Raw genomic sequence first — 230,686 nt, 5'->3', positions numbered from 1 at the left:
TCCAAATATATTCATGAGTTCCGTATTAACTCCTGAGTCACTTGCAATATTTTTATTTTATTTTGCTTGCTACATACTTTTATATAAAGGATTAGATCATCCTTATATGTGGGTGTTTTCAGCGGTTTTATTTGCATGTAGTAATATGATTTTCCCAATGGGACTATTTCTTCCTATTTTTATCACGATATATGTATTATTAATTGAAGTGTTTCAATCAGCAACGAAACAAAAAGTGTTACTAAAGATGATAGGGATACTTATTCTATTTTATAGTGCTCATTTTAGTGTGAATTATGGAATTCAGACAATGGGACTGTCCCAATATACGATTTCGAATGAGACGTATGTTCAATCTGTCTTAATTGGAAAAGCGCAACGTGAGGAAAAAGTATCGAAAAATCAAAGTGTAACAGAGCATATTGATCAGAAGTTAAAAGAGATTGAGGGAGAAAGATTTAAACTTTTAGAACCGGTGATAAATCAGTTTTCAGATGAGGGGATAAATTCTACTCTTTTCAAATGTGAAAAACTGATATATATAGCGGTAACATTGTTTATGACTATAGCTCTATTACACTTTCTTATTAAGAAACAACAAAATGAGGGATATATGTTGTTCTTATTGTTAATTAGCGGATACGTATTGTTAAGACTTTTCCAAGTAGATATGACCTATTACAATCTTATTGTGCCAGCATTGTTTATTTTGCAAAGCTTTGGTGTTTATATGAGTTATGTGTATTGTCAAAAAATATTCTTTAGAAAATAAAAAGAATCCAATTTGGATTCTTTTTTTGATGGAAGATGAATACTAAGAGCTAGTAGAGATAAAGAATCTCTACTGACATAATCGCTCTATCGGTTCAGTTCTAGTTGTAAACTATCAGCTGTTAGAGCCATTTTTGAGGAATCATCTTGAATTCCTTTCATTACTTGTGAAATGGTTTCTAACTCATTTTCAATTTTTTTATTCTGTTCTTTTGAGTTAGACATGTCTTTTACGATTTCTTGGAAGTATTGATCCGTTGCAGACATACTATCAGTTCCTTCAGATACGAGAGAGCTAATTTGTTTCACGGAAGAAGAGACACGAACAATCTGTTCATTTGTTTTTTCAACGAGCTTTGTAACGTTAAATATAGATTCTTTCGTTTGCTCTGATAACTTTCTAATTTCTCCAGCTACAACAGAAAAGCCTTTGCCAAATTCCCCAGCACGCGCAGATTCAATTGCAGCGTTTAGTGCAAGTAAATTTGTTTGCTCGGCAATTGATTTTACAATATCTATAATTTCGTTAATTTTGTTGGAAATATCTAGAAGTTCATGTGTATCTGTAATAATCGTTTCCATGTTCGTTTGAATGTATTCCATTCGTTTATTTTGCTCATTTAATTGTTCTTTACCTTTATTTGCTTTTTCTTCTGATGTTGTAGCTAATGACGTACCTGTTTTAGCAATTTCTACAATCGTTTCAGATTTAGCGGTTAACTGCTGAATAGAAGCGCTTGTTTTTTCAGATACAGATGCTAGTTCTGTTGCAATGTGTGTAATGGTCATAGCTGTTATTTCTTTTTCTTTTTCAAGTTCTTTTTGCATTCTTTCATATTCAGATTCATAAGACGCAATAACGAGTTCTTGTTCAAGAGTAAGTAATTTGTTTATTACGTTTATAGAATAAGAAAAATCGTCAATTGTTGTAATTTTCGTTTTTAAAATCTTCATGATAGAGCGGAATAATTCTTGATAAGCGGCAGTATACCATTTTCTATGTAACCCAATTTGTACATGTCTTTTTGCAATTCTAACACGTTGTTCAATAAAGTCTTCATGCATATCTCCACTAAATAATTCTTTTATATGTGTTTTTAAAGTTTGCTTTAGTTTTGGAATAGAGCTATAACGTTCGATAATCGTAATTAAATTAGGCTGTTTTGTAATATTGGAATAGAATTTTTCAGTAATCCAATCAATTTCTTCATAAATAAAAGGCTGTAGTACCTTTACGATTTGTAAATCTTCTTTTGAAATATGTAGCATATCCATTTGAATTTTCAGTTCAGAATTAGTAGGAACGTTAAAAGTGATTTGTTGATTCTTACTTAATTCAAGTATACTTACGTTTGTTTTATTGTTATGTTTTTTAAAAACCCCAAGCATCGTTCTTCCCCCTGTTTATAAAGCGTTTTCATTTTTTGGTTCTAATATAATTATATATTTTTATATGCAATTACTCTATGTTAGTGTGTAGAATAGTATATAAATTAAGAGAATTCCATATAGAATTCTCTTAATGACCTTTATTAATTTTAGCATGTGTTTTAAAGAAAACTGGGAAATGTACATTATATATGACAGTGACAACACGAATAATGAATGTTACTAATAAACAAACATAGAAAGCCAATACGTGTGCCCCCATTGCATATGTGATTAGGAAACTAATTGCCCCTAAAATAGAAGCGATGGCGTAAATTTCTTTTCGGAAGACGTAGGGGATATCTTGAGCGCAAATGTCACGCAAAATACCGCCTCCAATACCTGTAATGACTCCCATTGAAACAACTAAAAATGAGGCGTCAACATGATGTGACATTGCCGCATTTGCACCAATAGCTGTAAAAACGCCTAAGCCAACAGCGTCAGAAAGCATAATAACAACTTGAAGTTTATTGATACGCTCAAAAAACATACAAGTAAATAATGCTGATAATACGCTTACGAAAAAGTAAATGGGTTTAACAAATGCGACGGGAGGCAGGTTACCGATCATAATATCACGAATAATACCGCCGCCGAGCGCAGTAGCTACAGCTAAACAAAGGACACCGAATAAATCTAAATCTTTTTTTAAACCAACTAATGTACCAGAAATGGCAGCGGCGATAATGCCAAGAAACGTAAATATATCGATTAATAACATGGCCTTAATCCCTTCCTCTTAAAGATGTTCCAGAGAAAAAATATACACTAAAGTATTGGAAATAACAATTACTTTTCGCTACATGTAGAAAAACGGATAAAATTCATAAAGAAAGCGTTTGAAAATGTTTGGAAAATAGCTATAAAGTAATTTGAAAAAGATATGAAAAGATTAATTTTACATTTTTTTGGTGTTACCTAGTTGGTAAAATGTTACAATGTTAGGTATGTTGTTTACATCTGTATAAAATGATAAAAAAATATGTATATACTGACAAAAATAAGGGGATGGTTGTTAGATAGTTTTTGTAAAAATAGGGAGTATAGCGAAAGGACAGTAATTTCTATTACTGATTAATACTTGTCCTGGCTAGTTTTAGCTGGAAAAATAGTTCTCGATTTGAATATGAGTTATGTTATAATTGCTAGGTATGTTTGAATGATAAAAAATTATGATTAAAAGATAATGTTAAGATTTTGTATGGAGGTCTTGGAATGTTAGCAAATCAAGCTAGGGTTAGATTTGAGCGGTTTTTGCTCTTTTTTATTATTTTACAGCCTGTTTTAGATTTATTAACGTCTCTTAGCATCACTTTATTAAAGTCAAGTGCTACCGTTGGAATTTTAGTAAGATTCCTTATTATGGCTGTTGGTGGTATTTATATTTTAATTCAGGCAAAAGAGAAGGAAAATAGAAAGTTTTTAATTTATCTTATATTATTAGCCGGAGTTTTAGGGGTAGGATTTATTAATAACAAACTAGTTAAGAATCCTATTGTACTTGGTGAAGAAGTTAAATTCGTTGCGAAAGCATTATATATATATATCATGCTGGGGTCATACATTTTAGCTTTAAAATCATTGAAAAAGAAAGTTAATATTAGTGATAAGGTTCGAAATAGTATTGTATATTCTACATTAATCATTAACGCAATTATGGTTATTTCTATTTCAACATCTACTGACTTTGGTAGTTATGAATGGATGAAGGTAGGTTCTCGAGGTTGGTTCTATGCAGGGAATGAACTAGGTTCAATCTTAGCTATTATTTTCCCTATTGTGGTACTATATTCTATTCAAAAAACAAAGAGCTGGAAACACGTTTTATATTGGATTCCATCGCTTTTAATGATTTACTCATTAATTCAGGTCGGTACGAAAGTAGGAATGGGCTCAATTGGTGCTACGTTAGCGGCAGCAATCGGGATCATTGTACTACAATTATTATTTGATAGAAAAAATCCGAACAAAAAATCCCTTGCGCTTAATGCAGTAATTGCTATTGTCCTATTAGCTGGTGTAGTTGGAACGTTTAAACAAACGCCATTAGCACAAAATATGGGCATTCACAATAACTATTTATCAGAGCAAAATGTGGCACAGCAAGGTCAAAAAGAAAAAGAAATTAAAGAGAAGCTGAAAAAAGAGCAAGAACTTAAAGCAAAAGAAGAAAAACATCATAAAGTTGAAAAGCCAGAAGAAAAGGCAAAGATAGAAGAGGAAGTTAAGAAAGAGCTTGAGAAAGAGCAAAAGAAAGAAAATCAAGAAAATCTTATTTTCAGCGGACGTCAAGTATATGAAGAAAGACATAAGCAGTTCTTTAAAGAAGCGCCAACGTCACAAAAGTTATTAGGAATGGGTTATGCAGGTAATTTTAAATATAATGAACAAAAGCAGCCAGATCCAAAGCTAATTGAAATGGACTTCCATGATTGGTTTTATGACTTTGGGATTATTGGTTTTGCATTACTAATGATTCCATTTATTTATTACGGCTTAAGAATCCTACTAGTATTTATTACAAGGTTTAAAGAGATATTTAATATAAAATATGGAATGATTGCAGCAAGCTTATTGTTAGCATTAGGTATTGCTTATATTGCAGGACATATTTTAACAGCACCAGGAGTTGGGATCTACTTTGTAGTGGTGTTAGCTTATCTAATTGTAGACTTAGAAATTGAATGATTAAAATAAAAGCTAACTTTTGTTAGCTTTTATTTTTTAGTACAGTAAAATAAAGATAGATGGAAATGTGGCGAGGATTTAAAGGAGGAAAAAATATGAGGATATTGCATATGAATGCAGGAGCAGAAGATGGGGGAGGGAAAACACATATTATTTCACTTCTCGATCAGTTTCCAACTGGTGAAGTAGAATTAGCGGTATTTGAAGATGGAATTGTTGCGAAAGAAGCAAGAGAGTTAGGGATAAAAGTCCATGTGTTTTCACAAAAATCCCGCTATGATTTATCTATTTTAAAGAATATAAGCGAATTCATTAATAATGAAAAATTTGATATAGTTCATACGCATGGTCCTAGGGCTAATTTCTATGTTTCTTTAATGAAAAAGAGAATAACGGCAAAATGGGTAACGACTATTCATAGTGATCCATTTGAAGACTTTACTAAACAAGGCTTAAAAGGTTGGATTTTTACGAAATTGAATTTGAAAGCCTTAAAAAATATAGATTTATTTTTTGTTGTAACAAATAGATTAAAGAAAAGTTTAGCTGCTTTAGGTATTTCTAATGAAAAGATGCATGTTATTTATAATGGAATTGAATACGATAAGGAAAAAGCAGAAGGCTATAATAAAAAAGAAATGTTCAATATTGATGAAGATGTATTTACGGCAATCCAAGTAGCACGATTGCATCCTGTGAAAGGACATGAAGTTCTATTTGATGCGTTACAACGAACAAAATTAGAGAAAATTAAAGTATTGTTAGTTGGCGATGGCCCGTTAGAAGAAAATCTAAAGTCATTGGCTACTGAAAAAGGGATTAATAATAAAGTTGAGTTTTTAGGGCATCGTCAAGATGTAAAACAATTATTTGCGTCGTCACATGTGAATTTATTAACCTCCCATAGTGAAGGGTTCCCACTAGTTTTATTAGAAGCGGCAAATCAACGCGTACCATCAATTGTGACTAGGGCTGGAGAGATTGAACCATTAATTGTAGATGAAACGTATGGATGGATTGTGCCAACAGATGATGGAAGGGCATTAGCATTAGCTTTAGAAGAAGCGTATGATAAGTGGAAAACTGGAGAATTAGCAGCAATGGGGAAACATATTTATGAGCATGCTATTATGAACTTCTCACTTCAAAAACTATATGAAGATACAAAGGAAACATATAAGCAATTAATAGCGAAAAACTTGTAATGATAGAGAGGATAGTTAACTATGGCAGTACAAACAGTTGATATTCTAGGCGTTCCTTTTTCTACAATGACAATGGATGAAACGGTCCAATATTTAAAAGAACAACTAGAAGTGGAGCGAACACATACTTTTCAGGTAGTAACAGCAAATCCTGAAATTGTTATGTGTGCAAAAAAGGATGAAGCATTCCATCAAACATTATTAAATGCAGATTTAATTACACCTGATGGTATTGGAGTCGTAAAAGCAAGTGGTATGTTAGGTACACCTGTAAAGGAACGTGTAGCAGGTTTTGATTTAATGTGTAATTTACTTGCGGCGTTATCAGAAGACAATAAACCAGTATCAGTTTTCTTATTAGGTGCAAAACCGCATGTTGTACAAGCTGCAGCAGATCATTTAACGAAGACGTATTCAGCTGTATCTATTGTGGGTATACAAGATGGATATTTTAAACAAGAAGAAGAAGAGAATATTGTTTCTCGTATTCAAAAGGCAAAACCAGACTTATTGCTTGTTGCACTTGGTTTCCCGAGACAAGAGAACTTTATCCAAACGAATAAGCATCGTTTAGAAACGAAAATGGCCGTTGGAGTAGGCGGAAGTTTAGATGTATGGGCTGGAGAGGTAAAACGTGCACCAAAATGGATTCAAGCGATCCATTTAGAGTGGTTTTATAGATTGTGTAGCAATCCAACGCGTTGGCGTCGTCAGTTAGTATTAGCGGAATTTTTAAAAGAAGTCATGCGTTCAAAAAAGTAGCGTTCTATCGCTACTTTTTTATTTGTCCATTTTTAATAAAGTGCGTTTTTATTCATCTACTACCGATTGCGGACACTCACTAATCGGGTGTTTAATGGCCATGTTTTTTTATCTATCTCTCTTTGCTTCAGCTCAATTTTGAGGTGAGGGGTCTTACTGCCCTCAAATAGTCGGATAAGTATTTTACTTTTTGGGAATGATGAAGGAGAATTTTTTACACGAAAGTATTTTACTTATACAATTCACACATGTAAAATGATGTGTAAAGACAGCTGTGTAAGGAGGACTTCTTGTGGGCAAGGTGAAAGAAATTTCGAAGCGAAAGCTACTTGGTATAGCGGGGCTTGGATGGTTATTTGATGCAATGGATGTTGGAATGCTTTCATTTGTAATGGTAGCGCTGCAAAAAGATTGGGGATTAAGTACCCAAGAAATGGGCTGGATAGGCAGCATTAATTCAATTGGTATGGCGGTCGGGGCGCTCGTTTTTGGAATACTATCAGATAAAATAGGGCGGAAATCAGTCTTTATTATTACATTATTATTATTTTCTATCGGTAGTGGTTTAACGGCTTTAACGACGACACTTGCTATGTTCCTTGTTTTACGATTTTTAATTGGTATGGGGCTTGGTGGAGAACTTCCAGTTGCTTCTACATTAGTATCGGAGAGTGTTGAAGCACATGAACGTGGCAAAATAGTTGTGCTATTAGAAAGTTTTTGGGCAGGTGGATGGCTAATCGCAGCTCTTATCTCGTATTTTGTTATACCGAAATATGGTTGGGAAGTTGCGATGATATTGAGTGCGGTTCCGGCGCTATATGCTTTATATTTAAGATGGAATTTACCGGATTCTCCAAGATTCCAAAAGGTTGAAAAAAGGCCATCCGTTATCGAAAATATAAAGTCAGTTTGGTCTGGGGAATATCGTAAGGCAACAATTATGTTATGGATTTTATGGTTTTCTGTTGTCTTCTCCTATTATGGCATGTTCCTTTGGTTACCTAGTGTAATGGTATTAAAAGGATTTAGTTTAATAAAAAGTTTCCAATACGTACTTATTATGACGTTAGCTCAATTACCAGGTTATTTCACAGCTGCTTGGTTTATTGAACGTCTTGGTCGTAAGTTTGTTTTAGTTACGTATTTAATTGGTACAGCTTGCAGTGCTTACTTATTTGGAGTGGCAGAGTCATTAACGGTATTAATCGTAGCAGGCATGTTACTATCATTCTTTAATTTAGGTGCTTGGGGTGCATTATATGCTTATACACCTGAACAATACCCAACAGTTATTCGTGGTACAGGTGCAGGGATGGCGGCAGCATTCGGTCGTATTGGTGGTATTCTTGGACCGCTATTAGTAGGATATTTAGTTGCTTTACAGGCTTCACTATCACTAATATTTACGATTTTCTGTGGATCAATTTTAATAGGCGTATTTGCTGTAATTATACTTGGGCAAGAAACGAAACAACGAGAATTAGTATAAGGTAAAACTTTAATCGGTAAGTGATCTCAATTATTGGTCCGTACCAATTATGTTTTAGAGTAGTAAAACTAAGAGCCCATGTTTTCTCATTCAGTGGGTTTTACTGCCTACAAATAACGGAAAAAAGGGCAGGGGGAACCATGTTGGTTCCCTTTTTTCTGTTTTTTTAGATAAATAATGGTATAGTAAGAAAAAGGGAATGTTCCTTATAAAAGCGAATGTATACAACAGGACATACGGACAAAAGAATTAGGTGGTTGAAGAAATGAAAATTTTACTGATCATGGAAGATGCAGAAGAGCGAAGAAGTTTAGTTGAAAAATTTACTGAAAATATAAGGAATGTAGAATGTTTTGAAGCAAATACAGGAACAGAATCATTATTTATGATGAAGAAGCATACACCAGATTTTGTTTTTTTAAATTCAAAATTACTAGATGGAACGGGTTTTGAATATGCGAGTTTATTACGGGAAGTAAATTGTTATACGAAATTTATTTTTATGGGTGAAGATATAGAAGAGTCCATTACAGCATTTCGTTTTCAAGCGGTTTATTATTTACTACGCCCATTTCGCGAGGAAGATTTGCAATTCCTTTTATATAGAATGGCTAAAGAGCAAGGTGAGAAAGCAAAGAGCTATTTGCGTAAACTACCGATAGAAGGTCAAGAGGGGATTCGGTATATTTTCCCTGAAGATATTGTATATGTAAGCAAAAATAAGGAAAACAAAACAGTTTCAATTTATACAACAAATAATCAGTATATTTCAACATATACACTCCAGGAGCTAGAAAATAAGCTAAATGCATATGATTTTTTACGTGTGCATAAAAGTTATTTAATTAATATGTCATATGTACAAGAGTTAAAGCCTTACTATAATGGCACATATAATCTGTATTTAGATAAATATGATGAGCAACCGATTCCAGTAAGTCGTAATTATGTGAAACGACTTCGAAATAAAATTGAATTATAGCAGATAATGCGAATTTTTTAACATGATAAACTAAAAATCCTTCATGATAGGGAGGATTCAAGTTAAATATTCAGAAAATTTAGTACAATCCCACTAAGAAATAGTATTGGGGGGATTGTATGTGAGAACATTGAAGTCGATTTTACTTTGGGGAGTTATTGCAGCAGTAGGAGCCGGGGCTTTTGGTGTAATAGCTTTATCACAAGGTGAAACTATTAATGCTGTATGGCTCTTAGTAGCTGCGGTATGTGTGTATGCAGTTGCTTATCGCTTTTATAGTAGATTTATAGCGAGAAAGGTATTCGGTTTAGATAATAATCGACAAACGCCAGCTCATACATTAAATGATGGAAAAGATTATGTTCCGACAAATAAATGGGTATTATTTGGGCATCATTTTGCAGCAATCGCTGGGGCTGGTCCTTTAGTAGGACCAATTTTGGCGGCACAAATGGGATATTTGCCAGGGACAATATGGATTATTGTAGGGGTAGTTGTCGCCGGAGCTGTGCAAGATTTTGTCATTTTATTTGCTTCGATGAGACGTAATGGTAAATCTCTCGGTGAAATGATTAAAGATGAGATTGGTCCTGTTACAGGACTTATTGCAATGATTGGTATTTTAGGCATTATGATTATTTTATTAGCAGTATTAGCATTAGTAGTAGTAAAGGCGCTTGTCGGAAGCCCTTGGGGAATGTTTACGATAGCAGCAACGATTCCTATTGCTATTTTAATGGGAGTATATATGCGCTACATTAGGCCTGGACGGGTTGGTGAAGGGTCAGTAATTGGAATTATCCTACTTATACTGTCTCTTATTGGAGGGCAGTATGTAGCGGAAAATCCAGCGCTTGCAAGCATGTTCACGTTTAGCGGAGAAACAATTGCTATAATGCTTATTGTATATGGATTTATCGCATCGGCATTACCAGTTTGGATGCTTTTAGCACCACGTGATTATTTAAGTACATTTTTAAAAGTCGGAACAATTGTAGGATTAGCAATCGGTATTTTAATTGTAGCACCAGATTTACAAATGCCAGCAGTTTCAAAATTTATTGATGGAACTGGTCCTGTGTTCTCTGGAAACTTATTCCCGTTCTTATTTATTACTATTGCTTGTGGTGCAGTGTCTGGATTCCATGCTCTTGTTTCATCAGGTACGACGCCGAAGATGATTGAGCAAGAGGGACACGCACAGCCAATCGGTTATGGAGCAATGTTAATGGAGTCGTTTGTAGCAGCCATGGCGATGATTGCAGCTTGTGTATTAACACCGGGAACGTATTTTGCAATTAATAGTCCTGCAGCACTTATCGGTACAGATGTCTCGCAGGCAGCTCAAGTTATTTCCTCATGGGGATTTGCTATTACACCAAATGAACTAAAAGATCTCGCCGTAAACGTTGGAGAGCAAACGATTTTATCACGTACAGGTGGTGCGCCAACGTTAGCGATAGGTATGGCATATATTTTCTCACAAGTAATAGGTGGAACGGCCATGATGGCATTTTGGTATCATTTTGCGATTCTCTTTGAAGCACTATTCATTTTAACAACAATTGATGCTGGAACGCGTGTCGGCCGATTTATGATTCAAGATATTTTAGGGCATGTATATAAGCCATTTGGGAAAACGGATTCTACATTAGCGAATGTAATAGCTACAACGTTATGTGTATTAGGATGGGGTTATTTCTTATATCAAGGGGTAGTTGATCCGCTTGGTGGAATTAATACATTATGGCCACTTTTCGGTATTGCAAATCAAATGTTAGCAGGTATTGCATTATTACTTGGAACGACAATTTTGTTCAAAATGGGAAAAAAGGCATATGTTTGGGTGACGCTTATTCCAACTATCGGATTGCTTATTGTAACGATGACAGCGGGGTATCAAAAGCTATTTCATGAAAACCCAAAAATAGGATTTCTATCCCACGCAAAGGTGTTTCAAGGAGCGTTAGATGAAGGGAAAGTGTTAGCGCCAGCTAAAAATGTTGCCCAAATGAAGCAAATTATTTTCAATGATTATATTGATGCGGCACTTTGTGGAATTTTTATGATCGTTGTAATCGCTGTATTAATTTCTGCAATTCGAATTTGGATTCAAGTATTAAGAAATAAGCCGATGCCGCTAAAAGAGGCACCATATATCCCTAAAGATGAAAGTGAGTCGAGGAACTATGCTTAAAAGACTACGGCAAGTATGGGGACAAAGGAAACACTTTATTAGCTTACTTGTTGGGGTACCAAGCTATGAAACATATGTAGAGCATATGAAAAAGCATCATCCAGAAGAAGAAGTTGTATGTCAAAAACAATTTTTTGCAGAAGCGCAAGAAGCTAGATTTAATGCAAAGGGTGGAAAAATATCACGCTGTTGTTAATGAGAAGGACGAATTTGCGTCCTTTTTATTTTTTTGCTGTTTCACGTGGAACAGCAAAAAAATATATAAAAAACTTTGGGAATTATAGGCATTTCGTATACAATAAAATAAGGAAAGGGATAGATAGAAAAGTAGGGAGATTATTTTATGTTAAGGGACTTATTTGTAAATACAACAATTATTCTTTCCTTTATTTTTATTGGAGGTCAGCTTTTAAGAGATAAACCGTTAAAAGAAGAGTTCTCTTTTTGGCAGAAATGTGTAGTTGGTATTCTTACTGGAATATTAAGTGTACTGTTGATGTATTTTGGTGTACATATTGAAAATATTATGTTGGATCTACGTTATTTAGCAGTTATTTTGGCAATTATAATCGGAGGGCCGATAGCTAGTAGTATAACAGTTACGATTATTTTAATTACCCGATTATTTTTAACCGAGTACTCTTTAGCCTCTGAATTGGCTTGTTATACTATTGTATTGATAGGTATTGGGGTTACTTTCATTTGGCGGATGAAAGTTTCTATGTTTACAAGATGGACCTGGTTTAATGTATATAGTTTATTTATTTTAGCGGTGCCACTTTCTATGCTGTTTAAGGATATGTCTATAGTAGCATTATATTTAGTTTGTAGTAGTGTTGCAGCATATATCACATTTATAAGCGCGAATTATGTATTGCAATCCAATGAGTTATTTCAAAAGATGAAGCAATATGCAACGATAGATGCATTGACAGGGTTAGGAAACGTAAGGCAGTTTGATTTAGAAATGAATCATCATATTGGTAATAAGCGCATGAAAAATGATTCACTTTGTTTACTACTTATAGATATTGATCATTTTAAGTCTGTAAACGATACGTACGGGCATCCTGCAGGAGATGAAGTATTAAAACAAATAGGGCGTATTTTACGAGAAGTTTCAACGTTTCCAGATTTGGCTTTTCGAAAGGGTGGAGAGGAGTTCGCGCTTCTTATACCGCAGAAGGGATTAGCTTACGGAATGCGTATGGGGGAAAAAGTTCGCGCAGCTGTTGAAAAACATTCATTCCAATTGTTAGATGGAACAAAAATAAAAATTACAGTTTCAGTAGGGATTTCAGTATATGAACAATCACCAGAGCAATTTATTCAAGCTGCTGATGATGCATTATATTACTCCAAAAGAAATGGTAGAAATCAGGTTAGTTCTGCATCTTAAAGATAAGATGACCAGAAGAGCTTATAAATAAAAACACCCACAGAGAGGGAAAATACACACTCTGTGGGTGTTTTTATTTATAGGTTATACAAGCTCTTTTGATACAACGAATTTACGATATGCACCGTGATGTGTTGGGCCTACGTATTCGTTGATCTTGAATGAATAACGGATAGCAGCTGTGATAAATTCTTTAGCAGTTTTTACTGCTTCTTTCACAGGTTTTCCTTTTGCAAGTTCTGCTGTAATTGCAGCAGAATATGTGCAACCTGCGCCGTGTGTATTTGTCGTATCAATTTTTTCTGATTCTAGAATGTCGAATGTCTCTCCATCATATAGGACGTCGATTGCAGTTTCGGTACCAAGCTTGCTACCGCCTTTAATTAGGACGTATTTCGCACCTAAAGCGTGGATCTTTTTCGCTGCTTCTTTCATGTCTTCAAGAGAATTAATCTTTACGCCACTTAATTGGTAAGCTTCAAATAAGTTTGGTGTTACAACTAATGCCTTTGGAACAAGAACGTCACGTAAGCAATCATTCGTTTCAGGGTGTAATGCTTCATCAGCACCTTTACATACCATAACAGGGTCAACTACTACATTTTTGAAATTATGTTTTTCGATTGTTTCTGCAACCATTTCAATAATTTCTACCGATCCAAGCATACCTGTTTTTAAAGCATCTACGCCAACACCCTCAATTGTCGTTTCTAATTGTGGTTTTAATGTAGAAGCTGGGATTGGGAATACGTTATGGGCCCAACCGTTATGTGGATCCATCGTTACGATTGTCGTAAGTGATGTCATTCCGTATACACCAAGTTCTTGGAATGTTTTTAAATCTGCTTGTATACCAGCACCGCCACTTGTGTCAGAACCAGCGATAGTAAGTGCTTTATTTAATGTCATTATGAAAAGCCCCCTCAGGTGATATAATGAAAACTATGTTTTCACCATTATATCAATGTTATGAATAAGTACAAAGTGAAAAGTAGATGATTTATGTTAGGAACTATGTAAAATCTTGTATGTAGGAGACGAATTATGTTTCAAGAGAATCGTACAAATGAATTAGTTATATTAAAAGAAATTGCAGAAACGCTAAATACATCAAATGATACATACCATGTATTGCAAGCAGTGCTAGAAAAATTACTTAGTGTAACAGGTTTAACGACAGGATGGATATTTCTTGCGGATGAAAATGGTAGATATACAAAATTAATTGATTATCAATTACCAGAGGCACTTACATATGAAAACAAACGCCCGATGTGTGAAGGGGAATGTTGGTGTTTACGTGGCTTTGTGGAAGGAAAACTAGAGCGAGCTGTTAATATTATTGAATGTAAAAGAATTAATAATGCAATTGAATATAATTGGGGAGATACAGAAGGAATTCTTCATCATGCTACTGTTCCTTTAAAGGCTGGGGGAGAGAAATTTGGTTTGTTAAATGTGGCAAGCCCAGGTAAAACACATTTTTCAGAAGAAGAATTAGTATTGCTTCAATCAGTTGCCTTCCAAATTGGAACGGCTTTAAAACGAGCAAAGTTATATGAAAATGAAAAGCGAAGAGCGCATTATTATGTGAAATTAGAACGATTTATTCAAGTTTTAAGAACGATTCATCAATTTAATATATTACCTGAAAAAGTTGTAGATCAATTAGGTGAAGTGTTTCAGTGGAATCAAGTCGCGTTCTTTATTAGGGAAGAGAAAGAATTATCCTTGCGGGCATCTTATTGCCAGGAAGAATGGCAGGAGGATATAAAAGAAGCAGCGAAAGAAGCGTTAGAAAAAGGTGAACCTATTTTATTAAACGATCAAATCAGTCATAAGATTGCCTCTAATAGGACGGTTATCGCCACCCCAATACAGATTCAAACTCACATATTTGGTGTTTTATGTGTTAGTTCAAATAATGGTGAATTTGATGTAAATACGTTAGATGTACTTCAAGCAATAACAAATCATATTTCTTTCGTGATAGAAAATTTAAGGTTAAATGAGCAACGACGTGAACTCGTACGAATGGAAGAAAGAAATCGATTAGCAAGGGACTTACATGACTCTGTTTCACAAAAGTTATTTTCGTTAACCTTTATGACCAAAGGCGCTGAGGCGGTTTTAAAAGGTCAAAACGAAAAAGTGGATCGATCTTTGCATGACATGCGTGAACTAGCACAAGGAGCTTTAAAAGAAATGAGGACGTTAATTTGGCAATTACGTCCAGCGGGTTTGGAGAAAGGATTATTACCAGCTTTAAAGCAATATGGTGAAAGTTTGGGATTGAAAATTCGAGAACAAGTTACAGGTGTCCGTGATTTGCCACGCGTAGTAGAGGAAGCGCTATGGAGAATTGGACAAGAAGCTTTAAATAATGTAAGTAAGCATGCAAATGTTAGAGAAGCGACGATTTATTTCAAAGTGACGGAGAAGAATGTATCATTAGAAATAGTCGATCAAGGAACCGGCTTCGTAGAAAAGGATATAAAAGAGAAGAAATCACTTGGCATGACTACGATGCGAGAAAGAGTAGAATTAGTCGGTGGAACAATTAAAATTGTAAGTGATAAGAAAAGGACAAGTGTAAAAGTAAACGTACCATTATGATGTGAAAATGAGGGAAGTTTGTGAAAATAAAAGTATTGTTAGTTGATGATCATACAGTCGTTTTAAAAGGATTAGCATTTTTCTTAAGTACACAGGAAGATATAGAGTTAGTTGGAGAAGCAAGTAATGGGAAAGAGGCACTAATGAAAGTAGGGGAGACGAATCCTGATGTTGTACTAATGGATTTATATATGCCCGAAATGGATGGTGTTGAGGCGACAGCGTGTATTAAAAAAGAATATCCGGATGTGAAAGTAATTGTATTAACTAGCTTTTCTGATCAGGCGCATGTGTTACCAGCATTAAGGGCTGGAGCAAGCGGGTATATTTTAAAAGATGTAGAACCGGATCAGCTTGTTGAGGCTATTCGAAGTGCATATAAAGGTAATATTCAATTACATCCTGATATAGCAAATGCTCTTCTCTCTCAAACATTACCTGTAGAAGAAAAGGAAGAAGAGCCTTCTATTCAAGTGGATGTGTTAACAGCGAGAGAAAATGAAGTATTGCAGCTATTAGCGAAAGGGATGAGTAATAAAGAAATCGCTTCTGTTTTAGTTATTACAGAAAAAACAGTAAAAGCTCATGTAAGTAGTATTTTGAGTAAGTTGCATTTATCTGATCGCACGCAAGCGGCATTATATGCAGTAAAAAATGGAATTGTATAAGACGAAAGTCGTAAGACCTAGTTCGCCTTTAGAAGGTGGACTTTTTTTATGGAAAAATACGTCTATGTGAGGACGAAATTGTCTTGATATAAAGATAAAATATGTTTGTAAGCAACAAAACAACAATTACAAGGGATACCTTTTTTGAAAGCATATAACAACAGAAGAGTTAGTACTAGGAGGAAAACATAATGACAAAAGTTTTATTCGTAAAAGCAAACAACCGTCCAGCGGAACAAGCAGTTAGTGTAAAATTATATGAAGCGTTTTTAGCAAGTTACAAAGAAGCGCATCCAAACGATACAGTAGTAGAACTTGATTTATATAAAGAAGAATTACCATATGTAGGCGTAGATATGATTAATGGTACATTCAAAGCTGGTAAAGGGTTTGATTTAACTGAAGAGGAAGCAAAAGCAGTAGCAGTTGCTGATAAGTATTTAAATCAATTCCTAGAAGCTGATAAAGTCGTTTTCGGTTTCCCATTATGGAACTTAACGATTCCAGCAGTATTACACACATATATTGATTATTTAAACCGAGCTGGTAAAACATTTAAATATACGCCAGAAGGTCCAGTTGGTCTAATTGGAGATAAGAAGATTGCATTATTAAACGCGCGCGGCGGTGTATATTCTGAAGGTCCAGCAGCAGAAGTAGAAATGGCTGTTAAATATGTAGCAAGCATGATGGGCTTCTTCGGCGCAACAAACATGGAAACAGTAGTTATTGAAGGACATAACCAATTCCCAGATAAAGCAGAAGAAATCATTACAGCTGGTCTTGAAGAAGCAGCTAAAGTAGCAAGCAAATTTTAATTAAAAATAAAATCGTCACTCGAAAAAAGTAGCATTAACAGGTAAACGTTAATGCTACTTTTTTATATTTTAAGTTCATCAGCTAGTTTTTCTAACTGAATTCGATCTTGTATGTAATAGGTTCTTCCATCTTTCTTTAAGTAATTTTGTTGGCAAAATTGGTTTAATACATATAAAAGGTGACGGTAGCTAACATTTAAGTATTCCGAAACCTCAGTATGTTTTTCTATATAACTGTTATTTTGTTCTGTTAATAGAATAAACGCCGCTAATCGATTTTCGAACGGATAACTATTATTTTTAGCATAACTTTCTGTTCGGGTAATGGTTTTCTCACCGATAAATTTGCATAGTTTCTGTAGAAAGGTAGCATCTTGTAACAAAAGATGCTGACAATCTTTAAGAGGAAGCGCTAAGCATATACACTCTTCAATTACTTCCACCGTTTTCGTAACAGATTCTACGCCAATTAATCCTAATTCCCCAATGAACGAAGGTGCCTGAATAAAGTTAATCAAGGAGACCTTTCCGTTTTTGTGACTCATATATATTTTTGCTTTCCCAGAAATTAAGTAATAAAGATAAGGAACATCGACCCCTTCATTACATATCTTTTCTCTCTTCTGAAAGGAATGTAGTTCAGCATACGGTAAGATATCAAAAGAAAAAAGAGTATGGAATTTGTAAGTTTGTATGTAATGAGAGATTTCTTCGCTATTTCTGCTGACTTTCATGTTTTCACCTCATGTTTAGTATGAGATATCTCCTATTATTTTTACAAGAAAGAATGATACGATTTACGTAAATTTGTTTTTGTAGAAAAGAGAGTGTGAGGGGCTTATGAAAAAATATAAAACACTATTATTTGATGTAGATGATACATTGTTGGATTTTCAAAAGGCAGAAAAATCGGCATTACGTATGCTTTTTGAAGAGAAAGGGATGTCTCTAACTAGCGAGATTGAAGCGCAATATAAAAAAATTAATAAAAGTCTTTGGACTGCTTTTGAAGAAGGTAAAATAAATCGTGATGAAGTTGTAAATACACGATTTTCAATTTTGTTTAAAGAATACGGGGAAGAAGTAGATGGGATATTATTCGAAAATAATTATCGCAGTTACTTAGAAGAAGGAAATCAGCTCATGGAAGGTGCTTTACAATTTATAAATCAAATTCAAAGTGAGTACGATTTATATATAGTGACAAACGGTATTTCTAAGACGCAAGATAAACGATTACGTAATGCAGGGTTACATGCCTTGTTTCAAGATATTTTTGTTTCTGAAGATACAGGTTATCAAAAGCCGATGAAAGAGTATTTTGATTATGTTTTTGAAAGGATTCCTAACTTTGTTCCTGAAGAAGGGCTCATTATTGGGGATTCGTTAAGCGCTGATATGAAAGGTGGATATGTAGCGGGAATTGATACTTGTTGGTTTAATCCAGAAAAAAAATCCAATCATAGCGAGATTGTGCCAACGTATGAAGTGCAAAATTTTGAGGAATTACACGCACTATTGAAGCAACATGTGTAATAAAAATAGGCAGTGGAACTTTTGTCCCTACTGCCTATTTTTATTCGTTTGTAGCTTCGTTGTTTTTAGGAAGTGGAAATGCATTGCCAATCGCTGCCGCTCCAAGCATCGGTAAGAGTAAATTGAGCGGGAAAAACATGAGTAATAGTAATGTTATAGCAATTGGTTTTCTTAATGCATAGCTTGAAATTGCTGTCGTTACGATGGCTACCGAAGCGATTGGATCTATCGGGATAATGGAAGCTATAGCATATCCGATACTAGATCCAGCAAATATGATTGGGAAAATATGTCCGCCGCGCCAACCTGTATTTAAACAAACGGCAGTAATGCATAATTTTAAAATTCCTGAAAGAAGTAATACCCAGAAGGATAAGTGGGTCCATTCACCAACTAAATCTTTTAATTGGTGTTCTCCTGAAAATAACGTGTACGGGAGAAAAGTTCCTGTAATTCCTAATAAAATACCACCGATAATACCAAGTGATAGTTTGTATTCTTTTAAGGGATGGAGTAATTTCTCTAATGTGAATTCTAATTTGAAATAAAAGAATCCAACTATAGCGCCAATACTAGCAAGTGGGAGAAAGGCAATCCATTCGTTAAGAGAAAGAGAACCTTCTCCGAAATCAACGATAAAGGATCCGCGATTATCGAATTTACTAAGTAATAAATAAATGGAAAAACCAGCGAAAGTAGTAGCTAAATATACAATTGCTTTTTTTCCTTTAGAAAATTCGTTAATTTGGTCACCCTCATTTTCATTTGGAGCTAAATAACCGAATAATGGCGCGTTAAAAATTACGCTTAAAGTAGCACCAATTCCAACCTCTGTTAGTTCATTCATCCCCTTTAATGCGAATGTAAAACGATCCCCTACCCATGTACAAAGTCCACCGATAATGCCAACAAGTGCTGCCTCGGGACCTAAACTGGCTCCAAAGATTAAAACGATAATCGCAGTTAAAGTAGCTTTATGTACAAAGCGGTATTCAATTCTACCTGTTTTTTTATATTCACCCATCACTTCTGGCATAAGACGTGGATATGTACCGAAATACTTTTGAGTTAAACCAACGAGAATACCACCGATAGTTGTGACGCAAATAGTGTAGTAAGGGGGAGAAGCGAAAATAGTAGGTAAGTATTCCCAAATAAAGTGAATGCCGATATTTATTGTAACTAAAAATAACCAGACTGTTGCTCCTACTATAGAGCCTAAAAGAATGCCGTATAGGACGAGTATATAGTGCATGTCCTTTATGTTTGTCATGTTATACCTCCGTTAATGTAAGTTGTAATGTCGAAAGGATTAAATATGCTACTGTGAAATGAATATGTATAGTATCTTTTTGAGAGGTTGGCTTATTCAATATATTGGGGTCTCGTGAGAATTTGAAATGTATACAGTTAAACCACTTACTTAATTCTATATAGTAATCGTAGGTTTTAAAAGGTCTTTTTTAAATGGATATGGAATATATTTCTTTTGTTATGCATGTCAAATTCTTTGTATTTAATTTAGAACATTCAGAAAAACTAATTGACATTAGGAAATTATTGCTATAAAATCAACGGTAATTGCATAGTCTTATCAAGAAAAGGTGGAGGGACAGGCCCGATGAAACCTTGGCAACAGCCGTATAACGGAATTGTGCCAAATCCTGCAGGTAATAATCCTGAAAGATAAGAAAGAGCCTTTAGAGCGTGTTTTCAAACTGCTCCTTTCTTGTTTTCAGGAAAGGGGCAGTTTTTTATTTTGTATAAAAGAAAGGAGAATGAGAAATGGGAGAATCATGGGGGAAAGGAACGATTTGTGTGCAAGGTGGCTATACGCCAAAGAATGGAGAACCGCGTGTTTTACCGCTTTATCAAAGTACAACGTATAAATACGATACTTCGGATGATTTAGCAGCGTTATTTAATTTAGAGGCAGAAGGATATATATATACGCGTATTGGTAATCCTACTTTAGCTGCATTTGAGCAAAAGCTGGCGGATTTAGAAGGCGGTGTAGGAGCTGTTGCAACGGCCTCTGGGCAGGCTGCTATTATGCTTGCTGTTTTAAATATTTGTAGTAGCGGAGACCACTTGCTTTGTTCTTCCACAGTTTATGGCGGGACGTTTAATTTATTTGGAGTGAGTTTGCGTAAACTTGGTATCGATGTTACATTCTTTAATCCGAATTTAACTGCTGATGAAATTGTGGCCCTTGCTAATGATAAGACGAAACTCGTTTATGCAGAATCGCTAGGAAATCCGGCGATGAACGTTTTAAATTTCAAAGAACTTTCAGATGCAGCGAAAGAGTTGGAAGTACCTTTTATCGTGGATAATACATTAGCAACTCCTTATTTATGCCAAGCATTTGAACATGGAGCAAATATTATCGTTCATTCTACGACGAAATATATTGATGGTCATGCAAGTTCGTTAGGTGGCATTGTAATTGACGGAGGGAACTTCGATTGGACAAACGGGAAATATCCTGAACTAGTTGAACCGGATCCAAGTTATCACGGCGTAAGTTACGTTCAAAATTTTGGTGCAGCAGCTTATATTGTGAAGGCACGTGTTCAATTATTAAGGGACTACGGAAACTGTATGAGCCCATTTAATGCGTATATTAGCAATATCGGCTTAGAAACATTGCATTTACGAATGGAGCGTCATAGTGAAAATGCTCTTGCAGTTGCTAAGTGGCTTGCTAACCACGATCGTATTGAATGGGTGAATTATCCGGGATTAGATAGTAATGAAAATTATTCGTTAGCACAAAAGTATTTGAAGAAAGGTGCTAGTGGTGTTTTAACATTCGGCATTAAGGGAGGATTAGAAGCAGCGAAAGAATTTATCGCAAATGTAAAACTAGCAACTCTCGTAACACATGTAGCTGATGCGCGAACTTGCGTTATACATCCCGCTAGTACAACGCATAGACAATTAAGTGCTGAAGATCAGCGCTTAGCTGGCGTCACATCAGATTTAATTCGTTTATCGGTTGGTATAGAAGATGTTTCGGATATTATTGCCGATTTAGAAGCAGCGTTAGTCGGAGGCAAACAACATGCCGATCATAATTGATAAAGATTTGCCAGCTCGCAAAGTGTTGCAGGAGGAAAATATTTTTGTAATGACAAAAGAGCGAGCAGAAACACAAGATATCCGGGCATTGAAAATTGCTATATTAAATTTAATGCCTACAAAGCAAGAAACAGAAGCGCAATTACTTCGTTTAATTGGAAATACACCGTTGCAATTAGATGTTCATTTACTTCATATGGAATCGCATTTGTCTCGTAATGTTGCACAGGAACATTTAACGAGTTTCTATAAAACATTCCGTGATATTGAGAATGAGAAATTTGATGGACTCATTATTACAGGAGCACCAGTTGAAACCCTTTCTTTTGAAGAGGTAGATTATTGGGAAGAGCTTAAACGTATTATGGAGTATTCAAAAACGAATGTAACATCTACGCTTCATATTTGCTGGGGGGCACAGGCTGGTTTGTATCATCATTATGGCGTTCAAAAGTATCCTCTTAAGGAAAAAATGTTTGGTGTATTTGAACATGAAGTTCGTGAGCAACATGTGAAATTGTTACAAGGGTTTGATGAGTTATTTTTTGCCCCGCATTCTCGTCATACGGAAGTACGAGAGAGTGACATTAGAGAAGTGAAGGAGTTAACGTTATTAGCCAACTCTGAGGAAGCGGGCGTTCATCTTGTTATTGGGCAGGAAGGAAGACAAGTGTTTGCGCTCGGTCATAGTGAATATAGTTGTGATACGTTAAAGCAAGAATACGAACGAGATCGTGACAAAGGGTTAAATATTGATGTGCCGAAAAACTATTTTAAGCATGATAATCCAAATGAGAAGCCGCTTGTAAGGTGGAGAAGCCATGGAAATCTATTATTCTCTAATTGGCTAAATTATTACGTGTATCAAGAAACCCCTTATGTATTATAAAAAAAGATTGTGTCGCACGTGGCAACGTTTTCTTTGTAAAGATTAACTTTTATTTTTCCGAATGTTCTAAAAACATTGTTTTTCAGATTTTTTGCTCATATAATTTCATCTAAACACAATTTTTGAGGGGTGGACAGTATTATGAAAGAAATTCAAGTTGGCTTATTAGGTCTTGGGACAGTTGGTAGCGGTGTAGTTCGTATCATTACAGATCACCAAGAGCGACTTATACACCAAGTAGGTTGTCCTGTAAAAGTAACGAAAGTGCTAGTACAAAATATTGAAAAAGAGAGAGAAGTAGAGGTACCTTCTACTCTATTAACGCAAAATGCAAATGAAATTTTAGACAATCCAAACATCGACGTTGTCATCGAAGTAATGGGTGGCATTGATGATGCAAAAGCATATATTTTGCAAGCTTTACAAAGCGGGAAGCATGTTGTGACTGCTAATAAAGATTTAATGGCGTTACATGGAGCGGAACTATTAGCGGTAGCAAAAGATAATAAAGCAGATTTGTTTTATGAAGCAAGTGTAGCCGGAGGGATTCCGATTTTACGAAGTATTGTAGAGGGACTTTCTTCAGATCTTATTACGAAAGTAATGGGAATTGTAAATGGAACGACAAATTTTATTTTGACGAAAATGTCAGATGAAGGGAGAGCATATAACGACGTGTTAAAAGAAGCCCAGCAACTTGGATTTGCAGAAGCGGATCCAACATCAGATGTAGAAGGTTTAGATGCAGCAAGAAAAATGACAATTTTGGCTACCCTTGGTTTCTCTACAAATGTAGAGCTTGGAGATGTCAAGGTAAAAGGGATTACTTCTATTACAGAGGAAGATATCGAATACAGTAAGAGTTTAGGTTACACGATTAAACTAATCGGTCTTGCGAAGCGAGATGGTGAAAAATTAGAGGTTACAGTTGAACCGACTTTACTTCCAAATACACATCCTCTTGCGGCCGTGCAAAATGAATATAACGCTGTATATGTGTATGGTGAAGCAGTTGGAGAAACGATGTTTTATGGACCAGGTGCAGGAAGTTTACCGACAGCAACCGCTGTTGTTTCTGATTTAGTAGCTGTAATGCAAAATATTAGATTAGGGGTAACAGGAAATAGTGCTGTAGTCCCGCAATATCAAAAAGTATTAAAAGAGCCAGACGAAATTGTTGTGAAGAAATTTTTAAGACTTCATGTGAAAGATGAAATTGGTGTATTTGCAAAAATTACTTCGTTATTCTCTGAGCGTGGTGTTAGCTTTGAAAAAATTATTCAAATGCCACTTGAAGAGAAAGGAAAAGCTGAAATTGTAATTGTAACGCATCGTGCTTCTCTTGCTGATTATGATTATATTCTACATACGTTGCAAGGTTATGAAGAAATAGATTGTTTGAAAGCAAACTATCGAATTGAAGGGGATGCAAAGTAGTATCTCCACTAATAAAAAACCTATTAAGCGGCTTGCTTAATAGGTTTTTTTCTATTTAAAATGTGCGTACCAACTTGAATAAATGCTTGTATAATCCAGCCTGTTGTAAAGGATAAAATGATTGTCCCAAAATAGATAGGTCCATCTAATAAGAAGCTTAATGTTAAAAATAAGAATGCTAACGAAATTTCCGTTCTTCTAAATGTCCATTTCTTTTTCTCAGCAACTGTTAAAACGAAGGCTTCTTGAGGTGCTGCGCAAAGATTTGTAGAGACGTAAAGACCAATTCCAGCTCCAACGAATAGATTTCCGCAAATAAGTGTTATATATTTTGGAAGAGAACGGATAGCGTCCATAATAGTTGTAATGGAACCGATCCAATCAACAAAAAGAGAAATAAGAACCATTGTTACAATTGTACCGATCGTAATTTGTTTTTTATTCCAAAAGAGTACGATAAGGGTAAAAGCAAAGTTAATCATGAAAATCCAAAAACCGATACTTATCCCAAAGTTTTGATATAGTGCAATAAAGAAGGAATCATAAGGGCTAAGTCCAAAGGAAGTAATTGTCGTCATCATATTAATGCCGATGGCGAGAATAAGTAGACCGCTAATGAAAAATATATGTTCTAATTTGAGGCGAACCATAGTTGTATATCCTTTCAAAATGTATTTGCTAGGAAAGGATATATTGTGGAAAGCTTACCAGGTCAAGGGAGAATTTTTGTGAGAAGGGGAAAATGAGATGACGAATATAAGAAAGATTGCGGAACTCGCTGGAGTATCTATTTCAACTGTTTCACGTGTACTAAATAATCATCCATATGTGAATGAACAGAAGCGAAAAGAAATTTTAGCGATTATAGAAGAGTTAAATTATACGCAAAATGGGAATGCAATTCATTTAGTGAAAGGAAAAACGAATGTAATTGGCGTTTTATTACCACACGTAAATGATCAATATTATAGCGCTATTATTGAAGGAATATCAAAGGAAACAGCAAAGAATAATTATAATATGATGCTTTGTCAGACGAATTATAGCGAGGAAAGAGAATTAGAAATTTTGAATATGTTAAAAATGAAAAAGCTTGATGGGGTTATTATATGTTCCCGAACAAATAGTAAGGAAAAGCTTGAAGAACATACGAAATTTGGTCCAATTATTATGTGTGAGGAAATAGATTCAAACTACATTTCAAGTGTACATGTTGATTACTATAAAGTGTTTTCACAAGGGATGAAAAGCTTAATAGATGCCGGTCATACACGTATTGGTTATTGCATTGGAAGAAGTAATAGCATTAATAGCCAGAGAAGAAAACAAGCATATGCGGATTCACTTCAACAGATTGCTGTAACACCGTTAGAGACCTGGAAGTTTAAAGGCTGTTTTACAGTGGAAGACGGGCGTAATGTAATTAGGGAATGGGCCTGTATGTCAGTAAAGCCAACTGCGTTTCTTGTATCTTGTAACCATATTGCAGCGGGAATGGTAACGGAGGCGAAAAAACAAAGAATTCGTATTCCAGAAGATGTTACGATTATCGGTTGTGATGATCAAGATGTAGCAGACATTTTAGGTATTACGACGATTTCATATTCTAGTAAAAATGTTGGCGTGAAGGCATTTGAATTATTATATGAAAAGATTAATGATGAGCAAATAGATGTAAAGCACGTAGAGTTATTGCCAGAATTCGTACAAAGGGAAACAACATAATAGATAAGGTATGAAAATCGCTTTTCAAAATTGCGTTTGGTATAATTATGGACAATCTATGGGGACTAAAAGGGGTTTTGATATGAGATCAAAAGTAGTAAAAGTAATTCTACTCATTACAATTGCATCTTTCTGTTTATTTGCATATGGCTTTGTTTCAGGTGTAAATGATGTATTAAATCCGAAAGCTTCAAATTTAATTAAAAAGACCGATGTAGTGGCAAAAGAGAAAAAGAAAACGGGAACATTACAAATCGTTAGTTTAGGTGATTCATTAACACGCGGTGTTGGTGATAAAGAAGGAATTGGTTATGTTGGACGGATGAAAGAAGATTTACAAAAAGATTATAAGCAAAAGGTTGCTTTAACTAACTTAGCGGTTAGTGGTGCGAAAATGCCTGACTTATTAAAACAAATTGAGAGTAGTGGCGCTCAATATTCAATTAAGCAAGCAGATGTAATCGTTTTAACGATTGGAGGAAATGATTTATTTCCAGGTTGGGACTCGCTTGGAAAGATAGATTTAGAAACATACCGTCCTGATACAGAAACATTCCAAAATGAAGCGAAGAAAATTATAGAAGAAGTTCGTAAGTTAAATACAGATAGCCCAATTTTTTGGCTAGGTTTATATAATCCTTTTGAAGATGTAGAAGATTTAAAAGGGTCTTCAAACATTGTTGTAGACTGGAATGCATCTTTAGAAAAATTGGCGATAAATAATAAAAATGTGTATATTACACCGACATTTGATTTATTCCAAAACCGTGGGAAAGATTTATTATACTCCGATCATTTTCATCCGAATGAAGTAGGGTATACATATATGGCGGACCGATTAGTTCAAAATGTAGCAAGTAAATTAAAACTAGAACAAGGAGGGGTAAAATGACGACGATACTTTCCGTACGAGACTTGAAGAAGGTAATTGGAAAGAAGACTCTTGTAGAGAATATTTCCTTTGATGTAAAGCAAGGAGAAGTGTTCGGGTTCTTAGGACCAAATGGTGCTGGAAAGACGACTACCATTCGAATGTTAGTCGGATTGATTAAGGCGACAGAAGGTACGATTTCTATCGGTGGTTATTCGATTAAGGAAAATTTTAGAGAAGCGATGCGTCAAATTGGGAGTATCGTTGAAAACCCAGAGTTGTATACATATTTAACGGGATGGGAAAATTTAAAGCAATTTGCTCGTATGTTAGGTGATATATCAGATGAACGTATTATTGAAATTGCTGAAATGGTTCATTTGGATGAAAGAATTCATGACAAGGTAAAAACGTACTCACTTGGTATGAAACAACGACTTGGAATTGCGCAGGCGCTCCTTGGGAATCCAAAATTGCTCATATTAGATGAGCCAACGAATGGTTTAGATCCAGCAGGGATTAGGGAACTTAGGGAATTTATACATAAGCTTGTGAAAGAAGAAAATATGAGCGTGTTTATTTCAAGTCATTTGCTAAGTGAAGTGCAAATGATATGCGATCGCGTTGCTATTATTCATAAAGGAAAGATGATAACAGTTGCCAAGGTTGAAGAATTAATTAAAACAGCAAGTGACCGCGTAGAATGGATTGTTACGCCGATTGGGAAGGCAAAAGATATGCTAGAAGATGCTGAGGAAGTAAGAGAAGTGAGTATAGAAGGTGATCGATTACTATGCCGCATGAATATCGCATCTATAAGTAATTGGAATAAACATTTTGTAGAAAACGGGATAGATGTACATAGTGTTAAGGAACTTGTATTTACGCTAGAAGATTTATTTATTGAACTCACAAGGGGTGAGCAGCATGCGTGAATTTGCGAATCTAGTTTTAAACGAATCGGAGAAGATTTATCGTAAGAAGCGTATTTTTGTTGTTATGCTTATTTTAGCAATCTTAATCCCGCTCTTCGTGTATGCGCAGTATCGTGAAATAGAAACAACACAAAAAAGGCTAGGTACAACGGATTGGAAAGTTTCGCTGCAGCAACAAATCGTTGATTCTCAAAACCGTTTGAACAATTCTAGGTTGCCAGAAGAATGGCGTGATTGGTTAAAGGTAAGAGTTGAGCAGCAACAATATTATTTAGATCATGATATTAACCCGATGGCACCGGGCGCACCAACTTTTGTAAGGGCGTTTATTGAGCAAGGAATTACATTATTTATTCCACTTCTCGTAATGATTGTCTCCATTGATATTGTTTCAGGAGAACGAAGTGATGGAACGATGAAGATGTTACTTACGCGGCCGATTCGGCGCTGGAAAATACTCCTTAGTAAATACGTAACGATGTTATTTTTCATTTCGCTCATACTGCTCCTTGTAGGTGTGTTTGCTTACGTATTATCAGGGCTTGTATTTGGATACTCGGGATGGAATTTACCTGTTTTAACTGGATTTGTTATTGATAAGGAAACGTTAAATACGAATTTTGTACATCTTATTCCGCAGTGGCAATACATCCTAATGGCGTATGGACTAGCCTGGTTTGTTGCTATCGTTGTCGGAACTATATCATTTATGGTCTCTGTTTTAATTCGTAATACACCAGCTGGTATGGGCGTTATGCTAGCTGCATTAATTGCAGGCGGTATTTTAAGCTCGTTCGCAACATCTTGGGAAGGTGCGAAATATATTTTTAGTGTGAATTTATCATTAACAGATTATCTATCAGGAAAACTACCTGCATTACAAGGTTTATCGATGGAGTTTTCTTTAATGAATTTAACGGTTTGGGCAGTTGTTTCCCTTATCATTTCATTTGTAGTATTTACAAAACAGGATATGGTGAATTAATTAGACGGGAAGTGAAAGCATGGAAAATGTTTTAAAAAATGATTGGGGGCCATTATTGGCACCAGAATTTGAGAAAGAATATTATCGTAAGCTAGCTGATTTTTTGAAAGAAGAGTACAGTACACATGTTGTTTACCCAAAGAAAGAAGATATTTTTAACGCTCTAGAGTATACAAGTTATGAAAATACAAAGGTCGTTATTTTAGGACAAGATCCATATCATGGACCGAATCAAGCGCATGGTTTAAGCTTTTCTGTGCAACCCGGTATTAAAACGCCACCGTCGTTGTTAAATATGTATAAAGAACTTCGAGATGAATATGGGTATGATATTCCAAATAACGGTTATTTAGTAAAGTGGGCAGAGCAAGGCGTTTTATTATTAAATACTGTATTAACAGTTCGACAAGGTGAAGCAAATTCTCATAAGGGAAAAGGATGGGAGCATTTCACAGATCGCGTAATTGAGCTATTAAATGAACGTGAAAAGCCAGTTATTTTCATATTGTGGGGACGCCATGCACAGGCGAAGAAAAAATTAATTACAAATACGAAGCACCACATTATCGAATCTGTACATCCAAGCCCACTATCAGCAAGACGTGGTTTCTTCGGAAGTAAGCCATACTCTAAAGTAAATACGATTTTAGCTAATATGGGCGAGAGGGAAATTGATTGGGAAATTCCAAATTTGTAAATAAAAAAGGTAGTTAACAGTCGTTAACTACCTTTTCATTATTGTTGCTCGTTCTTTAATTTTGCATCTAGTACAAACGTGCCAAATGGGATAACTGATGAAACGAATGCCCCAAGTGCCCATAAAATTGATTTACGGTGTACGATTGTTACTTGAATTACTGCGAAGATAAATAAAATAAATAAAACACCGTGAGCCATGCCTGTAATTTTAACAGCTGTTGCAAATCCTGCGAAATATTTTAATGGCATTGCTACAAATAATAGTAGTAGAAAAGAAATCCCCTCAATAAGTCCAATTGCTCTTAATCGTCCGATTGGTGTAGATAACATGTAAAATAGCCTCCCTTAACGTATGCTTGTTTATAGTAAATTTGTATTCTTTTTTAAAATAAAATAGTCTATTTTGTTTCATTATATACAAAAAGAAACTTTACACTACGAGAATAGTGTAAAGTTCAAAATATAGTCACAAAAGCATGGTAATTTAAATAAAAACCTATTTGAAGTGTTTGACTTCAAATAGGTTTTATGAGTGGAAATATTAAACAAGTGCTTCTTTTTTTAGTACGAACTTCTCTACAACCTTTGCTACACCATCGTTCATATTTGTATCTGTTACATAGTTTGCAATTTCCTTAATATCATCAGGTGCATTGCCCATTGCAACACCAAGACCGGCGAATTCAATCATCGCCTGATCGTTATAGCTATCGCCCATTGCGATAACTTCTTCGCGCTTAATGCCAAGTTTTTGGATTAATTGGTTTAAGCTCGTTCCTTTTGTAACACCGGCTTCAGTAAATTCTAAGAAGAATGGTTTAGAACGCATAACGCTTAATTGTCCTTCTAGTTGTTTTTGTAATTTCTTTTCTACTTCAACAAGGCGTTCAGCTTCTTTGTTCATTAATACTTTTACTACAGGCTCTTTAACAGCAGCTTTAAAGTCATCTACTACAACAATTGGCATACCAGTAATATCGCCCTCAATTTCAGTATAAGGATTATTTTCTTCTGTTACGATATCATCGCCCATATAAGTATGAATCCATACATCTTCAGTTTTACTAATTTCAAATAGGTTGTGAACGATTTCAGGAGATAGCGTACTACTAAAGATTTCTTCGTTTGTTTTACAGTTAATAATTTTTGCGCCATTAAAAGATAGAATGAAACTGCCGTATTCTTCTAAACGAAGTTCTTTCGCTACATTGCGCATACCAAACGTTGGACGTCCGGAAGCAAGTACAACTTTTACACCTTGTTCTTGTGCAGTCATTAGTGCTTCTTTCGTACGAGGTGAAATAGTATGGTCGTCACGTAATAAAGTATCATCTAAATCTAAAACAATCATTTTATAAGTCATATTGAAAATTCCCTTCTTTATTTAAATCAAATATATGTTCATGGAGATGTAAGAAATAATAGTAAGACATCGAACCTCTTTAAAAAGAGGTAGATTCATTTTTATGAGTGTTTTTCTCATCATATTAATTAATAATCATTGGGGATGGACAAAACCCCAATGATTAAAGTTTTACTTTATCGTAACAACTCTAAAGATAGAGTGCAATAATGGAAGTTTTCCAATTTACGATACTTGTTTTGTTGTCGAACGAGAAAATAGTATTTCTAGTAAGATTGCCATTACAGCCCCAAGAACGAGACCATTACTTAGGAATGAAGCTAGAAATGGTGGAAGCGTGGAATATGCTTCTGCTGGAACGAACATAACCCCAATTCCTGTGAAGATTGACAGACCTGCTACTTTAAATAATCGTTCTTTATCCTGTACCGTTTCGTATTCTCGAAAGGCGAGACCGATCATGCTTGCAAATACAGGATAAATGGCAGCATAACCAACTGCAACTGGGATTGCCGCAAAGAATGAAGTGATCTTTGGGAATATACTAACGACAATAATAAAGCTTGACCCTAATATAAATGGGAGGCGTTTATAAATATTAGTCGTTGCAATAAAACCTGCTGATCCAGAAATAGCGACAGGTCCGATAGCCGAAAACAGGCCGCCTAGTAATTGATTGATTCCTGTTATAATACCGGCCTGTTTAAAACGATCTGATGCAGCATTTTCTTCATATTTAGAGACAACCTTTTGTACAACGCGAATACTTGCTAACATATTTGTTAGAAGTAAGAGTGTAACGAAAATGACCGTAATTACCATGTTCCATTCAACACGAGGCATTCCGAAAACAAATAAGGATGGAAAACGGATTATATCTGTCACTGGTGTTATTGGATTAGATAATCCGAAGCATGCGAATAATATCCAGCCACAGACGATACTGAAAAGAACAGAATATTGTCCGATAATAGGTAGCTTCATGATGAAAAAGGATAGTAAAATAACAATGAGTGAAAGAATAAATACGTTAGGTTGTACTTCTGTATGTTTTCCATCCAGGCCGAACATTCCTTTTAAGAAGGAACCACTAAGTTGTGCAACAAGAAGAAATAAGTACGTTCCAATGACTGTCGGTGTAAAATAGCGAACGAGTTTATCAATAAGTCCAAAAACGCTAAGAATAATACAAATGATACCGCTTAATAAGAAAGCATATTGAAGAACTTTAAGTGTCTCATTGTTTGATCCAAATAATACGACACCTAAACTTGCATATAGGGAGAAAATTCCCCACCAAAGGCCAGCAGGACCTTCTTGAATAGGAAGTTTATGCCCAAATATAGCTTGCAGTAGACCAGCAAAGCCTAGAACAAATAATGTTCTTTGTACGAATGCGATAGCTTCAGCGCCATCAAGACCATAACTAGTTGCGACGCTAATTGGTACAATAAGACTCCCAGCTAAAATAAATAGTGCCCATTGTAAGGCGGAAAGAAATGTTTTCATTATATCAACCTCTTTCATAGATTCCGTATCTAGTATATATGTATTTCATTTCCACTGGCAAAGATTGTAGATAGAGAAAAGAGTTGAAACATGATATGAATGCACGTAAGCAATTATGGATAGCAGTTATATGTATGACTTTTGTTGTAATTTTAGGAACGCTAGGATTTATGACGATTGAAGAGATTAGTTTGTTTCAAGCATTTTGGATGACGATGATTACTGTATTAACTGTTGGATACGGAGATGCCATTCCTGTAACACAGGCAGGAAAAGTTTTTGCGCTCCTTATCATACCGATTGGAGTCGGTATCGTTACGTATGCAATCGGTGTAGTGGCAGCTATGATTATTTAAGGGAACCTATTTCATGCAGTACGGAGGAAGAAGATGGATAAACAAATAGCACAGTTACAAAATCATATTATCGTATGTGGTTGCGGTAGAGTAGGGCTTCAAGTTGTACATGAATTGCAAGAAAAGAAAATTCCATTTGTCGTCGTGGATAAGGATGAAAGCATATTAGAGAAGGAAAAGCTTTTATATGTACATGGAGATGCAACAGAAGACCAAGTGTTACATCATGCTGGGATTTCAAAGGCAGCTGGTTTAGTTGCTATCGTAGCAAATGACGCTGAAAATGTATTTATTACGTTAACTGCAAGAGGATTAAACGATGCAATTAAAATTGTGGCAAGAGCAGAAAAACCAGAAACCGAAGACAAATTAAAGAGGGCTGGTGCAAATAAGGTGATTAATCCATCTAGTATGGCAGGGATTCATATTGCAAAAGGTATTGCGAATCCGCTAACAGTTCATTATATTGATACAGTACTGTATGGCGTGGAGCAGTCATTTGTAATTGAAGAAATTGCAGTCGGTGAGGGCTCTATTTTAGCTAATAAATCATTATTAGAGAGTGATGTTAGAAATCAATTTGATGTAACAATTTTAGCGATTTTGAGAAATGGGAATGTTATACATAATCCAACAGGGCAGGAAAAGTTGCAAGAACATGATATGATAATAGTATTTGGTTCAGTAGAGAAGCTGGGACAATTTGAGAAAGAACTACAAAGTACGAGGTGATAAGGGATGCAAATATCAAGCGATAAGATTTTAAATAAAATGGCGAATGAAATTGCAAAGGCAAAAAGTAGTGAAGGACAAAAATCAAAAGAACATGTATTAGTTGTGCGTGCTTTATGTGATTTATTATTAGATGAGCAAGTTGAATCTTCTACGTATAGAGAGCCACAAGTTCAATCACAAATAATTGGATCAAAACCAATCACGATGCAACCAATTGCACCGGTTTCTAATGAGCCAGTATATATAAAAGAAAGTGATGCAAACGGTAATTCTTTATTTGATTTTTAGAGGATAAATCGTTTGGCTTATATGAAAAAATTGCTTATGATAAAAGTAAAAAAGGGGAATTAAGATGAAAATTTTCTTTTTACTAGGTTGTATTGCAGCGGGGCTATCTGTTGCGTTAGGGGCTTTCGGAGCACACGGTTTAGAAAATAAAGTTTCTGCAAAAATGTTAGAGGTTTGGAAAACAGGTGTTACATATCAAATGTTTCATGCAGGTGGACTATTTGTAGTTGCTTTATTGATGGATAAAATTCAATCATCACTTTTAACTACTGCTGGCTGGCTTATGGTAGCCGGGATTATTATGTTTTCAGGTAGTTTGTATGCATTAAGTACGACGGGTATTAAGTTCTTTGGCCCAATTACACCTCTTGGTGGTGTGGCGTTTATTGTGGCATGGATCTTAGTCGGAACTGCAGTTGTAAAAGGATTATAAAAACAAAAGCTGGCATATGCCAGCTTTTTTTATGGTCTTGGAGCATAAGTAGCTTGTTGACTAGGTAAATACGTAATTTCTTCTGGGAATTCCACATAATCTAAGTAAATCATTAGTAGTAAATAACGTTTCCCTGATTGTGGCTCACTAATTACAATATGATCCCGACCAGCAGCTTCGATAATACCCGTGTACGATTGTGTACCAAGTGAGCTGCCACGTTCATAAGTCATTACAACTGTGGCTTGCTTGCCTTTGTTCAAGCGGAGAATATTTTCAATATATGACTGTTCTAGAGGTAACATACCTTGAGAAACAGCATATTGAGCTTGCGCAGCTTGTTGTTGCATTGCTTGCTGTTGTTGCTGTTGCTGTGGGGTCATTTGTTGCGGTTGTACATAAGTTCCAGATGGTTGATAGAAACCTGTTCCGTAATACGGATTTTGTTGCTGTGCCATTTAAAAATCCCTCCTTGTTTTCATTCCTTAATATATGCTAGGGCAATCCCCAGCATTTGGTTGGAAGAAGCAGTGCTTCTTGAAGCGACCAGAGTTTTGCTGGTTATACCAAGTTGGTGGACATGCACCTTCAGGCCTAAAAAACCATAAGGCAAAGTTGGCAGGCCAGAAACGTTGTCCTTGAATCGTTCGCCTTGCTAAGGCGATATCTTGCTCCCTTGCTCGTTGATAAAAATATCCTTTTTGCGTTGCCTCAAAACCACCAGGGTTTTGATACACCATTTGACGTAAATTACGTATTTTTTTAAAATCTAAACAATTTCCGCGGACACGATTTACCCCAACATTTCCGACCATTAACATCCCCTGTTGTCCTTCTCCTTCAGCTTCAGCACGCATCAATCTAGCTAATAACTTAACATCTTCTTCGTTATAAGCAATAACACCCATTATGTGTCACCTCTCTTTTTGGAATACCTTTTGGAAAGAGGTTTATCTCTAGATGAAGTGTGTAACAATTACTAGTTCATACGTATGAGAAAAAGGACTCAGATATGACAACCAAACGAAGTTTTACATTGAGAGGGGAATATAAAAAAAGCTAGCGTGAGCTAGCTTTTCATCATTAAAATACTTTAGACCATAAGTTTGAGAAGAAATCTCCAATAGAGCGCATTGATAACACAAACCAGTTTGCTTTTTCAACTTCTTCTGTCGTTTTTGCGGTAACTTTCATACTTTTACTACCGTCTAAGAAACCATATTTATCAGTTGATTCTAAAGTAATCGATCCTACTTTGGCACCTTTCTTAATAGGAGCAACTAAATGACCATCTTCAGCAAGAGATTTATCAACTTCAGTTCCAATTTTATAAGGATCTTTGCTACCTTTTTTCGCAATTACGGTTATTTCTTTTTCCGGTGCAACAGTGACTTGGTCTTCTTTCCCTTGTACTACAGAGAGTGTATTGTTTTTATCGACCTTTAGTTTTTGTTTTTCGAAGTTATTAAACCCGTATTCGATTAACTCACGAGATTCCGTGAAGCGCTCGTCCATTGATTTTGTTTTAATAATAACCGAAATAAGACGTACATCACCACGTTTAGCAGTAATAGTAAATCCGTACCCAGCTGTATCAGAACTTCCGGTTTTTAAACCATCAGTACCTTCATAAGCGAAAGCAGCTCCTGGTAACATCCAGTTCCAGTTTTCCATACGAATTGGTTTCGGATGATTATCTGGGAAGTTTCTAAATCTTTGTTTTGTATCCTCTAGCATTTCTGGATACTTTGTAATCATTGCTTTTGAAAGTATACCCATATCGCGAGCTGACATAGAGTTTTCTGCATTTGGATCAGTACCCTCAGGATGTTTTCCTTTTAAGTCAGCGTTATTTAAACCAGTAGCGTTTACAAATTTATATTTCTTTAACCCTAGTTTTTTTGCATGTTCATTTGCAAGATTTAAGAAGTTTTTCTCACTTCCTGCAAGAAGTTCTGCTAAGGCAATACTAGATCCGTTTGCAGAGAAGATAACGATAGAATGATATAGTTCTCTTACAGTATATTGACGTCCTTTTTCGAACGGCACGTTAGAGAATTCATTATTACGTGAAACTTCATAAGCGTAATCGGAAATATTTACCTTTGTATCCCAAGTGATTTTTCCTTCTTTAATTGCTTCTAACACGGCATAAACAACAATTAATTTTGACATACTAGCGATAGCTAGTAATTCATCTGGATTTTGTTCATGCAGTATTTTTCCTGTATCTGCATCAAATAGAAGTGCAGCAGCTGCCTCAATGTGTATTTTTTCTTCCGCATGGGATGTTGTTACTCCTAAGGAAGAAATTGACAATAGGAACACTAGTAAAATAGAAAAGATTTTCTTCATATACATTATCACCTTCGCATCGTTATTAGCATATAGCTCGTACCATTTTAGCATAAATTTGGATATAGAAAGGTTACAATTTTGTAAGGTATTTAAAAGGGGTTTGTCGATTTTTGTTCAAATTTGCGGAAAAAAGAAGTTTTTTGAGGAGAAATATAGAGGGGAATCAAAAAAGGAACGAATTTCGTTCCTTTTTCACGATTTACCCCGCATTAACGGACAGTAAGATCCCCACCTCAAAATTAAGCAAAAGCAAGGATTAGGTAGGCGATCAACTGCCCGTAAAAGCCCGATTGGTTCAACTAATAATCAGTGGGGATGAACAAAATCCCCACTGATTAAAGTTTCACTTTATATGTGTAAAAATTTCTCTACCTTTTCGTCTGGTAAAATGTTTCCGACGAAAAATGTTCCGAATTCACCATAACGAGCACTTACTTCATCGAAGCGCATTTCATATATAAGCTTTTTAAATTGAAGAACATCGTCAGCGAATAATGTTACGCCCCACTCAAAATCGTCGAATCCAACAGATCCTGAAATAACTTGGCGTACTTTACCTGCATACTGGCGACCAATTTTACTATGACTGTACATCATTTTCTTACGTTCCTCCATCGGAAGCATGTACCAGTTGTCATCACCTTGGCGACGCTTGTCCATTGGATAGAAGCAAATATGATTTGCTTTCGGTAACTCAGGATATAAGCGAGCTAAGATTTGTGGATTTTGGTATGGATCTTCATCAGCTGGAAGGTAGTTGCTTAGTTCAACAACAGATACGTAAGAGTATGCAGGAACCATATATTCAGCTAAAGTTGTTTTATTCAATTCTGTCTCAATTTCATTTAACTCTTCCATTGTTGAACGTAAAATCATAAGCATAATATCAGCTTTTTGGCCAACAACTGTATACATTGCGTGACTGCCCTTTTTTGCAGCAGCTACGTCGTTCCATTTTTCAACGACATTTAAAAATTCAGACACAGCTTGTCCGCGTTCGTCGCTAGATAATGTTTTCCATGCAGCCCAATCAATAGAACGTAAATCATGTAAACAATACCAGCCATCTAACGTTGTTGTTGCTTCACTCATTCTATTCACCTCAGTTAATGATAGTTTTACACGTTAACTATAGCATATATAGTTTTAAAATCATCTATATAAAACCTTGGCGCATAAAATTGTCACATTTAAGTGTTTAAGCAAGGTGAATTTAACGGCTGAATTTTATGAAAATATAATCATTTTTATTTTATCTATTTTTTGGGAGCTATAAGTTTAAAATATAGAGGAAAAGAAGTATTCTTAAAGATAGAGTTTTTTAACATATGTAGGAGGGTTTATTCGTGAGCAACTTATTTACAACAGTAAAAGAAAAAGTTCAAGGAAAAGGCATTTCTATCGTACTTCCTGAAGGAACTGATGAAAGAATTTTAGGCGCTGCAGAGCGTTTAGCAAAAGAAGAGTTAGTAAAACCAATCTTAGTTGGTAATAAAGAAGAAATTAGCGCAAAAGCTGCTAGCATGAATTTAACATTAGCAGGCGTTGATATTTACGATCCAGCTACATACGAAGAAATGGATGCAATGGTAGCATCTTTCGTTGAACGCCGTAAAGGTAAAGCAACTGAAGAAGACGCTCGCAAAATCCTTAAAGACGAAAACTACTTCGGTACAATGCTTGTATACATGGGCAAAGCACACGGTTTAGTAAGTGGTGCAGCTCACTCTACAGCTGATACAGTTCGTCCAGCACTTCAAATCATTAAAACAAAACCAGGCGTTACAAAAACTTCTGGCGTATTCATCATGGTACGTGAAGAAGAGAAATATGTATTCGCTGATTGTGCAATTAACATTGCACCAAATAGCCAAGATTTAGCTGAAATTGGTATCGAAAGTGCGAAAACTGCTGAACTATTCGGCATTGATCCACGCGTTGCTATGTTAAGCTTCTCTACAAAAGGTTCTGCGAAATCTCCAGAAACAGAAAAAGTTGTAGAAGCAACTCGCATTGCAAAAGAAATGGCTCCAGAATTAGCTCTAGATGGAGAATTCCAATTCGATGCTGCATTCGTACCATCTGTAGCTGAGAAAAAAGCTCCAGGTTCTACAATTAAAGGTGATGCTAACGTATTCGTATTCCCAAGCTTAGAAGCTGGTAATATCGGCTACAAAATCGCTCAACGTTTAGGTAACTTCGAAGCAGTAGGACCAATCTTACAAGGTTTAAACATGCCTGTAAACGACCTATCTCGTGGATGTAACGAAGAAGAAGTGTACAAGTTAGCTTTAATTACAGCAGCTCAAGCACTTTAATTCTATAACGAATTGAAATAAAGACCGTCGCTAAAATAGCGACGGTCTTTATTTTTCTAAGCCAAGTGCTTTATTGTTACGATCAATAATACGTTGTAAATTCGTCTCATATAAAGGTATTTCATCTATTGTTAATTGAGATGGTGTTAACTTTGGAGCGAATTGCTGCAATGTTTTTAAAAGGCGCATCATTAAATCTTGTACTGTAATGGTTTCGCCAAGTAATTCTGAAAGTGAAGCCATCGTACTCGGTACAATTTCAGGATAAGTAAAGCGTGTTTCTTCTCCTTGAATGGCTAGGTTGTAGAAATCACGAACGAGTGCGGCACGTTCAGAGCCACTTCCTGTAGCACAGAGATAAATTTGGACAGCGACACCACCGCGAATACGGCGCTGTGAAATACCAGCAAATTTTTGATCGCGAATACTTAAATCGTAGCTACCAGGGCAGTAAGAACCAACGATTTCTTTTGCCTCAATTGTAACATCGTAATCCTTTAACATTTCCTGAATTAAATGCCACATTGTATCGTATCCAAGATCAATATCGATACCTTTTTCCGTCTCTTGGAATAAAAGCGATACGTTTAACACACCTTCATCAAGTACGACTGCAAGTCCGCCAGAATTACGAACGATAACATTGAAGTTGTTTTCTTTTAAAAAGGAAATTCCTTCTTCCAAGTGCGGTAGGCGTGAATCTTGAATGCCAAGAACAATTGTATTGTGATGAACCCAAGAACGCATTGTTGCAGCTGATTGACCATTTCCGATACTTGTGCATAATGTGTCGTCCATTGCGAATGACTGCAATGCATGGAATGTTGGTCCCAAACTAGACTGATCTACAATACGCCACTCTGGCTGAGATAAAATGGAACGGGAATTGCTCATATAACTAACCCCTTATCTTTAAAATGACAATCTCTATTATAGCAAAAAATAATGAAAGTAGTTTTTAAGAGAAAACCTTACTGAATTGTAAGGAAAGTGAATTGGTTAAATAATCTAAGATGGCTAAACTAAGAGATGTAATTATTGATTTTAGGAGGCATACAAATGAAAAATGTTAAATTAGGAATCGTAGCGATTATGTCAGCTGCTGTATTTAGTGGCTGTTCTATTATGGATATGATTGCACCACAAGCAACGGGTGTTGTTATGTACGGAGATGAAACAGGCGTTCAACAAACAATGGATCAATATAAAGATAAAATTGAATCTCAAAATAAATTTGAAGCTAAACTAGGTACTGTTAATGAGAAAAAGGTTTTAATCATGAATAAAACAACGGCTGAGAAGATGGTAAAGGAAAACATGCTGAAAAAAGTAGTGAAAGAAGATGTAGAACCTATTAAAGCATTGCCGGCTATTTCTGATGAAGCTGGAATTGTATTTGCTAAAGAGGAACAAAAAGATGTAGTAATTGATGGAAAGAAAATGAAGTACGAAGGCAATGTAGTAATTGGTGATGCACGTAAATATACAGATATGTATGCAGTTGTTAGTGATGCAGAATATGCAAAAATAAGTGAACCGGTAAAAACAATTGGTTTAGCATCCTTTAAAGAGAATCCAAAGGAAAAGATTTTCCCAGATATAAAGAGGGATTCTAAAGTAGAAGAAGCACATATGGTTGAAGTGAAATAACAAAAAGGATGCATGTAACGCATCCTTTTTACTCTGCAATTTTTTCTAAATTACCATTTCGATCCATTCGGAAAGATGTTTGAGAACGTTCTTCTTCATCCATGACTGCCAACTTACGAGCGCGGTTCATAATGTTCATAAGTGTTTCGTAATCTTCTTGTACAGTATGAGATTGTTTTTCTAATTTTTCCAGTTTCTTTTCTAGTTCTTCATTTCGAAGGATTTGTGATTTAATTTCTTGTTTCAATCTCGTATTCTCGTTTTCAAGAGCTGTCACTTTTATATTTGAAGATCCGACTGTTTGTAAAAAATAAATAACATCTTGCATTGTCATAGAGCCTTTTGCAGTAGGAACGGTAGTTTCTTGATATGGAGTAGCTTCTTTATATTGTACAATTGATTCCTCTTGTACGAACTCTTCATAATTAGTTATCGAATCTGAAGCTGGTGGTGTATAAAGTAAACGTTTTTTCGCTTGTTCACCACTTGCAGCACGCATTTTATCTTTACGATGTTTTTTTGCTAGTTGAAGAGCTTGTTCATAGCTATAGCGAACAACAGCATTCCAACGGAAACCACAGGCAGCCGATGTACGATTTAATCTGTCTCCTACTTCTTCAAATGCATTTAATTGGGTACTTCCTTCTCGAACGTGACGAAGTACAGTTTCAGCAAGTAATAAATCATCCTCATCCGTCCAAGCATCTTGTCTTACTTTCATAGATTCAACTCCCTTTCTTTTTATGAACTTCCTATTTTTATAATGGGCAAAAAAGTGAGCTTTTATACAAAGCTTTTAAAAATATGGTAGATTTCGATGAGAGGTATAAAGTGAAACTTTAATCAGTGGGGAGGTTCTTCATCCCCCACCTAACTTCTTTGCTTTCGCTGAATTTTAAGGTGGGGATCTTACTGCCCATTAAAGCGGGATAAATTTTGCCAAGAATGATGGAAGGTGCTGTAGGAAAACATATAAATATGTAGCATTATATGAGGAAAGAGCGTCGAAAGGAAACTTGCAACGAGCTTCAAAGAGCGGTAAAATACCATTTAGTGTTTATTTTTAAATGTACTTGAGAAAAGTTTAAAATAGAGGAAGTGTTATATAATGGGAAACGAATTTCGTGTGTGTGATGATTGTCAGGCAACGAACGTTAAAACGCTGATTCCAAAGCTAAAAAAAGTAGATTCATGTGCAACGATTGAAGTTGGATGTCAGTCTTACTGTGGCCCTGGCCGTAAAAAATCATTCGCATTTGTAAATAATCGTCCAGTTGCAGCGCCAACAGAAGATGAATTAATTGTAAAAATTGAGGCAAAGTTAAATAAGTAAGGAAAAGAAGAGTGAACAGATTACTCTTCTTTTTTTATGCCCATAAGAGGAAGAATCTATTCTGAGAAAGCTTAACTGGTGATGATAATAGTTCATGACAGATAGGCATTATCTATTTATTAAGGTCTCAACCTATATGAATTTGTATTTCAAAATAATGGTTGACAGTCTTTTGAAGCGATAGGTAGAATAGAAGGTGTCTGATTCTGAGAATCATTATCAGAAAAGGGCCGATTCATTTAATTTTTTATTGCTATTTGAGAATAAATTTCATTTCATTAAATTAAACATATGTTGTTGGTTAGGATGGTTGAGGGATGGAAGCGAGCGCAAGGAGTATAGAACAGCAAGATGTGAATGTTAAAGAGATTAAGAGCAGGCCGCTCATTGCTTCTATTATTTTAGTAGCAGGTACAATTTTGTTAGCTTTAAGCATGGCACTGTCTATTTCGTTTGGTGCTGCAGATATTAGTTTAAAGACTGTATGGCAAGCTGTATTTCAGTTTGACGGTTCTATTACGCATCATAATGTAATTCAAGAACTTCGCATGCCTAGAGCAATAGGGGGCGTAGTAGCAGGTGCCTTTTTAGCGGTATCAGGAGCAATTATGCAAGGTATGACGCGAAATCCACTTGCATCACCATCGTTAATGGGGATTACAGATGGGGCTGTATTTGGAATTGCAATTATGTATGCATTCTTCCCTAATTCACCTTATTTAATGTTCGTTATCGCATCTTTTATTGGTGCTGCGTTTGGAGCGAGCATTGTATATGGAATTGGATCTTCTTCACCAGGTGGATTAACGCCTGTGAAATTAGCTTTAGCGGGTGCCGCGATTAGTGCTTTATTAGGGGCCATTTCATCTGGAATTGCGCTATATTTCAATCTTGCCCAAGAGGTAAGTATGTGGAATGCAGGCGGAGTTGCTGGAGTGAAATGGGAAAGTATTAATATGTTAGTACCGATTGGTCTAGTTTGTCTCTTCATTGCAATTATGATGTCGAGGTATATTACAATTTTAAGCTTCGGTGAAGAAATTGCGATTGGACTTGGTCAAAATACGACATTAATTAAATTTATCGGGACAGTACTTGTTCTTGTGTTAACAGGTTCGGCAGTTTCTATGGCAGGATCGGTTGGATTTGTTGGCCTTGTCATCCCACATATGACTCGTTTCCTTGTAGGCTCAGACTATAGATGGGTTATTCCATGTTCTGCGGTCTTAGGCGGGCTGTTAATTGAATGTGCAGATATGTTATCTCGCGTTATTAATCCGCCGTTTGAAACGCCAATTGGAGCAATTACAGCGCTAATTGGGGTTCCATTCTTCCTCTACTTAGCACGTAACGAAGGGAGAGGAAAAATGTGAGGACAAGTGCCTTAACAAAAAAGAACATTTCGGTTTTAACAATTTTAGTAGGATTAATCGTTACTGTATTTTTAGTGAGTTTAAATACAGGGACATTTAAAATACCGCCAATGGACGTATTAAAGTCATTGGTTGGACTCGGGGCTGAAGATCAGTCTGTTATTTTATTTGAATTCCGTATGCCGCGTATGGTCATTGCTATATTAGTTGGATCTGCTTTAGCGATGTCAGGTGCGATTTTGCAAGGGTTATCACGAAATCCACTTGCTGATCCAGGTATTATCGGTATTAACGCTGGAGCGGGATTAACAGTTGTTATCTTTGTCTACTTTTTCTTCGGGAAAGTAGGAACTGGTACATTTTTATCTGTATTCATTCTTCCGTTCTTCGCACTAGTTGGAGCGATATTAGCAGCTGTTATTATTTATTTACTAGCATGGAAAGATGGTGTTTCATCGACTCGATTGATACTGGTTGGTATCGCTGTTGCAGCCGGGTTTGGTGCTGTTAGTTTAATTTTTTCTATGAAGATGACATCTAACGATTTCCGTTTTGCTACGATTTGGTTAGCAGGAAGTCTATGGGGCACAGATTGGAAGTTTGTACTAAGTGTACTTCCATGGATGGTTATTTTCATGCCACTTGCCATTAGTAAAGCTCACATATTAAACGTAATGAACCTAGGCGACTCCACAGCAGTTGGCCTTGGTGTAAATGTAGAAAAAGAAAGACGTAAATTATTATTTATTGCAGTTTGTTTAGCTGGTGCATCTGTCGCTGTTGCTGGAGGAATTGGTTTTATCGGTTTAATGGCTCCGCATTTAGCGAGGCGCCTTGTTGGTGGTAAACATCAAATTATGCTGCCTACGGCTGCACTAATAGGAACGTTTTTACTTTTATTCGCAGACGTAATTTCAAGAAGTGTGTTAACAACTTCAGAAATACCGGTCGGTCTTGTTATCTCTGTAATTGGTGCACCGTATTTCATATACTTACTTATGAGGACAAAATAAAGGGAGGCTTTTTGTATGGCAACTTTAGCAGTTGATGCGGTATCTGTTGGCTATAATGAAGGGTTAATTATTGATGGATTAACAGTTGAAATTCCGGAAGGGAAAATTACAACAATTATTGGACCAAATGGTTGTGGGAAGTCCACATTATTAAAAACGGCTTCTCGTATTTTGAAGGCGAAAAAGGGTACGGTTTATCTTGACGGAAAAGCAATCGAGAAACAGCCAACGAAAGAAATCGCAAAGAAAATGGCAATTTTACCACAGACTGCAGAAGTACCAACTGGCCTTACTGTATTTGAACTCGTTTCATATGGACGCTTTCCTCATCAAAAAGGATTTGGAACGTTGAAAGAAGAGGATTATCGCTACATTCATTGGGCACTTGAAGTGACGGGAATGACAGAATTCGCAAATCGTCCAGCAGAGGCATTATCAGGTGGGCAACGTCAACGCGTATGGATTGCGATGGCTCTTGCACAAGGGACAGAATTACTCGTATTAGATGAACCGACAACGTACTTAGATATGGCTCATCAATTAGAAGTATTAAACTTATTGAAAAAGTTAAATGAAGAAGAAGGTAGAACGATTGTTATGGTTATCCATGACTTAAACCATGCTTCTCGTTTCTCAGATCATATGATTGCATTAAAGGCTGGTAAGTTAATGAAACAAGGAACGCCAGACGAAGTGATGACAAGTGAAACGCTTCGCAGTGTATTTGAGATTGAAGCTCAAATTGTTCCATGTCCAGTAAACTGTAAACCAATTTGTTTAACGTATGATTTAGCGATGATTAGTAATCAATTGCGTAAAAAAGCATAAGTAGAATCCCCCTCGTAAAGAGGGGGGCTTCTAATGGACGTTGAACTTCTTATTTCTTATTCGTAAATGGGAAGTTGAACACCCGTTAGAACGGGGCATAAGCAACAATTAATCAATATATATTTATTAATTGTTAACCTTGTTTCTTATAGTTCACTGTAACTTATAAGAGAAATACAGCTAGAAGGAGTGGGAACATGAAGAATTTTAAAATGGCGTTATTAGCAATGGTACTAGTCGTTACTTCTGTACTATTTGCAGCTTGTTCTAACAAAGAAGAGAAAAAAGCAGATGCGAAAGATGCGAAGACTGAAGAGCGCACTGTACAACATGCAAAAGGGGAAATTAAAATCCCTGCAAATCCAAAGAAAATTGCTGACCTTAGTGGTTCAACAGAAGAATTATTAATCTTTGGTATGAAACCAATTATTACTGCTAATACATCTCAAGAAAAAATTGATGCACATATTGAAAAGAAATTAAAAGACGTAAAACCAGTTGGTTCTGCTTGGGGAGATAAAATTAATATCGAAGCAGTAGCTGCTGCAAAACCAGACTTAATTCTTGTAAATAATCGTCAAGAAAAGATTTATGATCAATTATCTAAAATCGCACCTACAGTTATGTTAAAAACTCCATTAGACCAATGGCGTCCAAAATTCGAAGAAGTAGGTCAAATCTTCGGTAAAGAGAAAGAAACAAAAGAATGGTTCAAACAGTATGATGAAAAAGCAAGCAAATTACATGATAAAATCGTTGCGAAAACTGGCGATGCTAAATTCATGAAAATGGCTGCATATCCAAACGCTTTCCGCGTATACGGTGACTACGGTTACGGTAGCGTAATCTTTAATGATTTAAAATTACCAGCAGTTAAAGGTACACCAACTGATAAACCTTTAGTACAAGTACAAAAAGAAGCTTTAATCGATTACAACCCAGATTACTTATTTGTATTTACGACTGGTGACGGTTCTCAGCGTCTAAAAGAATTCCAAGAAGAATCAATTTGGAAAAATATGAACGCTGTTAAAAATAACCACGTATTTACAATTAAAAACGAAGACTTAAACAAAGGTTACTTCCCGCTAGGTAAAGAAATGATCTTAGATGAAGTTGCTGAGTTCGTTTTAGGGAAATAATGTGTAAAAAAACCACTTTTACTCCGGTAAAAGTGGTTTTTTCTTTATATAAGGGCAATTAATATAGTCTTTCATTTCTTTCTGTTTCCTATTTCGTTTATAATATATAGTAAGAATGCAGTAAAGAAAGGGGGATGTCGGAAGGTGGTATATTTAAACGACAAACTCAGCGAAACAAAAGTGTTTAAAGACCCGGTACATAAATATGTGCACGTGCGCGATCGTGTTATTTGGGATTTAATCGGAACGAAAGAATTTCAACGCTTGCGCCGTATTAAGCAGCTTGGAACGACATTTTTTACATTTCACGGTGCAGAGCATAGTCGCTTTACTCATTCGTTAGGTGTATATGAAATTATTCGTCGTATGATTGATGATGTGTTTGATGGCAGACCGAACTGGAATGCTGAAGATAGATTGTTATGCTTATGTGCGGCATTACTTCATGATGTCGGTCACGGCCCATTTTCTCATTCGTTTGAGAAAGTATTTTCATTAGATCATGAGAAATTTACGCAAAAGATTATCGTTGGAGATACAGAAATTAATCGCGTATTAAGTCGTGTGGATAAAGATTTCCCACAAAAGGTAGCCGATGTAATTGCGAAAACATCTACTAATAAATTAGCGATTAGCATGATTTCCAGTCAAATTGATGCAGATCGCATGGACTATTTATTAAGAGATGCGTATTTCACTGGCGTAAAGTATGGAAACTTTGATATGGAACGTATACTGCGCGTTATGCGTCCGTACGGAAATCAAGTAGTTATTAAAAATAGTGGTATGCATGCTGTTGAACATTATATTATGAGTCGTTATCAAATGTACTGGCAAGTATATTTCCATCCAGTAACACGCAGTGCTGAAGTTATTTTAACGAAGATTTTACACCGTGCAAAATCATTGCACGAGAAGTACTATACATTTAAAAATCACCCTGTTCATTTCTATTCTTTATTTGAAGAAGAAGTAACAGTAGAGGATTATTTAAAGTTAGACGAGAACGTTATGTATTATTACTTCCAAGTATGGCAAGACGAAGAAGATCCAATTTTAAGCGATCTATGCCGTCGTTTTATGAATCGAAACCTATTTAAATATGTAGAGTTTACAGATAAGCACGGTTTAGATAATTGGATGGAATTAAGTAGCTTATTCAAAAAGATTGGACTTGATCCCGAATATTATTTAGTAGTTGATTCAACATCAGACTTACCGTACGACTTTTACCGTGCTGGTGAAGAAGAAGAACGTTTGCCAATCTTACTTCTTATGCCAAATGGGGAGCTTAGAGAGCTTTCACGTGAATCGGATATTGTTGAGGCGATTACTGGTAAGAAGAGAAGGGATCAAAAGCTATTCTACCCGCATGATTTAATCTATGAAGATGGAAGAAAAGGAAAATATAAAGAGAGAATCATCGAGTTACTAGAAGGAAAAAAATAAGAAGCAGCTAATGGCTGCTTCTTATGAAAAAACTTGAAATTATTTGTCGCTTAAGCGTTTTCCGCCAACTGCATAATGGTTTTTAGACATTTCTTCGATGAAAACAACGATGTTTTCTTCAGGAGCACCAGTTGTTTCGCTTACTGCTGCTGTTACTTTCTCAGCAAGAGCTTTCTTTTGTTCCTCTGTGCGTCCTTCTAGCATTTTCACTGTTACGTATGGCATATATAATCGCTCCTTTTATGTAAGTTACACTCTTATTATAGCGGATTATGTGGAAGAACAATCGAAAAAACAAATAATTTCTTTTTTGACATATGGAAGAGGAGATGAAATATGGATCAGTTATTTAGATACCCGTTGCACCAAATTCCTTTGGTAGCAATGGCTATTATTATCGCATTATCGGTGCATGAATTTGCGCATGCATATGTAGCATATAAATTTGGAGACGATACAGCAAAGAGACAAGGGCGCTTAACTTTATCGCCAATGGCACATTTAGATCCTATCGGGATGATTGCTGTATTAATTCTTGGTTTTGGTTGGGCGAGACCAGTTCCTGTTAACCCATATAACTTTAAAAGACCTCGTCTTGCAGGTATATTAGTTTCAATTGCAGGACCGATTAGTAACTTAATTTTAAGCGCAATCGGTTTAATTATTTGGTATAGCTTATTAACATTTGGTGTATTAGACTCAATTCCATTTGCAGTAGCAGATACGCTAGCTCAATTTTTCCAGATTTTTATTATGTTGAATATCGTTTTACTTGTCTTTAACTTATTACCAATCCCGCCACTTGATGGATATCGCGTAGTGGAGGATTTAGCACCAACAAATATTCGTGCGAAAATGACACAGTATGAAAAATATGGGGCAATTGCTTTATTAATTCTAGTTATTACACCGCTTAGCAATTACACAATCCAACCTATTTTTAATGTTGTAATTCCATACGTATTTGCATTTTTAAACAGTATTATTGCGCCTATCTTTGGCCTTTTATAATCATTAAGTGAGGAGGAATTTACATATGACAGAGAAAAAGAAAAAAATCGGTTTTAATATCGTGAAAAATGATTCAACAGATGGACATGGTGGTTTTGGCGTTGGGGCATTAAGTCTAGAAAACATTTCACCTGTATTTGTCGATGTACTAGAGAAAACAGCATTTGTTGATATCGGTGCGATGCATGCACGTAGTACAGTAGAAAAAGGTATTAAGTTTTTAACAAATAAAGATGAAGTTCCAAACGGAAAACCATACTGGCTTGTATGGGTAACGATTGAAAGAACAGCAACAGGTGCGTATTACGCAGGCGTAACAGCTTGTGAAATGACAGTTGACCGTGAAATTCGCCGCGGATATAAGTCACTTCCAGAGCACGTAAACAAAATGGATAAATCATTGAAGCGTCACATTATGGTTGAACATATGGACGAATCATCTAAAAAAGTACTTGGTACATTCTTAAAAGAACATAATGAAGCGATTTGGAACGAGTCTAGCGAAGAATTGCGCCGTGCATTATTAAGTGAATAAAAGAAAAGGATGTCTCACTAGTCGATTGTTGACTAGTGAGACATCCTTTTTATTTTGGCTTGTTGTATGAAAATATATCAACAATTCGACAAGAAGGCTATTCCACGTTCAGTGAAATAGCCGGATATTCTACCAAGGAAGATATTTTTTCCACCAACTTGTTTTTTTCTTTTCTTCAGTTGTCTTTTCAAATTCCTCTTTATCATCAACGTGATCCATACAATATTCAGTTGGTTCTGTACCTTTTGCAAAATACATTTTCACTGAAATTGGACAATTTTTTGTAGCGATTTTCCCGTTTTCAGGGTTAATATCGACTGCAACGACGTCACTTGGTTGTTTAAACTCTTTTTTGGGTTGTCCATCTAAGCCTTTCTCCATCGTATCAGTCCATATTCTTTTCGCATAGCCTTGTTCTGCTACGTTTGAAATTGATTTAGGTTGATCATATCCAACCCATACGCCAGTTACGAGTTGCGGGGTAAACCCAATCATCCAACTATCTGTTTCAGTAGAACCAGATTTTCCGGCATAGGTTCTTGATAGTTTAGATAACATTGATTGACCAGTTACAGCAGCATAACTGCTTAGTTTTTTATTAAACATGCCTGTCATCATTTCTTCCATCACAAATGCTTTGCTCTTATCAAGAACTTGTTTACTCTCCAAATGAGCATCGTATAAAATATTTCCTTCATGATCCATAATGCGGCGAATGAAAATAGGTTTTACTTCTTTTCCCCCGTTTGCGAACATGCTATAAGCGTTAACCATTTCAATTGGTTTTACAGGAGATGTACCGAGCGCGAGGGAAGGGACATCTTTTAATGCACTTTTAATGCCGAATTGCTTCGCCGTTTTTGTAAGAATGTCTTCGCCTAAAAATAAATTGGTCTTCACGGCATATACGTTATCAGAGACCGCAAGAGCTTGCGCCATTGTTACAAAATCGTCTGCATAATAGTCTTTATAGTTTTTCGGTTTATACTTTGAAACACCGTCACCTAAAGTGAACACAGTGTATTCACTTTTTAAGCGCGTAGCAGGGGTGAATCCTCGTTCTAATGCCGCATAATATAGAAATGGCTTAAATGTAGATCCAGGCTGGCGAGCGGCCTGTGTAGCCCTGTTAAATTGACTTGTATTATAATCAGTTCCACCAACAAGGGCAGCTACTTCACCTGTTTTTGGATTCATAGAGACGAGCGCAGTTTGTATGTTTGTCGTGTCAGGTATGTGGTCTTTTACAGCTTGTTCTGCAACCGATTGTAATTTCGGGTCTAGCGTTGTATAAATACGCAAGCCGCCTTTTTGTAAGGCTTGCTCATCTAATCCGATATCACGAAGAAGAGAAGCTTGTACAGCATCTTGGAAATAAGGCGCAACCTCTGCGACTTTTTTCGTATCTAATGAAGCGAAAGTTAGTGACTCTTTCTTTGCTGAAGCTGCTTGTTTCTTCGTAATATAGCCTTGTTCTACCATTTCATCTAATATAAGAGATTGTCGTTCTTTCGCACGCTCTTTTTTTAAAAAGGGAGAGTAGACACTAGGTCCTTTTGGTATACCCGCGAGCATACTAGCTTCCGCTAATGTTAATTCTTTTGCTGTTTTATCAAAATATAGACGGGATGCAGCTTCGATTCCATAAGCACCATGCCCGTAATAAATTGTATTTAAATATCCTTCTAAAATATGATTTTTATTATAATTCACTTCAAGACGGATTGTGTACATTGCTTCTAATAGTTTACGTTTCCACGTTTTATCATGATCTAAGTATAGGTTACGGGCATACTGTTGTGTAATCGTACTAGCGCCTTGGACTTTTGCCATCGCTTTTAAATCAGCAACAATGGCACCAGCGATACGCTTCATATCAAAGCCATGATGTTTGTAGAATCTTTGATCTTCGATAGAAAGTGTTGCCTCTTTTACATAAGGAGAAATTTCATTGAGAGATACATTGTATCGTTTTTGCATCTCATTACTTTGTCCTATAACAGTGTCATCATTAGCATAAAAGACACTTGTTTGCGGGACAGCGACAGGAGGAGGTCCCATAATTTTTGCAACTATAATAATAACAAAAAAGGAAAAAACGAAAAAAAGAACAGAAGAAAACATTACGGTGAAGAAAAGACGTTTATATTTTTTAAGTTTTGGATTCATAGTTTGATCCATCTTTTTCAGCCCCTCATTCATACAAACATTATTGTATTAGTATTGAGGGTTTTCGATTATTTTAAACAATGAAATTTCGAAAATAAAGAGCTCCTTCAATTAAGAAAGAAGCTCAAATGCACGTGCTGGCCAATCGGTAATAATGACATCTACGCCATAATCAATCATAGTTTGTAAATCTTTGTATTCGTTAATTGTATAAGGGCGGAAAACATACCCTTGTTTTTGCGCGAGTTGAACAAATTCCTTTGTTAGTAGTTGAAAGTTTGGATGTAAACCAGTCGCATCTCTATTTTTTGCTTCGGCGATAGGATCAGCAAGTGGTGTATCATATAAAATTGCTCTTGGGATTTCAGGAGCAATTTCTGCTAATAATGAAACAGAGTCGTGATCAAATGAAGAGAATACAATTTGATTAGAAAGATGATATTCTCGAACGAGAGCAACAACTTTTTCTTCAATGTTTGGATAGTGAATGACATCTGTCTTTAACTCAATGTTGAGCTGTAACTTTGTTGTAGATAACCAAATGAATACTTCGCGTAACGTTGGGATTTTTGCTTCATGGAAAGAAGGATCTTTATGGCTGCCGGCATCTAAAGCTTGTAACTCTTCTACCGTTTTTTCAGAGACAAGACCTACATCATTCGTTGTACGATCGACTGTTTCATCGTGAATTACGACAAGTTCACCATCTTTTGATAGGTGGACATCAAGTTCAATGCCATGGGCGCCGATGCGTTCAGCTTCTTGGAAGGCAATCATCGTATTTTCTGGATGTGTTCCTTTTACGCCGCGATGAGCGAAAATAAGTGGTTTACTCATGTGAAATTCTCCTTATCATTTCTTTTCTTTCATTATGAAACTGCTTTTGAAAAAATACAATTTAATATGACAAACATTTACAAAAGTCTAACAGTTGCACAAAAGTTAACGTTAACGTAAAATGTAATAATCGAGTGAAGGGAGGAATAAACATGTATAAGATTGATGAAGTTACAAAGCAAGTTGGTTTAACAAAACGTACACTTCGTTATTATGAGGAAATTGGTTTAATTCATCCCCCAGAACGTAGTGAGGGGAACATTCGCCTGTATACAGATGAAGATATCGCTAGAATTAAAAGAATTGTGGAAGCGAAAGAAGTGTTAGGGATTACGCTTCAAGAAATGCAACATTTTTTATCGTTAAAAGAAAGAATGGAGCAAAGAAGAAATAGTGAGAATCCCCGTGATCGTGAAGTGATTCAAGAAATTAAAGAGATGCTTGAAAAACAAGTGCAAACGCTAGACGAGAAAATGGAGCAAATGCAGCGTGTAAAGGGAGAACTTGAAGACAGCTTACATCGTGCAGTGACATTTTTAGAGAATACAAAAGGAGAGTAATCAAAATGGAGAGCAAACAAAAACTAGGGAGATTGATTACAGTGTTGGCTACTTTCCTTGCCTTTTCAGGTATAGGGGTAGTCGATCCAATTTTGCCAATTATTGCTGAAAAGATTGGTGCATCGCATTGGCAAGTAGAGATGTTATTTACAGCGTATATTTTGACGATGGCAATTATGATGTTACCAGCTGGAATATTTGCATCGAGATTTGGTGATAAACGAATGATGACAATCGGTCTTGCGATCGTGACTGTATTTGCGTTTATATGCGGTATATCGCAAACGATTGCTCAGTTATCTCTTTTCCGCGCTGGATGGGGATTAGGGAATGCGATGTTCTTCGCAACGGCGATGACTTTATTGATTGCATTAAGTAAAGAAGTTCATGAAGCAGTAGGGTTATATGAAGCAGCTATCGGTTTAGGAATGGCAGGTGGACCATTATTAGGCGGGATATTAGGTGGACATTCTTGGCGTTACCCATTTTTTGCGACGAGTATTTTAATTTTCTTAGCATTTATTTTAGTTTTCTTCTTTGTGAAAGAACCAGAGCGAAAAGTGAAGCGTAAAGCGGCAGGCGTAGGGGAATTACTTAACCTGGTGAAGTATAAGCCGTTTATGCAAGGCGCCATTTCAGGAATGTTATACTACTACGGATTTTTCGTTGTGTTAGCATATTCACCACTTATTATGCATTTATCTGCTATTCAATTAGGTTTTGTATTTTGTGGATGGGGACTCGCGTTAGCTTACGGTTCTGCAATTTTAGCACATAAGCTAGAAGGGAAATATGAGCCGAAAGCATTGTTGAAAGGCAGTTTACTCGTATTTGCGCTGTTCTTAATTGCACTATTCTTCGTGAAAATTATGTGGTTACAAATTGTATTAATTGTTCTATCAGGATTAGCATCAGGATTAAATAATGCATTATTTACAAGTTATGTAATGGATATTTCACCTTATGAAAGATCTGTTACATCTGGTGTTTATAACTTCGTTCGTTGGTTAGGTGGCGCAATTGCTCCGATTTTATCAGGAATTATCGGTCATACTGTTTCACCACAAAGTCCGTTTTTAGTAGGTGGAATCGTGGTGTTAGTTGGTTGTATTATGATCCTAATTCCAATTCGTAAACCAGTAGAAATAGAGACAAAAGCCCTTTCTTAAGAAAGGGTTTTCTTTATATGTATATGTTAGAACCCTCTGACTAAAATATATTTTCGGTATTTTTGTACTTTTAACTATACATTTTGGATGTTTTGTTTTATTTTTGTTAGGGGACATTAATGATGTCCCTATTATAAATTTGCATTGAAAGGCGTGATTGTACGATGGAACTATGGTTCACTGAAAAACAAACAAAACATTTTGGGATTACGGCGCGTATTAACCGCACATTACATACGGAGCAAACAGAATTCCAAAAACTAGATATGGTCGAAACGGAAGAGTTCGGAAACATGCTTATTTTAGATGGCATGGTTATGACAACAGAAAAAGATGAGTTCGTTTATCATGAAATGGTAGCGCACGTACCTTTATTTACACACCCAAACCCTGAAAACGTATTAGTTGTAGGTGGCGGCGATGGCGGTGTTATTCGTGAAGTGTTAAAACACCCAAGCGTAAAGAAAGCAACTCTTGTTGAAATCGATGGAAAAGTAATTGAGTACTCTAAACAGTACTTACCATCAATTGCAGGTGCATTAGATAATGAGCGTGTAGAAGTAAAAGTAGGAGACGGTTTCCTACATATCGCAGAAAGCGAAAATGAATATGACGTAATTATGGTAGATTCTACTGAGCCAGTAGGACCAGCAGTAAACCTATTTACAAAAGGCTTCTACGCTGGAATTTCAAAAGCGTTAAAAGAAGATGGTATTTTCGTTGCACAAACGGACAACCCTTGGTTTACGCCAGAACTAATTACAACTGTGTTTAAAGATGTAAAAGAGATTTTCCCAATTACTCGTTTATACACAGCGAACATTCCAACTTACCCAAGCGGTCTTTGGACGTTCACAATCGGATCTAAAAAACATGATCCATTACAAGTAAGTGAAGAGCGTTTCCACGAAATTGAAACGAAATACTACACAAAAGAATTACACAATGCAGCATTCGCATTACCGAAATTTGTTGGCGATTTAATTAAGTAAGAGAATCGCACGGAACAAATAAAGTGTAAATAGCTCATTTAAGGTGTTTGTCCAGAAGACTTGAACATGCTAGCTATTTACACTTCTGTAAAGAAAATTGTCTTCTTTGTATGAAATAGAAGACCCGGTAAATCGAGAAAGAGGAGCAACTCGCTCCAAATTTGAGAAATAATGAAAGGTTGGGATACCTTAAGTTCCACATAAGGAGGAAAAGAATATGCGTTTTGATGAAGCTTATTCAGGTAAAGTATTTATTAAAAGTCATCCAAGTTTTGAAGAGTCAAAGGTAGTTATTTATGGGATGCCTATGGATTGGACAGTAAGTTACCGTCCGGGATCTCGTTTTGGCCCTGCACGTATTCGTGAAGTATCAATCGGTCTTGAAGAATATAGTCCGTATTTAGATCGTGAACTAGAAGAGGTAAAATATTTTGATGCGGGTGATATCCCATTACCATTCGGAAACGCACAGCGCAGCTTAGACATGATTGAAGAATATGTATCAAAACTTTTAGATGCCGATAAGTTTCCACTAGGTCTCGGGGGTGAGCACTTAGTGTCTTGGCCAATTTTTAAGGCAATGGCAAAAAAATATCCGGATTTAGCAATCATCCATATGGATGCTCATACTGATTTACGTGAATCGTATGAAGGGGAGCCTTTATCCCACTCTACACCAATTCGTAAAGTGTGTGATTTAATTGGTCCGGAAAACGTATATTCTTTCGGAATTCGTTCTGGAATGAAGGAAGAATTTGAATGGGCGAAAGAAGTAGGTATGAACTTATATAAATTTGACGTATTAGAACCGTTAAAAGAAGTATTACCGAAACTTGCAGGACGCCCAGTCTATGTCACAATCGACATTGATGTATTAGACCCAGCTCACGCTCCAGGAACAGGAACGTTAGAAGCTGGTGGTATCACATCTAAAGAATTATTAGATTCCATCGTAGCAATTGCAAATTCAAATATAAATGTAGTTGGAGCAGACTTAGTAGAAGTAGCTCCTGTCTACGACCATAGTGATCAAACACCAGTCGCAGCAAGCAAATTCGTGCGGGAAATGCTGCTCGGTTGGGTGAAATAAAAGTGAAGCCGACTGTTTAGACCCGGTGACTAAGGTTCTTTCCTGCAAAAGGTGCTTTTTACCTTTTGGCAGGGAAGGTTCTTAGACGCAAGGGTCTAGGAGGCGTAACTGGATAAAACAAGGGCCCCCCTATATGAATAGGGGGCCCTTATTTTGTCGATATGTGTCGGTAAGTCGATATATTTGAAAAATCGCTGATATAATTCGAGTTACGGTCGATATATTTGAAAAATCGCCGATATAATTCGAGTTGCGCTGATATATTTAAAAAATCGCCGATATAATTTTATTTACCATCACGCAACACAAAAAGGAGCTATTCCCAAACAACGGGAATAGCTCTTTTTCTTATGCAACCTTTTCTTCCGAAGTAATGCCGCGAATTTCATCAGCAGAACGAATTGGATATTTACGGAACACGATTGATCCGATGTATCCAACAATCGTGGTAACGATTCCACATAATACAGCAGCAATCGTTACTTTTACAACGTCATTAAATCCGAATAAAACAAGAAGTCCTGGGATTGGTGATGCTGTTCCTGGTGCGTTATTAACGAGCTGGAATAGTGATGTAATAATACCAGCAAGTGCACCGCCAACGAAGTTTGTCGCATAAATAGGAATTGGATTTGCTGAAACAACATCGGCTTGTGTTAAAGGCTCGATTGCTACAGCGATTGTGTCTTTCTTTGAACAAATCTTTAGTCGTTTAAAGAAAATAAAGTTCATTGGGGCTGAGGCTGCTACGGCAAGACTACCAATTGCCATTGGTAAACCTGTTAATCCGAGCATTGCAGTTAGTGCCATAGAACTCAGTGGAGAGGTAGAAATAACTGTTATTAATCCACCGAGCATAATACCCATGATAATAGGGCTTTCTGTAGTTGCAACTGAAATCATAGAACCGATTTTACCGAGTGTTGCGTTAACGAGCGGATCCATAAGCATTGCCATTCCGCGTGAGATTGGTGCAGCGATAAATAAAATTGCTAAAAACTCTACACCAGCCGGTAATTTCTTTTCGAGAAATTTCACGACGAAGGCACAAACGTATCCAGCGAAAAATCCTGGTAAAATACCAAATCCACTAGTAGCGATACCGATTAAAACAGCATATACGGGGGAAACACCGATTGCTAATGCGACTAAAATCGCTGCTGCGACACCGCTCATACTACCGGAAGCTTCTCCTACTGATTGTAAAAAGTCATTATGAAACATTTCTCCACCTATATAACGATGAAATGCTTCAATAAGAAAACTTGCGATTGCTGCATTAGCTAAAGCACCCATTGCTTTCATGCCGTAAGGAGCACGGTAACTAAAAAGTGTAAATAGACAAAGTACAACAAGTAATAGTGCTAAACCTTGCAAGATAGCCATTTGAAAACTGTCTCCTTTGATTTTTGTAATAAAAATTCGTATCATTCAATAATAATATAAAAGTGTATGAAACGGAAAAATTTTTTCTTGGGAACTTGCTGCAAGAAAAAATCCCTTACAATAATGTAAGGAAAGTGTAAGACTTTTAGATAGAGTATAGTATGCCATTTTTCGTATAATACAAGTATAGATATATGACTAGGGAAAAAGAAGTGCAAACAGGAGGTTCATGTATGAAATTGGTAATTAAAGTTTTAGCTGTATTCGCCATTATTCTAGGTGGAACAGCGTATTATTTGAACACAAAAACAGAAGGTGTACATGCTTTTGTAGACAACTTCTTTTCAAATAAAGAAATACAAGATTATTATGCGGTTATAGATAAAGGTGAGAAAAAAGACGGAGAATACTTGTATACTTTTAAAGGGTATACAGAAGACGGAAAGTTACAGGTTATTAAAAGAATGATGAACCGTGAATTGCATACGGGTGCTTTTATAAAAATTTATGCAAAAGGTATGCAAGGAAAAGGATGGGCTGAAATCCCGAAAGAATCAATTCCGCAAAAAGCGTTGGAAAAAATAGAAAAACGATAAAAACGATAAAAGGAGCGACTCATTCGCTCCTTTTTTAGTGCGTTAAAATAGTGATAGATGTTTTTTCTTTGTTAGAAATGATTGTTGCACGTCCGCCAATTGGGAAAGTGAAAATCGGGGTTGTATGACCGAAACTTGCGTTTGCAATGATAGGGATATGTGCAAGCTCAGGCTTTGAAGCAATCATTTCTTGCACGTCTTCTATCGTACATTCTGCGCCTTTTTGCATCTTTCCTATAACGATGCCTTTTACATGTTCAAAATCTTGCTGCTGCATAAGAGAATGTAAATATCGATCAAAAGTTTTAAGAGTAGCTCTCCCAGTTAAACTGTCCTCTTCAAGAAATAAAATTTTATCCTTTAAGTTTGGCATATATGGTGTACCTTGCAGTAAGTTCAATGTGCTCATATTACCACCGATAATATCTCCCGTAGCTTCTCCTTCGTGAATCGAAACGTATCCTTCATTCTTAATAAACTCTCGATTTTCCTGATCAATGTACCAAGAATCATCACTCCATGTTTCAGATGGTAGGACTTCAATCGGCTCATTAGAAGTTACGCATTTTAAAAAGTAATCTGTTGTATACTCGAGCCCTTTCTCCATTCCAAATGAAGAGAAATGGGGACCTGAATATGTAACAAGTCCTGTTTTAGTGTAAATTGCATTATTTAGTGCAGTGATATCCGAATAGCCACAGAAAAATTTCGGGTTTTCTCGAATTAAATCGTAATCGAGATGTTTTAATAAGCCATTAGAATTGTATCCTCCAAGTGTCGTCAAAATGGCTTTTACATTCGGATCTTTAAATGCTTCGTGAAGGTCTTGAACGCGTGAAGAAATAGAAGAGGAAGCAAATCTGTCTATCTCATCAGAATATGTTGAAAATGTAACGTGAAAGCCCATTTCGGTTAACCTTTTTACAGCAAGCTTCCTGTTTTCAGTTGAGACAATACTTAAACTACAAGATGGTGAAATAACTCTAATTTCATCACCTTTTTTCAATTTTGTTGGTAGCACTTCATTCACCCCTTTAAATGAAAGAATATTTAGATTTAAAAAACATTTTATCATATGAAATAAAGTGAGAGTGAATTATGTTTTGAAATGGAGTTTTCCTGATTTTTCAGCAGACAGACAGAGGTTTTTTTTGATATGATAGGAAAAGTGATTTATTATAAGTAGTATTTAATATCTATAACATTTGAAAGGTGTGCAAGACGTGGAGAAACAACTTGCAGGCTTGCCGGTACACGTTCATTTCGTAACAGAAATCCGTGAAGGGGCGAGGAAGGAAACCGTTGCTTTTGAAGCAAATGGTCAATACTATGTAAAAGGTCAAGGTACATACGTAACATTCCAAGAGCCGAACGAACAAGGCGAAGTGAAAACAATTATTAAAATCCAAGATGAACAAGTTCTCATTATGCGTTCAGGTGCTGTTTCGATGCGTCAAACGCATGTGAAAGGTGAATGGACAACTGGTACGTACACGAGTGAACTTGGTACGTTTGCATTGCAAACAAAGACTGATAACGTTCTTTTTAAATGGTCGGATGAAAAGAAAAAAGGACAACTCTTCTTAACGTACGCATTGCTTCTAAGTGAACAAGAAGCTGGCAGATATACAATTACGATTAATTTGAAGGAGGCAAAATAATGAATTCTTTAGAACAAGTAAAAGGATTAATTAAAGAAGAAATTCAAGCTGCTGTATTAAAGGCAGAATTAGCGACAGAAGAACAGATTCCAAATGTAGTATTAGAATCTCCAAAAGATAAAACAAATGGTGACTTCTCTACAAATATGGCAATGCAACTTGCACGTGTTGCGAAAAAAGCACCTCGTATGATTGCAGAAGAATTAGTTGCAAACTTCGATAAAGCAAAAGCTTCTATTGAAAAGATTGAAATCGCAGGTCCTGGTTTCATTAACTTCTACATGGATAATAGCTACTTAACAGACTTAATCCCAACGATCGTTAATGCTGGTGAAGCTTACGGTGAAACGAATACTGGTAAAGGTGAAAAAGTACAAGTTGAGTTCGTATCTGCGAATCCAACAGGTGACCTTCACTTAGGACATGCACGTGGTGCAGCAGTAGGTGACACGTTATGTAACCTATTAGCAAAAGCAGGATATGATGTATCTCGTGAGTACTACATTAATGATGCTGGTAACCAAATCCATAACTTAGCTCTTTCTGTTGAAGCTCGTTACATGCAAGCTTTAGGCTTAGAGAAAGAAATGCCAGAAGACGGATACCATGGTGCGGACATCATTGCAATTGGTAAGCGTTTAGCAGAAGAATTTGGCGATCGTTATGCGAAAGCTGATGAAAAAGAAAGTTATGAATTCTACCGTGAGTACGGTTTAAAATATGAGTTAGCAAAACTTCAAAAAGACTTAGAAAGTTTCCGTGTTAAATTTGATGTATGGTTCTCAGAAACATCATTATACAAAAACGGAAAAATCGATCAAGCTCTTGCTGTATTAAAAGAGCGCGACGAGATTTTTGAAGAAGACGGTGCAACTTGGTTCCGCTCAATGACTTACGGTGATGATAAAAACCGTGTATTAATTAAAAACGACGGTTCTTACACGTACTTAACGCCAGATATCGCGTATCACCGTGATAAATTAGAGCGTGGTTTCGATAAGTTAATCAACATTTGGGGTGCTGACCACCACGGTTACATTCCACGTATGAAAGCTGCTATTCAAGCGCTAGGTTACGATAAAGAAACATTAGAAGTAGAAATCATCCAAATGGTACAACTGTATCAAAATGGTGAGAAAATGAAAATGAGTAAGCGTACAGGTAAAGCAGTTACACTTCGTGAGCTTATGGAAGAAGTAGGCGTGGACGCAATGCGTTACTTCTTCGCAATGCGTAGCGGTGATTCTCATTTAGATTTCGATATGGACTTAGCTGTATCAAAATCTAACGAAAACCCAGTATACTATGCACAATATGCACATGCTCGTGTATGCAGTATCCTTCGTCAAGGTGAAGAGTTAGGATTAGCTACAGGCGGAGATGTGAACTACAAACTTGTTACTTCTGAGAAAGAAGTAGAGTTACTGAAAAAACTTGGTGAATTCCCAGCAGTAGTTGCGGATGCAGCACAAAAACGTCTACCACACCGCATTACAAACTATGCATTTGAATTAGCAGCAACATTACACAGCTTCTACAATGCAGAAAAAGTATTAAACCAAGATAACTTAGAATTAAGTAAAGCTCGCTACGAGTTAATGAAAGCAGTACGCACTACACTTCAAAACGCATTAGCAATCGTAGGAGTATCTGCACCAGAAAAAATGTAATTAAGAAAAGCGGAAGCGGCTTTTCGCTTTCAGTAAAAGGCAATCACACGATGTTGTGATTGCCTTTTTGTATGGAAATAATAAAAAAATAAAATTTTATCAAACAAAAGGAGAATTTGCGTCGTCTTATATAAATGACTGGAGGTTTCCGATGGAAGAAAAGGTAGAAGAATTAATTGATATATATAAGCAGCAAATATATTCCTTATGCTATAAGTTAGCGAAGACGAAAGAAGACGCGGAAGATATTTTTCAAGAGACGTGGATAAAAGTTTTTTCATCGCGGCACCAACTTTCTTACGTGGAGAATTATAAAAAGTGGATTACTACAATTTGTGTTCGTACATTTTATGATTTTTATCGCAAAAAGAAAAGATGGAAAGATCGTGTATTGGATTTATTTCATAAAGAAGATGGCGGAGAAATTGAGCATGCAGACGATGTGAATATATCAGAAGAATTTATTCAAAAAGTCGAAGCAGAAATGATACGAGAAGTTATACAGTTATTAAATGAAAAATATAAAACAGTGCTCGTACTCTACTACTATGAACAATATTCTTACAAAGAAATGAGTGAAATATTAAATATACCAATTGGTACGGTGAAATACCGCCTTAATTATGCGAAGAAGCAAATGCGAGAACATTTGGAGGGGTTCGTTTATGAAGGAAGACAAATTTGATCAAAAGATAAAAAGTAGTTTAGCGGAAGAGATGATTCCTAGCGAAGAGCTAATAAATAATACGAAGCAGGGCATGCGAAATGCTCGGAAATTAGAGAAGAGATGGGTTGTTTTCATTCATGCTATTTGGATGATTGTATTAACAGTCACCCTAGAGCAGTTTGTTAGTCATTTGGAGCATAAAATATCTGTCATTATAACGATAATTATTACGATGCACCTATACATTCCTATATATGTTGTCATACAGTCGTTTTTAAAGAAGGAGTATAAATTACATGATAGAGTTCGCTAACCCGTTTGTAATATTTGAAGTAGCTGGAGTGACAATGCTTTTAGCTTTTATAGCACTGTTAATATGTGTTGCATCATGGGTATATACAGATGCGAAAGCACATCAAATGAGTAAAGGGTGGAGTGTTTTAGCAGTTATATTACCATTCTTTATTGGATTTTTATTATATATGGTGAGAAGAAGTAAAAAGAAAGTTGAAGGAGAATATAGGATGAATTTTGTTAAAAAGCAGAAGGTAACATTAGTTGCGATATTGGCAAGTACAATGTTTGTATTACTTAGTGGCTTTACTTTTGCACAGACGTTAGATGATACCTGGAGAGCAGGAGATGTATATTTAGAAAATGAGAAGCAAGGAGAGACAAGTTACGAGGCAAAATTCTCATCATGGGATATTGCTGAGAAAGATATTGAACTTGAGTATGCAAAAGATACAGAAGTAACATTTTCTTATGAGACGGATGCAAAACGTGGGAATTTATGCTTTAGCTTGTATGAAAGGCAAGGAGAAGGTATAAGAGAGTTAAAAGAGATCTGTGAATCGAAAAAAGGTACTTTTAAAGCTACATTGAAGGCGAATGAAAAGTATGTATTTAGTATAAGTGGTTTAATGGTGAAAGATGGTTTTGTAAAAGTGAATTGGGAAACAAAATAAAGGCCCTTGGGAAGGGCCCTTTATTTTATCGGATTGTATACGTAACCGAAAAGCTAACAGGACTATAGTAAACATAAGGTGCATGAAATTGAACGTACATATTCCCATCTGCTTTTGCAGTGAAAATTCGGCCATAGCCATCAGAATAACGTCCAATAAGGTTATGATTTGAGTCATAAACACTGTAACTAGGGGTTTTACTGTTAGGTTGAATTGTTAACTCTTGTCCCTTTTGAAGGAAAACAGGTTCTTGTTCAGAACTACTTCCAGTTTGCAAAGAATAAAATTTTGTAAAGCTTTGTTCTTGAGTAGCGGCAGCGGCCTTTGTTTCAGGAATAAACGCGGTAGCACCAGTAATTCCTGCTAAAGTTAATGCACCGGCTATAATCATTTTTTTCATAGTAGAAAAGCCTCCTTAATTGTTGTAATCATTTTTGTTACAGTTAATATTGTATACGATAATGAGTAGGAGAAAATATGCTTTTATGCATATATATTTTTTCTCAATAAAAAACCACTGATAAAAATCGGTGGTCTTTTAAATGACTAAGCAGCTTTTTGTTCAGTTTGAGCGACAGGTTTTTGAAGTGTATTATAAACTCCTGTTCCAATAACCTCTAATGCCATTTTCATACGTTCAGGTGAAATATTCTCAAATACGTTATCTTGAGGTGTGTGATATACCTTTTCAATATGGTAGATTAATGGATTCCAACTATCGACACCCATCCAAATAAATAGAGCCGCAGGAATACCAACTTCAGCAAACGGTACGTGATCACTAGAGCCAAATTTCCCTTGCAGAACGAGGTCATTATTTAATTGTTTACCTGCTTGTAAGGCTGCGTCTGTTACAAGGTTTGGAGAACCGTTAGGCGTCATAGCATATAAATTCTTTGCTTTATCGTAATTTGTTGCGACCATGTCTGCGTTAAAGACACCTAAAATTCGATCGCGTTCTTTTTGGGATAAACTATTAACGTAATAATCGGAGCCGAGTAAGCCAGTCTCTTCAGAACCAAAAGCAATAAAACGAATTTCTTTATCAGTTTCTACATTTTGAAAAGCACGAGCTAACTCTAATACTAATCCTGTACCAGAAGCATTATCATTTGCTCCAGGTGCTCCAACGACACTATCGTAGTGTGAACTTACAACGACAGCTTTTTCATTACCTGTACTGTTTTTTGGTTTCTTTTTAGCGATGACGTTTAATGATGTTAAATTAGATTCATGTCTCGCTTTTAGGGAAAGAATTGTTGTCCCTTTTTTAGCGATTTCTTCTTTAAATGCATTTCCTTGCGCATAAGCAAGACCAAAGACAGGGATAGATTGCTTTTTCGTTAGGCGGGGATTGAAAGTTTGTCCGTAGTTTCCACGTCCACCAATTAAACTGTATAAAAGAACACCTTTTGCTCCTTTGCTAACGGCATTTTCAACTTGTTTATTATAGTCAGCTACTGTTGTTCCTCTTTCGAATAGAACAATTTTTCCATTTACTTCATTTGGGATATCCTCTAATTTTGTCCCACCTTGAACAAAGATAAGAGGAGCCGTAACAGCCTCTGTAGAAATTAGTGCGTTAGGAGCAGCACCAGCTTGCCAATTACGCTTTGTGGATAGTGGTGATTCAATAAATCCAACGTATTGATCCGGCACTTGGAATGGTTGATATTCTACTTCATAGCCCATTGATTTAAGCTGCATACCAACGTAGCGAGAAGCCCATTCTTCTGATTTTGTCCCACCAGGGCGAGGACCAATTGTTTCGGATAAGAAACGGATGTGTTCGATAGCGCGGCTTGCATCAACTTGTTTTGTGATAGGTGAAGTTTGTGTGATTTCTGACGTGGAATCAGCTTTGGCTTGTCCGACTGGAGCTATGCTAACAGCGAGTGATACAGCAAGCAAAGAGCTTACTATTTTTTGTTTCAAAGATTTTTTCATTTTTTCCTCTCCTATTCTTCTATTCTCTCTGACTGACAAAAGAAGACGGATAACGACTTCATTTTACCTTTACCTTTGTGATTTTTCAATATTCTGACATTGAGAAATAAAAAAATACTGTATGCATATTTGCATATTTTTGACGGAGATATGTATGCTATCATTTTAAATGAAGGTTCGCTTTCTGATTGGAAAGCTCCTACATTGCATGAATCTAGTGTACCCAAACTTTAGATTATGTAGAGAAAAGAATCCACTGTAGGGTTTCTTTTCTCGTGTTTGAATCATGTGATGATAAATATGTTTCCGCATTTCATAATTATCATCAGTGATATATGTAAGGCATCCATATGAAAATACGAGGCTGTTCAAAGGTTTTCCGTACTTTTGGACAGCCTCACCCCGTTAAAAGGACGATACGCTATGTATCGTCCTTTTTTGTATAAAAAAACACCCAATCAAATGTTCACTTGATTGGGTGTGAAAAACTATTAATAATATTTTTTTCGTTTTGTAACTAAAATACTTAACAAACCAGCTAGTAGAAGTAAGATACCTACTGTTTGAGTAGAATCTTTTTTGTGACCTGTATTTGGAAGTTCTTTACCCGTATTTCGGTCATCTTGCTGTTTGTTTATTTGTGTTTCAGGGTTACCTTTTTCTAGTTCTTCGGAAGTTCCTTTACCGTGTGCTTCAGGATTACCTTTTTCTAGTTCTTCAGAAGTTTCTGTACCAGGTGTTTCAGGATTTTCTTTTTCTAGTTCTTCGGAAGTTTCCTTACCTGGTTTCTCTTCTTTATTCGGAGGAGTAATTGATTCATTATCTCCACCTGATGAAGATTCAATCTTTTTATTTGAAACTGTAATTTGTAGTGGTGCAGCTTGGGCTTTTTCAATTGTAAAGCTTATTGGTGATGCATCTAATTGATAGCCTTCAGGAGCTTTTGTTTCCACTAGTTGATAATTGCCAGGTTTCAAATCATTTATGATTAATTTACCATGACCATCTGTTTTTAAGCCTTCTCGTACTACTTTTCCATCTTTATCTAAAATATTGAAAATGGCACCCTCAAGTGTTCCATTGTGATCCATATCAACTTTAGTTAATTCTATTGAACCTGTTGTTAAACTATTTAAAGCAGTCACAGAAGTAACTTGAGATTGTCCTTTCGTAATAGTGAAAGGAATTGGCTTAGCGTTTAAATCGTATCCAGTAGGAGCTTTCGTTTCAATAAACTGATAGTCTCCTGGACGTAAATCAGAAACCGAGATTTTACCATCTTTATCAGTAGTTAAATCAGTGCGAACGTCATTGCCGTTCATATCAACGATTTTAAAGATAGCTCCTTCAAGAGTAGAGCCGTCGATGTCATCGACTTTCGTTAATTCCACAGCGCCCTTCGTTAAGCTATTCTTAGCGGTAACAGAAGCAGTAGTGGTTTGACTCTTTTCAACAGTAAAGTTGATAGGGTTTTGATTTAAGTCGTAATGAGTAGGAGCCTTCGTTTCAATAAACTGATAGTCTCCCGGACGTAAATCAGAAACAGAAATCTTGCCATCTTTATCAGTAGTTAAATCAGTGCGAACGTCATTGCCGTTCATATCAACGATTTTAAAGATAGCTCCTTCAAGAGTAGAGCCGTCGATGTCATCGACTTTCGTTAATTCCACAGCGCCCTTCGTTAAGCTATTCTTAGCGGTAACAGAAGCAGTAGTGGTTTGACTCTTTTCAACAGTAAAGTTGATAGGAGTTTGATTTAAGTCGTAATGAGTAGGAGCCTTCGTTTCAACGAATTGATAGTCTCCCGGACGTAAATCAGAAACAGAAATCTTGCCATCTTTATCAGTAGTTAAATCAGTGCGAACGTCATTGCCATTCATATCAATGATTTTAAATACTGCGCCTTCAAGAGTAGCGCCGTCGACGTCATCAACTTTCGTTAATTCCACAGCACCTTTTGTTAAGCTATTCTTAGCGGTAACAGAAGCAATTTTTTCTTGTCCTTTTTTAACTGTGAACTTAATAGGTGTTTCGTTTAAGTCATAATGAGTAGGAGCTTTTGTTTCGATAAACTCATAGTCTCCTGGTGGTAATTCATCCACAACTAAGCGGCCGTTTTTATTAGTAGTTAAATCAGTACGGACGTCGTGTCCATCCTTATTAACAATTTTAAATACCGCACCCTCGAGTGTTGTGTTTTCTTCAACATCATCCACTTTAATTAACTCCACACTACCTTTCGTTAAGCTGTTAGTAGCTGTAACGAAGACATGTTTTGTTTGACTTCTTTCAATTGTGAACTTAATCGGATCTTCATTTAAGTCATAATGTTTCGGAGCTTTCGTTTCAATAAATTGATAGTCTCCAGGTTGTAAGTCTTTAGCGATGATTTTTCCATCTTTATTGGTAACTAAATTCGTACGAATATCATTACCGTTCATATCAGTAATTTTAAATACCGCACCTTCTAGCGTTTCTTTCGCATCTAAAGAGTCAACTTTCGTTAATTCAACGCCACCCTTAGTTAAGCCATTTTTAGCAGTAACAGAAACGTGAGTTGTTTGGCTTTTCTCGATAGTGAAAGGAATAGGTGTTTTATTTAAATCATAATGTTTCGGAGCTTTCGTTTCCACGAATTGATAATCTCCTGGTCTTAAATTAGAAGCAGAAACTTTCCCGTCTTTATCAGTAGTTAAATTTGTGCGAACAATTTTACCTTTCGCATCAATGATGTTAAATACTGCATCAGAAAGTTTTGTATCTGGATTTATATCATCCACTTTAATTAACTCTACCGCACCTTCAATTAAGCTGTTCTTAGCAGTGACTTGTAATTTCTCTGCTTGGCTTTTCTCAATTGTAAATTTAATTGGTGTATCATCTAGTTTATAGTGCTTAGGAGCTTTTGTTTCAATAAATTGATAGTCTCCAGGATGTAAATCAGGAATAGAAACTTTCCCTTTCGCATCTGTCGTAATGCCAGTACGAACGTCATTGCCGTTCATATCAACAATTTTAAATACCGCACCTTCAAGAGCTGTACCGTCGATATCATCCATTTTAGAAAGTTCTACCGCACCTTTAGTTAAACTATTTTTAGCAGTAACCGAAATCGGTTCGGCTTGTCCTTTTTCGATAGTGAAAGGAATTGGTTCTTTATTTAAATCGTAATGTTTCGGAGCCTTTGTCTCGATGAATTGATAATCACCCGGACGTAGGTCAGGAACGCTAATTTTACCTTGTGAATTGGTAGTAAGATTCTTGCGAATTACATTACCGTTCATATCAACAATGTTAAATACAGCACCTTCAAGAGTAGTACCATCGACGTCATCGACTTTAGAAAGTTCAACGCCACCTTTAGTTAAACTATTTTTCATAGTAACAGTAGCAATATCTTTTTGGCTTTTTTCAACTGTAACTACAATTGGTTTTTTGTCTAAATCATAATGTTTCGGAGCGGTTGTTTCGACAAATTGATACGTACCAGGACGTAAATTTTCAACAACGATCTTTCCTTCATTATTTGTTTTTAAATCTGTTTTAAGTACTTTTCCGTTTTGGTCTAGTAAATTAAATACCGCATCAGAAAGTTTCATTTGATCGTTTAGATCATCTACTTTAAGTAGTTCAATACTACCTTGTTGTAAGCTATTTTTAGCAGTTAAAGAAATAGCTTTCTTCTGTCCTTTTTCAATAGTGAAATGGATTGGCGTTTCATCTAAAACGTAATGCTTAGGTGCTTTCGTTTCGATGAATTGATAATCACCCGGACGTAGGTCATCGATTTCGATTTTTCCTTTATTATTTGTAACAAGGTCTTTATGAATTACATTACCGTTCATATCAACAATGTTAAATACTGCACCTTCAAGTTTAGTACCATCGATGTCATCTACTTTAGAAAGTTCAACGCCACCTTTTGTTAGAGCGTTTTTAGCCGTAACATGAAGCGTTTCAGTTTGGCTTTTCTTAATTGTAAATTTGATCGGTTTTTTATTTAAATCGTAATGTTCAGGAGCTATTGTCTCAACGAATTGATACGTGCCAGGACGTAGGTTTTCAACAACAATTTTCCCTTCATTATTTGTTTTTAAACCTTTTTCAACTATCTCTCCGTCTGCATCTAATAAATCAAATACAGCATTAGCAAGTTTAGTGTTTGTATCGATATCATCAATCTTTGTTAATTCCACGCTACCTTTTTTCAACGTGTTTTTACCCGTAACAGTAATTTTTTTCGTTTGACTTCTTTCAATTGTAAATGGAATCGGTGTTTCGTCTAATACATAATGCTCAGGTGCCGTTGTTTCAATAAATTGATAGTTTCCTGGACGTAAATCAGAAACCGAGATGTCACCATTGTCGTCTGTAACAAGGTTTGTGCGAACTTCGTTACCATTCATATCAACAACTTTAAAGATTGCACCTTTCAGCATTGTACGATCGATGTCGTCGATTTTGGTTAAAATGACGCCACCCTTCGTTAAGCTGTTAGTAGCGGTAACGCTAATATTTTCTTTTTGACTTTTTCCGATAGTGAACGGAATAGGATCTTGTCTTAAGTCATAGTCTTTTGGAGCTTTTACTTCAATAAATTGATAGTCACCTGGACGTAAATCAGAAGCAGAAACTTTACCATGTTCATCAGTAGTTAATCCTTTGCGAACTACCTTTGTTGTATCATGAGCATCAACAATGATAAATTCTGCACCTTCAAGAGTAGCCCCATCAACGTCATCAACCTTTGTTAAAGTAACGCCACCTGTAAGTAAACTATTTGTTACAGTGACAGGGACTGGAAGATCATCCTTGCTACCTTTTTTAATTGTGAACTTAATAGGTGTTTGATCTAATTTATAATGTTCAGGAGCTGATGTTTCAATAAATTGATAATCTCCTGGTGCTAAATCAGGAATAACTAGTACTCCGTAATCATTTGTTTTTAAATCTTTCGCAATTTCTTTGCCAGTTGCGTCTTGTAATGTGAACACTGCGCCGGCAAGAGCGATACTACTTTCCACATCATCTTCTTTAATAAGTTTAACTTTTCCTTTCGTTAAACTATTTTTAAATGTAAGTGGCAGAAGTTTTTGTTGTCCTTTTTCGATTGTAAATTCAATAGGTTCTACATTTACATCGTAATAAGTTGGGGCCTTTGTTTCGATAAGTTTATAGTTACCAGGGCGTAAGTCGTCTACAACTAACTTTCCTTCACTATTCGTAACAAGTTCCGCACGAACATCTTCATTTGTATCTCTATTAACAATTTTAAATACTGCACCTTCAAGTGTTTCCTTTTCATCTGCAGCATTCACTTTTGTTAATTCAATACCGCCTTTTGTTAAGCTGTTTTTAGCAGTAACAGTAGCCGACGTCGTTTGACTTTCTGTGATCGTAAATTTAATCGGATTTGTATTTTTATCGTAATACTTCGGTGCTGTTACTTCGATAAATTTATAATCGCCAGGGCGTAAGCCAGTAGCGATAGCTTTACCATCCGCACCAGTTTTTATATTTTCGCGAATGACTTTCTTTTCATCATTAGCATCGACAATTTTAAATACCGCACCTTCAAGAGCTGTACCATCAATATCATCAACTTTCGTTAATTCAACATCTCCTGGTTTTAAAGCATTTTCAGCTTTCACAAGTAGAGTTTCTTTCTGACTTCTATCGATTGTAAATTCAATAGGTTCTGCTCGTAAAACGTAATGTTCAGGAGCAGCTGTTTCAATAAATTTATACGTACCAGGACGTAGCTTATCAGCTTTTGTTTTTCCATCAGCATCTGTAGTTAGGTCAGTACGAACATCATTATTATTTACATCAACAATTTTAAATACGGCACCTTTTAGAGGTTTTTTATCACCGAATTCATCAACTTTTAATAATTCAACTTCTCCTGTTTTTAAACTGTTAGTTGCCGTAACAGTAGCAAATGACTGTTGGCTTTTATCGATTGTAAACTCGATAGGATTTGTATTTAACACATAATCCTTAGGAGCTTCTGTTTCAATAAATTTATACGTACCAGGCTCTAAGTCTTTAACAGTTACTTTACCATCCGCACCAGTTGTTACATTTTCGCGAATGACTTTCTTTTCATCATTAGCATCGACAATTTTAAATACAGCACCTGCAAGAGCTGTACCATCGATATCATCAGTTTTTGTTAAAGTGACGCCACCTTTAATGAGGTGATTTGTCGCAGTAACAGTAACTGCTTTCTTTTGACTTTTTACAATTGTAAACTCAATCGGTTTTTTATCTATGTCGTAATCTTTCGGTGCTTTTTCTTCGACAAATTGATAGTCTCCAGGGCGTAAATCTTTTGCTTCGATTTGTCCTTGATCATTTGTCGTTAACTTTTCATAACCAGGAATTTTTATGTTATTCCGGTCTCTTACACTGAACTCCGCACCAGCTAAAGTTTTTCCATCTTTATCGACTTTTGTTAAAATGGCCGCGCCTGGAATCAAGCTGTTTGTTGCAGTGCGGTTTATTACTGTTGTTTGATCTTCCGCGATTTTAACCTCAATCAGTCGATCATCTAATTTATAATGCTCAGGAGCCTTTGTTTCTTTTAAGTAGTAAGTTCCTGGTTTTAAATTATCTACAGTAATTTGTCCTTTATCATTTGTTGTTAATTCTTTATGTTCAGGAATAACTTGTTTGTTTTGATCAAGTAAAGAGAAAACTGCATGTTCAAGTCTTTCCCTGCTCTTCGCGTCAGTCTTTGTCAGTACTACTTTCCCGACAAACTTTTTATTTGTAAAAGTATATTTTGTGATTTCTTCAGAGCCTAGCTCAACAAGTATACCTTCTCTTAATTCTTTACTAATTACATAACCTGTAGGTGCTTTCGTTTCTTTAATTAAATATTTATCACGTCGTAAGTTGTTAAACTTAGCGACACCGTCATCACCTGTTGTAATTGGTCGAATAGCGGTTGTACCTGTTTGATCATATAAAGTAAATTCTGCTCCAGCTAATCGTACTTTTTGATCTTTGTCATCAACTTTCATAATTTGAAGGCTTCCGCGTCCTTTATTAGCAGAACCACCTCCAGATCCAGAAGATACTTTAACTTCAACGAACTTAACATCTTCCACTTTCGTTAATGTTAAACGGTGACCAGTAATCGTCGCTTTATTACTTACCTTTTCATTATGGTCTGCATTAATGAGTGAGCGATATTCTAAAATATAAGCCCGTTCAATGGTATGAAGAAATTCCACTTTAAATTGTTGTTTCCCTGTATCGTTGTCTGTTATTACTTTGAGTTTATAGTCTGTTCCTTCTTTTAATTCATTTGCTGTATCTTTCGTCAAAGTTCCATCTACGGCTACTGTTGTCGGATATAGATGGAAGGACTTTTCATCAAGCATTTGATTGTCTGTCGGTTCGTCTGTTACGACAGCATTTTCAATAGTTGACTGACTTGCGTTAATAGAAACACTCCAATCAATATACTTGTCATTTTGTTTCGCTGTTTTCGTAACACCGCTACCACCGTTCGTGATTTCAAATGCACCATGGATAGTAGTAACAGTTTTTGATCCATCTTTTAAATCGGCATAATTATCGTAGCGTTTATTAATTTGTTCACCTACAAGTGAAGTTTTAAAGCTAATATAATATGCAGAATTAATTTCGTTTTTAAAATGCACCGTTAATGTATTGTTGTTATCTTTTGTTGGATTTTCTATCGTATATTCGCTAGGTGAAACAGGATCGCCTATTTCAAATCCATGTGCACCACCAGTTAATTTCATATGTCGAACTTCAATAGATTCCGGTATTAATTTTTGATTATCTCTTAATACATCAACGATAGAAGGATCCTTAATCGGTCTATTATTATAGTTAAACCCTATGTCCCATTTAATTTCTTTCGTTTGGGCATTGTAAGAACCATATTTAAATCCATTTCCTTTTGTGTAGTAATCAGGATCGAATGTATCATTGGAGGAACTATTGTTCTTTTTATCATTTATGTCTATCCATGATAAATTTGCTGTATTTTTGAATGATTTATTATCATTCTCTTTGGATAAATTTTCATAATTAAAGTCTGTTGTGTATGTGATAGTTAAAGTTTTATCCATATTAGACTTATAATCACCAGTTAGTTTCACTTCAAATCCCTTATCTGTTACATCAAGTGTGTAATCAAAATTTGGATCAAGCGTTCTTGATCCGTCTGTAATTTTGAAACTATCTTTCTGTAACGTTAGGCCACCATAGTCAAACGTATCCTTGATAACAGCATCATTTAACACGTAGTTGTTATCATTGACAATAATTGTCCATGTTGTTGTTTTCTTATTGTAATCCGTATCTTTTTTATTATGTTTCTTTATGATGTTTTGTTGCTTTAACGTAACTTTGTTTGTTTGACTCCATTTACCATCTGCAATAATTTTATTTTCGATTTCGCCATCTTTTATGACATCATTCGTAGCTTTCGATGTATAAGTAATCACATAGGCACTATTAATATCTTCGTTAAACTGTAAATCAAACCCCTCATCGGTTTCCTTTACAGTAAAGTTTGTGGCGTTGTCACCTGTAACAAGTTTTCCTGCATCATCATAAGAAGCATTTTTTACCACGATAGAATTTTTATCAACTTTATGAGATTTATCCAAAACATCTTTTAAAAGCGCATCAGCTTTTTTAATATCTCGCTGGTCACCGTTAAAAGTAATCGTCCATTCAATCGTCTGTGTTTTTGGATTGTATCTACTATTTTTCGCTAGATGTGTACCGCGTGAAACAGTTACAGTTGCATTCGCAGATATATCTTTTTGATTTTTACTGGATACTTTTGCGTTATTTTTGAAACTAGTAACACTTTCATCTGTAATCTTTGTTGCATATTCAATTTCATATGCTTTATTCGTTTCTTTTTTGAAAGCGATATTTAATTTATTAGAGGATGAAGTAAGTTCATATTCTTCTTTAGGAACTTCTGCACCACGAGTTGTTTTCCCATTAATATCTACTTCTAAATAGTAAACCTTAATAGAATCTTCGTTGAGAATAGCCCCATTTGGAATATCATCTTGAAAGACGGCATTTGTAAGCTTATCTTTTGTCTTGTTCATCTCTACTTTCCAATTAATTTGATTCGTATTAATTGGTCTATCAGGTACACCTTTTTTATCTATAGATTTTTTTACTTTAGGCTTGAAATCAAGCTCAATAATAACGTCTTTTTCTTTAATAGGGAATGGGATTTGTTTTTCGGTAGTCCCTGTAATTTTTACTTCATTAAACTCCGTACGAATATTTAAATTTCCAGCTATATTAGGGTGATCTTCAATATATTCGTTAAAAGTCATCGTTACTTTGCCATCAGGCGTAACAGTGAATGATCCAATTGTATGTCCTTTACCATCTATTAAATCTTCTGTGATGGTATTGTGGACAATAAAGTATTCTGGGAGTTGGAAAGTGTAGTAATCACCTGTTTTGACGTTCAGCGACTTTAAAACTTCCCATGTGAAATCGATTTTGGTAATAGAATCTGGATTTGGACGATTATCCGTATTATTAAATGGTTTACCGTCTTTATCCGTTAATGTGACACCTGTTAAGATATTTTCTGTAATTTGCTTAGGTGATGGATCTGAATTATCAACAGGCTGTTCTGTTTTGTTATCACCAGGATTCTCCGTAGGTTGCTGAGCCTCATTATTTTTTTGCTCTTCCGCCGGTTGCTGAGCCACACCATTCTTTTGCTCTTCTGCCGGTTGCTGAACCTCACCATTCTTTTGCTCTTCTGCCGGTTGCTGAGCCTCATTATTTTTTTGCTCTTCCGCCGGTTGCTGAGCCACACCATTCTTTTGCTCTTCTGCCGGTTGCTGAGCCACACCATTCTTTTGCTCTTCCACAGGTTGCTGAGTAGCATCCTTATCCGTAGTAGGTGAAGCTGGGTTATCTACTTGAACAGGAACTGAAATAGACTTAGCTGTTGCACCTAAAGGGAAAGAGAGTTGAACAGATTTTGCACCAGATTTTAAATCTGGATTGAATACTGCATCAATACTGATTTTTCCGTTAGCACCTTTGGAATCTTTTACTTGGTCGTTAAATACTAGTTTCATTTTGTTATCGTTTGCTTTAACAAAATATTGACCAATAATTTGTTGCTTTGCCATCAGATTTCCCTGTTGGTCACTTTTTACTTTTAATGCGTTAGGTATTTGGAGCACTGCTGAGTCTGTTTGTTGATCTTTTATTGACCAAGCATATTCTAGGTGAATGGTTGATCCTACTTGTATTAAGTTTTTAGGATTTAATGCTTCGTCAATAATATGATTTGTTGCATCTTTCATTTCAACAGTGTCAAATAATGAATTCCCTGCTAAGGTTTCCGCTTTTACTTGATTGTATGGAAAACTAGCAAGTTGCGAAAATAGTACGAATACAATTAAACATATATTGAAAAGTTTTTTCATTGTGCCTCCTTTATGAATCCTTCTATTGCATAACAATGCTTTATGAAGAGATTATTTGTCATAGATCAATGTACTTTACGTGATACGTGATGCCTCCTTTACTACGTATACTCCTATAGGAAAAGTGTTCATATTCGATGTCTTGTAACGTAAAACAAATGTATATTTTAATAATATAGGGAGTGAATATACAAATTTCGACAAAAAATGTCGAATGAAATACTGATAAGGAATGATATCAGACCTTTATAGAATGTGAATTGTTATGTGGTTCTTTATAAAATAGGTACATACAAAAAATATGCAGTGAAATGCTTAAACTATTTTATAAGGATTTGTATTCTTGCAATGTGTAAAGAATCGTTATAAAGGTGAGTTTTACGATACATACTAACCAAAATAATGTATCCCATTGTAAAAAGTTCTTTCGTATTGAGGTAATGATAAAATGTAGCTTGAATTTGGTCAGAATGAAGAAAATATGTACTATCTAAAAGAGTATACAATTCGTAGATTAAAGTGAAGACAGCGCTTTATAACAAGTAGAACGCATTACTTTAATCGATGTTATTCAATAAAAAAAGAAGGTACTCCCTTGATTATCTTCTATAAGAGATAATCATCAATAACCTTCGTTAAAAATTATATACGTAAATGAAAAAGAGTTCAACCGTATTGCTTCTTTTCAAAATAGTATATAAAAAGAACCGCTCCCTATTAAGAAGCGGTTCTTTTTATATTTCTGTTAAAATTATCGGTTCGCCGCGTGTTACGACAACTGTATGTTCACATTGTGCAACAAGGCTTTTATCAGGTGTAACGAATGTCCAACCATCATCGCCACGTTCGATAATATGATCAGCTTTCATAGAAATGAATGGCTCTACAGCGATAACTAGACCGTCTTTTAGAAGTGCATTATCCATTGGATCAAAGTAGCTTAAAATATGGTTTGGTGCTTCATGTAAACTAAGACCGATACCGTGACCAGTTAAGTTTTGAATAACATTGTATCCATTTTTATGTGCAAAGTTTGAAACAGCACGACCAATTTGGTTTTGTTTTGAACCAGCTTTCACCTTTTTCATTGCTGCCCAAAATGCATCAACAGCTGCTTGGCAAAGCTTTTCTTTTGCTTCATCTTCTCCAAGTACAAATGAAATACCTGTATCTGCATAATAACCATCAAGTGCAGCAGATACGTCGACATTTACTAAGTCGCCTTCTTTTAATACGCGATCTCCTGGAATACCGTGAGCAACTTCTTCGTTTACACTGATGCAAGTTACACCAGGGAAATCATATTCTTTTTCAGGTGCAGAAATAGCACCGTGCTCATCTAATACTTTTTTACCGATCAAATCAAGCTCTTTCGTTGTCATACCTGGCTTCGCTTCTTTTTTCATTTCTTCACGTGCAAGCGCAACGATGCGGCCGATTTTTCGTAAGCCTTCTAAATCTTGTTCATTACGAATAATCATGAAAACCACTGTCCTTCCTCGAATATATATCTTACCCGATTGTATCATGTTTATTTTCGTCCTGCTACTCGCTTGCAGTATGGCGGATTGATTCCTCTCATAAAGAATACATGACAATTGTCATATCGATGTCATGACGCATCATACTGTTTCCTAAGTTTTCCAAGTAATACAATGTAAATATAAGAAACAGCGGGGGTGGAGAGATGGAAAAGATTATTGAAGTAAATGGTGTTTCTAAAACATTTAAGCATAAAAGTGCAGTAAATAACGTTTCATTTCATGTAAATAAAGGAGAAATCGTAGCATTGCTTGGACCGAATGGTGCAGGGAAAACGACGACGATGTCGATGATGCTTGGATTAAAGGATCCGACGGAAGGAACGGTTTCTATATTTGGAAAGAGTCCAAAGCATAGAGATGTTCGTAATAGACTCGGCGCGATGTTACAAGAAGTAAGTGTCATTGATAGCATTACAGTGGAAGAGGCAATTGAGTTATTCCGTAGCTATTATACGAATCCGGTAGCGAAAGAAACGTTGCTACAGTTATCAAATTTAAAATCAGAGCGAAAGCAAAGATGTGAGAAATTATCAGGCGGTCAAAAGAGAAGGTTAAATTTTGCACTCGCACTTGCAGGAAATCCAGATTTGCTATTTTTAGATGAGCCGACGGTTGGAATGGATATTACGTCTCGAAGAACGTTTTGGGAAACGATTCGAAAGTTAGCAAGTGAAGGGAAAACGATTATTTTAACGACGCATTATTTAGAAGAAGCAGATGCATTAGCAAATCGTATTTTATTATTTGCTAATGGAAAGATTATCGCAGACGGTACGCCAGATGAAATGAAAGCGACGATTTCACGAAAAACAATTAAATTTTATTCGAAGGAAAGTATTCCTGCAAAATTATTAAAAGGGTTACCAAGCGTAACAGAAGTACAATCAAACGAAGGCCATTTCACTTTAATAACTGAAGATACGGATGCAACTTTAAAAGCAATTTATGAAAAGAACTTACCTGTAACAAATATTTCAGTTGAACGTGGAAGTCTTGATGAAGCATTTGAACAGTTTGTCGCAAATCAGAAGGGGGAAATCGCATGAAAGCTTTATGGATGCAATGTAAAATAGAAATTTTACGTACGTTCCGCAATAAATTATTTATCTTTTTCTCATTATTAATGCCAGTTATGTTTTACTACATTTTCACTAATGTTATTCAAGTGCCACAAAACGGAGATGCGTGGAAAGCGCATTATTTAATCTCAATGGCGACGTTTAGTATTGTAGGGACAGCACTTTTTAGTTTCGGTGTAAGGATTTCTCAGGAAAAAGGGCAAGGTTGGACACATTTGTTGAAAATTACACCACTTCCAGAGGGAGCGTATATAACAGCAAAGATCATCGCTCAAACGGTAGTAAATGCTTTTTCAATCTTAGTTATTTTTATTGCAGGAATATTAATTAATCATGTTGAGTTAACGGTAGGGCAATGGATTGGTGCTGGATTATGGTTGTTGTTAGGTGTAACACCATTTTTAGCATTAGGAACAGTAATAGGTTCTATTAAGAAGGCGGATGCAGCAGCGGGTTTAGCGAATATTTTAAATATGAGTTTAGCTGTAATTGGCGGTCTATGGATGCCAATCGAAGTATTCCCGAAAATATTAAGATCTATCGGTGAATGGACACCAACATATCACTTCGGAAGTGGTGCATGGGATATTGTAGCTGGAAAATCGATTGGTTGGGAAAATATCGCGGTATTAGGAGGTTATTTCCTTATATTTGTTGTAATATCAATATATATAAGAAAAAGACAGGAAGCGGTATAAATGATAGAGAAGAAGAGGATTGAGATTTTTCCGAAACATATGGGTTTCTTTCCGTATATGTTTCTCGTGTATTTATTATTTCCGATTTACCATTTATCGCAGGCGTCAGGGTGGAAGCTTGTAATTGGAAGCGGTATGTTGATAGTTTTCATTATCACATACCGTCAGCTTTATTTTGTGCAGAGAACGTTTGTTTTTTGGGCATGTATTCAAATGGTACTCATTTTTTTATTTGCTTTATTTTACAACCCCTTCATGATATTCTTTGGTTTTTTCACAGCAAGTGCGATAGGGTTTGCACCAAATAAGAAAGTGTTTCGATTGTTGTTAAGTTTGTTAGCTGTAATGCTTGGAAGTTTTATATTTGTAAATATGAATCAAATAACAACTACGAGTTTAGTAAATATTGTTCCGATGTTTATTTTAATGCTACTTACACCATTTGGAATGCGTAATTTTAATCAAAAAAAGATGTTAAGAAATCAATTAAACGAGGCGAATGAGCAAATTAAAGATTTAGTGAAACGTGAAGAGCGGCAACGAATTGCAAGAGATCTTCATGATACGTTGGGGCATACGTTATCACTCATTACTTTAAAGAGTCAGCTCGTGGAGAAATTAATTGTAAAAAATCCGGAGCGTGCAAGTGCGGAAGCAAAGGAAATTACACAAACATCTCGTACTGCTTTAAAGCAGCTAAGAGAATTAATTTCGGATATGCGTATGATTACAGTAGAGGAAGAGCTAGAGCAAATAAGGGCGATCTTACAAGCAGCTAATATCGAATTAGAAGTAAAGCAGGAAGCGAGTTCGAGTTCGTTATCACCTATTGAACAAAATATTTTAGGAATGTGTTTACGTGAGGCTGTGACGAATGTTGTAAAACATAGTAAGGCGACAAATTGTACAGTTTCTGTAATAGAATCACAAGGTGAGCTAATTTTGAAAGTAGAAGATAACGGAATCGGTTTAGCAGATCAAAACCACGATGGAAATGGCATTCGTGGTATGAAGGAGCGCATCGCTCTTATTGATGGATTTGTTGAACTGGCCACAATCAATCCAGGGACACTATTAATAGTAAAAGTACCGGTTGTTATTCGAACAGGAAAAGATGAGGTGAGGGCATGATTCGAATTATTATTGCAGAAGATCAGCGGATGCTTCGTGGTGCATTAGGAGCCTTGCTTGATCTAGAAGATGATATCGAAGTAATTGGGCAAGCTGCGAACGGGGAAGAGGCACTAAAACTAATTGAATCGTTACAACCTGATGTAAGCATTATGGATATTGAAATGCCAATTCAAAGCGGATTAGATGTTGCGGAAACATTAAAGAAAGAAAAATCAGCATGTAAAGTAATGATTTTAACAACATTTGCGCGTCCTGGTTATTTTGAACGAGCAATGAAAGCTGGCGTACAAGGATATTTATTAAAGGATAGCCCGAGTGAAGATTTAGCTGCATCGATTCGTAACGTAATGAAAGGAAAGCGAGAAGTCTCTCAAGATTTAATGTTCGGCTTATGGCAGGAGCAAAATCCGTTATCAGATCGTGAAAAAGAAGTATTGCTACTCGCGAAAGAAGGAAAGACGGCAAATGAAATTGCGAAGACACTTTATCTTTCACCTGGCACAGTGCGTAATTATATTTCTGAAGTATTAACGAAGCTCGATGCGAAAAATAGAATTGAGGCCATTACAATTGCAGAAGAAAAGGGATGGATATGAAAAGAAGTTTACCTATGAGTGGTAAGCTTCTTTTTTCTTATAAACAAGTATTTCAATAGAGAGTTTCGTCACAGTCACATCGCTCAGGGTTTGAAGTATATCGTGTAATTTAGATTTTACTTCATTTTTCGACAAAAAATTTGTTATAGTAAGATTAGGTTGTTGATCTAAGTTTTGGACAACTTTACCACTAATAGTTGTGATTACTCCATTTTTATCTACTTTTACAATGAGATCTTGGCCATATACTTTATAGTTTTTATATGTTTGTGCAAGGCGAGCTTCGGTTTGATTTTCTTTTGTTGCTTTATTTGTAGGTTGGAAATCTACATTTTTTTAGTAGTGACTTGTTCTTGTTGAGCTTTAGCCCCGTTTACCTCACCCTTTAAATATTTATTCGCAATATTCTCTTTCGTATCATTTTGAGGTTGTGTTAATTTCCCAATTGTTAAACCAGGCTGAGCATTTTCAACTTTTACTTCAAGTTTATCTAATTCTTGGGCATGAATAGCTTTTGTTGATAAGGAGCAATGGAGACCGAACGTAATGAATGCACTGGCAAGTTTTCTCTAATTCATCTATAAAACTCCTAATCTATTATTTATTGTATGCGAGATGAATTGTATTAAGAATTTGCCGAATTTTTTATATATATATATTATGCATTATTTCATATCAAAAATTGTCGAATTCACATTATTGTAGTGGTATGACAACTTGAAAAATTAGATTGTTATAGTGGGATGGTGAGGAAGTATGCACGCAGAAAAATTAGGAAGTGAAATTAAGAAGATCAGGGTGATGAGAGGATTAACACAAAAACAGCTATCCGAGAATATATGTCACCAATCGGAAGTGAGCCGAATTGAATCAGGAGCGGTATACCCAAGTATGGATATATTACAAGGTATTGCAGCAAAGTTACAAATTCCCATTATCCATTTTTATGAGGTACTTATTTATTCTGACATTGAAAGGAATAAGCAGTTAAAAGACCGAATTATTATGCTTTGTAAGCAAAAGAAATATAAAGAAATTTATAATAAAGTATGGAATGAGTTGAAAAAGGAAGAATATCATCCTGAGCTTCAGCAGTTTCTTCAATGGCAATATTATGTATCTGCTTACATATTGAAAAAAATCGATTACGAATATTGTATTTTAGAATTAAAGAAATTGCTCAATCAACAATTGGCGGGAATAGATGTATATCAAAACCTTTATATTGAAAACGCAATTGCAAACATTTACGCTGAAAATGGTCATTTTAAGAAGAGCATTGAGTTATATGAAAATATATTAAAACAATTAGAGGTATTACATGATAATAAAGAGTTTGATGTGAAGGTGAGACATAATCATGCAAAAGCATTATACTTAGACAATCAATACGAAGAAGCGCTTTGTCACGCAAATAAAGCCATTGAACTATCGTGTCAAATTAATAGTATGACATTGATTGGACAGTTATACTATCGAAAAGTTGAATGCCTAGAAAAGCTAGAGTGTGATAGAGCAGAAATTGAAGATGCTTACGAAAAAGCGTGTTTCTTTTTTGATATATTAGGAAACCATGCATTAAAAGAATCACTTATAAAAAAAATGAAGAAATAAAAAAGATGTAAAAAACAAATATGCATAATTGCATAAGATGTGGGTAATTTTTCATGATATATTTAAAGAAAAAATGCGGGTGATGGAATATGAAAAAACTACTTATTGGTAGTCTGTTAACATTAGCGATGGCATGGGGTATTTCATTAACAGATACAGTTTTAGAGAAAAACCAAGTAATTTCTCATAATGATCAAGAGATACAATTAGCTTCAGATGTACCTTTTGAATATTAAAAAAACAACCGTCTTACTTAGACGGTTGTTTTTTTGTGGAGTAACCTCCAAACGTCTTTACTAGAAACGGGCTTGCTAATAAAGAATCCTTGAATGTGGTCACAGTTTTGCTCATATAAAAACTTCCATTGTTCTTCGGTTTCTACACCTTCTGCGATAACTTCTAAATTTAGTTCTTTTGATAGTGTAATAATGGAAGAAATAATCGCTTCCTCTAAAGGACTAGTTGTAATTCCGCAAATAAATTCTCGAGCAATTTTTAATGTATTAATTGGATATTTTGTTAAATAAGCTAAAGAACTATAACCAGTTCCAAAGTCATCAATTGAAATTTGAATACCGAGATTTTGAAGTTGTTCTAGTTTTGCAACTACAGATTGATTTTGGTTAATGGCGATACTTTCTGTAATTTCGATATCTAGTGCTTCTGGTTTTAACTCTGTTTCTTCTAAAACTTTTGAAATAGTTGGGATTAAATCTGCATGATTAAATTGAACTACAGATAAATTTACACCGACTTTTAAGTGAGAGAAACCTTGATTATGCCATCTTTTCGCTTCTAAGCAAGCAGTACGTAAAATCCAATTTCCAAGTTCAATAATGAATCCAGTTTCCTCTGCTAGAGGGATAAATTGGGCTGGGGATACGATACCGAGCTTTGGATGTTTCCAACGAATTAATGCTTCAAAACCAATAACTTGTTTTGTTTTGGTGCTTACTTGTGGCTGGTATTCAAGGAAAAATTCATTTTGTTGTAATGCTTTTGAAAGTTCTCCTTCTAAGAAGTTACTCTCATTTTGAGCGATACTCATTTCTTTTGAGAAGAAAACAAATCGATTTTTACCATTTGCTTTCGCGCGATACATAGCCATATCAGCATTTTTCATTAATTCTGTTACGTCAGTTCCACAATCAGGGTACATTGCAATTCCGATACTTGGCGTAATAGACAGTTCTTCATCTTTAATGAAGAATGGTTTGTTTAAAATGGTTAAAATCTGTTCAGCTATAAAGGCTGCACTTTTTTCTGAGTACATATCTGGTAATAGAATTGTAAACTCATCTCCGCCTTGGCGAGCAACGACATCTTTTGAACGTAGGCAACTGCGTAATCGTTTTGCTACTTCAATTAATAACAAGTCTCCGACGTCATGACCGAGTCTATCGTTAATTTTTTTGAATCGATCTAAATCAAGAAACATGACGGCAACATCATTTGCGCTAGTTTGAGCTGTATTTAAAATATTTTTTAAATCCTTTTCGAACTTACGGCGATTTGGTAGTCCAGTAAGTGCATCATGAAAGGCTAAATGTTCTACTTGTTTTTGTTTTTCATATAAAGTTGTAATATCACGTGCTATGCCAAACATCCCGACAACTTCCTTGTTTATGAAAGTAGGGATGAGTGTAATGTGAAGGTAATAGTAGTAACCTTCTTTTTCCTTTGTGCGAACTTCTAAAGTTTGTGGTCTACCTTCTTTCGTTAGTTGTAAAGCTTTCTTTAGTAAATCATGGTCTTTTAAGTCAATAAAGTGTAAAAGGGAATAGCTTTCTACTTCACAATAGTAGGCAGTAAATAAGCTTTCGCAAGCTGTATTAGACTGCTGGAAAATACCATACATATTTAAAGAGAAAACAGCATCCGGGTGATCTTCGAATAAAGATTTATAACGTTGTTCACTTTTTGATAACGCAGATGCACCTTCTTCTACTTTATCTTCTAGTTGTGTAGTCAACTGCTCGTATGTATCGATTAGTGCCTGATTATCTTTCCACATATAAAGTTGTCGTAAGAATAATAAGATAAGAGATAATACTAGACCGATCAACATGAACTTATCATCCCAAGGTTGAAAGATAATAAAAGAAAAAGTAATGATTATACTAAAATAAGGTAATATAAAGCGCACATAATCAAACCGATAATATTTTGTTTTCGTTTCATGCTGTATTGGTTTATCTAAAATATATAGTATGGATGACAAACCAATTAATAAAATCGAAGCAGTATGTATTAAGTAAGAGACTTCAGAAGAAGGTTTTATCCCTGTGTTTAATTGAAACAGGTGTATATATCCGTACACGAGTATAATAGTAAAGCCGATAATTAATGAAATTCTGCTAGAAGAATATTCTTCTCTTCTATATAGACTAATTACGGCGTAGATTACTAATGATTGTGCAATAAAATATCCAATTAAAACCCAGGTATCTGTTGTTAACATATGAAAGCTTGAAATGTCCAAAATAAAAGTTAAGGTAAAATAAATATTCATAATAACGATAAAGATGCTATCGAATGAAAATTGAGCTAGTCCTCTAATAGAGTAATGTTTTATGAACTTTATAGCAAAGCCAGAAAAGAGCAAAATATATTGTACGATAAAAAAGGGCAATGCCTTATATGAGAATATGACTTGGTCATATATAGAAAGTGAATGAAGAAATAGAGTTATCTCCATTGTCAATCCACATAGGCAAGTGCATAGTACCAAAACCCAAAATAATTTGTCACCGCGCTTCATTTTCTTAATTGCTTTATATAGGCAATAGCAAGAAAAGAGTGTAGCGAAACAAAATAAGAAGAGAATTCCAATTTCTTTTATATTTAAGTCCTTAGGGATAAGAAATATCCAAAGAGAAAATATAATTATGTACATTATGACAAAGTGTACGTATTTTTTTTGATTAATCATATTATGACTCCGTTTCAATAAAGTTGAATCACAGGTGGAAAATGCTAATTCCAATCATAGCATATAAAATAGGGTGTTTTTTACTAAAAAAATTACTTTTTTTGAAAAAAATAGCTCAACATTACAATTTACCATTGTAATGTTGAGCTACTTATTCTTTTTACCCCTCTTATAGAGGATAATTCATGTATGAATTGCAGCATCGCTAAATCTTTCTGTTTACTTTCAATCATAATATCGAAATTATGATTGATTTTTTTTGCAACGTGTAAGAAAGGTTTAATAAACTCTAAATCAATATATTCCGCGTGAGCCCTAAATTCTTTTTTTGATTTAGGAGAGGAAATGTGAACTTTAGGAACAATATTTGTATGTGACCAAGTTTCAAAAATTGCAGGAAGTAACTCTTCTAACGGTTCCTCGCAAAGATTTGCCATGTGATGGTGATAATCAAATACGAATGGGATCTTTTCTTTTTGGCAAATAGATAAAGTTTCAGCAGTTGTATATGTTTTATCATCATTTTCAAGTGTCATTTGCCTCTTTATATGTGCAGGAAGTTTTTTTATGTTTTCATGGAAACGCTCAACCGCTTTTTCTTTATTTCCGTAGGCCCCACCTACATGGATGTTAATATAAGAAGAATCTGCAATGCCTATTGCATCTAATACTTTATAATGATAGGTCATATCTGTAATAGCGTTAGTTGTAATGTGTGGCTTATCACTTGTAAATAGCGTAAATTGATTTGGGTGAAAACTTACTCGTAAATTATGTTCTTTAATTAATGCCCCAATTGTACGCCAAAGCGGTGTGAACAATCCGATGTAATCAAACTCGACTTCGGGATGTGTTGCAAGTGGGACGATGGAAGAAGATAAGCGATATAATGGAATTTCATGCGCTATATTGTAGTGAAGAATACGTATTGTATGCTCAAGATTCTGCCGCGTAACATCGTATAATTTATCTTCTCGTTCTTGTTTACTAAGCTTTTGAAAGCTTGTAAATGTCATCGTTTTAGCCGGAGAACAGTCCCAGAGTGCCATTGCATGTGAGACATATCCGAAACGCATAATCATAATGAATACATCTCCTTTATGCATTATCTTTCCTATAGGAAGAAAGCAAGTATTGTTCCTATCCATTCTTTGCCTCTATTAATGAGAGAATTCGGACTAACATCTTTCAAGGAAAGTAATGACGCATTTTCTAGATCTTCGTGGAATTTATTTTTTACTGTTTGTATAAAATGTTCATCATATAAAAGGCAGTTGATTTCATGGTTAATATATAAACTTCTCATATCAAAGTTTGCAGTTCCGATATCACAGATATAGTCATCAACTATAATAACTTTAGCGTGAAAAAAACCTTGTTGAAATGCGTAAATATTACAGCCAGCTTGTATTAACTTTCGGCAATATGGGAATTTTGCTTCTCGAACAAGGGGGTGATCCGCTTTTTCTGGAACGAGAATCGTGATTTGAACCCCGCGTTTTCGAGCTTCTAATAATGCGTTCATAATTTTTCTTCCAGGAATGAAATAGGGTGTACCGATAAAGAGTTCCTTTTTTGCACCTTCAATTAAATGTAAAAAAGTATGTTGTAAATAGGCACCATCAGTTGGAATAAATTGATGTTCAATAGTACCGGGTTGCTGTTTCGGAAAATAAAGAGAAGCGTCCAATAAATTTTGGTTTGTATCATCAAACCAGTCATGTAAAAATTGCTTTTGTAAATCTTGTACTCCTTCGCCTGTAAGACGTAAATGATAGTCCCTCCATAATCCTAACCGCTCATTATGTCCCAAATACTCTTCACCAATATTAAATCCCCCAATGTAACCAATTTTCCCGTCGATAACTGTAATTTTTCTATGGTTTCTTTGATTTGCAGAAAAGAAAGGAAAAGGAAACTTTACTTTGTGACAAAACGAAAAAGAGACACCATGTTTTTGCAGGGAGCGAACGGCCTCGTTTGATAAATGATGGCTTCCCAATCTATCGAGTAAAAGTCTTACTTCAATTCCTTCCTTTGCCTTATCAATAAGTAACTTTAAAAATTCTCGGCTGATTTTATCGTTTTTTACAATGAAAAACAAAACATGCACATGGTGTTTCGCCTGTTTTATATCAGTAAATAGAGTGTCATACAAATCTTTTCCGTATGTATAAAGGTGAAAATCACTTTGACGTAAAGGGAAAGAACGAGAACGTACACGCCTTAAATGAACAATTCTCCCATAAGAAAAATCGATTACAATCCAGAGAGCAATACCTATTAATAAGAGAGGTAAGAAGAACATGAGTAAATTCCCTCCTTCACGGTCTTTTCACCATTTGTTTTTTATAAATCAAATATTCATTTTATCCGGTTATTTGTGGGCTAATAATTAGTAGGGAGTAAATAACTTCTAATGATTAAAGTTTCACTTTATAGTTTCACCGAAATAAACAGCTTTATGAAAAAATATGTTGTTGTATAACAAAAAACTGTTGACTGAATGCTCACTCATTATATAATGAAGGTAGGGGATAAAATTCAGAAAATTATATGTTTTTGAAGATTCTAAAAAAGAAAGAGGGCTTACAAAGAGAGGGGTAGCATAAAAATGAATAGCTTACTGATCATGAATTGGCTGGCTGCCATTGCTGTTATTGCTTATGCGGGATATTTGTTTGTGTATCTTATACGAACGAGGATGGCCTACATACAGTTAGGAAAAAAGATTGAATTTGACCGTCGTTTTAAAGAGCGTTGGGATCTCCTTAAGGTCAATGTTTTCGGTCAGAAAAAGCTGCTGAAAGATAAAAAGAGCGGCATTATTCACGTTATGTTCTTTTACGGATTTATTCTTGTCCAATTTGGAGCAATTGACTTCGTTTGGAAAGGACTCGCACCAGGATCACATCTTCCACTTGGACCACTATACCCTGCATTTACATTCTTCCAGGAAATTGTCACACTTGTTATTTTAATTGCAGTCTTTTGGGCTTTTCATAGACGCTATGTTGAAAAGCTAGTTCGTTTAAAACGTAATTTCAAATCAGGTCTTGTTCTTATCTTTATCGGTGGCTTAATGATTTCTGTGCTACTCGGTAATGGAATGGGAATTATATGGCATGGCGAGGAGCTTTCATGGAGTGAGCCAATCGCTTCTGCAATCGCTTACGTTTTCTCGGGGATAAATGAAACCGCAGCCATTTCTGTGTTCTATTTCTCTTGGTGGGTGCATTTACTAATTTTGTTAACGTTTTTAGTTTATGTTCCACAATCGAAACACGCGCATTTAATTGCTGGACCAGCTAACGTTTTCTTCGGTCGTCTTTCAAATCCAGGGAAACTTGAAAAGATTGACTTTGAAGATGAAACACAAGAAACATTTGGTGTTGGTAAAATCGAAGACTTTAGACAAAATCAGCTTATTGACTTATACGCTTGCGTAGAGTGTGGTCGTTGTACAAATATGTGTCCGGCAACAGGAACAGGGAAAATGTTATCGCCGATGGATTTAATTTTAAAACTTCGCGATCATTTAACTGACAAAGGAGCAGCAGTAACATCAAAAGCGCCTTGGGTTCCAGTAGTTGCTTTTAATAATACACAAGGAAATCAGTTAGCGATGATGGCGGCTGGGAAAGGGCAACAAGAATCAGCGGCTGCAACACTCGCTTACGATCCGAGTTTAATCGGAGATATTATTACAGAAGAAGAGATTTGGGCTTGTACAACGTGTCGTAACTGTGAGGATCAGTGTCCGGTTATGAATGAGCACGTTGATAAAATTATTGATTTACGCCGCTATCTCGTTTTAACAGAAGGAAAAATGGATGCGGAAGCGCAACGTGCGATGACAAACATCGAGCGTCAAGGGAATCCGTGGGGTCTAAACCGTAAAGAGCGTGAAACTTGGCGCCAAGGTGATGATGAAGTAACGGTTCCAACTGTAAAAGAAAAATCGAAAGCTGGCGAGGAGTTCGAATATTTATTCTGGGTTGGTTCAATGGGATCATATGATAATCGTAGTCAGAAGATTGCGATATCGTTTGCGAAGTTGATGAACGAAGCAGGCATTTCATTTGCGATACTCGGTAATAAGGAAAAGAACTCTGGAGATACACCACGCCGCCTTGGAAATGAATTTGTCTTCCAAGAGATGGCGACAAAAAATATCGAGGAATTTGAAAAAGCAGGAGTGAAGAAAATCGTTACGATTGACCCTCATGCTTATAACACATTTAAAAATGAGTATCCGGACTTTGGCTTGCAAGCAGAAGTCTATCATCATACAGAACTGTTAGCTCAGTGGGTGAAAGAAGGACGCTTAAAACCGGTTCACGCTATTGAGGAAACAGTTACGTACCATGATTCCTGCTACTTAGGAAGATACAACGAAGTATACGAAGCCCCGCGTGACATTTTGAAAGCGATTCCTGGTGTGAATCTTGTAGAAATGGCACGTAACCGTGAAACGGGAATGTGCTGTGGAGCAGGTGGTGGCTTAATGTGGATGGAGGAAACAACAGGTTCACGCATTAACGTTGCTCGTACAGAACAAGCATTAGCTGTACAGCCATCCATTATCGGTACAGGATGTCCGTATTGCTTAACGATGATTAGTGATGGGACGAAAGCGAAAGAAGTTGAAGAGAAAGTTCAAACTCTCGATGTAACAGAGATTTTAGAACGCTCAGTGATTGGACAGAAGAAAGAAGCAATCTAGTTTGTAGGAATGCATACAACTTTAGAAAGAGGTGCAATGATTGCACCTCTTCTCAACGTAGGAACACCGAGCGCCCGCTCAGTGATAAAAGGAAATGGGGGAAAGAGGAATGAGTAAAACAGTTATTTTAAGTGCTGCAAGAACACCGGTTGGAAAATTTGGAGGATCTTTAAAAGATGTAAAAGCAACAGAACTTGGAGGGATTGCAATTAAAGCGGCGCTTGAAAGAGCAAATGTTTCTGCTAGTGATGTTGAGGAAGTTATATTCGGAACGGTTATTCAAGGTGGGCAGGGGCAAATTCCATCGCGCCAAGCGGCGAGGGCTGCTGGAATCCCTTGGGAAGTGCAGACGGAAACAGTGAATAAAGTTTGTGCATCGGGGCTTCGTGCGGTTACGTTAGCGGATCAAATTATTCGTACTGGCGATCAATCATTGATTGTAGCTGGTGGTATGGAGTCGATGAGTAACAGTCCTTACATTTTACGAGGAGCAAGATGGGGATACAGAATGGGCAACAACGAAGTCGTTGATTTAAACATTGCTGACGGTTTAACATGCGCATTTTCAGGTATACACATGGGTGTTTATGGCGGAGAAGTTGCGAAGGAAGATGGAATTTCTCGCGAAGCGCAAGATGAATGGGCATATCGTAGCCACCAGCGTGCGGTTTCAGCACATAATGAAGGACGTTTTGAAGAGGAAATCGTGCCAGTAACGATTCCGCAAAGAAAAGGCGATCCTATTGTCGTTGCAAAGGATGAGGCGCCACGCGCGGATACAACAATTGAAAAGTTAGCAAAATTAAAACCTGTATTTGATAAAACAGCGACAGTGACAGCTGGTAATGCACCAGGCTTAAACGATGGTGGTGCTGCACTTGTATTAATGAGCGAAGACAGAGCGAAGCAAGAAGGAAGAAAGCCGTTAGCGACAATTTTGGCACATACAGCAATTGCAGTGGAGTCTAAAGATTTCCCGAGAACGCCAGGTTATGCAATTAACGCATTGCTTGAAAAAACAGGCAAGACAATTGAAGACATCGATTTATTCGAGATTAATGAAGCATTTGCAGCAGTAGCAATTGCAAGTACAGAGATTGCGGGAATTGACCCAGAAAAATTGAATGTAAATGGCGGCGCAGTGGCGATGGGGCATCCGATTGGAGCAAGCGGAGCGCGCATTATCGTTACACTAATCCATGCACTGAAGCAACGCGGCGGCGGAATTGGAATTGCTTCGATTTGTAGCGGTGGTGGTCAAGGTGATGCAGTGATGATTGAAGTTCACTAATTAAGATTAGACGGTATATAGTTTATTGAAAATTAAGGGGGAAGAAGAAATGAGTGTACAAAAAATTGTTGTAATTGGTGCAGGACAAATGGGATCAGGAATTGCACAAGTATGTGCAATGGCAGGATACGATGTGAAGGTACAAGATTTAAAACAGGAGCAATTAGATAGAGGATTGGCTATTATTACGAAAAACTTAGCACGCCAAGTAGAAAAGGGGCGCATGAAGGAAGAAGAAAAGGAAGCGACATTAAACCGTCTTGCAGTAACGCTTGATTTAGATTGTGTGAAGGAAGCGGATCTTATTATCGAAGCAGCTGTCGAGAAAATGGATATTAAAAAGAAAATCTTTGCAAATTTAGATGAAATTGCTCCAGAACACGCAATTTTAGCGACAAATACGTCATCTTTGCCAATTACAGAAATTGCCGCGGTAACGAAACGTCCGGAAAAAGTAATCGGTATGCACTTTATGAATCCGGTTCCGGTTATGAAACTTGTTGAAATTATTCGTGGTTTGGCTACAGATGATGCGGTATACGAAACAATTGAGGATATTACGAAGAAAATTGGCAAAGTACCAGTTGAAGTAAATGATTTCCCAGGATTTGTATCGAACCGTATTTTATTACCGATGATTAACGAAGCAATCTATACGTTATATGAAGGTGTAGCGACGAAAGAAGCAATTGATGAAGTAATGAAACTTGGTATGAATCACCCGATGGGTCCTCTAACGCTCGCTGATTTTATCGGTTTAGACACGTGTTTATACATTATGGAAGTGTTGCATGAAGGTTTAGGTGATAGTAAATATCGCCCATGTCCATTGCTACGTAAGTACGTAAATGCAGGATGGTTAGGACGTAAAACAGGTCGTGGTTTCTACGTTTACGAATAAATCCCCCTTTGTTACAAAATAGTGGTCTTACCAAATTGTTAAAAGGTTATATAACAAATGGAGGAGGAGTATATGAACTTTCGTTTTAATGAAGAGCAGCAAATGATGAGGAAAATGGTTCGAGATTTTGCACAGAAGGAAATTGCTCCCTTTGTTCCTAGTATGGAACAAGGGGTGTTCCCAAAAGAGATTTTGCAGAAGATGGGTGAGCTTGGATTAATGGGAATTCCAGCGCCTGCAAAATACGGTGGTGCAGAAATGGATTTTATTTCTTACATTTTAGCAATTGAAGAAATTTCAAAGGTAAGCGCAACAGTTGGTGTAATTTTAGCTGTACATACGTCAGTTGGAATGAACCCGATTTTATATTTCGGAACAGAAGAACAGAAAGAGAAATACGTTTCTAAACTTGCGACTGGTGAATATTTAGGTGCATTTGCATTAACAGAACCAAATGCAGGATCGGATGCAGGAAGTTTGAAATCAAGAGCTGTGAAGAAAGGCGATCATTACATTATTAATGGATCGAAGGTGTTCATTACAAATGGTGGTGAAGCAAGTACATATATTGTATTCGCTTCTACAAATCCAGAGGCAGGAAAGAGTGGGATTTCTGCATTCATAGTAGAGAAAGATACACCAGGCTTAATTATCGGTAAAGATGAGCATAAAATGGGACTGCTCGGTTCTCGCACTGTACAACTTACGTTCGAGGATATGAAGGTACCGGCTGAGAATTTACTTGGTGAAGAAGGACAAGGATTTAAGGTAGCGATGGCGAATTTAGATGTTGGACGAATTGGAATTGGGGCGCAAGCATTAGGTATTGCTGAAGCGGCGCTTGCATGTGCGATTGATTATGCGAAAGAACGTGAGCAATTCGGAAAGCCAATTGCGGCGCAGCAAGGGATTGGCTTCAAACTTGCAGATATGGCAACTAGCGTAGAAGCGGCGCGATTACTCGTATATAGGGCGGCATCGCTAAGAGCGCAAGGATTACCATGTGGTAAAGAAGCATCTATTGCGAAATTATTCGCTTCTAAAACGGCTGTTGAAGTTGCGATTGAAGCAGTGCAAGTATTTGGTGGCTACGGTTATACGAAAGATTATCCAGTAGAAAGATTTTTCCGTGATGCGAAAATCACGCAAATATATGAAGGGACGAGTGAAATACAGAAACTTGTTATTAGCCGGGCTTTATAAAAGCACAAGGGGGAGACGGGCATGCATTTTAAACTATCAGAAGAACATGAAATGATAAGAAAAATGGTTCGGGACTTTGCTAAGAACGAAGTAGCACCGACAGCAGCTGAACGTGATGAAGAAGAGAGGTTTGATCGAGCGCTATTTGATCAAATGGCAGAGCTTGGTTTAACCGGAATTCCGTGGCCTGAAGAATACGGCGGAATTGGAAGCGATTACTTGGCGTATGTAATTGCTATTGAAGAATTATCACGCGTATGTGCTTCTACAGGTGTAACATTGTCTGCACATACTTCACTTGCTGGTTGGCCAATTTTTAAATTTGGAACAGAAGAGCAAAAGCAAACATTTTTACGACCGATGGCTGAAGGGAAGAAAATTGGTGCGTACGGCTTAACGGAGCCAGGGTCTGGATCGGATGCTGGTGGAATGAAGACGATCGCCAAAAGAGATGGAGACCATTATGTATTAAATGGATCAAAAATATTTATCACTAATGGTGGTATTGCTGATATTTATGTTGTTTTCGCATTAACTGATCCTGAATCGAAGCAGCGTGGCACGAGTGCATTTATAGTGGAAAGTGATACACCAGGATTTTCAGTTGGGAAGAAGGAGAGTAAATTAGGGATTCGCTCTTCACCAACAACTGAAATTATGTTCGAAGATTGTCGTATTCCTGTAGAGAATTTATTAGGGGAAGAAGGACAAGGGTTTAAGATAGCGATGCAAACATTAGATGGTGGCCGTAACGGTATTGCGGCGCAAGCGGTTGGTATTGCACAAGGGGCTTTAGATGCTTCCGTAGAATATGCAAGAGAGCGTCATCAGTTTGGGAAGCCGATTGCGGCGCAGCAAGGGATTGGCTTTAAACTTGCAGATATGGCAACGGATGTGGAGGCGGCGCGTCTTCTAACATATCAAGCAGCTTGGCTGGAATCGGAAGGGCTTCCGTATGGGAAAGAGTCAGCGATGTCAAAAGTATTTGCAGGTGATGCAGCGATGAAGGTGACGACGGAAGCGGTACAAGTATTTGGTGGTTACGGTTATACGAAAGATTATCCAGTAGAGCGATACATGCGAGATGCAAAGATTACACAGATATATGAAGGAACACAAGAGATTCAAAGGCTCGTAATTTCTCGTATGTTAACGAAGTAGGATCAAAGGCGTAGGTATTTTCCTACGCTTTTTCCTTCCAAAAAATAATAGAGAGGTGAAGGGGATGGTTAAACATAATGTGCATGCATCAGTGAAAGATGAAAAATTAGTCGCGTTAAGGCGTGAACAAATGATTAAAGGTGCAGTGCAACTGTTTAAACAAAAAGGATTTCCGCGTACAACAACGAGAGAGATTGCAAAGGCAGCTGGATTTAGTATTGGAACGCTTTATGAATACATTCGTACAAAAGATGATGTTTTGTATTTAGTTTGTGATAGTATTTATGAACATGTAAAAGAAAGATTAGAGGAAGTAGTTTGTACGGAAAAAGGAAGTGTAGAAAGTTTAAAGATAGCAATAACGAATTATTTTAAAGTGATGGACGAATTGCAGGAAGAAGTATTAATAATGTATCAAGAGGTACGCTTTTTACCGAAAGAATCACTCCCGTACGTATTAGAAAAGGAGTTTCAAATGGTAGGAATGTTTGAGAATATTTTAGAACAGTGTACGGAAAACGGAACATTTACATTAAATAAAAAAGAAATACAGCTTCTTGCGCATAATATTTTTATACAAGGACAGATGTGGGGATTTCGACGTTGGGCGCTGCAAAAGCTATATACGCTCGAAGAATATACAGACATGCAAATTAGGTATGTATTACAAGGGGCCCATATGCTTCCGGAATAAGGAATGCACAAATTATAATTTTACTACCCTATAAAAGTTTCCCGTTTTTTTTGTAGCATATTTGTGCGACTTTTGTTTATAATGAATAGTATGGATTTTTTTAAGCAGGCCGTTATATATAAGGTTATATTTGATGAAAGGAAGTGCCGCATAAGTGGATTTTAAGCAATATTCACCAGAAGAGCTAAAAGAATGTTCAATGATTGAAGTTGTACATAGCGTTTTAGGGGATAAAAAACAAGCAACGACATTCAACGAGTTGGTTCAAGAAATCGCTCAAGTGCTGGGACTATCTCAAGAGCAAGTTAATGCGAAAATCGCACAATTTTATACAGACTTAAACATCGATGGACGTTTCATTAATTTAGGAGAAAATCGTTGGGGGCTACGCAGCTGGTACCCATACGAGCAAATTGATGAAGAAATCTTGCCTCAACCAAAACCGAAGAAGAAACGTAAAGTTGAAGAAGACGGTTTTGACGACTACATTGACGAAGATGAAGATGACTTTGATGATGTAGACGGAAATGAAGACGAAGATGATGATGTAGAAGATTTGGACAAGGTTCTTGAAGACGAAGACGGAGACGACGATGATCTTGATGATTTAGACGAAGATGAAGATGACTTCGCTGAAGAAGAACTTGAGTATGATGAAACTGAAGAAGAAGAAGAGGAAGAACTGTAGTTCTTGACTTTTCATTATCGTCCATGTAGAATCATTTTTGGGCTCTTTAAAAAAGGACGATAATACTTTTAAAGTGTAAATATAAAAGAAAATTGCTCCCTACTTATTACTTTATGTGATGAGGGGAGCAATTTTCTTTTTTGTTTTTTGTTTAGAAAATAAAAAGAGTCTAACAATAAGATAGATACAGTGTTATCTACATACGTTGCGCTTTGCAACGGTGATTATATAACAGCAAAATAGAAGGGAGCTTTTTCATGACTAAGTATATTTTTGTAACAGGCGGTGTAGTATCGTCTCTAGGAAAAGGTATTACAGCAGCATCTCTTGGAAGACTTTTAAAAAATCGTGGTTTAAACGTAACAATTCAAAAGTTTGATCCATACATTAACGTAGACCCAGGGACTATGAGCCCATACCAACACGGTGAGGTATTCGTAACAGATGATGGTGCAGAAACTGACTTAGACCTTGGTCACTATGAGCGTTTCATCGACATCAACTTAAACAAATACAGCAACGTAACAACAGGTAAAATTTACTCTTCAGTTCTTCAAAAAGAGCGTCGTGGTGAATACCTAGGAGGAACAGTTCAAGTTATTCCTCACATTACTAACGAAATTAAAGAGCGCGTATACCGTTCTGGTCGCGAAACAAACGCGGACGTTGTTATTACAGAAATCGGTGGAACTGTTGGTGACATCGAGTCTCTACCATTCTTAGAAGCAATCCGTCAAATTAAGAGCGACATCGGTCGTGACAATGTAATGTACATTCACTGTACGTTAATCCCGTACTTAAAAGCAGCGGGTGAAATGAAAACAAAACCAACGCAACATAGCGTTAAAGAGCTTCGCAGTTTAGGTATTCAACCAAATATTATCGTTGTTCGTACAGAAATGCCTGTTTCTCAAGATATGAAAGACAAGCTTGCATTATTCTGTGACATTGATACAAAAGCAGTTATTGAAGCACGCGATGCAGATACTTTATATGCAGTTCCATTATCTCTTCAAGAGCAAAATATGGATCAAATCGTTTGCGATCACTTAAAATTAGACAATCCAGCTGCAGATATGACAGAGTGGACTGCGCTAGTTGAAAAAGTGCGTAACCTTTCTAAGAAAACAAAAATCGCTCTTGTTGGTAAATACGTAGAGCTTCAAGATGCATACATTTCTGTTGTAGAAGCACTTCGTCATGCGGGTTACTCTTTCGACACAGATGTAGAAGTGAAATGGGTAAATGCTGAGCACGTAACAGCAGAGAACGTACAAGAATTAGTAGGAGACACAGATGGTATCCTTGTACCAGGTGGCTTCGGTGATCGTGGTGTAGAAGGTAAAATCGTTGCAATTCAATATGCTCGTGAAAACAAAGTTCCATTCCTAGGAATTTGCTTAGGTATGCAACTTGCATCAATCGAATTCGCACGTAACGTATTAGGATTAGAAGGAGCTAACTCTTCTGAAATCAATCCTGACACACCTTATGCAATCATCGACTTATTACCAGAACAAAAAGATGTAGAAGACTTAGGTGGTACACTTCGTCTTGGTCTATACCCATGTAAGCTTGCTGAAGAAACAAATGCTTACAACGCTTACAATGAGCCGGTTGTATATGAGCGTCATCGTCATCGTTATGAGTTCAACAATCAATTCCGTCCGGATATGGAAAAAGCAGGATTTGTATTCTCTGGTACAAGCCCAGACGGTCGTTTAGTTGAAATCGTTGAATTAAAAGATCACCCTTGGTTCGTAGCAGCACAGTTCCACCCAGAACTTGTTTCTCGTCCAAACCGTCCACAACCATTGTTCCATGACTTCGTAAGAGCGTCTATTACGAATAAAGAGAGCAAGTAATAAAAAAGCGCCTGAAATAGGGCGCTTTTTTTAATATTCATTTAACATTTCATCGATTGTAAATTTGATTCCGTGATATGCAAATAAAGCTATCATTAAGCTTGGGAATCCGTAGCGATTACCTTCATCGTCTGGAATAAGCCCTTTTAACAGTTTTGTATCAATATGTACATCTGTATATTGTTCTAGTGATTCATTGCCTTCTTGAATAGCAGAAATGCCGACAATAGAGTGTCCATCTGCTTGAAGTTTTTTTGCTATTGCTACAACTTCTTCATCTGTTGAAAAACGGCTAATAAGAAGTACACGATCTGCAGAAGTTACTTCTACTTCCTTACCATTTTCAAATAATCGTTTTGCTTGCTTCATTGGTTCAGTACCGAATAGCGCTTCAGCAACAACGCCCTCCATTTCATTTGTACCATGTAAATAAATGAAACCTTCGCCAACTAATGCTTGAGCAAGTAGACGGGCGCTATCTTCTATATTCATTTCCTCTTTTTGAGAAACTCTTGAGAAATAACCGCTTAATTGGGTTGAAAAAATTTTTAACATAATGTTACTCCCTTCGTACGTGTTTACCGGCTTTCATTATAGTTTATTTTTTTAGAAAGGTGAAATCGAAGGTGGCATAACAAAATAGGAAACGGTAAAATAAGAAAGAAATAGGAAGGAATTTGGTAAAGAATAGCGAAAATTAATCGTTAAGATATAAGAAGCTTTAAATCTTGTACTTACACAGAAAGGTTGGGAGTTATGGAAGGGAAAATTTTAATCGTTGATGATCAATATGGCATTCGTGTGTTATTACATGAAGTGTTCCAAAAAGAAGGTTATCAGACATTCCAAGCAGCGAATGGATTTCAAGCTTTAGATATCGTGAAAAAAGATAATCCAGATTTAGTTGTGTTAGATATGAAAATTCCAGGTATGGATGGTATAGAGATTTTAAAGCATGTAAAAGAAATTGATGAGAGTATTAAAGTGATTTTAATGACTGCTTACGGAGAGCTTGATATGATCCAAGAAGCAAAAGATTTAGGTGCTTTAATGCATTTTGCTAAACCATTTGATATTGATGAAATTCGTCAAGCGGTGAGAAATGAGCTCGCTGTAGAGGCTTAAAAATGAATTTTTTATAAAAAATATGGAAAAAAGCGTTTACATGGACTATTGTGCAGGTGAATACGGTTGAGTTTTTGAGTACAAGTTGTTATCCTATTGAGTGTAGAAAAAAGTCCGGTATGTAGATATACATATTTTACCTTATTCTGGTCATACTACCAGCGATAAGAACTTATCGGATACAAAAAACGTTTTTTAGGAGGATTCACCATGCCTTTAGTTTCTATGAAAGAAATGCTAAACAAAGCACTAGAAGGAAAATACGCAGTTGGTCAATTCAACATGAACAACTTAGAGTGGACTCAAGCTATTTTAGCTGCTGCGGAAGAAGAAAAATCTCCTGTAATCCTAGGTGTATCTGAGGGTGCAGCTCGTCATATGACTGGTTTCAAAACAGTTGTAGCTATGGTTAAAGCTTTAATCGAAGAAATGAACATCACTGTTCCTGTAGCGATTCACCTTGACCATGGTTCAAGCTTCGAAAAATGTAAAGAAGCAATCGATGCAGGTTTCACATCTGTAATGATCGACGCTTCTCACCACCCATTCGAAGAAAACGTAGAAACTACTAAAAAAGTAGTAGAATACGCACACGCTCGTAACGTATCTGTTGAAGCTGAGCTTGGAACAGTTGGCGGACAAGAAGACGACGTAATCGCTGAAGGCGTAATTTACGCTGACCCAGCTGAGTGTAAGCACCTTGTTGAAGCAACAGGTATCGATTGCCTAGCTCCAGCTTTAGGTTCTGTACACGGTCCTTACAAAGGTGAGCCTAACTTAGGATTCGCTGAAATGGAACAAGTTCGTGACTTCACTGGCGTACCTTTAGTATTACACGGTGGTACTGGTATCCCAACTGCTGATATCGAAAAAGCTATCTCTTTAGGTACTTCAAAAATCAACGTAAACACTGAGAACCAAATTGAGTTTACAAAAGCTGTTCGTGAAGTATTAAACAAAGACCAAGAAGTTTACGATCCTCGTAAATTTATCGGACCTGGCCGCGACGCTATCAAAGCAACTGTTATTGGTAAAATTCGCGAATTCGGTTCTAACGGTAAAGCGTAAGAATAAAATTCCGTTTTGGAAACCGTCTACTCTTTTAGACGGTTTCCTTTCGTTGTATAATGAAAGCGTGAACAAGTCTAAAGATTTTATCATTTTGTTTTTGAAATAGAAAATAATGTGCATAGTCCTATTAATAAATGTGATAACGTATCTAAATTGATAAAGTAAATTCGATAAATAGTTAATCTTTATCTTTTTGTATGACAGGAGAAATGAAGATAATGGTTTCCTATTTATTGAGTTTTGGGATGGAAAAGTAATTGAGATTCTTAAGGGGGAGCTTTCTATAAAAATATAGAAAGTAAATACATTCACAAGAAGGGAGCTCAATATGGAAAAATTGCTAATTGAAGGCGGAAGAGCTTTAAATGGAACAATTCGCGTGAGTGGTGCAAAGAACAGCGCCGTTGCACTAATTCCAGCGACAATTTTAGCAGATACTCCAGTAACTATTGGTGGTGTCCCTAATATTTCGGACGTGAAAATGTTAGGAGACTTACTAGAGGAAATTGGAGGGAGAGTGACTTATGGACAGGAGGAAGAGATGGTAGTCGATCCTTCTAACATGGTTGCAATGCCTTTACCCAATGGAAAAGTGAAAAAATTGCGTGCTTCTTATTATTTAATGGGTGCGATGCTTGGCCGTTTTAAAAAAGCTGTTATTGGGCTTCCAGGTGGATGTCACTTAGGACCGAGGCCGATTGATCAGCACATTAAAGGATTTGAAGCGTTAGGTGCACATGTTACGAATGAACAAGGTGCTATCTATTTAAGAGCAGATGAACTACGAGGGGCACGTATTTATTTAGATGTTGTTAGTGTAGGAGCTACGATTAATATTATGCTAGCAGCTGTACGAGCGAAAGGTAGAACTGTTATTGAAAACGCAGCGAAAGAACCAGAGATTATTGATGTAGCTACACTGTTAACCAGCATGGGAGCACGCATTAAAGGTGCTGGTACAGATGTAATCCGAATTGATGGTGTGGATTCATTGCACGGTTGTCATCATACGATCATTCCAGATCGTATTGAAGCGGGTACGTATATGATTTTAGGTGCTGCGTCAGGAGGAGAAGTAACAGTTGATAATGTTATTCCTCAGCATTTGGAGTCAGTTACTGCAAAATTAAGAGAAGCTGGTGTCCAAGTTGAAACGAATGATGACCAGATTACAGTGAACGGTGATAGAAGATTAAAAGTAGTTGATATAAAAACGCTTGTATATCCAGGTTTCCCAACAGATTTACAACAGCCATTTACAACACTTTTAACAAAGGCGCATGGAACGGGTGTTGTAACGGATACGATTTATGGCGCACGTTTTAAACATATTGATGAATTACGTCGCATGAATGCGCAAATTAAAGTAGAAGGTCGGTCAGCTATCGTAACTGGTCCTGTTTTATTACAAGGTGCAAAAGTGAAAGCGAGTGATTTGCGAGCTGGAGCAGCCCTTGTTATTGCAGGATTGATGGCGGATGGAATTACAGAAGTAACCGGACTTGAGCATATTGATCGTGGCTATGAAAATATAGTAGACAAGCTTAAAGGGCTTGGTGCAAACATTTGGCGAGAACAAATGACAAAGCAAGAAATTGAAGAAATGAAGAACGCATAAGTGATACTTCCGCGAGGGGGAAGCGAAGCATCACTACTTGCGGAAGTACACTTTATAGAAAAACACGGTTCACAAAATACGGCAGAAATATAAAGACTTAAAGGAGAGGGATTATCGTGGAAAGAAGTTTATCTATGGAGTTAGTACGTGTAACAGAGGCTGCAGCTTTATCATCAGCGCGTTGGATGGGACGCGGGAAAAAGGATGAGGCAGACGGTGCAGCAACATCAGCTATGCGTGATGTATTTGATACAATTCCGATGAAAGGAACAGTTGTAATTGGTGAAGGTGAAATGGATGAAGCACCAATGCTATATATCGGAGAAAAATTAGGTACAGGATATGGTCCGCGTGTAGACGTTGCAGTTGATCCTTTAGAAGGGACAAACATTGTAGCAGCTGGTGGATGGAATGCTCTTGCTGTTATTGCAATTGCAGATCATGGTAATTTGTTACATGCTCCTGACATGTACATGGATAAAATCGCGGTTGGCCCAGAAGCAGTTGGGGCGGTCGATATTGATGCGCCTATTATCGATAACTTACGTGCAGTTGCGAAAGCGAAAAACAAAGATATTGAAGATGTTGTAGCGACAGTTTTAAACCGTCCACGTCATCAAGCAATTATTGAAGAAATTCGTAAAGCTGGTGCTCGCATTAAATTGATTAATGATGGAGACGTAGCTGGCGCAATCAACACCGCATTTGATCGTACAGGTGTAGATATTTTATTCGGCTCTGGTGGCGCGCCTGAGGGTGTGTTAGCAGCAGTTGCATTAAAATGTTTAGGTGGAGAAATTCACGGGAAATTATTACCACAAAACGACGCTGAATTGGCGCGTTGCAAAAAGATGGGCATAGACGACATCAACCGCATCCTTCGCATGGAGGACTTAGTAAAAGGTGACGATGCAATCTTCGCAGCAACAGGTGTAACAGACGGAGAACTATTACGCGGCGTTCAATTTAAAGGTAGCGTAGGAACAACACAATCCCTTGTTATGCGCGCAAAATCAGGCACAGTACGCTTCGTAGACGGACGTCACAGCTTAAATAAAAAACCGAACTTGGTTATTAAGTAAAAAGCGGAGGTGGCTTGCTCAGAAGGGGAAGGCATTGGAACTCCTGACGAAGAGGCGTTTTGTGCCTCGCAGGAAGGGGTGAAATGACTGACCCTTCTAGCCACCAGAGCTGGATTAAGTAAAAAGCGTAAGCAGCTCGTTCAGAATGGGAGGGGGGTGGAGCTTCTGACGAAGAGGCGCTTTTTGCCTCGTAGGAAGAAGTGAAGCCACCGACCATTCTAGCTGTTGGAGCTGGATTAAATAAAAAGCGAAGACAAATTTTCTTGTCTTCGCTTCTTGTATTTGTGTTTCAACGTATTGATTAAAACTAGATAAAAGGGTTACAATAGTGAATATTACCCTACTTGAACTTATTGCCTTTCATTATTAATTATTTGCCTTCCGTATTTTTTCCCTTTACCCATGTGAAAAGAGAATAACGTTAAAGTGTGGTGTCTGAATGAATTTGTCAATTGCAGCATTAGAAAACATGAAATTAAAAGAGTTATACGAGCTTGCGAAAGAATTTAAAATTTCGTATTATAGCAAATTAACGAAAAAAGAGTTAATCTTCGCCATTTTAAAAGCTCGAGCAGAAAAAGAAGGTTTCTTCTTCATGGAAGGCGTATTAGAAATTATTCAATCAGAAGGATTTGGATTCCTACGTCCTATCAACTACTCTCCAAGCTCAGAAGATATTTATATCTCAGCTTCGCAAATTCGTCGTTTCGATTTACGTAATGGAGATAAGGTTTCTGGTAAAGTACGACCTCCGAAAGAAAATGAACGCTACTTTGGGTTATTACAAGTTGAAGCTGTAAACGGAGATGATCCAGAGTCAGCAAAAGAGCGTGTGCATTTCCCTGCATTAACACCATTATACCCAGATCGCCAAATGAAATTGGAAACGGAACCGAAAAAGTTACCGACACGCATCATGGATTTAATTGCACCAGTTGGATTTGGACAACGTGGTTTAATTGTCGCGCCTCCAAAGGCTGGTAAAACTAGTCTATTAAAAGAAATCGCACACAGTGTTACAACAAATCATCCGGAAGCTGAATTAATTGTCCTTTTAATTGATGAGCGTCCAGAGGAAGTAACAGATATTGAACGTTCTGTTAAAGGAGATGTTGTAAGCTCTACTTTTGATGAAGTACCAGAAAATCATATTAAAGTAGCAGAACTTGTGTTAGAACGTGCAATGCGTCTTGTAGAGCACAAAAAAGATGTTATCATTTTAATGGATAGTATTACCCGTTTAGCACGAGCTTACAACCTTGTTATTCCGCCAAGTGGTAGAACATTATCGGGTGGTATCGACCCAGCTGCCTTCCATAGACCGAAGCGTTTCTTTGGAGCTGCACGTAATATCGAAGAAGGCGGTAGCTTAACAATTTTAGCAACAGCTCTTGTTGATACAGGATCTCGTATGGACGATGTAATTTACGAAGAATTTAAAGGAACTGGAAATATGGAACTTCATTTAGATCGTTCATTAGCTGAGCGTCGTATCTTCCCGGCAATTGATATTCGCCGTTCTGGTACACGTAAAGAGGATCTATTAATTCCGAAAGAACATTTAGACAAGCTATGGGGTATTCGTAAAACAATGCGTGATACACCAGACTTTGTTGAAGGTTTCTTACGTAAACTTCGTCAAACAAAGACAAATGAAGAATTTTTACAAAACATTGTTGCAGATTCGAAAAGATATGTAACAACGAAGTAAAGGGAAAAGATTGGGACTCGCTTATTTTATGGTAAGCGAGTTTTTTATGTCTTTTAGGTGATCTTAAAGAGAGATGAGTGGAAGGGCATTAGTTGGTTCTAGTTGGATGAGCGGCCTCCATTTTAAGATAATATCCAGCTTCATCCCCCTCCCATTCTGAACGAGCCGCTTGCGCTTTTAAATGATATCCAGTTCCGGTGGCTAGCTCTTCGCATCTAAGAACCTCCCGCACGAAAGGTAAAAAGCACCTTTTGTGCGAGAGAACCTTAGCCAGTCAGAGCTGAACGAGCCGTCTCCACTTTTAATTTAAAAAGACAAAAACAGGTAGTTGCAAAATGAAGTTAGCCTTGTTATAATTTCATCATATGTGTTTCATCAATATAGTTGTGTATGCAGCTGAAGATGAAAAACTCTGTTTCGAAAATGATTCAGGGCGGAAGGAGATGAAAAGAATGAAAGCAGGAATTCACCCAGATTACAAGAAAGTTGTATTCATGGACACAAACACAGGCTTCAAATTCTTAAGCGGATCTACTAGAGGATCTAACGAAACTGTTGAGTGGGAAGATGGTAACACTTATCCATTACTAAAAGTTGAGATCAGTTCTGATTCTCACCCATTCTACACTGGACGTCAGAAGTTTGCTACTGCAGACGGACGCGTTGACCGCTTCAATAAGAAATACGGTCTTAAGTAATAAAAACATAAAACAGGCAAGTGTATCTATTCGCTTGTCTGTTTTTTTTGCGAAAATATTATACCTTTACCCTACTTTTAATTAAAAAGTAGATGAAAGGAGAGCTTCATGTACTTAATAAATCAGAACGGTTGGATTGAAGTGATTTGCGGTAGTATGTTTTCTGGTAAATCAGAAGAGCTTATCCGCCGTGTGCGTCGTACGCAATTTGCGAAACAACATGCAATTGTATTTAAACCATGTATTGATAATCGCTATAGTGAAGAAGACGTTGTATCACATAACGGATTAAAGGTAAAAGCAGTTCCTGTTTCAGCTTCAAAAGATATATTTGAACATATCACTGAAGAAATGGATGTAATTGCAATCGATGAGGTGCAATTCTTTGATGGGGACATTGTGGAAGTGGTGCAAGTATTGGCAAATCGTGGCTATCGTGTCATTGTAGCTGGTTTAGACCAAGATTTCCGTGGTCTACCATTTGGACAAGTTCCTCAGCTGATGGCGATTGCTGAACATGTAACAAAACTACAAGCGGTATGTTCTGCATGTGGATCTCCGGCAAGTCGTACACAACGATTAATTGATGGAGAACCAGCGGCATTTGATGATCCGATTATTTTAGTTGGTGCTTCAGAATCGTATGAACCACGCTGTCGTCATTGTCATGCAGTTCCTACAAACAAAGATAAGTAAAACTCGCTGCGCAAGGCGGGTTTTTTTCAGAATAGAGAGTGTGAGTGGTGTGAGCTGCCTACGCTTTAAGTTGTGATATCTAGTTCTGGTGGCTAGCTCTTCGCATCTAAGAACCTTCCGCCCGAAAGGTAAAAAGCACCTTTAGGTCGAAAGAACCTTAGCTGGTCAGAGCTGAACGAGCCACCGCCACTTTTAAATATATTATCTAGCTCCAGCGGCTAGAATCTCCGGCCATTTCACTCTCTCGCTCGAAGCAAAGAGCGCTTCAAGATCGAGAGTTCCAAATAGCCTGCGATTCTGAACGAGCCGCTTGTGCTTTTAAATATAATTTGCGTTTTTTTGAGTAAGTACCATATACTATTTGTATTAGATACTAGGATGTAGAGGTGAATGATGTGTTAGATCGTTTGCAAGCTGTAGAAAATCGTTATGAGAAGTTAAATGAATTGCTAAGCGACCCAGCAATTATTAGTGATTCAAATAAGCTTCGTGAATATTCAAAGGAACAGTCTGATATACAGGAAACGGTAGAGGTGTATCGTGAGTATAAGGATGTTCGTGAGCAATTAAAAGATGCGAAAGCAATGTTAGAAGATAAGTTAGACGCAGAAATGCGTGAAATGGTAAAAGAAGAGGTTTCTGAGTTAGAATCACAAGAAAAAACATTATCAGAGCGTCTGAAAATTTTACTTGTACCAAAAGACCCTAACGATGATAAGAACGTTATCGTTGAGGTTCGTGGAGCTGCTGGTGGCGACGAGGCCGCTTTATTTGCTGGTGACTTATACCGTATGTATAGCCGTTACGCTGAGGTGCAAGGTTGGAAAACGGAGATTATCGAGGCTAGCTATACAGAGTTAGGTGGATATAAAGAGATTATCTTTATGATTAACGGTAAAGGTGCTTTCGCGAAGCTGAAATTCGAGAATGGCGCTCACCGTGTACAACGTGTTCCTGAAACGGAATCTGGTGGACGTATTCATACATCTACAGCAACTGTAGCTGTATTACCAGAGGCAGAAGAAGTAGAAATTGATATTCATGAGAAAGATGTTCGTGTTGATACATTCGCTTCTAGTGGACCTGGTGGACAGAGCGTTAATACAACGATGTCAGCGGTACGTTTAACGCATTTACCGACTGGTGTAGTTGTATCATGTCAGGATGAGAAATCACAAATTAAGAATAAAGAAAAAGCGATGAAAGTATTACGCGCACGTGTTTATGATAAGTTTAGACAAGAAGCGCAAGCTGAGTATGATCAAAACCGTAAACAAGCTGTTGGTACGGGTGATCGTTCAGAGCGTATTCGTACGTATAACTTCCCGCAAAACCGTGTTACAGACCATCGAATCGGTTTAACGATTCAAAAGTTAGATCAAATCTTACAAGGTAAGTTAGATGATTTCATCAATGCCTTAGTAATGGAAGATCAGGCTCAAAGGATGGAGGCAGCTGAGTAATGCGTGTCTATGAAGCCCTGAAATGGGCTTCTTCTTTTTTACAGGAGAATGGACGAGATGAAAATGCGGGAGAAATTGTCCTTTGTCATGTATTAAAGACGAATAGAACAGGATTATTGATGAACATGCGTGAAGAAATAACTGCGGAACAAGAAAAAAGTTTTACAGAGTTTATCCACAAACATGTAGAAGGTATTCCGATTCAATATATGATTGGTCATGAAATGTTTTATGGAAGATCGTTCTTTGTGAATGAAGAAGTATTAATACCAAGACCAGAAACAGAAGAGCTTATAGTAGGAGTGTTAGAAAGAATCGAGCGTCATTTTGGTGATGAGAAAATACATGTAGCAGATATTGGTACAGGTAGCGGAGCAATTTCGATTACACTTGCTTTAGAAAATAAAAATCTTCATGTGTATACGGTAGATATTGCGCAGGAGTCGATTGAAGTTGCAAAAGAAAATGCGAAAACTTTGGGCGCAGAAGTAACGTTCTATCATGGTGATTTATTATCACCATTTTATGAAACGGGTCAAAAGTTAGATGTTGTTGTTTCAAATCCTCCATATATACCGGAAGAAGATTGGCGTGGTCTTTCTCCCGTGGTGAAAGAGCATGAGCCAAAGAGAGCGCTTGTTGGTGGTGAAGACGGATTGGATTTCTATCGCCGCTTTATGGAAGAGTTGCCGAATGTGTTGCAGAAGAAAGCAATTGTCGCATTTGAAATTGGAGTAGGGCAAGGTGAGGACGTGAAAGGGCTGTTACAACAAGCTTTTCCACATGCTCATGTTGAGGTTGTTTTTGATATTAATGGAAAAGATCGTATGGTATTTGCAGAAATGGAGTAAGGGTTACACCTTACTCTATTTTTTTGTGGAAAAATTCATATAGATTTTGAATTTAATAGTTTAGAAAGATGAAAGTCTGTCCACACTGTTTGTAGAAGGGACGGTGGAGGAAATGAAAAAACAAGTTATTGCTTATCTTCTTCTATTATTAATTGGTGCACAGTTACTTGTGCAGTTTGGATATATGAAAGCTGATGCGAAAGGGCCTTCAGTTATTCCGAAAGAGGCCGTTCGATTACGGATTTTAGCAAATAGTGATTCAGATAAAGATCAGGCGTTAAAGCGCAAAGTGCGTGATGAAGTAAAAGCGCAAATTGATGGATGGGTAGCTGATTTAACTTCATTTGAAGAAGCACGCAAAGTCATTCAAAATCATATTCCAGAAATCGAAAAAACAGTGGCAAATACGTTGAAAAAAGAAGGAAGCAAAGATTCATTCCAAGTGAAATTCAGTAAAAATGTAAAGTTTCCTACAAAGGTATATGGGAATTTTATTTATCCGGCAGGGGAATATGAAGCAGTTTTAATTACAATTGGGGAAGGTGAAGGGGCAAACTGGTGGTGTGTATTATTTCCACCGATGTGTTTCTTAGATTTTTCAAGTGGTACAGCTGTAAGGAAAGAAGAACATGTTGTGAAGGCTGAATCTCCAGAAGAGGAGCAAGTAAAACAAATAGATGATGAAGAAGTAGTAAATGCAGAAGAGAAAAAAGGGGATGAGGTGAAGGAAAAGAAAGTTGTAAAGCAGGAAGTCGCAAAAAAAGTAACAGCTTCTGAAAAGAAAGTAGTAAAAAATGAAACGAAAGTAGAAGAACAACCTGCAAGTAAAGAGGAAACAAAAACTGTGGAAAAAGTGGAGAAACCTGTGGAGCAAAAACAAGAAAAACAAAATGAGTATGTAAAAGTAGAAGAGGAAGAAGAGCCAGAAGTTAAGTTATTTATTGTAGAAGCTTTTACATCTTTATTCTCTAAATAGTACTATTCGTAAATCCCTCCTCATATATAAAAAAGAGGAGGGATTTACTATGAAGAAGGTATATTTTGCGACGAAAGCAGATGTGGAAAGATTGCACTCTTTTTTCGGACAAGCTAATAAAAAAGATGATAAAATAAATGAGTTGTACGCGCAATTTATGATTTTGGAAGAGGCGGAAGAAATAAGGGCAGTCATTGGATATGAACAAAGTGAAGAAAACGCACTTATTCGTTCTTGTTTATTCACACCTAATGTGGATAAACAGACTTTCTTATATTTTTTTGAAATGTTTTTGCAGTATATGAAAGAAAAAAATATTCGACAATTGTACTTGCTAACAAATCATCCACAATCTATAACGATCTTTCAGTTTTTTGACTTTGTTACGATAGAGAAAGAGAACGTACCAGAGGGAATTCGACAGTTAGAACACTTTTGTAAAAATATAAAAGAGCCAAATGCAATAATACTAAATTGTCAGCTATTCACAAAGTTATCCACGGATTAATTAGGTTTATCCACATTTTGTGGATAAACCTTGTTTGTCTTTTGGATAAATCTCATAGTAAACTAAAAATAGACAAGTATTTCAGGGTAGAAAAGGACGTGGGAAAAAATGCATACAAATATGTGGGTTGTGGATAATGTTGTGGAAAGAAAAAAATATTATCCACAGTTACAAGAAGCAGCAAAATTATTAAGGGAAAATGAGGCGATTGCCTTCCCTACAGAAACGGTATATGGACTAGGTGCAAACGCGATGAATGATGAAGCGATTGCGAAAATTTTTGAGGCGAAAGGAAGACCGAGTGATAATCCACTTATTGTCCACATCGGGACAAAATCGCAGTTAGATGGGATTGTGAAGGAAATTCCGCCAGTTGCAGAGAAGTTAATGGAGCATTTTTGGCCAGGGCCGTTAACAATTATTTTACCTAGAAAAGAAGGGATTTCAGAGAAGGTAACGGCAGGACTTCATACAGTTGGAGTAAGAATGCCTGATCATCCGGTAGCTCTTGCTCTTATTGAAGAGGCAAATGTACCTGTTGCAGCACCTAGTGCAAATCGTTCAGGTCGTCCAAGTCCGACGTTAGCGTCTCATGTATATGAAGATTTAAATGAGAAGATCGCAGGTATTGTAGATGGTGGTGCAACAGGAGTCGGTGTTGAATCGACTGTAATTGATTGTACGAGCGCTGTTCCAACGATATTACGCCCAGGTGGGATTACGAAAGAACAATTGGAAGCAGTGATTGGTACGGTTTCGTTAGATCCAGCTTTAAAGGATGAGAAGGAAAAACCGAAATCACCTGGAATGAAATATACACATTATGCACCGAAAGCGCCGCTAAGTATTGTTGAAGGTTCACGTGAATTTATTCAACGCCTTGTGGATGAGAAGAAGGAAGAAGGATTCAAAGTCGGTGTATTAACGACAGAAGAGTATCAGCACGTATATAATGCGGATGTTGTATTATCATGTGGTGTCCGAAGCGATTTAGCTAGCGTTGCGACTAAATTATATGATGTACTTAGAACATTTGATGCAAGTGAAGTGGATGTTATTTTTAGTGAATCATTCCCGAATGAAGGAATAGGGAATGCCATTATGAATCGTTTAACAAAAGCGGCAGGACATCAAATTATTACTGAATGATAAGGTACGATTAGCAAACAGAATATTTCTCCTCGGATAAGCATATTGTGAAGTAGCACGTCCGAGGAGGGACATGAATGACGTTTGAACAGATAATACCTTTAATAATTATGGCGTTCGCCTTAGGGATGGATGCGTTCTCGGTAAGTCTTGGTATGGGAATGATGACCTTAAAGATAAGACAAATCCTGTATATCGGTGTGACGATAGGGATATTTCATATTATCATGCCATTTATAGGGATGGTATTAGGTCGTTTTTTATCAGAGCAGTATGGAGACATTGCACATTTTGCAGGTGCTATTTTATTAATCGGATTAGGATTTTATATTGTATATTCATCTATCTTGGAAAATGAAGAGACTCGAACGGCCCCTATTGGAATTAGTTTATTCGTATTTGCATTTGGGGTTAGTATAGACAGTTTTTCAGTAGGTCTTAGTCTTGGTATTTACGGGGCACAGACGATCATTACGATATTACTTTTTGGATTTGTTAGTATGTTATTAGCGTGGATTGGTTTATTCATTGGGAGACATGCGAAAGATATGCTCGGTACATATGGCGAGATAGTAGGTGGTATCATTTTGGTTGGATTTGGATTATATCTCCTTTTTCCTATATAATTTTAGGGGGGAGGGCGTTATGAACAAGTTATTGGAATGGTATATTCGATTTGTAACCTTTTTTCCGAGGTGGTTACGACTACTTATTATTTGGGGTATTATTTTACAAATTTCAATTTTAGGTTGGATTAAATTAATTCGTGAATGGTAAGGTAGTTCCTTTCTGTGCATAGTTTTGTTTGTACTATACTGATTACGCTAAAAAATTTCACATATAGAAAGGATGAGATGGATGACGAGATTGAAGCAAGTTTTTGGTATTATTATTAGTTTTTTTGTTTTTTGGTTTAGTATGCTCGGTGTACAAATGTTTGCTGAGTTTTTAGATATTGAGTCATTGAAGTTTGTTGCTGGAAAAACGGAGGCGGCGCGTGCTTTTTATTCTCCATACCCGTTTTTAATTGTTTTTCTTATTACATTGCTTTCCCTTTATTTCTTCGTAATTAAGCTTTGGAAACCGAAAAAAGAGAAAGTACCTACTTTAGAGGAGCAGAAAGAAGAGATATAAGGGGGATACTATGTCTAACATTTCTTTGGCAGAAGCTGTAAAATTAAAAAGTGTATTATCGAAAAGAATACATGAATTAGAAGAAGAGATGAACCAAATTGGATTTGTTGAAATTGAAAAAGGTGATACACTTCCAAAACAGACGCGTACATTGGTACAAGTTGAACAGGAACTAGATGAAGTTCGCGCTGATTTTCGTCTTTTAGATAAATTAATGTATGAAGCAAATATCCGAAATGAAGTGAATTTCAACGGAGAGAATGTAACGATTGTTGAAGCGATAGAACTTGCAACGCAGTTACGTGCAAAAGCTCGAAAGTGTAAAGAGTTTGGCGTGAGTAAGAAAGAAGAACATGTATATTCGTACGGTGAAACATCATCGCTTGTAAAAGTAGCCATGTTTGATCCTGAAGTATATCGTGTAAAAGGTTTAGAGTTAGAGAGACAAGCTAATAGGTTATCTAACTTAATTAATGCGAAAAACTACGCCATTGAACTAGACTTTGATGGTGAAAAATACTTTTAAACCTTGAAGTGGTGAGACTCCGCTTCAAGGCATAGAAGAAGACCACTTTTGTAAAAATGAGATTTGTGATGGCCAAAGGACAACCAATCATCCAATAACCAATCACACTGTTACTTTTTACCGATGACCAATAATGGGAAAAGAGGTCGATGACCAATAATGAAAAATTATTTTTCTTCTTCTATGAAAAGGGTGTACCAAATTAATTTGGTACACCCTTTTATATTATTGTTACTTCTATTCTGAACGAGCTGTTTTCGCTTTTAGTTGTTATCCAGCTCCAGCGGCTAGAATGGTCGGTGGCTTCGCGTCTTCCTGCGAGGCAAAAAGCGCCTCTACGTCAGAAGCTCCATCCTCCTCCCATTCTGAACGAGCCGCTTCCGCTTTTAGATTGGCCTCACTAATTCAAATTGTTCTCCTAGTTTTGCGTAGTTGTGTCCTGCTAGGCGGCTTACTGGTTTTAGTCCTTCTGCATGAATGCGTCCATTTTCGTATAGGTGTTCTGCGACGTGGAAACGAACGACGCGTCCAATTAGTAGATCGCAAGCTGGTGAGTCTTCTGTTCCGCCAAGGGGGATTGCGCGTTCTAGCACGCATTCCATTCGAATATTTGCTTCTTTTACACCTGGAACGGAGATGACATCACTTTCAATTGGTGTTAATTTTGCTAATTCAATTTCACTTTCATTTGGAGGGAGATTTGCTGCTGTTTCGTTAATTGCCGCTACATATGATTCATCAGAGATATGTACGACAAATTCTCCTTTTTCAATTGCGTTTCGAGAAGTGTCTTTTCTTTCTCCAGCTTTTCGTTGTACAGAAACTGAGATAAGTGGCGGATTAGCAGCAACAATATTGAAATAACTATATGGTGCTCCATTTAATACGCCGTCTTTTGTTACAGAAGTAACGAATGCGACAGGGCGTGGAATAATACTTCCTGTAAGTAATTTGTAATTCTCTTTTTCCGATTGTTCATTTGGATTAATGGATAACATGATTGAAATCCCCTTTCTAAATATGACGACTTATTGTTTGTTTACAAGATGTTAGTGGAAAACTCCTGCTGAAAATAATATTTTTATTACATAAAAAGAACTTACTTCAACCACAATGAAGTAAGTTCCATCTAAATAATCTTGAATTCAAGATAAAAATTATAGTAAAACGTATGCGCCAGGTCCGATTAAAGCTACACCAATAGCAACAGCGATTAACATTAAGTTGTATTCATATCCGTTTTGGGTTACCCAGTAACCATTTTTCCCATGAACAGTGAAGATTGCCATTAACATTGTTCCAACGATAAATAATGAACCGATTGCAGTGAAAATACCTGATGCGAATAAGAAACCACCTAATAATTCAGTTGCACCAGCCATAAATGCCATGAATACACCAGGGCGTAAACCGATTGATTCCATCCAGCCGCCTGTTCCTTTTAAACCATAACCGCCGAACCAACCAAATAATTTTTGAGCACCATGACCCATGAATGTAATACCTATAATAAGACGAATAATAAGAAGACCGAAATCCATCATTTTTGAAAACCCCCTAAAAGTTATTAGCTTACCTTACGTAAGTAATAATAAAATAGTTACTTACTTTAGTCAAGTGGATTTCGAAAAAAGTTTGAAAAAAATTTTACAAATTAACAACAAAAAATAAAATGTAGTAAAGACCTCTAGACAAGTTAGGTGAAAAAAGAGAAAATATAAGTAGAAGTTAACTTCTTATTGTTATTCAGACAATCAGAATTGACTGGAATTTTGTGAGACGCTACAATAAGAGTCTAGTAGTAATGACGTAATTTATTTCGAAAGCGTTTTTACAGTATAATATTCGAAGTATGAAGTCTTACGTTTATTCTGATCTTTAATAGAGATTGCCCTATAAACTTTTAGGTAAATTATAAGGAGGACTATCCTATGTTTAAAAAATTATTCGGTCTTGGTTCAAAAACAAATGAAGAAACAATTGTAGCTCCATTAACTGGAGCAGTGAAAAATATTGAAGAAGTACCAGATCCAGTATTCGCTGGTCGTATGATGGGTGACGGTGTTGCAATCGATCCTACTGAAGGTGTAGTTGTATCTCCAGTTGATGGCGAAATCGTACAATTATTCCACACGAAACATGCAATTGGAATTAAAGCGAAAAACGGTACAGAAATTTTAATCCACGTTGGATTAGAAACTGTAAAAATGGAAGGCGAAGGTTTTGAAGCTCACGTTTCTGAAGGACAAGCTGTAAAAGCTGGAGATAAATTAATCTCATTCGACTTAGAATTAATTCGTGAAAAAGCGAAAAGCACAATTACTCCAATCGTTATTACAAACACAGATGCAGCTGAGTCTATTAAGACAACTGTAGGTGTAACTGCTACAAAAGGTTCAACAGAAGTAATGAAAGTTACAATGAAATAATTATCACATGAAAGGAATCCGTTTCGTATGAAATGGATTCCTTATTTTGTTTTGTAGTCTGTTCCTTATATATGGTAAAATACTTTGGGCACTTGGAAATAGGGTTTCACATATATGTGGATAAGGCGCATTTTTCTTAGAAAAAATATAAGAGAAATGCGCCTTTCGTATATTCACATTTCTTTTGTTCTATTGTAATGTACGCTATGATAAAAGGAAGGAAATAGAGAAAAGGGGTGGGTTTAGATGAAACGAGTATTATTTGTTTGCACTGGAAATACATGCCGTAGTCCGATGGCTGAGGCGTTACTGCGCCATTATGGAGAAGGTAAGTTTGAAGTGCAATCTGCTGGTGTTTTCGCCTATCCTGGAAGTGATGCGTCGGTACATGCAAAGGAAGCTTTAGCTGAAAAGGGAATTGCAATCGATCATGCTTCGCAGCAGGTAAACGAAGCCTTAATTGATTGGGCAGATATTGTAGTAACAATGACGGAAAAACATAAGGAAATTATCCTTGGGCATTATCCAAGTGTTGAAGGGAAAGTAGATACATTATATGGAGTAACTGAGGGGATGAGTAAGGATATTTCAGATCCGTTCGGCGGATCTCTCTCTATTTATAAAGAAACATTAGAAGAGATGGAAAAACTTGTACAAACTTTACTGAAAAAACATTCAGAAGGTTGATGTTTCGTGTATAATACGATATTGGAGATCACTTCGTCCCATTAAAGGATTAAGTGAGAATGAAGATAATGGATTGAAACTTTGGAGGGGTAAAAATGAAAGTAGTAGTAGCATCTGATCACGGCGGTATGAATATCCGTAATGAACTTGTAAGTTTATTAGAAGAGTTAAATATTGAATATATTGATTTAGGTTGTGAATGTGAAGCTGGTTCTGTTGATTACCCTGATTTTGCGTTTCCAGCAGCGGAAATGGTAGCAAATGGCGAAGTAGACCGTGGTATTTTAGTTTGTGGGACAGGCATCGGTATGTCAATTGCTGCAAACAAAGTAAATGGTATTCGTTGTGCGTTAGTTCATGATACTTTCAGTGCGAGAGCAACGAGAGAGCATAACGATACAAACATGTTAGCAATGGGCGAGCGTGTAATTGGTGCTGGTCTAGCACGCGACATCGCAAAAATTTGGTTAACAACTGAATTTGAAGGCGGCCGTCACGAAAACCGCGTAGGAAAAATTAAAACATACGAAGCAAAGTAATAGATTCTAACTAGAAGCAGTAGGAAATATAATTTGGTGAACCAACCTGTGAAAGGAAGAGGCGTAATGACAGAAATCGTAAAGGTAAGAGAACAGCTACAAATTTCGCTTTCTGATTTCCAAGAACAAGCTTCATTACAAAGTGGTCAAATTTTTGTAGTGGGGTGTAGTACGAGCGAAGTGCTAGGAGAAAGAATTGGGACATCAGGAACGATGGAAGTAGCAGAGGCGATTTTTTCTGAGTTAAAACAATTTCAAGAACAAACAGGTATTGAGTTGGCGTTTCAATGTTGTGAGCATTTAAACCGTGCTTTAGTAGTTGAGAAAGAGTTGGCGATGAAATATCAATTTGAAATTGTAACAGTTACGCCTGTTAGATCAGCAGGTGGTGCATTAGCAACATATGCTTATCACAATTTGAAAGATCCGGTAGTAATTGAGTTTATTAAAGCAGATGCGGGAATGGATATTGGTGATACATTTATCGGTATGCATTTAAAGCACGTAGCTGTTCCGGTTCGTACTAGTGTGAAGGAAATTGGAAGTGCACATGTAACGATGGCAACAACACGTGGAAAGCTAATTGGTGGAGCACGTGCTGTTTATGCGGCGAAGGAAGAGACTATCACTTGCCGTTAAAGTTATGAATAAGGTATGTTGTCTGACTTTATTATAGAAGAAAGAAAAGACCGATTTTCGGTCTTTTTTTTCTTTTATGATATAGAAAGTCATGTTAGAATGTAGTTGAAAACATGAAGGTTCGAAAGAATTACAACCTGAATTTTCGTTTTTTCTGAATAAATAAGAAAAAACTGTTGGGAATCGATGTAATTCGTTCAGAAAAGGGGGATTTTGGTGGATCATTTAAAACGTCAAGATGAAAAGGTATTTGCTGCAATTGAGGCAGAACTAGGAAGACAGCGTTCGAAGATTGAGTTAATTGCTTCGGAAAACTTCGTAAGTGAAGCAGTAATGGAGGCGCAAGGTTCTGTTTTAACGAATAAGTATGCTGAAGGATATCCTGGGAAACGTTACTATGGTGGTTGTGAACATGTAGACGTAGTAGAAGATATCGCACGTGATCGCGTAAAAGAAATTTTCGGCGCAGAGCACGTAAATGTTCAACCGCATTCTGGTGCACAAGCGAACATGGCAGTATACTTCACGATTTTAGAGCAAGGCGATACAGTACTTGGTATGAATTTATCTCATGGTGGTCACTTAACACACGGAAGCCCTGTTAACTTCAGTGGAGTACAATATAATTTCGTAGAATATGGCGTGGATGCTGAATCTCACCGTATTAATTACGATGATGTATTAGCAAAAGCGAAAGAACATAAACCAAAATTAATCGTTGCAGGTGCAAGTGCGTACCCTCGTGTTATCGATTTCAAACGATTCCGTGAGATTGCAGATGAAGTGGGCGCATACTTAATGGTTGATATGGCACATATCGCAGGTTTAGTAGCGGCTGGTTTACATCCAAATCCAGTGCCACATGCACATTTCGTTACAACAACAACACATAAAACATTACGTGGTCCACGTGGTGGTATGATTTTATGTGAAGAGCAATTTGCAAAACAAATTGATAAATCAATCTTCCCTGGTATTCAAGGTGGTCCACTTATGCACGTAATCGCTGCAAAAGCTGTTGCGTTTGGTGAGGCACTTCAAGATGATTTCAAAACATATGCACAAAATATCATTAACAATGCGAACCGCTTAGCTAAAGGTCTTCAAAAAGAAGGACTTACACTTGTTTCTGGTGGAACAGACAATCACTTAATCCTAATTGATGTTCGTAACCTAGAAATCACAGGTAAAGTAGCAGAGCACGTATTAGACGAAGTTGGTATTACAGTGAACAAAAATACAATTCCATTTGAAACAGCAAGCCCATTTGTAACAAGTGGTGTACGTATCGGTACAGCAGCTGTAACATCTCGTGGTTTCGGTTTAGAAGAAATGGATGAAATTGCGTCACTTATTGCTTACACATTAAAAAATCATGAAAATGAAGCTGCATTAGAAGAAGCGCGTAAGCGTGTAGAAGCGTTAACGAGCAAATTCCCAATGTACACAGATCTATAATAGATTGAAGAAGGCTGCTGAGACATAATTGTTTTAGCAGTCTTTTTTGTGGACATATATTGTTCTTTAAGTATGTATACAAATGATGAATAAATTTTGGCGATATAATGAAGGATACAGCTCCCATAATTGGTAAAGATACTAGATAGAATCATCGGAAATCATGACTTTTCCAAATTTGCCCTTGAATATTAGTAGCGTTTTCTTTACAATCGTAAATAGTGTAAAAAAGCGTGCAAACGCATGAATATCATCTAAAGGAGAGATTCACATGGGAAAACTGTATGTATTTGATCACCCGTTAATTCAACATAAGATTACATATATTCGCGACAAGAATACAGGTACGAAAGATTTTCGTGAATTAGTGGACGAAGTAGCAAGCTTAATGGCTTTTGAAATTACTCGCGACCTTCCACTTAAAGACATTGAAATTGAGACTCCTGTAAGCAAAGCGACAACAAAAGTGATCGCTGGTAAAAAACTTGGTTTAATTCCGATTTTACGTGCAGGTTTAGGAATGGTTGATGGAATTCTGAAATTAATTCCAGCAGCAAAAGTAGGACACGTTGGCTTATACCGCGACCCTAAAACATTGCAACCGGTAGAATACTATGTGAAACTTCCAACGGATGTAGAAGAGCGTGACTTTATCGTACTAGATCCGATGCTAGCAACAGGTGGTTCTGCAGCTGAAGCAATTAACTCTCTGAAAAAGCGCGGTGCAAAACAAATTAAATTAATGTGTATCGTTGCAGCTCCAGAAGGAGTAAAAGTAGTACAAGAAGAACATCCTGATGTTGATATTTATGTAGCAGCATTAGATGAGAAATTAAATGACCACGGATATGTAGTACCAGGTCTTGGTGATGCTGGTGACCGTTTATTCGGAACGAAGTAAGACAACTGACGAGCAGGGGGATTCCTCAGCTCGTCTTTTTTTGATGTAAGCAAGTAGGGGAGGGGAGAGGATAAATATACATAGTATATACAACATAAGTTGCATACACATCACATATAATATAGAAGTCTTACGTCTAAAGAGCACTATATTATGGAAGGAAAGCGTTATATCGTAAAAATATAATAGTGACAAACTTGTGAACATTTCCTTCTATTATAAAGAGAAAACTGTTAGAAATTGCATATCTCTAACCAGTATTTAGAAGGGGAACGTTTTCATTTTTGGGAGGAAATGACTAATACTCAAATTTTTTGATTTTTTACGATTTCTCGTTGACACTGTTAATACCCTATTGTATGCTAACAACGGGGATAGATGGTAGGGCTTTCAGTGACAAAAATACATCTATTCCGTGACGAAAATGTAAACTTTTTATTTTGTATAGGATTTATGCAAAAAAATGAGTTATTATTAACACATCGTGAATGAGGGTTACATATTGGAGGGATGAATCCTTGCAAAAAAACGATCGCAGCCATATAAAAGCTTATGCTTTAATGTCAGGTATTCTTGCTCAGTTAGTCGGTTCTATTCTTGTTGGGATCTTTGGTGGGCAGTGGATTGATAATAAGGTTGGAACGTTTCCATTGTTTCTTATTATAGGGTTATTACTCGGATTAGGAACAGGGGTATACGCAATGATTCGACTCATTCGACATTACTATTCGGGAGAGCAATGATGATAGACGTACATGGACTTGTCCAAAGACAAAAGAAATATATGTACTACTTGCTTGCGCTTCTAGTGCTAGGATGGGGATTCACCTCTTACAAGGATGTATTTCTTGGACTGATTATCGGGACGATTTTCAGTTTTCTTAGTTTGCGCATCATTGCACGTAGGACAGACAAGCTGTTGGATCGCGTGACAAATGGAGAAAACGTGAAGTTTAAGGCGACAGCGGTAAGTACATATTCAAGATTCGCCACGATTGGGTTATTAATTTTATTTGCAGCCAAATATCAAGAGTTAATTGCGATGTGGGGCTTAGGTGTAGGATTGCTGACAGGATACCTTGTCATGATCATAGATTTTCTTTATTTAGAGTATAAGAGCAGGGAAGAGAGGTGAATTACTAGTGGAACACGGTAAATTAGTTGAATTTCTAGGTTTAACGTTCGATTTGTCATCAGTTATGATGGTTACTGTAGCAGCAGTTATTGTTTTCTTAATCGCTGTTATTGGAACTCGAAGCTTAGCTCTTCGCCCAACAGGAATGCAAAATTTCTTTGAGTGGGTTCTGGACTTCGTGAGAGGAATTATTAATAGCACAATGGATTGGAAAACAGGTGGGCGCTTCTTAACGCTTGGCGTTACGCTTATTATGTTTATCTTCGTATCAAATATGCTCGGTTTACCATTCATGTACTCAGCAACTGAGGCTGGTGAACATATTGCATGGTGGAGATCACCAACGTCTGATCCAGCAGTTACATTAACATTAGCCGTGATGGTAGTTACCCTCACCCATTACTATGGAATTAAGATGAAGGGTACGAAAGAATACATTAAAGGTTATTTCCAACCTATGAAATTCTTATTCCCATTAAAGGTTATTGAGGAATTTGCTAACACATTAACGTTAGGTCTTCGTTTATTCGGTAACATTTATGCAGGTGAGATTCTATTAGGATTACTTGCTAAATTAGGCGGAGCATCATTCCTTGGAGCATTAGGTGCACTTGTACCGATGTTAGCATGGATGGGATTCAGTGTATTCGTTGGTTCAATCCAGGCATTTATTTTCGTAATGTTAACGATGGTTTATATGGCTCATAAAGTAAGTCATGACCATTAATATAATTTAAGTAAGAAAAAATTTATTTTTTTATAATAAAAAGGAGGACAAATTAAATGAGTTTAGGTGTAATCGCAGCTGCAATTGCAATTGGTTTATCAGCATTAGGTGCAGGTATTGGTAACGGTCTTATCGTATCACGTACAATCGAAGGTGTTGCTCGTCAACCAGAACTAAAAGGCGCACTTCAAACAATTATGTTCATCGGGGTTGCATTAGTTGAGGCACTTCCAATTATCGGTGTAGTTATTGCATTCATCGTAATGAACAAATAAGGGAGACTCCCCTTACATAGATGGCGAAGAGTGTTTTTCCGAACTTTCTTCGCCATTGCTTTATGAACAAAATATATGTCTTTTTTTTTCATATAGTCAATTTAGAAATCTCGAAGGGAGTGAATCCTTGTGCCAACTTTATTATTAGGAGCTGCCATTCCATTTGGAACGATTGCTTATACACTATTTGTGTTCTTAGTTTTATTAGTAATGCTACGCAAATTCGCGTGGGGTCCTTTGATGGGAATTATGAAAGAACGTGAAGAGCACGTTAATAATGAAATCGACGCTGCAGAAAAGAATAATGCTGAAGCGAAGAAATTAGTAGAAGAACAACGTGAGATGTTAAAACAATCACGTGTTGAAGCACAAGAGTTAATCGAAAGAGCGAAAAAGCAAGCCGATGATCAAAAGGATGCAATTGTTGCTGCTGCGAAAGAAGAAGCAGAATCAATTAAAGCATCTGCTGTACAAGAAATTCAACGCGAAAAAGAGCAAGCAATTGCTGCTTTACAAGAACAAGTTGCTTCTTTATCTGTTCAAATTGCTTCTAAAGTAATTGAAAAAGAATTAAAAGAAGAAGATCAAGTGAAGTTAATTCGCGATTATATTAAAGAAGTAGGAGAAGCGCGATGAGCAATGGAATTGTAGCAAAACGTTATGCTGTCGCTCTTTTTAAAATTGCAAAAGAAAAACACGTATTAGAAATGTTTGAAGAGGAATTACGCCTTGTACAAAACGTTTATGAGAAGAACGGAGAACTACATAGCTTTTTAACACAACCGAACATTTCAAAAGAGCAGAAGAAGACGTTTCTTGCAAACGTATTCGGATCTGTTTCTGAATCGATTTTAAATACGTTATATATTTTAATTGATAACAAACGCATTGATATCTTATCTGAAATTGCAAATGAATACGTAGTTCTTGCGAATGAAGAACGTAACGTAGCGGATGCAACAGTATATTCTACTCGTCTTCTATCGGAAGAAGAGAAGCTTAACATTGCAGAAGCATTTGCAAAGAGAACAGGAAAAGATGCAATTCGCGTAAAAAATGTTGTAGATGAAGATTTACTAGGCGGCATTAAAGTACGTATTGGAAATCGCATTTATGACGGAAGTTTACAAGGAAAATTAGCACGTATTCAGCGTGAATTAATGAAGAATAGATAGGGGTGAAGCACATGAGCATCAGAGCTGAAGAAATTAGCGCACTGATAAAGCAACAAATTGAGAACTATCAGTCTGAAATCGAAGTTAGTGATGTTGGTACAGTTATCCAAGTTGGTGACGGTATCGCGCGTGCTCATGGTCTTGATAACGTTATGGCTGGTGAACTTGTAGAGTTCTCTAACGGCGTTATGGGACTAGCACAAAATTTAGAGGAAAACAACGTAGGTATTATCATTTTAGGACCTTACACAGAAATCCGTGAAGGTGACGAAGTTCGTCGTACTGGTCGCATCATGCAAGTACCAGTAGGAAAAGAACTAATTGGTCGTGTTGTAAACCCATTAGGTCAACCAGTTGATGGTTTAGGCCCAATCAATACAACAAACACTCGTCCAATCGAAAGTCCAGCACCAGGTGTAATGGATCGTAAATCTGTTCATGAGCCACTTCAAACAGGTATTAAAGCGATCGACGCTCTTGTACCAATTGGCCGTGGTCAACGTGAGTTAATCATCGGTGACCGTCAAACAGGTAAAACAGCAGTTGCACTAGATACAATCATTAACCAAAAAGATGAAGATATGATTTGTATTTACGTAGCTATCGGACAAAAAGAATCAACTGTACGTAACGTAGTAGAAACACTACGTAAGCATGGTGCATTAGAGTACACAATCGTTGTAACTGCATCTGCTTCTCAACCAGCTCCATTATTATACCTAGCTCCTTACGCTGGTGTAACAATGGGTGAAGAGTTCATGTACAATGGTAAACACGTATTAGTAGTATATGATGACTTATCAAAACAAGCAGCAGCTTACCGTGAGCTGTCATTACTATTACGTCGTCCTCCAGGTCGTGAAGCTTACCCAGGGGATGTATTCTACTTACATTCTCGCTTATTAGAGCGTGCAGCAAAATTAAGTGATGCAAAAGGCGGCGGTTCTTTAACTGCACTACCTTTCATCGAAACACAAGCAGGGGACGTATCAGCTTACATTCCAACAAACGTAATCTCAATTACGGATGGACAAATCTTCTTACAATCTGACCTATTCTTCTCTGGCGTACGTCCAGCGATCGATGCGGGTACTTCTGTATCTCGTGTAGGTGGATCTGCTCAGATTAAAGCAATGAGTAAAGTATCAGGTACACTTCGTCTTGACCTTGCATCTTACCGTGAGTTAGAAGCGTTCGCTCAGTTCGGTTCTGACCTAGATAAAGCAACTCAAGCGAAACTAAACCGTGGTGCTCGTACTGTTGAGGTATTAAAACAAGGATTACACAAACCGTTACGTGTAGAGAAACAAGTTATCATTCTTTACGCTTTAACACGTGGATTCCTAGATGATATCCCAGTAGTAGATATCACTCGTTTCGAAGAAGAATTCCATGCTTGGTTAGATTCTAATGCGACTGACTTATTAGAAGAAATCCGCACAACTAAGAAACTTGCGGATGACGACAAATTTGCAGCAGCAATTAACGGATTTAAAAAAGTATTCGTAGCTTCTGAATAATAATAAAAAGTGAAGCCGACTGTTCAGCCCCATCGGCTAAGGTTCTTTCTCACAGAAGGTGCTTTTTACCTTCTTGTGGAGAAGGTTCTTAGACGAAAGGGGCTAGGAGGCGGAACTAGATTAATAAAAGTGGAAGCGGCTCGTCCTGAACGTGAGGGGGAAGAAGTGAAGCCACCGAACATTCAAGCCGCTGGAGCTAGATAGTATATATAAGGCATCTCAATTTCTGAGATTGCTGACGGTTATGTAAAGGAAAAGAGTAGGTGCACCTATTCTTTTCCTTCAATCATGAGCAAGAATATCTTGCAACGTAGATTAGGAAGAGAATTCTTACTAATCGTGCCAACTTCCGGAAAAAAGGTGGTGAAAACCTGTGGCATCTTTACGCGATATAAAAGCGAAGATTAACTCGACAAAGAAAACGAGTCAAATTACGAAAGCGATGGAGATGGTATCTGCATCTAAGTTAAACCGTGCAGAGCAAAATGCTAAATCTTTCGTTCCGTATATGGAAAAGATTCAAGAAGTAGTAGCGAGCATTGCGCAAGGAAGTAAAGGAATTAATCATCCAATGCTAAATGCGCGCCCTGTAAAGCGTACAGGATACATCGTTATTACATCTGATCGCGGACTAGCAGGTGGTTATAACAGTAACGTATTACGTACAGTAAGTAACGTAATTCGTGAACGTCATAATATGGATTCAAACCAATATTCAATTATTGTGCTTGGACGACTAGGACGTGATTATTTAAAACGTCGCGGCTTTAACATCATTGATGAAGTAGTTGGATTATCTGATCACCCATCATTCACTGATATTAAAGACCTTGCTTCTCGAGCAATTGCGATGTTCGCAGATGGTGCTTATGATGAGCTGTATATTTACTACAACCATTACGTAAGTAAAATTTCACAAGAAGTAACGGAAAATAAAATTTTACCGCTTACTGATGTGGCGTCTGATAAACCGACGACAGCTTATGAATTCGAACCTTCTGAAGAAGAAATTTTAAAAGTACTATTGCCACAATACGCAGAAAGCTTAGTGTACGGTGCATTACTAGACGGTAAAGCAAGTGAGCACGCAGCGCGTATGACAGCAATGAAGAGTGCTACAGACAACGCAATGGAAGTTATCGATTCACTTACACTTTCATTCAACCGTGCGCGTCAGGCAGCGATTACGCAAGAAATTACGGAAATCGTTGGTGGAGCAGCAGCGTTAGAGTAGTAATAAAAAGCGTAGGTGGCTTGTCCAGAAGGGGAGGGCATTGGAACTCCTGACAAAGAGGCGTTCTTTGCCTCGTAGGAAGGAGTGAAATGGCCGACCCTTCTAGCCACCGGAGCTCGATTTAATAAAAAGCGGAAGCGGCTCATTCAAAAGAGCCGCGTAAGCTTATAAACCAATAAAAAATTAAAAGCTAGCTGCTCGTAGAAAGTTGGCTAATTAAAAGAAAGCTAGGAGGGAACCCGATGAATAAAGGGCGCGTTACGCAAATCATGGGTCCGGTTGTAGACGTTAAGTTTGATGGCGGAAAGCTACCAGAAATCTACAACGCCCTTACGGTAAAACAGAGCAACGAAAACGGTGAACTTAACTTAACATTTGAAGTTGCACTTCATTTAGGTGATGATACAGTTCGTACAGTTGCGATGTCTTCCACAGATGGACTTGTTCGTGGCACAGAAGTAGAAGATACTGGTAAAGCAATCTCTGTACCAGTTGGTGATGCAACACTTGGTCGCGTATTTAACGTATTAGGTGATGCTATTGACTTAGATGGTGAGGTTCCTTCGGATGTACGCCGTGATCCAATTCACCGTCAAGCACCTGCATTCGAAGAATTATCTACTAAAGTAGAAATTCTTGAAACTGGTATTAAAGTAGTAGACTTACTTGCTCCTTACATTAAGGGTGGTAAGATCGGTCTATTCGGTGGTGCCGGTGTAGGTAAAACAGTATTAATTCAGGAGTTAATCAACAACATCGCACAAGAGCACGGTGGTATCTCTGTATTCGCTGGTGTAGGTGAGCGTACTCGTGAGGGTAATGACTTATACCACGAAATGAGCGATTCTGGCGTAATTAAGAAAACTGCGATGGTATTCGGACAAATGAACGAGCCACCTGGAGCACGTCAACGTGTTGCATTAACAGGCTTAACAATGGCTGAATATTTCCGTGATGAGCAAGGACAAGACGTACTTCTGTTCATCGATAATATCTTCCGTTTCACGCAAGCAGGTTCTGAAGTATCTGCCCTTCTTGGCCGTATGCCATCTGCGGTAGGTTACCAACCAACACTTGCAACAGAAATGGGTCAATTACAAGAGCGTATTACATCTACAAATAAAGGGTCTATCACGTCTATCCAAGCGGTATATGTACCAGCCGATGACTATACTGACCCAGCACCAGCTACAACGTTCGCTCACTTAGATGCAACAACAAACTTAGAGCGTCGTTTAACACAAATGGGTATTTACCCAGCCGTAGATCCATTAGCATCTACATCTCGTGCACTTTCTCCAGAAATCGTAGGAGAAGAGCATTATGAAGTGGCTCGTCAAGTACAGCAAACTTTACAACGTTACAAAGAGCTTCAAGATATCATTGCTATCTTAGGTATGGATGAGTTATCTGAAGAAGATAAGTTAGTTGTACATCGTGCTCGTCGTATTCAATTCTTCTTATCTCAAAACTTCCACGTAGCGGAGCAGTTTACAGGTCAAAAAGGTTCTTACGTACCTGTAAAAGACACAGTTCGTGGTTTCAAAGAAATTCTAGAAGGAAAATATGATGACCTTCCAGAAGATGCATTCCGCTTAGTTGGTGGCATTGAAGAAGTTATTGAAAACGCGAAGAAAATGATGGCGTAAGGCCTTAGGAGGGACGAAGTATGAAGACATTTCCAGTCAGTATTGTAACTCCTGATGGACCGGTTTACGAAAAAGAAGTAGAAATGGTAAGTGTAAAAGCAGAGAGTGGGGAAATGGGGATTTTACCAGGTCACATTCCAACTGTTGCACCATTAAAAATTAGTGCAGTTCGTCTGAAAAATGGTGGACACACTGATTATGTAGCAGTAAGTGGTGGCTTTATCGAAGTTCGTCCAGATAAAGTAACTGTATTATCATCATCTGCTGAAGAAGCAAACCATATCGATATCCATCGTGCAAATGAAGCGAAGCGTCGTGCGGAGCAACGTTTGCAAGATAAACAAGCACATGTTGACTTTAAACGTGCAGAAATGGCATTACAACGTGCTGTGAACCGTTTAAACGTTTCCGATATGAAATAAAAAATTCGTAAAGGCTTTGCCTTTACGAATTTTTTTTTATGGATTTTATGGATAATTTTACAAAAATGGTATAATTACATCAGTGCTCGTATAAGTAGAGAATGTACAACAATTTATAAAGGGGATGAAGAAATGATCGGTGAAATGAAACGAGAAGCATTGCACTCTTTAAAAGGAAAATGGGGACTAGGTGTTGGATCAACGATTTTATATCATATTATAAGTTACGTCGTTTCAATGGCTGTAATGCTTATCCTATTAATTCCAGTAGTTATAATAGTTTTTTTATTGTCTATTTCAACTGGTTCCATTGAAGAAGACACGATGGCAATTGGAGCTGCTATTACGTTTGGGCTTTTTTACTGCCTTATGATAATTTTAAGTTATGCGGCTTATGGCATTACCTCATACGGTTATACAAATTTGTTTCTACAAATAAGTAAACGAGAAGATGCTAGAGTAGATTATTTATTTGAAGGATTTCGTGGTTTTAAAAGAATGATGAAAACAATGTGGGCTATGCTTGCAATTTTGTTATATACAGGTACATGGGTTCCAATGCTAGGAACGATTGTATGTGGGATATTAGGATTCTTTGATGAGAATGCAAACCCATCATTCATCATCGTTTTCTTTGTTTTATTAGCTATTTCGTTTGTTGTAATGGCTATTTTGTATTTTTCATATTCGATGACATATTATGTGATGGTTGAAAAACCAGAATATAGTGTTTCACAAGCAATGAAAGAAAGTAAGAATCTGATGAAGGGGCATAAATTAGATCTATTTCTTTTATGGTTAAGCTTTATAGGGTGGGCTATTTTAGCGATTTTTACACTTGGAATAGGTTTTCTATGGCTTAGTCCGTATGTGAGTACAACGACAGCGCATTTTTATCGCTACATTTCAAAGGGTGAATTGCAGTAGGAGTATGCTATACTAATAGAATTATTGTGTATAGGAGGCGAGGCTAAACATGATTAGTGATTTAAAAGGAGAAGCACTGGATTCATTAGAAGGGAAATGGGGCTTAGCTGTCGGGGCAACATTACTGATTTCGATTCTTATTTCAGCTTTTAGTTTTAGTATTGATTTCATTTTCTCTCAGGTTTGGGATTGGAAAGAAGTAAATAGCTCATTTTCAGTAGACGTTATTTCAATATTGATGGTAGGTCCATTGACGTTAGGTGGCTATTATTTAGCGCTGCATATCATTCGTGAAAAAGACGCACGTATTGGGCATATATTCAGATGGTTTACAGAAGGAAGTAAGTTTATAAAGTCATTTTTATTATATATAGTAGTGAACATTTATATTTTCTTATGGTTTTTACTATTTATTATTCCAGGCATTATTAAATCATTTTCTTATGCGATGACGTACTTTATAATAAATGATCACCCTGAGTATTCTATAAATCAAGCGATTACAGAAAGCCGTCGTATGATGGATGGGCATAAGATGGAGTATTTCATTTTATGTTTGAGCTTTATTGGTTGGTTTATATTAAGTTGTATTACACTCGGGATTGGATTCTTATGGCTAATTCCATATTTTTATACGACGTCAGCAGCCTTTTATGAAGAGATTGCCGAGGAATATTACGAGAAAACAATTCCGACACTATAAAGTGGGGCATCCCACATGGATGATTCGTTTTATAAAACCCCCAGTATGAGTTATTGATTCATACTGGGGGTTTTTTGTAGAAATTTTATAAATTGATGACTAGTAAGTGGTTTACTGAAATAGTAACCTTGCATATATTTACAGTTGTTCTTTTGTAGAAACTTAAGTTGTTTTTCTGTTTCAATTCCTTCAGCAACGACAGATAGGTTTAACGTATTTGCAAGAGAAAGGATAGTGGAAACGATGGCCCTTTCTTCAGGGCGATGATCGGCGAGTTGTGTAAATTCTCTCGGTACTTTTAATGTATCAATAGGGAAAATGGATAAATAAGCAAGAGAAGAATAGCCGGTTCCGAAGTCATCGATGGACGTTTGAATACCATATTCCTTTAATTGTTTTAGCTTGGATAACGTTTCCTTTTCATCGATCATTGCAATTCGTTCTGTTAATTCAAGTGTTACATCTTTTGGATCGACTTTAACGTCTGTTATTATTTGTAAAATGTTCTCGATTAAATTATTTTGCTGGAACTCTTTAGCTGATAAGTTAACACTTATTTTTAAATCTTTGTAGCCAAAAGTATGCCATATTTTTAGCTGACGACAAGATTCATTTAATACCCAATGACCAAGTGGAATGACTTGAGGAGTCTCCTCTACAATTGGAATGAACTCACATGGTGGAATGTCACCAAGGAGTGGGTGTTTCCAGCGTAGCAATGCTTCGGCACCAATGATCTTTTTCTTCGTAATATCAATTTGTGGTTGATGGACGAGATAAAATTCTTCGTTTACTAAAGCGAGTGGTAAATCTTTTTCAATTCGAGCTTTTCGTTCCATTTTTTTATACAATTCTTTCGTGTACAGAGAGCTACCATTTTTCCCTTTATTTTTTGCTTCGTACATGGCCATATCAGCATGCTGTAAAATCGATAATGGATCTTCACCTGCTTCAGGGTATATTGCTATCCCGATGCTCGGTGAGATTTGTAAATGTTGATTTTCAATTTCGAATGGTTCGTTCATGGCTGCTACAATTGTATCAGCTATTTTTTTTACATCTGGCCTCTTTTTATAATTTTCGATAAGGATTGTGAACTCATCTCCAGCTAATCGGGCAAGCTTCATATTTGGTGTCGCTATACTTTCGAGTCTTTTTGCTACTGCAATTAATAGAAGGTCTCCTACCCTATGACCGAGGGTATCGTTAATAACTTTAAAGCGATCTAGGTCAAGAAACATAACAGCAAAAGGCATTTTTGATATTTTGGATCGCGCAATTGCTTGTTCTACATATTGATGAAATGCACGTCGATTTGCAAGCTCTGTTAGTGTATCATGATATGCTAGAAAGTTAATTTGTTCTTGTTGTTGTTTGCTTTCCGTAATATCTTTAATCATTAAATACACTCCAGAAATATGATCCTTTAAAAAGATAGGAACAGCTGTCACATGCAAGTAGTAAATATCTCTATTTTTATGATATGCCCGTATTTCTAAAGAAATAGATTTCCCCTTTTTTACGCGATGAAAGGCATTAATGATTTCTTCCAAATCTTCTTCATACGTAAGTGAATAGTAAGGCTGATTTAATAATTCATTCGTTTGATAACCGAGTAAAGTCGTACCAGCGTTATTCACTTTAAGAAAATTACCGTATAAATCTAATGTGAAGATTGGATCTGGATGATGCTCGTATAAAGATTTAAACATTTGTTGGTTATGATATAGTTCATTTTTTTGTTCTACTAAATCTTCTGTACGCAGTTCAATTTGTTTTTCGAGTTCTGAGTTGAATTGCATTTGGGCTAATAATAATATTTTATTTTGTTTTCGAACTAAACTATGGCGTATGAGAACGAAGGAGAAAGTTATCATAAGCCCAATTACTACAATAGGCGCGAAAACATATTCGACTAATATGAAAACAATAAGCATTACGACAGAAATATAAGGTAATGATAATCTGATCGATTCCCCAAGTTTAGGTGTTAATAGCACTTGTTCTTGTCTTTCAGGTTCTTTTGTATGAAGAATACAGGCGATTGCTACTAGCACTAAAGTTACTTGATAGAGAGGAGTAATTGTAAACATAGAATATTCGGGTGTGAAGTATTTGATATAAGCATAAATCGCATCTGTAGTCGCATACAAAATTAAAGCACTACCAAGGAGCGCGCCAACTTTTTTCGGTAATAAGGAGAGTGGTTTGAATAAAAGGTTAATTCCTATGAGAAAAAAGAGTAAATCGGTCATTGGATAGGTAAGTTGAACAAATATGTCGATATAGGATGTTGAAGAAACGTGAATGGTTCGTTCAATAAGTAAGTAGTAACTTAAAGTGAACTGTGCTGTAACAATAATGCAAATATCACATATCATAAAAAGCTTTTCTAATAAATCTCGGTTATAAATGATTTCATATAGAAAGGCAAATGCAAAGCTAATTAAAAAAAGTAGATAAAAAAAATCAGACGGATCAACGAATGTATAGTAGTCCTTTAAAATTAAACGTTGATAGGCAACTACGATATCACCAATGAAATAAGAGAGGGTTCCAACACATAAAATGGTCCAAAATAAACGAGGTAACCCTTCTTTCAAGTTTGAAAAATAAAGTATATAACTACAAGCGATAATATCAATGAATAATGTACTCATACCAATTAATATTTGAAAAGGAAATGAGTATTCATATAGAAAAGGCATTGTCACGTAATGAATCATTATAGATAACAATATAATGCTTATAAGAATGCTTACATGTGTTTGTTTTTTCATTTATCTCACCCACGGTATATACATATAAATTCCTCTTTTTATTTTTTATAGTTTCTATACTTATTTTGCACAGGTATAGCCAGTTATAAAAATAGATTTTAATAATTCTCGTTTCTGTCCCCAACATATCGACATAGGAATTTGAAGTTTGCTATAATGATTAAAATAGTTGCATTATTTAGAAAAATTTAAAAATAATAATTACTGCAACTAGGACATATTGTTTACTAAGTGAACTTGTTCTTAATTTAGGGGGGAGGGTTTCACAATGGCAAGTGTATATGAAAATAGTTATATGATCGTTTTGATTTTCTTGCTATTAGGCATATTGCTTCCGGTAGTGGCTCTTACATTAGGAAGGATGCTGCGCCCAAATAAACCAAGTGCAGCGAAAGCGACGACGTATGAGAGTGGGATTGAGCCTTTTCATGATGCAAATATTCGGTTTCATGCTCGTTACTATATTTTTGCTTTATTGTTTGTCATCTTTGATGTAGAAACTTTATTTTTATATCCATGGGCTGTTGCATATGACAAGCTCGGTTTATTTGCATTGATTGAAATGCTCATCTTTGTTGTAATGTTGCTAGTTGGGTTAGCGTATGCTTGGAAAAAGAAGGTGTTACAATGGTTATAAATTTTGAGGAATTACATCCAAATGAGCGAGCGGAATTAGAACGAAATATCTTTTTTTCTACATTGGAACAGTTGAAGGGATGGGCGCGAAGTAATTCTTTATGGCCAATGACATTCGGACTGGCATGTTGCGCAATTGAAATGATGGGAGTAGGTTCATCACATTATGATTTAGATCGATTTGGGTCATTTTTTCGGACTTCACCAAGGCAATCGGACGTTATGATTGTATCGGGAACGGTAACGAAGAAGATGGCTCCTATTGTTCGGCGCTTATATGATCAAATGCCTGAACCAAAATGGGTTATTGCAATGGGATCTTGTGCGACAGCAGGGGGCCCGTATGTAAATTCATATGCTGTTGTAAAAGGTGTAGATCAAATTGTACCGGTTGACGTGTATATCCCTGGTTGCCCACCAAATCCCGCTGCTTTAATTTATGGCATTAATAAATTAAAAGAAAAAATTCGTTACGAGGCAAAGACTGGGAAGCAGGTGACGAATAAATGAGTGATCCAAACAAAGATTTAGAGGATTTGAAAAGAGAAGCGGCTAGGCGTGCGAAAGAAGAGGCGAGAAAGCGTCTCGTTGCGAAACATGATGTAGAAATAAGTAAACTTGAAGAAGAAAATCAAGAAAAAGAGAAAGCGCTACCAAAAAATGATGGGATGAATTTGGAAGAAGCGAAACGTCGTGCAGCAGCGGCCGCAAAAGCAAAAGCAGCGGCGTTAGCGAAGCAAAAAAGGGAAGAAACAGAAGAGGTAACGGAAGAAGAAAAGGCCAAAGCAAAGGCGAAGGCAGCAGCAGCCGCAAAAGCGAAAGCGGCGGCGCTAGCGAAGCAAAAAAGAGAAGGAATAGAAAAAGTGCCGGAAGAGGAAAAGGCCAAAGCAAAGGCGAAGGCAGCAGCAGCCGCAAAAGCGAAAGCGGCGGCGTTAGCGAAGCAAAAAAGAGAAGGAATGGAAGAAGTAACAGAAGAAGAAAAGGCCAAAGCAAAGGCGAAGGCAGCAGCAGCCGCAAAAGCGAAAGCGGCGGCGTTAGCGAAGCAAAAAAGAGAAGGAACAGAAGAAGTGACGGAAGAGGAAAAGGCCAAGGCGAAAGCGAAGGCTGTGGCGGCCGCAAAGGCAAAAGCAGCGGCGCTAGCAAAGCAGAAAGCTTCGCAAGGTGATGGGGATTCGGGAGATGAAAAGGCGAAGGCAATTGCAGCAGCGAAGGCAAAAGCGGCAGCGGCTGCAAGGGCGAAGATGAAGGGTGCTGAAGGTAAGGAGGAAGAGGAAGCGAAGCAGGAAGAGCCATCCGTGAATCAACCGTATTTAAATCAGTATGTTGAAGTTATTAAGGGAAAAGTAGGAGAGGATGCTTTAGTAGATTGCTACATTAATAAACTTTCCAAAGATGTACCAACTCTTGTAGTGGAGCCCTCAAAATATTATGAAGTAATGGAGTTACTGCGATCCCATGAGGCACTTGCATTTGATTATATGTCAGAGTTACATGCGACGGATTTTGTGACACATATGGAAGTGTATGTTCATTTATTTTCATATGGAAAGAAACAGTCAGTAGCGGTAAAGGTGAAGCTGGATAGGGAAGCGCCGCAAGTAGAATCGGTGACAGCGCTTTGGAAAGGGGCAGACTGGCCAGAGCGGGAAGCGTATGATTTGCTCGGCATTGTATTTAAGGGACATCCGAATTTATCGCGTATTTTAATGCCCGATGATTGGATAGGACATCCGCTTAGAAAAGATTATGAACCGTATGATGTGGAGGTGTAGCTAAATGATCCGTACGGAAGAAATGCTTTTGAATGTAGGTCCTCAGCATCCGAGTACACACGGTGTGTTCAGGCTTGTTATTAAAATTGACGGGGAAATTATTAAAGAAGCTACACCGGTTATTGGATATTTGCATCGCGGGACCGAAAAGATCGCAGAGAGCTTACAGTATACGCAAATTATCCCTTATACAGATCGGATGGACTATTTATCGGCTATGACGAATAATTACGTCATTTGCCACGCTGTAGAGACGATGATGGGGCTTGAAATCCCAGAGCGAGCTGAATACTTGCGAGTACTTGCAATGGAACTTGGAAGGATTGCGAGTCATCTCGTTTGGTGGGGGACAAATCTTCTCGATATAGGAGCGGTCAGCCCGTTTTTATACGCGTTCCGTGAGCGAGAGATGATTATTAATTTATTAAACGAATTATGCGGTGCGCGGCTTACTTTTAACTATATGAGAGTCGGCGGTGTAAAGTGGGATGCGCCGGACGGTTGGATTGAAAAAGTGGAAGAATTTGTTCCGTATATGAGAGAGCAATTGACGGGTTACCATGATCTCGTTAGTGGCAATGAGATTTTCTTAAATCGTGTAAAAGGCGTTGGCATATATAGCGAAGAAGATGCAATTTCGTATTCTTTAAGCGGAGCGAATTTGCGGTGCACCGGAGTAAATTGGGATCTTCGCAAGGATGAACCGTACTCCATTTACGACCGTTTTGATTTCGATATTCCTGTTGGGAGCGTGGGGGATGCTTGGGATCGCTACGTTTGCCGCATGAAGGAAATTGAGGAGTCGTTAAAAATTGTCGAGCAAGCTGTCCAGCAATTCCCGAAAGAAGGAGCAGTACTTGCGAAAGTACCGAAGATTATTAAGGTTCCTAAAGGGGAAGCATTCGTCCGTATAGAGTCGCCGCGAGGAGAGATTGGTTGCTATATTGCGAGTGACGGAAAGAAAGAGCCGTACCGCTTGAAGTTTCGCAGGCCGTCTTTTTACAATTTGCAAATTTTACCGAAGTTATTGAAAGGTGAAAACATCGCCAATTTAATTACGATTTTAGGCGGAGTTGATATTGTACTTGGGGAGGTTGATGGCTAATGATTGAAACGCTCTTACAATCACCTTCAAGCTGGACGAATTTCTTCATTTTTTTCGGATTAGCGGTGCTTTTATTATTTGCAGTCCTTGGCTTCGTTACATATGGTATTTTGGCAGAACGGAAAGTGATGGGTTTTATGCAAGGACGGATTGGCCCAAACCAAGTTGGGGGCCGGTTCGGTTTACTGCAAACAGTAGCCGATGTTTTGAAACTACTACTGAAAGAAGATAGTATTCCGAAAGCGGCAGATAAACCGTTGTTTATATTAGCACCTGTCATTGCATTTGCGCCGGCATTTATGGTGCTTGCAGTCATCCCGTTTACTGATAAATTTCAGTTCGCAGATATTGGCGTAGGCTTACTGTATTACATTGCTGTTTCTGGCATTACGACGATTGGCGTCGTAACCGGAGGATGGGCATCGAATAATAAATATTCCCTTTTAGGGGGGATGCGTGCGGCGGCGCAAATGATTTCTTATGAAATTCCGCTCGTAATGAGTGTAATCGGGATCGTTTTGTTAGCGGGTAGCCTAAATTTAAATGAAATCGTAGCAGCGCAGGAAAATGTTTGGTACATTTTCGTGCAACCAATCGGTTTCGTCGTATTTTTAATCGCGGCGGTAGCAGAGTTAAATAGGACGCCGTTTGATTTACCAGAAGCAGAATCGGAACTTGTTTCTGGATATCATACGGAATACTCAGGGTTTCGCTGGGCGTTTTTCATGCTTTCAGAGTACGTATATTTCTTCGGGATGGCATCCTTAATTACTGTGCTCTTTTTAGGCGGATGGAATCCAGTTATGTTCCTTGGATTCATCCCAGGTGCCGTATGGTTTGCTTTAAAGTTTAGCAGTGTAGTCTTTCTATTAATTTGGTTCCGCGTTACGTTTCCACGTATAAGAGGTGACCAGTTAATGGAGTTTGGCTGGAAAGTATTATTGCCAATTGCACTTGCAAATATTTTCTTAACGGCATTGATTAAGGAGTTATTCTTCTAATCTATGAGGGGGGTGCCAGTAAGAGATGAAAGGACTATTTAAAGGGCTAAAATATACATTAAGCAATTTGAGTAAAAAGAAAGTGACGTATGATTATCCGAATCAACCGTTGCCATTGCCAGACCGGTTTCGAGGGATTCAAAAATTTTATCCAGAAAAGTGTATTGTTTGTAACCAGTGCTCCAATATTTGTCCGACAGACTGTATTCAGTTAACGGGGAAAAAACATCCGGATCCTACGAAAAAAGGAAAAATTATCGACACGTACGATATTAATTTTGAAATTTGTATTCTTTGTGATTTATGTACAGAAGTTTGTCCGACAGAAGCGATCGTTATGACAAATAACTTTGAACTCGCGGAATATTCACGGGATGACTTATTCAAAAATTTGCAGTGGCTTGATGAAAACGACGAAAACGTCAGGAAGGAGAATAAAGCATGAATGGCGAGTTTATAGCATTCTTTATACTATCCTTGTCTGCAATTATCGGCGGCATTCTTATGTTGAATGTAACGAAAGTCATGCATATGATGCTAGCTCTCGTTCTGACATTTCTCAGCATTGCAGGTTTGTACTTTCTTTTATCAGCTGAATTTATCGGGGTTGCACAAATTTTACTTTACTCGGGTGCGATCACAATTATTATGATTTTTGGCATTATGTTAACGAAACATAACGCAGAAAATGAATCACGTCTTACTCTTCGAAAATGGATTATCTTCTTTGCGGTTGTAGCATTTGGGGCAGTTATGTATTTCGCTGTTAACAATATTGATTTTGCAAATGAAAACACACAAGGAAGTTTACCTCTCCATGAAAAAAACACACTTCAAATCGGTACACTTCTCTATTCAAAATATATTATTCCATTTGAGCTAACCTCAGTTATTTTACTTGTAGCACTTGTTGGCGCAATTATTCTTGCGAAGAAGGATGAGAAAGAGGAGGATTCCAATGAGTAGCGTTCCTGCTTCTGCGTATTTAACGCTTGCGATTATTTTATTTTGCATCGGTTTGTTTGGAGCTTTAACGAAGCGCAATACAGTAATTGTATTAGTTTGTATTGAATTAATGCTGAACGCAGCCAATTTAAATTTAGTAGCGTTTAGTAAATTAGGTTTGTTCCCAAATTTAACAGGGCAAATTTTCTCTCTGTTTACGATGGCCGTAGCAGCAGCGGAGGCGGCGGTAGGACTCGCCATTTTAATTGCTTTATATCGTAATCGTACGACAGTTCATGTAGATGAAATGGATACGCTTAAAGGATAACATTGTGACCGAAAAGGGGGAAGGAAACAATGATCGATTATGCATGGCTCATACCGCTTTTCCCGCTTGTTTCGTTTTTGGTATTAATTATATTCGGGAAGAAAATTAGAGAAGGAAGCAGTGTACTTAGTATTTTTTTCGTCTTTCTCTCCTTTATATTTGCGGTACTTGTATTAATAGAAAGATTTTCGACAGTACCAGTGAAGCATAAGTGGGTATGGCTTAGAGCTGGAGATATTGATATATCATTTGGCTTTGAAGTGACAGCATTAGGGGCTTTAATGCTGTTTATCGTTACACTTGTGAGTTTACTTGTACATGTGTATTCGAAAGGTTATATGAAAGGTGAGGAAAGATTACCAACCTTTTATGCTTATTTAGGGCTCTTTACATTTGCGATGCTCGGGCTTGTTATATCACCGAATTTATTACAGCTTTATATATTTTGGGAGTTAGTCGGCCTTGGTTCGTTCTTACTCATCGGTTTTTATTTCTTTAAAGAAGAAGCGAAGGCTGCTGCGAAAAAAGCTTTTATTATGACACGTATTGGCGATGCCGGTTTATTTATTGGGATGATCTTAATTTTCTGGCATGCAGGTAGTTTTGAATATGACGCAATTTTTAGAGCGATTCATACTGGGGATCTTACCCCTACGATGATTACAATAACAGCGATATTAATTTTTATTGGTGCAATGGGGAAATCAGGTCAGTTCCCGCTTCATACGTGGTTACCGGATGCGATGGAAGGACCGACGCCTGTTTCGGCACTTATTCATGCGGCGACGATGGTCGCAGCTGGCGTATATTTAGTGGCAACGATGTTTCCGTTATTTTCAGCAAGTGCGGTGGCGATGCAGACGGTAGCAATTGTTGGAGCCTTCACTGCAATCTTTGCAGCTTCCATCGGTCTTGTACAAACGGATATAAAGAGAGTACTTGCTTATTCTACAGTTAGCCAGCTCGGGTATATGATGCTTGCACTCGGATCTGCCGGTTATGTAGCTGGTGTGTTCCATTTAACGACACACGCTTTTTTTAAAGCGCTACTATTTTTGGCAGCAGGAAGTGTCATTCATGCAGTGCATACGCAAAACATTAATAAAATGGGCGGTTTACAGAAGAAGATGAAAGTAACAGGTGCACTATTTTTAATCGGTACACTTGCAATTAGTGGTGTGCCACTCCTTTCTGGCTTCTTTAGTAAAGATGAAATTTTAGCAGCGGCTTGGATGAACGGCAATTACGTTTTATTCATATTAGCAGTAATTGCAGCGTTTTTAACAGCATTTTACATGTTCCGCTTATACTTCCTTGTCTTTACTGGAGAGGCGAAGACGAAGGAAGATGTGCATGAATCGCCCCGCATTATGACGTATCCGATGATCGTCCTTGGCGTCCTTGCAGTAGTGGCAGGTTATATAAATACACCGTGGTTTGGAACGTTTCTCGGGGATTGGCTTACGAAAGATGTAGCGTTTAAAGTGCGAGAGGCGCACGGACCAGTTTGGATTATGATTGTTGCGACGCTCGTTTCTTTGACAGGGATTGCTCTTGCATATGTCATATATGGCAAGAAATCTATTGCTAGAGATTGGGCTGGTGGTGAGGACTCGCCTCTTTATAAACTTTTGAAAGAAAAATATTATGTGGATGAACTATACAATATGACGGTGCTTCCTATTACGAAAGGAATCGCTCATGTGCTTCGCCTATTTGAAGTGTATGTAGTCGAAGGAATTGCCGTTTTAATAGGGAGTTTAGTGAAAGGGATAAGTGCAATTGGCTCTAGACTCCAAAACGGAAATGTACAAGTGTACGGGACTGTAACAGCTGTTTCACTTGCAGTACTCTTCATTATTTTGCTCTATACGGGAGGGGATTTACGATGAATGATTTGTTATTAACGTTCTTCATTTTTTCCCCGCTTTTAGGAATTCTCTTACTTACATTAACACCGAAAAAAGAATCGCGTACAGTGCGAGCGCTCGGTTTATTTGGAACGGTGCTTCCATTCGGAATGGCTATCGTCCTCGCTTGTACATATGCTTCTGGAAAGAGTTTGTCTCTATTTGATGAAAAAGTGAAATGGATTAAATTTGGGGATTTTGCAGCGGTGGATAAAAGGTGGTTTTCCATTTATTATGAGCTTGGTATTGATGGTTTATCGCTCGTTATGATGGTACTGACGGCCCTTCTAGCGATGCTTGCAGCAATTGCAGCATTTACGATTAAAAGAAACTTGAAAGCATTTTATATGCTGTTACTCACGTTAGAAATAGGGATGCTCGGTGTCTTCGCTGCTCAAAATTTAATGTTGTTCTTTATCTTCTTTGAAATTACATTGCCACCGATGTTTTTATTAATTGGGAAGTGGGGGAAATTGTCGAGTGAAAAGGCTGCTTATAGTTATTTAATATATAACGGTATTGGCTCCGCTATTTTGCTTATCGTTTTCTCGGTTTTATTTGCGAAAACAGGTACAACCAATATTACAGAGCTTAAAGAAATATTAACGAGTGTAGGTACTGGCGGAGGAATGGCTGTCTCAAGTAGCTTACAGTTCGGCTTGTTTCTTAGTATAATGATCGCTTTTGCAATTAAACTACCCGTTTTCCCGTTACATCGCTGGATGGTCAATGTACATATTGAAGCACATCCGGCTGTTGTTATGCTTCATGCAGGTGTTTTACTGAAGATTGGAGCATACGGTATAATCCGCTTCGGACAGGGACTATTCCCGGAATACTTTCGCGAGGTTGCAACGCTCATTGCGATTTTAGGAGTCATCAATTTATTGTACGGAGCCTTCTTGGCGCTCATTCAAACGGACTTCCGGAAGGTGCTTGCTTACTCTAGTATTTCACATATGGGTATTGTATTAATGGGCCTTGGGGCGTTAAATGCACCAGGTACACAAGGCGCTCTATTCCAAGTTGTTTCGCACGGTTTAATTGCAGCTTTACTCTTTTTTTTACTTGGTGTTATAGAACAGCGCTTTGGAACGTCGGATATTACAGCACTTGGCGGACTTGCAAAAAGTGTACCGGTACTTAGCGGATTCTTCTTAGCGGGAGGAATGGCATCGCTTGGATTGCCGGGGATGTCCGGATTTGTTAGCGAATTTCTTGCCTTTCTCGGTTTATTCCAAGGAGAGCCAGTTATTGCTGCGGCCGGAGTACTTGGCATCATTTTAACCGCTGTATACGTATTAAGAGCAACACTGCAAGTAACATTCGGTAAGAAAGAGTGGGAAGCGAAAGCTGATATACACGGATGGGAGTATGTCCCGATTTTGCTACTTATCTTCTGCATTATTGCAATTGGCGTAATGCCAGAAATACTAGGGGATCCGCTTCAAAATACATTGAAAACACTGGGGGTGAAGTAGGATGGATATGAATACGTTACTTAGCTTATCATGGCATCTCATGGTGCCAGAATTCATTATTCTCGGAGCTGCCATCCTTCTTTCCATATGTGATTTGTTTTTTAAGCTGAACCATAGATACGTAGCGCTTGGTGCCATCGCGGCGGTCGTATTAGCAATCGTGTCACTAATTACGCTATATAGCGAACCAGCAGGAGATATTTTAAATGGGTCGTTTGTGTTAGATGGATTTTCAAAAGGATTTAAAACGTTGTTGTTAGGCGGTGCTGCCCTCATTTTATGCATCGCAATGAGCGATGATAAGAAAAATCTAATTGAAGATAAGGGAGAATATTATTACTTATTTTTAATGGCGCTCCTTGGGGCGATGTTTATGGCTTCTAGCGTTGATTTCATTACACTTTTCGTCGGTTTAGAATTGCTTTCACTTTCTTCTTACATTTTAGTAGGAGTACGAAAAAAGAACCGTGCATCAAATGAGGCAGCAATGAAATATGTCATTAATGGAGGAATTGGAACGGCAATTACGCTCTTTGGAATGAGTTATTTATACGGCATTACAGGATCAACTAATATTGTGGATATGCAAAAGGTATTTGCTGGGGAACTGGCTGGTGGCATTCAATTATTGCTAGCTCTTGCATTTCTACTATTACTCGTTGGGCTCTCATTCAAAATTGCTACAGTGCCGTTTCATATGTGGGCGCCTGATGTGTATGAGGGAGCGGCTACACCTGTTACTGCTTTTCTTGGAACGATTTCTAAAATTGCTGGGTTCTTACTCATTATCCGTCTGTTCCTCATGGTTTTTGCAAGTGTATCGGTGCAAGGAGACATGCAATCTTTATACGGACGTATGAGCATATACATCGCTGTGCTAGCTAGTATTACGATGATTATTGGAAATGTAGTCGCATTAAAGCAATATAACGTAAAACGCTTATTTGCTTATTCAGGCATCGCGCATGCAGGATATTTACTCGTACCGCTTGTAGCATTATCGCCATTTACGATGGATAGCATGTGGTTTTACATGCTTGCATATATGCTTATGAATATAGGCGCGTTTGCAATTATCCACGGCTTAATCTTACAAAGCGACAAAGAAAATATGACCATTTTCACTGGATTATATAAAAGGTCGCCATTTACAGCGATCGTGATGACGATTTTTATTTTATCGCTAGCGGGGATACCAGGAACAGCTGGTTTCATTGGGAAAATTAACATCTTTTTAGGGGCCCTTCATGTAGAGCCAGCTCATTACGTACTAGCTTCTATTATGATGGGGACGACAGTCATTTCATTCGTATATTATTTCCGTATTTTACAGCAAATGTTTTTCCGTACAGGAGAAGTAGAAGAGAAAATTCGTTTGCCACTCAATATAAAGGTTGTGATGAGCCTTTGCGCAATTTCGATTGTAATACTAGGGATTATGCCGATGATTGGATACAATTTCTTTTATGAATATTTTCCATTAATGAAAGATTTCTTCTTCTTAGGGAACGTGGTACAATAGTGAAAATAAAAGGTGTGGAGTCGTTACTCTGCGCTTTTTATTTTGTGTGAATTACGATTGAAAATGCATATAAGTATACGCTTTTAAAGAGAAAATTACGATGTAAAATGTAAGATGCTTATTTGTATTTGAAAAAGTGTGGCTCCTACTTATTATGGTATCGTTTTTATAGTATTTCGTAAGTAGTAGCTGGGTAAAAAGGAGTCGGTTTTTTGGCACATCTTTTAGGGCAACAAGCACTGATTGCCATCGTTTCGCATTTATTGTTTATTACCATTACGTGGTGGGCCTTACAAGGTATTCACATTGAGCGTTTAATGAAGCCTGGAAAGGTGATGCAGACGAGAGTATTACTCATCTTAATTACAATTGCAATTGGGACATCTGTAAGTAACTTTTTCCTTGATTATTTAGGCTATTCAAAGAGTTTAACGTATTTAGTAAAGTAAGTGTATAGAACCTCAAATCTCCGTTAACAATGGGGATAGGAGGGGATGAAATTGAAGCTTAAAGCCATTCTTATTGTTGCACTTAGTGTTGTTTTATTTTTGGTTGGATATAGAGAGATGAAACCGATAAGCGATGAACAGAAGATGGAGAACATGATCGCAGCTGTAGAGAAAAATGATGCTAAAGTAGAGAAATGGTCATGGTTAGCACGAGAAACAAAAACAATTTCTAATATACATACGTTTCAAAAGTTGTTAAACGATGTGAAGGATAAGGCGAATATTCAAAAGTGGGAATTAGAGCAATCTCCAGATGGATATAAAGCTACATCCTATAAAAAATTTTCTTCCTATGAAGAACGAGTAGTAGTAACTTGGAGTAAGGAAAATACTAAAGAAAACACTTTCATTATCTTTGAAGTAAGCGGGGCAAAATGGGACCCGAAGTATATTCAGAAAACGAATAAAATTTTTAGTGAAAAACCTATAATTTACACTTGTGTTCAAGGTGTACTGAATGATAAGATTGAAGGTGTTTTGCAAAATAAAACCAATCAGGTTTTGAAAGATCTTTCAGCAAGAGCGATCGAACAGATAGAAGAAAGAGCATTTGTGTCAGTCTCCGCATACAATAAAAAGTGGGATGACGCTCTTTCAACAAATAGAGAGAAAATAAATGTGCAAATAGCAATACGTTCTACAGACAACAAAGATACAATTGTGGTTGGCACACCGATCATAACTTCTGAGTATTGAGTGAATAGATACTGAAAAAAGGACACGGAGGGGAATAATTTGGAAAAGATCATCGTCCGTGGCGGAAAGCGGTTAAACGGCACAGTGCGTGTTGAGGGCGCAAAAAATGCTGTATTACCTATAATCGCTGCAGCCCTATTAGCGAGTGATGGAAAGAATGTACTATCTGAAGTACCAGTTTTGTCTGATGTATACACAATTAATGAGGTATTACGTCATTTAAATGCTGAAGTCGTATTTGAAAATAACCAAGTAACAATCGATGCTTCTAAAGAGCTAAACATTGAAGCACCATTTGAATATGTACGTAAAATGCGTGCATCTGTTCAAGTAATGGGACCTTTATTAGCACGTAACGGTCGTGCTCGTATTGCACTTCCTGGTGGATGTGCAATTGGTTCACGTCCAATTGACCAACATTTAAAAGGCTTCGAAGCAATGGGAGCAAAAGTACAGGTTGGTAACGGTTTTGTTGAGGCATACGTTGAGGGAGAACTAAAAGGAGCTAAAATTTATTTAGACTTCCCAAGCGTGGGCGCGACAGAAAACATTATGTCTGCAGCTACATTAGCAAAAGGGACAACAATCCTTGAAAACGCAGCGAAAGAACCAGAAATCGTTGACTTAGCTAACTTCTTAAATGCGATGGGAGCGAAAGTACGCGGAGCTGGAACTGGAACGATTCGTATCGAAGGCGTTGATAAATTATATGGTGCAAACCACTCTATTATTCCTGACCGTATTGAAGCGGGAACATTCATGGTTGCAGCGGCAATTACTGGTGGAGACATCTTAATTGAAAATGCTGTGCCTGAACATTTACGCTCAATTACAGCGAAGATGGAAGAAATGGGTGTTAAAATTATTGAGGAAAATGAAGGTGTACGTGTTATCGGCCCAGATAAGTTAAAAGCGGTTGATATTAAAACTATGCCTCACCCAGGTTTCCCAACAGACATGCAATCACAAATGATGGCATTATTACTACAAGCTGATGGAACAAGTATGATTACAGAAACGGTATTCGAAAACCGCTTTATGCACGTTGAAGAATTCCGTCGTATGAATGCTGATATTAAAATCGAAGGTCGTTCTGTTATTATGAACGGTCCAAACAGCTTACAAGGTGCTGAAGTAGCAGCAACTGATTTACGTGCTGCAGCTGCATTAATCTTAGCTGGCTTAGTATCAGAAGGTTACACTCGTGTAACTGAGTTAAAACATCTTGACCGTGGCTATGTAAACTTCCATAAGAAATTAGCTGCATTAGGTGCAACTATTGAACGTGTAAACGAAAAAGTAGAAGAAGTGAAAGAACAAGAAGTTTCTGATCTTCACGCTTAATTGAAATAGTCTCTATGTCTTTTGACATAGAGGCTATTTTTTTGGGCTTATTACTGTTATAGTCAAGAAATTCTATACTTATGCACGTACCAGTAAAAATATTTAGAAAATTTTTGTTTTATATGGTTCCCCTTAAGTATGTTCTAAAAGAAAGAGTTGTTCCATAAGAATGAATGGAGTAAAGCTTTTTCATATTGGGGGAAATAAGATGAAATTTTCAAAGCCACTTTTTATTACAGTAGCGCTTCTCATAGCGCTCGTTATCATTGTACCTGCTGCTCTTGTGATTCCGTTTGCGAAAGCAAAAGTAGAGGAAAAAGCAGCTTCTAAAACTCCTCCAGCGAAAGAAAGTATACCAGCTCCAGGGAAAGTGGATACAGCGGTTCAAGTTGCTGTATATCGCGAGAAACAGAAAAAGGTAGAGTCATTACCTATGGAGGAGTATGTGACCGGTGTAGTAGCTTCTGAGATGAATGCCAGTTTTGAAATAGAGGCGCTAAAGGCGCAGGCATTAGCAGCGAGAACATTTGTCGTGCAGCGTATGCTAAGCGGAGGTAAGAAAAACAATGCGGACGTGACAGATACGGTGAAAGATCAAGTGTACAAAAGCAAAGAAGAATTGAAAAAACAATGGGGCAATAACTACGAAAATAATTTGAAGAAAATCGAAGAAGCTGTTTCGAAAACCGCAGGACAAGTTTTAACGTATGACGGAAAGCCAATCTCAGCATCATTCTTCTCAACGAGTAATGGCCGGACAGAAAATGCAGCCGATTACTGGGGAAATGATTATCCGTACTTAAAGAGTGTAGATAGCCCGTGGGATCAAGCCTCTCCGAAATTTACGAGCGAGCAAACCTTTACCGTAGCTGACTTTCAAAAACGTCTCGGTGTGAAAGTGCTAGCAGACGGGAAAGTTGGAAATATTAAAGATCTTACGGAAGGAAAGCGCGTAAAGGATGTAGCATTTCAAGGGAAAACATTAACAGGAAAGGAAGTTCGTGAAAAGTTAGACTTACGCTCTTCCGACTTCACATGGAAACAACAAGGGGATAAAATCATCGTTACGACGAAAGGCTTCGGCCACGGCGTTGGCATGAGCCAATACGGAGCGAACGGCATGGCAGCAGAGGGCAAGAAATATACAGATATCGTCGCTCATTACTACAAAGGCGTTGAAATAAAGACGATGAACGATTATGAAGGTAAGTTGATGGTGAAGAAGTAGGTGTCAGGGTCTCCTGGCACCTGCTTTTTGTTTAAAATATCATAATTTTCCATTAATTGTTTGGTATAATAGGATAAAAAGTATTTGGGGGAGACAAAATGGCGTTACTGGAGTTGAAACAGTTAGGTAAGACGAACCAGTTACCGGCAGTTGAACTGAAGGTTGAGAAGGGGCAATGTGTTGTTTTGCAATGTAATAACCATACAGCTAAAGTGTTGCACCGCATTATTATTGGTGAGGAAGAAGCTTCAACTGGCAATGTGCTATTTGAAGGTGAAGCGATTGGAAAGAGAAATTATTCTCGCATCGGCTTTTGTTTTTTGAAAGATGAAGCATATGATCGTTTGAAGGTAAAGGAATACTATAAGTTTTTATTAGGGCTGTATGAATCAAATATGAGTATAGAAGAAGTTGTACAATATGCCGGCCTTTTAGATAAATTAAACGTTAAAATAGAAAAACTATCATTTTCAGAGAAACGTCGTCTTCATATTGGGCGAGTGATGATTCATAATCCAGATTTAGTCATTTTGGAAGAACCAGAGCAAAATGTAGATACAGAGAGTACGATTATGATTCGAAAAGCAATTATGAAAATGAAAGAGCAAGGAAAGGCGATTTTTATTACGTCATCTTTCCTATCTGATGCCCTTTCGTTAACAGAAGATGTATACATATTAAACAATGATGGTGTGAAAAAAGTAGAGATTGAACAAGAGGAAGCAGAAGAGGTCGATGAAGAAAAAGTCGTTCAAATGATTCCGCAAATGAAGTTAGAAAGAATACCAGCGAAAGTAAACGATAAAATCATCTTATTAGACCCAATGGAAATCCATTTCATTGAAACGCAAAACGGAGTAACCCATATTCACGTTCGTGAAGGTGATTTCGTATGCGCATTAACATTAAGTGAACTAGAAGCGAGATTAACAGGTTTTGGTTTCTTTAGATGTCATCGCTCTTACCTTGTGAATTTACAAAGAGTACGAGAAGTAATTACTTGGACTCGTAACAGTTTCAGCTTAATTTTAGACGACGAAAGAAAAAGTTCAATTCCGCTTTCGAAAGGACGAATGGATGAGTTGAAAGGTGTAATTGGGCTATAAGAAGTGCTCCAATAAGCTCAAAATACGATTCATTCACCGGTAAAAATACTCCTTTTACCGGTATTTTACTGCGTAAACCCTTTGATTTTCATATGATTGAGTCAAGAAAAGCGAAACAAACAAACGAAAAGCGCTAAAGCGACTTTCATCTATAAAAGAAAAAAACAAAGGGGATGACGAGATGACATTGGCAATTGAAATGAAAGATGTAATGAAAAGTTTCAATGAAAAAACAGCACTTCGAAATGTAAATATTGAGGTGAAGCAAGGAGAAATTTTTGGATTCCTCGGACCGAGTGGATCTGGGAAAACGACGACAGTAAAAATATTAACTTCTCAATTACTTCATAGCGTTGGAACGGTAAAAGTATTAGGGAAAGATATTACAGGGCCAAGCAGCATCGATTATAAACGAATTGGTATTTTAACAGACAACAGTGGTTTATATGAAAGACTTAGCATTTATGATAACTTACTATTATTTTGTGACTTATATGATTGCAAAAAAGAACGAATCGATGAAGTATTAGCGCAAGTGAACTTATTAGATGATAAAAAAACATTAGTAAAAAAACTATCAAAGGGAATGAAGCAGCGCGTTACACTAGCTAGAGCAATCCTTCATAAACCAGATATCCTCTTCTTAGACGAACCAACATCTGCACTTGATCCAGTAAACGTACAAAACATTCATAAAATCTTAAAAGACTTAAATAAAGAAGGAACGACGATTTTCTTAACGACGCACAATATGGACGAAGCAGAAACGCTTTGTAACCGCATTGCCTTTCTATGCGGCGGAGAAATTGTAGCGCTTGATACACCGGAGAACCTTCGCTTACAATACGCGAAAGATCAAATACAAGTCGTGTTAAAGGATAAGAAGAAAGAAACGGTACAAAAAGATGAATTAGGTGCAAAACGCATTTCAGAATGGATGAAAAAAGGAGAATTATTATCTATTCATTCTTATGAGCCAACGCTAGGCGATATCTTTATTGAAGTTACTGGGAGGAGATTATAATGACATTTTCAATGAGACGTGTATCAGCTATTTTTAGAAAAGAAGTACAAGATTTTAAGACAAATTCACAAGTGTTGCTAATGGCATCTTTACCAATTATATTTGCATTCATATTTAGCCGATTTGGACAAGGGAGTGCAGGGGTTGGCATTATTACTTTAATGGCCTTTCTATTTGTTGCTGGGTTTGTTCAATCGATGGTAATTGCAGAAGAGAAAGAAAAACATACGTTACGTGTGTTAATGCTATCACCGGCTTCTTCTGTTGAAGTCCTTTTTGGGAAAAGTATATTAACAGCATGTTTAACGTTAGGTATTTCTATTGTAAACTTATTCATTTTGGATCAATTAAGTGGAAATTTCTTATTACTAGCATTTGTTTTCTTATGTGGAACAATTCTATTTACTTTAATTGGAACAATGATTGGATTACTAGCTGAGTCTGTCCCACAAACATCACTAATTGGAATGCCGATATTAATGACGATGTATTTAGCTGTACAATTTGAGCCAATGGTTGAAAATAAAGTCATTAAGACAATGATTAGTTATCTTCCAACATCTCATCTTGAAAAGGCAATTAAAAGCTTAGTAGAGGGTGCAGGATTTAGTAGTATTAGTGGGCATATGATAAATGTTGGAGCTTGGCTTATTATTTCACTTATTGCATGTTTAATCGTGTATAAAAAGAAACAATTAGATTAAAAACTGAGCCAAAACGCTCAGTTTTTTCTTTTTTCTATCATTTCCTCGGAAATTTTACAATTCCTATACATATTTTTACAGATTTTGTCGAAAAGTAATTAGTTATAGGTTGTATAGGATGCGTGAATATTGTTCAAAATGATTGCTGAGGTGATGATGGAATGCGAGGAAGAAATAATAAAAAGTCGCAAAAGGTAGTACATTTATTTCAAAAAAGATGGGTATTTCCGGCACTATACATTGCTTGTGCAGCGGTAATTTTAATGGTTGCACTATGGTTCCAAGGAGCTAATCCGAAGAAGACTCCGAACCAAGATCAAGCAACGCCGTATACACAAACGGAAGATCCAGCAGTACCAGTAACGAAGTCTTCAGAAGTAGTGAAAATGCCAGCTCCTGCTAATGCGGAAGTAGTTGTACAGAAGAAGTTCTATGAAGATGCAGCAACTGAGGCGGAACAAGAAAAAGCACTTGTCTTTTATAACAACACATATTCCCCGAACAAAGGAATTGACATTGCTGCGAAGAATGGAAAAGAATTCAATGTTACAGCTGCTTTAAGTGGTACAGTAACGAAAGCTGAAAAAGATTCGCTTCTTGGTTATGTTGTAACAGTTGATAGCGGAAATGGTGTAGCAGCTTCTTATCAAAGCTTAGGCAGTGTAAAAGTAGAAAAAGGTGCACGAGTTGTACAAGGTGAAGTATTAGGAAAATCCGGTCTAAGTGCAATGAATAAAGAAGCAGGTTCTCACGTTCACTTTGAAGTACGTAAAGACAATGTGGCTGTGAACCCTGAGCGCTACTTAAATAAGTCAGTAGCAGAAATTAAAGCTGATGCAGGTGCTGCAAAGGCAACGAACGCTTCTGGTAAAAAAGCTGATGACAAATCTCAAAAAGAAGAAAAGTCAACGAGCACGAAACCAGAAAGTAAAACAGAAGACAAGTCTCAAAAAGAAGAGAAATCAACTAGCGGTTCAACTAGTGACAAAAAAGAAGAACCGAAGAAAGAAGAAAAATCAACAAATGGTTCTACAGAATCATCTAATAGTTCTTCTTCACAAGAATAAGAAAGTGAAAAAATCAGTTCTCACTAGGAGAGCTGATTTTTTTATTTTCATATAAAAATACTCAATTTCGAGAAAAGAGTTGCAATAACAAGGAAAAATGACGAGATTCTCGAATATATATTACAAAAAGGAGGGGATACTGTGTCATTTTTGTTTGTTCTGTCGACTGCTATTATTTTATTGTTTGTTTTATTTACTTTATATTATTACATTGCCGGTAAGAAAGAGGTTCCCCACCATCAATTGTTAGAAGAAGAGTTAGAACGAGAAGAATGACGCCTTGTATACAAGGTGTCATTTTTTTCGCCAAAATAGTCACTGTTAACGTATTTCTCACAAAAAAACGTAATTTTTCTTAACTTAGTCCGCAAAAATAGTGAACATGTAGCATATATCAGTAGTGCGGGCAATACAATGGTATAAACCAAAGCAAAGAGAGTGTTTGAGGTGAGAAATCGTGAATCATTTCATTATAAATCCAAGAATGTTTAACGCTTACAAACAGCACTCACACTTACTTCTAAGTCGTATGCAGCGAGGCTCATTTCACCCTTCTCACATCCAATTTAGGGAGGCGAGTGGTGTGCACGATTACATCAAAGAGAGAACTATCAAGATTGGTAAGTATATCGTGGAGACAAGAAAGACAGTGCGTGTCATTGCAAAGGAATTTGGGGTATCAAAGAGTACAGTCCATAAAGATTTAACGGAACGTCTACCAGAAATTAATCCAGAGCTCGCAAATGAAGTGAAAGAAATTCTTGATTATCATAAGTCTATTCGTCATTTAAGAGGCGGAGAAGCAACAAAACAAAAGTATAGAAAAGAAGATGTAGAAAAGCCGGTACGTCAATAAATATGCGATCGCAAACATTCCGTTTCAATTCGGTAATATTTTTCAGAAGAATTCTTTTTGCGAATATTACGTTTCTGTTAAATTTATGATAAAATCAGAAATTAGGTGTAAAAGAATTCGGGTGTAACCTGATTTTGAATATCGAGGAGGAAAAAACGGGAATGTTTGCGCGAGATATCGGAATTGACCTAGGTACGGCTAACGTATTAATCCATGTTAAAGGTAAGGGTATTGTATTAAATGAGCCATCTGTTGTTGCTATTGATCGTAACACAGGTAAAGTATTAGCAGTAGGTGAAGAAGCAAGAAGTATGGTGGGACGTACGCCTGGTAATATTGTAGCCATTCGTCCACTAAAAGATGGTGTAATCGCAGATTTCGAAATTACAGAAGCAATGTTAAAGTATTTCATTAACAAATTGGACGTAAAGAGCTTCTTTTCAAAACCTCGCATTTTAATTTGTTGTCCAACAAATATCACATCAGTAGAACAAAAAGCAATTCGTGAGGCTGCTGAACGTTCAGGTGGTAAAACAGTATTTTTAGAAGAAGAACCAAAAGTAGCCGCAGTTGGTGCTGGTATGGAAATCTTCCAACCAAGCGGTAACATGGTTGTTGATATTGGTGGAGGTACAACAGATATCGCTGTACTATCTATGGGTGATATTGTTACCTCTTCCTCTATCAAAATGGCTGGCGATAAGTTTGATATGGAGATCTTAAACTACATTAAACGTAAGTATAAGCTATTAATTGGAGAACGTACTTCAGAAGATATTAAAATTAAAGTTGGTACAGTATTCCCAGGTGCACGTAGCGAAGAACTTGAAATTCGCGGACGTGATATGGTAACAGGTTTACCACGTACAATTACAGTATGCTCAGAAGAAATTACAGAAGCATTAAAAGAAAATGCGGCTGTTATTGTACAAGCTGCAAAAGGCGTACTAGAGCGCACACCACCAGAACTATCAGCGGACATCATCGACCGCGGTGTCATTCTAACAGGCGGTGGAGCTTTACTACACGGTATCGACATGCTTCTAGCAGAAGAACTAAAAGTACCAGTATTAATTGCTGAAAACCCAATGCACTGCGTTGCGGTTGGTACAGGTATTATGTTAGAGAATATCGATAGATTACCAAAGCGTGCTTTACGATAAAATGAGAGGAACTAAGGTGTAAACCTTAGTTCTTTTTTTGTATTTTTATTTTTTTATTTCGATTTTTTGAGAAAATAGAAGAAAAATAAAGAAAAACGAAGAATATAGGTAAAATATTCATATATATGGTTAAATTTAATATTTCCGTATTTGAAAACGTTTATAATATAATGAGTCGAATACGACATTAAGGCAAATCATGTGTTAATACATATTGCCTTTCCCTAATCTGGGCATACACTCTTTTCTACCTCCGTGTCAGTTGCAAGGATGTGCAACTATTTTAAGAGAATAGAGTGTATGCATTTTTTTATAAATAGGAAGTAAAGTTTCACTTTATAATGACAAACAATAAACAAAATGGGATAATAGACAATATGTCCAAGTGGTAAGACCAATATTACAAAAGGGGCGATTGTTATATGCTAAATATAGAACAAATTAAAGAAATCATTCCTCACCGCTATCCATTTTTACTTGTTGATAAAATATTAGAAGTAGATGAAGGAAAAAGAGCGGTTGGAATTAAAAATGTATCCGCCAACGAAGAATTCTTTAACGGGCACTTTCCTGACTACGCAGTTATGCCCGGTGTACTTATTGTAGAAGCATTAGCACAAGTTGGAGCAGTTGCTGTATTAAAGAAAGAAGAAAACCGCGGAAAACTTGCTTTCTTCGCAGGTATCGACAATTGTCGTTTCAAAAAACAAGTACGTCCAGGTGATCAACTTCGTCTAGAAGTAGAAATGACGCGTGTACGTGGTCCAATCGGAAAAGGAAAAGCAATCGCAACAGTAGATGGTGAAGTTGCATGTGAAGCTGAAATTACATTTGCGATTGGTGATAAAAAAGAATAGATGTGAATTAAAAAAATTCTTCTGCAACATGCAGGAGAATTTTTTTAATTCATATATCTTTTATCCGAAATATTAAAATACAGATTAATCAGAATTCTTGTTGTAAATGAATGGAAGTTCGTATATAATGACGCTATAAATATCTTGAAATTAAGATAAATGATAGCGCGATAAAAATAGAGACGCGGTTGTCACATTATAAAGGTTATGAGGTAGGACAAAGCTTATTATGATTGGTTATGATGAAGTGTAGAGGAAAGTGATGGGGAAAATTAACAGTATAAACAAATGAAAAATGGGCGTAGCATATCGAACATAGAGAGATAAAGGGGAAAGTGTCGCATTTTGAAAAGAGGAGATCATACCATGTTCGGGAGAAAAAAAAGAAAACCATTACGACAATTAATTACACATAAAGAGCCTAAGTCACGTATTGCGGAACAGTACCGTAACATCCGTACAAACATTGAGTTTACATCTATAGATAGCAGTATCCGTTCTATTGTTGTCACTTCGGCAAATCCGGGTGAAGGAAAAACAACGACAGTTTCCAATCTAGCAGTCGTTTTTGGTCAACAAGGAAAAAAGGTATTGTTAATTGGAGCGGACTTACGTAAGCCAACCATTCAAAACTTGTTTGCTGTTCATAGCCCTAATGGCTTAACGAACCTATTATCAGGACAAGCGAAATTCATGCAATGCATTCAAAAAACAGATATAGAGAACGTTTATTTAATGGCATCAGGTCCAATCCCGCCAAACCCAGCTGAACTATTAGGTAGCCGGGCAATGGACGAGCTATTACTAGAAGCATATAACATGTTTGATATTATTTTAATCGACACACCACCAGTCCTTGCGGTTACCGATGCACAACTCTTAGCGAACAAATGCGATGGAATCGTACTGGTCGTACGTAGTGAAAAAACAGAAAAAGATAAAATCTTAAAAGCGAAGCAAATATTAGACAAAGCGTCTGGTAAATTACTTGGTGTTGTTTTAAATGATAAGAGAGAAGATCAGGGACAATATGGATATTATTAGAAAATAATGTATAATATAATGATTTTTAAGGCCAATAACTATTTTTATTGGCTTTTTTGAATTATTTTAAAATCATTTATTGTATTATACAAAAAACATGTTATAATGGAAAATTTGGGAATTCGATGGAATGTGTTGTCATATTTAAGATTATTTTGTAAGATTATATGTGCTTGATGTGAATAAATGTCGAACGAAATCAATCAAAATAAAAAATGTAAGATTTATATGTTATAATTTTTCTTATGTGCAAATTTTAGAAAGTTGGAGGAACTTATGGAAGAAACAATTAGTTTGAAAGAGTTATTTCATATTTTAAAAAAACGTTTAGCAATGATCCTCGTAATCGCCTTTGGTGCCGCTATAGTAAGTGCTATCATTAGCTTCTTCTTTATGACACCAATCTATCAATCTTCGACGCAAATTCTTGTTAACCAGAAGAAACAAGAGGGATCGATGTTTCAAGCTGGTGAAGTTCAAACGAATATTCAATTAACGAATACATATAAGGTTATTATTAAAAGTCCAGTAATCTTAGAACAAGTAAATGAAAAATTAAATTTAAATATGACAGCGCAAGCTTTAACGAAGAAGATTAATGTTGCGAATGAAAAAGATTCACAAGTTATTTCTGTTACAGCTGATGATAAAGATCCAAAAGTAGCTCGTGATATTGCAAATGCAACTGCGGATGTATTTAAAGGTGAAGTTGCAAAAATTATGAACGTGGATAACGTAACAGTACTATCTAAAGCAGAAGTTGCAGAAAATCAATCTCCAATTAAACCACGTCCAATGTTAAATGTGGCAATTGCCTTCGTTGTTGGCTTAATGGCAGCAGTTGGTCTTGCATTTTTACTAGAATACTTAGATAACACAGTAAAAAAAGAAGAAGATGTAGAAAACTTACTTGGTTTACCAGTGTTAGGTATTGTAGCTCGTATGGATGAAGAAACAATGAACGTGAAATCGCACGCTCCATCATCAAGAAAAGTGAGGGGACAAACAATTGGCTCTTAATTTATTTAAAAAGAAGAAGAATCATCGTCAACGTCGTCAATTAATTGCTCATCAACAACCGAAATCACCAATTTCAGAACAATATCGTAATATTCGAACGAATATTGAATTTGCAGCTGTTGATACAAATTTACATTCATTAATGGTAACATCTGCAAACCCAAGTGAAGGGAAAACAACAACGACAGCGAATATGGCAGTCGTGTTTGCACAACAAGGAAAGAAAGTATTATTAATTGATGCAGATATGCGTAAACCAGCGATGCACCAAATGTTTCAAGTAGATAATATTTTCGGATTGACGAACGTATTAACGCATAGTGAACGTTTAGAAAAATGTGTACAACCAACAGCTGTAGATAATTTACACTTTTTAGCGTGTGGACCAATTCCGCCAAATCCAGCAGAATTATTAGGCTCAAAATCGATGCAAGAACTACTTGCACAAGCATATAGCCTTTATGATTTAGTTATCTTTGACCTACCACCAATTTTAGCTGTAACTGACGCACAAATTATGGCGAATGTATGTGATGCGTCTATTCTTGTCGTTCGTAGTGAATCGACAGAAAAAGAAACAGCAGTAAAAGCAAAAGGTTTATTAGAATCAGCAAAAGGTAAATTGTTAGGCGTTGTTCTGAATGATCGTGAACGTGAACAAGGCTTATATTATTACTATGGTGCAAACTAATTTCAAAGCGAGATATGTTTTTATCATATCTCCTTTTTCCTCTTGAATATGAGATGTCTCATATTCAAGAGGAAAAAGATTACTATGAGAGAAGGAGGATGACATAAATGATTGATTTACATTGTCATATTTTACCTGGTATCGATGATGGTGCACAGACAGAAACAGATAGTTTAGCGATGGCACAACAAGCTATGTCAGAAGGAATACATACAATTGTCGCAACACCACATCACCAAAATGGAAAATATATAAATGAACGTACCTCAATTATTCATCAAGTAAAACAACTAAATGATGAACTACAACAACATAATATTCCACTTACCATTTTACCGGGGCAAGAGGTCAGGTTATATGGTGACTTATTAGAAGACTATGAAGCTGGTAAAATCGTTACTTTAAATGAAACAAACAAATACATATTCATTGAATTTCCATCTAATCATGTACCTCGTTATGCAGAACAACTATTCTATGAACTACGTGTAAAAGGAATGATCCCAATTATCGTTCACCCCGAACGTAATGCCGAGTTAATCGAGCGGCCAGATAAGTTATATAATCTTGTAAATAAAGGTGCACTAACTCAAGTAACTGCAGGTAGTTTACTAGGTAAGTTTGGTAAAAAAATTAAAAAGTTTTCACTGCAGCTTGTGGAACATAATTTAACACATATGATTGCATCAGATGCACATAACACAACGTCCAGAGGATTTCATCTAGCGGAAAGTTATGAACTAATAGAGAAAGAATTCGGTGCAACTGTTATGAACGATTTAAGAGAGAATCCGTATTTAATCATTAGCGGGAAAGCAATTTATAAAGAAGATCCAGAACAAATTCGTCGTAAAAAATTGTTTGGTATTTTTTAAATAAAGAATTGGTGATGTCTCCTAACCGTTATCAACGGAGGCACTCGGTCGTGCTGTGGGTAGAAATTTTATTTCGTGCCTACCTTAGACGCTTGTCGTCGGGAGTATGACGTGAGGTTGGGTTAGATGCCCATAATTTATTTCTAATAGAAACTCTACCTATGGAGTTATACAAGTGACTCTATAGGTAGGGTTTTTATTATTGTTACATATAAATAAGATGATATAGGGGGATTATAATTGAAAAAAGTAAGAAAAGCGATTATTCCAGTAGCTGGTCTGGGGACGAGGTTTTTACCAGCAACGAAAGCGATGCCGAAAGAAATGTTACCTATCGTTGATAAACCGACAATTCAATACATAGTAGAAGAAGCGATAGAATCTGGAATTGAAGATATTATTATTGTGACTGGAAAAGGAAAACGCGCAATTGAAGATCATTTTGATCATTCTTTTGAGTTAGAACAAAGCCTTTTAGAAAAAGGAAAACATGAAATGCTTGAGAAAGTACAAGCTTCTTCAAAGATTAACATTCATTACATAAGACAAAAGGAACCAAAAGGACTTGGGCATGCGGTATGGTGTGCACGTAAGTTTATTGGAAACGAACCATTTGCGGTATTACTTGGTGATGATATTGTACAAGCAGAAACGCCATGTTTACGCCAATTAATGGATCAATATGACGGTACACAGTCATCAGTTATCGGTGTACAAACAGTGCCTGAAAATGAAACACATCGTTACGGTATTATCGATCCAGTTGAACAAAATGAACGTCGTTATCAAGTACGTAAATTTGTTGAAAAGCCAGCGAAAGGTACGGCACCATCAAATTTAGCAATTATGGGTCGTTACGTATTAACACCAGAAATCTTTATGTTCCTTGAAAATCAACAAACAGGCGCTGGTGGAGAAATCCAATTGACAGATGCAATTCAACGATTAAATGAAGTTCAACGTGTATTTGCTTATGACTTTGAAGGTACGCGTTACGATGTTGGAGAGAAATTTGGATTTATTAAGACGACGATTGAGATGGCACTACAAAATGAAGAATTAAATGTAGAGTTAATGAAGTATATGAAGGAACTTGTAAAAAAAGAAGAGGTACATTCATAAGAGAATGTCCTTTTTTATTATGAATAAGATGAGAATTATATAAAGAAGGGAACAGATATATTGAGTTATCGAAAACGGCTCTCATTATTAATTTTATTAGATTCATTTATTGTATTAACTGCCGTGTATTTAAGTTATTGGTTCATACATCCTAATGTATTAAACAAAATTCCTATGACAGTAGTTATTAGTTCTATTACATTATTGTGTAGTCATCATATTTTTGCTGCTATTTATAAGCTTTATAACAAGGCATGGGAATATGCAAGCATTGGAGAATTAAAACAAATATTTAAGGCAATTACACTTTCCATTATTGTAACAGCAATTGTTCAACAGATTATAAATCACGATATTTATGTTCGAATTTTAGCTATCGCATGGATGTTACATTTATTATTAATTGGTGGCTCTCGCTTTGTATGGCGTATGTTCCGTGATACGTATATTACGAAAGCTACTGATAAAAAACGAACATTAATTATTGGTGCAGGTTCAGCAGGGACAATGGTAGTACGTCAATTACAACATAATAAAGAAGCAGACCTATATCCAATTGCATTTGTTGATGATGATAGAAATAAACAGAAATTAGAAATTTATAATGTGCCGGTTGTGGGTACAACAAATCATATTCAAGAAATTGTGGAAGATAACGATATTGAACATATTATTATCGCAATTCCTTCTTTAAATAGAAATCAAATAAACGAGATTTTTGAGAAGTGTAGAAAAACGAAGGCGAAAACGCAAATTGTACCGATGCTTGAAGATCTTTTAGATGGCAAAGTTTCTGTTAATGAATTCCGAGATGTACAAGTGGAAGATTTATTAGGCAGAGAGCCAATCCAATTAGATGATGCAGGAATTGGAGAAAAGATTACAGGTAAAACAATTTTAGTAACAGGTGCTGGTGGATCAATTGGATCAGAAATTTGTCGTCAAGTAATGAAATATAGACCAGCAAAAATTGTTCTTTTAGGACATGGTGAAAACAGCATTTATAATATCGAAATGGAAATGAGAGTTACTTATAAAGATATAGTTGAAATTACGACAGAAATTGCTGATATTCAAGATAGACATAAGATCTTTGAAATAATGAAAAAGCACCAACCATATATCGTATATCATGCAGCGGCACATAAACATGTACCTTTAATGGAACGTAATCCTGAAGAGGCTGTGAAAAATAATATTTTTGGTACGAAAAATGTTGCAGAAGCTGCCGATACATTTAAAGTAAATACATTTGTTATGGTTTCTACAGATAAAGCTGTAAATCCAACGAACGTAATGGGCGCTACAAAAAGATTTGCAGAAATGCTTGTCCAACATATGGCGTCTGTAAGTACAAGTACACGATTTGTAGCTGTTAGGTTTGGTAACGTCCTTGGAAGTAGGGGAAGTGTAATCCCGCTATTTAAGAAGCAAATTCAAAAAGGCGGACCTGTAACAGTTACTCATCCTGATATGATTCGTTACTTTATGACAATACCAGAAGCTTCTAGGTTAGTAATTCAAGCTGGTACATTAGCTAGAGGTGGAGAATTATTTGTTCTCGATATGGGAGACCCAGTAAAGATCGTGGATTTAGCTAAAAACTTAATTACCCTTTCGGGGTATTCTATTGAGGAAATTGGAATTGAATTTACTGGATTAAGACCAGGTGAAAAAATGTATGAAGAGTTATTAAATGAGGGTGAGATTCATCCAGAGCAAATATTCCCTAAAATTCATATAGGAAAGGCTGTTTTAATGGATCAAGCAATTCTAAGACAGTTTATGAATGATTTTGAAGGAATTAGTAAAGAAGAAATAAGAGAACGATTATTAGATATTGCAAATAATAAAGTTAATCTAAAAAACTAATTTAAGGGAAGGAAGTTTTTTAAATGGGAGACAGAATATTTCTTTCATCACCACATATGAGTGATGAAGGTTATGAAATGCATTATGTTAAGGAAGCTTTCGATACAAATTGGATTGCGCCACTTGGGGAAAATGTGAATGGATTTGAAAGGGAACTAGCAGTGAAGGTGGGCTCTAAAGCAGCCGCGGCACTGTCTTCTGGGACAGCTGCAATTCATTTGGCTTTAAAAGCAGCAGGAGTAGGGGAGGGGGATATTGTTTTCTGCCAAACACTTACATTCTCAGCCACTGCCAACCCTATCATTTATCAAAATGCTACACCTGTTTTCATAGATAGTGATTATGAAACTTGGAATATGTGTCCTAAAGCTTTAGAAGAAGCTTTTAAAAAATATCCGAACGTAAAGGCAGTTATAGTAGTTCATTTATATGGTCTTTCTGCGGATATGGATAAGATTGTTGAACTTTGTAAAAAATACGATGTCACTTTAATCGAAGATGCTGCTGAATCTTTGGGCACTTATTATAAGGGCAAACATACTGGTAGTTTCGGAGATTATGGCATCTTCTCTTTTAATGGTAATAAGATTATCACTACTTCTGGTGGTGGTATGCTCGTTTCTAATAATGAAGAAAGAGTTTCAAAGGTAAGATTTTGGGCTACTCAAAGTAGAGATCAAGCCAGACATTATCAACATAGTGAATTAGGCTTTAACTATCGCATGAGTAATGTAGTTGCTGGTATTGGTAGAGGACAACTTAAAGTGTTAGATCAAAGGGTTCAGAAGAAAAGATACATATTTGATTTTTATAAGAGAGAATTAGAAGGGCTTGAAGGTATTGAATTTATGCCTAGTAATGAGTGGAATGAACCAAACTATTGGCTAAGTTCTATGACACTAAACGGTAAGATTCGCCCAATTGATGTAATGGAAGCTCTTGAAAAAGAAAATGTTGAATCTAGACCAGTTTGGAAACCTATGCATTTACAACCATTCTTTGCGAAATATGATTTTGTTGGTACAGATGTATCGGAGAAATTATTTGAGAATGGTGTTTGTTTACCAAGTGATACGAAAATGACGGATGAAGATTTAGAGAAAGTTGTGAAAATTATTAAAGGGTTGTGGATAGCGTAATGAGGACTTCTAAAGTTGGCATCTATGGACGGTTTATAAAAAGGCCAATGGATTTTATACTATCTTTAATTGCTATTATAATACTTAGTCCAGTATTTCTTATCGTTGCTTTTCTTGTGAAGACAAAATTGGGTAGTCCGGTATTATTTAAACAAGAGCGACCTGGATTAAATGGAACTATTTTTAAAATGTATAAATTTAGAACAATGACAGATGAAAAAAATGAAAATGGCGAGCTACTACCCGATAGTGTAAGGCTTACTAAGTTCGGAAAATTTTTACGTTCGACATCACTTGATGAATTACCTGGGCTTTTTAATATTTTTAAAGGTGATATGTCAATTATAGGACCAAGGCCTTTATTAGTTCAGTACTTACCATTATATAATGAACATCAAAAGCGTCGCCATGAAGTTAGGCCTGGGTTGTCAGGGTTAGCGCAAGTTAATGGGCGTAATGCTATTAGTTGGGAAGAGAAATTTAATTATGATGTAGAGTATGTAGATCGTGTAAGTTTCACTACAGATTGGAAGATTATCCTTTTAACAATTAAGAAAGTTTTTATTAGAGAAGGAATTAATTCAGAAACAGCTGCAACGATGGAACCATTTAAGGGAGATCAAAAAGGAAGTATAGAGTTATGAAAAAAAAACTTCTTATAATAGGAGCTAGTGGTCATGGAAGGGTCATAGCTGATATTGCACTGAAAATGAATAAATGGCAGAGCGTTGCTTTTTTAGATGATAATGAAAATATAGGATGTTCAATGGGAATAGAAATAATTGATAAATCAGCAAGTATCTCGAAATATATAGATGATTACGATTTTTTCGTTGGAATTGGTAATAATGCTATACGTGAGAAAATCCAGAGACAGCTTGAAACTAAAGGAGCTAGCATTCCAATTTTAATTCATCCGAGTGCGATTATCGGAGAGCAAGTCTATTTGGAAGCAGGAACTGTAGTGATGGCAGGAGCTGTAATTAACTGTTGTACTAAAATTGGAAAAGGTTGCATCATTAACACCGCTTCTACAGTAGATCACGACAATGTAATTGAGGATTATGTTCATATATCACCAGGCGTACATTTAGCGGGTACAGTAAAGGTTGGGTCAGGCACTTGGTTAGCTATTGGAAGTATAGTAATTAATAACATTAATATTACTAGAGAATGTAAAATTGGTGCAGGATCTGTAGTAATTAGAGATATAACTGAAGCGGGAACGTATGTAGGGATCCCCGCAAAAAGGATGGAAGAATAGAACAATTAAGGGAGAAGATAAATGGAGTTTTTATACAAATATCTATTTTATATAAGTGGATTTATTATAGTTTGGGCGATGGTTGGTTATCCTATATCATTAAAATTAATTGGAAATTTATATAAGAATCGAAAGCTTGAAAAGAATTACTCTCATCAGCCGACAGTAACTGTTATGGTAGTTGCTCATAATGAGGAAAAAGTAATTTTAAATAAACTTAATAATATTTTAGAGTTAGATTATCCTAAAGATAAAATTGAATTCTTAATAGCTTCTGATAATAGTACAGACAAAACTAATGAAATTGTTAGAGAGTTTATTAAAGAAAATCAAGATAGCAAAATAAGACTTTATGAAGTGAAAGCTCGAAAAGGAAAAACAAATGCACAAAATGAAGCACAAAAAAATGTGAAAACAGAGTATTTAGTTATGACCGATGCAAACTCTATGATGGATAAAAAATCTGTTAAAGAACTTATGGCAGCATTTACGTCAGAGGAAATTGCATATGTTTCGGGAAGATTAATGATTGTTAATCAAGGGTCGAGTGATGTAAGTAATGCTGAAGCAAGTTATTGGGATAGCGACATGGTAATGCGTGAAATTGAAGGGCGAATGCAAACTATAACAGCTGGTAATGGGGCTTTATATGCATGTAGAACTAAGGATTATTATGACTTTAATCCAATACAATGTCACGATAGTGCAATGCCACCATTGTATGCACTTCAAGGAAAAAGGGCGATTGCGAATCATGATGCGGTTGCTTGTGAAAAAGCTGGTGAGGTTATTGAAGATGAATTTGGTCGCAAAGTAAGAATGAATCGAATTATTTTAAAGCATATTTTACCAGATATAAGGATAATGAATATATTTAAGTATAAATGGTTTTCTTATTTTTATTTTGGACATAGAACATGCAGGTATTTGCTATGGATCGCGCATCTTGTAGTACTAATATCCAATGCATTATTGGTACCAGAATCTTGGTTTTATTTAATAACATTTATTGGACAAATGCTATTTTATTTCATGGCATTGATAAAAGTAATAACTAAGACAAACAATAAGTATGTAACATTAACTTATTATTATTGTGTAACGATAATTGCACAATGGGTAGGTGTCTATAATATATTGACTGGAAAAGCAAAGCCATTTTGGGAAAAAGCTGAGAGTACAAGATAGATAAAGTTTTCAATTGTAGGATATATGTTATTGGAATAAAGTGAGTATTTTATTTATCTAGTTTAGGGTGTGGAAATATGAGTGTTCAGGTATTAGTCTCTACAATGAATAGATCAAATCCTGTTGATTTGTTTGAGAAGATGAATATATCAACGGATGCAGTAATAGTAAATCAGTGTGGGTATGAAAAACAAGAAGCCTTATGTGTACAGAATCATAAATTAACTTATGTGTGCAGCGAGGATGTAGGATTAAGTAAAAGTCGTAATAAGGCAATATCTAATTCAAATGATGACGGTATTGTTTTGTTAGCGGATGATGACCTAATATATGTTGATAATTATAGTGAATTAATCCAGAAGACATTCGACGAAAATCCAGATTATGATATTATTAGATTCCAGGTGGAAGGAATTAATAAGTCATTCAAAAGATATGAAAATCAAAGTAAAAGATTAGGATATCTTAGTTCCTTAAAAACTTCTTCTGTTGAGATTGCATTTAGAATTGAAAAAATTAAAAAAGCAAACATTCAATTTAATGAGCAATTTGGAGCAGGTTCTATTTATAGGATGGGAGAAGAAAATATTTTTTTATATGAATGTTTAAAAAAAGGATTAAAAATTAAATATGAACCCATTAAGATTGCCGATTTATATATTGGTGAATCTTCTTGGTTTAAAGGATTTAATAAAAAATATTTCTATGATCGGGGTGCAGTTTTTAGTGCCTTATCAAACAGATGGGTGACTGTACTTATCTTGCAATTTGCGCTCAGACATTATAAAAAATATAAATCTAAAATGACTCTACTACAAGCGATTAAAGAAATGTTAAACGGTCATAAAGAGTATAAAAAAAGTTTGGGAGAGCGATGAGTTGAAATTATTATTCGTAGGAGATCTTATTGGTAATACAGGACCGGCAAATGTTAATAAAGCATTAAAAGAGCAGCTACCTGAGAATACAATTTTTTTACAGGAGCAATCCAAAATTAAAAGGGTAGTGGACCTTTTTTTACAAATTAGGAAAGTGGATGCAGTTCTTTTTTCGGGCATGTCAAAAATCAATATTATAGGATTTAGAATTGCCAAACTGTTAGGGGTTAAATCGGCTTATTTAATGCATGGATGTCGGGATATTGAAGGGAAAATAAATGGTGAGTACAATCAAAGAGGAGTCGATATCGAAAATAAGGTATTAGAACTAGCGCCCAAAATAATTTGTGTTTCTAAAAATTTTATGCATTGGATGGAGAATAACTATCCTCAACACAAAAAAAAATTGAATTATGTAAATAACGGTATTGACTGGGATACAATTTCTATTAGTAAAGAGAAGCTTGTAGAGAGGGAAGAGAATACTTTACTAGCAGTCGGCGGGGGGATGCCGAGAAAAAAAATCAAATCAGTTTGTAAAGCTATCGAGTTACTTAATCAACAAGAAAAAAAATCGCTTAACCTTATTGTTATAGGTAATGAAGGAAAGGATCTCGAAGAGATCCTTTCCTACCCTTTTGTTAAATATTTCTCTAAAGTACCACATAATGAAATGCCTTTATATTATCAAAAGGCAAAATTATTTGTACAGAATAGTAGCTTTGAGACCTTTGGATTGGCTCCTATAGAGGCGCTTGTTAATGGATGTGATTTGCTTTTATCTAAAGAAACAGGGGCGAAATCAATAATTTCAACGTTAGAATCTAACGATGTTATATATGATAATCAAGATGTTAGCGAAATTGCGAGAAAAATTAAATCTTTACTAAGTAATACTAATAATCAACGATTGGTAAACGGCATAGATAAAGAGGAGACATCTGTAAAGTTTGCGGCGAATCGAATAATAGAGATACTAAAAAATTAGAGTAGGTATAAATTATGAATATAGAGAGAAACGATAAAGAAAGTTGGGTAAGGAATAGTGAAAAAAAATATCAAATGATGGTTAATTTTGTTAATTTGTCTTATGTTATAATTTTTTTCTTCATTTTTCTACTTACCTGGTACAAGTTAGAATTTTTTAATTTGTTTAGTAGTATTAGTTTTATTCTTTTTTCAGCAAATATAATACTATTAGTATTACACTTGCCTCTAATAATATCAAAAAGGATAAATTTATTCTTTTTTAATGTGATTTTGTTCATTGTAATGTTGCTAAATGCAATAATTTCTAATTCTAACTTAGGGAGTAGCATAGTTTTATTTAATGTAGTAATAATGATAGTAATCTTTAGATTTTTTAGTTTTAAAGAAAAAAGCATAAAAGTAATCTCTATGGTTATGCTGGTTTATTTTATATTTTATTGTTTTTTACAAATGGAGCCATTTAATACGAATACTAAAGGATATATAATTTTATTAACTTATATCTATTCTACTTTTTATTTAAGTACTTTGAAATTTAAAAGAATAATGATAGCACTAATATCATGTTTTGCTTTTTATGCTATTCAATTAACAGATAGCAGAGGAGCGTTACTAGGATTAATATTATTTATTTTATTAGCTTTTCTTATCCCTTCTAAAGTATGGGGAAATAAAAAGGGTGTGGGTTTAATAAACGTCGTTTTAACAATTGGCTCCCTAATCTTTGTATATACGTATATTCATTTATGGGAGAATCGATTTAGCATTAGTCTAGACTTTACTGATAAACCCCTTTTTACAGGAAGAGAAGCGATTTGGACTGAATTATTTTACAGTTTTAAAGAGCATCCGATGGTAGGATTAGGTTCAAATTATGATATACTTTCATACGGAAATCTTAATGTTCATAATTCAATGTTTAATATTTTGGTTATATATGGGACACCTGTGTTATTATTAGTTCTTGTGTTAATTTGGAAGAGTCTAATGAATTTATCGGATGGAATAATTAATGTGAATTTTGTGAGAATAGCTGTATCTGGTTTTTATAGTGTATTATTAGTAGGTTTTTTTGAAACAAACCTACTCTGGGCAAGTAACATATTTCCAGCTTTATTTTTAATCGCTATAGCTTATTCTAGTAATAAAAAAATAGAATTCTATAATCATTAAACTATATAAGAAAAATATTTTTATTTATTGGAAAATAATAGTGTTTATATATCAGAAGCTAAATTTAGAGGGGACTCTTAAAGAAACACTTAATGAGTTATTAGTAAAGGTATTTTAATTCTAATGACTAGATTAGAAGGAATGAGACCATAAATGAATTATTTAAAACAATTTTTAAGGACATCCGGGATATTTTTTATAGGAAATACATTGACCAAGTTAATTGGCCTTTTCTTATTGCCACTATATACGTTGAAAATTAATCCTGAAGATTTTGGGTATTACGATTTAACTATTTCTTTAATTAATTTAATAATCCCAATTGTATTTTTTCAAGTTTGGGATAGTATTTTTCGCTTTACTTTTGATTATGAAAAAACAGGGGATAAATATGCAGTAATTTCAAATGGGATTGCAATTCAATGTTTTGGATTAGCTATATATACTTTACTGTTCTCTATTGTAGTTAATTCAATCCACTACGATATCAGTTATAAGTATTTAATTTTTTCCCAAGGGATGTTATATGCTTTTCAATACTATTATAGTTTTGTAGCTAGAAGTTTTTCGAAAAATACTTTACTAGTGGCCACTGGTTTAATAAATAGTATTGTTAGTATTATAATTAATATAATTTTAATATTACGATATGATATGGGAATTGAGGCGCTATATATATCCTATATAATTGGTACATTGCTACAAATCATTATTCTGGAAAAAAACGTTAAACTAATAGGTCACTTTAAAATAAGAGCAATTTCTTTTTCCTTAGTAAAAAAACTTGTTCTATTTTCATTGCCACTTTGTTTAGCAACTGTATCATATTGGCTTTTGAGCGGATTGATTAGACTTGTAATTAGCGATAAGTTAGGGATGTATGAAAATGGATTATATGGGGTTACTAATCGTTTATCAAGTGTAATAGTTTTGGTGGTTAATTCTTTCCAGTTAGCGTGGTATGAAATGTCATACTCAATAGGGAAAGAAGAAAATAAAAAGGAATATTATAAAAATAGCTTAAACTACATATTAAAAGTTATTCTATATATAGGATCGATTTCACTAATTATAATTAAGATTATATTCCCGTACATGGTTGCAGAACAGTACTATGAGGCACTAGTAATTATTCCTATTACATTTATAGGTGTTTTAATTAATTCATATGCAAGTTTTGCAAGTACTTTATTTTTAGCAGAGAAGGATTCAAGTAAATTATTAATGCCTACTGTAATTAGTGCAGTTGTTAATATTGTTGGATTAAGTTTATTAACTGATACATTTGGTTTAATAGGAGCGACACTTTCTCTTTCGATAGCCTTTTTTGTTAATAGTTTAATAATAACAATGAAATTAAAAAAACAATATGATATTAGTTTAGAAGTGCCTACTTTACTAGGGGGACTAGCATCTTTAATTATATCAACTCTTGTATTTTATTATTTTGAGGGAGTATATTTAATTATTTTTATGTTACTTTTGGCTGTGGTTATAATTTATATTTTTAAGGATATTTTAATGATTCTATTTAATCTGCTAAAATCAGCTAAATCATAATTTGAAGTAATAAATCGTGAAAAAATGTTAATTATTTATTATACAGTAATTTTGTTCGTGAAAATTAGGGTTAGAGAGGAAAGAAAATGAAATATACTATTTTTACTCCAACTTATAATAGGGAAAAAGATTTAGAGATATTATATAACTCTTTAAAAGCTCAAACATTACAAAATTTTGAATGGTTGATTATCGATGATGGGTCAACAGATCAAACAGAACAAACAGTTGATAGCTTTAAGAACGAAAATGTTGTTTCTATTAGGTATATTCGCCAAAATAATGGAGGAAAGCATCGTGCTTTTAATAGGGCGATTGAAGAATCTAAAGGGGAATTTCTTGTTTGTGTAGATTCAGACGATTATCTGAAAAAATATGCACTAGAAAAGATAGATGAAGTATCTCAATTAAATGATGAAGTAATGGCGTTATGTTTTCTGTGTATGGATGAAAATGGAAAAGTTATAGGGACAACTTTCCCAAAAAATAATTCTATATTTAATTTAATTGACTTAACCTATAAGTATAAAGTAAGAGGGGATAAACTCTGGGTATTTAGAAGTAGCGTACTAAAAAAATATAGATTTCCTGAATATGAAGGGGAAAAGTTTGTTACAGAGGGAGTTCTCCTGTTTAAAATGGCACTTAATTACGATATTTTAGTGTCAAATGAGTCATTACAAATTCATGAATATAAACATGGTGGATTAACTTCTATTGGTAATAATAGTTTGTTTAAAAAAAGCCCCAAGGGAGCTAGAGCTTATTATAGAATGTTATTGCAAATAGCTCCGAATTATAAATATAAATTGTTTTATTTGTATAATTATATGTTATATAGTTTTTGTAGGAGAAAAAAATGATAAAACAGATTAAGGTTTTAATGAGATTTATATTTCTGAATTATAAACATAGATCAGCGATTATTAGATCTTTTCAAGTAGATAGTAAGCTTAAAATATCTAAGGGAGCTAGAATTAATAAAGGTGTAATAATTGGAGAAAATGTTTCTATAGATGAGTACTCTTATATAAACGATAATTCTATAGTATTCAATTCAAATATCGGAAAGTTTTGTTCTATTAGTTATAATTGTATGATAGGATTGCCTAATCATCCGATTAGACATATAAGTACCTCGCCATTCCTTTATTCAGATAATAATGTTTTAAATATTTCTAGAAGTTTTGAAGAATTAAATAGCCAAACACTGATCGGTAATGATGTTTGGATTGGAGCGCAGGTAATTATAATGAGGGGGGTATCTATAGGGAATGGTGCGATTATAGGAGCTGGGTCAGTCGTAACTAAAGATGTTCCTCCGTATGCTATTGCCGTAGGAAACCCTGCTAAAGTTATTAAATATCGATTTGAACAAAAACAAATAGAATTTCTAGAGAATTTTAGATATTGGGATAAATATAATGTTCCAAATGAGCAACTCGCGCATTTAGTATTAAGTGAAGAGAAATGGATAGAGAATATTAATAAGTAAGGATGTGTCTTGAATAAATGAAAATCACAATAGCAGGAACAGGCTATGTAGGCTTATCTAATGCAATCTTACTAGCCCAACATAATGAAGTAATAGCTCTGGATATTATTCAAGAAAAAGTAGATATGATTAATAATAAAAAATCACCTATTATAGATACTGAAATTGAAGAATTTCTAGCAACAAGAGAACTTAATTTAATAGCTACTACTGATAATTATAAGGCATTTAAGGATGCTGAATATGTTATTATTGCAACACCAACGAATTATGATCCAGATAAAAATTATTTTAACACAAGAACTGTTGAGGCTGTAATTGCTAATGTTTTATCTATTAATCCAGAAGCTATAATGATAATAAAATCAACGGTTCCAGTAGGATATATAGAGAAGATAAAAGGGAAATTTGAAACGAATAATATTATTTTCTCACCGGAATTTTTAAGAGAAGGTAAAGCTTTATATGATAACCTATATCCATCACGTATAATTGTAGGTGAAAAATCTGATAGAGCAAAAGTATTTGCTGAACTATTAGTTCAAGGGGCAGTTAAAAAAGATATATCAGTATTATTTACGAATTCGACTGAAGCTGAAGCGATTAAATTATTTGCCAATACATACTTAGCTATGAGGGTAGCCTTTTTTAATGAACTAGATTCGTATGCAGAAGTACGAGAACTGGATACAAAACAAATTATTGATGGAGTTGGATTGGATCCAAGAATTGGTAAGCATTATAATAACCCATCTTTTGGCTATGGTGGTTATTGTTTACCTAAAGATACAAAACAATTATTGGCGAATTATGCAGACGTTCCTAATAATATAATGACAGCAATTGTTGATGCAAATAGAACAAGAAAAGATCATGTTGCAGAAATGATTATAAAGAGAAATCCTAAAGTTGTGGGTATCTATAGATTAACTATGAAAATGGATTCGGATAATTTTAGGCAATCAGCTATTCAAGGAGTTATGAAACGTATTAAAGCAAAAGGGATTGAAGTGGTCGTATATGAACCAGCACTTCATGAAGAGACATTTTATAATTCAAAAGTAATTACTAATTTTGAAGAATTTAAAAAAATCAGTGATGTGGTTGTGGCTAATAGGTTAACCAATGAATTATATGATATAGAAGATAAGGTTTATACAAGAGACTTATTTAGTAGAGATTAAAAGGTGTATGTGATTTTAATTATACATTAAAAATGAGGTAACATTTTTATGTGTTACCTTGTTTTTAAATTTCTAAATTATATTTTTGAGGAATTGACCTAAATCATTTGTTAAAGGAATGTAGGTAATATAGCTGTATTTAGGAAAATATGTATGATGAATTAATATAGTTATGGTAGGATTTTCTTAGTTAAAGGAAGTAAGATACTTTAATTGAAGAATTATATTCCTAGAAAATCTATTAAGAATGGTTGAAGGAAGAAGGTTAAAATAATGAAAAAGAAAGTCCTATTATGGATATTAGGGATTATAGGAGTAATGATTATAGGTGGTGGAGTATATGCCTATAATGTATATTCCAAAGTCTCAAAAACATTAGATGAAGTTCATAAACCTTTAGAGCGTGATAAAAATAATAAACAAGAAGCAAAAATTAATAAATCTGAGCCAGTATCTATCCTATTACTAGGAGCGGATGAACGTGGTGATGATAAAGGTCGCTCAGATTCTTTAATGGTTATTACTTTAAATCCTAAAAATAATTCAATGAAAACGGTAAGTATCCCTCGTGATACATATACCGAAATTGTTGGAAAAGGAAAAAGTGATAAAATCAACCATGCTTATGCATTTGGTGGAGTAGATATGTCTGTCGCAACTGTAGAAAAGTTCTTAAATGTTCCTATCAATTACTACATTGAAGTGAATATGGAAGGATTTAAAGATATTGTTGATGCAGTCGGTGGAGTAGATGTAAATAATGATTTAGAATTCTCACTAGAAGGGAAGCACTTCCAAAAAGGAAATATTCATTTAACGGGTGACCAAGCTCTAGCATACACACGTATGCGTAAGGAAGACCCACGCGGCGACTTCGGACGTCAAATGCGCCAACGCCAAGTAATGCAAGCCGTTATTAAGAAGGGCGCAAGCTTCTCTTCTTTATCAAGCTATGGTGATGTGTTAACAGCGATTCAAAAGAATGTGAAGACAAACTTAACGCAAGATCAAATGTTTGATATGCAAAAGAATTATAAAGATTGCTTGAAAAATAGTGAGGATATTCAAATTCCAGGTGACGGTCACAAAGCCGCTGATGGTATTTGGTACTACTATGTTCCAGATGCAGCGAAACAAGATTTAACGAATAAGTTAAGAGCACATCTTGAAGTGACTAAGTAATTATGGAATAACCCAACTCCTTTGGTAGGAGTTGGGTTTATTTTTGCGTGAATTTATATTAGTATTATATGTTGTGAGAATAATAGATGAGGTGAATCGATGAATAAGAAAGCAGTACTTGTCCTAGTTATTTTTGTATTGTTTGTCGCTTCGGTTGTGAGCGGTAAATTATACTGGAATAAGAAGATTGCGAATGCGACGGGACAGACGAGTGAAGTAACGAAAACGAAGTCTGAAGTGAAAGATAGTGGAACGAAGAAATCAGAGAAGAAACAAGATGCGAAGTCATCTTTTAATGAAGCATATGCGAAGAATTTACCAGATGAAGTGAAAGAGAAGCTAAAGAAAGCTGCTGAAGATAAAAAGGCAGTAAATCTTGTTATTGTTGGTGATGAAGCTTCTTCATCTGCAAAAGATGCTTGGGCAGCTAAGTTAACGGCTAATTTAGAGACTGCTTACGGTAAAGGTTTATGGAATGTGACGGTAAAGGAATATAAGGGTGAAAGCACAGACGAGTTAATCGCAAATAAGCGTGATAAAGAGATTGCGAAAGAAAATCCAGATGTGATTCTATTCGAACCACCGTTTATTACTGACAATGGTAAAACTGGTAATGGAAACTCTGTAGCAAGTACGCAAAAATTTGTACAAGCACTTTCTACTAGTGCAAAGGGTGCTACGATTATGATTCAACCATCAAATCCAGTGTATGGTGCGAAGAATTATCCGAAGGCAATTGAGGCGTTAAAGCAATTTGCGACGCAAAATGGTTATACATATGTGGATCATTGGGGAGCATGGCCTGATGCGTCAACAAAGGCTATCTTGCCGTACTTAACAGAAGAGTTCGGTTTCCCAAGTGCTAAAGGTCACGAAGTTTGGGCACAATATGTAACGGATTATTTCGTTGCTAAGTAATAAAGGTACACAAAAGGTATACGAGCGATCGTATACCTTTTATAATAAGAGAGTGAATAAGAAATCCTAATATATAGTAGGAGGAAGACAATGAGTTCAATCCTAATTTGCGGCGGAGCTGGTTATATCGGTTCTCACGCTGTGAAAAGGTTAGTAGACGAAGGGTTATCTGTAGTAGTAGTAGATAACTTACAAACGGGTCATGAGGATGCAATTACGGAAGGTGCGAAGTTTTATAATGGCGACCTTCGTGATAAAGCATTTTTAAGAGATGTGTTTACACAAGAAAATATTGAGGCGGTTATGCATTTCGCAGCTGATTCTTTAGTTGGAGTTAGTATGGAGAAGCCTCTGCAATATTATAATAATAACGTGTATGGTGCACTTTGCTTATTAGAGGTAATGGATGAGTTTAAGGTAGATAAGTTTATTTTCTCTTCTACTGCGGCGACGTATGGTGAGGTAGATGTAGACCTTATTACTGAGGAAACGATGACAAATCCAACGAATACGTATGGGGAGACGAAGTTAGCAATCGAGAAGATGCTTCATTGGTATAGCCAAGCTTCTAATTTACGTTATAAGATTTTCAGATACTTTAATGTGGCTGGTGCAACTCCAAATGGTATTATTGGGGAAGATCACCGTCCAGAGACGCATTTAATTCCTCTTGTATTGCAAGTGGCATTAGGTCAACGTGAGAAGATTATGATGTTTGGTGATGACTATCATACACCAGATGGTACTTGTATCCGTGATTATATTCATGTTGAAGATTTAGTCGCAGCTCACTTCTTAGGTCTTAAAGACTTGCAGAACGGTGGAGAGAGTGATTTCTATAACTTAGGAAATGGTAATGGTTTCAGTGTAAAAGAAATCGTTGATGCAGTTCGTGAAGTTACAAATCATGAAATTCCAGCTGAAGTAGCACCGCGTCGTGCGGGAGATCCAGCACGTTTAGTTGCTTCTTCTCAGAAAGCGAAAGAGAAGTTAGGTTGGGATCCACAGTATGTAAATGTGAAGACAATCATTGAGCATGCTTGGAATTGGCATCAGAAGAAACCTAATGGTTATGATAAGTAAGACTAATAAGTGAAGGAGAGGGTATTGTCGTTCAACATATGTTCGACAATACCCTCTCTTTTTTTTATAAGATTTTTGCTATACTAAACTGTACTATAATACAGGGTGGAAGGAGGAGAACAATGAAAATACTTGTAGTGGATGATGAGTCGAGTATTCGTAATTTGATTCGGATGCAGCTTGAGATGGAAGGATATGAAGTGCTTACGGCGGCTGACGGGAGAGAAGCTTTAGAGAGATGGAATGAAGGGCCGGATGTTTTAATTTTGGATGTTATGCTTCCAGATACAGATGGGTATGAGTTACTTCGTTTGTTCCGGGAGAAGGATCGGGATATTCCAGTGCTCATGTTAACTGCGAAGAGCCAGATGAATGATAAATTGCTTGGCTTGCAGCTTGGGGCAGATGATTATGTGACGAAGCCATTTAATTATGCGGAGCTTATTCTTCGGGTCAAGAATATGACGCGGCGCGTGAAGAAGAAAGAGGTAACGGTAAGCCATGAAGTAATCGAGGCGGGAGAGATAACGATCTGTCCTAAGGAAAGAAAAGTGCATGTGAGTGGACAAGAGGTTCAGTTAACGTACAGAGAGTTTAATTTATGTCAGTTGCTTGTTTCCAATCCGCAGCGTGTATTTATGAGAGATGAGTTACTTGAGAAAGTATGGGGATTTGAGTATATCGGAAATACGAGAGCGGTTGATATTATGGTGCAAAGATTGCGGAAGAAGCTCGGGAATAGCGGAGAATATATTAAGACAATTTATGGCGTCGGCTATAAACTAGATTGTTAAGTGGTGATGGTATGTCTTTAAAAAGAAATATGGTGTTTGGAATCGTTGGACTGTTAATCCCGATTTTTGTTCTTTTGTACGCAGTTGTTTATATTACGTTAGAAAAGAATATGTATCATAACGCGGCAAATTCTTTAGAAAAGTTAAGTGTAGAAGCGCAAATTTATACGATGAATTATTTAGAGAAGGAAGCAGAGGTCGAGACGCTCGGTCCGAATTCACTTTTAATCGCTTCGTATTTAGCGAAGCGCATGGATGTCCGTGTACAGATGATCGGGAAGAATGGAGATGTTGTGGCGGATACGCAAAAGGGAGCACTTCTTCATCGGAATATTGATATTGAGAGTTCTTTGAAGGGGAAGAAATCTTATGTGTTTGAAGAGGGAGATCCAGCTCCAATTCTTTTGTTTTCAAGCCCAGTTTATTATGGAAACGATGTCATTGGGAGTGTTCGTTTTATAAATGAGTTAACTGGTGAGAAGGAAGTTTTAACAAATGTTGGTTGGACGTTTTTAATGACGTCTCTTTGCCTCGTAGCTGCAGGTATTTTCTTTGCAATTCGTTTGGCGAAGTCTCTTCATAAGCCGATTGATCAGTTAAGACAAATGGCGCACCGGCTTGCGAATGGTGATTATAAAAGTAAGATTGAGCTAAATGAATATGTAGAAATTGCGCAGCTTTCAGCGTCTTTTAATGTGATGGCTGATGGGATTGAACTACATATTAAGCAATTGAAGGAAGAGAAAGAGAAGCAGAAAGATTTCTTAGACCGTATTACGCATGAGCTCAAAACACCGCTAACGGCGATTATTGGCTATGTGGATTTAATTCCGAAGTTAAAGGCGAAGGAAGATGTACAGGAGAGCTTGCGCTATGTAGCTGTAGAAAGCGAGCGTTTATTATCACTTGTAGAGGAATTACTTAAGTCTTCAAAGTACGGGACGAGTACGTTTGAAATATCACCTACAGTTGTGAATATAAAGGAGTTAGCCGAAGAAGCAGTTTCAATCGTGAAACCTCGTCTGCAGAAATTTGAGATTGAAGTTATCAATGAGTTAACAGATGTATATGTTGTTGTCGATTTCGATAAGACGAAACAGATTTTCTTAAATGTGCTTGATAATGCGATAAAATATAGCGATGCTACGCAAATTCGTATGAATGTCATTGTAAATGAGCGTGAGGCGAAGGTGTTTGTTCATGATGATGGCATTGGTATCGATGAAGGTGTGCTGGCAGAGTGGAATGAATCGCCAGAAGGGAAGGTACTTTCTTCTAGTTACGGGAATGGGTATGGTTTGTATATTTGTCAGGAGATTATGAATAAGCAGGGCGGAAGTATGCGGATTGAGAGTAGTGAAGAGGTTGGTACTACCATATTTATTACATTCTTACTTCCGAGACGGATGGAAGACATAAAAAACTTGAAAGCGGTTAAATGATACATTTATGAAACAATTATGCGGTATTTTCGAAACAACGTTTTTTTATCTTGGAGGTAGGCAGAAATGAAAAGGCTATCATTTCAAATTCTTATATTTGTCTTTTGTATAATTGTTTCTCTTATTTTGTTTTATGTGATGGAGAAGCAAATATATAATCGGATCACAATCGTGAATGACAAACAAGCTGTTTTACAAAGAGTGAATGAATCCCTGCCTACTGAAATGAAGGTTAGGCATGAAAAGTGGGGAGAAATTGTTATAACGGATGAAGTTCGTTTGCATACGATTGTTTCATTCTTTGACCGAATTCAAATCAATCCGAGTGAAGCTAAGAATCAAGAACAAGTATTTACTGGAGAAGTAACGTACTTGAATGGACAGAAACGTACTTTTGCAGTAGGTGACTTGTTCCAGTACGGGGCTGATATGTACGGAAAGAATGGTACGGATCCAATGATTTCAGCATTGCAAACGTATTTGTTAAGCCTGTATTACACACCAGAACGTATTCATGATTTTTTTGCGTCAGCACAGGATGTCATAGTACGCCAAGGTGATGTAGAACGTGCGGTGAATGTTACGCACATACTTGATTCGATTCGGTATGCAAAGCAAATTACAGATTACGGAGAAATTCAGAAGTTATTACAATCACAGAATGAACCGATCGCTTATGTTACCGCTTATAAAACTGGTAAGCGTATAAAGAATGAGCGTGAAGACATTCTTACTATTTCTGTGTATCCATCGTATTTTGTTGTGCAATATCTCGGTGATAATAATGGGAATGTCATGTATATGAAAAGCTCCCTCGCAAATGTATTTGTAAAGGAGAATGTGTCATGAGAAAGATAGCCTTTTTCTTCTTTTTGCTAGTAATTGGAGGAGCGATGTCTAGTTGCTCTCGAGATACGACCTCTATTAAATATAATAAAAGTGGTCTCCCTATTTTGAATGATCGTCATCTTGTTGCGTATGTAGCGGCTCGCGAGGAAGTTGGGGAAGCGTTGCTTTCATCATTTTGTAAACCACGCGGCTGTACGTATGAATTTATTCGTCTTTCGACAGAAGAGCTTCTTCGGAGGGTAGAAGAGGAAGCTGGAAATCCGAAAGCGGATATTATTATTGGCGGTACGGTAGACGCGCATCAAATGATGAAGCAAAAAAATCTATCTATTCCTGTTACGAGTCAGCATGCGAACCGTATTTCAAAAACTGTGAAAGATAAAGATGGTTATTGGTACGGTTATGAAGTAGAGAAGCTGGCAATTGCGATCAATAAAGAGCGGTGGAACGAAGAATTAGCACCGCTCGGACTTCCTTATCCATCAAGGTGGCAAGATTTATTAAATCCGGTATATAAGGGAAAGATTGTTATGCCAGATCCAAATGTTTCAGGAACAGCCTATACGTTTTTTCAATCACTTATTGATACTGTAGGTGAAGAGGAAGCGAAAGAATATGTTAAGAACTTTGCAGGGCAAGTTGGTGAAGTAACAGTGAATGGTTACATGCCAGTAGAGCTTGTTGCCAGTGGTGAGTATATGATAGGCATCAATTTCATGGGAGATCAGAGAATGCTTCAAAAACAAGGCTTTCCAGTTGTAAGTATCGTACCTGAGCAAACAGGTCTATCTGTTAATGCGATTTCGAAACTAAAGCGTGCACCGAATGGTATTATTGCGGATTTATTTATTGATTATTGTTTATCAGAAGAAGCGGGTCACATTTTAGAAAAGGTTTCGTTTGGCGTGCCAACGATGTTTGCGAAGAACGAGAAAGAAATAGAAGGACAGCCGGTTAGAAGAACGAACCAACATATATCAAATAGTGGAATAATCGAGATATGGAATAGACAACGTCTCTCTCAGAAGTGAGAAAAGGAGACGAAAGAATATGTTTAAATGGCTCAAGCCAGCACCTGCAATTGAACGATTGCCTGCGGATATGATTGACCGTGTATATCGATTACTACGTATTCGTGTGTTAATCGGAATTTCAGTTGGATATGCTGCTTATTATTTAGTTCGTAGTAATTTTAATTTATCTACTACATATTTAGTTGATGAGTTCGGATTTAGCACTACACAAATTGGGTTATTGGGTGCAGTAATGGCTGTTGTTTACGGACTTAGTAAATTCTTTATGGGTAATTTATCTGATAAGGCATTTGCTCAACGATTTATTGCAGTAGGTTTATTTTTATCTGGACTTGTTAATATTTGTTTCGGCTATGCATCTTCCTTTGGGATGATTTTAACATTACTTGTTCTAAACGGTATTGTGCAAGGTATGGGTGCACCACCTTGTAGTATCGTTATGACGAAATGGTTTTCAAAGAAAGAACGCGGTACGAAAACAGGTCTTTGGAATATTTCACATAACGTTGGAGCACTACTTGTTCCGCCATTCATTGGAATTGGTGTAGGTATTTTTGGGGAAAGTCATTGGCAAGGTGGCGTATTTATTTTCCCAGCGATTATCGCAATGGTAATTGCAGTTCTTGTTTGGATTAATGCGAAAGATACACCAGAATCAGAAGGTCTTCCGCCAATTGATGAATATCGTAATGACTATGAAGAGCTTGAAAAAGTAGATAACGCTAACAAGATGTCACCAAAAGAAATCTTAATGAAGTATGTAGTGAAAAATAAATTTGTATGGTTCTTATGTATTGCGAATGCATTTGTTTACTTAATTCGTTTCGGTGTTATTAACTGGGTACCAATTTATTTAACAACAGTTAAAGGTTTTACAAAAACAGAGGCGCATTTTGCGTATTCAATATTTGAAACAGCAGCGATTCCAAGTTCTTTAATTGTCGGTTTTTTAAGTGATAAATTATTCAAAGGGAAACGTATGCCGTTATGTGTTATAAGTATGGCTGGGGTTGTTGTTGGAACAATCGTGTATTGGCAAGCAACTAATATTATAGTTGTGAGTATTGCAGTTTCTATTATCGGTTGTTTAATTTATGTACCACAATTCTTAATCGGTTTAAGTGCAATGGAATTAGTACCGAAATTTGCAGTAGGTACGACAGTTGGTATGTGTGGTCTGTTCGGTTATGTTGGAGGAAGTTTCATAGCAAACGCCGCAATTGGTATTATTGTTGATCGTTCTGGCTGGGATGGTTGCTTCATGTTACTGTTAGCAGGTGGTATTTTATCAACAATATTCTTATTGATTGTTCAAATAGGACATGAGAGAAAAGCTTCTAAAGTAGCATAATATTTCATTTTAAAAAGCTATCCAGTTTATATACTGGATAGCTTTTATATTTTTATACGAGGAAAATCAGTATGTAAAATTGCAGTTTAATATGTAAATGATTTTTATTAATTAATATAATTTTTTTAGATTTAATAAACCAATTACGTACATAGTTAGACCAAAAAATCCGCCGCCACAGATGAAAATTACAACTTTAAATAAAGAAATAGAGATTTCCTCCGAACCTACATAGGGAAGGATATAATTCATAAAAACAAACATTTGAAAGCCCCAAAGCAAACCTGCTTGTAAGCCAGCTTTTCTTAATTTTTTCTTGTGTTGTAAGTATTCTTCTTTTGTTGCGCATTCAGTATCACTTAAACCTTTTTTCTTGAATTTAAAGGCTAAATAATTAGCGTAAATCATATTAGATAGAAAAACTAATATAGTTCCTATAGATATTGTATGGTTCATAGTATCAACAAGTAACATAATAAGCATGACCAACATATTTAACCACCATAAACCAATTCCAGCCACAGATAATTCTTTATTGATTTCTTGTTTTTGATATTCATCTCGCTCACTCATTGTTCCAACAAAACTATTATAAACCCTTTCTTTCCATTCAATTTTCATCATTTAATCTCCCTCCCAAAATAGACTGTTTAAATCTGTTTTTAGTGCTTTTGCTAATTCGATACATAAGGCTAAAGAGGGATTATATTTATTGTTTTCAATTAAGTTTATTGTCTGTCTCGCCACTTTAACTCTTTTAGCTAATTCTAGCTGCGAGAGACCTTCAGATTTTCGATATTGTTTAACGTTATTCAAATATAAACCTCCTATTAATAGTTGTAGACCTTGTGCACCAAAATGTCATGTATATGTGACATTTTATAGTTGAATAAATGAAAAGTCAAATATATATGACAAAAATGATAGTGATGCAATTAGGAAAATAATTTTAATAATTTATCTTTGTGAGAAGTTTATTAATAAACGATAGCTTTTCTTATATTACTATAATCTTTCCTTAAATCTATCTTAAAAGACATAATGTCATATTTCTAATCATTGGAATTTTTGTTACAATATAAATGGATGTGTAAAACTTTGTAAAAAGAATGTAATAATATGTAATTCATTTTCAGAAAGTTTTATACAATTTTATATTAAACTATTAAGTTATAAAAGGAGCGAGAATATGGTACCAAATACGGTTCGTACTCCAAACAAGAAGAAGAAATGGATTATTATCGGGGTTATTGCACTAATTGTTATTGTAGCAGCAATTAATATTTTTGTAATGCAAGGGAAGAAGAAGGGGGCATCAACATCTGCTGATGCTGTAAGTTTCGAGAAGGTAACAGAGCGAAAGCTGAATAATACGAAGTTAATTTCTGGTCAGGTGAAGCCTGGGAATATTGAAAGTTTTTATGCGGATCCGGCCAAAGGGAAAGTGAAAGATATTGAAGTAAAAGAAGGACAAGAGGTAGAGAAAGGTACGAAGTTATTCTCTTATGATAATGAAGAGATTAATTTGCAAATGAAGCAAGCTGAGCTGGATCAGAAGATGGCAGATATGCGTTATGATCAAGGGAAGAAGAAAATTGATTCGCTGAAGAAAGAAATTAAGAAAGCGAAAGATAGCGGAGCTGGGAAAGAAGTAACAGATCCGATGGAAGAGCAAGTAAGTGAGCTGGAGATAGCGCAAAAGACAACTGATCTTGAGAAAGAAAAAGGGAAGTTGCAGAAAGAAGAGTTAAGTAAAAAACAGAAAGAGCTTACGATTTATAGTAACTTTGCTGGTGTCGTTCAAAAGTTAGATAAAGATGCAGCGCAAAGTTCATCTCAAGCGTTAGGTGGTCAAGGGAAAGCATTTTTACAAGTGGCTTCTAAAGATCCATTCCAAATTCAAGGTACGTTAACGGAGCTTCAAAAATCACAAATTCAAAAGGATCAAACATTTACTGTAACTGCGAAAGCAAATAATAAGAAGAAGTGGACAGGTAAGATTACAGAAGTAAGTGAATTCCCAACAAGTGCAGAGATGGCGCAAGCTGGCGGTATGGGTGAAGCGACTCAAAATATGTCTCAATATACATATAAAGCAAGTCTTGATAGTCAAGATGGTTTATCTCCAGGTTATCACGTTTCTCTGCAAGTAAATTTAGAGAATAAGAAGATGGTTGCTGTTCCGACTAAGAGCATTGTAGAAAAAGATGATGATGCATTTGTTTATGTTGAGGATAAAGGAAAGCTTCGTAAACAAAATGTGAAAAAAGGTTCTACTGATGGGGACTGGACAGAGATTACTGAAGGCGTAACAGTGGGGCAAAAGGTGGTTAAAAATCCTTCCGACGATGTGTATGACGGAATGGAAGTGAAAGAGAAATGATTACGCTAAATCATATTGCTAAAACGTATTATCAAGGAAAATTGGCAGTGCCGATTTTGCATGGTATTAGTTTAACGATTCAGAGCGGCGAGTTCGTTTCGATTATGGGACCGTCTGGTTCTGGTAAATCAACGCTTATGAATATTATCGGTTGTTTAGATCGTCCAACAGAAGGCGAATATATGCTGAATGATGTGAATATCTTAACAGCAGACGAGTCAAAGCTTGCTTTAATTCGTAATGAATATATCGGTTTTGTGTTTCAGCACTTTAATTTGCTTCCGCGTCTTTCGGCAGTCGAAAATGTTGAGCTTCCGCTTGTATATGGCGGCATAAAGAAGGCAGAGCGTCGCAAGCGTGCTTTAGAGGCGCTTGGCAAAGTCGGATTAGCAGATCGCGTGCATCATTTACCGAACGAATTGTCAGGTGGACAGAAGCAGCGTGTCGCAATTGCAAGAGCAATCGCGAATAATCCAACGTTCATTATGGCCGATGAGCCGACTGGTGCGCTTGATACGAAGTCTGGTGAGCAAGTTATGGATATTTTCACGAAGTTAAATGCAGAAGGCACGACGATTGTTATGGTTACGCATGAAGAGGAAGTAGCAGCGTATTCTTCCCGCCGCATCGTACTGCGAGACGGGAAAATTACAGAAGATAGAAGGTGTGCGGTATGAGTTTACTAGATAGTATAAAAATTGCCCTCTCTTCTATTTTAGCTCATAAACTGCGTTCAGCTCTTACGATGCTCGGTATTATTATCGGCGTTGGTTCGATTATTACTGTCGTTGCAATTGGGCAAGGCGGGGAAGCAATGCTGAAGTCGAAATTCGCAGGTTCTGGCGGTAATAATCTTATGCCAATTCAATTTAAAGCAGATATTAATGATGAGTTTAATATGGGCGGGCATGAAATACCGAAGTTAACGGAAGAAGATATTATGGAAGTAAAACAAGTGAAGGATGTATCCCACGTTATTACAACAAATCAGGGGATGGAGATACTTGATGTAAATGATAAAAAGGCAAATCTGAATGTTATTGGTCTGGATAATGAATATTTTGCCGTTAATAAAGTAAAGGTCGTAAAGGGACGTACTTTAAGTGAATCAGATATTACTCATGCAAATAACGTTATGATGATTAGTACAAAAACAGAAGAAACGTTATTTAAGGACGTAAACCCAGTTGGACAAATTATTGAGATGAAGGGGCAGCCAATGCAAATTGTCGGTGTGTATACATCTGATAATGAGTTTATGGGATTTGAAATGGAAGAAGCATTAATCCCTCTTACGTTATGGCCTGTTTTATTCGGAACAGATAATATTCAAAATATCGCAATTCAAGCTAAAAATGTAGATGATTTAGAAGCAGCTGGGAAACAGGCTGTGGATGTATTAAATAGTCGTAAGCCAAGTGAAATTCCAGGTAAATATGAACTGGTGAATTTAAAAGAATTCCAAGAAAATGTTTCTAAAGTAACTAATATTATGACGATGATTATCGGTGGTATCGCGGGTATTTCATTAGTCGTTGGTGGTATTGGCGTTATGAACATTATGCTCGTATCTGTAACGGAGCGTACGCGCGAAATTGGGATACGTAAAGCACTTGGAGCAACGCGTAGTAAAATTTTATTACAGTTTTTAATTGAAGCAGTTATGTTAACGCTTCTAGGTGGTTTGATCGGAATTGGTCTTGGATATGGCGGAGCATATATCGTCTCCACGTTTGCAAAATGGCCACCTCTTGTTTCATGGGAAGTTGTCGTTGGCGGCGTATTATTCTCGATGACACTCGGTATTATCTTTGGATTAATTCCAGCGAATAAAGCTGCGAAATTAGATCCAATTGAAGCATTACGTTATGAGTAATTACTAGTGTAGTAGAACTAAACATTACCGTTCTAGTGGGCGGTTCGTAGCCTCTATATGAGGAAGTGAACCGCCCGTTAGAACGGGTTATATACATAGAAGGAGGCGTTATAATGGAAGCAAATATTAATACGCAAGATGTAGGTTCAAAAAAGCCATCATTATTTGGGATGATTACTTCTCCAGGTGAACAGTTTGAGAGAATGAAGACGAAAAGTCCGGTCTGGGGCGCATTTGTCTTATTTATTTTATTGGGAACGATTATGGCAACAGGTGCAGCATACTTAACATTAATTAATACGCCAGAGATGGCAAAAGAGTTAAACGGTGAAGCGGGTGCAATGATAAAAGGATTTGCACTTGGTGGTGGAGCACTTGTTGGTGTAATAGGTACCCCTATAGGGCTATTTATTGCAGCTGGTTTTTATAAAATTATTATGATGTTTATGAGCAATGATACTCCGTACATGAAGATATTATCTATTTACTTATATGCTAACCTTGTTTATTATATCGGCGGATTGTTAAATGTAGCATTAGGTTTTGTATTTGATGGAAATGGTGTTGATGTTTATACAAGTTTAGCTCCTTTATTTGAAAAAGGAACAGTGTTACATGGAATTGGCTCTTCAATTGAAATTTTCAATATTTGGAGTTTAGTTCTAACGGGACTAGGGTTACATATTGTAGCTGGCTTAAGTAAGAAACAAGCTACAACATTAATCGTAATTTTCTTCGTTCTATCAGTTGCATTAGGTGTTGTAAAAGGATTAACTGGCATTGGTGCATAATATATTTGTTAAAAAAGGTGGCTCTTCGGAGTCACCTTTTTTATTTTTACCCTTATTTCAAATGCCACCAACAAAATTTCAAATTCTACCCATTGTAATTTCAAATTTCAGCGATACTATTTAAAATTACTCACAGTGAATTCCCCTCTTTATTTTTATATTGTGGAGGTACCGGCGGAATAACAAAGAGGTATACCTTTTAGAAGTGGGTACTGTGTGAAGCCAGCGACTTTTAAAGAGGCAGTTTTGTTGTATGAAGGATTGATTGTAAATCAAATAAAGAAGTTAGGGATCTATCAAGATTATGAAGAGTATTATCAATGTGGGTTAATCGGTCTTTGGCATGCGTATGAAAAGTTTGATCCGGAGAAAGGAAGTTTCCCAGCATATGCAGTTGTAACGGTACGTGGTTATATATTAGAGAGGTTGAAAAAAGAATTCACAGTGCAAGAAAAGTGTGTATGTGTAGGAGAGTATGAGGATATCTTTCGTTTTGAAGATATTGAAATGAAAGTGAAGGATTTTATGAGTGTATTAGATGAGAAAGAGAAGTATATTATTTTTGAACGTTTTTTTGTAGGAAAGACGATGGGGGAAATCGCTTTAGAGACAGAGATGACCTATTATCAAGTGAGGTGGTTGTACCGGCGAGCACTTGAGAAAATGCGAAATAGCTTAAGAGGATAAATAGTATCATAAGAATGGAAGGCAAGGGATATTGCTTTCCATTCTACTTATTTTGTTAAGGTAGTAAATGTAATAAGAGGTTTTTAAATTGTAGCGAATCTTGCATGTTCATACGTGATAATACATATCCAGCTTTTAATAATTGTTGTTTTAACTTATGGGGACTGATATGTATAGTTGTAGTTGTGCCATTTGAAAAATGAATGGTAGCTTTTTTACTTTTTTTGAAAAACTCTATGTCATCTATATGGTTATAAAACAGCCATATACAGTTTGGAGAAGAAGGAGACTCTGTTGGGAAAGCGCAAATATATTCTCGATGATTAATTGGAATCGGGACATTTTGTTTGAAATGAAAGTTTGTTTGAACTGCTTTCCGTCTGCCTTGATAAGTAGAGTGAACATTGGTTAAACAAGATTTTTTTATGAGCTGGAGAGCGGTTTGACAGGAGTAAAGATGGTTCCCACTACTGTCGATCACTTTTGTGTAATAAGAAGGGTGCTTGCAAGGTTCTAACATCATTGTTGAATTAGAAATAATAATAGCATTTTCTTCATTCATAAATTTAATTCCCCCTTTATAAATGATAATAATTCTCAATATAATTATATACGAATTAAGTAAATTAATTGTTAATCTTTTATTTCATATTGTAAATTTTAGCTATTCGTTTACAATCAATAGATGATAGTCTTTCTAATTTGCATCGCTTGTACATATATATGAAAATAGAAAAGAGTAGGCGGTGAGATAGTATGAAGAAAAGGTATATTATTATGGCTCTAGTTGTTGTTCTTCTAGTATATTTAGCAAATAGTAATCCGAGTAAAGGTGAATATACGGATTGGGCAGCGAAGCAGTTTATGAAACGTAATGATGTAAGTAAGAAGCTAGACGAAGTTCAAAAGGAAAATGAAGAGGGGCTCCTTGGTGATTTAGCATCGGCTGGTAAGAAGTTGGCGAAAAAATATGTTGAGCCGCAAGTTGGATTGTTAATCGATCATTATACGAAGCGAGATGATTATATATTCTTCTCAACATATAAGACGGAATTTGATATCGGCGGAGAACACTATAAATATGTATGCGTCGGTTTTTCAAAAATCTTTATTCCAATTGAAATGCCGAAGAAAAAAGACGAATCTGCAAAATGATGCAGATTCGTCTTTTTGTCTATAAGGTAATGGGAACTTCAGATACAGTCCTTTCTACGAGACGAGCTCCTTTTTTTCGGGTATTTTCATTAATTGATGAAAATACAGATGAGGCAAGAATCGTATCCATTACTTGATTTACGACTTGTGCATCAATAGGTGTGATCGGCTTCTCGATAGAAAAGACAACTGTTTTTCCATCTTCTTTCGCGAAAATTAATTCTAGTACTTGCATACGTTGTTTCCTCCTTTTTATTTATCTTGTAATCAGTGGGGACATCCCCACTGATTACATTGCCACCTTAAAGGTTAGAAAGATCTGATGTGCTAACAAGTTGTACAGCGTGAAGTGGTGATGCTTGTAAAGAAGCTAGAGCACGAGCTACGGTTTGTACTTTCTCTAAGTTTGCGTTTGTTTTTACGCGCTTAAATTGTTTGTTCTTAAAAACTGTTTTTCCATTCTTATCTAATCCATTGTTTAAGACGAGACGTAAAGTTAAATCCATTACGATTGTTTCGACTGCCATGTTTATCACCCCCTTTCACTATATAAATAGGATGCAAATGTCATGTTTTGGCGTGAAATTTATTCTTTTTTTTGGTACGCTTAAAAGAATAAGAGAGGGGTTTCGGAAGAATGAATCGTAAATGGTTATTTTGGATTCCTGTTTTACTATGGATGGGGCTGATTTTCTATTCCTCGGCACAACCATATAAAAAGCAGGATATGCGTTCGGATATTGAACAATATGTAAATGTGGAGTTTGTGAAAGAGCATTTTTCATGGGTATCTATCGATTACGGCGGTGGTACACCTGTTAGTATTGCAAATAAAGGTGTAGGCGGATTTATTGAGTTTTTCCTTCGTAAAGGTGCTCATTTTATGGTGTTCTTTATGCTCGGTTCATTGACGTATTACGCTTTTCATCGATCAGGTTATTCGAGAAAAAGGTGTTTCCTATACGCGCTCCTTTTCGTTGCGGGATATGCAACGTTTGATGAAATTCATCAATGGTTTACGGGAGATCGTACACCGATGTGGCAAGATTCATTGCTAGATACGTGCGGCGGATTAACAGGTATTATAATAAGTAATTGGTTTTGGAATAGAAAAAGGAGCTAATCTCGAAAAGATTAGCTCCTTTTGTTTATCCCGCTTTAATGGGCAGTAAGACCCCCACTGATTAAAGTTTCACTTTATACACCAAGTAATTCTTTTAGTTCATCTGTAGATAGTTCTGTCATCCAACTATCGCTTGTAATGACGGCGTTGTTTAATGATTGTTTTCTTTCTAACATTTCATCGATTTTCTCTTCAAGTGTCCCCGTTGTAATCAGTTTATGAACGTGAACGAAACGCTTTTGACCAATACGATATGCACGATCTGTTGCTTGATTTTCTACCGCTGGATTCCACCAACGATCGTAGTGAATGACATGGTTGGCAGCTGTTAAGTTTAACCCTGTACCACCTGCTTTTAACGATAAGATGAAGATGTCATACGTTCCGTTTTGGAACTGTTCGATCATTTTGTCACGTTCTTTCTTCGGTACACTACCGTTTAAGAAGAGGACGCGCTGACCGAAATGTTTTTCTAACACATCTTTTAGCATGTTCCCCATACCGATGTATTGCGTGAAGATTAAACAACTTTCATTTTGATCTTTTATATTTTCAATGAGTTCCATGAGCGTGCTCGTTTTCATGGAACGTTCGATAATGTTTTTCGGTTCTGTTTCTTTTAAATAAAGAGCAGGGTGATTACAAATTTGTTTAAGTTTGTTCAGCATGAGTAATATAAATCCGCGTCGCTCAATTCCGCTTAATCCTTCTACATTTTGCAACGTATCTTGAACAAGTTGTTCATATAAGGAAGCTTGTTCACCAGTTAGTGGACAGTAAGCTTTCTGTTCTTGTTTATCTGGTAAGTTTAATGCGACTGTTTGATCTTTCTTCGTACGACGCAGTAAAAACGGCGAGATAAAACGTTGAACTTGTTGGATTTTTCCTTCGTCACGGTCCTTTTCAATTGGTGAGACGAAGCGGCGCTGGAATTGTCCTAAGCTGCCAAGATATCCATGATTAATGAAGTCGAAAATAGACCAAAGCTCGGCAAGGCGGTTTTCCATCGGTGTCCCAGTTAATGCGATTTTGTGATTTGCTTGTAAGTTTCGCACTGCTTTAGACTGTTTCGTATGTGGGTTTTTAATATTTTGTGCTTCATCCAAAATAACAGCATCCCAGCATAACGTACTAAGTTCTTCCTCATCAAGCTGAGCTAATGCATAAGACGTTAATACAACATCTGCTGATTGAAGGAAATCTTTAAAGGATTCCCCTTTAGCTCGGTTACTTCCATAATGTAACTGAACGCGTAAATTCGGTGCGAAACACTCAAATTCTTTTTGCCAATTTCCAAGAACAGATGTCGGAGCCACGATTAAAGCAGGACCTGTTTGGAGATTGTTTTCTTTTATATATAGTAAGTAAGTGATCGTTTGAATACTCTTTCCAAGTCCCATGTCGTCAGCTAACAATGCGCCGAATCCAAGTTTTCTTAAATATAATAACCACTCAATGCCATGTTGTTGATACGGGCGGAGTGTAGCGTTTAGTGAAGAAGGGACATCTACTTTCGGAATATCTCCAATGTGCAATAGTTTTTGGAATAGCTCTTCATAATATCCATCCAGTTCAATTTCAATATCGTTAAACGGACTATCTTCTTCTACAATTTCTGTTTCAGCCGTGTTGGATAAATGTTGCTGAAGGACATCTTTCATTTCAAGTCCATACTTATCAGCACGATTCATGAGCTTTCGTACTTCTTCAATAAAGGCTGGGTCCAGTCTCATCCATTGACCATTTATATTGAATAATCGTTTGTTTTGTTCAACGAGTTCGAAAAATTCGCTTTCTGATAAATCAATGCCGTTCGTTGAAATGCGCCAGTCAAAATTAACGAGTGTATTCATACCGAAGAAAGATTGTGTTTGCGTCGCATTTTGCTTCAGTTGCACACGTAATTTCGGTTTTGTCGCTTTTAAATTTTGCCACCATGATGGTAGTAAAATCGTAATACCTGCAGCAAGTAATTCGTTACTTGCTTCTGTTAAGAAGTTCCACGCTTCTGTTTCAAAGAGTTCACTTCGGAATGTATCCCCTTCTTTTAACCACGGTACGAGCTTACTGAATCCTTCTTGTGTTTCAAGAATACGTTCTTCATAATCGTGCCATCGTTTTGGTAAAGAATCGATACTTTCATATACATATATGCGATGTGCCCCGCGCTTTGGTGTAACAATTGTTTCAAGCTTCCACATTTCAAATTCTTCTTGCGGCTCTTGTAGTCGTAGTCCGATTGTAAAGGGAAGGTCATCTTCAATGTAACCAATTTTTCGAAGCCAATCTTCTTCATGTAGTGCTGCGTCTAATTGTCTTTTCGTAAAGTCGTAATGTTCATAAAGTCTCTTTGCATCTTCCCATCCGTCATTTGAACGGTTATCTTGTAATATGCTTTCATTTACTGCAGACGAGAAAAGAGATGCCAATGTTTCATCTTCGATTGGAGTATTTTGAACTTTCCAAGATGGTTGTTTAGGCCAGCGCTCCATATCAGGTACGAAGCTACCGCTTGTGAAGGCATCCCACAATTCGTTCGCATCTTCCGTAAGTGCTGTAATAGGGCCGTTCATTTGAATACGGGCAAAGGAGTTCATCGGTTTATTCGCGATGTATTCAAATGCTTGTGCGTTTGTTAGCATAACACCTTGTCTTCCTTCAAAGCTTGCTTCTTTTAGAAACGTGCCGTAGAAGGAAGTGGAGTGCCATGTAAATGCATTTCGTTTCCAACTTGTTACGGATAATGGAGTACCGCTATCATCTTCTCCCCAAAGGAACCAACCGTGACTAACGTGCTGGAGCCTAATTGTTACTTCAGTTTGATTGATCATCGATTAATTTTCCTTTCCGTAATTCCTCTTGTAGTGCACGCAGACGTGAATGTAAGTTTGCGATGTGAATAATGAAAGCATCCCATTCATCGGTACGCTTTAATCGTTTATATAATGTACGTAATTTCTTTAAGTAACGAACTGCACGTCTATATGATTTGCGATTTCGCTCTTCAATAGCTTCGGTAGCAGCAAGGTGATAAAGAGGAAGGGCTGCTTCTGGTGCTTCCTTCTCAATATCTTTCAGCGGTTCTTTCAAAAGTTCAATTGCTTCAAAACCGTGTAAGAGCTGAAGTTCTGCCCATGTGCGATACTGCTTTTTCGCCAGTACGTATTGTTCATAGTTTGCGAAACTATATGGTAATAGCTCTTGCAAAATCATTTCGAATCCAGCTTGTTCATTTGTATGAGTTGCATACGTTTCATACATGATGACGAATAAGCGAACGATATCTTTTATGAAAATTGTATTTTCGTGCTCATGTATCGTTTTCTTCACTTGTTTATACGTAAAGGAAAGCCAGTTTTTCGCACGATCCCATTTCATTGCATTTAATAATTCCTCTAACCAATAGAAGTACAGACTTACAACAGAAGCAGGTTGTTTCTTTAGTAAGTCCATCGCTAATCGATCTTCGTCATTTAAAAAGAGTAGATGAGAAGATGCTAATGCTTTGGAAAGTGGATTCATTTTCGTATCGATTCGTTTTTCTTCTTCTTGTAGTTGCTCGTTATTGTGTAACAGTTCACTCCATATGTGACGATAAATAAAGAACCTCTCTTGTGTATAGGCATCGGTGGAGAAAAATACTTCGTGAACGAGACGAGCTGTTTCTTGCAGAATTGATTTAGACTCTGAAGGAATCGATTCTGATTGTAAGTCCCGAACGATGGATTCCACCTTATCTACAAATAGGCGAACGACGTTAACAGGCTGATGATAAGAATACGTTTTATTTGCTTCAAAGTCCTGAATTTCTTCTAATAATTTTTGAAAGCAATAAAGCGCTGCATGTAACCTGAACAATTCATGTATCACAACGATACGCGGAGCCTTCCGCTCAAGTTTCGTATAGAAGTCCGTAAAAATACTCATAAGAAAATACATTTGTTTATAAGTAAGCCGAGCTTGTTCTTTTTTAAATGATTCATATTCGTTATCAAAATAGGATTGCCAACTTTTATAATCCGTTTCTTCAAAAGCTGATGATTGCAATACTTGTCTTGCAGTTCGAATAGGAGGAAGAGAAGGTTTCGTATTATTTTTAAATAAATTTAAGACATCTCCTACTTGCCCGAAACTAGACGCTGCCGATAGTAACACAGCGAGCATATGCTCACATTGCGTTGGTGCGAAGCAATCGCAATAGCTTTCAGCTACGTTACGAATCGGGATATGGACGCTATATACGCTGCCTTCAGCATCTACAGTTCCTGATAGCGTATAGCCATCAAAGTCAACGTTGTAGACAACACCACTACGATATAGGTGCCGAGCTGTAGCGACATGTTCCTGATCAGCTGTTTGCTGTGGATCTAGTCCTTGAACGAACTCATTCGCAATCATCATAATTTCATCTTTCGTAATTGAGTGTTGCAGCATAATATTCCTCCGTACACATATTTCTTTCCTTTACCATTATAAACAAAAAATGCTCAAAACAGAAAAAATGAAATTTAGATTACATTACTTGAAAATCATGGTAATATATAAAATGTTAATTTCGTATATTACTATATATTTATGGAGGGATTAAGTTTTGTCAGATTTACAATCGAAGTTTGGTAGTGGTATGAACAAATTGCAAGAGGGAATAGAGCAAGGGAAGATGAAATTACAAGTAGCCCAAGAGGTTGCGCAATTAAAGAAAATTACGCAAGAGAAACTACAGGCGAAAACGGAAATTTTGCTGGAACTTGGTCAAATGGCCTATATGCAACTCCGCAATGATGAAGTTCGAGTAGATGTGTTAAAAAATATTATAGAACCAGTACAAGAGCTGGATGTAGCTATTTATAATACGCGTAAGCAAATAGCTAATTTACAGAATCAAGGACAGAAAGGGCAATGTAGCTGTGGCGGCCCATTATCAGTAAATGATAAGTTTTGTGGACAGTGTGGGAAAGAAAATGAGTTACTCCTTCAATCAAAAAATGATGAAAATGAATCATGTACTTCATGTGGTGAACAAATTGCAACAGAGGCTACATTCTGTCCAGTTTGTGGTATGAAGCAAAGTAAGGAGTGAGGAACATGTATTGTAAAACTTGTGGTTTAGAACAATCGGATGTAGCGAATTATTGTACACATGATGGATCAAGTACAGGTAGTGTAGAAAGTGAAGTTACGTTAGCACCGAAAGACTCAAAGTATTGCCGAACTTGTGGAGTGGAAAGTAAAGGGACCGCTACATATTGTGAGAAATGCGGGGATTCCTTATTAGGTATTATAAAAAAAGAAATGAAAACGAGATTACCAGACGAAAGTTTACAATTGCATGTAAGTCCCTCTGGAAGCACTTTGAAAAAAGGTTTACTTGGTGGTGGGCTTGCAATCATATGTATGTTTATAGCCGGTTGGATTGGTAGCTTAGTTGTCGATGCGGCGATTAACGATCTAGTGAGAACGATGCTCACAAAGATGGACGGTATGCTAAATGAGACTACTGTTAATCAATCTTTCATTGGCATAGCACCATTAATTTTAATGTATCATTTAATAGGCCTTGAAGTTAGTGGGAGCGGGGCATATACGATGTCATTTATCCTTCATTTCCCATTGTTCATCTTGTTAGCAATTCCGGCACTTATATTAGGTGGAATTGGATTCTTTGTAGAGAAAAGTAACCCTTCTGCTATTTGGCGTGAGAAGTTACTAACATCGAGTGTTATCGGTATCGTATATGGAATTTTCTTGTGTATTGTTAGCTTTATTGCAGGTTCTTCTACGACAATTTCTCAATTCTATAAAACGATGACAATCAGTATTGGTTATTCACATGTTAGTAGTTTATTGTATGGCATTATATTTGGTTTATTATTTACCTTTATTGGTATGTGTATTCAAGCCGGGCCACACCGTCTATTATCTTCTATAAGTCGAAGTATTCCATATGCAACATCTATTTATTATAGTGTGGTAACTGTATTAAAAGGATTGCTTATTACATTTGGTATTATACTTATTACAATTTTATTTAGCAGTTCAAAGTCAGTGGGACCAATTGATTTTCCAGAGAAAACATATAAAACATTCATTTCATTAGAAGCAACACCATACATGTGGAATATGGCTCACTTTGCTCCAACAGCAATTGAATGGGGAGATATGGATAGAGAAATGAGAAGATACTCAATGGAAAAAGGTCCATTGCATCTATCTTATACGTCAGGAATATCAATAAATGGTACGTCATTAAAAGATCTGGAAATCGCTAATGGAGCGAATCTTAAACGAGTAAAAGAAATTGATGATTTCAATTCCTACATGCACTGGTGGGGGTTATTAATTGTACTACCATGCATTTTACTATTTAGAGCGGGGGTGAAATTGGCTCAATATCCAATGAAAAATATGTACGTAACTATTGCTGTGTTTAGTGCGGTGTATACTGTGATGATGCTTTGTGTAAATGGGTTGGCCAAAATTCATATTGAGGCCTCAGGGAGTAAAGAAGTTATGAAAGAATTTGCTGGGATTTCCGGACCATTGTTCTCTATTCAAAGTAGCACGCTGTATTTAATGGTAGGGAGTTTTCTTCTTTCGTACGCATTAACATTCGCAGGTATGAAGTTAGGAAAAAAATAAGGGGGAGAGCCATTTGAAGTTTTGTGGGAAATGTAATAAACAAGTTGCGGATCATTTGAACTTTTGTTCCGAGTGTGGAAGTAAGGTAGATGTAATTGCTGATCAGGCAGCTTCTTCTCGTTCAGAAGTACAACGAGAAATAAAGCCAGTGAAAAGTAAGAAAAATATACTGTTACTTATAGGCTTTGTTGTTATCTTTGCTATATTGTTTGGTGCGTATAAATTTGGGGCAAGTAAGTTTTCAAAAGAAAAGCAGGTCAATGCTATGATTGAAGCATTCCAAAAGAAAGATGCGAATGCAATTGATGAGTTTGTAAAAGTAGATGATCCGAGTTTGAAAGTGAAAGTTGACGATATTAAAGGATATATCCGTTATTTAAAAGAAAATCCTTCTTATAATAAAGAACTGCTATCTTATTTACAAAGAGAGACAGTAGATCAAAAACTAGCAAGTGATAAAGCATCATTTAAAGATGGTCAAATTATAGAAGACGGGAAAGAATGGTTCTTATATCCGAAATATAAATTTAATATGAAATCTTATTATATGAATGTAAGCACAACTGCGAAAAGCGCTGAAATATATGTGAATGATAAGAAAGAGACAGAGTTATCGAGTGATAAAACTTCAAAAGAAGTTGGTCCATATTTCCCTGGTTCTTACGTTGTAAAGGCAAAAGCGAAGACGGAACTAACTGAGTTAGAAACAGAAAAAGAAGTGGACTTGGCAGATGAAAAAGAGGCGAAAGTGGATGTGACATTATCATTAGAAGGAAAGTATGTAACCATTTCTTCTGATGAAAATGATGCAACTATATTTGTGAATGGAAAAAAACGTGGAAAATTAAGCTATGGAAGTTATAAGCTTGGTCCTGTATCCACAGATGAAACAGTAGAAGTACATTTAGAGAAAACTACTGATTTTGGTGTGATGAAATCTGAAAGTGTTAAAATCGGAGACCAGAGCACGTATTACTTAAAATTCCCGAAAGAAACATCAAGTTCGGCTGTCGGCGACTTTGTACGAAATCATCTTTATGATAATGTGCGTGCGATTTCATTAAATGATTTTAGCCTAATTGAAAATAATTATGATAAGAGCGGGAAATCGTACAAGGAAGACCGTGATTATATACAGTATTTACACAAAAAAGGAATTACAGAAGATTTATTAACAATGGAAATTCGTAATGTAGAGCGTCAAAGTGCTACGAAATATAAAGTAACGACATATGAAGAGTATCATATTCGTTACGGTGATGGCTCTGTGAAGTTCAAAAGCTTTAATAATGATCATATCGTTACTGTGAATGGAAATGGAAAGATATTGTACCATTCTCTTGGAGCGAATAATACGCTTAAGTCAGAGGAAGTATCTGGTCCAACTCGTTAATATGAGAGAGGTTGTTCAATATTTGAACAGCCTCTTTTATTTTGTAGCTAACTCAATATTTCGTGTCAAACCGTGGATATTTTTTTTTTACAATTATGAGCGCGTCTCTTTTAATATCGCTTGTACATATGGATCACGTAATATTTGTTCAATCATTGGTAACATATTTTGTTCAAATGGAATATCGATAGGGAACGGTTTTTGTGAGCCGGGTTTGATTCCATATTGGACAAATTTGTAATGTGTATTTTCTTCAGACTTGAGCACAATTAATTTATAGCGATTGTCGTCGCCAGCGAGTGAAAAATCAATAGAAGTAGCGTCATATGTTACTTCATCTTTATATATATACGGTTTTGGTGTACCGATCCAGTCTACTTTTGCTTGTACATTCATGAGTATAGCCTCCTTATAACTATTATAAAAAAATAAAAGCCAGCTCTCAACAAAGAGAACCGGCTTTCGCAGTCATTGGTTATTTTAAAATTTTCACTTTAACAGTTTTGCGGCCCCATTTTTGAGCAGCGCTATCTGATCCAAGTAGGATGTCGATACGGTTACCTTTAATTGCACCGCCAGTATCTCCAGCGATAGCTTCTCCGTAACCTTCTACCCATACTTTAGATCCTAATGGGATTACTTTCGGGTCAACAGCGATCATTTTCATGTTTGGGTTCGCCGTTAAGTCATGACCCATTGCAGTTAATACACGGCCGCCATATGTGCCACCGTTTTCGCTCGGATGAGCTGTATATGCTGTAGCTACAACTGTTAACTCACGACCACCAGAAGGTGTGCTAGTTTCAGCAGCCTTTACAGCAGGCTTAGCAGCTTGTTTTGCAGGTGCTTGAGCTGGTGCTGGTGCTTGCGCTTTAGCAGGAGCAGGTTGTTCTTGTTTCTCAATAACAGGTGCTGTACCTGTTAAGAAAGGAACGTGAACATAAGCTGTTTTTCCGTTATATTCGAATTGTAACCACTCATTTTGTACTTGGTTCGTTGTTTCAATCATATCATCTTTCTTAAGCGTCCCAAGAATTTCTGAGTTTGTGTTCGCTTCAGCACGTACGTTTAATACGTTAGCTGTTACGTAGTAGATGCTTTTAGTGAACTCTGCACTTACGAATGCGTCTTTACCATCTAAAGTGATTTTTGACCATCCGTTCTCTGTATTTTGAACATCTATTTTATTACCGTTTAGTAATTTACCGACAACTTTTGATTCAGTAGTAGGGTTTTCGCGTACATTTAGTACGTCTGTTGTTACAACAGTTTCTGCATTAGCAGATGATGTGAAAATCCCAAGACCAAAAACTGCTGCTGTTGCTATTCCAATTAATTTTTTCATGATAGCCTCCATTGCGTTTGTTTTCGTGTCCTCATTATAGCAACAGATTTTTTCGGATTTCGGGAAAACACACAATTACAAACCATTCGTAATAAGTCGTTAACATGCTGTAATATAACAAAAAATATAGGAAAGCGTTTTTCATTCTATGTAATTAGTAGGTTTCTACTTATATTCAAAATATTTAATACAACGTATTGTTTTCGGCGTAAATAAAAATATTACAGGAGTGTTACATGATGTTTACTAAACGATTACATTCCTTGAGTATTTTACCGTTTTATGGGTAATATAGTTATATAAACATAAACATTTCGTTTGTGAAACTATAAACACGTGCTATATACTAGCAAAAAAACCGCATAATTGTTACAAAGAGAAAGGGTTGCAAGGAAGAAAAATGCCCTTTTTTACATCTGTAACACATCCTTTTTTGGGAAAATACATTCCCATCCGCATTTTTCTCGCACAATTTGACAGCAGTATTTCGATCTTATAGCTCTTGCAGAGTGAAAAGATTATACGGAAGGTAAGGCTGTCCATCAGAATTCTAGTTGGTGAAGGTGAAAGTAAAAAAATCACCGCAAAATTATAGTTTTCTATCCGATTTTACATATCGGAATTAATGTTATTTATAAAAGTAAAACCTACGAAGGGGGATTTGATGAGGAAACTGACAAAAACATTCATCGTTTCATTAACATTATGTATTGCATTTACACTTTGGGGGATTATTCCCGAATCTATTATCGGAAAAGGTAGCCTAGGAAATGTAACAACCGCAATTCAAACTGCATTAGTTAGTAAGTTTGGATGGTTTTATATTATTTCTGTTTCTATTATTTTAGGTGTGTCTATCTTTTTAATTGTTTCGAAATACGGTTCTATTCGTTTAGGGAAAGATGATGACGAGCCTGATTATAGTTATATGACATGGTTTGCTATGTTATTTAGTGCTGGTATGGGTATCGGCTTAGTGTTCTGGGGCGTTGCCGAACCATTAAACCATTTATACGCGCCTCCGTTTGGAGAAGGTGCAACTGAGGAAAGTGCGCGTCTTGCACTGCGTTTTTCATTTTTCCATTGGGGATTACATCCGTGGGGACTATATGCATTTGTAGCGCTTTGTATTGCTTACTTTACTTTTAGAAAAGGAAAAGCAAGTACAATTAGTGCGACAGTAGGGCCGTTATTTAAAGGCGGGGACCATGGACGTATTGCTCATTTATTTGATGTGTTAGCTGTTTTCGCGACTGTGTTTGGTGTGGCAACATCATTAGGTCTTGGCGCAAAACAAATTGCCGGTGGTGTTAGTTATTTAACATCTATCCCGAACTCATTAACGACGCAGTTAGTCATTATTGCAATCGTAACAGTGTTATTTATGTTATCTGCTCAAACAGGTCTTGATAAAGGAATTAAATATTTAAGTAATACAAACATTATTTTTGCGTTTGCACTTATGATTATTGTATTGTTTGCAGGTCCAACAAACTTTATTATGAATTACTTCACTTCGACAATCGGTTCTTATATTCAGGAATTGCCAAGTATGAGTTTCCGATTAAGTCCATTAGATGAAGGCGGAAATCAATGGATTCAATCATGGACAATTTTCTATTGGGCATGGTGGATTGCATGGTCACCATTCGTAGGTACATTTATTGCTCGTGTTTCACGAGGGCGTACCATTCGTGAATTTGTTATCGGTGTGTTACTCGTACCGACAATAATTGGTGCTCTTTGGTTCTCAGTCTTCGGCGGGACTGGTATTCATATGGAACTGTTCGGTGATGCACATATCTTTGAAAAAATTAAAGAGATGGGAACAGAAGTAGGATTATTCGCCATGTTTGATCAGATGGGAAGCTTTGGATCAGCGTTATCTGTTCTAGCTATTCTTCTTATTTCTACATTCTTTATTACATCTGCAGATTCAGCGACATTCGTTTTAGGGATGTTAACGACACATGGTAGTTTAAATCCACCAAATCGCATTAAAATGATCTGGGGTATCGTTTTAGCTGCTCTAGCTTCTATCTTATTATATGTAGGTGGATTAGAAGCCTTACAAACGGCAGCTATCATTGCAGCATTCCCATTCGTCTTCGTTATTTTCTTTATGATGGCAGCATTATTTAAAGAGTTACAAAAAGAAGGGCGTATGAAGCGTCATAAATAATAGAAGGAAAAAGAGTTGATTATGTATCAGCTCTTTTTTTATATAGAAGGAACTTGAACTGCAAGTAAGGGAAATAAAATACTTTACTATATTAGTAGTATGCCTTTTATATGAATGAAAATCGATATATTTCGACAATGTTCGATGTTTTGCAAATTCTATTCGTATTTTTGACAAAAAATTGTCGGAAATGTGTTGTCACGTTTATATATATGTGCTATATTATTTCCTGTAAGCGATTTCAAATAGTTTTAAAGCGCATTCAAGGGGGACATCTAGAATAATGAAACGTTACGAAAGAAAGTGGAAGCATATTTGTTTGAAACGTGTGGCACATCGTAGTGTCCAAGAAAGCACGGAACCTAAGACTGAAACGCGCAAAGAGCAGCAAGAGAAGCAATTGGTTCTACAAAAATAGCAATCACTTTTTCGTATATAAATGAAGGTCGATCGTTCGTTGGGGGATGGACGTGAAATTACTTTCAGCTAAGGGGTATTGTCTGATATATAATTTATACGGCAATAAATAAGCACAGAGCATACGGCGCTCTGTGCTTATTTTTATTATTTCTCTTTTTTGAATCGAACAGTTTTATCCCAGCCAATGACTTGTTTCTTGCTTTTTGCACGTAAGTATAAAATTAAGCTACGAATGAATAAGTACGTAAAGAGCTGTGCGTACGTAAAGTACATGATAACACTAATAAAAATATTAGTTGGTGTAAAGGTTCGTTCCACACTCTGGGCACTAAATAATTGAGAAACATATGTAACATATGCGACATACCACATAAATAGTAGTGGAATGCTATATTGAATTTGGAATATCCCGAGTAACCCAATTACAAACCAAACGTTCGAAATGATTAAGAATAACCAAAATACAACATACACTAAAACTTGTTGTAAAGAATGGACGAGCAGTTTTCCTTTAAAGAAACTTAATGAAGAAAACATTTTTTCTAAAATGTACAAGTTCCCTTGAAGCCAACGTGTACGCTGCTTAATAAGGATTTTTAAATGCTCAGGTTCTTGTTCCCATGTAATTGACTCTGGAACGATTGGCAGGAGATAACCTTTTTGTGTAATTCGTAATGTTAATTCAGCATCTTCAGCAATTGCATAAGGGTCATAGCCGCCAAGCTCTTCTAATGCAGCGCGACGAAGAAGCATGTTTGTTCCTGTTAGTGAACCTGTTTGGAATAGTAACCAGCGTCCGGATTGCATAAGGAGCTGGAAGATTTGAAATTCTAACGAAATCATTCGTGTTAGCCAGTTTCTTTTTTCATTTACAGTACGAACATGCCCAACAGCTCCAACAGCATCCTCGGTTGTTTCAGCGTGTTCTACAAGCATTCGCAGTGCATGTGGTTCAGGCTGGTTATCTGCATCATAAACACAGAAGTATTCACCATCTGAAATACTAAGGCCATAGTTTAATACACGTGATTTTCCTTTTGGTTCACCAGGTGGAACACGAATGTGACGAATATGAGCATAAGCTTTGTCAAAATCGTCACCAATTTCAGGTGTCTCATCTTGCGAGTTATCGTTTAATAAATAAACAGTTAGTTTGCCTGGATATTCAATCTTTGCCATCGCCTCTAAAGTATCCTTAATCACGACGCCTTCATTGTGAGCTGGTATTAAAATATCGACGCTTGGGTAATGTTCTAGCGTACGATCTTTTTGTTTCCTACTTCGGTGAACTAAACCTGCGAGTGTTAAGAAAGAATAGTAAACGAGTAAGCCAGAGAATAGAAAGGCTGTAAAAATAAGTACATACTTAATTGAAAATGTGATGCTGATCCAAAAAACGAGTACGCAAAATAGAAGGAATAAAAGAAGTATAACGAGTGTCATCATAATAACTTCGGTCCTTTTGTAGCGATTTGTTCTCGTTTAATCTTGATGTCTTGAATAGCCTCATCTGCAAGCCATTTTTCCATTTTAGGCTGTAGACGGTTCATTACAATATCGGCACCCGCTTCATTTGTATTTTGTAATAAAATGACTAATGTGTTGTTATCATACTCAGCAACAAGGTCAAAGTCAGCTCTTACCGTTTCAACTAATAAGGAAGCTACACGGTCCATAACACTTTCCTTTGTATATTTACTAAAGGAAGTGAAATCAAAATAAATCATAACGCCTGTTTCATTACGACGATTCATTGCATTGATTAATAATGCTTGTCGTCTCTCAAATTCTTGTCTTGTTAATAATTTCGATTCTCCGATGTATTGTTCTAACGTTCTCACACGTTCGGTTAATTCTTTATTTTCATGAATAACCTTCTTTAATAGATGAGTGGAGATATATACAATGAAGAAATTTGCTGCCATTAGGAAGTGAGTAATAATGTATTCCCATTGTTCTGATGTACTCCATAAGTAAAGCCATGCTTGGTAGAATAGGTAGAATACCGAAATAATGGTTCCTAATATGAAGAAAACAAATGCAGTTTTATCAGGCAAAAATAGAAATAGTACATTAACAATTACATATATAATTGTAAAAATGAGAGCATGCTCATATTGCGTTACATGTACAGTTGTAAAATAAAATAAAATTTGTAAAATCCACATAGAGAGGACTTTATAGAAGTTATCTTTCACAAAACTTTCCTCCTTAAAGATAATTCATACAAGGATACTTGTAGTATGCGCAATTATTAAGAAATAGACCGGATGACTATATTCTTTTTGAGAGAGCAACAATAAGTAGTATCCCTCTTTTGTAAGAAAAAATAAACAGACTTGATAATTATTGTATCATAATGTTTTTATATTTCGGCATAAAGTATTTAATATATACTAAGAAAATAAAAAGTCCCCTCTTTAGAAAGAGGGGACTTGCTTTATTTTATAGGAACATCATACCTGCAACTGCTGCGTTTAAGAAGTTAGCTAGTGTACCAGCGATAACTGCTTTAATCCCTAATTGTGCAATTTGTTTACGGCGAGTAGGAGCTAATGTTCCTGTTACACCTAATTGAATTGCGATAGAAGAGAAGTTTGCGAATCCACAGATTGCGAATGTTAAAATTAGATTTGTTTTTGCAGAGAACTCTGCCATATGTGGTCCTAAGTTTGCGTATGCAACGAATTCGTTGATTGCAAGTTTTTGACCGATAAAGCTTGCTGCTTGTACGGCTTCACCAGGAGAAACCCCGATTAAAATTGCAAATGGTGATAGTAAGTAACCGAAGATTAAATCAAGGCTAAGTTTAATATCGAACCAAGAGCCAATCCATCCTAATAGGCCATTTAATAAAGCGATTAATGCGATGAAAGCCATTAACATTGCTGCTACGTTAATAACAAGTTGCATACCTTCTGATGCACCACGTGCTGCTGCATCAATAACGTTTGCATCTTCACGCTCTGTAGAAAGTTCAACGTTATTATCTACTTTTTCTGTTTCTGGCATAATTAGTTTCGCAATTAATAGACTTGATGGAGCTGCCATAATTGCTGCTGCTAATAAGTGTTCTAACGGAATACCCATTGCTGCATAGCCGACAAGAACTGATCCAGCAACAGCTGTCATACCGCTTACCATAATAGCGAAGAATTCACTATTTGTTAAACGTGCTAAGTAAGGTTTGATTAAGATTGGAGCTTCAGTTTGTCCTAAAAATACAGTTGTTACTGAGTTTAAACTTTCTGCTTTAGAAGTTCCAAGAAGTTTACTTAATGCGCCACCAACGATACTAACAAATTTCTGCATAATACCGAAATGATATAAGATTGCTACTAATGAACTAATAAATACGATTGGAAGTAGTGCTTGAATAACGAATACAAATCCCCAAGGTCCTTTTGCGTTGACTAAATCCCCAGCAACGAACTTAATTCCCTCGTAAGAAAAATTAATTAATCCTTGAACGCCATCTGCAGCGTGTTTTAAACCTGCTTTTCCGGCATCCCAGCGTAATACGATAAATGAAAATGACATTTGTAATGCTAGCGCGATTAAAATTGTGCGCCAATTAATAGCTTTGCGGTTGGAAGATAGTAAGAAAGCGATTGCTAATACTCCAATCACGCCGCCAATTCCCCATAAAAGATTCATGCAGTGTATGCTCCTTCCTCATAGTAAAAAAATGTATAAAACAGTTGTCTATACTTCTGCAAATATAACATCTTAAGTAACTTATCATAATGGACATCAGAGGTCAAACGTCTAACGAAAAGTTTAAATAAAAAGAAAATTCTTCAAAAAAACACATATGAAATGATTAGACATGAAATAGGTTATGTTTTTTATGTAAAAATATACATTATGATAACGTTATGGATCATTATTGTAGAATATAGTGTATGAAATAGGAAAATAGATACATTATTTTTTAAAGGAAATAGGTTATACACATTAAAAAGAGCCTTCTAGTAATCTAGAAGGCTCTAAAAATATAACTTAAGGTGCTTTCGTATAACCTAAGAAGTGCTTACTCCAATAAGAGTTGCTTAATGAAGCGATTGCTACACCTTTATCTCCAGCTTGGATAAATGATCCACCCCCAAGGTAAATACCCATATGAGAAGGACCTGATTTATAAGTGTTTTGGAAATAAATTAAGTCACCTGGTTGTGGATTTGAAGTTTGTGGTAGGCTACCCCAATATCCTGCAACACTTTGACGGCTAATGTTATGACCAAATTTCTTAAATACGTGGTAGATGTAACCACTGCAGTCAACACCAGTAGCAGAAGTTCCGCCCCAAACGTAAGGTACACCTTGCATTGATTTTGCATATGCAAGTACGGAAGAACTGTCACCGCTATTATTGCTTGTATTGTTATTATTATTGTTGTTGTTTTGATTGTTATTTTGGTTGTTGTTAGGTTTATTATCTACTGCGCCACCAACTGGTGTTTTAGAAAGGTAACGTGTGCCGATATAACCAGTTTGGCCGTTGTAGTTAATTTTGCTCCATCCAGAGTTTTCAGAGATTACTTGAACCTTCTGTCCTTGTGGAAGTGCGCCTATGATTCTATAATTTGTACCTTCACCACTACGTACATTTAAGGCAGAAGCATTAATGTAGTAGTCACCAATTGCACCTTGATTAGGTTGTTCAGGTTGTTTTGGTTGCTCAGGAGTAGTAGTGCCACCTTTAACGAATTTCATGAATTCGCTACTAACGTAGCCTGTTTTTCCTTGATAGTTAACTTTAAACCAGCTACCTTCAGAGCCAATTACGTTTAATGTCGTACCATTTAATACGCCACCAATTACGCTATGGTAAGTAGCAGGGCCTGTACGTACGCGTAGAGATGTTGCGTTAACAACGTAAGTACCGCCAGTTTGAACAGTTACATTATTATTTTGTTCTTGTTTGTTATCTTGGTTGTTTCCTTGTGTAACGTTATCACTAGAACCGCCTTTTGTTACGTAGTCTTTACTTACGTAAGCTGTTTGGCCTGCATAATTGATTTTGAACCAATCTTGAACTTCACCAACAACTTGTACGACTTGTCCTTTTGTAACAGAACCTACAGTTGTGTGAGAAGTGCTAGGACCTGTACGAACACGAAGGGAAGATACATTTACTGTATAGTTTCCGCTTGTTGGTTTTACAGATTCTTGGTTGTTATTATTCGTATTGTTGTTTGAAGAACCTGCATTAGAAGAAACACCAGATACGAATTCGCCACTTACATAGCCAACTTGTCCATTATGATTGATTTTTACCCAACCATTTTCTTGACCAATTACGTTTAATGTTTGTCCTTCATATACACGTCCTGAAACAGAACTAGAAGTGTTAGGAGCGGTACGTACACGTAATACATCAGCAGTAACTTTATTTTTTCCACCTGTTGTACTTACATTTGAATTGCTCGCACCATTTTTTGATACAAATTCGCCACTAACAAAGCCTGTTTGGCCATTCATGTTAATTTTGTACCAACCATTTTCTTCGCCAATCACGTTTAGTGATTGACCGTTATAAACGCGCGAGATGATGTCGTGAGAAGTACTTGATCCTGCACGAACATGTAATACGCTAGCGTTTACCGTATAAGATGAGCTGTTTGATGCAGAAGCTTGGACAGTTGTAGCAGCTTTTTGTGTATTTTGTTCAGGGGCAGCTTGAACACTATCAAGTGTAGGTGCTGCTCCTCCTGCTACAGACACTGCCGCAAGACCGGCAAGGTATTTTTTCATAATTTGTCGATTCCTTTCTGTCTGTAATGTAGTGAAGAAATATTTACCAACTGTTAAAAATTCTAAAGAGCATGTCGATTACTGTCAAGACTTATGCGGGAATCTGAATATGACAAAAAGATTACAAGAAAAAATCAAGGCATAAATCTATACCTTGATTTCCATTTAAATACATATATTGAATGTAGAAAGGATAGAAATTATTCGTGTTTAAGAAGATGACATATTGGATTGTAACAAACTCTGAGAAAATGATCGTTGCAGCATTTTCGTGATAGGGCCAACTTGACCATCTCGGATTGCGGTTCCATCAAGATGAGTCATCGGCAAAATTTCAATCGTCGTTCCTGTAAAAAAGCATTCATCCGCTTGATAAACATCACGAACGCTGAAAAGCTCCTCTTGTACTGGAATACGAAGGGTTTTCGCTAAAGAAAGAACATATTGACGAATAATGCCATTTAAAATAAGGTGATTAGCTGGATGTGTGTAAAGAGTTCCGTTTTTAATGAGAAAGAAGTTAGAGTGGCTGCCCTCAGTTACAGTACCATTTCGTACGAAAAGGGCCTCTTTACAACCTTTTCGTTCCGCTTTCGTAGTAGCTAATATATTCGGTAATAAGTTTAATGATTTAATATCACAGCGTAGCCAGCGCGTATCCGGTTCTGATATGGCACGTACACCATATTCAATCCATAACGCTGGTCTTTCTTTCTTTGTAATATAGGCATAGATTGTTGGAGGGACGTCATATGAGAACGTATGGGTACGAGCTTGTACACCACGAGATACTTGCAAATAAATCGTTCCATCTTCGTGGAAATTATTATTTTCGATTAGTTTATAAAGTAGGGTAATCAGTTCCGCTTTTGAGAAAGGGAGTGTTAATTCTATTTCTTCCATGGAGCGATATAATCTTGTGATATGCGGATCTAATAAGTGAAAGTTCCCTTTATATAGACGAATAACCTCGTAGACACCATCCCCAAACTGCAAGCCTCTTTCCTCAAGGTCTATGTACGTTTTTTGTTTCGTTGTATCAATAACTGCATCATTCCAAAGTACAAATCTTTCATATGCCAATTTTCGTCCCATCCTTTCGTAAGTGCATAAGTAAAGTGAAGTTTTCATTCATTTGGAATAAAAATCACTACAGTAATTTTTATGTGAGTAATTCTTTACATATGACGTATATGTATTTGTAAATGGTAGAGAAGTGGTAGTGATTTACAGCATTTCGTATATACAAATTCGAAAATAAGAAATAAGAATCCTGCTTTTAAATAAAAAAAAGCAACATTCTTATGGAATGCTGCACAAGGAGGGTAGCTATCTTTCATAGGGACATCGTCTTATGGAATGTTTTGTGTATGGAAACAAAACATATTGAAAGACAATTATAAGAAAGTAGAAATAAACGATTCACATATTTCTTTAAGGGATCTTATTACAGATGAGAGATAAGAAATATATAGAACCTCGTTTACATATTTTATTATAGAGATACTTCATTAATTTTATATGAATATTTGGTAAAGGTTATGTAATGTTAAAGTTAATGAATATAAGTAATTGTATGGAGGAATATAAAAAAAGAGGCTGAGATTACTCAGCGCTCTTCTTTTCTTCTTTAATAGCTGTCTTTACTTCACCAGTTTTGATCTTGTTGCTTTCAGAGAAGCGAAGTAAGTCACCCTCAATGATTTTGTCAGACATGCTCAATTCATTTTGGGCACGATCAATAAGTGGTTGAGATTCTTCTTTTGGTAGTTGTACAACTTCGCCAGTAGCACGGTCGTAGAATGTACTGTTCGTGTACATGTACTTATCTGTAACGAAGCTACCATCACGAAGAACAACGAACCCTTTATTGTCAGGTGAGAATACGTCATGACCGAATCGAACGTCATTCGTAGAGTCTACACCAAGTAAGTTTAGAATAGTTGGTTTAATGTCAATTTCACCAGTTGGTTTTGAAATTGTTTTACCTTCTTTTTGACCTGGAACGTGAATAAACATCGGTGTTTTTTGTAAGTTCATATGGTCAAATGCAGTAATTTCTTCTTTTCCTAAGAACTGTGCCATTGCACGGTTATGGTTTTCAGAAATACCGTAGTGGTCACCGTAGAATACGATAACTGAGTTGTCATAAATACCTTCTGCTTTTAGACGTTCAATAAAGTGTTTCATTGCTTCGTCTAAGTAGCGAGCTGTTACCATGTAACGGTCAAATACGCCATCACCAGAATTGTATTCGTCAATTAATTTTGTATTGTCATCATAAGTGAATGGGTAATGGTTTGTTAAAGTAAGGAAGCGAGTATAGAACGGTTGCTTCACTTGTTTTAACATATCGATAGATTGATCAAAGTACTCGATATCTTTTAATCCCCAGTTTAATTTCGTTTCTGGCGTAATCTTATAGTCAAGCTCGTTGTAGTAACGATCATAACCAAGTGCCGGATACATAATGTTACGGTTCCAGAATGTTGCGTTGTTTGCGTGGAATACTGCAGTGTAGTATCCTTGCTGACGTAAAATTTCTGGAGTTGCTGTATATTCGTTGTTACCGTGTGTGAAGAATACAGCACCACGGTCTAGTGGATACATGGAAGTATCTACTAAGAATTCAGCATCAGATGTTTTTCCTTGCCCAGTTTGATGGAAGAAGTTATCAAAGTAATAACTTTCTTTCGTAAATTGGTTTAAGAATGGTGTAACTTCTTGTCCGTTAACTGTTGCACCAATTAAGAATGTTTGTAATGACTCAAGAGAGACAACGATTACGTTCTTCCCTTTTGCAGTACCAAACATATTTGGATCTGGTTTGCTTTGCGTTGTTTTTACGTAGTTCTCTGTTTCCTGTAACTTACTACCGTCAGCAAATGCTTTTTGTGAACTTGATTTTGCTTGTAAGCCAAGATCATATACTTGGTGTACATATAAACCTAAGTTTTTAACAAGCATAACGCGGTCGAATGAACGTGTTAATAGTTCTGGACGCTCAGCCTCTGCCAATCCTAAGTTTGCGAAGAAAATAGCAATTGTTGACACGAAGTATAGGGAACGCATTGGGCGTGCTACACGTTCTGTCGGTGCAAAATTCTTCATCTTCTTCAATAAAATGAAGAATACGATAATATCAGCAAATGCGAGGATAATCTTGTAGTTAAACAATTCTTTTACACTAGAACCTAAACTTCCGAAGTTAGATGTTTGTCCTAGTACTGGTAAAGTAACAAAGTCATTGTAGAATCCGTAGAACATTACGTTACCAACAAGAACGATTGTTAAGACAAAATTAATTCCAAGTGCTATATAGTTACGTTTTTTCCCTTTTGCAAATAATGCAAGACCAACAAGCAGTAATGATGCTGCTAATGGGCTCAGGAATAAAATGAATTCTTGCATGAAAGATTCAAGTTTTAAATCAAAGCTTGTGCGTGTAATAAGATATGTCTTCAACCATAAGGCTAAAGCTACGAATGCAGTGAAACGCACATTTTGAAATTGTGATTTCAAGGTTTCTTTCATTCATTTCCACCCTTTCTCTATCAGGCTTGGTCGATTTTGGAGCGAAAAATGCTAAAATAAAAAATACATAGTTTTCTTGGCCATAATTAGAGGTTCTATATTCACCCATATACGACTATAACTATGCATACCCTTTTAGTTTCTTGTGTTACTCATAAGCATAACGTCATTTCTGTATTATACAACAAAATTCATTTCTGAGAAACACTATAACATTTTACATTTTTTGTATGAGATTTGTCACTACCAGAGAAAACTTTAACATTCGTTTATATGTCCGTCAACTAGAAAATATAACAAAGGTAGAGCAGAATGTTAAGTGAAAGTGAAAAATCTCTTGTTGAGAAATAAGAAATGACAATGGGTAAGTGGTTATCTAGAAACCTATTATATGAAGGGAAATATGTAAAAATTAACGAACACTTGTTCTTTTTGAGTTTGTTTGTTACAATGAAAGTTCATTGATAGATTATGTGTAATTTTGATGAACTTTTACTGAAAACATATTGTAGCTTATTTCTTTTAAAAAATAGGGAGGCCTTTACATGGAGCAAAAATTTTCAGTTGAAGCATTTTGGAAGAAAGTAAAACATGTCGCAAAGCAGGCAGGGCAGTCAGTTATTTATGCAAGTTTACTGTTGTTTTACGTTTTGCAGAAACCAGATGTTCCAAAACGAGTGAAAATTATTGTAATTGGAGCACTTGCTTATTTTATTGCACCGATTGATGCGATTCCAGATTTCGTTGCTGGAATTGGTTATACGGATGATTTAGGGGCGTTAATGGCTGCATTATTACAAGCGTCGCTATACGTCGATGATGCTGTAAAAGATAAGGCGCGAGTGAAGTTGGCAGAATGGTTTGGTTCGGATATAGACACATCCTTTATCGATCAGAAATTAGATCAATAGGTAAGAACTGTCACATGGTGACAGGGCGAACGTAAGCGAGGAAGTGCATTATGCCATCAGGAAGAACGCATACGAAAATAAACTTAATATCCCTTCCGGTTGTTTTGTTTATGCTCTTTTCGTATGGACTAACAAATTTTGATTTTTTATTAACTTTTGCAATTGGCTTTTTAGTAGGTACTACATTTTTAACACCGGATTTAGATACGTATAGTAATGCGTATAATAAATGGGGATTCCTGCGTATATTTTGGTATCCGTATAAGAAGGTGATGCCGCATCGCTCCTTCTTTACACACACAATTATACTTGGTGATGTGATTCGTATTGCATACATGTTAATTGTGTTTTCTCCGTTTTTATTCCTATTAAATGTAATCGCGCTTGACGGGAATTTAATAGAAATGGCGAAGGAACATGAGGTTGAAATTGTAACGTTCGTAATGGGAATTGTTGTGGCAAGCACGCTTCACATTATAGCGGATAAAGTGAATACGCGTCGTAAGAAAATGATGAGAAAAAAGAAGAAACGCAGAAGATAAAAGACACTTGCAATTGCAAGTGTCTTTTTTTTATCAAACGTTTGTTTAAAATTAAGCTTTTAATACTTTAATCCCTTTTACAATGTTCCAAATAAAGTAGTATAAACTAATGATTCCACAGATGCATAAAACGATGATTGATCCAATTCCGAATGTTACATCCGGCTGTTCAGATCCGATACCCATAATTCCTAAAACAATGGCCCCAATAAATGAAGCAATCGTTGGGATAATGTGTGTCCATAGAGCACGTTTTGCATGTGGTTTCGTTTCCACATCGCCTACAATCCACACAATAATAGGGAATAAGATAGGGGCAAATAATACACTAAAGTATGATAAAGCTGCTAATATTTTGTTTCCGTTCATATATATCACCTCATAAATAATGTCCGTTGTTATACTATTATTATGCAATAGTTTTGGTAAGCTTTCTATCGATGAACATTACAAGAACATGACGATTTTGTAAGATTTTTTCGTTAAATAATAAAATTTTCAAAAAAATCTTTTTAAATAGAAATTGTTATGGTACAGTATAAATGAAAGTTGTTGAAAACGTTTTCTTAAACGTTTTTTTATTTTTAGGCTGAAAGGTATGATGACCTGATAGTCTATTGATGAGGTTATTCTATTTAAAAGGGGATTTTTTAGGGGGAGAGAACAGTGAACACATGGACACAAGTTTATGATCCGTTCGGAAACATTTGGATTTCGGCAGCGGTCGCACTTATTCCGATTATCTTTTTTTTCTTAGCTTTAGCAGTTTTCCGCATGAAGGGGTATGTGGCAGGATTTATTACAGTTGTACTTACAATTTTAGTGGCGTTATTCGCTTATAAGATGCCGTTCACGATGGCGATGGCAGCGACCGGATATGGTTTCTTATACGGATTATGGCCAATTGCTTGGATTATCATTATGTCGGTATTTTTATATAAAATATCTGTGAAGACAGGTCAATTCGATGTCATTCGTGCATCTGTATTATCCATTACGAATGACCATCGTTTACTCGTTATTTTAATCGGTTTTTCATTCGGAGCATTTTTAGAAGGAGCAGCAGGATTCGGTGCACCAGTAGCGATTACGGCAGCACTTCTTGCAGGTCTTGGGCTAAATCCTTTATATGCAGCAGGTCTTTGTTTAATTGCAAACACAGCACCAGTAGCGTTCGGAGCGATGGGTATTCCGATTACAGTTGCTGGACAAGTAACAGGTATTGATCCACATAAAATTGGACAAATGGCTGGACATCAATTACCGTTCTTATCATTATTTGTTCCGTTCTTTATCGTATTTTTAATGGACGGGTTGAAAGGAGTAAGACAAACATGGCCTGCTTTACTTGTAGCGGGTAGTTCGTTTGCCATTACGCAGTTCATTACAGCGACATTCTTAGGGCCAGAACTTCCGGATATTACGTCAGCACTTGTAAGTTTAGTTAGTTTAGCGCTGTTCTTAAAAGTATGGCAGCCGAAAGAAATTTATCAATCTGGGCAAGCAAATAGAGAAGTAGCTGCAACAACAGCGGCATCGATGCCGAAATTAACGTTGGGAAAAGTAGTAAAGGCATGGTCTCCATTTATCGTATTAACGGTTATGGTAGTCATTTGGAGTCAAAGTTTCTTTAAAGCATTATTTGCTCCAGGAGGCGCGTTAGAAAGTCTTGTATTTAAGTTTGAAATTCCAGGCTTGCACAATTTAGTAATGAAAGCAGAGCCTATTGTAAATAAAGCGACGCCTTACGAGGCAATTTTGAAGTTTGATGTATTATCAGCAACGGGAACAGCAATTTTAATTGCTTGTATCATTTCCATGTTTATTTTGAAAATGAGTGTAAAAGATGCAGTAGTAACATTTAAAGAAACTTTAAGTGAATTGAAAATGCCAATTCTATCTATTGGATTTGTATTAGGATTTGCATTTATCGCAAACTATTCTGGACTATCTTCTACACTAGCATTAGCGTTAGCAGGAACTGGCGGACTATTCCCGTTCTTCTCACCATTCTTAGGATGGATCGGCGTATTCTTAACAGGTTCCGATACGTCAGCAAATGCATTATTCTCAAATTTACAAGCAATTACAGCACAACAAGTTGGTGTATCTGAAGTACTTCTCGTTGCAGCAAATACAACGGGCGGTGTAACAGGAAAAATGATTTCGCCACAATCGATTGCAATTGCTTGTGCAGCAGTTGGACTTGCTGGAAAAGAATCAGATTTATTCCGCTTTACAGTAAAGCATAGTTTATTCTTCGTAATAATTGTGGGGATTATGACTTATGTACAGGCATATTATTTAACGTGGATGATTCCATAAAGAGCAAAAGAAATAAACTTTGCATTTTTCAGATTATCGTGTATGATGAGAAAGTATTGAAAATTAAATCAGTGATAAACTAGGGGTGCCTAACGTATGCGTAGGCTGAGAGAGAAGCGCGTGAACTTCTTAACCCTTTGGACCTGATCTGGCTCGTACCAGCGTAGGGAAGTTAACGGCTTTACATAATGATGTCTTTATGAGCCAGGTCCTTATTTTTTTATGGACCTGGCTCTTTTTATTTTGGCATACGCTGGCCATATCTCGTCCTTGTCACGTACAGGGGGGCAACAAAGGTTATGAAACAGTCTGTTTCAGCTGAGCAAATTGAATTGAAATCGAGTTTACCAGGAAGCAAGAAAGTGTATGTGGATGGACCACGAGAAGGTATGAAAGTGCCGATGCGTGAGATTGAACAAAGCGATACAAACGGCGTTCCGAATCCGCCAATTCGTGTATATGATACGAGCGGACCTTATACAGATCCTGCGTATAAAGTGGAGCTGGAAAAGGGGTTGCAGGCGCCGCGCCACTCTTGGATTCTAGAGCGCGGAGATGTAGAAGCATACGAAGGGCGCGAAGTGAAACCAGAGGATGACGGTGTGAAAGTGGCTTCGAAACATACACCTGTTTTCCCGCAAATGGATCGTAAACCACTTAGAGCGAAGCAAGGTGCAAATGTTACGCAAATGCATTATGCACGTAATGGCATCGTTACGTCTGAGATGGAATATGTTGCGATTCGTGAAGGAGTAGAGCCAGAGTTTGTTCGTAAGGAAATCGCGGAAGGGCGCGCTATTTTACCAGCGAATATTAACCATCCTGAAGCAGAACCGATGATTATTGGACGTAATTTCCATGTAAAGGTTAATGCGAATATCGGAAACTCTGCTGTATCTTCTTCTATTGCAGAAGAAGTAGAGAAGATGACGTGGGCTACTCGCTGGGGTGCAGATACGATTATGGATTTATCTACAGGTAAAAACATTCATACGACGCGCGAGTGGATTATTCGTAACGCACCTGTACCAGTTGGAACTGTACCAATCTATCAAGCATTGGAAAAAGTAAACGGAATTGCAGAAGATTTAACGTGGGAAGTGTATCGTGATACGTTAATTGAGCAAGCGGAGCAAGGCGTAGATTACTTTACGATTCACGCTGGTGTATTACTTCGTTATATTCCAATTACGGCGAAACGTACGACAGGTATCGTTTCACGCGGTGGTTCAATTATGGCACAGTGGTGTTTATTCCATCATAAAGAAAATTTCCTATACACTCATTTTGAAGAGATTTGTGAAATTATGAAGCAGTACGATGTTTCGTTCTCTCTTGGAGATGGATTACGTCCAGGTTCGATTGCAGATGCAAATGACGAAGCGCAGTTCTCTGAGCTTGAAACACTTGGTGAATTAACGAAGATTGCTTGGAAACATGATGTGCAAGTTATGATTGAAGGGCCTGGGCATGTACCGATGCATTTAATTAAAGAAAATATGGAGAAAGAGCTTGATATTTGCCAGGGCGCACCATTCTATACACTTGGGCCTTTAACGACAGATATTGCACCAGGTTATGACCATATTACATCCGCAATTGGAGCTGCGATGATTGGCTGGTTTGGAACAGCGATGCTTTGTTATGTAACGCCGAAAGAACATTTAGGTTTACCGAATAAAGATGATGTACGCGAAGGTGTTATTACGTACAAAATCGCTGCGCATGCAGCTGATCTGGCGAAAGGGCATAAAACGGCTCATCAGCGTGATGATGCACTTTCAAAAGCTCGTTTTGAATTCCGTTGGCGCGATCAATTTAATTTATCTTTAGATCCTGAACGCGCGATGGAGTATCACGATGAAACGTTGCCAGCAGAAGGTGCGAAAACGGCTCATTTCTGTTCCATGTGTGGACCGAAGTTTTGTAGTATGAGAATTTCACATGATATTCGGGAATATGCAAAAGAAAATGATTTAGAAACGACAGAAGCAATTGAAAAAGGAATGAAAGAAAAAGCGAAAGAATTTAAAGAAACAGGTAGTCACTTATATCAATAACACGTTACACCTCTTTACTTGATTGATCACACTGTAGTACCTAATTTAAATATAGAAGAAGCCCGCTTTGCTAAGACGGTAGCAAAGCGGGCTTCTGTTGTTTATCCCGCTATTTGTCGGGCAGTAAGACCCCCACCTCAAAATTCAGCGGAAGCAAAGAAGTTAGGTGGGGGGGGGCAACTGCCCGTAAAAGCCCGATTGGTTAGGGCTAATAATCAGTGGGGGATGAACAAAACCCCACTGATTAAAGTTTCACTTTATAAGGCGAAGAAGAGATGTACCCAGTAGAATAAGAGGAATAATGTAACGACTGTTGTGAGTGGAATAACGATAAGGGATACACTTAAATAGTCTTTCCATTTTACTTTAATTTTGTTTTGTTTCAGGATATACATCCAAATGAGAGAAGCTAGCGTACCGATTGGTAATAATAGTGAACCGATGTCACTACCGATGATATTTGCGAGATAGATAGTTTTTAATGTGACTGGATCTAATCCCATTTCTGTTAACGTAATGGTACCAATCATAAGTGCAGGGTGATTATTGAAGACATTGGAGAGGAGAGAAACGAGTCCACCCATTGCAAAGCTAGCATAAAGCAGATGTTGACTTACAACTGGTTCAAGCCATTGGACAAGCGCTGCTGTTAATCCTGCGTTGTGGAGCCCGTAAATAATGACATACATAGAGAAAGCAAAAATCAAAATGTGCCAAGGTGTCTTTTTCAAAATGTCGACAGGGTTCGTTCGTAAGTAGTACCATCTCCAAATGAGAAGAACGAGTGAACCGAGTACGGCAACAATCTCGATTGGGATGGATAAGAAGGATGCAACGAATAGAAGACAGCGCATAAGGAAGACGAAGCCTAATACTTTTAGCATGAACCTTGTCCGTTTTTGTTTCGTATCAACTGAATTTTTTCCTTTTAACGGATGAAAGTTTTTCGTGAAGAATATTTCTTCAATATCATATGAAGAAACAGGCAATTTTTTCGGAAGTTTTTTCTTCAAAACCGTATACATAAGCCATGACATAAACAATAGTCCTAATGTTGCAGGTACAAACATCATAGCAGTATGCATATAAAGAGTCATATTCACGATATTTAATGCGATTAAGTTTACGATATTACTTACACCAATTGGTGCACTAGATGCAGTAGCGATTAAAGCACCGCTTAATAAATAAGGGATTTGTTGATGCGGTTTTAATTGAAGATTTTTTAGGAGAAGAATTAAAATTGGCGTTGTAATTAAAATACTACCGTCGTTATTAAATAAAAGAGTCATAAGAAAACATAATAATTGAATATACCAGTATAAACGGCGACCGGAACCTTTTGCTAAGTTTGCAAGTTTCGCCGCAGACCAGTGGAAGAAGCCGAAGCTTTCTAATATAACTGCCATAACGATGGTCGCTAATATCGTTATGGAGGCACCGCCAATTTTACTAATAATGTCCATGACGTCTGGTTTTGATACAAGTCCAGTAATCAGGATAATGCCAGCGCCAATTGCTGCCGGCCACGCCTCATTTAAACCACGAGGTCGCCAAAAGATAACAATCATTGTTAAGAAGAATACAATAATAGTAATCCATATTTCAATGCTCATATTTTACCTACCTTTCTACTTTTCCTTAAAGTAATGTAGCTTGTCTTAAGGTTTGTATTGGTAGTATATTCAGCAAAAAATAAGAAGAACTAGACGTATAACGGAGTGCAATGAATATGTGTTTTTCAAGTTATGGGACAAGTATCTCTCTTAGTGAAATAACTATTGTGAGAGGAGTCTAGAAATTAATGGGGCAGTAAGATAGTAAATAAAATTTATATAGGTGATTATGGAGATATATCGGCGATTATTGAAATATATCGGCGCAACTCAAAATATATTAGCGATTTTTAAATTATATCGATTTATTGACAAAATATGATAAAAGGAGCCCATCCCAAAATACCTTTTGGAACAGGCCCTACAATATTATTTTTCCTTCAAAAAAGTTCGATCCTTCAAGAATAAATTCCAGAAGAAAATAAATCCTGGTAATAAAATTGCAATCCCAATTGCATATAGAATAAGCAATGCATAGAATGTTTCGACCGTTGTAAAGCTTGTAAATACAGTTACATCAGGATAAATAATATACGGTAAATGCGCAACGCCGTAAGCATAACTTGCAAATGCATATTGAGCGACGACTGCTAAAACGGCAATGCGAGGGTATCCTAGTGTGTCATACTTCTTGTTTGTCCACCAAAGAGAAGAGTATCCGATAATGAATAAAACGATAGAAACTGTAAACCATGTGAATTGCTTTATTAGCCCTTGCATAAGCCAGTGTGTTTCCGGATCCATTACAACGAGGGCAATAATCGCCGTAACGAGCGTTGCAGGACCAAGGATAATCGCGTTTCTTCTATAAATTCTATATGCATCTTCTGAACCTTGTTCTCTCGCAAAATCAGCAAGAAAGAGAGAGGAAAGAAATAGTTCCGAAGTTAGTCCGAAGAGCATATAACAATAAATAACAGGACTAGAAAGAAGTTTTCCATATAGGAGTACTTCTTTTCCTTCAGACATTGTAATATAGGCACCTTCTGTAACAGGTAAAACGGTAATTAATAGGGCTGGAATTAAGAGTCCTGTAATACCTGAAATAATACGAAGAAGGTGTTGGTACTTCGGCAGGGAATAAGCAAATACCATAAATGTACTGCGAATTGCCACGAGTACTAGAATTAACATAACGGGTACGAACATTACCGTTGCTAGGGTAAAAGCGGCTTTCGGAAAGAAGCCAAGAAAAGCGACAACGACAAAGACGAGAAATGTATTTGTTACTTCCCAAGTCGGTGATAAGTATCGGTTGGCAAGCTTGGCAGCTAGCGTTGGATGTTTTGCGTATACCATGCCCCAAAAACCTGCTCCAAAATCGATGGACCCTAATATACTGTATACGAAAATAAGAGCCCATAAAATGATGATTGCAATACTTTCCTCATGCACGAGAATCGCCTCCTTCGTGATGTAAATCATTTGTAAGCGGATGTTTCTTAAAGAATGTCCGTAGTACAAAAACTGTTAAAATACCGAGTCCAATATATAAAATGATGAATAGAATAAATAAAGGACCGACAAAATCAGCGCGTGTAGAAGCGTCGACTGTACGTTGCATACCATAAATGGTCCATGGCTGACGACCGCTACAGCTGAAAATCCACCCAAATTCAATGCCGAGCATCATAACTGGTCCACATGCGGCAGCTCCCCAAAGAAGCCACTTCGGTAGCTCTGTTTCTTTTTTTCGGTAAACAAAGTACCAATATAAGAGGGCAATTGCTGCAACTGCAAAGGTAAAGGCAGCAGTGCCAACCATTAAATTGAACAGTGTATGCGTGTAAAATGGTGGCCATGTTTCTTGTGGAAATTCCTTTAGTCCTTTTACGACAGTGTTAGGGTCTAGTCCTACTAGTAGGCTAAGCATGTTCGGAATTTCTAGTGCATAGTTTAGTTCAAGTGTGTTAGGATCTACAACGCCGCCAATTGATAACGGTGCATGTGATGTCGTTTCAAATAAAGCTTCAGCAGATGCCAGTTTTTCAGGGGAATGCTTATGTAAAGCAATTGCCGATTCGTGTCCCGAAAGCCACATCGTAGCGCCTGTAATAAATGTCACGACGAGTCCTAACAGTAGTCCTTTTTTATGATATGCCACTTCACGTTCACTTACATTCTTCTTTAATAATTTAAATCCGGCGATAGAGGCAATGACGGCAGCTCCAGTTGCGTAGGCTGTAATCACAACGTGGAATGCGCTCGTGCCAAAACTTGGATTAAAGAAAGCTTTCCACGGATCAACGTTAAAAACTGATCCATCTGGTCCCATTGAAAAGCCCGCGGGTGTATTCATCCATGTATTTGCCGATGTAATAAGCACGGCGGATGCCGTGGCACCAATCATGACGAAGAATAGCGAGATTAATCTCATGAATGGAGGTAGTTTGTCAGCTGCATATACATAAATGGACATGAACAAAGCCTCTAAAAAGAAGGCGAAAATCTCAATTTGAAAGGGAACAGAAATAACCTGCCCAACAATTTTGGCAAAACCAGGCCAAAGCAGTGAGATTTGCACACCAACGATTGTTCCAGTTGGAATTGCTACACCGAGAAGGATGGCAAAAGCCTTTGTCCATCTTTTCGCCATAATGGCGTAGTCGGAATCTTTCTTCCAGTGATAGAGTATTTCACTTATAAAAATCATTAATGAAAGTCCCACGCCAAGTGTTGCGAAGATAATGTGGAATGCTAGTGAAGAACCGAAAAATGCTCTTGCTAATGTTACCGTATCCATATGTAAACTCCTCTTCTTTTTTGCCATTATTTTCTGATTGAATTGGAAGATTTATTCAAAAAAACTTCCAAAAATATATATGTATTTAAAAAGTGGATATGATAATATTATGTTTGAATATTCTAAATAGAAAGAAGTTAATATTTTGTTTGTTTTTTAGTAAGGAATATTTTATAATCTTTTATGCGAACATAAGTTCTGTTTTCGGAGTGAAGAAGTTTATGTGAAATGGAGAGGATGTTTTATGTATCCTGAAGTCATTAAAAAGATGGCATTTTCAAAAGAGCATAGAGATTTATTATTGAAGCTGTATAATAAAGAGATTACGCGTCGGGAGTATGATCGACTCGTGGAATCGCTATATAGACCTTCTAAAGAGGCTTGTGAGTCATAGAGGAACGGGAGACAATCTAATAGATTGTCTTTTTTACATTTACGTATGTTCTGGTAAAATTAAGGATAGCCTTACTAGGGAGGTGAAAAGTTTGCGGAAACGTATATATATAGTGATTGGCGTTATTCTTTTAATCGCTTTAGGTGGAATTGTATTTTGGTCAGCTTTGCAAGGAAACCGTACGGAACATTTTATTTTAAGACATATGGTGAATGAAAATGGGACGCTTGCTACATATCGTTTAGAAGATACAAAAGCAGGTACCGGTGAAGCGAAAGGTCGTGAAGCTTTATCGGAATCAGCAGGACTATGGCTGCAATATACACTCGATAAAGACGATCAAGCGTTATTCGATGAACAAGTTAAGGTTATTCAAAATAACTTTGTACATAAGAACCAAATTGTTTTATGGAAAATCTCTGAAAAGGGAGAAATGCAGTCAGCTACAAATGCACTTATTGATGATCTTCGTATTATAGAACAGTTATATCGCGCTTATGCAATGTACAAGGAAGAGCGCTATAAAAACTTGGCAGATCAATTGAGTGATGCTGTAATTCGTTATAATAAGAAAGGTAATTATTATGTTGATTATTATGATGCAGATGCAAGGAAACAAAATGATTTTGCAACAACGTCATACATAAATCCGCATGCATTCTTCTATATGAAAAAGTATGGAAAAGTTTCTGCTCAGCAATATGAGGAAGTCGTTCAATTTTTAGCGGATTACCCAAGGCATGGATGGGCATTCCCGAAAGAGTATAAAGAGGATGGTACATTTACGTACGACAAAGAAGTGAATCTTATTGACCAATCATACGTTGCATATCATCGTAGTTTAGGTGGCCTTTCATCAGATGCTTATTTGGAATTTATAAAGAAGAAATTCCAGGAGGATGGAAGGCTATACGGTCGTTACAATTTAGAAACGGGAAAACAAACTGTGAATTATGAATCGCCAGCCGCTTATGGACTCACGATTTTGTACGTACTACAAACAGGTGATACAAAGTTTGCAAAGGAATTATATGATCATATGGCCACCTTCCGAAATGACAACGTATTTAGTAGATATTACGGTGGATATGTAACAGGCGAAAATAACAATACGCATATTTTTGATAATGTTTTGCCGCTTTTAGCTGAAATAGAATTAGAGAAGAGTGAACAATAAAAGGTGCCACCCTATGGGGATGGCATCTTTTATTGTTTGATATCATTTTAAGACCTAATATTGGAGAAGTAATCAATTACGAATTCACGGAATTTCTGAGCAGTTTTCGATAAGTAACGTTTTTTTGACCAGCTTAACCCAATCGTTCGCTCACAATTTGGTTCAATAATACGTAACTTATTTAATGCTAAAGTAGAGTTTTTTAATAAAGTTAAACTTGGGACAAAGGCGATGCCGAGGCCTTGCTTAATCAGGTCGCTAATCACGGTTGGTTCATCTACTTCAAAAGCAATATGTGGAGTGAAGCCAGCTTCTTTACAAAATTCATCTGTTAAGTGCCGAAATCCGTAACCAGTGTTCATACTAATGAACGGTTCGTCTTTTACTTCATGCAAATATACACTTTCACGTTCTGATAAACGGTGCCCTGAAGGGACGACTAAGAAAATTTCTTCTGTAATAAGTGGTTCCCAAATAATCTCTTCGCCTTCAATTGGCACAGAAGAAATGCAAAAGTCAATTTCTATATTATCTAGTTGTCGTTTCATAGAAGGAGTAGATGCGAGAAATTGTTGGAATCGAACGTTAGGATGTTCTAGTAAAAAAGAACCGAGTAGTTCTGGTAATATTCTTGGAATAGAAACGGCCAGTGTAATAGAGCTTTGTTGTAAGTCAGCTAAATCTTTAATTTCTCGTTCGCCTTCACTTAATTCATGAAAAATGCGCTCTACTCGTTTTAAAAATACTTTCCCAAAAGAGTTTAATGTAATTTGTCGACCTTGGCGGTCAAATAACGGGACGCCTAAGTCTTTTTCTAGTCTAGCGATTGTTTTGCTGAGCGAAGGCTGTGCGATATGCAATTCTTCAGCGGCTTTTGTCATATGCTCTAATCGTGCAACTGTTTGAAAGTATTTTAGTTGAAGAAGTTCCATTTTGATTCTCCTTTCTATAGACCAAAAGGAATGGATTGATAATTAAAGATGTATTATACAGTATGGAAATGGACGTGTATAGTAAATCTGTTAAACCATTCTAATGGTGTGAAATTCGGAGAAGGAGTATGTTTCATGAAAGGAATTCAACTTGTATTTAAAGATTGGAAAGCGATGTGGCACCATAAACATGGGCGTATCGCTTTAATTTTTTTGTTAATCGTTCCTTTAATTTATTCAGGGTTCTTTTTAGCTGGATATTGGGATCCATACGGAAAATTAGATAAATTACCTGTTGCGATTGTAAATTTAGATAAAGGTGCTGCAATGGATGAGAAAACAATTCATGCAGGAGACGATTTTGTAAAAAATTTAAAAGAGAATAAGGAACTGGCTTTTCATTTTGTATCAGAAAAAAATGCTGAGGAAGGGCTAAAAGAAGATAAGTACTATATGGTTGTTACGATTCCAGCCGATTTCTCTAAAAAGATAAGTACACTTATGAATGAGAAACCAGAACCAGCACAATTGCAGTACAAAGTAAATCCGGGTAAAAACTTTGTAGCAGCGCAAATTGGAACGACAGCTGTTGAAAATATGAAAACAAAAATTTCAAATAGTATTACGAAATCTTATACAGAAGGTGTCTTTTCAAAGTTTCAAGACTTAGCACAAGGGTTGCGTGATGCAAGTGATGGTGCTGGAAAGTTACATGAAGGAACGACAGATGCAAAAAATGGGGCAAATCAGCTTGCAGATGGTATTCATCGTTTAAGTGACGGGACATCAAAAATGAAAGAGGGAAGTGAAAAACTTGCTTCTAGCCAATCAGCTCTAACTGGCGGAGCCAATGAGCTCAGTCAAGGAGCAACCTCACTTCATACCGGTATGGAGTTACTAGCACAAGGTGAAAAAACTTTACAATCAGGGGTTAGTGAATTAAGTGCTGGTACAAATGAATGGGTGAACGGAAGTGAGAAACTTGCTGAAGGGCAAGTGAAAGCGGACAATGCAGCAAATAGTGTAAAACAACAATTAGAAGAGTACGTGAAAAGTCATCCAGAGGTGCAGCAAGACCCTGCTTTTCAAAAGATTATCGCTACTTCTAATGGATTAGCTCAAGCAACAAACATTTTAAATAATAGTCAGAAACAATTGACACAAGGTGCACAGAAGCTTGCAGATGGTCAGCATAAGGTTGAAGAAGGTATGAATACATTCGGAGTTAAGTTAAATGAAGCTACTGCTGGAACGAAAAAGATAGCAGATGGTGCTACAAATTTAGCTAGTGGATTTACGAAATGGGGAACTGGATTTACATCATTACAAGAAGGTGTAAATCAACTTGCGAGCGGGGGAACAGAGCTGAATCATGGTGCTGATCAGTTAACGAACGGACTTGTTAAACTTGACGATGGTGCGAAAGAACTTTCTACGAAATTAGGAGAGGGCGCAGAGAAGATAGCGGATGTTCGCAATGATGATGCACGCAATACGATGTTCTCAGAGCCAGTTCAATTAGTGAAGTCAACAGTTTCTGACGTGCCTAATTACGGTTCAGGTATTGCACCATATTTCTTATCGCTTGCATTTTATGTTGGCGGAATTATGGCATCAAATATTTTACCGCTTGGCCGTAGACAAAATATGAAAGTAAGCGGAACGGTACATTTTATTAATAAATTAGGGTTAGTATATGTAATTGGACTTATTCAAGCACTACTTGTGGATGTGGTTGTGCTAGGAGTTATGAAATTAGAAGTTGCAAGTGTGCCACTCTTTGTTTTATCAAGTATCGTTATTTCCTTTACGTTCATGACGTTTATTCTTATGTTAGTAACGGTATTTGGTCTTGTTGGAAAGTTCTTAGCGGTAACGCTTCTCGTCTTGCAATTAGCGACGAGCGGTGGGACTTTCCCAGGAGAATTAAATATAGCTGTTCTTAGCAAGATTGGACAATTTCTCCCAATGTCCCATTCTCTTAGAGGATTGCAAGATGTGATTTCTTTAGGAGATTGGTCGCAATTACAAATGCAAATTTTAATATTGTTATGCTATCTCGTTGTTGCTGGTGGAATTGCTTGGATTACGAGCCATATACAACATAGGGAAACGAATGTAGAAAAAGTTTCTTAAAATAAAAAGAAGTTATCCGATTTTTTTTGGATGGCTTCTTTTTACTTTTCTTGTAGCAAAAAGCACATTGTTTTATTTTTTTATACATCAGTTCCTATATAAGAGAAGAGATGTATGGTGAGATTAATTAATTTGTTTTTCTATATATGTGCGCTTTAAGTATTTTGAATATTCTAAAATTGGAGTATACCAATTGTTAGAATATTATGGAAAAGTTTTTTTGAAATAAATATAATGAACGTACAATTTAAATATTGGCATTGTTTTACATGATAGGAAAGGTATCCAAATGTTTTTAAGGTAGGAAAAGGAGACATACATAGTTTATATGTTGGTTTGTTGGGACTTTTTACTGGATGATCATTCAGTAAATTTTCTTATACATATAAGGATGAAGCGTTCCTTTGGAAATTACCGATACTCACTCTTAATGATGTAAATTCATTTTCCTTTTCGAAATGGAAAGTACAATGCAAATGCCGTAGTAATAAGTCAAGAAGTCTGGGGAGGAGTGGGATATCGTATATGAACATATGGAGGCGAAAAAAGAAGCTAAGAAGACAAAAATCCTTTTTAGTACTGTTGATGCTTTTATTAGTGTTCGCGGATATACCTATCAGTTTTATTGACAACATGACGATGCATGCGGAGACAGATTCTGTAACAGAACAATCGAAAGGTACAGAAGCAGATTCTAAAGCAGAACAACCAAAAGATATAGAAATAAGTTCTGCAAAAGAGCAATCTAATCCAGAAACTGTTAAAGATTTTGATTCGGGTCGACCTTATGGGAAGGATGCTCCTGTAGCGGTTGAAGAGAAACGAATGGGGACATCTTCCTGGATAAAGGATGTTGCACCAGCAAGTTTGGTGGATAATACATGTGTTCAGCAAAATAGAGTGATACTTAAAAATGGTGGATTTGAAAAGCCAAAGGTAACGAAAGACTACTTTATTGATCAAGATAAAGTAGAGGGCTGGAGAACGACAGATCGTTATAAAGTAATAGAGATTTGGAGAACGAGAGATAGAATACCTTTGCCTTCACCAATTCCGGCAGAAGGAGAGCAATTTGCAGAACTAAATGCAAGGGAACCTGGAATGTTATATCAAGATGTGAAAACGACTCCAGGGCAAACGATTTATTGGCGATTAGCTCATAGGGGAAGAGAGGGAAAAGACACGATGCGAGTTCGTATCGGATCAGCAAGTGCGAATCTTACCTCCTTACCTACTATTCAAACGATGGAAGATGATAATAAAGCGTGGGGTCGTTATAGCGGGACTTATACAGTTCCCGCAGGACAAACGTTAACTCGATTTGGTTTTGAGGCTGTAAAAACATACGGAAACGCTCTATCAGTAGGGAATTTCCTAGATGATATTTTCCTAGGAACTGAACCTTGTGTTACGGCAACAAAATCTGTAAGCCCAGAAGGAAAAGTGTATGCAGGAGATGAGTTGGCGTATACAGTGAACGTTAAAAATCACGGGGGAGATGTTGCCGGTGAAACAATGTTCACCGACATGATTCCAGAAGGAACAGAATATGTACCTGGTTCTATAAAAGTACAAGCTAATGGAACCGAAACAGCTATAACAGATGCAGAAGATAATGACGCAGGCTTTTATAAAGATAAAAAAGTTACTGTTAAATTAGGAGACGTCCAAAATACGGAAGAAGATCCAAATGGAATTACCGTTCAATTTAAAGTAAAGGCTTTAGCAAGTTATATTGGAAAGCAAGTTACGAATAAGGCAAGAATAGATTATGGCAACTTGTTGAAGGGATCAAAAGAATATACCAACTCCAATGAAGTTGTAAACGAGGTTATTGCAAGAAACCCTGAAATAGAGTCGGTTAAAGAAGTGAAAAATGTACAAGGTAAGAGTAGGTATGAGGTCGGAGATACAATTGAATACACAGTTAAAATGCGTAACAAAATTGAGAATAGCATCGCGAAAAAGATTGTAATAGAAGATCCATTACCAAACGGAGTAGATTATGTACCAGGAACGATTAAGGTAGATGGAAAAGCGGTGACGGATGCTATAGATCAAGATAGCGGCCACTATACGATAGGTAAAGTGATTGGGAATTTAGGTGATATTACAGATACAGGATGGCATACGGTCACCTTCCAAGCGAAAGTAAAATCGGATCAGTTAGATAAGACGATTCGTAACATAGGAAAAATAACAGGTGAGAATATTGCACCGCAAGAACCAGAGAAATCTATTGTAATAGAACCGAAAGATCCGAAGTTAGAAACGGTCAAAGAAGCGAAGAATTTACAGTCAGGTAAGAGCGTATATGAAGCCGGAGATACGATTGAATATACAGTAAAGATGCGTAATAACATGGCGAGTAGCATGATAAAAAACGCTATCATTGAGGATCCGTTACCAGAAGGTGTGGAATATGTACCAGGAACAATTCGGGTCGATGGCAAGGTGGTAACAGATGCCGAAGATACTGACAGCGGTCATTATAAGGCTGGAAAAGTAATAGGGAAACTCGGAGACATTCGAGATACAGATTGGCATACAGTCGTGTTCCATGTGAAAGTGAAAACGGACCAAGCAGGGAAAGAAATCATAAATAAAGCTAAGGTAACAGGAGAAAAAATTACACCGCAGGAACCTGAAAAACTAGTGAAAGTAGATTATAAGAATCCGAAAGTAGAATCAGTGAAAGAAGTAAAGAACTTACAACAAGGTAAGAAGTATGAAGTAAAAGATACGATTGAATATACGATTAAGGTTCGTAATACAGTCAAAGATAGCATCATAAAAAATTCTTTAGTAGAAGACGAATTGCCAGAAGGTGTGGAATATGTACCAGGATCAATTCGGGTGGATGGCAATATAGTAACGGATGCCGAAGATACTGACATTGGTCATTATAAGGCTGGAAAAGTAATAGGGAAACTCGGAGACATTCAAGATACAGAATGGCATACAATCGTATTTCAAGTGAAGATAAAAGATGGTTATGAAGATAAAAAAATACTGAACGTAGGTACGGTAAAAGGAGATAATATTTCTCCACAAAAACCATCAGTAGAAATAGCAGTGGAACCTCCTCCGTCAGGGAAGATTGAAATTGAAAAAGTAGATGCAAAGGATCATACGTTGAAACTGAAAAATGCAGAGTTTCAAATTATTGATAAAGATGGCAAGGTAGTTGGAACTTTAATAACCGATGAAAACGGGAAAGCAATTTCTGAACCGCTAGTATTCGGTAAATATGAAATGAAAGAAATAAAAGCACCGACAGGTTACATGATCTTGAAGGAATCAATTCATGTAGAACTTACATCACCTTTGCAAAAGTTGAAAGTAGAGAATAACAAGAGTGAATGGGTCATTCCGAATACAGGAGGAGTTGGAACAAACCTCATTTACTTATTTAGCACATTACTCATTGTGTTAACGCTACTTCTCTATTTCCGAAAAGGGGACAGTAATTTATAAAATATAAAGGGGGCAATACGAGTATGAAAAAGGTATTTAGTATGGTTTTAGCATTTATATTAATGTTTTCAACGCTGCCAAGTGCATTTGCAGCAAACGAGGTTAAAACGAAGGGATCTTTAACAATTCACAAGTATGCGCATGAAAAAGATGGGCAAAAAGGTGAAGAAGGAACTGGTGAACCTGGCCAGAAAGTTCCTGAAGGGGCAACACCTATAAAAGGAGTAAAGTATGAAGTTGTAAAAATTGCAACTTTTAAAGTGATTGAAAGAAATGGAGAAATTGTAAAAGAAGCTATTGAGAAAGTTGACAATGCAACGCCTATTAGCGACGTAACAGGTGAAGATGGTACAGTAACTTTTAAGGACCTTCCAATCGGCCGTTACTTAGTGAAAGAAGTTAGTGGTCCAGATAACGTAAATATAAATACAGAGCCATATACAATTGACATTCCAATGACTGATAAAGAAGGTAAAAAGTTAAACTATGATGTTCATATTTACCCGAAAAATGAAATCAAGCGTGGAGCAGTAGAATTAACGAAAGTAGACGATGCAGGAAAACCATTAAAAGATGTAGAGTTCACGCTATATCATAAAGGGACTGATAAAGTAGTAGTAGATAAAGCAGGAAAAGAATTAACGGGTTTAAAGACAGATGCGGAAGGTAAAATCCGTGTAGATGGTTTATTGCATGGTGAATATTACTTCAAAGAGTCAAAAGCGCTAGAAGGATATGTTTTAGATCCTAAAAAGTATGAATTTAAAGTTGAAAAATCAGGTGCATTTCCGAAAGATGGTCAAGCAGGTTATGGGGAAATTGTAAAACTAGATAAAATTACAAACTATAAAAAACCGACAATTGATAAGAAGATTAATGGAAATTCAAATAGCTTACCAATTAACGTAGGTGAAGAATTCGCATATGACATTAAAACTACATTACCAGGTGATATTCATACGTACAAGAAATACGTAATAACAGATAATGTTGATCCGAGATTAACAATTATCGGTACGCCAGTTGTTACAATTGATGGTGAAAAAGTATCTTCTGATGTAGTAAAGGTAACATTAGGTGAAAAGACTCTAGCAGGTCAGTTAGTGACAGTTACTGTAGAGAATTTTGAAGCTTTAAAAGGTAAGAAAGAACTACATTTGCAAATTAAGGCGAAAGTAAATGCAGATATTAAAGGCGGCGACAAAATCGAGAATAAAGCGACTATTGACTATGAAACTGGCGATAAAGTAACACCAGAACCAGATGATAAAACGACAACGCCTCCGGTAACAGTTGTAGTAACATCAGGTGGAATCACATTGAAGAAAATCGACGGTGAAACGAAAGAAGCATTACAAGGTGCGAAATTTAAGCTGCAAGATAAAGATGGAAACATTGTAAAAGTAAATGGTGTAGATGTAGTTGGCGAATCTGATAAAGATGGTATGATTCGTTGGGGCGAAATTCCTTACGGTGAGTATGAAATCGTCGAAATTGAAGCACCAACTTATAAGAACGATAAAGGTGAAGTGAAATCTTATCAAAAATTAAGAGAGCCAATTAAAGTTAAGATTGATAAGGATAACCAAACGGTGAAATTAACTGTAGAAAATAATAAGAGTGGCTGGATTCTTCCTGCAACAGGTGGAATTGGGACAATTCTCTTCACAGTAGTTGGCCTTATATTAATGGGCGCAGCGTTTATGTTCTTAAGAAGAAAAGCTTAATAAGCGTACGAGTATAGGGAGAAAAGAGGGAGAAAGAACATCTTCCTCTTTTCGTTATTTACTGCCCGATAAATAGCGAGATAAATGGAACTACATATGCATAATAAAGGGGTATATTATGAAACGTAATATTATTTTTGGATGCATCTTTTTAGTAGGACTTAGTATTTTTTTATACCCGACGGTGAGTAATTGGTTAGCGACAAGAGCGCATTATTCTGAAGTAAGTACATATGACAAAAAGGTGAAAGAGCTGCAAAGGGAAGAAATTAAACGTAAAGAAAAAGAAGCGAAAGAGTACAATGAGAAACTACAACGGGAGAGACAGACCGTTACAGATCCATTTCGTTCCGATAAGAGTGGAAATTCCAGTTCTTACGTAGATATGTTGAATGTAGGAGAAGTAATGGGCTATGTAGAAATTCCTAAAATTAATGTGAAGCTTCCTATATATCATGGAACGTCTGAGGATGTTTTAAGTAGAGGGGTAGGTCATATAGAGAATTCCTCTTTGCCAGTTGGCGGAGAAGGAACACATTCTATTTTGACTGGACATAGGGGGTTGCCATCTGCTGTATTATTTACAGAGTTGGATAAATTAAAAGAGGAGGATATCTTTTATATTCATTCTTTAGATAAAGTATTAGCATATAAAGTAGATCAAATTAAAGTAGTGCTACCAGAAGAAACGGATGATTTAACAGTTGCTGAAAATCAAGATTATGTGACACTAATTACATGTACGCCATATGGTGTAAACACGCATAGGTTGCTCGTTCGAGGACACCGTGTTCCATATGACGAAAAGGAAAAAGAAGAGATTAAAGAAGTTGTTGGAGTAGATAAACGAATGATAGGAGCAGGTGCTATCATTGTAGGTGCATTTCTAATTGCTTTATATAGAAGAACGAAGCGTAAAACTATAGAGAAAATATAAAATGGTTCTCCTTTCAATGTATATGTATGAAAGGAGAACCATTTTTTGGCCTATTATTTGCGTTCCATTACCGCAAAGTAATTGTTTTCATTATCAGCAAAGTTAAAGGCTCTACCAGTAGGTAAATCTACAACTTGTCCAACGGTAACGTTTTTCTCAGAAAGATCTTTATATAGTTGATCTAAGTTGTTAGAGAAGAACATAAGTGAAGGAGTACCTAAGTTTAATTCAGGTTGCATCTTTGCAATTAACTCTTTATCGTGAAGGACGATGCTTGTTCCTGCTTCTTTTGACGGTGCAATTTCAATCCAGCGAAAACCTTGTCCATTATTTTCTTCCGCAATAATTTGGAATCCTACTGTCTCAGTCCAAAATTGCATGGCTTCATCTTGATTATTTACATATAACATAATTTGTCCAATTTGATTAATCATAGGTGTATCCTACTTTCTTTTCTTGTATGGAATTCTATCCCGCATTAACGGGCAGTAAGACCCCTACCTCAACATTCAGCAAAAGAAAAGAAGTTAGGTGAAGAATCAACTGCCCGTAAATGCCTGATTGGTGAAGGCTAATAATCAGTGGGGGATGAAGAACCCCTCCACTGATTAAAGTTTCACTTTATTATATCAAAGATATGGTTTGAATACCTTTTCGTGATTTTTCCGAAGTGCAATCTTAGCCCATTTCATATTTGCCCTAGGAGAAGGTCCTGTAATCCATGTATGAAATGGTAGTGTACTGCATATGACCATTGTTGAAATCGAGATTATGGCTGTTATTGTAAATAATAATAAGCTATACAATATTGTGTTTTCTTGCAGTGTGAATAAAGAAAGAAACTTTGTACATAGTTGCAAGAAGAAAAAGTGAGCTAAATAAGCACCATACGTGTAATTCCCGATAAATCGCAAAGCTTTATATAAGAAACCGCGTCTCTGTACGATTGTAATAGAAAGCACGTAAAGTATAATAATTTCGCATACGATATATAAAAACATAGACGGTTTTAAATAAGTCGAAACGGTTAAATGAATAGAGTTTGCTCCGTAAAAACTAAATAACTCATAATTGATGAATAAAAATAAGATGAAAAATAATATTGTGATAAGCGGGATATGTTTCAAGACGAATAGCCGCCAAGTTTTTAGTGCTACAGCAGCGATTCCTCCCATGACGAAATAAAATGAGTAGAAGAAGAAGGAACGGTCTGTATAATGTAAAATTGTTGAGCTAGTCAATTTCTCTCCATTAAAAATGTAGTGCGAAGAATACCACATTAAGAGGAAATATAGGCAAGCAAAGATAGTCATATATTTATATATGTCTTTTTTATTTTCTGTTCGTTTTTGAAACCAATAAAATAGTGTGCACAGCAAAGGGAACAATAGGTGAATTTGGAACATCATAATCACGTACCAAAGGTGAGGTGCGGCCGTTCCGAGTAATACACTTTTTATTCCGCCTTGTAGTGTAATCATATCGTTTGTTGTTAATAAGTAAAGAATAGACCAGAAGAGATAAGGAATGAGTAAATGTGCGGCTTTTTCATAAATATATTCTGCGTAAGCAAGTTGCTTTGTATATTGACGAATTAAGTGGAAGCCGACGATAAATATGAATGCAGGTGCTGAAAATTTTGCGAGATTAAATAGCATACCCATAATGAGGGATTGCTCAAGTAAGACATTTCCTTGATTCATTGTATATAATAACGAACTTTGCAAAACGACAGCAAGGAATGCAATGCTTTGCAAAACTTTAAATTCTGGTGCGCTTTGAGTCATTATGTCCATCTCCTTTTCCATACATGATTATAGTACGGAGAATGAATAATGGATGTGGAATATTTGTGAAGATTTTAACAAATTTGTGGCGGAATAGATTATATCGACGATTTTTCGGATATATCGATGATGTATAAAAGTATGTGTAAACATTTTTAGGCAAAAAATAAGGCAAAGTACCCCCTAGGTTTATCCAGAACCTAAAATGAAAGGAGACTTTGCCTCATGCCTAATAA

The 230,686-nt window shown here is 36.5% G+C and carries 214 protein-coding genes, 4 pseudogenes and 2 riboswitches (1 of these 220 cut by a window edge); of the genes and pseudogenes, 163 read left to right on the top strand and 55 right to left on the bottom strand.

What is annotated here, in order from left to right; all coding sequences use genetic code 11:
- Positions 1 to 772, top strand: the 3' portion of a protein-coding gene (locus ACTFSI_RS11935; protein WP_001015643.1) for an ArnT family glycosyltransferase. Its footprint begins 542 nt before the window's first position; only the last 772 of its 1,314 coding nucleotides appear in the window; its start codon lies beyond the left edge, outside the window; it ends in the stop codon at positions 770 to 772.
- A gap of 86 nt (positions 773 to 858) precedes the next feature.
- Here the strand turns inward: ACTFSI_RS11935 and ACTFSI_RS11930 are convergent, their stop codons facing one another.
- From ACTFSI_RS11930 to ACTFSI_RS11920, 3 genes and pseudogenes are all read right to left on the bottom strand, one after another.
- Positions 859 to 1,665, bottom strand: a complete 807-nt coding sequence (locus ACTFSI_RS11930) for a methyl-accepting chemotaxis protein (RefSeq protein ID WP_369805093.1) — start codon at positions 1,663 to 1,665, stop codon at positions 859 to 861.
- Positions 1,663 to 2,040, bottom strand: a pseudogene (locus ACTFSI_RS11925) (protoglobin family protein); the annotation flags it as partial. The gene ACTFSI_RS11930 and the pseudogene ACTFSI_RS11925, both read right to left, overlap by 3 nt.
- A gap of 250 nt (positions 2,041 to 2,290) precedes the next feature.
- Positions 2,291 to 2,923 (bottom strand): trimeric intracellular cation channel family protein, encoded by a 633-nt coding sequence (locus tag ACTFSI_RS11920; RefSeq protein ID WP_000924376.1) that lies wholly within the window; start codon positions 2,921 to 2,923, stop codon positions 2,291 to 2,293.
- A 494-nt stretch (positions 2,924 to 3,417) separates the two neighbouring features.
- On the opposite strand from ACTFSI_RS11920, the gene ACTFSI_RS11915 reads away from it, so the two are divergent.
- From ACTFSI_RS11915 to ACTFSI_RS11880, 8 genes are all read left to right on the top strand, one after another.
- The gene (locus ACTFSI_RS11915; RefSeq protein WP_000880770.1) at positions 3,418 to 4,890 is read left to right on the top strand and encodes an O-antigen ligase family protein; all 1,473 of its coding nucleotides are present in this window, start codon (positions 3,418 to 3,420) and stop codon (positions 4,888 to 4,890) included.
- 95 nt (positions 4,891 to 4,985) lie between these two features.
- Complete coding sequence (locus tag ACTFSI_RS11910) at positions 4,986 to 6,095, top strand: glycosyltransferase family 4 protein (protein ID WP_001221233.1); 1,110 nt, start codon at positions 4,986 to 4,988, stop codon at positions 6,093 to 6,095.
- Positions 6,096 to 6,116: 21 nt separating this feature from the next.
- Positions 6,117 to 6,857 (top strand): WecB/TagA/CpsF family glycosyltransferase, encoded by a 741-nt coding sequence (locus tag ACTFSI_RS11905; RefSeq protein ID WP_000290759.1) that lies wholly within the window; start codon positions 6,117 to 6,119, stop codon positions 6,855 to 6,857.
- Positions 6,858 to 7,149: 292 nt separating this feature from the next.
- On the top strand, positions 7,150 to 8,349 hold the full coding sequence (locus ACTFSI_RS11900; protein WP_000521096.1) for an MFS transporter: 1,200 nt from the start codon (positions 7,150 to 7,152) through the stop codon (positions 8,347 to 8,349).
- A gap of 265 nt (positions 8,350 to 8,614) precedes the next feature.
- Positions 8,615 to 9,331: a LytR/AlgR family response regulator transcription factor gene (locus ACTFSI_RS11895; RefSeq protein WP_000698252.1), complete on the top strand. Its 717-nt coding sequence runs from the start codon at positions 8,615 to 8,617 to the stop codon at positions 9,329 to 9,331.
- Between the two features lie 121 nt (positions 9,332 to 9,452).
- Positions 9,453 to 11,528, top strand: a complete 2,076-nt coding sequence (gene cstA / locus ACTFSI_RS11890; protein WP_044791881.1) for a carbon starvation protein CstA — start codon at positions 9,453 to 9,455, stop codon at positions 11,526 to 11,528.
- Positions 11,521 to 11,724: a YbdD/YjiX family protein gene (locus ACTFSI_RS11885; RefSeq protein WP_000919824.1), complete on the top strand. Its 204-nt coding sequence runs from the start codon at positions 11,521 to 11,523 to the stop codon at positions 11,722 to 11,724. The genes cstA and ACTFSI_RS11885 overlap by 8 nt, the downstream gene beginning before the upstream one ends.
- A gap of 147 nt (positions 11,725 to 11,871) precedes the next feature.
- Entirely contained in the window at positions 11,872 to 12,927 is a 1,056-nt protein-coding gene (locus tag ACTFSI_RS11880) for a GGDEF domain-containing protein (protein WP_000942896.1), read from the top strand.
- Positions 12,928 to 13,011: 84 nt separating this feature from the next.
- Here the strand turns inward: ACTFSI_RS11880 and pdxK are convergent, their stop codons facing one another.
- Positions 13,012 to 13,836: a pyridoxine/pyridoxal/pyridoxamine kinase gene (gene pdxK, locus ACTFSI_RS11875; RefSeq protein ID WP_000174249.1), complete on the bottom strand. Its 825-nt coding sequence runs from the start codon at positions 13,834 to 13,836 to the stop codon at positions 13,012 to 13,014.
- A gap of 135 nt (positions 13,837 to 13,971) precedes the next feature.
- Here pdxK and ACTFSI_RS11870 point away from each other — a divergent pair, with 135 nt between their 5' ends.
- From ACTFSI_RS11870 to ACTFSI_RS11860, 3 genes are all read left to right on the top strand, one after another.
- Positions 13,972 to 15,543: a GAF domain-containing sensor histidine kinase gene (locus ACTFSI_RS11870; RefSeq protein ID WP_000485103.1), complete on the top strand. Its 1,572-nt coding sequence runs from the start codon at positions 13,972 to 13,974 to the stop codon at positions 15,541 to 15,543.
- 20 nt (positions 15,544 to 15,563) lie between these two features.
- Positions 15,564 to 16,211 carry a response regulator gene (locus ACTFSI_RS11865; protein ID WP_000695783.1) on the top strand — a complete coding sequence of 216 codons (648 nt, stop codon included), beginning with the start codon at positions 15,564 to 15,566 and terminating at the stop codon, positions 16,209 to 16,211.
- A gap of 191 nt (positions 16,212 to 16,402) precedes the next feature.
- Positions 16,403 to 17,029 carry an FMN-dependent NADH-azoreductase gene (locus ACTFSI_RS11860; RefSeq protein WP_000170050.1) on the top strand — a complete coding sequence of 209 codons (627 nt, stop codon included), beginning with the start codon at positions 16,403 to 16,405 and terminating at the stop codon, positions 17,027 to 17,029.
- A gap of 62 nt (positions 17,030 to 17,091) precedes the next feature.
- Here the strand turns inward: ACTFSI_RS11860 and ACTFSI_RS11855 are convergent, their stop codons facing one another.
- Positions 17,092 to 17,763 carry a transcriptional regulator YeiL gene (locus ACTFSI_RS11855; RefSeq protein ID WP_138320650.1) on the bottom strand — a complete coding sequence of 224 codons (672 nt, stop codon included), beginning with the start codon at positions 17,761 to 17,763 and terminating at the stop codon, positions 17,092 to 17,094.
- A gap of 106 nt (positions 17,764 to 17,869) precedes the next feature.
- On the opposite strand from ACTFSI_RS11855, the gene ACTFSI_RS11850 reads away from it, so the two are divergent.
- Complete coding sequence (locus ACTFSI_RS11850; RefSeq protein ID WP_197225596.1) at positions 17,870 to 18,565, top strand: YjjG family noncanonical pyrimidine nucleotidase; 696 nt, start codon at positions 17,870 to 17,872, stop codon at positions 18,563 to 18,565.
- Positions 18,566 to 18,605: 40 nt separating this feature from the next.
- On the opposite strand, the gene ACTFSI_RS11845 is transcribed toward ACTFSI_RS11850, so the two are convergent.
- Positions 18,606 to 19,838: a chloride channel protein gene (locus ACTFSI_RS11845; RefSeq protein WP_440045413.1), complete on the bottom strand. Its 1,233-nt coding sequence runs from the start codon at positions 19,836 to 19,838 to the stop codon at positions 18,606 to 18,608.
- A gap of 315 nt (positions 19,839 to 20,153) precedes the next feature.
- A riboswitch (SAM riboswitch) is annotated at positions 20,154 to 20,258 on the top strand.
- Positions 20,259 to 20,350: 92 nt separating this feature from the next.
- Between ACTFSI_RS11845 and ACTFSI_RS11840 the strand changes: the two genes are divergently transcribed.
- The 3 genes from ACTFSI_RS11840 (at position 20,351) to ACTFSI_RS11830 (ending at position 23,975) form a co-directional block, all read left to right on the top strand.
- Positions 20,351 to 21,649, top strand: a complete 1,299-nt coding sequence (locus ACTFSI_RS11840) for a bifunctional O-acetylhomoserine aminocarboxypropyltransferase/cysteine synthase (RefSeq protein ID WP_000504758.1) — start codon at positions 20,351 to 20,353, stop codon at positions 21,647 to 21,649.
- Positions 21,633 to 22,538 (top strand): homoserine O-acetyltransferase MetA, encoded by a 906-nt coding sequence (metA, locus tag ACTFSI_RS11835; RefSeq protein ID WP_001121522.1) that lies wholly within the window; start codon positions 21,633 to 21,635, stop codon positions 22,536 to 22,538. Before ACTFSI_RS11840 ends, metA begins: the two co-directional genes overlap by 17 nt.
- Before the next feature lie 141 nt (positions 22,539 to 22,679).
- Positions 22,680 to 23,975, top strand: a complete 1,296-nt coding sequence (locus ACTFSI_RS11830; protein ID WP_000659112.1) for a homoserine dehydrogenase — start codon at positions 22,680 to 22,682, stop codon at positions 23,973 to 23,975.
- A 23-nt stretch (positions 23,976 to 23,998) separates the two neighbouring features.
- On the opposite strand, the gene ACTFSI_RS11825 is transcribed toward ACTFSI_RS11830, so the two are convergent.
- Positions 23,999 to 24,625 (bottom strand): YczE/YyaS/YitT family protein, encoded by a 627-nt coding sequence (locus tag ACTFSI_RS11825; protein WP_044791891.1) that lies wholly within the window; start codon positions 24,623 to 24,625, stop codon positions 23,999 to 24,001.
- A gap of 97 nt (positions 24,626 to 24,722) precedes the next feature.
- On the opposite strand from ACTFSI_RS11825, the gene ACTFSI_RS11820 reads away from it, so the two are divergent.
- From ACTFSI_RS11820 to ACTFSI_RS11800, 5 genes are read left to right on the top strand one after another with little or no spacing between them, the layout of a single operon-like run.
- Complete coding sequence (locus tag ACTFSI_RS11820) at positions 24,723 to 25,700, top strand: LacI family DNA-binding transcriptional regulator (protein ID WP_197225597.1); 978 nt, start codon at positions 24,723 to 24,725, stop codon at positions 25,698 to 25,700.
- Between the two features lie 10 nt (positions 25,701 to 25,710).
- A complete protein-coding gene (locus tag ACTFSI_RS11815; protein WP_130983674.1) occupies positions 25,711 to 26,592 on the top strand; it encodes an SGNH/GDSL hydrolase family protein in 882 nt (293 codons plus the stop codon).
- A complete protein-coding gene (locus ACTFSI_RS11810) occupies positions 26,589 to 27,506 on the top strand; it encodes an ABC transporter ATP-binding protein (RefSeq protein WP_000207715.1) in 918 nt (305 codons plus the stop codon). Before ACTFSI_RS11815 ends, ACTFSI_RS11810 begins: the two co-directional genes overlap by 4 nt.
- Positions 27,499 to 28,491: an ABC transporter permease subunit gene (locus ACTFSI_RS11805; RefSeq protein WP_197225598.1), complete on the top strand. Its 993-nt coding sequence runs from the start codon at positions 27,499 to 27,501 to the stop codon at positions 28,489 to 28,491. Before ACTFSI_RS11810 ends, ACTFSI_RS11805 begins: the two co-directional genes overlap by 8 nt.
- A gap of 19 nt (positions 28,492 to 28,510) precedes the next feature.
- A complete protein-coding gene (locus tag ACTFSI_RS11800) occupies positions 28,511 to 29,188 on the top strand; it encodes a uracil-DNA glycosylase (protein WP_000432535.1) in 678 nt (225 codons plus the stop codon).
- Positions 29,189 to 29,226: 38 nt separating this feature from the next.
- Here the strand turns inward: ACTFSI_RS11800 and ACTFSI_RS11795 are convergent, their stop codons facing one another.
- The 3 genes from ACTFSI_RS11795 to ACTFSI_RS11785 form a co-directional block, all read right to left on the bottom strand.
- Positions 29,227 to 29,520: a DUF3817 domain-containing protein gene (locus tag ACTFSI_RS11795; RefSeq protein WP_000953390.1), complete on the bottom strand. Its 294-nt coding sequence runs from the start codon at positions 29,518 to 29,520 to the stop codon at positions 29,227 to 29,229.
- 211 nt (positions 29,521 to 29,731) lie between these two features.
- Complete coding sequence (locus ACTFSI_RS11790) at positions 29,732 to 30,553, bottom strand: Cof-type HAD-IIB family hydrolase (RefSeq protein ID WP_000221384.1); 822 nt, start codon at positions 30,551 to 30,553, stop codon at positions 29,732 to 29,734.
- Positions 30,554 to 30,778: 225 nt separating this feature from the next.
- The gene (locus ACTFSI_RS11785) at positions 30,779 to 32,062 is read right to left on the bottom strand and encodes a purine/pyrimidine permease (protein ID WP_044791896.1); all 1,284 of its coding nucleotides are present in this window, start codon (positions 32,060 to 32,062) and stop codon (positions 30,779 to 30,781) included.
- 95 nt (positions 32,063 to 32,157) lie between these two features.
- Here ACTFSI_RS11785 and ACTFSI_RS11780 point away from each other — a divergent pair.
- From ACTFSI_RS11780 to ACTFSI_RS11770, 3 genes and pseudogenes are all read left to right on the top strand, one after another.
- Positions 32,158 to 33,150: pseudogene (locus tag ACTFSI_RS11780) on the top strand (potassium channel family protein).
- Positions 33,151 to 33,156: 6 nt separating this feature from the next.
- The gene (locus tag ACTFSI_RS11775) at positions 33,157 to 33,441 is read left to right on the top strand and encodes a YwdI family protein (protein ID WP_001167356.1); all 285 of its coding nucleotides are present in this window, start codon (positions 33,157 to 33,159) and stop codon (positions 33,439 to 33,441) included.
- Positions 33,442 to 33,505: 64 nt separating this feature from the next.
- On the top strand, positions 33,506 to 33,874 hold the full coding sequence (locus tag ACTFSI_RS11770; protein WP_000688322.1) for a DUF423 domain-containing protein: 369 nt from the start codon (positions 33,506 to 33,508) through the stop codon (positions 33,872 to 33,874).
- A 29-nt stretch (positions 33,875 to 33,903) separates the two neighbouring features.
- Here the strand turns inward: ACTFSI_RS11770 and gerQ are convergent, their stop codons facing one another.
- From gerQ to hemQ, 4 genes are all read right to left on the bottom strand, one after another.
- Positions 33,904 to 34,332 (bottom strand): spore coat protein GerQ, encoded by a 429-nt coding sequence (gene gerQ, locus ACTFSI_RS11765; protein ID WP_000068648.1) that lies wholly within the window; start codon positions 34,330 to 34,332, stop codon positions 33,904 to 33,906.
- Positions 34,333 to 34,359: 27 nt separating this feature from the next.
- Positions 34,360 to 34,782: a cell wall hydrolase CwlJ gene (gene cwlJ / locus ACTFSI_RS11760; RefSeq protein WP_000538156.1), complete on the bottom strand. Its 423-nt coding sequence runs from the start codon at positions 34,780 to 34,782 to the stop codon at positions 34,360 to 34,362.
- A gap of 175 nt (positions 34,783 to 34,957) precedes the next feature.
- Complete coding sequence (locus tag ACTFSI_RS11755; protein ID WP_179192333.1) at positions 34,958 to 36,235, bottom strand: serine hydrolase; 1,278 nt, start codon at positions 36,233 to 36,235, stop codon at positions 34,958 to 34,960.
- Positions 36,236 to 36,580: 345 nt separating this feature from the next.
- Complete coding sequence (gene hemQ, locus ACTFSI_RS11750; protein ID WP_440045412.1) at positions 36,581 to 37,324, bottom strand: hydrogen peroxide-dependent heme synthase; 744 nt, start codon at positions 37,322 to 37,324, stop codon at positions 36,581 to 36,583.
- A 254-nt stretch (positions 37,325 to 37,578) separates the two neighbouring features.
- On the opposite strand from hemQ, the gene pta reads away from it, so the two are divergent.
- Entirely contained in the window at positions 37,579 to 38,550 is a 972-nt protein-coding gene (gene pta, locus ACTFSI_RS11745; protein WP_000067214.1) for a phosphate acetyltransferase, read from the top strand.
- Positions 38,551 to 38,598: 48 nt separating this feature from the next.
- Here the strand turns inward: pta and ACTFSI_RS11740 are convergent, their stop codons facing one another.
- The gene (locus ACTFSI_RS11740; RefSeq protein ID WP_000071956.1) at positions 38,599 to 39,444 is read right to left on the bottom strand and encodes a lipoate--protein ligase family protein; all 846 of its coding nucleotides are present in this window, start codon (positions 39,442 to 39,444) and stop codon (positions 38,599 to 38,601) included.
- 165 nt (positions 39,445 to 39,609) lie between these two features.
- Here ACTFSI_RS11740 and ACTFSI_RS11735 point away from each other — a divergent pair, with 165 nt between their 5' ends.
- On the top strand, positions 39,610 to 40,200 hold the full coding sequence (locus ACTFSI_RS11735) for a lipoprotein BA_5634 family protein (protein ID WP_000800129.1): 591 nt from the start codon (positions 39,610 to 39,612) through the stop codon (positions 40,198 to 40,200).
- 28 nt (positions 40,201 to 40,228) lie between these two features.
- Here the strand turns inward: ACTFSI_RS11735 and ACTFSI_RS11730 are convergent, their stop codons facing one another.
- Complete coding sequence (locus tag ACTFSI_RS11730; protein WP_000868375.1) at positions 40,229 to 40,921, bottom strand: RsfA family transcriptional regulator; 693 nt, start codon at positions 40,919 to 40,921, stop codon at positions 40,229 to 40,231.
- Positions 40,922 to 41,308: 387 nt separating this feature from the next.
- On the opposite strand from ACTFSI_RS11730, the gene ACTFSI_RS11725 reads away from it, so the two are divergent.
- From ACTFSI_RS11725 to ACTFSI_RS11700, 6 genes are all read left to right on the top strand, one after another.
- The gene (locus tag ACTFSI_RS11725) at positions 41,309 to 41,533 is read left to right on the top strand and encodes a DUF1450 domain-containing protein (RefSeq protein WP_000526077.1); all 225 of its coding nucleotides are present in this window, start codon (positions 41,309 to 41,311) and stop codon (positions 41,531 to 41,533) included.
- Between the two features lie 317 nt (positions 41,534 to 41,850).
- On the top strand, positions 41,851 to 42,906 hold the full coding sequence (locus ACTFSI_RS11720) for a FecCD family ABC transporter permease (RefSeq protein WP_000388276.1): 1,056 nt from the start codon (positions 41,851 to 41,853) through the stop codon (positions 42,904 to 42,906).
- A complete protein-coding gene (locus ACTFSI_RS11715; RefSeq protein ID WP_001260491.1) occupies positions 42,903 to 43,919 on the top strand; it encodes a FecCD family ABC transporter permease in 1,017 nt (338 codons plus the stop codon). Before ACTFSI_RS11720 ends, ACTFSI_RS11715 begins: the two co-directional genes overlap by 4 nt.
- A 15-nt stretch (positions 43,920 to 43,934) precedes the next feature.
- Positions 43,935 to 44,747 carry an ABC transporter ATP-binding protein gene (locus ACTFSI_RS11710; RefSeq protein ID WP_000212064.1) on the top strand — a complete coding sequence of 271 codons (813 nt, stop codon included), beginning with the start codon at positions 43,935 to 43,937 and terminating at the stop codon, positions 44,745 to 44,747.
- Positions 44,748 to 44,944: 197 nt separating this feature from the next.
- Positions 44,945 to 45,889: an ABC transporter substrate-binding protein gene (locus ACTFSI_RS11705; RefSeq protein ID WP_000787739.1), complete on the top strand. Its 945-nt coding sequence runs from the start codon at positions 44,945 to 44,947 to the stop codon at positions 45,887 to 45,889.
- Between the two features lie 144 nt (positions 45,890 to 46,033).
- Positions 46,034 to 47,338, top strand: coding sequence for an HD domain-containing protein (locus ACTFSI_RS11700; protein WP_000262739.1), 1,305 nt, complete (start codon positions 46,034 to 46,036; stop codon positions 47,336 to 47,338).
- A 39-nt stretch (positions 47,339 to 47,377) separates the two neighbouring features.
- Here ACTFSI_RS11700 and ACTFSI_RS11695 read toward each other — a convergent pair whose 3' ends face one another.
- Positions 47,378 to 47,563: a 2-hydroxymuconate tautomerase gene (locus ACTFSI_RS11695; RefSeq protein WP_001147171.1), complete on the bottom strand. Its 186-nt coding sequence runs from the start codon at positions 47,561 to 47,563 to the stop codon at positions 47,378 to 47,380.
- A 111-nt stretch (positions 47,564 to 47,674) separates the two neighbouring features.
- On the opposite strand from ACTFSI_RS11695, the gene ACTFSI_RS11690 reads away from it, so the two are divergent.
- Both ACTFSI_RS11690 and ACTFSI_RS11685 read left to right on the top strand, forming a co-directional pair.
- Positions 47,675 to 48,349 (top strand): site-2 protease family protein, encoded by a 675-nt coding sequence (locus tag ACTFSI_RS11690; RefSeq protein WP_000372461.1) that lies wholly within the window; start codon positions 47,675 to 47,677, stop codon positions 48,347 to 48,349.
- Positions 48,350 to 48,374: 25 nt separating this feature from the next.
- Complete coding sequence (locus ACTFSI_RS11685) at positions 48,375 to 48,884, top strand: YwhD family protein (protein WP_000136688.1); 510 nt, start codon at positions 48,375 to 48,377, stop codon at positions 48,882 to 48,884.
- A 129-nt stretch (positions 48,885 to 49,013) separates the two neighbouring features.
- Here ACTFSI_RS11685 and ACTFSI_RS11680 read toward each other — a convergent pair whose 3' ends face one another.
- Both ACTFSI_RS11680 and ACTFSI_RS11675 read right to left on the bottom strand, forming a co-directional pair.
- On the bottom strand, positions 49,014 to 51,065 hold the full coding sequence (locus ACTFSI_RS11680; RefSeq protein WP_138320658.1) for a transglycosylase domain-containing protein: 2,052 nt from the start codon (positions 51,063 to 51,065) through the stop codon (positions 49,014 to 49,016).
- 99 nt (positions 51,066 to 51,164) lie between these two features.
- On the bottom strand, positions 51,165 to 51,890 hold the full coding sequence (locus tag ACTFSI_RS11675) for a glycerophosphodiester phosphodiesterase (RefSeq protein ID WP_440045411.1): 726 nt from the start codon (positions 51,888 to 51,890) through the stop codon (positions 51,165 to 51,167).
- A 152-nt stretch (positions 51,891 to 52,042) separates the two neighbouring features.
- Between ACTFSI_RS11675 and ACTFSI_RS11670 the strand changes: the two genes are divergently transcribed.
- The 4 genes from ACTFSI_RS11670 (at position 52,043) to speB (ending at position 55,701) form a co-directional block, all read left to right on the top strand.
- Complete coding sequence (locus tag ACTFSI_RS11670) at positions 52,043 to 52,450, top strand: MerR family transcriptional regulator (protein WP_000276568.1); 408 nt, start codon at positions 52,043 to 52,045, stop codon at positions 52,448 to 52,450.
- Between the two features lie 5 nt (positions 52,451 to 52,455).
- A complete protein-coding gene (locus ACTFSI_RS11665) occupies positions 52,456 to 53,619 on the top strand; it encodes an MFS transporter (protein ID WP_074608057.1) in 1,164 nt (387 codons plus the stop codon).
- Between the two features lie 164 nt (positions 53,620 to 53,783).
- Positions 53,784 to 54,611: a polyamine aminopropyltransferase gene (speE, locus tag ACTFSI_RS11660; RefSeq protein ID WP_000424698.1), complete on the top strand. Its 828-nt coding sequence runs from the start codon at positions 53,784 to 53,786 to the stop codon at positions 54,609 to 54,611.
- A 217-nt stretch (positions 54,612 to 54,828) separates the two neighbouring features.
- Positions 54,829 to 55,701 (top strand): agmatinase, encoded by an 873-nt coding sequence (gene speB, locus ACTFSI_RS11655; protein WP_001209831.1) that lies wholly within the window; start codon positions 54,829 to 54,831, stop codon positions 55,699 to 55,701.
- Between the two features lie 348 nt (positions 55,702 to 56,049).
- On the opposite strand, the gene ACTFSI_RS11650 is transcribed toward speB, so the two are convergent.
- Entirely contained in the window at positions 56,050 to 57,087 is a 1,038-nt protein-coding gene (locus tag ACTFSI_RS11650; RefSeq protein ID WP_000996323.1) for a PTS sugar transporter subunit IIC, read from the bottom strand.
- Positions 57,088 to 57,320: 233 nt separating this feature from the next.
- Here ACTFSI_RS11650 and ACTFSI_RS11645 point away from each other — a divergent pair, with 233 nt between their 5' ends.
- Positions 57,321 to 57,683: a YxeA family protein gene (locus ACTFSI_RS11645; RefSeq protein WP_016719024.1), complete on the top strand. Its 363-nt coding sequence runs from the start codon at positions 57,321 to 57,323 to the stop codon at positions 57,681 to 57,683.
- Between the two features lie 34 nt (positions 57,684 to 57,717).
- Here the strand turns inward: ACTFSI_RS11645 and ACTFSI_RS11640 are convergent, their stop codons facing one another.
- Positions 57,718 to 58,704, bottom strand: a complete 987-nt coding sequence (locus ACTFSI_RS11640) for a S66 family peptidase (RefSeq protein ID WP_000938068.1) — start codon at positions 58,702 to 58,704, stop codon at positions 57,718 to 57,720.
- Positions 58,705 to 58,906: 202 nt separating this feature from the next.
- On the opposite strand from ACTFSI_RS11640, the gene ACTFSI_RS11635 reads away from it, so the two are divergent.
- The 5 genes from ACTFSI_RS11635 (at position 58,907) to ACTFSI_RS11615 (ending at position 62,649) form a co-directional block, all read left to right on the top strand.
- Positions 58,907 to 59,344 (top strand): DUF1934 domain-containing protein, encoded by a 438-nt coding sequence (locus ACTFSI_RS11635; RefSeq protein WP_000414867.1) that lies wholly within the window; start codon positions 58,907 to 58,909, stop codon positions 59,342 to 59,344.
- Complete coding sequence (gene argS, locus ACTFSI_RS11630) at positions 59,344 to 61,014, top strand: arginine--tRNA ligase (protein WP_001086449.1); 1,671 nt, start codon at positions 59,344 to 59,346, stop codon at positions 61,012 to 61,014. Before ACTFSI_RS11635 ends, argS begins: the two co-directional genes overlap by 1 nt.
- Positions 61,015 to 61,165: 151 nt before the next feature.
- Complete coding sequence (locus ACTFSI_RS11625) at positions 61,166 to 61,699, top strand: RNA polymerase sigma factor (RefSeq protein ID WP_001980638.1); 534 nt, start codon at positions 61,166 to 61,168, stop codon at positions 61,697 to 61,699.
- On the top strand, positions 61,680 to 61,994 hold the full coding sequence (locus ACTFSI_RS11620) for an anti-sigma factor (RefSeq protein WP_139896042.1): 315 nt from the start codon (positions 61,680 to 61,682) through the stop codon (positions 61,992 to 61,994). Before ACTFSI_RS11625 ends, ACTFSI_RS11620 begins: the two co-directional genes overlap by 20 nt.
- A complete protein-coding gene (locus ACTFSI_RS11615; protein ID WP_000568889.1) occupies positions 61,978 to 62,649 on the top strand; it encodes a hypothetical protein in 672 nt (223 codons plus the stop codon). The genes ACTFSI_RS11620 and ACTFSI_RS11615 overlap by 17 nt, the downstream gene beginning before the upstream one ends.
- 25 nt (positions 62,650 to 62,674) lie before the next feature.
- On the opposite strand, the gene ACTFSI_RS11610 is transcribed toward ACTFSI_RS11615, so the two are convergent.
- From ACTFSI_RS11610 to map, 4 genes are all read right to left on the bottom strand, one after another.
- Positions 62,675 to 63,049, bottom strand: a complete 375-nt coding sequence (locus ACTFSI_RS11610) for a hypothetical protein (RefSeq protein ID WP_000738205.1) — start codon at positions 63,047 to 63,049, stop codon at positions 62,675 to 62,677.
- Positions 63,050 to 63,195: 146 nt separating this feature from the next.
- On the bottom strand, positions 63,196 to 64,596 hold the full coding sequence (locus ACTFSI_RS11605; protein ID WP_440045410.1) for a M28 family metallopeptidase: 1,401 nt from the start codon (positions 64,594 to 64,596) through the stop codon (positions 63,196 to 63,198).
- A gap of 491 nt (positions 64,597 to 65,087) precedes the next feature.
- Complete coding sequence (locus ACTFSI_RS11600; RefSeq protein ID WP_440045409.1) at positions 65,088 to 75,065, bottom strand: SpaA isopeptide-forming pilin-related protein; 9,978 nt, start codon at positions 75,063 to 75,065, stop codon at positions 65,088 to 65,090.
- Positions 75,066 to 75,799: 734 nt separating this feature from the next.
- Complete coding sequence (map, locus tag ACTFSI_RS11595) at positions 75,800 to 76,594, bottom strand: type I methionyl aminopeptidase (RefSeq protein WP_002096176.1); 795 nt, start codon at positions 76,592 to 76,594, stop codon at positions 75,800 to 75,802.
- A 158-nt stretch (positions 76,595 to 76,752) separates the two neighbouring features.
- Between map and ACTFSI_RS11590 the strand changes: the two genes are divergently transcribed.
- The 4 genes from ACTFSI_RS11590 to ACTFSI_RS11575 are packed head-to-tail and all read left to right on the top strand — an operon-like array spanning position 76,753 to position 80,116.
- A complete protein-coding gene (locus ACTFSI_RS11590) occupies positions 76,753 to 77,655 on the top strand; it encodes an ATP-binding cassette domain-containing protein (protein WP_440045408.1) in 903 nt (300 codons plus the stop codon).
- Positions 77,652 to 78,386 (top strand): ABC transporter permease, encoded by a 735-nt coding sequence (locus ACTFSI_RS11585; protein ID WP_074608073.1) that lies wholly within the window; start codon positions 77,652 to 77,654, stop codon positions 78,384 to 78,386. The genes ACTFSI_RS11590 and ACTFSI_RS11585 overlap by 4 nt, the downstream gene beginning before the upstream one ends.
- Complete coding sequence (locus tag ACTFSI_RS11580) at positions 78,387 to 79,517, top strand: sensor histidine kinase (RefSeq protein ID WP_197225842.1); 1,131 nt, start codon at positions 78,387 to 78,389, stop codon at positions 79,515 to 79,517. It abuts the gene before it with no gap.
- Complete coding sequence (locus tag ACTFSI_RS11575) at positions 79,514 to 80,116, top strand: response regulator transcription factor (RefSeq protein ID WP_098670904.1); 603 nt, start codon at positions 79,514 to 79,516, stop codon at positions 80,114 to 80,116. The genes ACTFSI_RS11580 and ACTFSI_RS11575 overlap by 4 nt, the downstream gene beginning before the upstream one ends.
- Before the next feature lie 15 nt (positions 80,117 to 80,131).
- Here the strand turns inward: ACTFSI_RS11575 and ACTFSI_RS11570 are convergent.
- Positions 80,132 to 80,664: pseudogene (locus ACTFSI_RS11570) on the bottom strand (M4 family metallopeptidase); the annotation flags it as partial.
- Between the two features lie 208 nt (positions 80,665 to 80,872).
- On the opposite strand from ACTFSI_RS11570, the gene plcR reads away from it, so the two are divergent.
- The gene (plcR, locus tag ACTFSI_RS11565) at positions 80,873 to 81,730 is read left to right on the top strand and encodes a transcriptional regulator PlcR (protein ID WP_197225841.1); all 858 of its coding nucleotides are present in this window, start codon (positions 80,873 to 80,875) and stop codon (positions 81,728 to 81,730) included.
- A gap of 89 nt (positions 81,731 to 81,819) precedes the next feature.
- The gene (locus ACTFSI_RS11560) at positions 81,820 to 81,966 is read left to right on the top strand and encodes a quorum-sensing peptide PapR (protein WP_097852468.1); all 147 of its coding nucleotides are present in this window, start codon (positions 81,820 to 81,822) and stop codon (positions 81,964 to 81,966) included.
- Between the two features lie 17 nt (positions 81,967 to 81,983).
- Here ACTFSI_RS11560 and ACTFSI_RS11555 read toward each other — a convergent pair whose 3' ends face one another.
- From ACTFSI_RS11555 to cls, 3 genes are all read right to left on the bottom strand, one after another.
- The gene (locus ACTFSI_RS11555; RefSeq protein WP_197225840.1) at positions 81,984 to 84,662 is read right to left on the bottom strand and encodes a DUF4084 domain-containing protein; all 2,679 of its coding nucleotides are present in this window, start codon (positions 84,660 to 84,662) and stop codon (positions 81,984 to 81,986) included.
- A gap of 128 nt (positions 84,663 to 84,790) precedes the next feature.
- Positions 84,791 to 85,744 (bottom strand): UV DNA damage repair endonuclease UvsE, encoded by a 954-nt coding sequence (gene uvsE, locus ACTFSI_RS11550; RefSeq protein WP_000605892.1) that lies wholly within the window; start codon positions 85,742 to 85,744, stop codon positions 84,791 to 84,793.
- Between the two features lie 32 nt (positions 85,745 to 85,776).
- Positions 85,777 to 86,970 carry a cardiolipin synthase gene (gene cls, locus ACTFSI_RS11545; protein WP_000465733.1) on the bottom strand — a complete coding sequence of 398 codons (1,194 nt, stop codon included), beginning with the start codon at positions 86,968 to 86,970 and terminating at the stop codon, positions 85,777 to 85,779.
- Positions 86,971 to 87,276: 306 nt separating this feature from the next.
- On the opposite strand from cls, the gene ACTFSI_RS11540 reads away from it, so the two are divergent.
- The 8 genes and pseudogenes from ACTFSI_RS11540 to pyrG all read left to right on the top strand — a co-directional run bounded on the left by ACTFSI_RS11540 (position 87,277) and on the right by pyrG (position 97,191).
- Positions 87,277 to 89,388 (top strand): heterodisulfide reductase-related iron-sulfur binding cluster, encoded by a 2,112-nt coding sequence (locus ACTFSI_RS11540; RefSeq protein ID WP_001086786.1) that lies wholly within the window; start codon positions 87,277 to 87,279, stop codon positions 89,386 to 89,388.
- A 9-nt stretch (positions 89,389 to 89,397) separates the two neighbouring features.
- A pseudogene (locus ACTFSI_RS11535) lies at positions 89,398 to 90,679 on the top strand (acetyl-CoA C-acetyltransferase).
- 49 nt (positions 90,680 to 90,728) lie between these two features.
- On the top strand, positions 90,729 to 91,580 hold the full coding sequence (locus tag ACTFSI_RS11530; protein ID WP_000116031.1) for a 3-hydroxybutyryl-CoA dehydrogenase: 852 nt from the start codon (positions 90,729 to 90,731) through the stop codon (positions 91,578 to 91,580).
- Between the two features lie 72 nt (positions 91,581 to 91,652).
- Positions 91,653 to 92,783, top strand: a complete 1,131-nt coding sequence (locus ACTFSI_RS11525; RefSeq protein ID WP_001011168.1) for an acyl-CoA dehydrogenase — start codon at positions 91,653 to 91,655, stop codon at positions 92,781 to 92,783.
- Positions 92,784 to 92,804: 21 nt separating this feature from the next.
- Positions 92,805 to 93,944: an acyl-CoA dehydrogenase AcdA gene (acdA, locus tag ACTFSI_RS11520; RefSeq protein WP_000545533.1), complete on the top strand. Its 1,140-nt coding sequence runs from the start codon at positions 92,805 to 92,807 to the stop codon at positions 93,942 to 93,944.
- A gap of 64 nt (positions 93,945 to 94,008) precedes the next feature.
- Positions 94,009 to 94,638, top strand: coding sequence for a TetR/AcrR family transcriptional regulator (locus tag ACTFSI_RS11515; protein ID WP_197225839.1), 630 nt, complete (start codon positions 94,009 to 94,011; stop codon positions 94,636 to 94,638).
- A gap of 154 nt (positions 94,639 to 94,792) precedes the next feature.
- Positions 94,793 to 95,326 carry a DNA-directed RNA polymerase subunit delta gene (gene rpoE, locus ACTFSI_RS11510; protein WP_000346275.1) on the top strand — a complete coding sequence of 178 codons (534 nt, stop codon included), beginning with the start codon at positions 94,793 to 94,795 and terminating at the stop codon, positions 95,324 to 95,326.
- A gap of 257 nt (positions 95,327 to 95,583) precedes the next feature.
- The gene (pyrG, locus tag ACTFSI_RS11505; protein ID WP_000170453.1) at positions 95,584 to 97,191 is read left to right on the top strand and encodes a CTP synthase; all 1,608 of its coding nucleotides are present in this window, start codon (positions 95,584 to 95,586) and stop codon (positions 97,189 to 97,191) included.
- A 30-nt stretch (positions 97,192 to 97,221) separates the two neighbouring features.
- Here pyrG and ACTFSI_RS11500 read toward each other — a convergent pair whose 3' ends face one another.
- Positions 97,222 to 97,746, bottom strand: coding sequence for a DUF2529 domain-containing protein (locus tag ACTFSI_RS11500; protein WP_000912424.1), 525 nt, complete (start codon positions 97,744 to 97,746; stop codon positions 97,222 to 97,224).
- Positions 97,747 to 97,947: 201 nt separating this feature from the next.
- On the opposite strand from ACTFSI_RS11500, the gene spo0F reads away from it, so the two are divergent.
- The 16 genes from spo0F (at position 97,948) to ACTFSI_RS11420 (ending at position 111,799) form a co-directional block, all read left to right on the top strand.
- The gene (spo0F, locus tag ACTFSI_RS11495) at positions 97,948 to 98,316 is read left to right on the top strand and encodes a sporulation initiation phosphotransferase Spo0F (protein WP_000398594.1); all 369 of its coding nucleotides are present in this window, start codon (positions 97,948 to 97,950) and stop codon (positions 98,314 to 98,316) included.
- A 210-nt stretch (positions 98,317 to 98,526) separates the two neighbouring features.
- Positions 98,527 to 99,384 carry a class II fructose-bisphosphate aldolase gene (locus ACTFSI_RS11490; RefSeq protein ID WP_001131850.1) on the top strand — a complete coding sequence of 286 codons (858 nt, stop codon included), beginning with the start codon at positions 98,527 to 98,529 and terminating at the stop codon, positions 99,382 to 99,384.
- Between the two features lie 331 nt (positions 99,385 to 99,715).
- The gene (murA, locus tag ACTFSI_RS11485) at positions 99,716 to 101,005 is read left to right on the top strand and encodes a UDP-N-acetylglucosamine 1-carboxyvinyltransferase (protein WP_000413260.1); all 1,290 of its coding nucleotides are present in this window, start codon (positions 99,716 to 99,718) and stop codon (positions 101,003 to 101,005) included.
- A gap of 116 nt (positions 101,006 to 101,121) precedes the next feature.
- Positions 101,122 to 102,087 (top strand): class II fructose-bisphosphatase, encoded by a 966-nt coding sequence (glpX, locus tag ACTFSI_RS11480; RefSeq protein WP_000442333.1) that lies wholly within the window; start codon positions 101,122 to 101,124, stop codon positions 102,085 to 102,087.
- A gap of 439 nt (positions 102,088 to 102,526) precedes the next feature.
- A complete protein-coding gene (gene rho / locus ACTFSI_RS11475; protein ID WP_001053898.1) occupies positions 102,527 to 103,798 on the top strand; it encodes a transcription termination factor Rho in 1,272 nt (423 codons plus the stop codon).
- Between the two features lie 452 nt (positions 103,799 to 104,250).
- A complete protein-coding gene (locus ACTFSI_RS11470; RefSeq protein ID WP_000643437.1) occupies positions 104,251 to 104,496 on the top strand; it encodes a type B 50S ribosomal protein L31 in 246 nt (81 codons plus the stop codon).
- A gap of 108 nt (positions 104,497 to 104,604) precedes the next feature.
- Positions 104,605 to 105,192 carry a thymidine kinase gene (locus ACTFSI_RS11465; RefSeq protein ID WP_000280862.1) on the top strand — a complete coding sequence of 196 codons (588 nt, stop codon included), beginning with the start codon at positions 104,605 to 104,607 and terminating at the stop codon, positions 105,190 to 105,192.
- A gap of 395 nt (positions 105,193 to 105,587) precedes the next feature.
- The gene (gene prfA / locus ACTFSI_RS11460) at positions 105,588 to 106,655 is read left to right on the top strand and encodes a peptide chain release factor 1 (RefSeq protein ID WP_000887065.1); all 1,068 of its coding nucleotides are present in this window, start codon (positions 105,588 to 105,590) and stop codon (positions 106,653 to 106,655) included.
- Positions 106,655 to 107,506 carry a peptide chain release factor N(5)-glutamine methyltransferase gene (prmC, locus tag ACTFSI_RS11455; RefSeq protein ID WP_001267033.1) on the top strand — a complete coding sequence of 284 codons (852 nt, stop codon included), beginning with the start codon at positions 106,655 to 106,657 and terminating at the stop codon, positions 107,504 to 107,506. The genes prfA and prmC overlap by 1 nt, the downstream gene beginning before the upstream one ends.
- A gap of 112 nt (positions 107,507 to 107,618) precedes the next feature.
- Positions 107,619 to 108,482: a stage II sporulation protein R gene (gene spoIIR, locus ACTFSI_RS11450; RefSeq protein WP_197225837.1), complete on the top strand. Its 864-nt coding sequence runs from the start codon at positions 107,619 to 107,621 to the stop codon at positions 108,480 to 108,482.
- Positions 108,483 to 108,531: 49 nt separating this feature from the next.
- On the top strand, positions 108,532 to 108,990 hold the full coding sequence (locus tag ACTFSI_RS11445) for a mechanosensitive ion channel protein (RefSeq protein ID WP_000758435.1): 459 nt from the start codon (positions 108,532 to 108,534) through the stop codon (positions 108,988 to 108,990).
- A gap of 108 nt (positions 108,991 to 109,098) precedes the next feature.
- Positions 109,099 to 110,139 (top strand): L-threonylcarbamoyladenylate synthase, encoded by a 1,041-nt coding sequence (locus tag ACTFSI_RS11440; RefSeq protein WP_197225836.1) that lies wholly within the window; start codon positions 109,099 to 109,101, stop codon positions 110,137 to 110,139.
- A 77-nt stretch (positions 110,140 to 110,216) separates the two neighbouring features.
- Entirely contained in the window at positions 110,217 to 110,765 is a 549-nt protein-coding gene (locus ACTFSI_RS11435) for a manganese efflux pump MntP (RefSeq protein ID WP_000142416.1), read from the top strand.
- Positions 110,766 to 110,784: 19 nt separating this feature from the next.
- Positions 110,785 to 110,916, top strand: coding sequence for a hypothetical protein (locus tag ACTFSI_RS11430; protein WP_001037626.1), 132 nt, complete (start codon positions 110,785 to 110,787; stop codon positions 110,914 to 110,916).
- Positions 110,917 to 110,997: 81 nt separating this feature from the next.
- On the top strand, positions 110,998 to 111,273 hold the full coding sequence (locus ACTFSI_RS11425; RefSeq protein WP_440045407.1) for a DUF3935 domain-containing protein: 276 nt from the start codon (positions 110,998 to 111,000) through the stop codon (positions 111,271 to 111,273).
- Between the two features lie 10 nt (positions 111,274 to 111,283).
- Positions 111,284 to 111,799 (top strand): hypothetical protein, encoded by a 516-nt coding sequence (locus ACTFSI_RS11420; RefSeq protein ID WP_070807227.1) that lies wholly within the window; start codon positions 111,284 to 111,286, stop codon positions 111,797 to 111,799.
- 386 nt (positions 111,800 to 112,185) lie between these two features.
- On the opposite strand, the gene ACTFSI_RS11415 is transcribed toward ACTFSI_RS11420, so the two are convergent.
- The gene (locus ACTFSI_RS11415; protein ID WP_000949040.1) at positions 112,186 to 112,797 is read right to left on the bottom strand and encodes a flavin reductase family protein; all 612 of its coding nucleotides are present in this window, start codon (positions 112,795 to 112,797) and stop codon (positions 112,186 to 112,188) included.
- A gap of 159 nt (positions 112,798 to 112,956) precedes the next feature.
- Positions 112,957 to 113,343, bottom strand: coding sequence for a DoxX family protein (locus ACTFSI_RS11410; RefSeq protein WP_000968618.1), 387 nt, complete (start codon positions 113,341 to 113,343; stop codon positions 112,957 to 112,959).
- A gap of 387 nt (positions 113,344 to 113,730) precedes the next feature.
- Between ACTFSI_RS11410 and ACTFSI_RS11405 the strand changes: the two genes are divergently transcribed.
- The 20 genes from ACTFSI_RS11405 (at position 113,731) to ACTFSI_RS11310 (ending at position 128,219) form a co-directional block, all read left to right on the top strand.
- A complete protein-coding gene (locus ACTFSI_RS11405) occupies positions 113,731 to 114,228 on the top strand; it encodes a PTS sugar transporter subunit IIA (RefSeq protein WP_000473666.1) in 498 nt (165 codons plus the stop codon).
- Between the two features lie 246 nt (positions 114,229 to 114,474).
- A complete protein-coding gene (locus ACTFSI_RS11400; protein ID WP_000832383.1) occupies positions 114,475 to 114,915 on the top strand; it encodes a low molecular weight protein arginine phosphatase in 441 nt (146 codons plus the stop codon).
- A gap of 95 nt (positions 114,916 to 115,010) precedes the next feature.
- Positions 115,011 to 115,454, top strand: a complete 444-nt coding sequence (rpiB, locus tag ACTFSI_RS11395; RefSeq protein ID WP_197225835.1) for a ribose 5-phosphate isomerase B — start codon at positions 115,011 to 115,013, stop codon at positions 115,452 to 115,454.
- Positions 115,455 to 115,520: 66 nt separating this feature from the next.
- Positions 115,521 to 116,093 carry a TIGR01440 family protein gene (locus tag ACTFSI_RS11390; RefSeq protein ID WP_000136362.1) on the top strand — a complete coding sequence of 191 codons (573 nt, stop codon included), beginning with the start codon at positions 115,521 to 115,523 and terminating at the stop codon, positions 116,091 to 116,093.
- Positions 116,094 to 116,309: 216 nt separating this feature from the next.
- Positions 116,310 to 117,551, top strand: a complete 1,242-nt coding sequence (glyA, locus tag ACTFSI_RS11385; protein WP_139896049.1) for a serine hydroxymethyltransferase — start codon at positions 116,310 to 116,312, stop codon at positions 117,549 to 117,551.
- Positions 117,552 to 117,822: 271 nt separating this feature from the next.
- Entirely contained in the window at positions 117,823 to 118,452 is a 630-nt protein-coding gene (gene upp, locus ACTFSI_RS11380) for a uracil phosphoribosyltransferase (RefSeq protein WP_000517539.1), read from the top strand.
- Positions 118,453 to 118,830: 378 nt separating this feature from the next.
- Positions 118,831 to 118,944 carry a DUF4024 domain-containing protein gene (locus tag ACTFSI_RS11375; protein WP_000232961.1) on the top strand — a complete coding sequence of 38 codons (114 nt, stop codon included), beginning with the start codon at positions 118,831 to 118,833 and terminating at the stop codon, positions 118,942 to 118,944.
- Between the two features lie 26 nt (positions 118,945 to 118,970).
- A complete protein-coding gene (locus tag ACTFSI_RS11370; protein WP_001171223.1) occupies positions 118,971 to 119,195 on the top strand; it encodes an AtpZ/AtpI family protein in 225 nt (74 codons plus the stop codon).
- Positions 119,195 to 119,587: an ATP synthase subunit I gene (locus ACTFSI_RS11365; protein WP_000567600.1), complete on the top strand. Its 393-nt coding sequence runs from the start codon at positions 119,195 to 119,197 to the stop codon at positions 119,585 to 119,587. Before ACTFSI_RS11370 ends, ACTFSI_RS11365 begins: the two co-directional genes overlap by 1 nt.
- A 7-nt stretch (positions 119,588 to 119,594) precedes the next feature.
- A complete protein-coding gene (gene atpB / locus ACTFSI_RS11360) occupies positions 119,595 to 120,314 on the top strand; it encodes a F0F1 ATP synthase subunit A (RefSeq protein ID WP_000399869.1) in 720 nt (239 codons plus the stop codon).
- A 56-nt stretch (positions 120,315 to 120,370) separates the two neighbouring features.
- Complete coding sequence (gene atpE / locus ACTFSI_RS11355; protein ID WP_000052064.1) at positions 120,371 to 120,589, top strand: F0F1 ATP synthase subunit C; 219 nt, start codon at positions 120,371 to 120,373, stop codon at positions 120,587 to 120,589.
- A 129-nt stretch (positions 120,590 to 120,718) separates the two neighbouring features.
- On the top strand, positions 120,719 to 121,225 hold the full coding sequence (gene atpF, locus ACTFSI_RS11350) for a F0F1 ATP synthase subunit B (protein WP_001142620.1): 507 nt from the start codon (positions 120,719 to 120,721) through the stop codon (positions 121,223 to 121,225).
- A complete protein-coding gene (gene atpH, locus ACTFSI_RS11345; RefSeq protein ID WP_000064679.1) occupies positions 121,222 to 121,764 on the top strand; it encodes a F0F1 ATP synthase subunit delta in 543 nt (180 codons plus the stop codon). The genes atpF and atpH overlap by 4 nt, the downstream gene beginning before the upstream one ends.
- 11 nt (positions 121,765 to 121,775) lie before the next feature.
- Positions 121,776 to 123,284 (top strand): F0F1 ATP synthase subunit alpha, encoded by a 1,509-nt coding sequence (gene atpA / locus ACTFSI_RS11340; protein WP_000027518.1) that lies wholly within the window; start codon positions 121,776 to 121,778, stop codon positions 123,282 to 123,284.
- A gap of 75 nt (positions 123,285 to 123,359) precedes the next feature.
- The gene (locus ACTFSI_RS11335) at positions 123,360 to 123,488 is read left to right on the top strand and encodes a hypothetical protein (RefSeq protein ID WP_256932408.1); all 129 of its coding nucleotides are present in this window, start codon (positions 123,360 to 123,362) and stop codon (positions 123,486 to 123,488) included.
- A gap of 169 nt (positions 123,489 to 123,657) precedes the next feature.
- Entirely contained in the window at positions 123,658 to 124,518 is an 861-nt protein-coding gene (gene atpG / locus ACTFSI_RS11330) for a F0F1 ATP synthase subunit gamma (protein ID WP_000157696.1), read from the top strand.
- A gap of 242 nt (positions 124,519 to 124,760) precedes the next feature.
- Positions 124,761 to 126,167, top strand: a complete 1,407-nt coding sequence (atpD, locus tag ACTFSI_RS11325; RefSeq protein ID WP_001032592.1) for a F0F1 ATP synthase subunit beta — start codon at positions 124,761 to 124,763, stop codon at positions 126,165 to 126,167.
- Positions 126,168 to 126,187: 20 nt separating this feature from the next.
- Positions 126,188 to 126,589, top strand: a complete 402-nt coding sequence (gene atpC, locus ACTFSI_RS11320) for a F0F1 ATP synthase subunit epsilon (RefSeq protein ID WP_000847211.1) — start codon at positions 126,188 to 126,190, stop codon at positions 126,587 to 126,589.
- A gap of 132 nt (positions 126,590 to 126,721) precedes the next feature.
- On the top strand, positions 126,722 to 127,516 hold the full coding sequence (locus tag ACTFSI_RS11315; protein WP_000578787.1) for a DUF975 family protein: 795 nt from the start codon (positions 126,722 to 126,724) through the stop codon (positions 127,514 to 127,516).
- A 49-nt stretch (positions 127,517 to 127,565) separates the two neighbouring features.
- Complete coding sequence (locus ACTFSI_RS11310) at positions 127,566 to 128,219, top strand: DUF975 family protein (protein WP_044791927.1); 654 nt, start codon at positions 127,566 to 127,568, stop codon at positions 128,217 to 128,219.
- 50 nt (positions 128,220 to 128,269) lie between these two features.
- Here ACTFSI_RS11310 and ACTFSI_RS11305 read toward each other — a convergent pair whose 3' ends face one another.
- Complete coding sequence (locus ACTFSI_RS11305; RefSeq protein ID WP_440045406.1) at positions 128,270 to 130,999, bottom strand: putative bifunctional diguanylate cyclase/phosphodiesterase; 2,730 nt, start codon at positions 130,997 to 130,999, stop codon at positions 128,270 to 128,272.
- A gap of 268 nt (positions 131,000 to 131,267) precedes the next feature.
- On the opposite strand from ACTFSI_RS11305, the gene nuoA reads away from it, so the two are divergent.
- From nuoA to ACTFSI_RS11065, 48 genes are all read left to right on the top strand, one after another.
- Positions 131,268 to 131,636, top strand: a complete 369-nt coding sequence (gene nuoA, locus ACTFSI_RS11300) for an NADH-quinone oxidoreductase subunit NuoA (RefSeq protein WP_000179273.1) — start codon at positions 131,268 to 131,270, stop codon at positions 131,634 to 131,636.
- Positions 131,627 to 132,145, top strand: a complete 519-nt coding sequence (gene nuoB, locus ACTFSI_RS11295; protein WP_000236331.1) for an NADH-quinone oxidoreductase subunit NuoB — start codon at positions 131,627 to 131,629, stop codon at positions 132,143 to 132,145. Before nuoA ends, nuoB begins: the two co-directional genes overlap by 10 nt.
- The gene (locus tag ACTFSI_RS11290) at positions 132,142 to 133,407 is read left to right on the top strand and encodes an NADH-quinone oxidoreductase subunit C (RefSeq protein WP_440045405.1); all 1,266 of its coding nucleotides are present in this window, start codon (positions 132,142 to 132,144) and stop codon (positions 133,405 to 133,407) included. The genes nuoB and ACTFSI_RS11290 overlap by 4 nt, the downstream gene beginning before the upstream one ends.
- Before the next feature lie 4 nt (positions 133,408 to 133,411).
- On the top strand, positions 133,412 to 134,512 hold the full coding sequence (nuoD, locus tag ACTFSI_RS11285) for an NADH-quinone oxidoreductase subunit NuoD (RefSeq protein ID WP_000621452.1): 1,101 nt from the start codon (positions 133,412 to 133,414) through the stop codon (positions 134,510 to 134,512).
- Positions 134,512 to 135,513 carry an NADH-quinone oxidoreductase subunit NuoH gene (nuoH, locus tag ACTFSI_RS11280; RefSeq protein WP_000573430.1) on the top strand — a complete coding sequence of 334 codons (1,002 nt, stop codon included), beginning with the start codon at positions 134,512 to 134,514 and terminating at the stop codon, positions 135,511 to 135,513. The genes nuoD and nuoH overlap by 1 nt, the downstream gene beginning before the upstream one ends.
- Positions 135,514 to 135,538: 25 nt before the next feature.
- Positions 135,539 to 135,958, top strand: a complete 420-nt coding sequence (gene nuoI / locus ACTFSI_RS11275) for an NADH-quinone oxidoreductase subunit NuoI (protein ID WP_000677191.1) — start codon at positions 135,539 to 135,541, stop codon at positions 135,956 to 135,958.
- Positions 135,955 to 136,479 (top strand): NADH-quinone oxidoreductase subunit J, encoded by a 525-nt coding sequence (locus tag ACTFSI_RS11270; protein WP_277616509.1) that lies wholly within the window; start codon positions 135,955 to 135,957, stop codon positions 136,477 to 136,479. The genes nuoI and ACTFSI_RS11270 overlap by 4 nt, the downstream gene beginning before the upstream one ends.
- The gene (gene nuoK / locus ACTFSI_RS11265; protein ID WP_000100078.1) at positions 136,472 to 136,786 is read left to right on the top strand and encodes an NADH-quinone oxidoreductase subunit NuoK; all 315 of its coding nucleotides are present in this window, start codon (positions 136,472 to 136,474) and stop codon (positions 136,784 to 136,786) included. Before ACTFSI_RS11270 ends, nuoK begins: the two co-directional genes overlap by 8 nt.
- Positions 136,787 to 136,815: 29 nt before the next feature.
- Complete coding sequence (gene nuoL, locus ACTFSI_RS11260) at positions 136,816 to 138,678, top strand: NADH-quinone oxidoreductase subunit L (RefSeq protein WP_440045404.1); 1,863 nt, start codon at positions 136,816 to 136,818, stop codon at positions 138,676 to 138,678.
- Positions 138,675 to 140,177, top strand: a complete 1,503-nt coding sequence (locus tag ACTFSI_RS11255; RefSeq protein WP_139896260.1) for an NADH-quinone oxidoreductase subunit M — start codon at positions 138,675 to 138,677, stop codon at positions 140,175 to 140,177. Before nuoL ends, ACTFSI_RS11255 begins: the two co-directional genes overlap by 4 nt.
- Positions 140,178 to 140,184: 7 nt before the next feature.
- The gene (gene nuoN / locus ACTFSI_RS11250; RefSeq protein ID WP_336619246.1) at positions 140,185 to 141,699 is read left to right on the top strand and encodes an NADH-quinone oxidoreductase subunit NuoN; all 1,515 of its coding nucleotides are present in this window, start codon (positions 140,185 to 140,187) and stop codon (positions 141,697 to 141,699) included.
- Between the two features lie 212 nt (positions 141,700 to 141,911).
- Positions 141,912 to 142,148, top strand: a complete 237-nt coding sequence (locus ACTFSI_RS11245; RefSeq protein ID WP_000940742.1) for a DUF1146 family protein — start codon at positions 141,912 to 141,914, stop codon at positions 142,146 to 142,148.
- A gap of 51 nt (positions 142,149 to 142,199) precedes the next feature.
- Entirely contained in the window at positions 142,200 to 142,904 is a 705-nt protein-coding gene (locus tag ACTFSI_RS11240) for a YwmB family TATA-box binding protein (protein WP_000767902.1), read from the top strand.
- Positions 142,905 to 142,943: 39 nt separating this feature from the next.
- Entirely contained in the window at positions 142,944 to 144,248 is a 1,305-nt protein-coding gene (murA, locus tag ACTFSI_RS11235) for a UDP-N-acetylglucosamine 1-carboxyvinyltransferase (protein ID WP_000411263.1), read from the top strand.
- A 208-nt stretch (positions 144,249 to 144,456) separates the two neighbouring features.
- On the top strand, positions 144,457 to 145,476 hold the full coding sequence (gene spoIID, locus ACTFSI_RS11230; protein ID WP_197225830.1) for a stage II sporulation protein D: 1,020 nt from the start codon (positions 144,457 to 144,459) through the stop codon (positions 145,474 to 145,476).
- 98 nt (positions 145,477 to 145,574) lie between these two features.
- Positions 145,575 to 146,582 (top strand): LytTR family transcriptional regulator DNA-binding domain-containing protein, encoded by a 1,008-nt coding sequence (locus ACTFSI_RS11225; RefSeq protein ID WP_001185952.1) that lies wholly within the window; start codon positions 145,575 to 145,577, stop codon positions 146,580 to 146,582.
- Positions 146,583 to 146,763: 181 nt separating this feature from the next.
- On the top strand, positions 146,764 to 147,606 hold the full coding sequence (locus tag ACTFSI_RS11220) for an ATP-binding cassette domain-containing protein (protein WP_440045403.1): 843 nt from the start codon (positions 146,764 to 146,766) through the stop codon (positions 147,604 to 147,606).
- A complete protein-coding gene (locus ACTFSI_RS11215; RefSeq protein ID WP_440045402.1) occupies positions 147,606 to 148,310 on the top strand; it encodes an ABC transporter permease in 705 nt (234 codons plus the stop codon). Before ACTFSI_RS11220 ends, ACTFSI_RS11215 begins: the two co-directional genes overlap by 1 nt.
- Before the next feature lie 161 nt (positions 148,311 to 148,471).
- On the top strand, positions 148,472 to 149,377 hold the full coding sequence (locus ACTFSI_RS11210; RefSeq protein WP_001214941.1) for a M23 family metallopeptidase: 906 nt from the start codon (positions 148,472 to 148,474) through the stop codon (positions 149,375 to 149,377).
- A gap of 141 nt (positions 149,378 to 149,518) precedes the next feature.
- Entirely contained in the window at positions 149,519 to 149,653 is a 135-nt protein-coding gene (locus tag ACTFSI_RS11205; protein ID WP_000008903.1) for a hypothetical protein, read from the top strand.
- Positions 149,654 to 149,960: 307 nt separating this feature from the next.
- Positions 149,961 to 150,233, top strand: a complete 273-nt coding sequence (gene spoIIID, locus ACTFSI_RS11200; protein ID WP_000544012.1) for a sporulation transcriptional regulator SpoIIID — start codon at positions 149,961 to 149,963, stop codon at positions 150,231 to 150,233.
- Between the two features lie 161 nt (positions 150,234 to 150,394).
- On the top strand, positions 150,395 to 151,396 hold the full coding sequence (locus ACTFSI_RS11195) for a rod shape-determining protein (protein ID WP_000457987.1): 1,002 nt from the start codon (positions 150,395 to 150,397) through the stop codon (positions 151,394 to 151,396).
- A gap of 422 nt (positions 151,397 to 151,818) precedes the next feature.
- On the top strand, positions 151,819 to 152,253 hold the full coding sequence (gene fabZ / locus ACTFSI_RS11190; RefSeq protein ID WP_440045401.1) for a 3-hydroxyacyl-ACP dehydratase FabZ: 435 nt from the start codon (positions 151,819 to 151,821) through the stop codon (positions 152,251 to 152,253).
- Positions 152,254 to 152,619: 366 nt separating this feature from the next.
- Positions 152,620 to 153,297, top strand: coding sequence for a CpsD/CapB family tyrosine-protein kinase (locus tag ACTFSI_RS11185; RefSeq protein WP_440045400.1), 678 nt, complete (start codon positions 152,620 to 152,622; stop codon positions 153,295 to 153,297).
- Between the two features lie 276 nt (positions 153,298 to 153,573).
- Positions 153,574 to 154,317 carry a YveK family protein gene (locus ACTFSI_RS11180; protein WP_048552922.1) on the top strand — a complete coding sequence of 248 codons (744 nt, stop codon included), beginning with the start codon at positions 153,574 to 153,576 and terminating at the stop codon, positions 154,315 to 154,317.
- Positions 154,307 to 155,008, top strand: a complete 702-nt coding sequence (locus tag ACTFSI_RS11175; protein ID WP_047956922.1) for a CpsD/CapB family tyrosine-protein kinase — start codon at positions 154,307 to 154,309, stop codon at positions 155,006 to 155,008. The genes ACTFSI_RS11180 and ACTFSI_RS11175 overlap by 11 nt, the downstream gene beginning before the upstream one ends.
- 107 nt (positions 155,009 to 155,115) lie before the next feature.
- Complete coding sequence (locus ACTFSI_RS11170) at positions 155,116 to 155,883, top strand: tyrosine-protein phosphatase (protein ID WP_440045399.1); 768 nt, start codon at positions 155,116 to 155,118, stop codon at positions 155,881 to 155,883.
- 240 nt (positions 155,884 to 156,123) lie between these two features.
- Positions 156,124 to 157,005, top strand: coding sequence for a UTP--glucose-1-phosphate uridylyltransferase BpsC (gene bpsC / locus ACTFSI_RS11165; protein WP_440045398.1), 882 nt, complete (start codon positions 156,124 to 156,126; stop codon positions 157,003 to 157,005).
- Positions 157,006 to 157,065: 60 nt separating this feature from the next.
- Positions 157,066 to 158,877, top strand: coding sequence for a polysaccharide biosynthesis protein (locus ACTFSI_RS11160; RefSeq protein ID WP_440045397.1), 1,812 nt, complete (start codon positions 157,066 to 157,068; stop codon positions 158,875 to 158,877).
- A gap of 23 nt (positions 158,878 to 158,900) precedes the next feature.
- Positions 158,901 to 160,016, top strand: coding sequence for a DegT/DnrJ/EryC1/StrS family aminotransferase (locus ACTFSI_RS11155; protein WP_440045396.1), 1,116 nt, complete (start codon positions 158,901 to 158,903; stop codon positions 160,014 to 160,016).
- Positions 160,016 to 160,660 carry a sugar transferase gene (locus ACTFSI_RS11150; RefSeq protein WP_440045395.1) on the top strand — a complete coding sequence of 215 codons (645 nt, stop codon included), beginning with the start codon at positions 160,016 to 160,018 and terminating at the stop codon, positions 160,658 to 160,660. The genes ACTFSI_RS11155 and ACTFSI_RS11150 overlap by 1 nt, the downstream gene beginning before the upstream one ends.
- Positions 160,657 to 161,280 (top strand): acetyltransferase, encoded by a 624-nt coding sequence (locus tag ACTFSI_RS11145; protein ID WP_440045394.1) that lies wholly within the window; start codon positions 160,657 to 160,659, stop codon positions 161,278 to 161,280. The genes ACTFSI_RS11150 and ACTFSI_RS11145 overlap by 4 nt, the downstream gene beginning before the upstream one ends.
- Before the next feature lie 21 nt (positions 161,281 to 161,301).
- The gene (locus ACTFSI_RS11140) at positions 161,302 to 162,468 is read left to right on the top strand and encodes a glycosyltransferase family 2 protein (RefSeq protein ID WP_440045393.1); all 1,167 of its coding nucleotides are present in this window, start codon (positions 161,302 to 161,304) and stop codon (positions 162,466 to 162,468) included.
- A 77-nt stretch (positions 162,469 to 162,545) separates the two neighbouring features.
- Positions 162,546 to 163,346 (top strand): glycosyltransferase, encoded by an 801-nt coding sequence (locus ACTFSI_RS11135; protein WP_440045392.1) that lies wholly within the window; start codon positions 162,546 to 162,548, stop codon positions 163,344 to 163,346.
- 1 nt (position 163,347) lies between these two features.
- Positions 163,348 to 164,334, top strand: coding sequence for a glycosyltransferase family 4 protein (locus ACTFSI_RS11130; protein ID WP_440045391.1), 987 nt, complete (start codon positions 163,348 to 163,350; stop codon positions 164,332 to 164,334).
- Positions 164,335 to 164,348: 14 nt separating this feature from the next.
- Positions 164,349 to 165,509 (top strand): O-antigen ligase family protein, encoded by a 1,161-nt coding sequence (locus ACTFSI_RS11125; protein ID WP_440045390.1) that lies wholly within the window; start codon positions 164,349 to 164,351, stop codon positions 165,507 to 165,509.
- A 153-nt stretch (positions 165,510 to 165,662) separates the two neighbouring features.
- Positions 165,663 to 167,069 (top strand): lipopolysaccharide biosynthesis protein, encoded by a 1,407-nt coding sequence (locus ACTFSI_RS11120; RefSeq protein ID WP_440045389.1) that lies wholly within the window; start codon positions 165,663 to 165,665, stop codon positions 167,067 to 167,069.
- An 86-nt stretch (positions 167,070 to 167,155) separates the two neighbouring features.
- Positions 167,156 to 167,932, top strand: coding sequence for a glycosyltransferase family 2 protein (locus ACTFSI_RS11115; RefSeq protein ID WP_440045388.1), 777 nt, complete (start codon positions 167,156 to 167,158; stop codon positions 167,930 to 167,932).
- Entirely contained in the window at positions 167,929 to 168,564 is a 636-nt protein-coding gene (locus tag ACTFSI_RS11110; protein ID WP_440045387.1) for a CatB-related O-acetyltransferase, read from the top strand. The genes ACTFSI_RS11115 and ACTFSI_RS11110 overlap by 4 nt, the downstream gene beginning before the upstream one ends.
- Before the next feature lie 17 nt (positions 168,565 to 168,581).
- On the top strand, positions 168,582 to 169,748 hold the full coding sequence (locus ACTFSI_RS11105; RefSeq protein WP_440045386.1) for a nucleotide sugar dehydrogenase: 1,167 nt from the start codon (positions 168,582 to 168,584) through the stop codon (positions 169,746 to 169,748).
- Positions 169,749 to 170,021: 273 nt separating this feature from the next.
- Positions 170,022 to 170,930: a polyisoprenyl-teichoic acid--peptidoglycan teichoic acid transferase TagU gene (tagU, locus tag ACTFSI_RS11100; protein WP_440045385.1), complete on the top strand. Its 909-nt coding sequence runs from the start codon at positions 170,022 to 170,024 to the stop codon at positions 170,928 to 170,930.
- A 99-nt stretch (positions 170,931 to 171,029) separates the two neighbouring features.
- The gene (locus ACTFSI_RS11095) at positions 171,030 to 171,848 is read left to right on the top strand and encodes an SGNH/GDSL hydrolase family protein (RefSeq protein WP_440045384.1); all 819 of its coding nucleotides are present in this window, start codon (positions 171,030 to 171,032) and stop codon (positions 171,846 to 171,848) included.
- Positions 171,849 to 171,938: 90 nt separating this feature from the next.
- The gene (gene galE, locus ACTFSI_RS11090; protein WP_242261619.1) at positions 171,939 to 172,931 is read left to right on the top strand and encodes a UDP-glucose 4-epimerase GalE; all 993 of its coding nucleotides are present in this window, start codon (positions 171,939 to 171,941) and stop codon (positions 172,929 to 172,931) included.
- Between the two features lie 122 nt (positions 172,932 to 173,053).
- Positions 173,054 to 173,725 carry a response regulator transcription factor gene (locus ACTFSI_RS11085; protein ID WP_440045383.1) on the top strand — a complete coding sequence of 224 codons (672 nt, stop codon included), beginning with the start codon at positions 173,054 to 173,056 and terminating at the stop codon, positions 173,723 to 173,725.
- Positions 173,726 to 173,736: 11 nt separating this feature from the next.
- Positions 173,737 to 175,167 (top strand): HAMP domain-containing sensor histidine kinase, encoded by a 1,431-nt coding sequence (locus tag ACTFSI_RS11080; protein ID WP_440045382.1) that lies wholly within the window; start codon positions 173,737 to 173,739, stop codon positions 175,165 to 175,167.
- 66 nt (positions 175,168 to 175,233) lie between these two features.
- Positions 175,234 to 176,016: a DUF3919 family protein gene (locus ACTFSI_RS11075; protein ID WP_044791978.1), complete on the top strand. Its 783-nt coding sequence runs from the start codon at positions 175,234 to 175,236 to the stop codon at positions 176,014 to 176,016.
- Positions 176,013 to 177,047, top strand: coding sequence for an ABC transporter substrate-binding protein (locus ACTFSI_RS11070; protein ID WP_001225632.1), 1,035 nt, complete (start codon positions 176,013 to 176,015; stop codon positions 177,045 to 177,047). Before ACTFSI_RS11075 ends, ACTFSI_RS11070 begins: the two co-directional genes overlap by 4 nt.
- A 19-nt stretch (positions 177,048 to 177,066) precedes the next feature.
- Entirely contained in the window at positions 177,067 to 178,401 is a 1,335-nt protein-coding gene (locus ACTFSI_RS11065; RefSeq protein WP_000477581.1) for an MFS transporter, read from the top strand.
- A 111-nt stretch (positions 178,402 to 178,512) separates the two neighbouring features.
- Here ACTFSI_RS11065 and ACTFSI_RS11060 read toward each other — a convergent pair whose 3' ends face one another.
- Positions 178,513 to 179,025, bottom strand: coding sequence for a DUF3278 domain-containing protein (locus tag ACTFSI_RS11060; protein ID WP_440045381.1), 513 nt, complete (start codon positions 179,023 to 179,025; stop codon positions 178,513 to 178,515).
- Positions 179,026 to 179,217 carry a helix-turn-helix transcriptional regulator gene (locus ACTFSI_RS11055; RefSeq protein WP_001067018.1) on the bottom strand — a complete coding sequence of 64 codons (192 nt, stop codon included), beginning with the start codon at positions 179,215 to 179,217 and terminating at the stop codon, positions 179,026 to 179,028.
- Between the two features lie 373 nt (positions 179,218 to 179,590).
- Here ACTFSI_RS11055 and ACTFSI_RS11050 point away from each other — a divergent pair, with 373 nt between their 5' ends.
- The 5 genes from ACTFSI_RS11050 (at position 179,591) to ACTFSI_RS11030 (ending at position 184,138) form a co-directional block, all read left to right on the top strand.
- Complete coding sequence (locus tag ACTFSI_RS11050) at positions 179,591 to 180,784, top strand: efflux RND transporter periplasmic adaptor subunit (protein ID WP_440045380.1); 1,194 nt, start codon at positions 179,591 to 179,593, stop codon at positions 180,782 to 180,784.
- The gene (locus ACTFSI_RS11045) at positions 180,781 to 181,461 is read left to right on the top strand and encodes an ABC transporter ATP-binding protein (RefSeq protein ID WP_000631600.1); all 681 of its coding nucleotides are present in this window, start codon (positions 180,781 to 180,783) and stop codon (positions 181,459 to 181,461) included. Before ACTFSI_RS11050 ends, ACTFSI_RS11045 begins: the two co-directional genes overlap by 4 nt.
- Entirely contained in the window at positions 181,458 to 182,660 is a 1,203-nt protein-coding gene (locus tag ACTFSI_RS11040; protein WP_000054360.1) for an ABC transporter permease, read from the top strand. Before ACTFSI_RS11045 ends, ACTFSI_RS11040 begins: the two co-directional genes overlap by 4 nt.
- 113 nt (positions 182,661 to 182,773) lie before the next feature.
- A complete protein-coding gene (locus ACTFSI_RS11035; protein WP_044791983.1) occupies positions 182,774 to 183,451 on the top strand; it encodes a Yip1 family protein in 678 nt (225 codons plus the stop codon).
- 216 nt (positions 183,452 to 183,667) lie between these two features.
- Positions 183,668 to 184,138 (top strand): sigma-70 family RNA polymerase sigma factor, encoded by a 471-nt coding sequence (locus ACTFSI_RS11030; RefSeq protein ID WP_000801281.1) that lies wholly within the window; start codon positions 183,668 to 183,670, stop codon positions 184,136 to 184,138.
- A gap of 55 nt (positions 184,139 to 184,193) precedes the next feature.
- On the opposite strand, the gene ACTFSI_RS11025 is transcribed toward ACTFSI_RS11030, so the two are convergent.
- On the bottom strand, positions 184,194 to 184,700 hold the full coding sequence (locus tag ACTFSI_RS11025) for a competence protein ComK (protein WP_001001397.1): 507 nt from the start codon (positions 184,698 to 184,700) through the stop codon (positions 184,194 to 184,196).
- A 194-nt stretch (positions 184,701 to 184,894) separates the two neighbouring features.
- Between ACTFSI_RS11025 and ACTFSI_RS11020 the strand changes: the two genes are divergently transcribed.
- Positions 184,895 to 185,293, top strand: a complete 399-nt coding sequence (locus ACTFSI_RS11020; protein WP_000747726.1) for a DUF4359 domain-containing protein — start codon at positions 184,895 to 184,897, stop codon at positions 185,291 to 185,293.
- 19 nt (positions 185,294 to 185,312) lie between these two features.
- On the opposite strand, the gene ACTFSI_RS11015 is transcribed toward ACTFSI_RS11020, so the two are convergent.
- A complete protein-coding gene (locus ACTFSI_RS11015; RefSeq protein WP_001197597.1) occupies positions 185,313 to 185,528 on the bottom strand; it encodes a DUF2922 domain-containing protein in 216 nt (71 codons plus the stop codon).
- A 67-nt stretch (positions 185,529 to 185,595) separates the two neighbouring features.
- Positions 185,596 to 185,820 (bottom strand): DUF1659 domain-containing protein, encoded by a 225-nt coding sequence (locus tag ACTFSI_RS11010; protein WP_000257701.1) that lies wholly within the window; start codon positions 185,818 to 185,820, stop codon positions 185,596 to 185,598.
- Positions 185,821 to 185,930: 110 nt separating this feature from the next.
- On the opposite strand from ACTFSI_RS11010, the gene ACTFSI_RS11005 reads away from it, so the two are divergent.
- Positions 185,931 to 186,416 carry a VanZ family protein gene (locus ACTFSI_RS11005; RefSeq protein WP_044791988.1) on the top strand — a complete coding sequence of 162 codons (486 nt, stop codon included), beginning with the start codon at positions 185,931 to 185,933 and terminating at the stop codon, positions 186,414 to 186,416.
- 74 nt (positions 186,417 to 186,490) lie between these two features.
- On the opposite strand, the gene ACTFSI_RS11000 is transcribed toward ACTFSI_RS11005, so the two are convergent.
- Positions 186,491 to 189,247 (bottom strand): DEAD/DEAH box helicase, encoded by a 2,757-nt coding sequence (locus ACTFSI_RS11000; RefSeq protein ID WP_440045379.1) that lies wholly within the window; start codon positions 189,245 to 189,247, stop codon positions 186,491 to 186,493.
- Positions 189,231 to 190,850, bottom strand: a complete 1,620-nt coding sequence (locus ACTFSI_RS10995) for an SWIM zinc finger family protein (RefSeq protein ID WP_061529308.1) — start codon at positions 190,848 to 190,850, stop codon at positions 189,231 to 189,233. The genes ACTFSI_RS11000 and ACTFSI_RS10995 overlap by 17 nt, the downstream gene beginning before the upstream one ends.
- 157 nt (positions 190,851 to 191,007) lie before the next feature.
- On the opposite strand from ACTFSI_RS10995, the gene ACTFSI_RS10990 reads away from it, so the two are divergent.
- From ACTFSI_RS10990 to ACTFSI_RS10980, 3 genes are read left to right on the top strand one after another with little or no spacing between them, the layout of a single operon-like run.
- The gene (locus tag ACTFSI_RS10990) at positions 191,008 to 191,496 is read left to right on the top strand and encodes a zinc ribbon domain-containing protein (RefSeq protein ID WP_001281743.1); all 489 of its coding nucleotides are present in this window, start codon (positions 191,008 to 191,010) and stop codon (positions 191,494 to 191,496) included.
- A 5-nt stretch (positions 191,497 to 191,501) separates the two neighbouring features.
- Positions 191,502 to 193,055 (top strand): hypothetical protein, encoded by a 1,554-nt coding sequence (locus ACTFSI_RS10985; RefSeq protein ID WP_197225803.1) that lies wholly within the window; start codon positions 191,502 to 191,504, stop codon positions 193,053 to 193,055.
- A gap of 13 nt (positions 193,056 to 193,068) precedes the next feature.
- The gene (locus ACTFSI_RS10980) at positions 193,069 to 194,448 is read left to right on the top strand and encodes a zinc ribbon domain-containing protein (protein WP_197225802.1); all 1,380 of its coding nucleotides are present in this window, start codon (positions 193,069 to 193,071) and stop codon (positions 194,446 to 194,448) included.
- 93 nt (positions 194,449 to 194,541) lie between these two features.
- Here the strand turns inward: ACTFSI_RS10980 and ACTFSI_RS10975 are convergent, their stop codons facing one another.
- Positions 194,542 to 194,844 carry a DUF3910 family protein gene (locus ACTFSI_RS10975; RefSeq protein WP_001102522.1) on the bottom strand — a complete coding sequence of 101 codons (303 nt, stop codon included), beginning with the start codon at positions 194,842 to 194,844 and terminating at the stop codon, positions 194,542 to 194,544.
- A gap of 79 nt (positions 194,845 to 194,923) precedes the next feature.
- The gene (locus ACTFSI_RS10970) at positions 194,924 to 195,793 is read right to left on the bottom strand and encodes a cell wall-binding protein EntA (protein ID WP_440045378.1); all 870 of its coding nucleotides are present in this window, start codon (positions 195,791 to 195,793) and stop codon (positions 194,924 to 194,926) included.
- A gap of 664 nt (positions 195,794 to 196,457) precedes the next feature.
- On the opposite strand from ACTFSI_RS10970, the gene opuD reads away from it, so the two are divergent.
- A complete protein-coding gene (opuD, locus tag ACTFSI_RS10965) occupies positions 196,458 to 197,975 on the top strand; it encodes a glycine betaine transporter OpuD (protein ID WP_197225800.1) in 1,518 nt (505 codons plus the stop codon).
- A 564-nt stretch (positions 197,976 to 198,539) separates the two neighbouring features.
- Here opuD and ACTFSI_RS10960 read toward each other — a convergent pair.
- From ACTFSI_RS10960 to ACTFSI_RS10935, 6 genes are all read right to left on the bottom strand, one after another.
- On the bottom strand, positions 198,540 to 199,841 hold the full coding sequence (locus tag ACTFSI_RS10960) for a glycosyltransferase family 2 protein (protein WP_044791996.1): 1,302 nt from the start codon (positions 199,839 to 199,841) through the stop codon (positions 198,540 to 198,542).
- Positions 199,838 to 200,593 carry a GGDEF domain-containing protein gene (locus tag ACTFSI_RS10955; protein ID WP_044791998.1) on the bottom strand — a complete coding sequence of 252 codons (756 nt, stop codon included), beginning with the start codon at positions 200,591 to 200,593 and terminating at the stop codon, positions 199,838 to 199,840. Before ACTFSI_RS10955 ends, ACTFSI_RS10960 begins: the two co-directional genes overlap by 4 nt.
- Positions 200,594 to 200,840: 247 nt before the next feature.
- Positions 200,841 to 202,052, bottom strand: a complete 1,212-nt coding sequence (locus ACTFSI_RS10950; protein ID WP_001051025.1) for a NupC/NupG family nucleoside CNT transporter — start codon at positions 202,050 to 202,052, stop codon at positions 200,841 to 200,843.
- A gap of 345 nt (positions 202,053 to 202,397) precedes the next feature.
- Positions 202,398 to 204,152 carry a C40 family peptidase gene (locus ACTFSI_RS10945; RefSeq protein WP_044792000.1) on the bottom strand — a complete coding sequence of 585 codons (1,755 nt, stop codon included), beginning with the start codon at positions 204,150 to 204,152 and terminating at the stop codon, positions 202,398 to 202,400.
- Between the two features lie 210 nt (positions 204,153 to 204,362).
- Entirely contained in the window at positions 204,363 to 205,247 is an 885-nt protein-coding gene (locus tag ACTFSI_RS10940) for a D-amino-acid transaminase (protein ID WP_001998631.1), read from the bottom strand.
- Between the two features lie 510 nt (positions 205,248 to 205,757).
- Positions 205,758 to 207,686, bottom strand: coding sequence for an LTA synthase family protein (locus ACTFSI_RS10935; protein WP_000665331.1), 1,929 nt, complete (start codon positions 207,684 to 207,686; stop codon positions 205,758 to 205,760).
- Positions 207,687 to 208,231: 545 nt separating this feature from the next.
- On the opposite strand from ACTFSI_RS10935, the gene ACTFSI_RS10930 reads away from it, so the two are divergent.
- Positions 208,232 to 208,597: a YkvA family protein gene (locus ACTFSI_RS10930; RefSeq protein WP_000435501.1), complete on the top strand. Its 366-nt coding sequence runs from the start codon at positions 208,232 to 208,234 to the stop codon at positions 208,595 to 208,597.
- Positions 208,598 to 208,647: 50 nt separating this feature from the next.
- Positions 208,648 to 209,139, top strand: a complete 492-nt coding sequence (locus ACTFSI_RS10925) for a metal-binding protein (RefSeq protein WP_001139083.1) — start codon at positions 208,648 to 208,650, stop codon at positions 209,137 to 209,139.
- Between the two features lie 51 nt (positions 209,140 to 209,190).
- Here ACTFSI_RS10925 and ACTFSI_RS10920 read toward each other — a convergent pair whose 3' ends face one another.
- Positions 209,191 to 209,508, bottom strand: a complete 318-nt coding sequence (locus ACTFSI_RS10920) for a DUF4870 domain-containing protein (RefSeq protein WP_197225799.1) — start codon at positions 209,506 to 209,508, stop codon at positions 209,191 to 209,193.
- A 297-nt stretch (positions 209,509 to 209,805) separates the two neighbouring features.
- On the opposite strand from ACTFSI_RS10920, the gene lldP reads away from it, so the two are divergent.
- Positions 209,806 to 211,464: an L-lactate permease gene (gene lldP, locus ACTFSI_RS10915; protein ID WP_197225798.1), complete on the top strand. Its 1,659-nt coding sequence runs from the start codon at positions 209,806 to 209,808 to the stop codon at positions 211,462 to 211,464.
- A 71-nt stretch (positions 211,465 to 211,535) separates the two neighbouring features.
- A riboswitch (TPP riboswitch) is annotated at positions 211,536 to 211,651 on the top strand.
- Positions 211,652 to 211,763: 112 nt separating this feature from the next.
- A complete protein-coding gene (gene thiC, locus ACTFSI_RS10910; RefSeq protein WP_197225797.1) occupies positions 211,764 to 213,524 on the top strand; it encodes a phosphomethylpyrimidine synthase ThiC in 1,761 nt (586 codons plus the stop codon).
- Positions 213,525 to 213,781: 257 nt separating this feature from the next.
- Here thiC and ACTFSI_RS10905 read toward each other — a convergent pair whose 3' ends face one another.
- The 3 genes from ACTFSI_RS10905 to cydA all read right to left on the bottom strand — a co-directional run bounded on the left by ACTFSI_RS10905 (position 213,782) and on the right by cydA (position 217,883).
- Positions 213,782 to 215,140 carry an arsenic transporter gene (locus tag ACTFSI_RS10905; protein ID WP_000021134.1) on the bottom strand — a complete coding sequence of 453 codons (1,359 nt, stop codon included), beginning with the start codon at positions 215,138 to 215,140 and terminating at the stop codon, positions 213,782 to 213,784.
- Between the two features lie 369 nt (positions 215,141 to 215,509).
- Positions 215,510 to 216,535, bottom strand: coding sequence for a cytochrome d ubiquinol oxidase subunit II (locus ACTFSI_RS10900; protein WP_000544181.1), 1,026 nt, complete (start codon positions 216,533 to 216,535; stop codon positions 215,510 to 215,512).
- On the bottom strand, positions 216,528 to 217,883 hold the full coding sequence (cydA, locus tag ACTFSI_RS10895) for a cytochrome ubiquinol oxidase subunit I (RefSeq protein WP_000381959.1): 1,356 nt from the start codon (positions 217,881 to 217,883) through the stop codon (positions 216,528 to 216,530). Before cydA ends, ACTFSI_RS10900 begins: the two co-directional genes overlap by 8 nt.
- A 244-nt stretch (positions 217,884 to 218,127) precedes the next feature.
- Here cydA and ACTFSI_RS10890 point away from each other — a divergent pair, with 244 nt between their 5' ends.
- Together ACTFSI_RS10890 and ACTFSI_RS10885 are read left to right on the top strand one after the other, a co-directional pair.
- On the top strand, positions 218,128 to 218,277 hold the full coding sequence (locus ACTFSI_RS10890) for a hypothetical protein (protein ID WP_000283174.1): 150 nt from the start codon (positions 218,128 to 218,130) through the stop codon (positions 218,275 to 218,277).
- Positions 218,278 to 218,368: 91 nt separating this feature from the next.
- The gene (locus ACTFSI_RS10885; RefSeq protein ID WP_044792007.1) at positions 218,369 to 219,454 is read left to right on the top strand and encodes a transcriptional regulator; all 1,086 of its coding nucleotides are present in this window, start codon (positions 218,369 to 218,371) and stop codon (positions 219,452 to 219,454) included.
- A 47-nt stretch (positions 219,455 to 219,501) separates the two neighbouring features.
- Here the strand turns inward: ACTFSI_RS10885 and ACTFSI_RS10880 are convergent, their stop codons facing one another.
- Entirely contained in the window at positions 219,502 to 220,386 is an 885-nt protein-coding gene (locus ACTFSI_RS10880; protein WP_138320720.1) for a LysR family transcriptional regulator, read from the bottom strand.
- Positions 220,387 to 220,521: 135 nt separating this feature from the next.
- Here ACTFSI_RS10880 and ACTFSI_RS10875 point away from each other — a divergent pair, with 135 nt between their 5' ends.
- The 4 genes from ACTFSI_RS10875 (at position 220,522) to ACTFSI_RS10860 (ending at position 228,663) form a co-directional block, all read left to right on the top strand.
- Positions 220,522 to 222,522: a YhgE/Pip domain-containing protein gene (locus ACTFSI_RS10875; protein ID WP_044792010.1), complete on the top strand. Its 2,001-nt coding sequence runs from the start codon at positions 220,522 to 220,524 to the stop codon at positions 222,520 to 222,522.
- 525 nt (positions 222,523 to 223,047) lie between these two features.
- Complete coding sequence (locus ACTFSI_RS10870; protein ID WP_138320722.1) at positions 223,048 to 225,999, top strand: isopeptide-forming domain-containing fimbrial protein; 2,952 nt, start codon at positions 223,048 to 223,050, stop codon at positions 225,997 to 225,999.
- A gap of 23 nt (positions 226,000 to 226,022) precedes the next feature.
- Entirely contained in the window at positions 226,023 to 227,726 is a 1,704-nt protein-coding gene (locus ACTFSI_RS10865; RefSeq protein WP_440045377.1) for a SpaH/EbpB family LPXTG-anchored major pilin, read from the top strand.
- A gap of 118 nt (positions 227,727 to 227,844) precedes the next feature.
- Positions 227,845 to 228,663: a class C sortase gene (locus ACTFSI_RS10860; protein WP_440045376.1), complete on the top strand. Its 819-nt coding sequence runs from the start codon at positions 227,845 to 227,847 to the stop codon at positions 228,661 to 228,663.
- Positions 228,664 to 228,716: 53 nt separating this feature from the next.
- On the opposite strand, the gene ACTFSI_RS10855 is transcribed toward ACTFSI_RS10860, so the two are convergent.
- Both ACTFSI_RS10855 and ACTFSI_RS10850 read right to left on the bottom strand, forming a co-directional pair.
- Positions 228,717 to 229,097: a VOC family protein gene (locus ACTFSI_RS10855; protein ID WP_000609839.1), complete on the bottom strand. Its 381-nt coding sequence runs from the start codon at positions 229,095 to 229,097 to the stop codon at positions 228,717 to 228,719.
- Between the two features lie 195 nt (positions 229,098 to 229,292).
- Positions 229,293 to 230,450: an acyltransferase gene (locus ACTFSI_RS10850; protein WP_440045375.1), complete on the bottom strand. Its 1,158-nt coding sequence runs from the start codon at positions 230,448 to 230,450 to the stop codon at positions 229,293 to 229,295.
- Positions 230,451 to 230,686 lie beyond the last annotated feature (236 nt).

Source organism: Bacillus cereus group sp. MYBK101-2 (assembly GCF_051918845.1).
Lineage (GTDB): Bacteria > Bacillota > Bacilli > Bacillales > Bacillaceae_G > Bacillus_A > Bacillus_A paranthracis.
Note: the sequence above shows the minus strand (reverse complement) of the source record. Positions and strands in the feature narration are given on the sequence as shown.

What these genes read in the sequence shown, in the direction of transcription:
- ACTFSI_RS11725 (WP_000526077.1), top strand. Translation starts at nt 41,309, where the DNA reads ATGGGAAACGAATTTCGTGTGTGTGATGATTGTCAGGCAACGAACGTT.
- ACTFSI_RS11575 (WP_098670904.1), top strand. Translation starts at nt 79,514, where the DNA reads ATGATTCGAATTATTATTGCAGAAGATCAGCGGATGCTTCGTGGTGCA.
- atpC (WP_000847211.1), top strand. Translation starts at nt 126,188, where the DNA reads ATGAAGACATTTCCAGTCAGTATTGTAACTCCTGATGGACCGGTTTAC.
- ACTFSI_RS11040 (WP_000054360.1), top strand. Translation starts at nt 181,458, where the DNA reads ATGAGTTTACTAGATAGTATAAAAATTGCCCTCTCTTCTATTTTAGCT.
- tagU (WP_440045385.1), top strand. Translation starts at nt 170,022, where the DNA reads ATGAAAAAGAAAGTCCTATTATGGATATTAGGGATTATAGGAGTAATG.
- nuoB (WP_000236331.1), top strand. Translation starts at nt 131,627, where the DNA reads ATGGTTATAAATTTTGAGGAATTACATCCAAATGAGCGAGCGGAATTA.
- ACTFSI_RS11830 (WP_000659112.1), top strand. Translation starts at nt 22,680, where the DNA reads ATGAAAGAAATTCAAGTTGGCTTATTAGGTCTTGGGACAGTTGGTAGC.
- cwlJ (WP_000538156.1), bottom strand. Translation starts at nt 34,782, where the DNA reads ATGGGTGTTATTGCTTATAACGAAGAAGATGTTAAGTTATTAGCTAGA.
- ACTFSI_RS11070 (WP_001225632.1), top strand. Translation starts at nt 176,013, where the DNA reads ATGAGAAAGATAGCCTTTTTCTTCTTTTTGCTAGTAATTGGAGGAGCG.
- spo0F (WP_000398594.1), top strand. Translation starts at nt 97,948, where the DNA reads ATGGAAGGGAAAATTTTAATCGTTGATGATCAATATGGCATTCGTGTG.
- ACTFSI_RS11710 (WP_000212064.1), top strand. Translation starts at nt 43,935, where the DNA reads ATGGCAACTTTAGCAGTTGATGCGGTATCTGTTGGCTATAATGAAGGG.
- ACTFSI_RS11060 (WP_440045381.1), bottom strand. Translation starts at nt 179,025, where the DNA reads ATGATGAAAATTGAATGGAAAGAAAGGGTTTATAATAGTTTTGTTGGA.
- ACTFSI_RS11050 (WP_440045380.1), top strand. Translation starts at nt 179,591, where the DNA reads ATGGTACCAAATACGGTTCGTACTCCAAACAAGAAGAAGAAATGGATT.
- ACTFSI_RS11695 (WP_001147171.1), bottom strand. Translation starts at nt 47,563, where the DNA reads ATGCCATACGTAACAGTGAAAATGCTAGAAGGACGCACAGAGGAACAA.
- metA (WP_001121522.1), top strand. Translation starts at nt 21,633, where the DNA reads ATGCCGATCATAATTGATAAAGATTTGCCAGCTCGCAAAGTGTTGCAG.
- ACTFSI_RS11810 (WP_000207715.1), top strand. Translation starts at nt 26,589, where the DNA reads ATGACGACGATACTTTCCGTACGAGACTTGAAGAAGGTAATTGGAAAG.
- ACTFSI_RS11805 (WP_197225598.1), top strand. Translation starts at nt 27,499, where the DNA reads ATGCGTGAATTTGCGAATCTAGTTTTAAACGAATCGGAGAAGATTTAT.
- ACTFSI_RS11365 (WP_000567600.1), top strand. Translation starts at nt 119,195, where the DNA reads ATGATAGACGTACATGGACTTGTCCAAAGACAAAAGAAATATATGTAC.
- ACTFSI_RS10945 (WP_044792000.1), bottom strand. Translation starts at nt 204,152, where the DNA reads ATGAAAAAATACCTTGCCGGTCTTGCGGCAGTGTCTGTAGCAGGAGGA.
- ACTFSI_RS11005 (WP_044791988.1), top strand. Translation starts at nt 185,931, where the DNA reads ATGAATCGTAAATGGTTATTTTGGATTCCTGTTTTACTATGGATGGGG.
- plcR (WP_197225841.1), top strand. Translation starts at nt 80,873, where the DNA reads ATGCACGCAGAAAAATTAGGAAGTGAAATTAAGAAGATCAGGGTGATG.
- acdA (WP_000545533.1), top strand. Translation starts at nt 92,805, where the DNA reads ATGCATTTTAAACTATCAGAAGAACATGAAATGATAAGAAAAATGGTT.
- ACTFSI_RS11400 (WP_000832383.1), top strand. Translation starts at nt 114,475, where the DNA reads ATGAAACGAGTATTATTTGTTTGCACTGGAAATACATGCCGTAGTCCG.
- ACTFSI_RS11045 (WP_000631600.1), top strand. Translation starts at nt 180,781, where the DNA reads ATGATTACGCTAAATCATATTGCTAAAACGTATTATCAAGGAAAATTG.
- ACTFSI_RS11895 (WP_000698252.1), top strand. Translation starts at nt 8,615, where the DNA reads ATGAAAATTTTACTGATCATGGAAGATGCAGAAGAGCGAAGAAGTTTA.
- speE (WP_000424698.1), top strand. Translation starts at nt 53,784, where the DNA reads ATGGAACTATGGTTCACTGAAAAACAAACAAAACATTTTGGGATTACG.
- ACTFSI_RS10925 (WP_001139083.1), top strand. Translation starts at nt 208,648, where the DNA reads ATGCCATCAGGAAGAACGCATACGAAAATAAACTTAATATCCCTTCCG.
- ACTFSI_RS10940 (WP_001998631.1), bottom strand. Translation starts at nt 205,247, where the DNA reads ATGGGACGAAAATTGGCATATGAAAGATTTGTACTTTGGAATGATGCA.
- ACTFSI_RS11580 (WP_197225842.1), top strand. Translation starts at nt 78,387, where the DNA reads ATGATAGAGAAGAAGAGGATTGAGATTTTTCCGAAACATATGGGTTTC.
- ACTFSI_RS11315 (WP_000578787.1), top strand. Translation starts at nt 126,722, where the DNA reads ATGATCGGTGAAATGAAACGAGAAGCATTGCACTCTTTAAAAGGAAAA.
- ACTFSI_RS11470 (WP_000643437.1), top strand. Translation starts at nt 104,251, where the DNA reads ATGAAAGCAGGAATTCACCCAGATTACAAGAAAGTTGTATTCATGGAC.
- ACTFSI_RS11390 (WP_000136362.1), top strand. Translation starts at nt 115,521, where the DNA reads ATGACAGAAATCGTAAAGGTAAGAGAACAGCTACAAATTTCGCTTTCT.
- ACTFSI_RS10880 (WP_138320720.1), bottom strand. Translation starts at nt 220,386, where the DNA reads ATGGAACTTCTTCAACTAAAATACTTTCAAACAGTTGCACGATTAGAG.
- cydA (WP_000381959.1), bottom strand. Translation starts at nt 217,883, where the DNA reads ATGGATACGGTAACATTAGCAAGAGCATTTTTCGGTTCTTCACTAGCA.
- ACTFSI_RS11140 (WP_440045393.1), top strand. Translation starts at nt 161,302, where the DNA reads ATGGAGTTTTTATACAAATATCTATTTTATATAAGTGGATTTATTATA.
- ACTFSI_RS11610 (WP_000738205.1), bottom strand. Translation starts at nt 63,049, where the DNA reads ATGAAAAAAATGATTATAGCCGGTGCATTAACTTTAGCAGGAATTACT.
- upp (WP_000517539.1), top strand. Translation starts at nt 117,823, where the DNA reads ATGGGAAAACTGTATGTATTTGATCACCCGTTAATTCAACATAAGATT.
- ACTFSI_RS11425 (WP_440045407.1), top strand. Translation starts at nt 110,998, where the DNA reads ATGACGAGATTGAAGCAAGTTTTTGGTATTATTATTAGTTTTTTTGTT.
- ACTFSI_RS11670 (WP_000276568.1), top strand. Translation starts at nt 52,043, where the DNA reads ATGTATAAGATTGATGAAGTTACAAAGCAAGTTGGTTTAACAAAACGT.
- nuoA (WP_000179273.1), top strand. Translation starts at nt 131,268, where the DNA reads ATGGCAAGTGTATATGAAAATAGTTATATGATCGTTTTGATTTTCTTG.
- ACTFSI_RS11650 (WP_000996323.1), bottom strand. Translation starts at nt 57,087, where the DNA reads ATGGCTATCTTGCAAGGTTTAGCACTATTACTTGTTGTACTTTGTCTA.
- ACTFSI_RS11625 (WP_001980638.1), top strand. Translation starts at nt 61,166, where the DNA reads ATGGAAGAAAAGGTAGAAGAATTAATTGATATATATAAGCAGCAAATA.
- ACTFSI_RS10920 (WP_197225799.1), bottom strand. Translation starts at nt 209,508, where the DNA reads ATGAACGGAAACAAAATATTAGCAGCTTTATCATACTTTAGTGTATTA.
- ACTFSI_RS11720 (WP_000388276.1), top strand. Translation starts at nt 41,851, where the DNA reads ATGGAAGCGAGCGCAAGGAGTATAGAACAGCAAGATGTGAATGTTAAA.
- ACTFSI_RS10985 (WP_197225803.1), top strand. Translation starts at nt 191,502, where the DNA reads ATGTATTGTAAAACTTGTGGTTTAGAACAATCGGATGTAGCGAATTAT.
- ACTFSI_RS11125 (WP_440045390.1), top strand. Translation starts at nt 164,349, where the DNA reads ATGAATATAGAGAGAAACGATAAAGAAAGTTGGGTAAGGAATAGTGAA.
- ACTFSI_RS11645 (WP_016719024.1), top strand. Translation starts at nt 57,321, where the DNA reads ATGAAATTGGTAATTAAAGTTTTAGCTGTATTCGCCATTATTCTAGGT.
- ACTFSI_RS10870 (WP_138320722.1), top strand. Translation starts at nt 223,048, where the DNA reads ATGAACATATGGAGGCGAAAAAAGAAGCTAAGAAGACAAAAATCCTTT.
- ACTFSI_RS11120 (WP_440045389.1), top strand. Translation starts at nt 165,663, where the DNA reads ATGAATTATTTAAAACAATTTTTAAGGACATCCGGGATATTTTTTATA.
- ACTFSI_RS11255 (WP_139896260.1), top strand. Translation starts at nt 138,675, where the DNA reads ATGAATGATTTGTTATTAACGTTCTTCATTTTTTCCCCGCTTTTAGGA.
- ACTFSI_RS11000 (WP_440045379.1), bottom strand. Translation starts at nt 189,247, where the DNA reads ATGATCAATCAAACTGAAGTAACAATTAGGCTCCAGCACGTTAGTCAC.
- atpE (WP_000052064.1), top strand. Translation starts at nt 120,371, where the DNA reads ATGAGTTTAGGTGTAATCGCAGCTGCAATTGCAATTGGTTTATCAGCA.
- hemQ (WP_440045412.1), bottom strand. Translation starts at nt 37,324, where the DNA reads ATGAGTGAAGCAACAACAACGTTAGATGGCTGGTATTGTTTACATGAT.
- ACTFSI_RS11170 (WP_440045399.1), top strand. Translation starts at nt 155,116, where the DNA reads ATGATTGATTTACATTGTCATATTTTACCTGGTATCGATGATGGTGCA.
- ACTFSI_RS11075 (WP_044791978.1), top strand. Translation starts at nt 175,234, where the DNA reads ATGAAAAGGCTATCATTTCAAATTCTTATATTTGTCTTTTGTATAATT.
- ACTFSI_RS10865 (WP_440045377.1), top strand. Translation starts at nt 226,023, where the DNA reads ATGAAAAAGGTATTTAGTATGGTTTTAGCATTTATATTAATGTTTTCA.
- ACTFSI_RS11905 (WP_000290759.1), top strand. Translation starts at nt 6,117, where the DNA reads ATGGCAGTACAAACAGTTGATATTCTAGGCGTTCCTTTTTCTACAATG.
- ACTFSI_RS11115 (WP_440045388.1), top strand. Translation starts at nt 167,156, where the DNA reads ATGAAATATACTATTTTTACTCCAACTTATAATAGGGAAAAAGATTTA.
- pyrG (WP_000170453.1), top strand. Translation starts at nt 95,584, where the DNA reads ATGACTAAGTATATTTTTGTAACAGGCGGTGTAGTATCGTCTCTAGGA.
- ACTFSI_RS11675 (WP_440045411.1), bottom strand. Translation starts at nt 51,890, where the DNA reads ATGAGTAAACCACTTATTTTCGCTCATCGCGGCGTAAAAGGAACACAT.
- ACTFSI_RS10960 (WP_044791996.1), bottom strand. Translation starts at nt 199,841, where the DNA reads ATGATGACACTCGTTATACTTCTTTTATTCCTTCTATTTTGCGTACTC.
- ACTFSI_RS11310 (WP_044791927.1), top strand. Translation starts at nt 127,566, where the DNA reads ATGATTAGTGATTTAAAAGGAGAAGCACTGGATTCATTAGAAGGGAAA.
- ACTFSI_RS11195 (WP_000457987.1), top strand. Translation starts at nt 150,395, where the DNA reads ATGTTTGCGCGAGATATCGGAATTGACCTAGGTACGGCTAACGTATTA.
- ACTFSI_RS10890 (WP_000283174.1), top strand. Translation starts at nt 218,128, where the DNA reads ATGTATCCTGAAGTCATTAAAAAGATGGCATTTTCAAAAGAGCATAGA.
- ACTFSI_RS11225 (WP_001185952.1), top strand. Translation starts at nt 145,575, where the DNA reads ATGGCGTTACTGGAGTTGAAACAGTTAGGTAAGACGAACCAGTTACCG.
- ACTFSI_RS11500 (WP_000912424.1), bottom strand. Translation starts at nt 97,746, where the DNA reads ATGTTAAAAATTTTTTCAACCCAATTAAGCGGTTATTTCTCAAGAGTT.
- ACTFSI_RS11435 (WP_000142416.1), top strand. Translation starts at nt 110,217, where the DNA reads ATGACGTTTGAACAGATAATACCTTTAATAATTATGGCGTTCGCCTTA.
- murA (WP_000413260.1), top strand. Translation starts at nt 99,716, where the DNA reads ATGGAAAAATTGCTAATTGAAGGCGGAAGAGCTTTAAATGGAACAATT.
- ACTFSI_RS11020 (WP_000747726.1), top strand. Translation starts at nt 184,895, where the DNA reads ATGAAGAAAAGGTATATTATTATGGCTCTAGTTGTTGTTCTTCTAGTA.
- ACTFSI_RS11490 (WP_001131850.1), top strand. Translation starts at nt 98,527, where the DNA reads ATGCCTTTAGTTTCTATGAAAGAAATGCTAAACAAAGCACTAGAAGGA.
- ACTFSI_RS11375 (WP_000232961.1), top strand. Translation starts at nt 118,831, where the DNA reads ATGGTAGGGCTTTCAGTGACAAAAATACATCTATTCCGTGACGAAAAT.
- ACTFSI_RS11290 (WP_440045405.1), top strand. Translation starts at nt 132,142, where the DNA reads ATGAGTGATCCAAACAAAGATTTAGAGGATTTGAAAAGAGAAGCGGCT.
- ACTFSI_RS11740 (WP_000071956.1), bottom strand. Translation starts at nt 39,444, where the DNA reads ATGAGCAATTCCCGTTCCATTTTATCTCAGCCAGAGTGGCGTATTGTA.
- ACTFSI_RS11870 (WP_000485103.1), top strand. Translation starts at nt 13,972, where the DNA reads ATGTTTCAAGAGAATCGTACAAATGAATTAGTTATATTAAAAGAAATT.
- ACTFSI_RS11585 (WP_074608073.1), top strand. Translation starts at nt 77,652, where the DNA reads ATGAAAGCTTTATGGATGCAATGTAAAATAGAAATTTTACGTACGTTC.
- gerQ (WP_000068648.1), bottom strand. Translation starts at nt 34,332, where the DNA reads ATGGCACAGCAACAAAATCCGTATTACGGAACAGGTTTCTATCAACCA.
- prmC (WP_001267033.1), top strand. Translation starts at nt 106,655, where the DNA reads ATGCGTGTCTATGAAGCCCTGAAATGGGCTTCTTCTTTTTTACAGGAG.
- ACTFSI_RS10975 (WP_001102522.1), bottom strand. Translation starts at nt 194,844, where the DNA reads ATGAATGTACAAGCAAAAGTAGACTGGATCGGTACACCAAAACCGTAT.
- ACTFSI_RS11915 (WP_000880770.1), top strand. Translation starts at nt 3,418, where the DNA reads ATGTTAGCAAATCAAGCTAGGGTTAGATTTGAGCGGTTTTTGCTCTTT.
- nuoL (WP_440045404.1), top strand. Translation starts at nt 136,816, where the DNA reads ATGATCGATTATGCATGGCTCATACCGCTTTTCCCGCTTGTTTCGTTT.
- ACTFSI_RS11755 (WP_179192333.1), bottom strand. Translation starts at nt 36,235, where the DNA reads ATGTATATGAAGAAAATCTTTTCTATTTTACTAGTGTTCCTATTGTCA.
- ACTFSI_RS11855 (WP_138320650.1), bottom strand. Translation starts at nt 17,763, where the DNA reads ATGAAAGTCAGCAGAAATAGCGAAGAAATCTCTCATTACATACAAACT.
- nuoH (WP_000573430.1), top strand. Translation starts at nt 134,512, where the DNA reads ATGATTGAAACGCTCTTACAATCACCTTCAAGCTGGACGAATTTCTTC.
- ACTFSI_RS10995 (WP_061529308.1), bottom strand. Translation starts at nt 190,850, where the DNA reads ATGCTGCAACACTCAATTACGAAAGATGAAATTATGATGATTGCGAAT.
- ACTFSI_RS11145 (WP_440045394.1), top strand. Translation starts at nt 160,657, where the DNA reads ATGAAAAAAAAACTTCTTATAATAGGAGCTAGTGGTCATGGAAGGGTC.
- ACTFSI_RS11270 (WP_277616509.1), top strand. Translation starts at nt 135,955, where the DNA reads ATGAATGGCGAGTTTATAGCATTCTTTATACTATCCTTGTCTGCAATT.
- ACTFSI_RS11665 (WP_074608057.1), top strand. Translation starts at nt 52,456, where the DNA reads ATGGAGAGCAAACAAAAACTAGGGAGATTGATTACAGTGTTGGCTACT.
- ACTFSI_RS11530 (WP_000116031.1), top strand. Translation starts at nt 90,729, where the DNA reads ATGAGTGTACAAAAAATTGTTGTAATTGGTGCAGGACAAATGGGATCA.
- ACTFSI_RS11860 (WP_000170050.1), top strand. Translation starts at nt 16,403, where the DNA reads ATGACAAAAGTTTTATTCGTAAAAGCAAACAACCGTCCAGCGGAACAA.
- opuD (WP_197225800.1), top strand. Translation starts at nt 196,458, where the DNA reads ATGAGGAAACTGACAAAAACATTCATCGTTTCATTAACATTATGTATT.
- ACTFSI_RS11010 (WP_000257701.1), bottom strand. Translation starts at nt 185,820, where the DNA reads ATGGCAGTCGAAACAATCGTAATGGATTTAACTTTACGTCTCGTCTTA.
- ACTFSI_RS11420 (WP_070807227.1), top strand. Translation starts at nt 111,284, where the DNA reads ATGTCTAACATTTCTTTGGCAGAAGCTGTAAAATTAAAAAGTGTATTA.
- ACTFSI_RS11850 (WP_197225596.1), top strand. Translation starts at nt 17,870, where the DNA reads ATGAAAAAATATAAAACACTATTATTTGATGTAGATGATACATTGTTG.
- ACTFSI_RS11410 (WP_000968618.1), bottom strand. Translation starts at nt 113,343, where the DNA reads ATGATGGATTTCGGTCTTCTTATTATTCGTCTTATTATAGGTATTACA.
- ACTFSI_RS10935 (WP_000665331.1), bottom strand. Translation starts at nt 207,686, where the DNA reads ATGAAAGAAACCTTGAAATCACAATTTCAAAATGTGCGTTTCACTGCA.
- atpA (WP_000027518.1), top strand. Translation starts at nt 121,776, where the DNA reads ATGAGCATCAGAGCTGAAGAAATTAGCGCACTGATAAAGCAACAAATT.
- ACTFSI_RS11770 (WP_000688322.1), top strand. Translation starts at nt 33,506, where the DNA reads ATGAAAATTTTCTTTTTACTAGGTTGTATTGCAGCGGGGCTATCTGTT.
- ACTFSI_RS11560 (WP_097852468.1), top strand. Translation starts at nt 81,820, where the DNA reads ATGAAAAAACTACTTATTGGTAGTCTGTTAACATTAGCGATGGCATGG.
- ACTFSI_RS11305 (WP_440045406.1), bottom strand. Translation starts at nt 130,999, where the DNA reads ATGAAAAAACAAACACATGTAAGCATTCTTATAAGCATTATATTGTTA.
- ACTFSI_RS11105 (WP_440045386.1), top strand. Translation starts at nt 168,582, where the DNA reads ATGAAAATCACAATAGCAGGAACAGGCTATGTAGGCTTATCTAATGCA.
- ACTFSI_RS11155 (WP_440045396.1), top strand. Translation starts at nt 158,901, where the DNA reads ATGGGAGACAGAATATTTCTTTCATCACCACATATGAGTGATGAAGGT.
- pdxK (WP_000174249.1), bottom strand. Translation starts at nt 13,836, where the DNA reads ATGACATTAAATAAAGCACTTACTATCGCTGGTTCTGACACAAGTGGC.
- argS (WP_001086449.1), top strand. Translation starts at nt 59,344, where the DNA reads ATGAATTCTTTAGAACAAGTAAAAGGATTAATTAAAGAAGAAATTCAA.
- rpiB (WP_197225835.1), top strand. Translation starts at nt 115,011, where the DNA reads ATGAAAGTAGTAGTAGCATCTGATCACGGCGGTATGAATATCCGTAAT.
- ACTFSI_RS11150 (WP_440045395.1), top strand. Translation starts at nt 160,016, where the DNA reads ATGAGGACTTCTAAAGTTGGCATCTATGGACGGTTTATAAAAAGGCCA.
- ACTFSI_RS11095 (WP_440045384.1), top strand. Translation starts at nt 171,030, where the DNA reads ATGAATAAGAAAGCAGTACTTGTCCTAGTTATTTTTGTATTGTTTGTC.
- fabZ (WP_440045401.1), top strand. Translation starts at nt 151,819, where the DNA reads ATGCTAAATATAGAACAAATTAAAGAAATCATTCCTCACCGCTATCCA.
- ACTFSI_RS11730 (WP_000868375.1), bottom strand. Translation starts at nt 40,921, where the DNA reads ATGAAAGTAAGACAAGATGCTTGGACGGATGAGGATGATTTATTACTT.
- ACTFSI_RS11790 (WP_000221384.1), bottom strand. Translation starts at nt 30,553, where the DNA reads ATGACTTATAAAATGATTGTTTTAGATTTAGATGATACTTTATTACGT.
- ACTFSI_RS11920 (WP_000924376.1), bottom strand. Translation starts at nt 2,923, where the DNA reads ATGTTATTAATCGATATATTTACGTTTCTTGGCATTATCGCCGCTGCC.
- ACTFSI_RS11135 (WP_440045392.1), top strand. Translation starts at nt 162,546, where the DNA reads ATGAGTGTTCAGGTATTAGTCTCTACAATGAATAGATCAAATCCTGTT.
- ACTFSI_RS11515 (WP_197225839.1), top strand. Translation starts at nt 94,009, where the DNA reads ATGGTTAAACATAATGTGCATGCATCAGTGAAAGATGAAAAATTAGTC.
- speB (WP_001209831.1), top strand. Translation starts at nt 54,829, where the DNA reads ATGCGTTTTGATGAAGCTTATTCAGGTAAAGTATTTATTAAAAGTCAT.
- ACTFSI_RS11025 (WP_001001397.1), bottom strand. Translation starts at nt 184,700, where the DNA reads ATGAATGAAGAAAATGCTATTATTATTTCTAATTCAACAATGATGTTA.
- ACTFSI_RS10875 (WP_044792010.1), top strand. Translation starts at nt 220,522, where the DNA reads ATGAAAGGAATTCAACTTGTATTTAAAGATTGGAAAGCGATGTGGCAC.
- spoIID (WP_197225830.1), top strand. Translation starts at nt 144,457, where the DNA reads ATGAAATTTTCAAAGCCACTTTTTATTACAGTAGCGCTTCTCATAGCG.
- ACTFSI_RS11880 (WP_000942896.1), top strand. Translation starts at nt 11,872, where the DNA reads ATGTTAAGGGACTTATTTGTAAATACAACAATTATTCTTTCCTTTATT.
- ACTFSI_RS11620 (WP_139896042.1), top strand. Translation starts at nt 61,680, where the DNA reads ATGAAGGAAGACAAATTTGATCAAAAGATAAAAAGTAGTTTAGCGGAA.
- ACTFSI_RS11220 (WP_440045403.1), top strand. Translation starts at nt 146,764, where the DNA reads ATGACATTGGCAATTGAAATGAAAGATGTAATGAAAAGTTTCAATGAA.
- atpD (WP_001032592.1), top strand. Translation starts at nt 124,761, where the DNA reads ATGAATAAAGGGCGCGTTACGCAAATCATGGGTCCGGTTGTAGACGTT.
- nuoD (WP_000621452.1), top strand. Translation starts at nt 133,412, where the DNA reads ATGATCCGTACGGAAGAAATGCTTTTGAATGTAGGTCCTCAGCATCCG.
- ACTFSI_RS11680 (WP_138320658.1), bottom strand. Translation starts at nt 51,065, where the DNA reads ATGGATCAAACTATGAATCCAAAACTTAAAAAATATAAACGTCTTTTC.
- ACTFSI_RS10970 (WP_440045378.1), bottom strand. Translation starts at nt 195,793, where the DNA reads ATGAAAAAATTAATTGGAATAGCAACAGCAGCAGTTTTTGGTCTTGGG.
- ACTFSI_RS11430 (WP_001037626.1), top strand. Translation starts at nt 110,785, where the DNA reads ATGAACAAGTTATTGGAATGGTATATTCGATTTGTAACCTTTTTTCCG.
- ACTFSI_RS11845 (WP_440045413.1), bottom strand. Translation starts at nt 19,838, where the DNA reads ATGACAAACATAAAGGACATGCACTATATACTCGTCCTATACGGCATT.
- ACTFSI_RS11065 (WP_000477581.1), top strand. Translation starts at nt 177,067, where the DNA reads ATGTTTAAATGGCTCAAGCCAGCACCTGCAATTGAACGATTGCCTGCG.
- map (WP_002096176.1), bottom strand. Translation starts at nt 76,594, where the DNA reads ATGATACAATCGGGTAAGATATATATTCGAGGAAGGACAGTGGTTTTC.
- ACTFSI_RS11540 (WP_001086786.1), top strand. Translation starts at nt 87,277, where the DNA reads ATGAATAGCTTACTGATCATGAATTGGCTGGCTGCCATTGCTGTTATT.
- ACTFSI_RS11785 (WP_044791896.1), bottom strand. Translation starts at nt 32,062, where the DNA reads ATGAAAACATTTCTTTCCGCCTTACAATGGGCACTATTTATTTTAGCT.
- ACTFSI_RS11820 (WP_197225597.1), top strand. Translation starts at nt 24,723, where the DNA reads ATGACGAATATAAGAAAGATTGCGGAACTCGCTGGAGTATCTATTTCA.
- nuoI (WP_000677191.1), top strand. Translation starts at nt 135,539, where the DNA reads ATGAAAGGACTATTTAAAGGGCTAAAATATACATTAAGCAATTTGAGT.
- ACTFSI_RS11415 (WP_000949040.1), bottom strand. Translation starts at nt 112,797, where the DNA reads ATGTTATCCATTAATCCAAATGAACAATCGGAAAAAGAGAATTACAAA.
- ACTFSI_RS11690 (WP_000372461.1), top strand. Translation starts at nt 47,675, where the DNA reads ATGGATCAGTTATTTAGATACCCGTTGCACCAAATTCCTTTGGTAGCA.
- ACTFSI_RS11795 (WP_000953390.1), bottom strand. Translation starts at nt 29,520, where the DNA reads ATGTTATCTACACCAATCGGACGATTAAGAGCAATTGGACTTATTGAG.
- cls (WP_000465733.1), bottom strand. Translation starts at nt 86,970, where the DNA reads ATGTTCTTCTTACCTCTCTTATTAATAGGTATTGCTCTCTGGATTGTA.
- ACTFSI_RS11440 (WP_197225836.1), top strand. Translation starts at nt 109,099, where the DNA reads ATGCATACAAATATGTGGGTTGTGGATAATGTTGTGGAAAGAAAAAAA.
- nuoK (WP_000100078.1), top strand. Translation starts at nt 136,472, where the DNA reads ATGAGTAGCGTTCCTGCTTCTGCGTATTTAACGCTTGCGATTATTTTA.
- ACTFSI_RS11910 (WP_001221233.1), top strand. Translation starts at nt 4,986, where the DNA reads ATGAGGATATTGCATATGAATGCAGGAGCAGAAGATGGGGGAGGGAAA.
- atpH (WP_000064679.1), top strand. Translation starts at nt 121,222, where the DNA reads ATGAGCAATGGAATTGTAGCAAAACGTTATGCTGTCGCTCTTTTTAAA.
- ACTFSI_RS11885 (WP_000919824.1), top strand. Translation starts at nt 11,521, where the DNA reads ATGCTTAAAAGACTACGGCAAGTATGGGGACAAAGGAAACACTTTATT.
- ACTFSI_RS11615 (WP_000568889.1), top strand. Translation starts at nt 61,978, where the DNA reads ATGATAGAGTTCGCTAACCCGTTTGTAATATTTGAAGTAGCTGGAGTG.
- ACTFSI_RS11815 (WP_130983674.1), top strand. Translation starts at nt 25,711, where the DNA reads ATGAAAATCGCTTTTCAAAATTGCGTTTGGTATAATTATGGACAATCT.
- ACTFSI_RS11600 (WP_440045409.1), bottom strand. Translation starts at nt 75,065, where the DNA reads ATGAAAAAACTTTTCAATATATGTTTAATTGTATTCGTACTATTTTCG.
- ACTFSI_RS10905 (WP_000021134.1), bottom strand. Translation starts at nt 215,140, where the DNA reads ATGAGCATTGAAATATGGATTACTATTATTGTATTCTTCTTAACAATG.
- rho (WP_001053898.1), top strand. Translation starts at nt 102,527, where the DNA reads ATGAATTTGTCAATTGCAGCATTAGAAAACATGAAATTAAAAGAGTTA.
- ACTFSI_RS11185 (WP_440045400.1), top strand. Translation starts at nt 152,620, where the DNA reads ATGTTCGGGAGAAAAAAAAGAAAACCATTACGACAATTAATTACACAT.
- ACTFSI_RS11800 (WP_000432535.1), top strand. Translation starts at nt 28,511, where the DNA reads ATGGAAAATGTTTTAAAAAATGATTGGGGGCCATTATTGGCACCAGAA.
- ACTFSI_RS10850 (WP_440045375.1), bottom strand. Translation starts at nt 230,450, where the DNA reads ATGACTCAAAGCGCACCAGAATTTAAAGTTTTGCAAAGCATTGCATTC.
- uvsE (WP_000605892.1), bottom strand. Translation starts at nt 85,744, where the DNA reads ATGATTATGCGTTTCGGATATGTCTCACATGCAATGGCACTCTGGGAC.
- nuoN (WP_336619246.1), top strand. Translation starts at nt 140,185, where the DNA reads ATGAATACGTTACTTAGCTTATCATGGCATCTCATGGTGCCAGAATTC.
- ACTFSI_RS10950 (WP_001051025.1), bottom strand. Translation starts at nt 202,052, where the DNA reads ATGAATCTTTTATGGGGAATTGGCGGCGTGATTGGAGTATTAGCAATC.
- ACTFSI_RS11110 (WP_440045387.1), top strand. Translation starts at nt 167,929, where the DNA reads ATGATAAAACAGATTAAGGTTTTAATGAGATTTATATTTCTGAATTAT.
- ACTFSI_RS11825 (WP_044791891.1), bottom strand. Translation starts at nt 24,625, where the DNA reads ATGGTTCGCCTCAAATTAGAACATATATTTTTCATTAGCGGTCTACTT.
- ACTFSI_RS11080 (WP_440045382.1), top strand. Translation starts at nt 173,737, where the DNA reads ATGTCTTTAAAAAGAAATATGGTGTTTGGAATCGTTGGACTGTTAATC.
- ACTFSI_RS11605 (WP_440045410.1), bottom strand. Translation starts at nt 64,596, where the DNA reads ATGAAAAAATCTTTGAAACAAAAAATAGTAAGCTCTTTGCTTGCTGTA.
- ACTFSI_RS11035 (WP_044791983.1), top strand. Translation starts at nt 182,774, where the DNA reads ATGGAAGCAAATATTAATACGCAAGATGTAGGTTCAAAAAAGCCATCA.
- ACTFSI_RS10930 (WP_000435501.1), top strand. Translation starts at nt 208,232, where the DNA reads ATGGAGCAAAAATTTTCAGTTGAAGCATTTTGGAAGAAAGTAAAACAT.
- ACTFSI_RS11735 (WP_000800129.1), top strand. Translation starts at nt 39,610, where the DNA reads ATGAAAAATGTTAAATTAGGAATCGTAGCGATTATGTCAGCTGCTGTA.
- ACTFSI_RS11840 (WP_000504758.1), top strand. Translation starts at nt 20,351, where the DNA reads ATGGGAGAATCATGGGGGAAAGGAACGATTTGTGTGCAAGGTGGCTAT.
- ACTFSI_RS11465 (WP_000280862.1), top strand. Translation starts at nt 104,605, where the DNA reads ATGTACTTAATAAATCAGAACGGTTGGATTGAAGTGATTTGCGGTAGT.
- ACTFSI_RS11405 (WP_000473666.1), top strand. Translation starts at nt 113,731, where the DNA reads ATGTTTAAAAAATTATTCGGTCTTGGTTCAAAAACAAATGAAGAAACA.
- ACTFSI_RS11775 (WP_001167356.1), top strand. Translation starts at nt 33,157, where the DNA reads ATGCAAATATCAAGCGATAAGATTTTAAATAAAATGGCGAATGAAATT.
- ACTFSI_RS11215 (WP_440045402.1), top strand. Translation starts at nt 147,606, where the DNA reads ATGACATTTTCAATGAGACGTGTATCAGCTATTTTTAGAAAAGAAGTA.
- ACTFSI_RS11705 (WP_000787739.1), top strand. Translation starts at nt 44,945, where the DNA reads ATGAAGAATTTTAAAATGGCGTTATTAGCAATGGTACTAGTCGTTACT.
- ACTFSI_RS11525 (WP_001011168.1), top strand. Translation starts at nt 91,653, where the DNA reads ATGAACTTTCGTTTTAATGAAGAGCAGCAAATGATGAGGAAAATGGTT.
- ACTFSI_RS11210 (WP_001214941.1), top strand. Translation starts at nt 148,472, where the DNA reads ATGCGAGGAAGAAATAATAAAAAGTCGCAAAAGGTAGTACATTTATTT.
- ACTFSI_RS11445 (WP_000758435.1), top strand. Translation starts at nt 108,532, where the DNA reads ATGAAGAAGGTATATTTTGCGACGAAAGCAGATGTGGAAAGATTGCAC.
- galE (WP_242261619.1), top strand. Translation starts at nt 171,939, where the DNA reads ATGAGTTCAATCCTAATTTGCGGCGGAGCTGGTTATATCGGTTCTCAC.
- ACTFSI_RS10860 (WP_440045376.1), top strand. Translation starts at nt 227,845, where the DNA reads ATGAAACGTAATATTATTTTTGGATGCATCTTTTTAGTAGGACTTAGT.
- ACTFSI_RS10855 (WP_000609839.1), bottom strand. Translation starts at nt 229,097, where the DNA reads ATGATTAATCAAATTGGACAAATTATGTTATATGTAAATAATCAAGAT.
- thiC (WP_197225797.1), top strand. Translation starts at nt 211,764, where the DNA reads ATGAAACAGTCTGTTTCAGCTGAGCAAATTGAATTGAAATCGAGTTTA.
- ACTFSI_RS11015 (WP_001197597.1), bottom strand. Translation starts at nt 185,528, where the DNA reads ATGCAAGTACTAGAATTAATTTTCGCGAAAGAAGATGGAAAAACAGTT.
- ACTFSI_RS11085 (WP_440045383.1), top strand. Translation starts at nt 173,054, where the DNA reads ATGAAAATACTTGTAGTGGATGATGAGTCGAGTATTCGTAATTTGATT.
- ACTFSI_RS11555 (WP_197225840.1), bottom strand. Translation starts at nt 84,662, where the DNA reads ATGATTAATCAAAAAAAATACGTACACTTTGTCATAATGTACATAATT.
- spoIIR (WP_197225837.1), top strand. Translation starts at nt 107,619, where the DNA reads ATGAAAAAACAAGTTATTGCTTATCTTCTTCTATTATTAATTGGTGCA.
- ACTFSI_RS11590 (WP_440045408.1), top strand. Translation starts at nt 76,753, where the DNA reads ATGGAAAAGATTATTGAAGTAAATGGTGTTTCTAAAACATTTAAGCAT.
- ACTFSI_RS11685 (WP_000136688.1), top strand. Translation starts at nt 48,375, where the DNA reads ATGACAGAGAAAAAGAAAAAAATCGGTTTTAATATCGTGAAAAATGAT.
- ACTFSI_RS11180 (WP_048552922.1), top strand. Translation starts at nt 153,574, where the DNA reads ATGGAAGAAACAATTAGTTTGAAAGAGTTATTTCATATTTTAAAAAAA.